This is a genomic window from Streptomyces bottropensis ATCC 25435 (assembly GCF_000383595.1).
Classification (GTDB): domain Bacteria; phylum Actinomycetota; class Actinomycetes; order Streptomycetales; family Streptomycetaceae; genus Streptomyces; species Streptomyces bottropensis.
The window spans coordinates 3,321,593-3,552,278 of the sequence record NZ_KB911581.1; the positions used below are offsets into that span (position 1 = coordinate 3,321,593).

The 230,686-nt window shown below is 71.0% G+C and carries 199 protein-coding genes, 1 tRNA gene and 6 pseudogenes (2 of these 206 cut by a window edge); 112 read left to right on the plus strand and 94 right to left on the minus strand.

The genetic code is table 11. From position 1 onward, the window contains the following. The 4 genes from STRBO_RS0114645 to STRBO_RS0114660 form a co-directional block, all read left to right on the plus strand. Positions 1-82, plus strand: the final stretch of a protein-coding gene (locus STRBO_RS0114645; protein WP_005484983.1) for an FAD/NAD(P)-binding protein. It extends 1,685 nt beyond the left edge of the window; the window shows 82 of its 1,767 coding nt (coding positions 1,686-1,767); the start codon falls outside the window, past its left edge; it ends in the stop codon at positions 80-82. An 84-nt stretch (positions 83-166) separates the two neighbouring features. Next, on the plus strand, positions 167-1,381 hold the full coding sequence (locus STRBO_RS0114650) for an LLM class flavin-dependent oxidoreductase (protein WP_020114376.1): 1,215 nt from the start codon (positions 167-169) through the stop codon (positions 1,379-1,381). A 488-nt stretch (positions 1,382-1,869) separates the two neighbouring features. Continuing rightward, entirely contained in the window at positions 1,870-2,772 is a 903-nt protein-coding gene (locus STRBO_RS0114655; protein WP_005484985.1) for a S1 family peptidase, read from the plus strand. Between the two features lie 660 nt (positions 2,773-3,432). After that, positions 3,433-4,512 carry a S1 family peptidase gene (locus tag STRBO_RS0114660; RefSeq protein WP_086016366.1) on the plus strand — a complete coding sequence of 360 codons (1,080 nt, stop codon included), beginning with the start codon at positions 3,433-3,435 and terminating at the stop codon, positions 4,510-4,512. Positions 4,513-4,558: 46 nt separating this feature from the next. Here the strand turns inward: STRBO_RS0114660 and STRBO_RS0114665 are convergent, their stop codons facing one another. After that, a complete protein-coding gene (locus STRBO_RS0114665) occupies positions 4,559-5,599 on the minus strand; it encodes a hypothetical protein (protein ID WP_005484990.1) in 1,041 nt (346 codons plus the stop codon). A gap of 420 nt (positions 5,600-6,019) precedes the next feature. On the opposite strand from STRBO_RS0114665, the gene STRBO_RS0114670 reads away from it, so the two are divergent. The 8 genes from STRBO_RS0114670 (at position 6,020) to STRBO_RS0114705 (ending at position 13,473) form a co-directional block, all read left to right on the plus strand. Further along, a complete protein-coding gene (locus tag STRBO_RS0114670; RefSeq protein ID WP_005484992.1) occupies positions 6,020-6,211 on the plus strand; it encodes a ferredoxin in 192 nt (63 codons plus the stop codon). Further along, entirely contained in the window at positions 6,208-7,386 is a 1,179-nt protein-coding gene (locus STRBO_RS0114675) for a cytochrome P450 (protein ID WP_005484993.1), read from the plus strand. The genes STRBO_RS0114670 and STRBO_RS0114675 overlap by 4 nt, the downstream gene beginning before the upstream one ends. 10 nt (positions 7,387-7,396) lie before the next feature. Beyond that, positions 7,397-8,785 (plus strand): MmgE/PrpD family protein, encoded by a 1,389-nt coding sequence (locus STRBO_RS0114680; RefSeq protein ID WP_005484995.1) that lies wholly within the window; start codon positions 7,397-7,399, stop codon positions 8,783-8,785. 1 nt (position 8,786) lies between these two features. Then, positions 8,787-9,608, plus strand: coding sequence for an HTD2 family dehydratase (locus STRBO_RS0114685; protein WP_005484996.1), 822 nt, complete (start codon positions 8,787-8,789; stop codon positions 9,606-9,608). 4 nt (positions 9,609-9,612) lie between these two features. Further along, entirely contained in the window at positions 9,613-10,839 is a 1,227-nt protein-coding gene (locus STRBO_RS0114690) for an NAD(P)/FAD-dependent oxidoreductase (RefSeq protein ID WP_005484997.1), read from the plus strand. Then, positions 10,839-11,633 (plus strand): SDR family NAD(P)-dependent oxidoreductase, encoded by a 795-nt coding sequence (locus tag STRBO_RS0114695; RefSeq protein ID WP_020114377.1) that lies wholly within the window; start codon positions 10,839-10,841, stop codon positions 11,631-11,633. The genes STRBO_RS0114690 and STRBO_RS0114695 overlap by 1 nt, the downstream gene beginning before the upstream one ends. Before the next feature lie 83 nt (positions 11,634-11,716). Next, positions 11,717-12,412 carry an alpha/beta fold hydrolase gene (locus tag STRBO_RS0114700; RefSeq protein WP_245170659.1) on the plus strand — a complete coding sequence of 232 codons (696 nt, stop codon included), beginning with the start codon at positions 11,717-11,719 and terminating at the stop codon, positions 12,410-12,412. Next, positions 12,409-13,473, plus strand: a complete 1,065-nt coding sequence (locus STRBO_RS0114705) for a maleylacetate reductase (RefSeq protein WP_005485001.1) — start codon at positions 12,409-12,411, stop codon at positions 13,471-13,473. The genes STRBO_RS0114700 and STRBO_RS0114705 overlap by 4 nt, the downstream gene beginning before the upstream one ends. Before the next feature lie 488 nt (positions 13,474-13,961). On the opposite strand, the gene STRBO_RS45410 is transcribed toward STRBO_RS0114705, so the two are convergent. Then, positions 13,962-14,468: a winged helix-turn-helix transcriptional regulator gene (locus tag STRBO_RS45410; protein ID WP_280633989.1), complete on the minus strand. Its 507-nt coding sequence runs from the start codon at positions 14,466-14,468 to the stop codon at positions 13,962-13,964. Then, a pseudogene (locus STRBO_RS45910) lies at positions 14,455-14,895 on the minus strand (oxidoreductase); the annotation flags it as partial. The pseudogene STRBO_RS45910 and the gene STRBO_RS45410, both read right to left, overlap by 14 nt. A gap of 83 nt (positions 14,896-14,978) precedes the next feature. Between STRBO_RS45910 and STRBO_RS43440 the strand changes: the two are divergent. Continuing rightward, a complete protein-coding gene (locus tag STRBO_RS43440; RefSeq protein WP_005485006.1) occupies positions 14,979-15,344 on the plus strand; it encodes a hypothetical protein in 366 nt (121 codons plus the stop codon). A gap of 110 nt (positions 15,345-15,454) precedes the next feature. Here STRBO_RS43440 and STRBO_RS0114720 read toward each other — a convergent pair whose 3' ends face one another. The 11 genes from STRBO_RS0114720 to STRBO_RS0114770 form a co-directional block, all read right to left on the minus strand. Beyond that, positions 15,455-16,330, minus strand: coding sequence for a bifunctional 5,10-methylenetetrahydrofolate dehydrogenase/5,10-methenyltetrahydrofolate cyclohydrolase (locus STRBO_RS0114720; protein ID WP_005485007.1), 876 nt, complete (start codon positions 16,328-16,330; stop codon positions 15,455-15,457). A 49-nt stretch (positions 16,331-16,379) separates the two neighbouring features. Then, complete coding sequence (gene purU / locus STRBO_RS0114725; RefSeq protein WP_005485009.1) at positions 16,380-17,252, minus strand: formyltetrahydrofolate deformylase; 873 nt, start codon at positions 17,250-17,252, stop codon at positions 16,380-16,382. 113 nt (positions 17,253-17,365) lie between these two features. Next, positions 17,366-18,751, minus strand: a complete 1,386-nt coding sequence (locus STRBO_RS0114730; RefSeq protein WP_202499968.1) for an aminomethyltransferase family protein — start codon at positions 18,749-18,751, stop codon at positions 17,366-17,368. Positions 18,752-18,832: 81 nt separating this feature from the next. Further along, positions 18,833-19,774 carry an SDR family oxidoreductase gene (locus tag STRBO_RS0114735; protein WP_028796658.1) on the minus strand — a complete coding sequence of 314 codons (942 nt, stop codon included), beginning with the start codon at positions 19,772-19,774 and terminating at the stop codon, positions 18,833-18,835. 191 nt (positions 19,775-19,965) lie between these two features. Beyond that, positions 19,966-21,171 carry a VOC family protein gene (locus STRBO_RS0114740; RefSeq protein ID WP_005485013.1) on the minus strand — a complete coding sequence of 402 codons (1,206 nt, stop codon included), beginning with the start codon at positions 21,169-21,171 and terminating at the stop codon, positions 19,966-19,968. Between the two features lie 11 nt (positions 21,172-21,182). Further along, entirely contained in the window at positions 21,183-22,193 is a 1,011-nt protein-coding gene (locus STRBO_RS0114745) for a fumarylacetoacetate hydrolase family protein (protein ID WP_005485014.1), read from the minus strand. 55 nt (positions 22,194-22,248) lie between these two features. Beyond that, positions 22,249-22,626 carry a nuclear transport factor 2 family protein gene (locus tag STRBO_RS0114750; protein WP_005485015.1) on the minus strand — a complete coding sequence of 126 codons (378 nt, stop codon included), beginning with the start codon at positions 22,624-22,626 and terminating at the stop codon, positions 22,249-22,251. Between the two features lie 37 nt (positions 22,627-22,663). Then, positions 22,664-24,142 carry an aldehyde dehydrogenase gene (locus tag STRBO_RS0114755; RefSeq protein WP_005485016.1) on the minus strand — a complete coding sequence of 493 codons (1,479 nt, stop codon included), beginning with the start codon at positions 24,140-24,142 and terminating at the stop codon, positions 22,664-22,666. 225 nt (positions 24,143-24,367) lie between these two features. Beyond that, positions 24,368-25,186, minus strand: a complete 819-nt coding sequence (locus STRBO_RS0114760; RefSeq protein WP_005485017.1) for an HpcH/HpaI aldolase/citrate lyase family protein — start codon at positions 25,184-25,186, stop codon at positions 24,368-24,370. Next, on the minus strand, positions 25,183-26,370 hold the full coding sequence (locus tag STRBO_RS0114765; RefSeq protein ID WP_020114381.1) for a CaiB/BaiF CoA transferase family protein: 1,188 nt from the start codon (positions 26,368-26,370) through the stop codon (positions 25,183-25,185). Before STRBO_RS0114765 ends, STRBO_RS0114760 begins: the two co-directional genes overlap by 4 nt. A 99-nt stretch (positions 26,371-26,469) precedes the next feature. After that, entirely contained in the window at positions 26,470-27,675 is a 1,206-nt protein-coding gene (locus STRBO_RS0114770) for an FAD-dependent oxidoreductase (RefSeq protein WP_037627282.1), read from the minus strand. A 117-nt stretch (positions 27,676-27,792) separates the two neighbouring features. Between STRBO_RS0114770 and STRBO_RS0114775 the strand changes: the two genes are divergently transcribed. Then, a complete protein-coding gene (locus STRBO_RS0114775) occupies positions 27,793-28,713 on the plus strand; it encodes a LysR family transcriptional regulator (RefSeq protein WP_020114383.1) in 921 nt (306 codons plus the stop codon). A gap of 311 nt (positions 28,714-29,024) precedes the next feature. Here STRBO_RS0114775 and STRBO_RS0114780 read toward each other — a convergent pair whose 3' ends face one another. Further along, positions 29,025-29,831 (minus strand): alpha/beta hydrolase family protein, encoded by an 807-nt coding sequence (locus STRBO_RS0114780; RefSeq protein WP_005485024.1) that lies wholly within the window; start codon positions 29,829-29,831, stop codon positions 29,025-29,027. 485 nt (positions 29,832-30,316) lie between these two features. Continuing rightward, positions 30,317-31,474, minus strand: coding sequence for an ABC transporter substrate-binding protein (locus STRBO_RS0114790; protein ID WP_005485028.1), 1,158 nt, complete (start codon positions 31,472-31,474; stop codon positions 30,317-30,319). A 150-nt stretch (positions 31,475-31,624) separates the two neighbouring features. Here STRBO_RS0114790 and STRBO_RS0114795 point away from each other — a divergent pair, with 150 nt between their 5' ends. From STRBO_RS0114795 to STRBO_RS0114805, 3 genes are all read left to right on the plus strand, one after another. Then, positions 31,625-32,419 (plus strand): MarR family winged helix-turn-helix transcriptional regulator, encoded by a 795-nt coding sequence (locus tag STRBO_RS0114795; RefSeq protein WP_005485030.1) that lies wholly within the window; start codon positions 31,625-31,627, stop codon positions 32,417-32,419. A gap of 387 nt (positions 32,420-32,806) precedes the next feature. Then, positions 32,807-34,027 (plus strand): NAD(P)/FAD-dependent oxidoreductase, encoded by a 1,221-nt coding sequence (locus tag STRBO_RS0114800; RefSeq protein WP_005485032.1) that lies wholly within the window; start codon positions 32,807-32,809, stop codon positions 34,025-34,027. Positions 34,028-34,128: 101 nt separating this feature from the next. Continuing rightward, on the plus strand, positions 34,129-35,025 hold the full coding sequence (locus STRBO_RS0114805) for an intradiol ring-cleavage dioxygenase (RefSeq protein ID WP_005485033.1): 897 nt from the start codon (positions 34,129-34,131) through the stop codon (positions 35,023-35,025). Positions 35,026-35,180: 155 nt separating this feature from the next. Here the strand turns inward: STRBO_RS0114805 and STRBO_RS0114810 are convergent, their stop codons facing one another. The 5 genes from STRBO_RS0114810 to STRBO_RS0114830 form a co-directional block, all read right to left on the minus strand. Further along, complete coding sequence (locus tag STRBO_RS0114810; protein WP_158690988.1) at positions 35,181-37,508, minus strand: ATP-binding protein; 2,328 nt, start codon at positions 37,506-37,508, stop codon at positions 35,181-35,183. 199 nt (positions 37,509-37,707) lie between these two features. Continuing rightward, complete coding sequence (locus STRBO_RS0114815; protein ID WP_005485035.1) at positions 37,708-38,661, minus strand: LysR family transcriptional regulator; 954 nt, start codon at positions 38,659-38,661, stop codon at positions 37,708-37,710. An 813-nt stretch (positions 38,662-39,474) separates the two neighbouring features. Next, positions 39,475-40,455, minus strand: coding sequence for a DNA polymerase Y family protein (locus STRBO_RS0114820; protein ID WP_005485037.1), 981 nt, complete (start codon positions 40,453-40,455; stop codon positions 39,475-39,477). Further along, positions 40,452-43,928 (minus strand): DNA polymerase III subunit alpha, encoded by a 3,477-nt coding sequence (locus tag STRBO_RS0114825; RefSeq protein ID WP_005485038.1) that lies wholly within the window; start codon positions 43,926-43,928, stop codon positions 40,452-40,454. The genes STRBO_RS0114820 and STRBO_RS0114825 overlap by 4 nt, the downstream gene beginning before the upstream one ends. A 459-nt stretch (positions 43,929-44,387) precedes the next feature. Continuing rightward, the gene (locus STRBO_RS0114830; RefSeq protein WP_005485040.1) at positions 44,388-44,762 is read right to left on the minus strand and encodes a cupin domain-containing protein; all 375 of its coding nucleotides are present in this window, start codon (positions 44,760-44,762) and stop codon (positions 44,388-44,390) included. Positions 44,763-44,900: 138 nt separating this feature from the next. On the opposite strand from STRBO_RS0114830, the gene STRBO_RS0114835 reads away from it, so the two are divergent. After that, complete coding sequence (locus STRBO_RS0114835) at positions 44,901-45,347, plus strand: MarR family winged helix-turn-helix transcriptional regulator (RefSeq protein ID WP_005485041.1); 447 nt, start codon at positions 44,901-44,903, stop codon at positions 45,345-45,347. A 173-nt stretch (positions 45,348-45,520) separates the two neighbouring features. Continuing rightward, complete coding sequence (locus tag STRBO_RS0114840; RefSeq protein ID WP_005485042.1) at positions 45,521-46,390, plus strand: esterase/lipase family protein; 870 nt, start codon at positions 45,521-45,523, stop codon at positions 46,388-46,390. A 96-nt stretch (positions 46,391-46,486) separates the two neighbouring features. On the opposite strand, the gene STRBO_RS0114845 is transcribed toward STRBO_RS0114840, so the two are convergent. Continuing rightward, positions 46,487-47,542 (minus strand): lytic polysaccharide monooxygenase auxiliary activity family 9 protein, encoded by a 1,056-nt coding sequence (locus tag STRBO_RS0114845; protein WP_005485043.1) that lies wholly within the window; start codon positions 47,540-47,542, stop codon positions 46,487-46,489. Positions 47,543-47,819: 277 nt separating this feature from the next. Between STRBO_RS0114845 and STRBO_RS0114850 the strand changes: the two genes are divergently transcribed. Beyond that, the gene (locus STRBO_RS0114850; RefSeq protein ID WP_005485044.1) at positions 47,820-48,584 is read left to right on the plus strand and encodes a dienelactone hydrolase family protein; all 765 of its coding nucleotides are present in this window, start codon (positions 47,820-47,822) and stop codon (positions 48,582-48,584) included. A gap of 135 nt (positions 48,585-48,719) precedes the next feature. Here the strand turns inward: STRBO_RS0114850 and STRBO_RS45415 are convergent, their stop codons facing one another. Continuing rightward, a complete protein-coding gene (locus tag STRBO_RS45415) occupies positions 48,720-48,854 on the minus strand; it encodes a hypothetical protein (RefSeq protein ID WP_005485045.1) in 135 nt (44 codons plus the stop codon). A 137-nt stretch (positions 48,855-48,991) separates the two neighbouring features. Here STRBO_RS45415 and STRBO_RS0114860 point away from each other — a divergent pair, with 137 nt between their 5' ends. Next, positions 48,992-49,651, plus strand: a complete 660-nt coding sequence (locus STRBO_RS0114860) for a class I SAM-dependent methyltransferase (RefSeq protein ID WP_005485046.1) — start codon at positions 48,992-48,994, stop codon at positions 49,649-49,651. 48 nt (positions 49,652-49,699) lie between these two features. Here the strand turns inward: STRBO_RS0114860 and STRBO_RS0114865 are convergent, their stop codons facing one another. Both STRBO_RS0114865 and STRBO_RS0114870 read right to left on the minus strand, forming a co-directional pair. Next, complete coding sequence (locus STRBO_RS0114865) at positions 49,700-50,212, minus strand: ribonuclease FAU-1 family protein (RefSeq protein ID WP_020114389.1); 513 nt, start codon at positions 50,210-50,212, stop codon at positions 49,700-49,702. Continuing rightward, positions 50,193-51,122: a GNAT family N-acetyltransferase gene (locus STRBO_RS0114870; RefSeq protein ID WP_005485048.1), complete on the minus strand. Its 930-nt coding sequence runs from the start codon at positions 51,120-51,122 to the stop codon at positions 50,193-50,195. Before STRBO_RS0114870 ends, STRBO_RS0114865 begins: the two co-directional genes overlap by 20 nt. A 71-nt stretch (positions 51,123-51,193) precedes the next feature. On the opposite strand from STRBO_RS0114870, the gene STRBO_RS0114875 reads away from it, so the two are divergent. Beyond that, positions 51,194-51,562: a GntR family transcriptional regulator gene (locus STRBO_RS0114875; protein ID WP_020114391.1), complete on the plus strand. Its 369-nt coding sequence runs from the start codon at positions 51,194-51,196 to the stop codon at positions 51,560-51,562. 29 nt (positions 51,563-51,591) lie between these two features. Here the strand turns inward: STRBO_RS0114875 and STRBO_RS0114880 are convergent, their stop codons facing one another. Continuing rightward, positions 51,592-52,368 carry a DUF72 domain-containing protein gene (locus STRBO_RS0114880; RefSeq protein WP_005485050.1) on the minus strand — a complete coding sequence of 259 codons (777 nt, stop codon included), beginning with the start codon at positions 52,366-52,368 and terminating at the stop codon, positions 51,592-51,594. Between the two features lie 64 nt (positions 52,369-52,432). Then, the gene (locus STRBO_RS0114885; RefSeq protein WP_005485051.1) at positions 52,433-53,527 is read right to left on the minus strand and encodes a DUF5925 domain-containing protein; all 1,095 of its coding nucleotides are present in this window, start codon (positions 53,525-53,527) and stop codon (positions 52,433-52,435) included. 429 nt (positions 53,528-53,956) lie between these two features. Between STRBO_RS0114885 and STRBO_RS0114890 the strand changes: the two genes are divergently transcribed. After that, positions 53,957-54,763, plus strand: coding sequence for an SGNH/GDSL hydrolase family protein (locus STRBO_RS0114890; protein ID WP_028796660.1), 807 nt, complete (start codon positions 53,957-53,959; stop codon positions 54,761-54,763). Here STRBO_RS0114890 and STRBO_RS0114895 read toward each other — a convergent pair. From STRBO_RS0114895 to STRBO_RS0114910, 4 genes are all read right to left on the minus strand, one after another. Beyond that, the gene (locus tag STRBO_RS0114895; RefSeq protein ID WP_005485053.1) at positions 54,747-56,513 is read right to left on the minus strand and encodes a serine/threonine-protein kinase; all 1,767 of its coding nucleotides are present in this window, start codon (positions 56,511-56,513) and stop codon (positions 54,747-54,749) included. The genes STRBO_RS0114890 and STRBO_RS0114895 overlap by 17 nt on opposite strands. Positions 56,514-56,573: 60 nt before the next feature. Then, the gene (locus STRBO_RS0114900) at positions 56,574-58,442 is read right to left on the minus strand and encodes a HoxN/HupN/NixA family nickel/cobalt transporter (protein WP_005485054.1); all 1,869 of its coding nucleotides are present in this window, start codon (positions 58,440-58,442) and stop codon (positions 56,574-56,576) included. Beyond that, positions 58,439-59,989 carry a tetratricopeptide repeat protein gene (locus tag STRBO_RS0114905; protein ID WP_005485056.1) on the minus strand — a complete coding sequence of 517 codons (1,551 nt, stop codon included), beginning with the start codon at positions 59,987-59,989 and terminating at the stop codon, positions 58,439-58,441. The genes STRBO_RS0114900 and STRBO_RS0114905 overlap by 4 nt, the downstream gene beginning before the upstream one ends. A 136-nt stretch (positions 59,990-60,125) precedes the next feature. Continuing rightward, positions 60,126-61,646, minus strand: coding sequence for a DUF4331 domain-containing protein (locus STRBO_RS0114910; protein ID WP_020114392.1), 1,521 nt, complete (start codon positions 61,644-61,646; stop codon positions 60,126-60,128). A gap of 265 nt (positions 61,647-61,911) precedes the next feature. Here STRBO_RS0114910 and STRBO_RS0114915 point away from each other — a divergent pair, with 265 nt between their 5' ends. From STRBO_RS0114915 to STRBO_RS0114925, 3 genes are all read left to right on the plus strand, one after another. After that, on the plus strand, positions 61,912-62,454 hold the full coding sequence (locus STRBO_RS0114915; protein ID WP_005485063.1) for a sigma-70 family RNA polymerase sigma factor: 543 nt from the start codon (positions 61,912-61,914) through the stop codon (positions 62,452-62,454). A gap of 82 nt (positions 62,455-62,536) precedes the next feature. Next, on the plus strand, positions 62,537-63,349 hold the full coding sequence (locus tag STRBO_RS0114920; protein WP_005485064.1) for an anti-sigma factor: 813 nt from the start codon (positions 62,537-62,539) through the stop codon (positions 63,347-63,349). A 115-nt stretch (positions 63,350-63,464) separates the two neighbouring features. Then, positions 63,465-63,731, plus strand: coding sequence for a hypothetical protein (locus tag STRBO_RS0114925; protein WP_028796661.1), 267 nt, complete (start codon positions 63,465-63,467; stop codon positions 63,729-63,731). A 63-nt stretch (positions 63,732-63,794) separates the two neighbouring features. On the opposite strand, the gene STRBO_RS0114930 is transcribed toward STRBO_RS0114925, so the two are convergent. The 3 genes from STRBO_RS0114930 to STRBO_RS0114940 all read right to left on the minus strand — a co-directional run bounded on the left by STRBO_RS0114930 (position 63,795) and on the right by STRBO_RS0114940 (position 66,880). After that, positions 63,795-65,018 (minus strand): CaiB/BaiF CoA transferase family protein, encoded by a 1,224-nt coding sequence (locus STRBO_RS0114930; RefSeq protein WP_005485066.1) that lies wholly within the window; start codon positions 65,016-65,018, stop codon positions 63,795-63,797. A gap of 105 nt (positions 65,019-65,123) precedes the next feature. After that, a complete protein-coding gene (locus STRBO_RS0114935; protein ID WP_005485067.1) occupies positions 65,124-65,906 on the minus strand; it encodes an ABC transporter permease in 783 nt (260 codons plus the stop codon). After that, a complete protein-coding gene (locus tag STRBO_RS0114940) occupies positions 65,903-66,880 on the minus strand; it encodes a daunorubicin resistance protein DrrA family ABC transporter ATP-binding protein (RefSeq protein ID WP_005485068.1) in 978 nt (325 codons plus the stop codon). Before STRBO_RS0114940 ends, STRBO_RS0114935 begins: the two co-directional genes overlap by 4 nt. A gap of 63 nt (positions 66,881-66,943) precedes the next feature. Between STRBO_RS0114940 and STRBO_RS0114945 the strand changes: the two genes are divergently transcribed. After that, the gene (locus STRBO_RS0114945; protein WP_005485069.1) at positions 66,944-67,651 is read left to right on the plus strand and encodes a TetR/AcrR family transcriptional regulator; all 708 of its coding nucleotides are present in this window, start codon (positions 66,944-66,946) and stop codon (positions 67,649-67,651) included. A 6-nt stretch (positions 67,652-67,657) separates the two neighbouring features. Here the strand turns inward: STRBO_RS0114945 and STRBO_RS0114950 are convergent, their stop codons facing one another. The 4 genes and pseudogenes from STRBO_RS0114950 to STRBO_RS41640 all read right to left on the minus strand — a co-directional run. Further along, on the minus strand, positions 67,658-68,851 hold the full coding sequence (locus STRBO_RS0114950; RefSeq protein WP_020114396.1) for a type ISP restriction/modification enzyme: 1,194 nt from the start codon (positions 68,849-68,851) through the stop codon (positions 67,658-67,660). Positions 68,852-68,872: 21 nt separating this feature from the next. Next, complete coding sequence (locus tag STRBO_RS0114955) at positions 68,873-69,622, minus strand: GntR family transcriptional regulator (RefSeq protein WP_005485071.1); 750 nt, start codon at positions 69,620-69,622, stop codon at positions 68,873-68,875. A gap of 28 nt (positions 69,623-69,650) precedes the next feature. After that, positions 69,651-70,976: a homogentisate 1,2-dioxygenase gene (gene hmgA / locus STRBO_RS0114960; protein ID WP_005485072.1), complete on the minus strand. Its 1,326-nt coding sequence runs from the start codon at positions 70,974-70,976 to the stop codon at positions 69,651-69,653. Positions 70,977-71,335: 359 nt separating this feature from the next. After that, positions 71,336-71,515: pseudogene (locus tag STRBO_RS41640) on the minus strand (zinc ribbon domain-containing protein); the annotation flags it as partial. 158 nt (positions 71,516-71,673) lie between these two features. Here STRBO_RS41640 and STRBO_RS0114965 point away from each other — a divergent pair. From STRBO_RS0114965 to STRBO_RS0115020, 12 genes are all read left to right on the plus strand, one after another. Beyond that, positions 71,674-72,303, plus strand: a complete 630-nt coding sequence (locus STRBO_RS0114965) for a TetR/AcrR family transcriptional regulator (protein ID WP_005485073.1) — start codon at positions 71,674-71,676, stop codon at positions 72,301-72,303. A gap of 63 nt (positions 72,304-72,366) precedes the next feature. Beyond that, positions 72,367-73,224, plus strand: coding sequence for a hypothetical protein (locus STRBO_RS0114970; protein ID WP_020114397.1), 858 nt, complete (start codon positions 72,367-72,369; stop codon positions 73,222-73,224). Continuing rightward, positions 73,217-78,430, plus strand: coding sequence for a caspase family protein (locus STRBO_RS0114975; protein ID WP_028796663.1), 5,214 nt, complete (start codon positions 73,217-73,219; stop codon positions 78,428-78,430). The genes STRBO_RS0114970 and STRBO_RS0114975 overlap by 8 nt, the downstream gene beginning before the upstream one ends. Before the next feature lie 90 nt (positions 78,431-78,520). Then, positions 78,521-80,761, plus strand: a complete 2,241-nt coding sequence (locus tag STRBO_RS0114980; protein ID WP_020114399.1) for a molybdopterin oxidoreductase family protein — start codon at positions 78,521-78,523, stop codon at positions 80,759-80,761. 121 nt (positions 80,762-80,882) lie between these two features. Further along, positions 80,883-82,355: a CitMHS family transporter gene (locus STRBO_RS0114985; RefSeq protein WP_005485080.1), complete on the plus strand. Its 1,473-nt coding sequence runs from the start codon at positions 80,883-80,885 to the stop codon at positions 82,353-82,355. 93 nt (positions 82,356-82,448) lie between these two features. Next, positions 82,449-83,648 (plus strand): MFS transporter, encoded by a 1,200-nt coding sequence (locus STRBO_RS0114990; protein ID WP_005485082.1) that lies wholly within the window; start codon positions 82,449-82,451, stop codon positions 83,646-83,648. Between the two features lie 168 nt (positions 83,649-83,816). Then, positions 83,817-84,524, plus strand: a complete 708-nt coding sequence (locus STRBO_RS0114995; RefSeq protein WP_020114400.1) for a hypothetical protein — start codon at positions 83,817-83,819, stop codon at positions 84,522-84,524. 58 nt (positions 84,525-84,582) lie between these two features. Then, entirely contained in the window at positions 84,583-85,404 is an 822-nt protein-coding gene (locus STRBO_RS0115000; RefSeq protein ID WP_020114401.1) for a class F sortase, read from the plus strand. A 144-nt stretch (positions 85,405-85,548) separates the two neighbouring features. Next, positions 85,549-86,019, plus strand: a complete 471-nt coding sequence (locus STRBO_RS0115005) for a DUF3574 domain-containing protein (RefSeq protein ID WP_005485086.1) — start codon at positions 85,549-85,551, stop codon at positions 86,017-86,019. 238 nt (positions 86,020-86,257) lie between these two features. After that, a complete protein-coding gene (locus tag STRBO_RS0115010) occupies positions 86,258-87,646 on the plus strand; it encodes an aldehyde dehydrogenase family protein (protein ID WP_005485088.1) in 1,389 nt (462 codons plus the stop codon). Between the two features lie 38 nt (positions 87,647-87,684). After that, positions 87,685-88,770, plus strand: coding sequence for a Zn-dependent alcohol dehydrogenase (locus tag STRBO_RS0115015; protein WP_005485090.1), 1,086 nt, complete (start codon positions 87,685-87,687; stop codon positions 88,768-88,770). 173 nt (positions 88,771-88,943) lie between these two features. Further along, on the plus strand, positions 88,944-90,269 hold the full coding sequence (locus tag STRBO_RS0115020; RefSeq protein ID WP_005485092.1) for an MFS transporter: 1,326 nt from the start codon (positions 88,944-88,946) through the stop codon (positions 90,267-90,269). A 59-nt stretch (positions 90,270-90,328) separates the two neighbouring features. Here the strand turns inward: STRBO_RS0115020 and STRBO_RS40150 are convergent. Both STRBO_RS40150 and STRBO_RS0115030 read right to left on the minus strand, forming a co-directional pair. Continuing rightward, a pseudogene (locus STRBO_RS40150) lies at positions 90,329-91,306 on the minus strand (DMT family transporter). 84 nt (positions 91,307-91,390) lie between these two features. Next, on the minus strand, positions 91,391-92,035 hold the full coding sequence (locus STRBO_RS0115030) for a TetR/AcrR family transcriptional regulator (protein ID WP_005485097.1): 645 nt from the start codon (positions 92,033-92,035) through the stop codon (positions 91,391-91,393). 75 nt (positions 92,036-92,110) lie between these two features. On the opposite strand from STRBO_RS0115030, the gene STRBO_RS0115035 reads away from it, so the two are divergent. The 5 genes from STRBO_RS0115035 to STRBO_RS0115055 all read left to right on the plus strand — a co-directional run bounded on the left by STRBO_RS0115035 (position 92,111) and on the right by STRBO_RS0115055 (position 96,188). Beyond that, entirely contained in the window at positions 92,111-93,262 is a 1,152-nt protein-coding gene (locus STRBO_RS0115035) for an acyl-CoA dehydrogenase family protein (RefSeq protein WP_005485098.1), read from the plus strand. A 193-nt stretch (positions 93,263-93,455) separates the two neighbouring features. Beyond that, a complete protein-coding gene (locus tag STRBO_RS0115040; protein WP_005485101.1) occupies positions 93,456-93,743 on the plus strand; it encodes a YiaA/YiaB family inner membrane protein in 288 nt (95 codons plus the stop codon). A gap of 118 nt (positions 93,744-93,861) precedes the next feature. Beyond that, the gene (locus STRBO_RS0115045) at positions 93,862-94,488 is read left to right on the plus strand and encodes a TetR/AcrR family transcriptional regulator (protein ID WP_005485102.1); all 627 of its coding nucleotides are present in this window, start codon (positions 93,862-93,864) and stop codon (positions 94,486-94,488) included. A gap of 306 nt (positions 94,489-94,794) precedes the next feature. After that, positions 94,795-95,487, plus strand: a complete 693-nt coding sequence (locus STRBO_RS0115050; RefSeq protein ID WP_005485104.1) for a glycoside hydrolase family 11 protein — start codon at positions 94,795-94,797, stop codon at positions 95,485-95,487. Next, complete coding sequence (locus STRBO_RS0115055; RefSeq protein ID WP_020114402.1) at positions 95,484-96,188, plus strand: polysaccharide deacetylase family protein; 705 nt, start codon at positions 95,484-95,486, stop codon at positions 96,186-96,188. The genes STRBO_RS0115050 and STRBO_RS0115055 overlap by 4 nt, the downstream gene beginning before the upstream one ends. A 183-nt stretch (positions 96,189-96,371) precedes the next feature. Here the strand turns inward: STRBO_RS0115055 and STRBO_RS0115060 are convergent, their stop codons facing one another. Then, positions 96,372-96,833 (minus strand): MaoC family dehydratase, encoded by a 462-nt coding sequence (locus tag STRBO_RS0115060; protein ID WP_005485108.1) that lies wholly within the window; start codon positions 96,831-96,833, stop codon positions 96,372-96,374. Positions 96,834-96,941: 108 nt separating this feature from the next. Between STRBO_RS0115060 and soxR the strand changes: the two genes are divergently transcribed. Then, positions 96,942-97,448: a redox-sensitive transcriptional activator SoxR gene (gene soxR / locus STRBO_RS0115065; RefSeq protein ID WP_005485110.1), complete on the plus strand. Its 507-nt coding sequence runs from the start codon at positions 96,942-96,944 to the stop codon at positions 97,446-97,448. A 32-nt stretch (positions 97,449-97,480) separates the two neighbouring features. Here the strand turns inward: soxR and STRBO_RS0115070 are convergent, their stop codons facing one another. Then, on the minus strand, positions 97,481-98,557 hold the full coding sequence (locus STRBO_RS0115070) for an RNA ligase (ATP) (RefSeq protein WP_005485112.1): 1,077 nt from the start codon (positions 98,555-98,557) through the stop codon (positions 97,481-97,483). 290 nt (positions 98,558-98,847) lie between these two features. Between STRBO_RS0115070 and STRBO_RS0115075 the strand changes: the two genes are divergently transcribed. Beyond that, a complete protein-coding gene (locus tag STRBO_RS0115075) occupies positions 98,848-99,369 on the plus strand; it encodes a hypothetical protein (protein WP_005485114.1) in 522 nt (173 codons plus the stop codon). Between the two features lie 121 nt (positions 99,370-99,490). On the opposite strand, the gene STRBO_RS0115080 is transcribed toward STRBO_RS0115075, so the two are convergent. After that, positions 99,491-100,093: a hypothetical protein gene (locus tag STRBO_RS0115080; RefSeq protein ID WP_028796664.1), complete on the minus strand. Its 603-nt coding sequence runs from the start codon at positions 100,091-100,093 to the stop codon at positions 99,491-99,493. A gap of 336 nt (positions 100,094-100,429) precedes the next feature. Here STRBO_RS0115080 and STRBO_RS0115085 point away from each other — a divergent pair, with 336 nt between their 5' ends. Beyond that, complete coding sequence (locus tag STRBO_RS0115085) at positions 100,430-103,237, plus strand: penicillin acylase family protein (RefSeq protein ID WP_005485120.1); 2,808 nt, start codon at positions 100,430-100,432, stop codon at positions 103,235-103,237. 44 nt (positions 103,238-103,281) lie between these two features. On the opposite strand, the gene STRBO_RS0115090 is transcribed toward STRBO_RS0115085, so the two are convergent. Together STRBO_RS0115090 and STRBO_RS0115095 are read right to left on the minus strand one after the other, a co-directional pair. Continuing rightward, complete coding sequence (locus tag STRBO_RS0115090; protein WP_005485122.1) at positions 103,282-104,586, minus strand: hypothetical protein; 1,305 nt, start codon at positions 104,584-104,586, stop codon at positions 103,282-103,284. A 119-nt stretch (positions 104,587-104,705) separates the two neighbouring features. Then, on the minus strand, positions 104,706-105,956 hold the full coding sequence (locus STRBO_RS0115095; RefSeq protein ID WP_005485123.1) for an exo-beta-N-acetylmuramidase NamZ family protein: 1,251 nt from the start codon (positions 105,954-105,956) through the stop codon (positions 104,706-104,708). Positions 105,957-106,171: 215 nt separating this feature from the next. Here STRBO_RS0115095 and STRBO_RS0115100 point away from each other — a divergent pair, with 215 nt between their 5' ends. Both STRBO_RS0115100 and STRBO_RS0115105 read left to right on the plus strand, forming a co-directional pair. Next, on the plus strand, positions 106,172-106,957 hold the full coding sequence (locus STRBO_RS0115100) for an SDR family oxidoreductase (RefSeq protein WP_037627293.1): 786 nt from the start codon (positions 106,172-106,174) through the stop codon (positions 106,955-106,957). A 140-nt stretch (positions 106,958-107,097) separates the two neighbouring features. Further along, positions 107,098-107,691 carry a TetR/AcrR family transcriptional regulator gene (locus STRBO_RS0115105; protein WP_028796666.1) on the plus strand — a complete coding sequence of 198 codons (594 nt, stop codon included), beginning with the start codon at positions 107,098-107,100 and terminating at the stop codon, positions 107,689-107,691. A gap of 112 nt (positions 107,692-107,803) precedes the next feature. Here STRBO_RS0115105 and STRBO_RS0115110 read toward each other — a convergent pair whose 3' ends face one another. The 8 genes from STRBO_RS0115110 to STRBO_RS0115145 all read right to left on the minus strand — a co-directional run bounded on the left by STRBO_RS0115110 (position 107,804) and on the right by STRBO_RS0115145 (position 114,202). Beyond that, positions 107,804-109,027 (minus strand): acyl-CoA dehydrogenase family protein, encoded by a 1,224-nt coding sequence (locus tag STRBO_RS0115110; RefSeq protein ID WP_005485129.1) that lies wholly within the window; start codon positions 109,025-109,027, stop codon positions 107,804-107,806. Positions 109,028-109,033: 6 nt separating this feature from the next. After that, a complete protein-coding gene (locus STRBO_RS0115115; protein WP_020114406.1) occupies positions 109,034-110,068 on the minus strand; it encodes a phosphotransferase family protein in 1,035 nt (344 codons plus the stop codon). 189 nt (positions 110,069-110,257) lie between these two features. Further along, positions 110,258-111,169: an MBL fold metallo-hydrolase gene (locus STRBO_RS0115120; RefSeq protein WP_005485132.1), complete on the minus strand. Its 912-nt coding sequence runs from the start codon at positions 111,167-111,169 to the stop codon at positions 110,258-110,260. A 145-nt stretch (positions 111,170-111,314) separates the two neighbouring features. Beyond that, the gene (locus STRBO_RS0115125) at positions 111,315-111,611 is read right to left on the minus strand and encodes a hypothetical protein (protein ID WP_020114407.1); all 297 of its coding nucleotides are present in this window, start codon (positions 111,609-111,611) and stop codon (positions 111,315-111,317) included. Positions 111,612-111,754: 143 nt separating this feature from the next. Then, entirely contained in the window at positions 111,755-112,087 is a 333-nt protein-coding gene (locus tag STRBO_RS0115130; protein WP_005485136.1) for a DUF202 domain-containing protein, read from the minus strand. Continuing rightward, complete coding sequence (locus tag STRBO_RS0115135) at positions 112,084-112,476, minus strand: YidH family protein (RefSeq protein WP_005485137.1); 393 nt, start codon at positions 112,474-112,476, stop codon at positions 112,084-112,086. Before STRBO_RS0115135 ends, STRBO_RS0115130 begins: the two co-directional genes overlap by 4 nt. 10 nt (positions 112,477-112,486) lie before the next feature. Continuing rightward, positions 112,487-113,029, minus strand: a complete 543-nt coding sequence (locus tag STRBO_RS0115140) for an NUDIX hydrolase (protein ID WP_005485139.1) — start codon at positions 113,027-113,029, stop codon at positions 112,487-112,489. Between the two features lie 270 nt (positions 113,030-113,299). Continuing rightward, positions 113,300-114,202: a DMT family transporter gene (locus STRBO_RS0115145; RefSeq protein WP_020114408.1), complete on the minus strand. Its 903-nt coding sequence runs from the start codon at positions 114,200-114,202 to the stop codon at positions 113,300-113,302. 317 nt (positions 114,203-114,519) lie between these two features. Between STRBO_RS0115145 and STRBO_RS0115150 the strand changes: the two genes are divergently transcribed. From STRBO_RS0115150 to STRBO_RS0115160, 3 genes are all read left to right on the plus strand, one after another. Then, positions 114,520-116,175, plus strand: coding sequence for an FAD-binding dehydrogenase (locus tag STRBO_RS0115150; RefSeq protein ID WP_005485143.1), 1,656 nt, complete (start codon positions 114,520-114,522; stop codon positions 116,173-116,175). Positions 116,176-116,268: 93 nt separating this feature from the next. Next, complete coding sequence (locus tag STRBO_RS0115155) at positions 116,269-117,042, plus strand: molybdopterin-dependent oxidoreductase (protein ID WP_005485144.1); 774 nt, start codon at positions 116,269-116,271, stop codon at positions 117,040-117,042. After that, a complete protein-coding gene (locus tag STRBO_RS0115160; protein ID WP_005485146.1) occupies positions 117,026-117,649 on the plus strand; it encodes a cytochrome b/b6 domain-containing protein in 624 nt (207 codons plus the stop codon). Before STRBO_RS0115155 ends, STRBO_RS0115160 begins: the two co-directional genes overlap by 17 nt. A 119-nt stretch (positions 117,650-117,768) precedes the next feature. On the opposite strand, the gene STRBO_RS0115165 is transcribed toward STRBO_RS0115160, so the two are convergent. After that, positions 117,769-119,166, minus strand: coding sequence for a GntP family permease (locus tag STRBO_RS0115165; RefSeq protein WP_005485148.1), 1,398 nt, complete (start codon positions 119,164-119,166; stop codon positions 117,769-117,771). Positions 119,167-119,255: 89 nt separating this feature from the next. Next, positions 119,256-119,774, minus strand: a complete 519-nt coding sequence (locus STRBO_RS0115170) for a gluconokinase (RefSeq protein ID WP_028796667.1) — start codon at positions 119,772-119,774, stop codon at positions 119,256-119,258. Positions 119,775-119,917: 143 nt separating this feature from the next. Between STRBO_RS0115170 and STRBO_RS0115175 the strand changes: the two genes are divergently transcribed. After that, entirely contained in the window at positions 119,918-120,643 is a 726-nt protein-coding gene (locus STRBO_RS0115175; protein ID WP_005485151.1) for a FadR/GntR family transcriptional regulator, read from the plus strand. 9 nt (positions 120,644-120,652) lie between these two features. On the opposite strand, the gene STRBO_RS0115180 is transcribed toward STRBO_RS0115175, so the two are convergent. The 4 genes from STRBO_RS0115180 to STRBO_RS0115195 form a co-directional block, all read right to left on the minus strand. Beyond that, a complete protein-coding gene (locus STRBO_RS0115180; protein WP_202499971.1) occupies positions 120,653-121,096 on the minus strand; it encodes a YchJ family protein in 444 nt (147 codons plus the stop codon). Positions 121,097-121,106: 10 nt separating this feature from the next. After that, positions 121,107-122,507 carry a M1 family metallopeptidase gene (locus STRBO_RS0115185; protein WP_028796668.1) on the minus strand — a complete coding sequence of 467 codons (1,401 nt, stop codon included), beginning with the start codon at positions 122,505-122,507 and terminating at the stop codon, positions 121,107-121,109. A gap of 77 nt (positions 122,508-122,584) precedes the next feature. After that, entirely contained in the window at positions 122,585-126,460 is a 3,876-nt protein-coding gene (locus tag STRBO_RS0115190) for a Pls/PosA family non-ribosomal peptide synthetase (protein WP_005485157.1), read from the minus strand. A gap of 283 nt (positions 126,461-126,743) precedes the next feature. Next, positions 126,744-126,828 (minus strand) — tRNA-Leu (locus tag STRBO_RS0115195). Between the two features lie 199 nt (positions 126,829-127,027). Here STRBO_RS0115195 and STRBO_RS0115200 point away from each other — a divergent pair. The 3 genes from STRBO_RS0115200 to STRBO_RS0115210 all read left to right on the plus strand — a co-directional run bounded on the left by STRBO_RS0115200 (position 127,028) and on the right by STRBO_RS0115210 (position 129,823). Beyond that, positions 127,028-128,353 carry a M20/M25/M40 family metallo-hydrolase gene (locus tag STRBO_RS0115200; protein ID WP_020114411.1) on the plus strand — a complete coding sequence of 442 codons (1,326 nt, stop codon included), beginning with the start codon at positions 127,028-127,030 and terminating at the stop codon, positions 128,351-128,353. A 147-nt stretch (positions 128,354-128,500) separates the two neighbouring features. Further along, positions 128,501-128,734: a chaplin ChpH gene (gene chpH / locus STRBO_RS0115205; RefSeq protein ID WP_005485162.1), complete on the plus strand. Its 234-nt coding sequence runs from the start codon at positions 128,501-128,503 to the stop codon at positions 128,732-128,734. 132 nt (positions 128,735-128,866) lie between these two features. After that, complete coding sequence (locus STRBO_RS0115210) at positions 128,867-129,823, plus strand: chaplin (RefSeq protein ID WP_005485164.1); 957 nt, start codon at positions 128,867-128,869, stop codon at positions 129,821-129,823. A gap of 70 nt (positions 129,824-129,893) precedes the next feature. Here STRBO_RS0115210 and STRBO_RS0115215 read toward each other — a convergent pair whose 3' ends face one another. Next, complete coding sequence (locus STRBO_RS0115215) at positions 129,894-130,082, minus strand: DUF5703 family protein (RefSeq protein WP_005485166.1); 189 nt, start codon at positions 130,080-130,082, stop codon at positions 129,894-129,896. 47 nt (positions 130,083-130,129) lie between these two features. Here STRBO_RS0115215 and STRBO_RS0115220 point away from each other — a divergent pair, with 47 nt between their 5' ends. Continuing rightward, entirely contained in the window at positions 130,130-130,816 is a 687-nt protein-coding gene (locus STRBO_RS0115220; RefSeq protein ID WP_005485168.1) for a hypothetical protein, read from the plus strand. A 97-nt stretch (positions 130,817-130,913) separates the two neighbouring features. Here the strand turns inward: STRBO_RS0115220 and STRBO_RS0115225 are convergent, their stop codons facing one another. Together STRBO_RS0115225 and STRBO_RS0115230 are read right to left on the minus strand one after the other, a co-directional pair. Continuing rightward, positions 130,914-133,196, minus strand: a complete 2,283-nt coding sequence (locus STRBO_RS0115225) for a helix-hairpin-helix domain-containing protein (RefSeq protein WP_005485171.1) — start codon at positions 133,194-133,196, stop codon at positions 130,914-130,916. Continuing rightward, entirely contained in the window at positions 133,193-134,176 is a 984-nt protein-coding gene (locus tag STRBO_RS0115230) for an aldo/keto reductase (RefSeq protein ID WP_028796669.1), read from the minus strand. The genes STRBO_RS0115225 and STRBO_RS0115230 overlap by 4 nt, the downstream gene beginning before the upstream one ends. 190 nt (positions 134,177-134,366) lie before the next feature. On the opposite strand from STRBO_RS0115230, the gene STRBO_RS0115235 reads away from it, so the two are divergent. Further along, entirely contained in the window at positions 134,367-135,422 is a 1,056-nt protein-coding gene (locus STRBO_RS0115235) for an LLM class F420-dependent oxidoreductase (RefSeq protein ID WP_005485173.1), read from the plus strand. A 282-nt stretch (positions 135,423-135,704) separates the two neighbouring features. Then, positions 135,705-136,493: a hypothetical protein gene (locus tag STRBO_RS0115240; protein WP_005485176.1), complete on the plus strand. Its 789-nt coding sequence runs from the start codon at positions 135,705-135,707 to the stop codon at positions 136,491-136,493. Positions 136,494-136,574: 81 nt separating this feature from the next. Here STRBO_RS0115240 and corA read toward each other — a convergent pair whose 3' ends face one another. Further along, positions 136,575-137,570, minus strand: a complete 996-nt coding sequence (corA, locus tag STRBO_RS0115245; RefSeq protein ID WP_005485178.1) for a magnesium/cobalt transporter CorA — start codon at positions 137,568-137,570, stop codon at positions 136,575-136,577. Between the two features lie 104 nt (positions 137,571-137,674). Between corA and STRBO_RS0115250 the strand changes: the two genes are divergently transcribed. The 5 genes from STRBO_RS0115250 (at position 137,675) to STRBO_RS0115270 (ending at position 142,815) form a co-directional block, all read left to right on the plus strand. Beyond that, positions 137,675-138,361, plus strand: a complete 687-nt coding sequence (locus tag STRBO_RS0115250; protein WP_005485179.1) for a histidine phosphatase family protein — start codon at positions 137,675-137,677, stop codon at positions 138,359-138,361. 96 nt (positions 138,362-138,457) lie between these two features. Then, complete coding sequence (locus tag STRBO_RS0115255; RefSeq protein ID WP_005485182.1) at positions 138,458-139,048, plus strand: DUF3090 domain-containing protein; 591 nt, start codon at positions 138,458-138,460, stop codon at positions 139,046-139,048. After that, complete coding sequence (locus tag STRBO_RS0115260; protein WP_005485183.1) at positions 139,012-139,878, plus strand: SCO1664 family protein; 867 nt, start codon at positions 139,012-139,014, stop codon at positions 139,876-139,878. Before STRBO_RS0115255 ends, STRBO_RS0115260 begins: the two co-directional genes overlap by 37 nt. Before the next feature lie 180 nt (positions 139,879-140,058). After that, the gene (mshC, locus tag STRBO_RS0115265; RefSeq protein WP_005485185.1) at positions 140,059-141,288 is read left to right on the plus strand and encodes a cysteine--1-D-myo-inosityl 2-amino-2-deoxy-alpha-D-glucopyranoside ligase; all 1,230 of its coding nucleotides are present in this window, start codon (positions 140,059-140,061) and stop codon (positions 141,286-141,288) included. Between the two features lie 537 nt (positions 141,289-141,825). Continuing rightward, positions 141,826-142,815 carry an SMP-30/gluconolactonase/LRE family protein gene (locus STRBO_RS0115270; RefSeq protein WP_005485187.1) on the plus strand — a complete coding sequence of 330 codons (990 nt, stop codon included), beginning with the start codon at positions 141,826-141,828 and terminating at the stop codon, positions 142,813-142,815. A gap of 116 nt (positions 142,816-142,931) precedes the next feature. Here STRBO_RS0115270 and STRBO_RS0115275 read toward each other — a convergent pair whose 3' ends face one another. Then, positions 142,932-143,975, minus strand: a complete 1,044-nt coding sequence (locus tag STRBO_RS0115275) for a PAC2 family protein (protein ID WP_005485188.1) — start codon at positions 143,973-143,975, stop codon at positions 142,932-142,934. Positions 143,976-144,133: 158 nt separating this feature from the next. Further along, positions 144,134-144,805: a FadR/GntR family transcriptional regulator gene (locus tag STRBO_RS0115280; RefSeq protein WP_005485190.1), complete on the minus strand. Its 672-nt coding sequence runs from the start codon at positions 144,803-144,805 to the stop codon at positions 144,134-144,136. 188 nt (positions 144,806-144,993) lie between these two features. Here STRBO_RS0115280 and STRBO_RS45640 point away from each other — a divergent pair, with 188 nt between their 5' ends. Continuing rightward, on the plus strand, positions 144,994-145,266 hold the full coding sequence (locus STRBO_RS45640) for a hypothetical protein (RefSeq protein ID WP_020114413.1): 273 nt from the start codon (positions 144,994-144,996) through the stop codon (positions 145,264-145,266). On the opposite strand, the pseudogene STRBO_RS44620 reads toward STRBO_RS45640, so the two are convergent. Beyond that, positions 145,253-145,361 (minus strand): annotated as a pseudogene (locus STRBO_RS44620) (class II aldolase/adducin family protein); the annotation flags it as partial. The gene STRBO_RS45640 and the pseudogene STRBO_RS44620 sit on opposite strands and share 14 nt — an antisense overlap. Here STRBO_RS44620 and STRBO_RS0115290 point away from each other — a divergent pair. Further along, positions 145,362-146,009, plus strand: a pseudogene (locus STRBO_RS0115290) (phosphotransferase); the annotation flags it as partial. It abuts the pseudogene before it with no gap. On the opposite strand, the gene STRBO_RS0115295 reads toward STRBO_RS0115290, so the two are convergent. From STRBO_RS0115295 to STRBO_RS0115315, 5 genes are all read right to left on the minus strand, one after another. After that, complete coding sequence (locus tag STRBO_RS0115295; RefSeq protein WP_005485197.1) at positions 145,995-146,564, minus strand: SMI1/KNR4 family protein; 570 nt, start codon at positions 146,562-146,564, stop codon at positions 145,995-145,997. The pseudogene STRBO_RS0115290 and the gene STRBO_RS0115295 sit on opposite strands and share 15 nt — an antisense overlap. Positions 146,565-146,708: 144 nt before the next feature. Beyond that, positions 146,709-148,325, minus strand: coding sequence for a glycerol-3-phosphate dehydrogenase/oxidase (locus STRBO_RS0115300; RefSeq protein WP_005485198.1), 1,617 nt, complete (start codon positions 148,323-148,325; stop codon positions 146,709-146,711). 54 nt (positions 148,326-148,379) lie between these two features. Then, positions 148,380-149,918 carry a glycerol kinase GlpK gene (glpK, locus tag STRBO_RS0115305; protein ID WP_020114414.1) on the minus strand — a complete coding sequence of 513 codons (1,539 nt, stop codon included), beginning with the start codon at positions 149,916-149,918 and terminating at the stop codon, positions 148,380-148,382. 101 nt (positions 149,919-150,019) lie between these two features. Further along, entirely contained in the window at positions 150,020-150,817 is a 798-nt protein-coding gene (locus tag STRBO_RS0115310) for an MIP/aquaporin family protein (protein ID WP_005485202.1), read from the minus strand. Between the two features lie 418 nt (positions 150,818-151,235). Continuing rightward, on the minus strand, positions 151,236-152,000 hold the full coding sequence (locus STRBO_RS0115315; protein ID WP_005485204.1) for an IclR family transcriptional regulator: 765 nt from the start codon (positions 151,998-152,000) through the stop codon (positions 151,236-151,238). Positions 152,001-152,394: 394 nt separating this feature from the next. Here STRBO_RS0115315 and metH point away from each other — a divergent pair, with 394 nt between their 5' ends. The 4 genes from metH (at position 152,395) to STRBO_RS0115335 (ending at position 160,512) form a co-directional block, all read left to right on the plus strand. Then, positions 152,395-155,922 carry a methionine synthase gene (gene metH, locus STRBO_RS0115320; protein ID WP_005485206.1) on the plus strand — a complete coding sequence of 1,176 codons (3,528 nt, stop codon included), beginning with the start codon at positions 152,395-152,397 and terminating at the stop codon, positions 155,920-155,922. Between the two features lie 201 nt (positions 155,923-156,123). After that, positions 156,124-156,828: an HAD family hydrolase gene (locus STRBO_RS0115325; RefSeq protein ID WP_020114415.1), complete on the plus strand. Its 705-nt coding sequence runs from the start codon at positions 156,124-156,126 to the stop codon at positions 156,826-156,828. A 405-nt stretch (positions 156,829-157,233) separates the two neighbouring features. Next, on the plus strand, positions 157,234-158,838 hold the full coding sequence (locus tag STRBO_RS0115330) for an ABC transporter substrate-binding protein (RefSeq protein ID WP_005485210.1): 1,605 nt from the start codon (positions 157,234-157,236) through the stop codon (positions 158,836-158,838). Between the two features lie 90 nt (positions 158,839-158,928). After that, entirely contained in the window at positions 158,929-160,512 is a 1,584-nt protein-coding gene (locus STRBO_RS0115335; protein ID WP_005485212.1) for an ABC transporter substrate-binding protein, read from the plus strand. An 80-nt stretch (positions 160,513-160,592) separates the two neighbouring features. Here the strand turns inward: STRBO_RS0115335 and STRBO_RS0115340 are convergent, their stop codons facing one another. After that, the gene (locus STRBO_RS0115340) at positions 160,593-161,264 is read right to left on the minus strand and encodes a response regulator (RefSeq protein ID WP_005485214.1); all 672 of its coding nucleotides are present in this window, start codon (positions 161,262-161,264) and stop codon (positions 160,593-160,595) included. Positions 161,265-161,344: 80 nt separating this feature from the next. After that, positions 161,345-162,277, minus strand: a complete 933-nt coding sequence (locus tag STRBO_RS0115345) for a RecB family exonuclease (protein WP_005485216.1) — start codon at positions 162,275-162,277, stop codon at positions 161,345-161,347. A 227-nt stretch (positions 162,278-162,504) separates the two neighbouring features. Here STRBO_RS0115345 and STRBO_RS0115350 point away from each other — a divergent pair, with 227 nt between their 5' ends. The 3 genes from STRBO_RS0115350 (at position 162,505) to STRBO_RS0115360 (ending at position 165,911) form a co-directional block, all read left to right on the plus strand. Continuing rightward, positions 162,505-164,115, plus strand: a complete 1,611-nt coding sequence (locus tag STRBO_RS0115350) for a site-2 protease family protein (protein ID WP_005485218.1) — start codon at positions 162,505-162,507, stop codon at positions 164,113-164,115. A gap of 52 nt (positions 164,116-164,167) precedes the next feature. Further along, complete coding sequence (locus STRBO_RS0115355) at positions 164,168-165,070, plus strand: tRNA (adenine-N1)-methyltransferase (protein ID WP_005485220.1); 903 nt, start codon at positions 164,168-164,170, stop codon at positions 165,068-165,070. Between the two features lie 259 nt (positions 165,071-165,329). Then, positions 165,330-165,911 (plus strand): hypothetical protein, encoded by a 582-nt coding sequence (locus STRBO_RS0115360; RefSeq protein WP_005485222.1) that lies wholly within the window; start codon positions 165,330-165,332, stop codon positions 165,909-165,911. A gap of 89 nt (positions 165,912-166,000) precedes the next feature. On the opposite strand, the gene STRBO_RS0115365 is transcribed toward STRBO_RS0115360, so the two are convergent. Beyond that, complete coding sequence (locus tag STRBO_RS0115365) at positions 166,001-166,306, minus strand: ferredoxin (RefSeq protein ID WP_028796671.1); 306 nt, start codon at positions 166,304-166,306, stop codon at positions 166,001-166,003. Positions 166,307-166,563: 257 nt separating this feature from the next. Here STRBO_RS0115365 and arc point away from each other — a divergent pair, with 257 nt between their 5' ends. The 6 genes from arc to prcA all read left to right on the plus strand — a co-directional run bounded on the left by arc (position 166,564) and on the right by prcA (position 172,736). Continuing rightward, complete coding sequence (gene arc / locus STRBO_RS0115370; protein ID WP_028796672.1) at positions 166,564-168,330, plus strand: proteasome ATPase; 1,767 nt, start codon at positions 166,564-166,566, stop codon at positions 168,328-168,330. Positions 168,331-168,564: 234 nt separating this feature from the next. Beyond that, positions 168,565-170,076, plus strand: a complete 1,512-nt coding sequence (gene dop, locus STRBO_RS0115375; protein WP_342364954.1) for a depupylase/deamidase Dop — start codon at positions 168,565-168,567, stop codon at positions 170,074-170,076. 190 nt (positions 170,077-170,266) lie between these two features. After that, positions 170,267-170,482 carry a ubiquitin-like protein Pup gene (locus STRBO_RS0115380; RefSeq protein ID WP_005485230.1) on the plus strand — a complete coding sequence of 72 codons (216 nt, stop codon included), beginning with the start codon at positions 170,267-170,269 and terminating at the stop codon, positions 170,480-170,482. A 49-nt stretch (positions 170,483-170,531) separates the two neighbouring features. After that, on the plus strand, positions 170,532-171,131 hold the full coding sequence (locus STRBO_RS41650; protein WP_037627300.1) for an endonuclease domain-containing protein: 600 nt from the start codon (positions 170,532-170,534) through the stop codon (positions 171,129-171,131). Next, positions 171,083-171,928, plus strand: a complete 846-nt coding sequence (prcB, locus tag STRBO_RS0115390; RefSeq protein ID WP_028796674.1) for a proteasome subunit beta — start codon at positions 171,083-171,085, stop codon at positions 171,926-171,928. The genes STRBO_RS41650 and prcB overlap by 49 nt, the downstream gene beginning before the upstream one ends. Positions 171,929-171,995: 67 nt before the next feature. Then, a complete protein-coding gene (gene prcA, locus STRBO_RS0115395; protein ID WP_005485232.1) occupies positions 171,996-172,736 on the plus strand; it encodes a proteasome subunit alpha in 741 nt (246 codons plus the stop codon). Positions 172,737-172,810: 74 nt separating this feature from the next. Here the strand turns inward: prcA and STRBO_RS0115400 are convergent, their stop codons facing one another. Then, positions 172,811-173,833: a LacI family DNA-binding transcriptional regulator gene (locus STRBO_RS0115400; RefSeq protein WP_005485233.1), complete on the minus strand. Its 1,023-nt coding sequence runs from the start codon at positions 173,831-173,833 to the stop codon at positions 172,811-172,813. 108 nt (positions 173,834-173,941) lie between these two features. On the opposite strand from STRBO_RS0115400, the gene STRBO_RS0115405 reads away from it, so the two are divergent. The 10 genes from STRBO_RS0115405 to tatC all read left to right on the plus strand — a co-directional run bounded on the left by STRBO_RS0115405 (position 173,942) and on the right by tatC (position 182,618). Next, the gene (locus STRBO_RS0115405; protein WP_005485234.1) at positions 173,942-175,201 is read left to right on the plus strand and encodes an MFS transporter; all 1,260 of its coding nucleotides are present in this window, start codon (positions 173,942-173,944) and stop codon (positions 175,199-175,201) included. Between the two features lie 9 nt (positions 175,202-175,210). Continuing rightward, on the plus strand, positions 175,211-176,572 hold the full coding sequence (pafA, locus tag STRBO_RS0115410) for a Pup--protein ligase (RefSeq protein ID WP_005485235.1): 1,362 nt from the start codon (positions 175,211-175,213) through the stop codon (positions 176,570-176,572). Between the two features lie 130 nt (positions 176,573-176,702). After that, entirely contained in the window at positions 176,703-177,698 is a 996-nt protein-coding gene (locus tag STRBO_RS0115415; RefSeq protein ID WP_005485236.1) for an FKBP-type peptidyl-prolyl cis-trans isomerase, read from the plus strand. Between the two features lie 62 nt (positions 177,699-177,760). Continuing rightward, positions 177,761-178,132: an FKBP-type peptidyl-prolyl cis-trans isomerase gene (locus tag STRBO_RS0115420; RefSeq protein ID WP_005485237.1), complete on the plus strand. Its 372-nt coding sequence runs from the start codon at positions 177,761-177,763 to the stop codon at positions 178,130-178,132. Between the two features lie 150 nt (positions 178,133-178,282). Next, positions 178,283-179,236: a helix-turn-helix transcriptional regulator gene (locus STRBO_RS0115425; RefSeq protein ID WP_005485239.1), complete on the plus strand. Its 954-nt coding sequence runs from the start codon at positions 178,283-178,285 to the stop codon at positions 179,234-179,236. Positions 179,237-179,251: 15 nt separating this feature from the next. Continuing rightward, the gene (locus tag STRBO_RS0115430; RefSeq protein ID WP_086016367.1) at positions 179,252-180,250 is read left to right on the plus strand and encodes a helix-turn-helix transcriptional regulator; all 999 of its coding nucleotides are present in this window, start codon (positions 179,252-179,254) and stop codon (positions 180,248-180,250) included. 186 nt (positions 180,251-180,436) lie between these two features. Further along, positions 180,437-180,697, plus strand: coding sequence for a hypothetical protein (locus STRBO_RS0115435; RefSeq protein ID WP_037627854.1), 261 nt, complete (start codon positions 180,437-180,439; stop codon positions 180,695-180,697). A gap of 151 nt (positions 180,698-180,848) precedes the next feature. Beyond that, positions 180,849-181,043: a hypothetical protein gene (locus STRBO_RS0115440; protein ID WP_005485244.1), complete on the plus strand. Its 195-nt coding sequence runs from the start codon at positions 180,849-180,851 to the stop codon at positions 181,041-181,043. Positions 181,044-181,302: 259 nt separating this feature from the next. Beyond that, entirely contained in the window at positions 181,303-181,590 is a 288-nt protein-coding gene (tatA, locus tag STRBO_RS0115445; protein ID WP_005485245.1) for a Sec-independent protein translocase subunit TatA, read from the plus strand. A gap of 50 nt (positions 181,591-181,640) precedes the next feature. Then, a complete protein-coding gene (tatC, locus tag STRBO_RS0115450) occupies positions 181,641-182,618 on the plus strand; it encodes a twin-arginine translocase subunit TatC (protein ID WP_005485247.1) in 978 nt (325 codons plus the stop codon). 147 nt (positions 182,619-182,765) lie between these two features. On the opposite strand, the gene STRBO_RS0115455 is transcribed toward tatC, so the two are convergent. Beyond that, a complete protein-coding gene (locus tag STRBO_RS0115455) occupies positions 182,766-183,263 on the minus strand; it encodes a hypothetical protein (RefSeq protein WP_237547658.1) in 498 nt (165 codons plus the stop codon). 307 nt (positions 183,264-183,570) lie between these two features. Between STRBO_RS0115455 and STRBO_RS0115460 the strand changes: the two genes are divergently transcribed. Next, the gene (locus STRBO_RS0115460) at positions 183,571-186,420 is read left to right on the plus strand and encodes a DEAD/DEAH box helicase (RefSeq protein ID WP_005485252.1); all 2,850 of its coding nucleotides are present in this window, start codon (positions 183,571-183,573) and stop codon (positions 186,418-186,420) included. Between the two features lie 33 nt (positions 186,421-186,453). On the opposite strand, the gene atzF is transcribed toward STRBO_RS0115460, so the two are convergent. The 4 genes from atzF to STRBO_RS0115480 all read right to left on the minus strand — a co-directional run bounded on the left by atzF (position 186,454) and on the right by STRBO_RS0115480 (position 193,340). Then, a complete protein-coding gene (gene atzF, locus STRBO_RS0115465) occupies positions 186,454-188,127 on the minus strand; it encodes an allophanate hydrolase (RefSeq protein ID WP_005485254.1) in 1,674 nt (557 codons plus the stop codon). Between the two features lie 193 nt (positions 188,128-188,320). Then, complete coding sequence (locus tag STRBO_RS0115470; RefSeq protein ID WP_005485255.1) at positions 188,321-191,839, minus strand: 5-oxoprolinase/urea amidolyase family protein; 3,519 nt, start codon at positions 191,837-191,839, stop codon at positions 188,321-188,323. Next, on the minus strand, positions 191,836-192,435 hold the full coding sequence (locus STRBO_RS0115475; RefSeq protein WP_020114419.1) for an urea amidolyase associated protein UAAP2: 600 nt from the start codon (positions 192,433-192,435) through the stop codon (positions 191,836-191,838). The genes STRBO_RS0115470 and STRBO_RS0115475 overlap by 4 nt, the downstream gene beginning before the upstream one ends. Positions 192,436-192,515: 80 nt before the next feature. Continuing rightward, positions 192,516-193,340 (minus strand): urea amidolyase associated protein UAAP1, encoded by an 825-nt coding sequence (locus STRBO_RS0115480; protein ID WP_005485257.1) that lies wholly within the window; start codon positions 193,338-193,340, stop codon positions 192,516-192,518. Positions 193,341-193,531: 191 nt separating this feature from the next. On the opposite strand from STRBO_RS0115480, the gene STRBO_RS0115485 reads away from it, so the two are divergent. The 6 genes from STRBO_RS0115485 (at position 193,532) to STRBO_RS0115510 (ending at position 199,186) form a co-directional block, all read left to right on the plus strand. Further along, the gene (locus STRBO_RS0115485; protein ID WP_020114420.1) at positions 193,532-194,167 is read left to right on the plus strand and encodes a TetR/AcrR family transcriptional regulator; all 636 of its coding nucleotides are present in this window, start codon (positions 193,532-193,534) and stop codon (positions 194,165-194,167) included. A 346-nt stretch (positions 194,168-194,513) separates the two neighbouring features. Next, the gene (locus tag STRBO_RS0115490) at positions 194,514-196,148 is read left to right on the plus strand and encodes a sensor histidine kinase (RefSeq protein ID WP_005485260.1); all 1,635 of its coding nucleotides are present in this window, start codon (positions 194,514-194,516) and stop codon (positions 196,146-196,148) included. Beyond that, a complete protein-coding gene (locus STRBO_RS0115495) occupies positions 196,145-196,552 on the plus strand; it encodes a roadblock/LC7 domain-containing protein (RefSeq protein ID WP_005485262.1) in 408 nt (135 codons plus the stop codon). Before STRBO_RS0115490 ends, STRBO_RS0115495 begins: the two co-directional genes overlap by 4 nt. Then, a complete protein-coding gene (locus tag STRBO_RS0115500) occupies positions 196,549-196,965 on the plus strand; it encodes a DUF742 domain-containing protein (RefSeq protein ID WP_005485263.1) in 417 nt (138 codons plus the stop codon). Before STRBO_RS0115495 ends, STRBO_RS0115500 begins: the two co-directional genes overlap by 4 nt. Further along, on the plus strand, positions 196,946-197,599 hold the full coding sequence (locus STRBO_RS0115505) for a GTP-binding protein (protein ID WP_005485264.1): 654 nt from the start codon (positions 196,946-196,948) through the stop codon (positions 197,597-197,599). The genes STRBO_RS0115500 and STRBO_RS0115505 overlap by 20 nt, the downstream gene beginning before the upstream one ends. Positions 197,600-197,713: 114 nt before the next feature. Beyond that, positions 197,714-199,186, plus strand: a complete 1,473-nt coding sequence (locus STRBO_RS0115510; RefSeq protein ID WP_028796676.1) for a hypothetical protein — start codon at positions 197,714-197,716, stop codon at positions 199,184-199,186. A gap of 9 nt (positions 199,187-199,195) precedes the next feature. Here the strand turns inward: STRBO_RS0115510 and STRBO_RS0115515 are convergent, their stop codons facing one another. The 4 genes and pseudogenes from STRBO_RS0115515 to STRBO_RS0115525 form a co-directional block, all read right to left on the minus strand. Then, entirely contained in the window at positions 199,196-200,161 is a 966-nt protein-coding gene (locus tag STRBO_RS0115515) for a pseudouridine synthase (protein WP_051085381.1), read from the minus strand. 83 nt (positions 200,162-200,244) lie between these two features. Next, the gene (locus tag STRBO_RS0115520) at positions 200,245-201,261 is read right to left on the minus strand and encodes a terpene synthase family protein (protein ID WP_020114423.1); all 1,017 of its coding nucleotides are present in this window, start codon (positions 201,259-201,261) and stop codon (positions 200,245-200,247) included. A gap of 72 nt (positions 201,262-201,333) precedes the next feature. Then, a pseudogene (locus STRBO_RS44625) lies at positions 201,334-201,525 on the minus strand (DUF6192 family protein); the annotation flags it as partial. A gap of 499 nt (positions 201,526-202,024) precedes the next feature. After that, positions 202,025-203,542: an amino acid permease gene (locus tag STRBO_RS0115525; protein WP_005485270.1), complete on the minus strand. Its 1,518-nt coding sequence runs from the start codon at positions 203,540-203,542 to the stop codon at positions 202,025-202,027. 202 nt (positions 203,543-203,744) lie between these two features. Here STRBO_RS0115525 and STRBO_RS0115530 point away from each other — a divergent pair, with 202 nt between their 5' ends. Continuing rightward, complete coding sequence (locus tag STRBO_RS0115530; RefSeq protein ID WP_020114424.1) at positions 203,745-204,545, plus strand: N-formylglutamate amidohydrolase; 801 nt, start codon at positions 203,745-203,747, stop codon at positions 204,543-204,545. Here STRBO_RS0115530 and STRBO_RS45915 read toward each other — a convergent pair. The 3 genes from STRBO_RS45915 to STRBO_RS0115545 all read right to left on the minus strand — a co-directional run bounded on the left by STRBO_RS45915 (position 204,532) and on the right by STRBO_RS0115545 (position 207,510). After that, complete coding sequence (locus tag STRBO_RS45915; protein ID WP_005485274.1) at positions 204,532-204,963, minus strand: serine hydrolase; 432 nt, start codon at positions 204,961-204,963, stop codon at positions 204,532-204,534. The genes STRBO_RS0115530 and STRBO_RS45915 overlap by 14 nt on opposite strands. Before the next feature lie 579 nt (positions 204,964-205,542). After that, a complete protein-coding gene (locus STRBO_RS0115540) occupies positions 205,543-206,388 on the minus strand; it encodes a siderophore-interacting protein (protein ID WP_028796677.1) in 846 nt (281 codons plus the stop codon). 192 nt (positions 206,389-206,580) lie between these two features. After that, positions 206,581-207,510: a 5'-3' exonuclease gene (locus tag STRBO_RS0115545; protein ID WP_202500023.1), complete on the minus strand. Its 930-nt coding sequence runs from the start codon at positions 207,508-207,510 to the stop codon at positions 206,581-206,583. Between the two features lie 663 nt (positions 207,511-208,173). Here STRBO_RS0115545 and STRBO_RS0115550 point away from each other — a divergent pair. Continuing rightward, entirely contained in the window at positions 208,174-208,755 is a 582-nt protein-coding gene (locus STRBO_RS0115550) for a helix-turn-helix domain-containing protein (RefSeq protein WP_005485280.1), read from the plus strand. A gap of 7 nt (positions 208,756-208,762) precedes the next feature. Further along, entirely contained in the window at positions 208,763-209,506 is a 744-nt protein-coding gene (locus STRBO_RS0115555; protein WP_020114425.1) for a helical backbone metal receptor, read from the plus strand. Here the strand turns inward: STRBO_RS0115555 and STRBO_RS0115560 are convergent. Then, positions 209,433-210,617, minus strand: coding sequence for a TDT family transporter (locus STRBO_RS0115560; protein ID WP_005485285.1), 1,185 nt, complete (start codon positions 210,615-210,617; stop codon positions 209,433-209,435). The genes STRBO_RS0115555 and STRBO_RS0115560 overlap by 74 nt on opposite strands. Before the next feature lie 70 nt (positions 210,618-210,687). On the opposite strand from STRBO_RS0115560, the gene STRBO_RS0115565 reads away from it, so the two are divergent. Beyond that, positions 210,688-211,611, plus strand: a complete 924-nt coding sequence (locus STRBO_RS0115565; RefSeq protein WP_020114427.1) for a LysR family transcriptional regulator — start codon at positions 210,688-210,690, stop codon at positions 211,609-211,611. A gap of 132 nt (positions 211,612-211,743) precedes the next feature. Here STRBO_RS0115565 and STRBO_RS0115570 read toward each other — a convergent pair whose 3' ends face one another. The 3 genes from STRBO_RS0115570 to STRBO_RS0115580 form a co-directional block, all read right to left on the minus strand. Beyond that, positions 211,744-212,436: a gamma-glutamyl-gamma-aminobutyrate hydrolase family protein gene (locus STRBO_RS0115570; RefSeq protein ID WP_005485287.1), complete on the minus strand. Its 693-nt coding sequence runs from the start codon at positions 212,434-212,436 to the stop codon at positions 211,744-211,746. Between the two features lie 81 nt (positions 212,437-212,517). After that, positions 212,518-213,957, minus strand: coding sequence for an ethanolamine permease (gene eat, locus STRBO_RS0115575; RefSeq protein WP_005485288.1), 1,440 nt, complete (start codon positions 213,955-213,957; stop codon positions 212,518-212,520). A gap of 127 nt (positions 213,958-214,084) precedes the next feature. Then, entirely contained in the window at positions 214,085-214,831 is a 747-nt protein-coding gene (locus STRBO_RS0115580; RefSeq protein ID WP_005485289.1) for a FadR/GntR family transcriptional regulator, read from the minus strand. 105 nt (positions 214,832-214,936) lie between these two features. Here STRBO_RS0115580 and STRBO_RS0115585 point away from each other — a divergent pair, with 105 nt between their 5' ends. The 4 genes from STRBO_RS0115585 (at position 214,937) to STRBO_RS0115600 (ending at position 219,576) form a co-directional block, all read left to right on the plus strand. Next, the gene (locus tag STRBO_RS0115585) at positions 214,937-216,295 is read left to right on the plus strand and encodes a glutamine synthetase family protein (protein ID WP_005485291.1); all 1,359 of its coding nucleotides are present in this window, start codon (positions 214,937-214,939) and stop codon (positions 216,293-216,295) included. 85 nt (positions 216,296-216,380) lie between these two features. Then, on the plus strand, positions 216,381-217,802 hold the full coding sequence (locus tag STRBO_RS0115590; RefSeq protein ID WP_005485292.1) for an aldehyde dehydrogenase family protein: 1,422 nt from the start codon (positions 216,381-216,383) through the stop codon (positions 217,800-217,802). Beyond that, positions 217,799-218,581 carry a 3-oxoacyl-ACP reductase gene (locus STRBO_RS0115595; RefSeq protein ID WP_005485293.1) on the plus strand — a complete coding sequence of 261 codons (783 nt, stop codon included), beginning with the start codon at positions 217,799-217,801 and terminating at the stop codon, positions 218,579-218,581. The genes STRBO_RS0115590 and STRBO_RS0115595 overlap by 4 nt, the downstream gene beginning before the upstream one ends. A gap of 56 nt (positions 218,582-218,637) precedes the next feature. Continuing rightward, positions 218,638-219,576 carry a DUF2510 domain-containing protein gene (locus STRBO_RS0115600; protein WP_005485295.1) on the plus strand — a complete coding sequence of 313 codons (939 nt, stop codon included), beginning with the start codon at positions 218,638-218,640 and terminating at the stop codon, positions 219,574-219,576. A gap of 28 nt (positions 219,577-219,604) precedes the next feature. On the opposite strand, the gene STRBO_RS0115605 is transcribed toward STRBO_RS0115600, so the two are convergent. Next, positions 219,605-220,807 carry an amino acid deaminase/aldolase gene (locus STRBO_RS0115605; protein WP_028796679.1) on the minus strand — a complete coding sequence of 401 codons (1,203 nt, stop codon included), beginning with the start codon at positions 220,805-220,807 and terminating at the stop codon, positions 219,605-219,607. Positions 220,808-221,592: 785 nt separating this feature from the next. Here STRBO_RS0115605 and STRBO_RS44635 point away from each other — a divergent pair. Further along, positions 221,593-223,458 (plus strand): hypothetical protein, encoded by a 1,866-nt coding sequence (locus tag STRBO_RS44635; protein WP_020114428.1) that lies wholly within the window; start codon positions 221,593-221,595, stop codon positions 223,456-223,458. A gap of 59 nt (positions 223,459-223,517) precedes the next feature. Then, complete coding sequence (gene mycP / locus STRBO_RS0115615) at positions 223,518-224,723, plus strand: type VII secretion-associated serine protease mycosin (RefSeq protein ID WP_005485300.1); 1,206 nt, start codon at positions 223,518-223,520, stop codon at positions 224,721-224,723. 9 nt (positions 224,724-224,732) lie between these two features. Here the strand turns inward: mycP and STRBO_RS0115620 are convergent, their stop codons facing one another. Then, positions 224,733-225,767, minus strand: coding sequence for a serine hydrolase (locus STRBO_RS0115620; RefSeq protein ID WP_028796680.1), 1,035 nt, complete (start codon positions 225,765-225,767; stop codon positions 224,733-224,735). 149 nt (positions 225,768-225,916) lie between these two features. Here STRBO_RS0115620 and STRBO_RS0115625 point away from each other — a divergent pair, with 149 nt between their 5' ends. Next, positions 225,917-226,648 carry an SseB family protein gene (locus STRBO_RS0115625; RefSeq protein WP_005485303.1) on the plus strand — a complete coding sequence of 244 codons (732 nt, stop codon included), beginning with the start codon at positions 225,917-225,919 and terminating at the stop codon, positions 226,646-226,648. A 15-nt stretch (positions 226,649-226,663) separates the two neighbouring features. Here the strand turns inward: STRBO_RS0115625 and STRBO_RS0115630 are convergent, their stop codons facing one another. Continuing rightward, a complete protein-coding gene (locus tag STRBO_RS0115630) occupies positions 226,664-227,020 on the minus strand; it encodes a DUF1844 domain-containing protein (protein ID WP_020114430.1) in 357 nt (118 codons plus the stop codon). Positions 227,021-227,391: 371 nt separating this feature from the next. On the opposite strand from STRBO_RS0115630, the gene infC reads away from it, so the two are divergent. From infC to STRBO_RS0115655, 5 genes are all read left to right on the plus strand, one after another. Next, positions 227,392-228,099: a translation initiation factor IF-3 gene (gene infC, locus STRBO_RS0115635; protein ID WP_005485305.1), complete on the plus strand. Its 708-nt coding sequence runs from the start codon at positions 227,392-227,394 to the stop codon at positions 228,097-228,099. 130 nt (positions 228,100-228,229) lie between these two features. Beyond that, complete coding sequence (gene rpmI / locus STRBO_RS0115640) at positions 228,230-228,424, plus strand: 50S ribosomal protein L35 (RefSeq protein ID WP_003977225.1); 195 nt, start codon at positions 228,230-228,232, stop codon at positions 228,422-228,424. Positions 228,425-228,537: 113 nt separating this feature from the next. Continuing rightward, positions 228,538-228,921: a 50S ribosomal protein L20 gene (gene rplT / locus STRBO_RS0115645; protein WP_005485307.1), complete on the plus strand. Its 384-nt coding sequence runs from the start codon at positions 228,538-228,540 to the stop codon at positions 228,919-228,921. Positions 228,922-229,138: 217 nt separating this feature from the next. Next, entirely contained in the window at positions 229,139-229,981 is an 843-nt protein-coding gene (locus STRBO_RS0115650) for a TrmH family RNA methyltransferase (RefSeq protein WP_005485308.1), read from the plus strand. A gap of 53 nt (positions 229,982-230,034) precedes the next feature. Then, a protein-coding gene (locus tag STRBO_RS0115655) for a sensor histidine kinase (RefSeq protein WP_020665556.1) crosses the window boundary here: on the plus strand, positions 230,035-230,686 show its 5' portion. 485 nt of this gene lie beyond the right edge of the window; 652 of the gene's 1,137 nt are visible here — the first part of the coding sequence; the start codon lies at positions 230,035-230,037; its stop codon lies beyond the right edge, outside the window.

A 230,686-nucleotide genomic window follows, 5' to 3' on the forward strand; every position in this document is an offset into this window, starting at 1 on the left:
CCCGGCCTTCCGGCAGAACGACGCGACGGCTCGGGCCGTAATCGCGGTCCTGCGCGACCTGGAGTGCCGCGTGGCCGCGTGAGGGCGCGGTGTCCTCGCGGGAGCGGGTGATCGGGTGGTCGGCCGGAAGTGGGAACGGCGGAGCAACGCAGAGAGGTCGGTCGGTATGGGGTCGTCGTACGGTCGGGGGCGGTTGCACCTGGCCGCCGCCATCGATCAGCGGGCGGTGGGTGATGTGGGGGCGTTCGTCGAGCTCGCCCGGCTCGCGGAGCGGGGGGTGCTGGATTTCGTGACGCTCGGCGACGCGGCCGGGCGGCCGGGGCCGGACGCGTCCGCGGTGCTGGCACGGGTGGCGCCGGAGACGGGGCGGGTCGGGCTGGTGCCGGCCATGGCGGCGGCGCGTGCCGAGCCGTCGAGGGCGCGGGCGGCCGTGGCGACGCTCGACTGGGTCAGCCGGGGGCGGGCCGGATGGTGGATCGAGGGGCCGGGCCCGCAGGAGCAGGAGCAGGAGCAGGAGCAGGGCGAGGCCCGGCGGTTCGGGCGGTGGCACGTCGCGTCCGGGGATGTGCCGGGGCGGGACGTCGGTGGGCAGGACGACGCGGCGACCCGCTCGGGCGCAGGCTGCGAGGACGGTGCGGCCGGTGTCCGCGCCGGCGGGAGCGAGTGCTCCGACGGCCGGGAGGGGGACGACGGCTGGGAGGAGGACGGCCGGGACAAGGGCGGCTGGGAGGAGGCCGGTCGGGAGGAGGACGGCTGGGAGCGGAGCCACCGCGTCGAGGGTGCCGAGAGTGCCGGGGGTGCCGGGCTGCGGGGGCCCGCGATCGTGCCCCGGTCGCCGCAGGGTCGTCCCGTGCGGGTCGTCGACGCGACCGAGGGGGAGAGCCGCGGGGCCGCCGCCCGGTACGCGGACGTGGCCCTCCTGCGGGTCACCGACCCCGCCCATGCCGACGCCGTACGGGAGGAACTGCGGGACACGGCGGCCCGCTTCGGGCGGGACCCCGATGAGCTGCGGGTGCTGGCCAGTCTCGGAGTGGATCTCGGCGGTGGGGAGCACGCGGCCGAGCCGGGGCACGGCGGGGGAGGTCCACGGCGGACCGCCGACGGCCCGCTGTACCGGGGCGGGCCCGTCGACCTCGCCGAACTGGTCGCCGCCTGGCACCGGGCCGGCGCCGTGGACGGCTTCCACCTCGTCCCCGTCGAGCCGCGCCGGGACCTGGAACGGCTCGTCAACGCGACGGTGGCGCTGCTCCAGCACCGTGGCCTGTTCCGCACCTTCTATCCGGGCAGCACACTCCGCGAGCACCTGGGTCTCGCCCGTCCCGTCGGCGGGTGCGCCGCGACGGCGAGAGCGCGGGGGAAGGCGACGGGGGCGGCGTCATGACCGTGCGGAGGGGCGGCGGGCGGTGCCGTGCTCGCGCGTCGGGCCGTCGAGGGTCCCGGGGGCGGGCCCGAACGGCTGAACGGCCCAACGGATGACTTCCGGACACCCCCGGGCGGTGGACCCCCGTACTCCGACCGGGCGCCTCGGAGGGTGCCCCGCGCCCCGGCCGACGATAGTGGTGATCGACGCTCCCGGGCCCTGCGGCCTGCTCCGACGACCCGTCATCCGGCCCCGCCGGGAGCCGATCAGGATTTACACAGAACCCGCACATATGGCCTGATGGGGTCAACTGGAGTGGAGGGCGCGCCGGTTGGGTTCCCGAGAGGCTGAAAGGCACCCTTGCGTGGGTCGGCGGTACGGCCGAATACTTCCCCCCAGCGCCTTGTCAGGGACACGGCGTGTCCGGAATCCGGACCGCGTCCCTGATCTGCGCCTCACGGGCCCCGACCCCACGCGGGCCCCCGACTTCCCTTTGGAGGGAACGAACAGTGAGGATCAAGCGCACCACCCCCCGCAGCGGCATAACGAGACGGACCCGGCTGATCGCCGTGGCCACCGGACTCGTCGCCGCGGCCGCCGTCACGGTCCCCACCGCCAACGCGGCAGGTACCCAGACGTTCAGCGCGTCCGAGTTGAAGAGTGCCAGCTCATCGGTGCTCAAGGCTGACATCCCAGGTACCGCCTGGGCGATCGACCCGGCCACGGACAAGGTCGTCGTCACTGTCGACAGCACCGTCTCCCAGGGCGAGCTGGCGCAGATCAAGGAGGCGGCGGGCGACAATGCCGGTGCCCTGACGATCAAGCGGACCCCGGGCAAGTTCAACAAGTTGATCAAGGGCGGCGACGCCATCTATGCGAGTAGCTGGCGCTGCTCCCTAGGCTTCAACGTCCGCAGCGGGAGCACCTACTACTTCGTGACGGCAGGGCACTGCACCGACGGTGCGGGCACCTGGTACTCCAACTCCGGCCGCACCACGGTCCTCGGTTCGACCGCCGGGTCGAGCTTCCCGACCAACGACTACGGTCTGGTGCGCTACAGCAACACGTCCATCGCCAAGGACGGCACCGCGGGCAGCGTCGACATCACCAGCGCGGCCACCCCGAGCGTGGGCATCAACGTCATCCGTACCGGCTCAACCACCGGTACCCGTACCGGACGGGTGACCGCCCTCAACGCGACCGTGAACTACGGTGGCGGCGACATCGTCTACGGCATGATCCAGACCACGGTCTGTGCCGAGCCCGGCGACTCCGGTGGCCCGCTCTACGGCAGCAACGGCGTGGCGTACGGTCTGACCTCCGGCGGCAGCGGCAACTGCAGCTCCGGCGGTACGACCTTCTTCCAGCCGGTCACCGAGGCCCTGAGCGCGTACGGGGTCAGCGTCTACTAGGCCGAACGGGATCAGGCCGAACAGAACCGGCGCTCTTCCCCCCGGCGCCGGCCCCCCACCCGGCAGCAGCCGGTAACAGGCGAGCCCCCGCACACCATGTGTGCGGGGGCTCGTCCTCGTTCGGTGACTCGGCTGCGGGGCGGTGGGGCTTCTCGCGCGGTTCCCCGCGCCCCTGAAGAGGCGGGGCCGCGCCCCTGCCTTTTCCGCGGCCCGCAACAGTCGTTGTTCTCAGGGCTGCGGGGAACCGCGCGAGAAGTCCCCACGGACCTTCAGCCGGCACATCACGTCGCGGTGCACCGCACGGACCCTCGGCCGACAACGCACGCCACTGAGTTCGGGCCCACGAGGGGCGAGTTTCAGACAGGACTAGACCTCGCTCATTGCGGAGAGGTTCGTTGCTTCTTGTGTTTGCAGTGTGAATTCCTGCGAGCGCGAGGCGGGGCGTTACCGGACGGTAATGGCATAGGGGGCGTGCGCCCTCGTTGTGCGCCCGGCCTGAAGTCGACCTTGTGTGCCCCGTGTGCGCCTAGGAATAGTGGGCGCCGCAGAGTTGGCATGGACGCGGCGTTTTTCTCGTCCGTCGCCTTCCTGCCCGTACGAATTGCGGCCGAGCCGGGCCCCCACGCCCCTCTCGGCCAACCCCCCACAGGAGGACGCAAGTTGAAGCACCGACGCATACCCAGGCGCCGTGCCGTCGTGACGGGTGCGGGCATCGCCGCGCTGGTCGCCGCGGGAGTAACCTTCCAGACTGCGAACGCGAGTGAGAGCGCGTCGGCCCCCGAGCTGAAAGCGCTCACCGTCATGGCGGCCGGAAAGCTCGCCCGGACCCTCGACGCGGACCTCGGCGCCGACGCCGCGGGAACGTACTACGACGCGAAGAGCAAGCTCCTCGTCGTGAACGTGCTCGACGAGTCCGCCGCCGAGACCGTCGAGGCGGCCGGCGCCAAGGCCCGCCTCGTCGAGAACTCCCTCGCCGAGCTGAAGAGCGCCCGGACGACCCTCACATCGGACGCCACCATCCCCGGCACCGCCTGGGCCACCGACCCGACCACCAACAAGGTCGTCGTCACCGCGGACCGCACCGTCTCCAAGGCCGAACTGGCGAGACTCACCGAGGTCGTGGACGGCCTCGGCGCCAAGGCCGAACTCAAGCGCACCGAGGGCGAGTACAAGCCCTTCGTCGCGGGCGGCGACGCCATCACCGGCGGCACCGGCCGCTGCTCCCTCGGCTTCAACGTGGTCAAGGGCGGCGAGCCGTTCTTCCTGACGGCCGGTCACTGCACCGAGGGCATCTCCACCTGGTCGGCCGACGGCCAGGTCATCGGCGAGAACGCGGACTCCAGCTTCCCGGGCGACGACTACGGCCTGGTGAAGTACTCCGCCGACGTCGACCACCCGAGCGAGGTCAACCTCTACAACGGCTCCGCGCAGGCCATCTCCGGGGCCGCCGAGGCGACCGTGGGCATGAAGGTCACCCGCAGCGGCTCGACCACGCAGGTCCACAGCGGCACGGTCACCGGACTCGACGCCACCGTGAACTACGGCAACGGCGACATCGTCAACGGCCTCGTCCAGACCGACGTCTGCGCCGAGCCCGGTGACAGCGGCGGCTCGCTGTTCGCCGGCGACAAGGCCATCGGCCTCACCTCCGGCGGCAGCGGCGACTGCACCTCGGGCGGCGAGACCTTCTTCCAGCCCGTCACCGAGGCGCTGTCGGCGACGGGCACGCAGATCGGCTGACCAACCGGCCGACCCGGTCAACCGGCTGATCAGTCGGACGGCCTGATCAGTCGGACGGCCGCTCCGCCGGTCTCCTCTTCAGGGCCGCCATCACCACGGTGATGGCGGCCCCCGTCGCTGCCCAGGCGGAGAGCACCAGGAGCGGGCCGGTGGTGTCGTTGCCCTCGAAGTAGGCGATCGAGCGGGCCACCCACACACCCGCGCCCGGGGGGAGTGCCGGGCCGATCGCCGCCCAGAAGGGCGGCAGCAGCGGCGACGGCAGCGCGCCCCCGGCGCTCGGGTTGCCCGCGATCACCACCAGCAGGACGGCCACGCCGATGCCGGCGATCCCGAAGACGCACTGGAGCGCCAGCGTGGCCGCGCCCACCGCGAGGACGACCAGTGCCCCCAGTCCCCACAGCGCCGCCACGCTCCCGGGCAGTGCGCCGAGGACCGGCCCGGCGATCACCGCGCCGCCGAGTCCGCCGACGATCGCGAACAGGGCCAGGACGCCCAGCCGGATGATGCCGCGCCGGATGTTGGTGGGCCGCGCCCCGGCGCTCATCGCCAGCGCCGACGCGCACAGATAGCCGCCCACGCACCAGCCCACGACCAGATAGAAGGACGTGAGCCCGTTGGCGTCCCCGGTCTCGGCCGGGGCCACGTCCACCGTGCGCAGCGTGCGGCCCTCTGGCCGCTCCAGCGCGGTGACGAGCGTGGCCAGCGCGGTGGCGAGGGTGCGGCCGCCGCCGGAGGCGACCAGCAGGGTGTCGGTGGTGCCGGCCGGGTCGATCAGCAGGGCGCCGTCGATCTCCCGGCCCACGATCTGCTCGCGCGCCGCCGCCCGGTCGGCCACCGCGCGCGGGTCCAGCGGCTCTCCCGGCAGCCGCTCCAGCCGGTCCACCGCCTGCTCCGCCGCCGCCCGCGGCGCGACGACGCCGAACGGCACGTCCCTGAGCCTCGGACTGTGCAGCGCCCCCACGTACGAGGCGATGAAGAGCAGCTGCAGGGCGAGCACCCCGACGACGAGCAGGGTGGCCCGCGGTGTGATCCCGTCCCTGAGTTCGCCGGCGAAGGATCGGGGGGCGGGGCCGGACGTCTGTGTCATGTCCCCACGGTCTGGCGCGGACGACGTTTGCGCAGGTGGGATGGGGCCGAATGGCGATCGCACAGAAGTTCGAAAAGTGGTCTATGGTGGAGGCGAGGAGCCTGCGAACTAATGTTCGAGCCGAGTGGCTGACGAGTGACCGGGCCGGTGGCCGGGTCGCGGCCGGGGCGGTGGCCCGGCGTCGGCCAAGGTCTTCTTCCTTGGTACGGGGCCGGGTGAGGTAGCAGCCCGGTGACGGGTGCCCTCGACCAGCGGACGCCGACCCGCTTGAGTCATACGCACCGCGTATCGATAGCCCAAACTTTTGATAATTGCCAGATGGCAGCACCGGGCTCAGTGTTGAGGGACAGCCGGAGCTCCCACCGCTTGGCGCGCGACATGTATCCACCGGGAGGGCTCCGCAGGAAGGGAGTTCTCGAGATGGTCGAAGTCAACGTGGATTTCGCCCGGTGCGACGCCAACGGCACCTGTGCGGCACTGATGCCGGACGTGTTCCGGATCGGTGAGGACGGTCTGCTGGAGCAGTTGACGACCGTGGTTGGAGACGATCGCGCGGACGAGCTGGAGGAAGTCATCCTCTGCTGCCCGCTGGGGGCGATCTCGCGCTCATGACCACGACACTGCCTCACTTCGACCCGTTTTCCCCCGATGCCCTCGCGCACCCGGGCGGCGCCCTGGCCGACGGCCCTCTCGCGCTGGGCTCAGTCGGCTACACCGTCCTGAGCTTCGAGCTCGGGACCACCGTGTTGCGGGACAGCCGATTCCAGAACGCTGCGCTCAAGCTGATGGAGGACTTCGGTATCACCGGCGGCCCGGTGCACGATTTCCGCGCGCAAAGCATGCTCATGGCTGAAGGCCCGCGTCACCTCCGGCTTCGCACGCCGCTGGCCCGGTTCATGGGACCGGCGACCGTCGAGAACATCCGCGGCGTCCTGCGCGAGATCATCCAGGATCTCGCCGCCGACCTTGACCCATCCGTGCCGGTCGACTTCCACGGTGGCATCGACCGGCGTCTCCCCGCGCGGGTGTACTGCTACCTCGCCGGCGCGCCGGCCGAGGACGCCCCCAAGGTCGCGAGCCTCTCGGAGCGGACGCTGTCGCTGCTGAACCGCGACCCGAGCATGACGCCGGTGATCCTGGGTGCGTACGAGGAGCTGTTCGCTTACCTGAAGGACCTCGTCGCGCGCAAGCGCGCGGAGGGTCTGGGCGAGGACATGCTTTCGTTCCTGATCGCGCAGCACGATGCCGGCAAGCTCTCCGAGGACGAGCTCCTCAACGAAGCGACCGCCATGCTCGAGGCGAGCTCGGTCAACACCACACACCAGACGGGTCTGGTCGTGTGGACGCTACTGCGCAATCGGGAGATCTGGCAGCGGCTCGTCGAGGACCCGACGCTGATCCCGGCGGCGGTCGTCGAGGTGCTTCGGCTGTACCCCCGGCCCGGGATCGTGAGCAGGATCGCGACCGAGGACATCGAGCTCAACGGGACCGTCATTCCCGCCGGTTCGGACGTGCACGTGGCGGTGTGGTCGGCCAATCGTGACCCGGCGCGCTTCGAGAACCCGGCGGACTTCATGCTCGGGCGAGAGCGCAACCAGCCGCTGACCTTCAGCACGGGCAGCCACAACTGCCTCGGACAGGGTCTTGCGAGGGTCGAGATGGAAGAGGTCGTCACCTACCTGGCCGAGCACTTCCCGAACGCAGTCGTGGTCGAGGAGGGCACCGAGATCGGGCAGGCCGGCGGCCGGTGGCTCGTGAAGTCGCTCACCGTGGACCTGAAGCCGTAGGCGGGACGTAATGACCGACACTGAGGGTTCGTTGACGGAACGTCTGGCCTCGCACTGGGCAAACCTGTCGTTCGACCAGATCCCGGGCGAGGTCGTCGACCGGGTCAAGGACAACATCCTGGACACTTTGGCTGTGGCGCTCGCCGGGGTGAACACCGAGGAGGCGCAGCGGGTCAGGTCCGCCCTGACGAGCGTGCAGCAGACGGAATCGGGGAGCCTGATCTGGGGTACGCCGTTCCTGCTCCCTCCGTCGCACGCCGCGCTTGCCAACGGAACGTCGGCGCACGCCCGCGACTTCGACGACGGAGGCGGACCCGGGCACGCGGGGTCCACCGTCCTGCCGGCTGCCCTCGCCGTCGCCGAGGCGACCGGGGCCGATGGACGGGCGCTGATCGCGGCGACGATCGCCGGGTACGACATCGGCTACCGCACACTGCAGGCGCTCGGCGGTTTCGCCGCCCACACCGACCGGGGCTGGCACTCCAGCGGCACCATGGGCAGCTTCGCCGCTGCCGCCGCCGGCGCGAAGGTCCTGGATCTGGACGCCGAGCAGTTCGCCGACGCGCTGGGCATCGCCGGATCCTTCACGGGCGGCGTCTGGGCGTTCATCGACGACGGTGCGTGGACCAAGCGGATCCATCCCGGCAAGGCCGGAGAGACCGGTGTCGACGCGGCGCTGCTCGCGCGCGCCGGGATCACCGGCCCGCGACGGATCTTCGAGGCCGAGTGGGGCGGCCTGTTCTCCCTCTACAACAGCGGACAGGGATTCACGGATAAGGCGCTGCAAGAACTCGGCGTCGACTTCAACGTCGCGACCGCGTACATCAAGCCCTACGCCTGCTGTCGGGGAAGCCACTCCACGATCGACACGGTGCTCTCACTCATCCAGGGGCGGAACGTCAAGCCGGAGGATGTCCGTCATATCTCGATCACAGCCGGGGAGACGGCGGTGAACATGCTGTCGGTCGACCCGATCGAGACAGTCTTCGACGCACAGTTCAGCCTCCCGTACGCCGTGACCGTCGCCCTGAACAACAGGAGTGTCGGGCTGGACCAGTTCGACCCCCCGCGCGTCGACGAGCCCGGCATCCGGGAGACGTTCCAGAAAATCTCGATGCACGTCGACAGCGGCATCCAGCTGGAGGACGGGCCGCGACTGGACGTGGAGTTCACGGACGGCGAGACGCTGACCCTTCTCGCCGGCAACCCCACCACCGCCAAAGGGTCGGCGCAGAACCCGCTCTCACACGCGGAGGTCGTGGGCAAGGCGGAGACCCTGCTCGCGCCCTACGGGGCCAAGGCCACGCAAGAGCTGGTGCACGCAGTGGAGAACCTGGAGGACGCTCCGGACCTGTCGGAGCTGCTGCGCGCCCTGCGCGCAGGAACGCAAGGAGAATGACGTGGTCACGAGCGAGGTGACGCAGACCGTCGAGCGAACCGAGGTCATCGCGTCCGAGCCGACGGAGTCCTTGGCGGCGGCGCTGGACATCGAGATCCCGCACACAGCGGGAGACCCGGTGCCCCCGCTGTGGCACTGGACATACCTGCTGGAGCGGAGCCCGGAACACGAGCTCGGCGAGGATGGCCACCCCGTCACGGGAATCCCTGCCCCTCCCGGCCCGGGACGCCGACGGATGTTCGGCGGCGGCCGGGTGACAACGCTGGGCCGCCTCGTGATCGGGGAGCCCGCGACAAAGGTCACCTCGATCAAGAGTTCCGTCGACAAGGTGGGCCGGACCGGTCCGCTGACGCTGACGACAGTCCTTCAGGAGGTCTTCCAGGGTGGTGAACTGGTGATCCGGGAGGAGCAGGACATTGTCTATCGTGCGCCCGGTTCCGGGGCGCTGCCGTCCCCGTCCGCGCCGCCGCCAGCACCGGTCGGCCCGGCTTTGGGCCTTACGGTCGACGAGCGACTGCTGTTCCGGTTCTCGGCGTTGACCTACAACGGGCACCGCATCCACTACGACCTGGACTGGTGCAGGCAGGAGGGATACGACGGTCTCGTCATCCACGGGCCCCTGCTGGCGCTCATGATGGGCGAGCACCTCCGCCGCCAGGGCATCGACCTGCGGGGCAAAACCTTTGGCTACCGCTTCGTCTCGCCGCTGACCAAGTCGCAGACCATCACGGTCGTTCCTGGCGCGGACGGGCTGGAGCACGGTGCCGAGGCTCGCGGCGCCGACGGCACCATCGCCGCCGTGAGCACCCTCACGGAGGCCTGAGACCGTGACCGGATCCACCACCGATGTCGTCATTGTCGGCGGGTCGACCGCCGGCCTTCGGGCCGCGGAGGCCGTCGCGCGGCACGCCCCCGAGCTCAGCGTCACGGTCATCAGCGACGAGCCTCATCTGCCTTATGAGCTCCCGCCGTTGTCCAAAGTCGCCCTGGACGACCAACTCGACGTGGGCGCACTCGTGTATCCCTTCGCCGCGGGTCTGCGCGACCAGGGGGTCGACTTCAGACTCAACACCCGTGCCCGGGCACTCGACACGAAGTCGAACACCGTCTTCCTGTCCGACGGAGAACTGACCTATCGTGCGCTCGTCATCGCGACCGGGTGCGAGGCGTTGATCCCGCCGCTGTTCGCCGGTCGTCCCGGTGTGCACGCGTTGCGTCGCTTCGAGGACGCGACTGCCCTACGTGCGGCCGTCGCCGATCCGGCACTCTCCGTCGCCATCGTCGGAGCCGGCTTCATCGGTGGCGAGTTCGCCTCGACGCTCGTGAAGGCGGGGCGCGCCGTCTCGCTCATCGACCTGGCGGCGAAGCCGCTGGGGCGGTTCGGCGAGCCGGTCGCCGACGCCTACGTGGCCCTCCATCGGAACGCGGGCGTCGGCCTCTTCCTGGGCAGCGGTGTCGTCGACGTCGCCGAGGAGGACGGCCGCCGCTCGCTGGTGCTCGACGACGGCACGCGGGTTCCCGCCGACGTGATCGTCGTCGGCGTCGGTGTTCGCCCGTCGATCGACTGGCTCCGGGACTCCGGGCTGACGTTCGACAACGGGATCCTGGCCGATGCCACCCTCCGGGCGGCGGACAACGTGTTCGTCGCCGGCGACGTCGTCCGCTGGCCCAACGCCCGGTTCGGCACGGTGATGCGGACCGAGCACTGGACCAGCGCTGCCGAGCAGGGGCGCGCCGCGGGGATCAACGCCGTGAAACTCATCCGCGGCAGCGAGAGCGAGGACTTCGCAAACGTGCCGTACTTCTGGTCGGACCAGCACGGCATCCGGATCCAGTTCTCGGGCCATCTGAACGGTGACGAGGAAATCGTGGCGAGTCGCACCACGGACGGCTCTCTCTTCCTCTACCGGCGGGGTGAGGTGGTGACCGGCGTGCTGGCCTTCGAGCGGCGCGCTCAGTTCGTCAAGCTGCGGGCGCTGCTGCGACGGGAACTGAGTTGGCAGGCCGTCGGCGAGCTCATGCCCCAGACAATCCTCAACAAGGAGTACCAGTGATGGCTGACGTGACGGAACGGCGCAGTGCGGTCATTACAGGGGCAGCCCAGGGGCTGGGCGCGGAGATCGCCTTCCGTCTGGCCGCTGAGGGATTCGCGATCGCCCTCCTGGACCTGCAAAAAGAGGGCCTGAACCGCACCAAGGGAGAGATCCAAAGCCGCTTCGGCGAGAGCGCGGTCAAGGTGATTCCGGTTGATCTTTCCGGTGAGGAACTCGTCGCCGGCGCGTTCGGGGAGATCGACGTGGAGTTCGGGCGCATCGACGTTCTCGTGAACACCGCGGGTGGCAGTGGGACAGTACAGGTCCGAGACATCGAAGACCTGTCGTCACAGACGTGGCACACCGTGCTGGACAACAACGTCACGAGCACGTTCCTGTGCTGCAAGTACGCCGTGCCGATCATGCGGCGTAACGGCTACGGCCGGATCGTCAACTTCTCCTCCGCGGTGTCAAGTGGCCTCGCCGGCCCGTCCGGGACGATCGGCGCGCGGCTTCCCTACGCGGCCTCCAAGGCGGCGATCAACGGCTTGACCAAACAGCTCGCCAAGGACCTCACCCGCAGCGGAATCACCGTGAACGCGGTCTCCCCCGGGCTCATCCTGCCCGAGGAGGGCCGTGTGAGGACGGTGTTCGACTCTCTCTCCGACACGGACCAGGCCGCCATCCGTAAGGCGATTCCTGCCGGGCGAACCGGTACGGCGCTTGAGATCGCGTCTGCCGTCGCATATTTGGTCTCCGAGGATGCCGGCTTCACTTCCGGCACCATCCTGAGCGTCGACGGCGCCGCTTCCTAGTCCCCGCCCTGCGCCCAATATCTACGGCGCATCAGAGCAACAAGAGAGGGAGCCGGCCATTGCTCCAGCATCCATTGGTCCTCGTGCCCGCACTGGGTTCCGATGCCCGGCTGTGGCAGCCGGTCATCGACCGCATCCACGACCGCATCGAATCCGAATGCGTGGTCATTCAGGGCACCGGGGACTCGATCGAGTCCATGGCGGACGACATACTCGGCCAGGCACCGGACCGGTTCTACCTGGCTGGGATCTCGATGGGCGGCTATGTCTCCCTGGACATCGTGCTCCGAGGGACCGGGCGAGTCGCGGGGCTGGCGTTGCTGAACACGTCCGCGATCGCCGCACCGCCCGACCGCCGAAAGAGCTCGGTCAGCCTCATCGCGCTGGCCGAGTCCGGTCGCTTCGACGAGGCGGTGGACCGGGTCAGCGGCGCCGTCGCGCCGACCCGCCCCGATGTGACCGCCCTCGCGGCCTCCATGGCTCGTGACCTGGGCCCCGAAATCTTCAAGGCGCAGCAGACCGCGGTGCTGGACCGTCGTAATCGCAGGTCCGAGATCGCGAAGATCGCCGTGCCGACGTTGATCGTCGCCGGCGACGCGGACGCGATCACGCCTCTCCAGTTGAGCGAGGAGATGGCAGACTCGATACCCGATGCGGAGCTGCACGTCCTCGGAGGGATCGGCCACCTCTCGACCCTCGAAGTGCCCACCGTGGTCGCGTCGCATCTCGTGGACTGGCTGCTGCGCATCGACGGCCACGGCCGAAAGACAACGCGATGACGATCTCCTTCGATCACACGGCGCACGACCAGAGGGTGCTCTTCGGCACCGGCAAGGCAGTCGCCAACACGGTCGTGGCGCTCGAAAGCCTCGGCGCGAAGCGGGTGCTGCTCATCGCGGACGCGTTCGCGACAGTGCTCTCCGACGCCGTCGCCGAACTAAGCCCCGTCGTGGCGCGGGTCCACGAAATCGTCCAGCACGTGCCGATCGAGAACGCCACGAGGACCGTCGCGCTCGCCCGAGAGCAAGGGGCCGACGCGGTCATCACGATCGGCGGCGGGTCCTCCATCGGCCTGGCGAAGATCGTCGCCCGTGACGCCGGCCTGCCGATCGTCGCGGTGCCGACCACCTTCGCCGGCTCCGAGGCGACGAACGTGTGGGGCGTCACCGAGGCCGGGCGCAAGACCACCGGCATCGACGACAAGGTGCTGCCGAAAGTCATCGTCTACGACGCATCCCTCATGGCGAGCCTGCCCGGCCGGCTGGCCGTCTCCAGCGGGCTCAACGCGGTCGCGCACGCCGTCGACGGGTTCTGGTCTCCCCGGACCGACCCGATCAACAGGGCGATGGGCACGGAAGGGCTGCGAGCCCTCTTCCCCGGGCTGCGCGCTCTGCACGCCGATCCGGAGGACATCGGCGCCCGCGAGCAGACGCTCTACGGTGCTTACCTCGCTGCGGTCGCGTTCGCCTCCGCAGGTTCCGGAATGCACCACAAGATCTGCCACGCGCTCGGCGGCACCTACAACATGCCGCATGCGGAGACGCACTCCGTCGTGATCGGCTACGTCACGGCGTTCAACGCCCCGTACGCCTCTGAGGCCGCCGAGCGCCTCGCCGCGGCGATCGGCGACGGCCGCACTGCCGCCGCCGGGATCTACGCACTGCGTCAGGGGGTCGAGGCCCCGATGTCGCTGAAGGAGCTCGGCTTCAAGGAGGACCACATCTCCGAGGCGGCCGGCATCATCCTCCCGGCCATCCCGCCGTCGAACCCCCGCCCCGTGACCCGAGCCAACCTCGAGGCGCTGCTGCGCGCCGCCTGGGCAGGCGACCTGATCGAGTGAAGGACGGACCGACCATGACCATCCACACCGTCTCGGTCGCGCAGGCATCCGAGTGACTGAGGAGGGGGAATGCCGCAGCGCATTCCACCCTCCTCAGTCATGCGAGCTGGTGGCGACCCCGTCAGTCCCACGTCACAGGCATGGCGGTGAGTCCACGGAAGCACCAGCCGTACCATGCCTCCTGACGCCGTGGATCGGTGCGCAGTCCGGGAAGTACCGTGTACGCGAGGCGGCCCTGCCGGTAACAGCAGACCGAGGACCGGCCCGTGCCGGGATCACCGATCACGACGTTGTCGCCGTCAGGCCGACGTAGCCCCGCGATCTGCAACTTCCACTATCTTGGCGGCTCCAGAACCAGGGCAGGTCCGCGTAGGCATCGGTGACACCGAGAAACGTCAGGGCGACGTGACGGGCCTGAGCGGTGGATGTCCACGTCGGACGGTGAACCAGCAGGCTCACGGCAGAGTGGGCGACGTGTGCCTGCCGCGCTACGACGCCTTTGCGGCGTCGAACCTCGCCCGGGATTCGGCGATTTCGCCCGCGTGCCGGTCGATGCAGTCGAGCAGCGTCATAAACCCGCCCGACAACTCCCTGCCGAGCGGTGTCAGAGAGTACTCCACGTGCCGGCGTCCGTCGTCGAAGACCTCGCGCGCGATGATGCCGTCCCGTTCGAGCAGCCGGAGATTCAGCGTCAGCATCCGCTGCGAGATCGGGTGTGAGGGGTCCAGCGCCGCGAGCAGCCGCTGGATCGTCGACGGCCGATACGGTCCGGTGCGAACGATCACCAGGAGCCAGTTGCGCCAATAGTTGCCGATGTGATCCACGACGGCCACGATCGGGTTGTCGCTGCTCTGCTCGAAGCGCGCCAGCTGCCCGGAAACGTACTCGAAGAGTTCCTCTACGCGGCGCGTTCGGCAGCGTCGCGCCGCCGTACTCGTCGTCGCGCCTGTTGGTCTCGTGCCAGAGGAACGGGTCGAGCAGATAGCCGTGGGCACAGTGCACCTCGATCCCGTGCGCGCCGATCTCCCGGGCGATCAGCGCGCTCTGGACGTACGCCTCCTTGGTGTCCTCAAGATCCCGCCTCGTCATCGCCACGCCGTTCGGGCGGTCCTCCTGCACAAGTCCTAACGGGCTGAGCGCCGGATGATCCGGGTATGGGTTGGGCACGCCGTCGAGCACCAGGCGCAGCGCACCCGGATGCCACAGCTGCATGAGGAACACCACGTCGCCCGTCCCGAGCACGGCGTGGGCGACGCGACGCCAGTCGTCCACCGTCCTGCGGCCGATGATGCCGAAAACTGCAGGTTCGGCATGAAGGCGGCGAGCGTTGCCGCAGGGCTGTGGGAGGAATTCACTTACGAGGCGCCTTGCTGGGGCCGGGTTGAAGCGTAGAAACTCCCATCTTTCCAGCTCAGCGGGCACCTCTCTGCGTCAGCCCCGCCAGCGGCCCATCACCCGTCGGTGGAACCAGGCCGGGCGCGGGCAGGGACAGCATCGACGACGCCGTGCTGCGGCACGGCGCGATGCACGGCGCCTTCACCGGCTTGCGTGCACCGTTCACACTCGGCTCTTTCCTGCGCGTGCTTCCTGGGGGCTCGTGCGGCAACTGCGGTCCGTCGCCCGCGTGTTCACCTGCACCTGCCGGACCCAGCAACCTGCTACCCAGCTCGGATCAGGCGGTCTGCCTGGATATCGACTCCAGGCGGAAGCAGGTCTACGGCGCTGCCGACCAGGGCGCCGAGCACAGTTGCACCAAGGTCCGCGGCCTGCACTTCCAGATCGTCACCGGCTCCACCACGCTCGCCGCTCCCGTTGTGGCCGAGGCGCTACGGAAGAGCTCGGCCGGCTCGGCCAAGGGTGCCGCTCCCTGATCGCCGAGGCCGTCACCTTGACCACCCTCACTGGGTGTCACCCCGCGCTACGCAGGTTGTCCCGGCCGGTCCCACGATTGACGCCAAGCCACTACCGCCAACGAGACCACTCACCGTGACGACAACGGCTGCAGTGGCGCTACGGAGGCGGCTGCCCGGCGCTGGGCTCCGCGAACGGTCTGCGCGAGGAGGGTCGCGATCGTCATCGGGCCCACTCCGCCGGGGACCGGGGTGATGAAGGAAGCACGCTCCACGGCCGTATCGAAGTCGACATCGCCTCGATTGTCGGCATACCCCGCGTCGACCACCACCGCGCCCGGCTTGACCCATTCGCCGTTGACGAGTCCCGGCACCCCGACCGCCGCCACGACGATGTCGGCTCGCTCGATGTGCTCGCGTAGGTTTGTGGTGCGTGAATGGCAGTACGTCACGGTCGCGTCGCGGCCCAGCAGGAGCATCCCCATGGGCTTGCCGAGGATGGCGCTGCGACCGATCACCACCGCGTGGCGACCGGCGAGCGGCACATCGTAGGCGTCCAGCAGCGCCAGGATCCCACCAGGCGTCGCGGACGCGAACCCCTCCTCGGTGAAGGCCATGGCAGCGAACGACGTCCGGGTCACCCCGTCGACGTCCTTGTCGGGGTCGATCGCCTCGAACGCGGCGCGCTCGTCGATGTGGCCGGGCACCGGATGCTGAAGCAGGATGCCGTCGACCTCGGGATCGGCCGACAGGTCGCCGATGACACGGCACAGTTCCTTGGTGTCGATGCCGACGTCGAGATCGAACCGGCGCGACTGGATCCCGACTCGGCCACAGCGGTTGACCTTCATCCGCACATAGGTGTGCGAGGCCGGGTCATCGCCCACGAGCACCGTCGCCAGCACCGGCCGCCGGCCATGTACCCGGCCGAAGTCCACCACTTCCGCCCTCAGTTCGGCCAGCATCGCCGACGACACCGCACGGCCGTCCAGGAGTTGTGCCGCCACTTCTGCACCTTCATTTCTATCGAGATCAGGGAACCGCGCATGGCCCCGGTCAGAAAACCACTGTCTGGTTGCCGTCGCGGATCACCCGGTCCTCGCAATGCCACGCCACGGCCCGCGACAGGACCTGCCTCTCGACATCGGCACCTCGCCGCTGGAGATCCGCCGCCGTCTGGACGTGGGAGACCCGCACGACGTCCTGCTCGATGATCGGGCCCTCGTCCAGGTCCTCGGTCACGTAGTGAGCGGTCGCCCCGACCAGCTTCACACCACGTTCCTTGGCCTTCAGGTACGGCCCGGCACCGATGAACGCCGGCAGGAACGAGTGATGGATGTTGATCACCGGCGCACCCACCTCCTCGATGAACTCCCCCGAGAGGATCTGCATGTACCGGGCCAGCACCACCAGGTCGACGTTTCCCTTGAGCAGCTTCAACTGCTCCTTCTCGGCGACCGCCTTCCCGCCCTTGTCGACGGGAACATGGAAGAACGGGATACCGAAGCCCCGCACGTCATCGCCCAGATCGGGGTGGTTGGAGATGACCATGGCCACGTTCATGTGGATCTCACCGCGGCGTTGACGCCACAGCAGGTCCAGCAGACAGTGGTCCGCCTTCGACACCATGATCGCCACACGCTTGGGTCTGCGCGCCTCCACCAGCCGGTAACCCAGCCCCAGCGCGCCCAACGCCTTGTCCAGCTCGTCCTCGAGCGTGGCCATGCGATCCGGTAGACCGTCCAGGTGGAACGTCGTGCGCTGGAAGAACCGGCCACCGGCAGGATCGGTCGAGTACTGATCGAGCGAGACGATGTTCGCGCCGACCTGAGAGAGCAGGGACGACACCGAAGACACGATCCCCGGTCCGTCAGCCCCCTGAACGATCAACCGTCCAAGGTCAGCAGCATCATGAGCGGGTACAGACATGAAAGAGATTCCTTTCGAGGTTGCGGCAGGTCCTGGGCGCCGGCTGCCTGGGCGCTGCTTCGGTGAACCAGGAGACGACCCGCGGAGCCTGAGGCGGCGCCGCGGGTGGATGCCTACGCGGATGCGACTCCGGAGGGGACGGCGCTGAGGTCGAAGTCCTTGTTGCTGGCCAGGTCCAGGTACGGGAATCGTTCGACCGTGGCACGGATCGGCTTGATCCGTCCGCCGTGATCGCCCCAGTGCACGACGACCTCTGTGCCGATTTCACCGTGCTCCAGGTCGATCGTGGAGTGCGAGATCATCTCGCGGTAGTAGTAGGAGTACACCGCGACCGAGGAGACTCCGACCGGCTTGTCGTCCTTGGTGACCAGGTCGGCGTGACCGCCGGCGGGCGCCTGCGGCGAGGTGGGGAACTCGAAGTGCTTGTACTCCTCGCCGGGCTCGAACTGCGAGGCGAACACGTCGAGTACGTCCTCCTTGTTCCACCGCAGTACCACCGTCTTGCGGCGCCGGTTCGCGGCCTCGGCCTCCAGCGCCTCACGGCCGATGAAGTCGTGGTCGAACTTCGCCATCCAGCCCCAGTTCACCTCGAACGGGGTCCGCAACCGCGCGGTCATGTCCTTCGGATCGGCGCTGCCCGGCAACGGCCCCTCCACCTGCGACGGCGGCAGCGTGGCCCCGAACACCGGGTGGGTGACGAATCCGGGGTCGGCGAACGCGGCCGGCAGGAACGTACACCCCTGCTGCGGGAAGCCGCCCTCGGTGTGGTTGACCAAGTAGGTACGCCATCCGAGTCGCTTGAGTCCGAAGTCCTTCCCCGCCTGGAATACGGCGTCGAACACCGCCGGGCCGTGCTCGAGCGGTCCGCGCAGCTCGTACGCCAGGGTGCCTGCCATGCCGATCCGGGACAGCTCGATCTCCACCGACGTGTCGATCCCCGGGATGCTGACCTGCTTGACGCCCAGGAACTTCAGCGTGCGCAGCGGCTCATCGATGAGCCGCTCCAGGACCTGCAGGGAGGTTGGACCTGCGACCTGGAACACGAAGACGTCTCGAAGCCCGATCTCAACGTCCAGCCCCATCGACGGCGCCTTGTACAACGACCACGGCATCGCGGCGAATTGGCGGAAGGAGTCCTCGCTGTCACGCACCGTGAGGCCGTGATTGGCGATGTACCCGCGTTCGTCGAGCATCACCAGATGCTTCGAGGTACCCACCGGCCACTTGTAGACGTTGTTGATGCTCAGCCGCGACAGGAACTCCTGCGCCTGCGGACCACTGAACGTGATCTCGGGCAACCCACTCAGGTTCGACGCCAGATAGGCGGTCGTCTTCCACGACATCGACTCCTGCTTCCATCCGTCACCCTCCCAGATGTGCAGGCTGCCCAGGATGTTCAGGTACGTCGGGACATCCGGGTACGCCGGAACGTCGTGGATGGCGACCAGCCCGGTCTCGCCCGGACCGCCGGGCCCCACAGCACTGCCGTTACCGCTCATCGAACTAGCACCTTTCTCACGAACACGAAAACCTCTGGAACGCCGAGTCCCGGCTCGACGTCGGCGACGAACGGAGCAGTGTCACGCCTCGTCCTCGATCTGGTCGTAGCGCACCCCCTTGACGCGCTCCATCACGGTCCGCAGCCGCTCGGGCTCACGACCTGTGAGCAGCTTCACGTGGTGGGACAGGAGCGCCTGATAGCCCTCGGCGACCGCCAGATCGGCCGTCACCAGCTCGTCGCTGGCCCACATGTGTCCTTCGGAGCTGGGCGGCATGTCGGGGTCGTAGGTACGGGGCAGGCCGACGGAGTCGAAGAACGCCAGCCGCTCCTCCTCGGTCTGCGGCACGTAGGTGATCGGCGTTCCGTGCACCTCGGAGCCGATGCGCACGATGTCGTGCATGCTCAGCAGTTCGGGACCGGTGATCTCGTAAACGGCGCCCGCGTGCCGCTCGGATTCGCGCAGCACCGCGGCAGCGCTCCGGGCCACATCTCCCTTGGCCACCGGGGACAGGGAGCCCTGCCCACACGCCATCTCCAGCCGGCCGTTCTCCACGACGGAAGCGATCCAGATGTTGCTGACGATCTCGGCGTAGAGGTGGTTGCGCAGGAACGTGAACGTGATCCCGGAGGCCCGCAGGTCCTGCTCGGTTTGGTAGTGGTCCTTCGCCGACATGGCTGGGTTCCGCGGGTGCTGAACACCACCGACCGAGGGGTAGACGATGTGGCGGATGCCCGCTCGCTGAGCAGCGGCGATGGCGTTGCGGTGCTCCGACACGCGTCGGCCGAGGTTGAGCCCGCTGATCAGGAAGAGTGTCTCCGCACCCTTGTACGCCGCATCCAGCGAGTCCGGGTCCGTGTAGTCGCCTTTCAGGACGGGGACGCCTTGGGCCACACGGTCGGCCAGCTTCTCGGGGGTGCGTGTCACAAGCGTCAGCTCGACGCCCGGGTCCTCGTCCAGCAGCAACCTCGTAACGCGACGCCCGAGGTCTCCTGAGGCACCGCTGATGACGATTCGGCTCATTGCTGTCTCTCCGCTTCCTTGGTTCTTCGATGACCCTGCCGAGGGCGTTTCTTGGCGACTCTGGGCCTTGTGGACGGATGCCGCCGAGATCACCAGTGCCAGCCACGCCGGTCCGGGCTCATGCAACGGCGCCCCGGCAGACGGGCCTGCGCCGCAGGATGTGACATGAGTGATCAGTGCTGAGGCGGGTGTCAGCCGAGCGGTCCCCAGAAGGTCTCGCCGCCGTAGGTGTCGGAGAGTGGTGTCAACGTCTCGGGCCACACACCGGCCTGGACCTTGCGACGTTCGTCCTTGTGCCGCACGCGGCCGTCCCAGCCGACCTGTTCCATGTAGTAGTACAGCTGCATCACGTGACCGTCGGGGGAAACCGCGTGGATCACGTAATCGACCCCCTGGTGGATCTCCTGCGGCAGGTCGATGAGCTTGACGCCCTTCTCCTCCAGGAACGTCTTCGCCGCACGGAGTTGCTCGTAGGAACCCACCTGCACACCGAAGGCGAGCAGTGTGCTCCCCTCCCGCGCCCCGAGCACACTGCGCAGTTCCAGAGGAAGGAGCGTCAGGCTGTGATGCTCGGTGTTCGCTCGCAGGAAGAGGACACGGTGGCCGGCGACCGTGGACTCCTCGCTCTTTCGCAGGCCGAGTCGGTCGGTGTAGAAGCGCTCCGCGGCGTCGATGTCCTCGACGAAGATGCTCACCGGTCCGATGCGCACCGGTTTGAACGGCTGGGCGAGCAGGACGCCTCCGACGTCGTACGTCTTCGGCAGCTCGTCGACCCAGCGGTGCCCCGACGTCAGATCAATGCCCGCGGCGCGGGCTTCGGCGAGCTCGGTCGACTCCGACTTGTACGGCAGTTCGGGGTGCTCGTTGAGCCACGGCCACGTCACCTCCGGCTTGCTCAGGCCGTCCCAGCCGACCTGCTCGATGCCGTACTCCAGTTCGTTGACGTGGCCGGTCGGGTCGGGGAAGTAGGTGTGCCAGTTGGAGCCGGGGTCGCGGCCGTAGCGTTCGATCTTCTGCCCGAGCTCGGCGAGCCAGATCCGCGCCTCGACGACCTCCCGGAGGCTGCCGACCTGCCAGGTGATTTGGTTGACCGTGATGTCGGCACGCGCCGGCGGTTCCATGTGCTCGATCCACGGGCGCGGCATGATCACGAGGGTGTGGTGGTCGCTGTTGTGCCGGAGAAAGAAGATGCGCGTGTCGGGGACGCCGTCGAGCCAGGGGCCCGGGTCGGTCTTCTGGACATCCAGCGTGTCGGCCACCGCGAAGCCGAGCAGGTCGCGGTAGAACGCGGCGGCCTCGCCGGTGTTGTCGACGCTGATGCCGAAGTGGTTGAGCCGCCGGATCTTGAAGGGACGCTCGTACAGGACGCCGCCGACGTTGAACTTCTTCGTGGTCATGTGCTCTTTCCTCAGTCGGTCGGCTTGACGACTTCGTTGCGGATGGTGCCGATCAGGGCGGAGGAGACCTCCACGACGTCGCCGGGCTTGAGGAACAGCGTGTCCGGGGTGGAACCGTCCGCTTCCTGCTTGGTCGAGTCGACAGCTGTGCCCTTGGGCGTGCCGCTGGCGATCAGGTCGCCGGGCCACAGGGTCGTGTCCCTGGACAGGTGTTCGCCGAGCGCGGCGAAGGTGTGCACCATCGAGCTCGTGTTGCCGCTCTGGCGCACTTCACCGTTGACGCGGCACTCAACGGGAATGTCCTGCAGATCGGTTCCCTCGTTCACGACGATCCAGGGGCCGACCGTCGCAGAGGAGTCGAAGTTCTTCGAGTACGCGAAATCGGGACCGAAAGACCCGTGGTCCCTGACCGACCAGTCGTTGAACAACGTGAAGCCCCACACGTGTGAAGCGAAATCGTCGCCCTTGATGTCGCGACCGGCCTTGCCGATGACGACGGCGATCTCCGCCTCATAGTCCAACCGCTCGGTACGTACCGGATAGCGCAGGGGATCGCCGCTCGCGGACACGGCACGGTGATCCTTGATGAAGAATTTCGGCCCGCCGGCCATGAGACGCCTGAGGGTGGCCTCGGTGTCCGCGCCAGAAGAGTTGTCAGCCGCGCTCTGCATGTGGTCGGCGAAGTTGGCGAGGGCGCAGAGGATCCTGGACTGGCCTTCGATCGGGGCGTGCAGCTTGACCTCGTCGAGTCCGAACCGGAGCTGCTCGCCTGCCACGCCACGAACGTCCTGCGCCTTGTCCGTCAGGTATTCCAGCGCAGCCCGGGCGCCGTCGAGGGCGCGCGCCCCCTCTTCGATGAACGCGTTGAGCTGGGCGGGCACGGCTGCGGCTGCCTCGACGAGCGGCCGGGCGGCATCCGTTGTTTCGGCCACGTATTTCGCGTACGCGCCGTTGATGTCGACGACGGTGTTCTCGTGCACCACACCGACCCGCCGGTCCGGACCGAATACTGCGACCTTCATTTTTCTCCTTGTGTACTGGTGGAAAGCAGTGGGATTGACATGACGGATCGCCGGATCACTTCGATTCGGGGTCGACACCGATCTTGTCGAAAAGGCGTCCGTCCGTGGGGGTGAGGCTGTAAATCGCGAGGCGCTCGATCTTTCCGTCGCGGACCGTGAAGAAGTCAGCGAGTGTCATGGTGTTCCCGTTGGCGATCAGATCGATCTCCACCGCGACGTTCTCGCCGTCCACGACGAACCGTTTGGGCGTCGGCTTCATCGCACCGGGCGCAAGGCCGTTCTCGTACATCCGTGTGATCGCCTCGGCCCCGGTCAATGTGCCCGCGGCGTTCTGGAGTACCGCGTCCGGCGCGAACAGGCCGCCCACGGCTTGCGGATCGGCCGCGGTGACGCCGTCGAAGTAGGCTTCGACGACATCGGCAGGACTCGTCATGTCCCTTCGTCCCTTCTCGTTGTTCCTCTTGGTCGGATCACGCCGGGAGGTACTTCGTCGAGGCGTAGACCGACTTGTACTCGAGGTAGGCGTTGATTCCCTCCGGCCCGAGTTCGCGGCCGATTCCCGAGTCCTTGTATCCGCCGAACGGCGCGCCGAGATCGAGGGTGTAGTAGTTGAGCCCGATGGTGCCGGTGCGTACGCGGCGTGCCACAGCCAGCGCCCGGTCCTCATCGGCGCTCCATACGGAGCCGGCGAGACCGTAGTTGCTGTCGTTGGCGATCCGGACCGCGTCATCGTCGTCGTCGAACGGGATGAGCGCCATGACGGGGCCGAACACCTCCTCACGGGCGAGCCGATCGGCGTTGTCGACATCGGCGAAGACGGTGGGTTGCACGAACCATCCCCGGTCCAGGTGATCGGGACGGCCACCGCCTGTGACGAGTCGAGCGTCCGAGTTCTTGGCGATCTCGATGTAGTTGAGAACGCGCTTCAGGTGCCCTTGGGTGGCCATCGGGCCCATCGTCACGGAGGGATCGAGAGGGTCTCCGAGCTGGTACGCGTCCGCGAAGCCCGCGACGGCGTCGACGACCTCGTCGTAGCGGGAGCGTGCGATGAGGATCCGTGACTGGGTCGTGCAGGTCTGGCTGTTGTTCAGGAAGGACGCGTTGTCCAGGCCGGCGAGCAGGGTCTCGACATCCCCGTCCTCGAGGAAGATCGCAGCCGACTTGCCGCCCAGTTCGAGGGTGACGCGGCGAATCAGCCGACCGCACTCCTGGCCGATGGCCCTACCGGCGTCGGTGGACCCGGTGAAGGCAATCTTGTCGACCAACGGGTGCGAAACGAGCGCGGCGCCGGCGTCGCGGCCACCGAGCACGATGTTCAGCACACCCTCGGGCAGCCCAGCCTCCTGGGCCGCATCGGCGAAGACGTACGAGTCGAGCGCGGTCTCCGGCGAGGGCTTCAGCACCACCGTGCAGCCGGCGGCGAGCGCCGGTGCGATCTTGAACATGGCGAGCACCTGCGGGAAGTTCCACGGCGTGATCGCGCCGACTACGCCGACCGGTTCGCGGCGGACGATCGTCGAACCGGCCTGGCTCGGGCGCACCTCCTCCAGCGGGAGGTTCTCGATGACATCGGCGTAGATCCGCAGGAGCACGGCGGGCGCCCCGCCGTTCAGCATCTGCGAGAGCCCGATCGGCATTCCGTTCTCGCGACTGACCAGAGTCGAGGTGTCCCCGGCGCGCTTTTCGAGTGCGTCCGCGAACCTGCGCAGCACCGCGGCACGTTCGGCCGCCGTGGTACGTCCCCAGGGGCCCTCGTCCAGCGCACGTCGGGCGGCGCGGACAGCGGCGTCGATGTCCGCTTCTGTGCCGAGCGCGGCGACGCCGATGCGCTCTCCCGTGGCGGCCTCGATCTGGTCCTGCAAGCGGTCGCCGCTTGGGTCGACCCATCCTCCATCGATGAAGAAGCGCTTACGGTCGAGGTCACTGGGCCGCTCGGCGGTGAGGGACATGTTTTCTCCTTGCGGTTACGTCGCTGACATCACCCGTAAATAAAGGATGTTCCTTCGAAGCGGAGTTGACGATGCCGGGAAATTTCGCCCAGCGATTCACGTGATGCATGAAGGCGGGAAAGGCGAGTAGCGGACCCTCCGGCGGCATGGGTCGGCCGTTGCGGGCGGATCCATTCCATGGCGGATGAGGGCAGATCGCGCGCTGCCGGGGTACCGACCGGAGGGTCAGTCCGCGTTCCGCAAAATCGCCTGTGCCCGCGCAAGAACCGGCGCGTCGATCATGTGTCCGTCCACACGGACGGCTTCGCCGCCGGTGACGGATTCCGCAACGCGGCGGGCCCAAAGGACCGCCTCCTCGTCGGGCCGGAACGCGGCGTGGGTGACCGGCACCTGCTTGGGATGTACGAGGAGTTTCGCCGTGAAGCCGATCTCACTCGCCCGTCTCAGGTCCCGGTCAAGGACCTCAGCGTCGTCCAACGCCGTAGTGACACCGTCGACGGGGCCTGGCAATCCGGCCGCCCTCGATGCGAGCACCAGTGACGAGCGGGCATGGAGCATCGTGCTCCAGCCGGTGCCGGCGCCCAGGTCGAGTGCGTAGTCGAGGTGCCCGAAGGCCAGACGGGCGACCCCCGGAGTGGAGGCGATGTCATGGACCCGCACCATGCCGGCCGCCGACTCGATCAAGGCGATCACTGGCGCGTCGGCAAGCTGGGCGGCGGCCGTCAAGGACTCGGGCGAGTCGGCCTTCGGAAGCATCACTGCGACCAGCCCGGGGACGTCGGCCAGGGCTTCCAGGTCTGTGCTGAACAGTGCGCTCGACGGGTCGTTGATCCGGACGCATGCACGCCCCCCACGCGACAGCCACGCGACCGCTGATGCGCGTGCACTGTCCTTCCGGTTTGCCGCGACCGCGTCCTCAAGGTCGATCACCACCAGATCAGTGCCGGATTCGGCCGCCTTGTCGAAGCGGCCCGGGTGATCGCCAGGCACGAAAAGAAGCGACCTCGCCGTCTGTACGGCACCCTCCGGATCCCCGTGCGTCATACGGATCGCCCACCCCGACCATGGCTGTCGGTGAACTCTGCCGTCGGCAGGACTCCGAACTCGGCAAGCACGGCATCGGTATGCTCGCCCACTTCAGGAATGCGGCCCATAACCGGATCGGCGCCCACAAAAGTCGCCGGCGGAATGAGTGCTCGTAGCGTCCCGGCCGGAGATTCGTATTCCCTCCAGCGTCCTCGTGCCCATAGTTGCGGATGATTCGCCAGACCGGCCATGTCTCGCAGCAGGGCGTTGGCGATGCCCGCGGCCTCAAGGCGTTCCGCGACCTCCTCGGCCGTGCTTTCACGAAATGCCCGCTCGATCTCGACCTGTAGCTGCGCGCTGTGCTCCACCCGCGACGAGTTCCGTATGAACCTCGGGTCGGAGGCGAGTGCCGGCTCACCGAGGATCCGCTCGCAGAATGTGGCCCACTCGCGCTCGTTCTGGATTCCGAGGAAGACCTGCTCGCCGTCACCGCAGCGGAACGGTCCGTATGGAGCGATCGCCGCGTGCCGTGCACCTGTGCGCGCCGGCGGCGTTCCTCCGTACATCGCGTAGTTGAGTGGAAAGCCCATCCATTCGGCGAGCGCCTCCAGCATCGAGATCTCGATCGTGACGCCCTCGCCTGTCCGGTCTCGCTGGATGAGTGCGGAGAGGATGCCGGAGTAGGCGTACATGCCCGAGGCGATGTCCGCGATGGAGATGCCGACCTTGGAAGGTATGTCCTCGGTGCCGGTGATGGAGACCAGACCGGCCTCGCACTGTACGAGCAGGTCGTATGCCTTCTTATCGGCATACGGTCCGTCGCCGCCGTAGCCGGAGATCGAGACGTGGATGAGGCGAGGGTTCATCTCTCGCAATGCTTCGGCGCCGAGCCCGAGCCGCTCAGCCGCGCCAGGGGCGAGATTCTGGACGAAGACATCGGCGCGGCCCACCAGAGCCGCAACGGCCGACCTGCCGTGGTCGCTCTTCAGATCGAGCGCAACCGACTCCTTCGTTCTGTTGAGCCAGACGAAGTGGCTCGCAAGCCCGCGGACGGTTTCGTCGTAACCGCGGGCGAAATCACCGACGCCGGGACGCTCGATCTTGATCACTCGCGCTCCGAGATCAGCCAGCTGGCGCGTCGCGAATGGCGCGGCGACGGCCTGCTCGAGGGAGACGACGACGAGTCCGTCGAGGGGGTTCATGCCGAATTCCTTCTCTAGTCGCGAGATCGCGTCCCGCGTCGAGCGCTCCACTGGAGGTTGCGCGGCCGCAGCGGTCGAAAATTGCCGACGCGGACGCCTCTAGGTCGCGAGCAGGGACGGGGTCTCCAACGTCTTGGTGAAGTAGAGGCGTTCCGCGGCGAACTCGCGGTCGCGGGACATCCGCCGGAAGACTTCGAGGTCCTGGTCGAGCTTGACCGGATCCGAGGAATGGAAGAGCAGCTGCTTGTTCCCGGAGGCCCGCGGGCTCGCTTTTTCCAGGAAGGCGCGACGACGCAGGTCGGCGTAGACGTCGAGGATGTCCGCATCGACGCGTCCCTGAATAACGGCGCCGAGTGCCTCGTTCAGGACATACGAGTCGAACAGTCCCATCGTCAGTCCGAGGCCGCCCGTCGGATTGGTGGCGTGCGCCGCGTCGCCGGCGAGCAGCACCCTGCCCGCACGGTAGGCGGACGCACTGCGCTGATGCATTCGGTAGGGCGAGATCGCGACGAGCTCCGTGCCTTGGGCGACGTCCTCTCCGAAGACGTTGACGAGGAATTCCGGCAGGCGCTCGGCCGCGGACTCCGCGGGCAGCGCGTCGTCCTCCATGTAGGTGTAGCGCCAGAGCCCGTGTGCACCCGACTCATCGATCTTGGCGATGATCGCACCGTAGACGTCGTCGACGTAGAACGTCGACTGTGCCCATCCGGGGCGGTCGTCAGGGAAGCGCACGTTCGTCGCGACGAACCGCTCGGGCCACGTCATGCCGTCAAAACCAAGCCCGGCCTCGCCGCGGACCTTGGAGCCGGCGCCGTCGGCGCCGATGAGCCATGGGGCGCGCAGAACCTTGTCGCCGCTCTTGTCGCGAACCGTGACCTCGACGCCTTCGCGGTCCTGGGTGAGCTCGGTGACCTCGTGGTCCCAGAGCACACGAGCGTTCTCGAATGTCTCCAGGTGCCGCAGCATCACTTGCGCCAGCGCCCCCTGGCCCAAGTGCAAGTTGAAGGGGTGCTGCACCTTCCCTTCGAGCGCGCTCAGTCCGTACTCGATGATCTCGCCGGTCCGACGCACCCGGTAGGCGTAGTCCTGCTTCCGGAAGCCGGCCCGGACCGCGTCGTCGAGGACACCCAGACGAGCCAGGCCGTCGAGTGTTGCCCAGTGGTAGACCATCGCCCGCGGGGAGTCCTGCAGTGCCGACGCTCGCTCGACGACGGTGACTACGACGCCCTGCTGCGCCAGGCCGAGTGCGTTCAAGAGCCCGGTCGGCCCGGCCCCTGCGACGATCACCTGTTGTTCTTCTGCCACCTGTCCTCCAGCTCTGGAAGCCACCGGCCAATGCAGACCGCGAGCCTCAAGTCACCTTGCTGGAGAGCGAGCCATAGGTCCAATGTTGGTGATTAGGTACTCCGATACACTCAGCGCATGGATCTCCGGAGCATCAGGTACTTCCTCGCCGTGGCGGAGGCCGGATCCATCACCGAGGCGGCAAGGGCACTGCACCTTTCCCAGCCGCCGCTCAGCACGGCTATGGCTAAGCTCGAGTCGGAACTCGGCGTGACCTTGCTGGACCGGCTGCCACGCGGTGTCACACTGACACCGGCGGGTCGCTATCTGGAGGCTGCCGGCCGACGCCTCATCGCCGAAGAGCAGCGGTTGTCCGCCACCTTGCGGGCGATGGGCGAAGGGCTTGAAGGGGAGCTGAGGGTCGGAGCCGAGCCCATGGGACTGTGGCGGGTCGTGAGCACACGCGTTGCATCGTTCCTGTCCGCGCATCCTCGGGTGTCGCTCGAACTGATGGACGCACCGCCGCGCGTTCAGCTCGAGAATCTCGCCAACGGCTACTTGGACCTCGCCGTGATTCCCGTTCTGCCTCAGGAGCCGTTGCCGCCCATCAGCGATGTCGCTTTCACGGTCGAATTCGTCGCCACGCTGCCCTTGACGCTGATCGTGCCGCAGAGTTGGAATCTCAGCGTCTCGGATCCCCTGCCCCTTGCCTCCCTGAGGGGCAAGACGTGGATTCTGCCCAGAAGGCTGCCGGGTGCACGAAGCCTCTCGAGGCTCATCGACGACCGCTTCGCCTCCGCGGGCGGGAGCCCCACGAAGATCATCCCCGTCCCGACGGTGCAGACCGCGGCGACTCTGGTCGCAGCCGGTCTCGGCGTATCGGTGATGAGCGACGAGATGGCTGCGCACCATCCCGACGTTGACCGGGTTCCCGTCGCTGGGGGCTGGCCTGAACTGCCCCTGGGCCTTGTGCGGAGGAAGCACGGGATCGTGACCCCCATCGCCGAACGGTTTGCCGGGCTCTTCGCAACGGATGGGCACGGCGGGCCGGCTGACTGAGCCGCGCGTGCCGCTTCGAGGCGCTACGCCGACGACGGTTGGCCGCCATCAGCGCGGAGATCTGCCCTGTGCACCACGTTTCCTTCCCCTTACCATCCGCCACGAGCGTCGGACCACCGCCGTTGACGCCCTCGTCGACGCCATGACGCTACTCTGCGCCGAGTGCGGAGCGTGGGATCGCTTCTCAGCGCGAGCCTGGAGTAAGTGGCGATTCTGGAGCCGCCCGTGAAGGCCTCCTGAACTGGGGCTCATCGAGCAGTAGGCCACCGACAACCGAGACGGAGCCCGAACCGCCGACCCTGACCACACGCCTATCCGGGCAGCCTCTCGCTTACCTGAGATTTCTTTCCTCCAGGCCGTGCCTCCTGGATGTAATGGCCGGCCCAGGCGCTGATGATGTGGGCGGCTCGCTGCGCTTGCCCTCGTGCGGTCAGTAGATGATCTGCTCCTTCGAGCGCGACGAAGCTGCGTGGGTGTCGTGCCTCACCGAAGATCTCCCCGGCGTTGTCGACGTCGACGGTGTTGTCGGTGGGCGAGTGCAGGACGAGTAGCGGCAGGCGCAATTCGCGTATCCGGTCACGCAGGCGAGCATGGTGGACGTCGTCGACGAAGGCGCGCTTGAGGACCAGGGTCCTCCCGCCGACGAACCATTCGTGCGACCCGTCAGTGAGAACGCGATCCATGACCGCGTCGTACTGTCTCTCGACGTGGCTGGGGTCGACAGGCGCCCCGATCGTGGCGACCGCGCGGACGCCGGTTGCCTCGGCCGCCGCGGCGATGGCGGCGGCGCCTCCCCACGAGTGTCCCACCAGCAGGTCTGCCGGAGTCCCTCGCTCCGCCATCAGAGTCGCTGCACGGACGGTGTCCTGGACCTTGATGGTGAAGGAACCGTCCCCCCAGTCGCCGTCGGAGTCTCCGATCCCGAGGTTGTCGTAGCGCAGCATTCCGATCCCCTCGCGTGCCAATTGCTTGCTGACGCGCGAAGCGGCCGGCGAGTTCTTGCCGAGGGTGAATCCGTGGACAAAGATCCCCCAACCTCGGATCTCACCGTCCGGCAGGTCGATCACTCCGGCCAGTTCGGGGCCTACGACGCTCTTGAATCTCACTTCTTCAGTCATGTGGTGATCACCTCGGCATGGGCTACTCGTGGGCAAGGGACGTGAGAGGGCGACACCAGCTGGTGCCCGCGCGTGCTCCGAGCAGGAGAGCGGTGAGGGCGGTGCCTGCCGCTGTCGGCGTGTCAGACGGCGGGCTTTGGGACGGAGGTCTGCTTGTGCCAAGCAGTGCAGTGAAGGCATCGGCGAGGTGGGGGCCGAGCTCGCCCCAGCCGTCCTCGTAGCCGCAGACACCGACCAGCCTGGGGGCATCGCAGTCGCCGTTCGGAATCTCGATGTCGGTGGCTGTGATCAGTACCGGGTGAGCGACGCCGATGGCCGCCAACACACCTTCATCAGTTTCCTGCGCAGTGTGCGCAGGTAGGCAGCGGCCAAGATTCCCGGATTCTCGAAGGCGTACGCGCGTCAATACGAGGCAACACCACCCAGGAGGGGCCGAAGCCCCTCGGATTCACGGGTGATCAGCGGGCGTCAGCGGTCGTTTGGGACTACTGGCCGGGGTGCAGCCCGAGTGAGCCCGGCGTGGGGGCGCCATGCACCTCGCCGAAGTAAAGGGCGAAGGTCTGCTTCCAGCGTTCGACCTCGGCGCGGTCCGCCATGAAACGTGGGAAGCCGTCGAGATGGGCGTTGGGGTACTTCCAGATCGGCTTGAGCCCGCCTGCCGGAGTGACGTCGGTGCGCACGGACCAACCGTCGAAGGACTGCTCCTGCACGGCGCGGGAGAGCTGCCAGTTGAGGTAGAGCTTGGCCGCGGCGGGGTGCTTGGCGCGGGCGAGGATCGCCGCCCGCTGCCCCCACGCCATGAAGGGGTGGCCGTCGGGCGCAGCCCACTTCACACCCGGCGCGATGGGCCCGGTCAGCGAGCCGACGCCACCGATTCCGACCCGCTTCTGCCCGCTTGCGACGGAGACGATCGGGGTGAAGCTGCCGCGGCCGAACTCGACGTTCTGCGCGGCGAGTCGGCGTATCCAGTCCCAGCCGTACGCCTCCGTGTAGAGCTTGTACAGGTACAGGACCGCGTCGTCGTCGTGCGGGTAGGTGGAGGAGATGGCCCCCTTCCACCGCGGGTCGGCCAGGTCCCGCGGTGTGGCGGGGCCATCGCTGCCGAGGGTTTGGTCGTACATGTAGCTGAAGGCGAAGACCGCGATGCTCACCCATGCGCCGTCCGGGTCCCTGAACTGGGGGTACAGCGCGGAGAAGCCGGCTGGCTTGTACCGCTGGAGCACGCCCATGGCCTTCCACCGGGCGAAGTCCTGCACGGTCTGCAGTTGCACCACGTCGGGGACGAGCGTGTCCGTGGCGAGTTGGTTGTCGATGCGTACGTCCTGGTACTTGCTGTAGTCGACGACCATGGTGAGCTTGATGTCCGGGAACTGCGACACGAACGCCTGCTTTGTCGCGTCCTGCTGGTCAGGGAGGTCGCCGCCGGCGTAGATGACGAGTTCGCCGCCCTCACGTCTGGCGTCCGCGTACAGCTCGTCGAGCGACTTCTTCTCCTCCCGCATGTGCCTGCCGGCACGGAACGCCGAGGACGTGGTGTCCCTGGTTGCCGCAGCGGCGCTGCTGGTGATCGACGTGCCCAGCGCCGTCGCACCGAGTGCGGCGCCCGCCCCGCCGAGTATCCGCCGCCTGCTGAATGACGTCATGGGACCGAACCTCCCGAAGTGACTGATGCTTCAAGTAACTGGCGACGACGCTACGACCCAATGATTGAGACGTCAAATATTTCGGGTACCGCACCGGTCTCTCGAACACCGCTCGCTCGGGCTGGGCGGGACTCTCGTATCGTCGGTGTGATGGAACAGGTGCCGTGGTTGACTGCGCGTGAAGAGCGGGTGTGGCGGCTCTTCGCGTCCGTGCTGGTTTCGCTGCCCGACGAGGTGGAGGCGCAGCTGCAGCGTGACGCCGGCCTGACGCAGTTCGGGTACGGCGTCCTCTCTGCACTGTCGGAGGCACCGGGGCGGGCCATGCGGATGACCGACCTGGCCATGAGGGCTCACGGCTCTGCCTCGCGCCTGTCCCATCAGGTGGCGAGCCTGGAGCGTCGGGGATGGGTCCGCCGCGAGCGTGCCGCCGAGGACGGACGGGGCAACGTCGCCGTGCTGACCGACGCGGGATACGCCAAGGTGGCGGCCATCGCCCCGGGTCATGTGGCGGCGGTGCGGTCGGCGGTCTTCGACGTGCTCAGCCCCCGGCAGGTGGATGAGCTCGAAGGGATCTGCACGGCGCTGCTGCAGCCCGAGATCCGTAAGAGACCCGGCGATGCCCCTGTCTCGAGCAGGCAGACTCCGGACTGTCATCAAAATGATGACATCGTCCCGGCTCGTCGTCAGAATGATGACGCAAGGGCATCTGTCGACGCTCTGGCCTGCGAGGACCTCACAGCCGCCTTGGCCCGGATCTCCGACGCCCGCACCCATGTCGACTTCACCGAGCTCCAGCTCATCGACCGTGCCCGCGCTCAGGGACAGACCTGGGAGCAGATTGCCTCCGCGCTCCGTATGCCCGACCGCCGTCAGGCTCAGACCCGCTTCCGTCGCCTGCGCGAGCGGTGGCCCGAGTACGAACCGACATCTGCCGCATCTGGATAGATCAAGCGACCAACTCACCCGTTGCACAGCCGCTGGGAAACCCTGGACTGCCCAAAAACGCGTCTGAGGCGAACCGGGGCGTCGGTTAGACGGTCTCGGATTCTCGGCGATGAGCGACGAGATGGCTGGGCACCATCCCGACGTGGACCACCGACTGCCGAGGCAAGCGTCCCCATCACCGTCCATGAGCGCGCGTCTGTCTGCGTGACCTCATACGCCTGCTGCATAGAGCTCCTGAAGAATCCGCCCGTTCACATCGCGCAGCCAACGCCGCAGTATGAACGCACTGGGTTCACCGACTGGAGGAGACCTCGTGCTCAACTCTTGCACCACGGAGCCGGCGGGCGGCGAACGCCACCGGGCGGCCAAGGCGGAGACATCGCCGAAGTGAGCGGCACGCTGTCCCGGGACGTCGTCATCGTCGGCGCCTCAGTGGCCGGGCTGCGCGCGGCTGAAGCCGTCGCAAGGGTCGCACGAGAACTCACGGTCACGGTGATCGGCGAGGAGGCGCATCCACCATACGACCGGCGGTCGTTGTCGAAGGCGGCGCTCACCCAGCCGGGGGGCCTCGACGCCGTGAGCATGCGCTCGGTCGCCCGGCTGCGAGACGAAGGTGTGGACTTCCGGCTGGGCACCCGAGCAGTCGGTCTTGACGCCACTCGTCGGGAGCTTCACCTGGAACAGGGCACCATTTCGTTCGGAGCGCTGGTTCTCGCCTGCGGCTGCGACCCCGCCGTTCCTGCGCTGCTGGCCAGCCGTCCGAGGGTTGTCGCACTCAGGCGATGGGAAAACCTTCTCTCGCTTCGTGCCGCGCTGGCCGGCACGTCGGTGTCCGTCGCCGTCGTAGGAGCGGGCTTCATCGGTGGTGAGGTGACGTCGGCCCTCAAGGGAAGCGGCCGCGCCGTCTCACTGATCGATGTCTCTCCTCAGCCGTTGGGTCGTTTCGGTGCGTTCGTGGCGGAGTCGTACGCCGCCCTGCACGAGGAGGCAGGGACGGCGCAGTACTTCGGCGACGGGGTTGTCGACGTACTGGAGGAACGGCGTGGCCGGTTCCTGCGGCTGAGCAGCGGGGCGCAGGTGCCGGCCGACGTGATCGTCGTCAGTGGCGCAGTGCGGCCCTCGACCGGATGGCTGGAGTCGTCCGGGCTCGTCCTCCGCGACGGCATCGTCTGCGACGCAGCGCTGAGGGCGCATGAAGGCGTCTTCGCGGCCGGAGACGTCGCCCGCTGGTTCAACCCTCGCTACGGCACCCGGATGAGGGTGGAGCACTGGACGAACGCCGCCGAACATGGCCGCATAGCGGGGTTGAACGCGGTGAGATCGATCGTCGGCGGCAGCGCCGAGGCCTGCGCCACCGTGCCCTACTTCTGGTCCGATCAACACAATGTGCGGATACAGTTCGCCGGTTTCCTCAGCGGAGACGAGAGGACTCTCGTCCAACGGACCGCCGATGGCTCGATCGTCCTTTACGGCCGCGATGACCAACTGGTGGGCGTCCTCGCATTCGAACACCGCTCCCTCTTCGTCGAGCTGCGCACGATGCTGGGGGGCAAGGGGCCCTGGGACAGGGCGATGGAGCTTGTCGGCGCGACGATCAGCGCCAGCTAGGTGGTCGCGCGGTGTGGCGAGGCACTGCAGCGCCGCCGTTTCCAAACCAGGCGAGGGATGTGCCGTCATAAACACACATGGATCCAGGGAAGCGAGTCCCAATGACGTCTACCCATGAGCTCTCCGCCGAGCAGACTGCCCGCGAGGACGACCTCGTCCAGCGTGTGCTGCGCTCCTTCGACAACTGCGAGAGCCCCAGACTCGACCAGATTCTGCGCTCGCTCGTGCGGCACCTGCACGGCTTTCTGCGTGAGGTGCGGCTCACCGAGGCGGAGTGGAACACGGGCATCGAGTTCCTCACGGCGGTGGGCCACATCACCGACGACACGCGTCAGGAGTTCATCCTGCTCTCCGACGTGCTGGGCGCCTCGATGCAGACCATCGCCATCAATAACGAGGCGTACGGCGATGCCACGGAGGCCACCGTCTTCGGGCCCTTCTTCGTCGAGGGCTCGCCGTGCATCGACAACGGCGGCGACATCGCATTCGGCGCCAAGGGGCAGCCATGCTGGGTCGAGGGAACCGTCACCGACACCGACGGCAACCCCGTGCCCGGCGCGCGCATCGAAGTGTGGGAGGCCGACAACGACGGCTTCTACGACGTCCAATACGTCGACGACCGCGTGGCCGCGCGGGCCCATCTCTTCACCGATGAGGACGGCGGCTACCGATTCTGGGCGATCACGCCCACGCCGTACCCGATTCCGCACGACGGCCCCGTCGGCCGGATGCTCGCCGCCGCCGGCCGGTCGCCCATGCGCGCCTCACACCTGCATTTCATGGTGACCGCGCCGGGCACCCGCCGGCTGGTAACGCACATCTTCGTGCGCGGTGACGATCTGCTATTCACCGACACTGTCTTCGGCGTGAAGGAGTCGCTGGTCAAAGACTTCGTGCGGCAACCCACGGGCACCCCGACCCCCGACGGCCGCCCGCTGGACGGGGACTGGTCGCAAGTCAGGTTCGACATCGTGTTGGCCCCCTTCGACGCGTCATGAGCGCGCTCGTCTACGCAGCCCTGCGGACGCCGTTCGGGCGGCCCCTCCGGAGCCACGGTGCGGGAGAGCCTACGGCGTCACCGCCGGCGAGCCAGGCACCAGACTCGACATCCCACTGATGTCGCAGCAGTAGCCCGAACCCACGGCGCACAGCTTCATTCCTTGCCCTGGAGTGCCTGGGCCGCCCACACGCCTGCCTCGGTTCGGGAACTGAAGCCGAGCTTGCCCAGAATGTGTTCGACGTGGACCTCGACCGTTCTCGGGGAGAGCACCAGCTTCGTGGCAATGGCACGATTACTCAGACCCTCCGCGAGCAGTGACGCGACCTCCCGCTCCCTTCGAGTGAGCAGGTCGGGCGCGGCCACCCCAACTGCCTGCTCCTTCTCGGCGGAGTCGGCACAGCCGAGTGCCAAGCTCATTTGCGGCCCCGGCTCCAGGCGCCGCCCGATCTCGTGGACTCGCTGGAACGCACCCTCCCCGAGCCGGTCCTGTGCGGTGCGCGTGACCTCTTCGTACCGCGAGCCCAGCACCGGACCGAAGGCACCGGTCCCGGTGTCCAGCACGGTCCACAACGCGGCGACGACCCCGAGCAGTTTGGCCGCCTTCTTGGTGTCGCGGTTGTCCAGGGCTATTCCAGCCATCAGGTTGATGACGAGTGCCCTGCCGAGGTCGTCCCGGAATTCGCGTTTGAGCTCGAGGCTCTGCCTGGCCAATTCACTGGCGACATCCAAGGCCTGACGCGTCCAGGCGTCGAATGCCAACATCCACAGCGCGTAGGAGCGGCCCCACGTCTCGCCCAGGCTCTCGCTCAGGCTGACGGCTTCCCTGCAGGAGTCCGACGCTCCCTGGTGGTCTCCCAGGGCACTCCTGACGAACCCGAGCAAGAACAGGGTCATCAACAGCCCCTCGGTGTCCGACAGGTCCATGTGTCCTTTGTAGGCCACCTCAAAGGCGTCCCGGGCGGCCTCGAGATCCCCTGAGGTCAGGGCGGTCTGGCCTGTCCATGTGGCAATGTGCGCGGCCAGTCTGGGGTCCTTGGTCAAGCGCGCGATCTCGCTGGCCTTTCTCAGAAAGTCCTGGGCGCGGGGCAGTTCTCCATGGAGCGTCGCGACCGACGCCGCTGCCCAGAGGGCGTTGCCGCGTTCAACGGATTCGGTGGTGTCCGTGGCAAGAGCCCTCTCCAACCAGTGTCGGCCTTCGCGGAGATGGCCGGTGATCCAGTAGAACCGAAGGCTGGATGCGAACTCCAACGCGTCACTGGAGCGCGCAGGGTCCTGAAGGAGACCGTCGAAAGCCAGCTCGAGGTTGGCGAAATCGGACTCCAACCGCTGGAGGGAGTCAGCCTGGCCGGGACCGAAGAAACGTCTCGCCGTCTGAGTCGCCCACGCCCGGTAGTACTCCACATGCGCATGTCGAGCAAGGGCGTGGTCCTCGCTCCCGTCGGCACGCTCCAGGGCGAACTCTCTCAGCGTTTCAAGAAGCCGGTACCGCATTTCTCCCCGCGTGAGCTCAGGGAGGAGGATCGACTTGGAAACCAAGCCCTCGAGCGCGTCGAGGAGCTTCGTGCCTTCCAGGGGCTCGAATCCGCACACAGCCTGGATCCCAGCAAGATCGGGGCTGCCGCTGAAAGCGGCCAGTCTCGCCCAGAGCATCTGCTCGTCCGGGGAGCAGAGGTCGTAGCTCCACCGCACCAGCGCGTCGAGCGAGTGATGGTGGGGTGTCGCGGTGGGGTCGCCACGATTCAGGAGCTCGAATCGATCGTTGATGCGATCCAGAAGCTCATGGACCGACAGAGACCTCAGTCTGGCGGAAGCGAGCTCGATGGCCAGCGGCATACCGTCCAGGCGGGCGACCAGTTCCGCGACCGCAGCACTCTCGCGCTCGGTGATCTCGAACTGGTCGTTGACGGCCTTGGCCCGGGCCTCGAGCATGGCCACAGCCGGGTAGGCGCGCAGCTCACCCACGGTGCCTTCCCGGTCCTTCGGAGGCACTGGCAGAGGGCGGACGGTGATCACGCGCTCACCCCGGATCCGCAGCGGCTCTCTGCTGGTGGTCAACACACGCAGCTCGCTCGAGGCATCGAGGAGGGAGGACACAAGTCGTCGGCATCCGGGAAGTACGTGCTCGCAGTTGTCCAAGACCAGGAGCATCGAGCGACCTGCCACATGTCGGCGGAGTTGTTCCTCGGCGTCCATGGCCGGCAGAGCACTCAGCCCAAGATCCTTCGCCACCGTCTCGGCGACGGTGTCCGAGCTGCGCTGAGCGCCCAGCTCGACGAAGCACGCCCCGTCTCGAAATGCTCGATCGAGGGCGGTCGACATCGCGGCGGACAAGGAGGTCTTGCCCACACCGCCGGGACCGGTGAGCGTCACGAGGCGGCTGGAGGAGAACAGGTCGCGAGCTGCGGCAAGCTCACGCTCGCGCCCGAAGAGATCGGTCAATGGGGGCGCGGGCGGTCGAAAGCCAGTTGCGTGCCTGCTCATGAGGGCCATTCTCCGGCGAAGCACCGCGCGCGCAAACCCGTGTGCACGCATCGATAGGTGCCTGGCCTTCTGCCAGCCGGGCAGGACTGCCTGTCGGCGGCCACTCACGCCGGCGCGGTTCCGGCCCGACCAGGGGGAGAAACGGGGATGCACCAGGTCTCGCCTCCGGGCGTCGGCTCACACAACTGACCCGCACGAATCAGGAATTCCCTACTGCCGCAAGCGCCCCCCCGCGAGCTCCTTCTCCTGGCGTCCGGCCCGGCTGCAGCGCGTGCGCCGAGTCCCTCGCAACGAACTTCACGAAACGCCGCGCGGCCTGGCCGCTCGGGCCGCCCCGCCGGATGACCGCGCCGTAAGGCCGGAACGCGGTCGGGTCACTGAACGGAATGCCGCGGATCGCGGGACCCGGCGTGTGCCCCGGCCTGGGTACGGGGACGACAGCCACACCCATGCCCGTCGCTACCAGAGCGCGGAGGGTGGAAAGCTCGGTCACCTCGATCGCGACACGGGGGCTGAATCCCGCTTCCCGGCATAGGCGGTCCGTGACCTGACGCAGGCCGAACTCGGCCCGGAGCGCGACCATCGGCTCGTGTGCCAGGTCCGCGATCGCCACATGGTCGCGACCTTCGAACGCGTGGCCCAGCGGAACGCCGAGGCACAGTTCCTCGCGCCCCAGTGGGATCCAGTCCAGATCGTCCGCGACGGGCTCGGGAGCCACGAATCCGACATCGATGCTTCCCTGGCGCACGTCGTCGACAACGTCATCACAAGCTCCGCCGCTCAGCTCGAAGGACGTGCTCGAGGCGTGCTTGCGGTAGCGGTTCAAGAGGTCTGGTATCAGCCATCCACCGAACGAATGTACGAATCCGAGCGACACCGATCCTCGCAACGGATCCACCAGAGTGGCGATCCGCTCCTCGCCTCTGTCGATCTCGTTCATGGCCCGCACTGCGTGCGCCTGGAAGATCTCCCCGTACTTATTGAGCCGCAACCCGTTCCGATGACGGTCGAAGAGCTTCACGCCCAGCTTGCGCTCGAGCCGGGCCAAGGCTCGTGACAGCGTCGGTTGGCTGATGTTCAAACGCAGCGAGGCCTCCGTCATGTGCTCGGTCTCGGCCAGCGTGGTAAACCACTCGAGCTCACGCAGTTGCATAATCACCCTCCGTCACCGGACAGGACGACCTTGGGGGTGAAGCTGCGCCGCATCCAGTGGAGGTTGTCGGCACGTGTGGGCCGACAGCTGTGCCTCCGCGCCAGGTACGTAGTGCACCCGGATTCCCACGGCTTTCGGAATCCTGACCGATCATCGTGGCCACATCATTTCCGCATGAGTCCCTGTAGGTGGGCTCCACCCTCCGCCCTCCTGCCGACTTCCGCATTCGGATGAACACGTATCCGCTACGTAGTTCCAGGTCCTACGTACTGCCGATCCAGTCCTTCTCAGGCCGCCAGCGGCACACCGGTACCGCGGGCGCCACTCCGAGCCGACCCACGACTGCGAGGACGACCTCGCCGCATCGGCGGCGAGTGCCACGCTGGATCCGCTCCTCGACATCGCCGGAAGCGGGGTCATGCGTTTGACACATCGCTGGCCTAAAGCACCGCATCGGCGGCGAGTGCACAGATCCATCGCCTCACAGAACGCCCGTGCCCGCAGTGGGGCGTCGGCCGCGGCGAACATCGCCATGATCTGCCGGTAGGCCGGATGGTCCGGCAGCTTCGCGGCCGGCGGCGTCGGATCAGGCAGCGCCAGCAGGGTCTTGCGGGTGATGCGGACCCCCTCGGCGACCCGGTCGAACTCCTCTAATTGCGCGGTGAGTTCCGCGATGCGTCCCCGCGTGGCCTCGGCCTGCGCGGCGATCTCGCTCTCTTGCCCCTCCAGGTGCGTCAGCACCGCTCCCAAGGTCAGCTCGCTGCCGCTACATGACCGCCTTCGCCAGGAACCAGTGGTTCTTGGCACAAGCGGTCAGTTCGCCAGAGCGGCTGGACGTATAACCTCCGGCCCGAAGCGCCGGCGGGCGCGGTCTGCGGCGGCTTCAGCCGCGCGGGCGCGGGCATCGCCGGGGTCCAGAGAGAGCTGGCGATAGGACCTGCCAGTTGGCAGCAGGTTGTCTGCGCGGATCGCGAAGGCGCGTACTCTCGCTCGCTGCAATCCGAGACCGGTCAGCAGGCTCAGCGCGTCCGCAGCGAGGGCGGGCGAGTGGTTGGTGGGTTCCGGAAGGGTGCGCGTGCGTGTGGTGGAGCTGCGGTCGGCGTACCGCACCGTGAGGGTGAGTCGGCTCGCGATCTGGCTTTCACCGCGCAGGCGTTGGCCGATCTGGTCGGCAAGTCCCAGAACCGCACGGTGATGTTGCGCGGGGTCGAGGCAGTCCCGCTCCAGCACGCGGTCGGCGATCAGATGTGCTGCCGGTTCTGCGGGGACGACCGGACGGGGGTCGTGGCCGCGGGCACGCTCGGCCAGCAACCGCGCCTGGCCGACTCCGAGGAGCCGCTGCAGGGTCGCCGAGGGCAGGTCGGTGATCTGGCCGATGTTGTGCAGGCCGTATCTGTGAAGGGTTTCCGCCGTGGTGCGGCCGACCCCAGGCAGTGCCGTGACCGGCCGCGGGTACAGCCAGTCGGTCACGTGATCAGTGGGGACCCAGGTGGTGTCTCCCGGCGCGGACGCGTCGGCCGCCATCGCCGCCAGCATGCGATTGCCGGCGAGCCCGGCACTGCTGTCGATGCCGTAGAGCCCCTTCAGCCTCATCTTCGCCAGCTGAACGACGTCATAGGGGGACAGATCGAAGTATCTGAGCGCCGAAGTCAGGTCTAGCTGGACTGCGTCGGGCGGCACGGCCTGGACATGAGGAGTGATTCCATACATCAGTTCGATTATCTCGTCGTACTGAGCCTCGGTCAGTGCGGCGTGCAAGTGCAGGTGGGCGATGTGGCGCTGCCGTGTCGTCATCCTGCGCTCCCCGGGCTGCGGTGGCCGAACTTCTTCAAGTCGGCCGAGCGGGTGCCAGCGGGCTGCAGGTCGGCGTACGGGTGAAGGCGCGCGCCGGTAGTGCCGTTGACCAGAGTGCGCTGCGTTTGGGCGGGGGTCGGGCGGGGCTGGGCGGGGGTCGGGTGCGGGTGGCCGGCGCCCAGGAGGGCGAGTGCGGCCTCGGGGCCGTTGTCGCGGCGGGCGGCGGCGATCTCGTCCAGGTCCCAGGCCATGGTGCCGACGACGGTGCGGCGGGTGCCGCGCACCTGGACCGTGCCGCGCACCAGCAGCAGTCCGCTGTGGAAGACGGTGTGCGCGCAGGCCGGGTGGGAGTCCTCGAAGAAGGCCAGGTCGACCAGGCCGGAGCCGTCCTCCAGGGTGACGAAGATGATGCGCTTGCCGCTGGCGATGGGCGGGGTCTGGGTGGAGGCGCGTACGCCGGCGACGAGAACCTGCTGGCCGGCGCGCAGTCCGGCCAGGTGGGCCGCGTCGGTCGCGCCGATCTCGCGCAGGAGGCGGTGGTGGTGCTCCATCAGGTGCTTGGAGACGTCGATGCCGAGGGTGCTCAGCTCGGCGCTCAGGGCTTCGCGTCCGGTCATCTCCGGCAGACCACTCGGCTCCGCTCCTCCGACCTCGCCCGCCTCGATGGGCAGTTGGCCCTTGCTCGCGGCCCGGGTACGGGAGGCCCGGTGGAGTTCGGCGATCTGCAGCAGCAGGTCGCGGCGGGTGAGGCGGCCGTCGTGGAGGGAGTTCAGGGCGCCGATTTCGGCGAGGCGTTCGGCAGTGGGTCTGCTGGGGCGGGCCCGCTGCCAGAAGTCGGAGAGGGATCCGTAGGGCTGGCCTTGTTCGATTCGTGCGCACTCGTCCTCGCTGATGCCGTGTACCGCGGAGAGGGCGAGCCGTACGCCCCGCTGCTCTCCGTCGGTCCTCTCCACGGTGTGTTTCACCTGGGAGCGGTTGATGTCGACGGGCAGGACTTGTACACCGCGGCGACGGGCGTCGGAGACGAGGACGCGCTTGGGCCACATTCCAGGGTCGTGTTCGAGCAGGCCGGCCAGCAGGTATGCGGGGTGGTGTGCCTTGAGCCAGGCGCTCTGGAGGGCGGGTACGGCGAACGCGACCGCGTGGGCGCGGCAGAAGCCGTAGGCGCCGAAGGCCTCGACGGTCTTCCAGACCTCGTCCCGCACGGTCACGCTGTAACCACGGGCCTGCGCTCGGCGATGGAACCAGTCCTTGACCCCGGGCAGCCGTCCCTTGTCCCCGAGTGCCCTCCGGGCGATCTCCGCCAGTGCGCGGTCGCAGCCGGTCATCACGGCGAAGGTCTCGATGATCTGCTCGTGCCAGATGGTCACGCCGTAGGTGTCGGCGAGCACCGGCTCCAGGTCCGGGTGGGCGTACGAGGGGGTGCCGCCATGGCGGGCGGCGATGTACCGCTCGGGCATGCCTCCGGCGACCGGGCCGGGGCGGAAGAGGCTGATGTCGGCGATAACGTCCTGCGGATCGCGGGGCTGCAGCCGGGACAGGAGATCCTGCTGTCCCGGCGACTCCAGCTGGAACAGGCCGAGGGTCTGGCTCTCCTGGATGAGCTTGAAGGCGAAGACGTCGTCGAGCGGCACCTGCTTCGGGTCGTCCAGGTCGATGGGGTTGCCGGTCGTCCGTTCGATCTCGGCGACGGCGTGGGCCATCGCGGACTGCATGCGTACGCCCAGCACATCCAGCTTGATGTTGCCCAGGTCCTCGATCTCCTCCTTCGCCGCCATGGCCATGGGGTAGTCGCCCTGCGGGGTGGGCTGCACCGGCAGTCGGTCTAGGAGACTCGCGTCGCTGATCACCACGCCGCAGGGGTGCATGGCCATGCCGTGGACCAGGGAGTCGAGGCCCTCCGCGAGTTCCCACAGCGGCCCGTACCGGTGTGCCTCGGCCGCCAGCTGCCGCAGTTCGGGCAGTTCGGCGAGCGCGCCGGTGATGTCGGAGGCGCGCAGGTGCGGGAAGCTCTTGGCGATCCGGTCGACGTCCGCGGGCGCGATACCCAGGGCGAGGCCGGTGTCGCGCAGGGCGCGGCGGGCCCGGTAGGTCTCGGGCATGGCGGTGACGGCAATCCGTTCCTTGCCGAACCGGTCGAAGATCGCGTCGTAGCACTCCAGCCGCCGGGCGGACTCCACGTCGATGTCGATGTCAGGCAGGGATGCCCGGCGCACGCTCAGGAAGCGTTCGAACAGCAGGCGGTGGTCGAGCGGGTTGGCCGTGGCGATGCCCAGCGCGTGGCAGACCATCGAGCCGGCGCCCGAGCCGCGGGCCGCGACCCGGATTCCCTTGGCCCGGATGTCGGCCACGACCTGGCCGACGGCGAGGAAGTACGAGTCGTAGTCCAGCTTGGAGATCACGGTGAGTTCTTCGTCCAGCCGGTCGAGTGCCGCTCGGTCGCGGTCCAGGCCCCGCCGGGTCATGCCGGCCTCGCACTGTCGGCGCAGCAGTTGTGCCGCTCCCCCCGCTCCGGGCTCTGCGCCGAAGAGCGCGGGTTCCGGGAAGTGCCGCGTGCCGAGCCCCAGGTCCGCTTCGGGGTCGACGGCGCACAGGGCCGCGGTGGCGGCGGTGTCCGCCATCAGGCGGCGTGCCCGCCGGGCATCGGCTCCGGCGCATTCGGCGACCAGGTGTGCGACGGCTGTCATCGCCCTCTCGTCCTTGAGCCAGCGCTGTCCGCTGTCCAGGTGGCGCCGGTCGATGGGCCGCAGCAGGCGTGCAGCGTCCAGGACGTCGGCGAGGCGGTGCTGGTCGGGGTCGGCGTAGCGGACGGCGTTGGTGAGGACGGCGGGGGTACGGGTGCGGTCGGCCAGGGAGAGGGTGCGGGCGGCGAGGCGCAGGGACCCAGGGGCCATGCCGAAACGTTTCTGCGCAACAGCTTCCAACCTGACTCCCCTCCCGAAGATCTCCTTCCACGGCGCCAGCAGCTTCATCGCGACGTCTTCCCGCCCGGCCGCCAAAGCCCGTACCGGCTCCGAGAGCGGCCCGAGCAGCACGGTCAGACCGGGACCGCCGTACTCGCGCAGCGCCTCCCACGGCACCACCACCGGTGCCGCGCCGGACGCGGTGCCGACGTGGGCGGCCGACGTGATGCGGCACAGCCGCGCCCATCCTTCCCGGTTCTGCGCGAGCAGCACGAACCGCAGCGGCGGCTCGACGACGTGCGCGCCACCGCGCACCGGGGTGCGGCGACGCTGGGTGGGCGGCGGGGGTGCGAGGGCCTCCACCGCCAGGTCGACACCGAAGACCGGCCGAACCCCGGCTCCGGCGCACGCCTGCGCGAACCGGACGGCTCCGGTGACCGTGTCCCGGTCGGTGAGTGCGAGCGTCGTCATGCCCCGCTCGGCCGCCCGCAGTGCGAGGTGCTCGGGATGGGCCGCGCCGTAGCGCTCGGAGTAACCGGACGCGACGTGCAGATGGGCGAAGCCCGCCATGCCGCACCTCCATCACTCCACCCCGTTTCGCCCTTTTTAGGCCGTGTACCCGATATGCTCATCGTACTCTCGTTCGATTACTCTAACCTCATCGGCCCCGGTCAGCGACATGATTCGAACACGTCATCGATTTGACAGTGAGGGGAGCGGTGGCCGGACAGGTGCTACGCCGTCACATGCCTAACCGGGCAGCATGGTTGGAGGAATCGCCCCAGTGGTGCGCACCGCGCCGCAGTCATCGAGTGCGACTCGAAGCGGAAGTTGGTAACGGTATGTTGCGCCAATGACACTTTGCGTAAAGGGCGAATGTTGGATCGGACGGGTCGGTCGGGCCTCACGGAGGCGTCGGATCGGGGGCGGCCAGAACGCGGTCGGCTGAGTAGCAGAATCCCGCGCGAAGTTCGGTCCCCGCGCGGTGATGCCGGGGACGCTGGCCGCGTAACCGCCCTCGTGCGGTGCTCAGTTGGCCCACGGGGGCACGATCCGCGTGCCGTCGGCCAGCTCCGCCTCCAGGCCGAGGGAGGTGGCGACCCAGGTGACGGCGGTCTGCGTCGTCGGGTTCTCGACGGCGAGGGTGGCCCCCGAGTTGATGATCAGGGTGTCGCCGGCACGGACCCGCTCGGTGCGGCCGTCCAGCGTGACCACCAGCTCGCCGCTGAGCAGATGCAGGATCTCCTCCTTGGTGACCGTGTGCGCGGGTGCCTTGGTTCCGGCGGGGATCTCGCCCCGCCAGGCGGCCAGTTCCCTGCTGCCGGTGTGGGGAGTGGCGTACGAGATGAAACGGGCGCCGTGGATCTCGTGCGTGACGGCTTCGGACGAGCGGACGACTGGCATACGGGTCTCCTTCGGTCTTCAGGGCTTCCGAGGTCCTCGGAACACTCGATCGACGCGAGCGAATGGTCAAGCTGCTTGACCATCTGTCTATATGGTCAAGCAGCTTGACCGATCCGTCAACGGTGTTTCAATGCAGACGTGCAGAACTCCGAAGCCCTCGCCCTGACCGCCGCCCTGCTCGCCGCCGCGGGTGATCTGACGCGGCGCATCGACGAGGGCGTCTCCGCGCGGGGCTTCGACGGGCGGCCCTCGTACGGCTACGCGTTCACCCGGCTCGCCCCGGACGGCGCCACGGTCACCGACCTCGCCGTCCATCTCGGAGTGACCAAACAGGCCGCCAGCCAGCTCGTCGACGAACTGGTGCGCAAGGGGTACGTCGAGCGCCGGCCGCACCCCACCGACGCCCGGGCCCGGCTGGTCGTGATGACCGGACGCGGGTGGGCCTGCGCCCGCGCGGCCGAGGAGGTGGCGGCCGAGGTGGTCGCCGAATGGGTCGACGTGGTCGGCGGGGAGAGTGAGATGCGGGCGTTGTGTGATCGGTTGTCGCGTATCGCGCCCTACGGTCCCATCAGGCCCGCCTGGTGACGATCCGACGTCACGTGTCAGTGCCCGCGATCACCACTTGAAGTTTTTACTGACGCGTAACTTCCCACTTTTTCTACTCGCCCGTAACTTGGCGCGTCAGAACCCCATCCTCGTGATCCGGATCACAGGGCGTACGCCGTCGCACATCCCTTGAGCCGCAAGGAGATCACTCGATGCTGCCCTGGAAGCGCCTGATCAGACCGCTGGCCGCCCTGTGCCTGGCCGCCGCGGCCACCGTCGTCCCCGCCACCGCCGCCGAGGCCGCCGACACGGCCGCCGCACCCAGCCATGGCTGGAACGACTACTCCTGCAAACCCTCCAGCGCCCACCCCCGCCCCGTCGTCCTCGTCCACGGCACGTTCGCGAACTCCGTCGACAACTGGCTCGGTCTCGCGCCGTACCTCGTGAACAGGGGCTACTGCGTCTACTCCCTCGACTACGGCCGACTCCCCGGTGTCGCCTTCTTCAACGGGCTCGGCCCCATCGACAGGTCCGCGGAGCAGCTCGACGCCTTCGTCGACCGGGTGCTCGCCGCGACCGGCGCCGCCGAGGCCGACCTCGTCGGCCACTCGCAGGGCGGCATGATGCCCCGCTACTACCTCAAGTTCCTCGGCGGAGCCGCGGAGGTGAACGCCCTCGTCGGCATCGCCCCCTCCAACCACGGCACCACCCTGAACGGTCTCACCGGCCTCCTCCAGTACTTCCCCGGCGCCGGTGACCTGCTGTCCACCGCCACCCCCGCCCTCGCCGACCAGGTGGCCGGCTCCCCCTTCCTGACCAAGCTCAACGCGGGCGGCGACACCGTCCCCGGCGTCACGTACACCGTCCTCGCCACCAAGTACGACGAGGTGGTCACCCCCTACCGCTCCCAGTTCCTCAGCGGACCGAACGTGCGCAACATCGTCATCCAGGACCTCTGCGCCCTCGACCTCTCCGAGCACGCGGCGATCGGACTCCTCGACCGCGTCGCGTTCCACGAGGTCGTCAACGCCCTCGACCCCGCCCACGCCACCCCGACGACCTGCCTCTCGGCCGTCGGCTGACACGTGTGCGTACGCACCGCCGGGGCCGCCCGGCGGTGCGTACGCATGCTGCCGGGGCCTGTCCGGCCTGAGCCGCCCGACAGGCCCCGGAGGTCGTCAGCGGCCGTGCCGGCCGCCGGTCGTCGCGCGGCGGCGGGCCGCGGCGAAGAGCAGGGCGGAGCCGAGGGCCAGGACGGCCGCGCCGCCGAGGGCCGCATAGGGCGTGATGCCCTCGCCGCCGGTGTCGGCGAGACCCTCCTCACCGCCGGCGGGCTCCGCGAGACCGGCGGTGCCCTCTGCCTTCGCCGCTCCGGTGTCCGTCGTCGACTTCGCGGTCGGCGAGGCGTCGTCGGAGGCGGCCCTGTCGGTCTTCGCCGCCGACGCCTTCGGTGCCGGTGTCGGGTCCGTCGTCGTGTGCGCGTCGTCGTCGCCGTGGCCGCCGTGCTCGACCGTCGATTCGTCGGTGCCGTCCTCGATCTGCTCCTCGGAGGGCGCCGACGCGCTCGGACCGGAGGAGGCGCCGCCGAAGGCGACGTCCGAACAGGAGTAGAACGCCTCCGGGCTGTCCGAGCGCTGCCACACCGCGTACAGCACATGCCTGCCGGAGCGCTGCGGGAGGGTGCCGGAGAACGTGGAGAAGCCGCCGGACGCGGCCGGGTCGGTGGCCTTCGCGACCGGGTGCGCGAGATCGAGGTCGTCCCAGCCGAGCGGCCGGGACGGATCGTGGCCGGGCTTGGTGACGTACACCGCGAAGGTGCCCTTGTGCGGGGCCGTCACCCGGTACCGGAAGGTGTACGACCCGGCGCGCACGCTCGTCGCCGGCCAGTCGGCGCGGGCCAGGTCGAGGCCCTTGAACGTCTCGTCGCCCGCACTGCACAGCTCACCGTCCGGGATCAGCTCCCGGTGGCGGCCGGCCGCGTCGCCGATCCGTACGCCGTTCCAGTCGTAGAGCGCCTGGGTGCCGCCGACCGAGACCGCCGCCGCGCAGGCCGCCGACCGCGGGCTCTCGGGGCCCTCCGCGTAACACTGCGCCACCCGGCTCACCGGGTCGCCCAGCGAGCCGTGCGCCATGGCCGGTCCCGCGGAGAGGACGGCCAGGACGAGCGGGGCGGCACCGACGACACCCGCGCTGGCGAACGCGGTGGCCGTGCGACGGTGACGTGCAGCGGGCATGGCGGGGCACTCCTCACGCGGTCCTGGGCGGCGGGGTAGGTCCCGGGCGCCGGGGGGCGATCAGCAAGCTAGCCCCGCAGAACCGTGAGAACGCCTGCTGGGGGCCGGTGCGGGAGATCCTTATGGTGGCGTTAAGGAGGGGCTAACCGAGGGCTCAGGAACGGGCGTTCGCGTACGGCCGATGATCGGTTTCTTACCCGGGCGCGGAACAATGCGGTCGCCCGCGTCAGTTGACGACAGGTCGAGGACCATTCACCCAGAGGAATGAGGAGCGCCCATGACCGCCGTACGCGGAACCACCGTGGACATCGCCACCCAGGACGGCACCGCCGACGCCTACCTCGTCCACCCCGACGACGGCGTCGCGCACCCGGCGGTCCTCTTCTACATGGACGCCTTCGGGCTGCGGCCGCATCTGCGGGCGATGGCCGACCGGCTGGCCGGCGCCGGGTACACGGTCCTCGTGCCCAATGTCTTCCACCGGTCGGGGCGGACCCCGGTGTTCGACCTGCCCGAGTTCATCGACCCGGCCGCGCGCCCGGAGATATGGGGCCAGATCCTCCCCGCCATGCAGGCGCTGACGCCGGAACTCGCGCTGCGGGACGCGGCGGCCTACCTGGACACGCTGGCAGACAGCCCGCACGCCGCCGCAGGGCCCGTCGGGATCACCGGGTACTGCATGGGCACCCGGCTCGCCCTGCACACCGCCGGTGCCTTCCCGGAGCGGGTCGCCGCCGTGGCCGGCTTCCACGGCGGGGGCCTGGCCACCGACGCCCCGGACAGCCCGCACCTGGCGGTGGCCCGGATCACCGCCGAGGTGTACCTCGGCCACGCCGACGACGACCCGTCCCTGCCGCCGGAGCAGATCGACCTGCTCGACAAGGCGCTCACCGAGGCGGGCGTCCGCCACCGCACCGAGGTCTACGCGGGCGCCTCGCACGGCTACACCCAGGCCGACACGGCCTCCTACGACGCCGAGGCGACGGCACGCCACTGGACCGCGCTGCTGGACCTGCTGGACCGCAACCTGACGCGGCGCTGACCCGGCCCGGTACGGGGCCCCGGTGGAGGACCGGGAATTCGCCCCGCAGCGCGGTCCGAGGGCCGGGTACGAGGTGGTGGAGGGCCGTCCGCCGGACGGCGTGGTCGGATGGTCGGTGGGCCGGGGCGCGAGCGGTCAGCCGTCCGGCCACCAGGTGCGCGCGATGTCCTTGCGCACTTCCCGGCGCTCGACGGGGCGTTCGTCGGCCTCGTCCCGCACCTGGCGGGACGAGGACTTCCTCAGGGGCTTCTGCACGGTCGTACGGCGCATGGCTGCCTCCTTGCGTCTACCGGGTTCCGCGTTTTCACGGAGGTAGACCTTTTCCGGGAGCGTTACTCATCGTTCGTGCTCTGTCAGTGGCGGCTGTCACCATCTGGACTGTCAGTGGCAGGTGTCACTCTGGCGGCATGACCAACATCGACGACGGCGAAACCTCCCCGGACCTTCGAACACCGGACAACCCGGCGGCAGATGACCCTCCGGAGGCCGTCGACTGGGATGCTCGGGCGCCCGGTTTCGACGACGAACCCGATCATGGCCTGCGGGAACCCGCCGTCCGGGAGGCCTGGGCGGCCCGCCTGCGGGACTGGCTGCCGCCTCCCGCCCGCGATGTGCTCGACCTCGGCTGTGGCACCGGCAGCCTGTCACTCCTCGCGGCCGAGCAGGGACACCGGGTGACCGGGATCGACTCCTCCCCGGCCATGGTCGCCCTCGCCCGCGCCAAACTCGCCGGGCGCCCCGCCGTGTTCCTCGTCGGCGACGCGGCGGCCCCGCCCGTGGGGGAGGAGCGGTTCGACGTCGTCCTCGTCCGCCATGTGCTGTGGGCCCTGCCCGACCCGGGCCGCGTCCTGCGCCACTGGTGCGGCCTGCTGCGGCCCGGCGGCCGGCTCGTGCTGGTCGAGGGGGTGTGGGGCGCCCTCAGCCCGGTCGGCATCTCCGCCGAGCGGCTGCGGAGGATGGTCGCGCCCCTCGTGGCCGACGCCGAGGTGGTGCGGCTGGAGGCCGACGCGCTGCTGTGGGGCCGGACGGTCCAGGACGAGCGGTACGCGGTGGTGGCCCGCCTCTGACCGTCGTCCCGGGCCGGAGCCGCCCCCGGCCCACGCCCCCGCCGCCGTTCACGCCAGCAGCGACTCCAGGCCCCCTTCGACGGTGGCGAGCGCCTCCAGTTCGTCCAGGGCGGCCACGGCGGCCGCCGCGGCCGCCGGGTCGCTCTCTGCGAGCCCGCTCTCCTCGAACTCGTCCTCGTCCAGCCGCAGGACGGCCGTGCCGTCGCCCGAGCGCCACAGGTCCAGGTCGAGATCCTCGACGACGAGTTCCCCGCCCGCGAACGTGGCGGGCCGGGTGATGTCGCAGTACCAGCCCTTCAGCGCGCCCCGCGCGTCACGGACCTCCTTCACGGCGTACCACCGGTCGCGCCAGTAGTACTCGGTGAACACGTCACCCGGCTCGAACTGCACGAACCCGAAGTTCCGGACGCCCTCGCCCGCCCAGGCGGCCCGCACCGCCACCCGGACGCCGTCGTCGCTCAACAGCCGCGCGGGGTAACGGATCTTCGTACGGCCGGCCTTGAGCAGGACGACGTCCACCTCGTACGCCTCGCCTGCGGATTCAGCCCAGTTCACGGACATACCGCACCTCCGTCGCGCAGATCTCGTACCCGAACCACTTGTTGACCGCCAGCATCGGGCCGTTGCCGGCGTCGTTGCCCGTGAAGGCCTCCGTGCAGCCGGCGGCACGGGCGCGGTGCAGGGAGTCGTTCTTGGCGAGCTTGGCCAGGCCCCGGCCGCGGAAGGCGCGGGCGGTGCCCGTCATCCCCGTGAAGTAGCGGTCCCGGCCGTCCGTGCGGACCGCGGTGAACGCGGCGGGCGTGCCGTCCACGACGACCACCGTGCTCAGGGAGTGGTCCAGCAGCGGGTGGCGGTAGGTCTCGGCGAGCCACCGCTCGTAGTCGTCGAACTCCGCGTCCAGATCGCCGGGTTCGTCCGCCGACACCTCCGCGTCCAGGTCGAACAGGGGGCGTGGGTCGTCGGCGAAGTCGGCTGCCGTGCGCAGCTGCGCACCCGGGGGCGGTGTTCCGAGCGGCGGGAGGGTGCCATGGGCCAGGTCCAGGCGGAGGAAGTGGGCGGAGCGGCTCGGGGCGTAGCCGCGGCGCTCGGCGAACGCCCGGTTCTGCGGGGTGTCCAGCACCCACGACAGCAGCCGCCTCGCCCCCACCGCCGTCAGCCGCTCCTCGGCCGCGCGCACCAGCAGACCGCCGGCCCCTCGACGTAACCGCCCCGGGTGTACGTAGACGTTCAGAAAGCCCTGGCCCGGCACGGGGCTGTCGTCGGCGATGCCCAGTTGCGCGGTGCCGATCACCTCGCCGTCCGCCTCGGCGACCAGCTGGCGGTAGTGCGCCCCGTCAGGCGCGTGGGCGGCGTCGTGGAGCACGGACTCGGCGGTACCGACCATGAAGGGCAGGGCCAGCCGCCGTACCGCCACGAACGCCTCGGCGTCCGCGGGGTCGGCGGCGCGCAGGGCGCGCACGATCACTGTCATGGGTGCGCACGGTACGGGGGCCGCACGGTGGGCTGCCTCCGAATTTCCGCCGGGTACGGGACAATCGCCGCGTGACCTTGAAGATTCGCATCGTGGAGGGGGGCGCGCCCTACGAGCAGGTGCGCGCCCAGATCTCGGAACAGGCCCACTCCGGCGCGCTGCCCGTGGGGTACCGGCTGCCGACCGTACGGGGGCTCGCCGAGCAGCTCGGGCTCGCGGCCAACACCGTCGCCAAGGCGTACCGGGCGCTGGAGACGGACGGGGTGATCGAGACGCGGGGGCGCAACGGGACGTTCGTGGCGGCCGCCGGCTCGGCCGCGGAGCGCGAGGCCGCGGCGGCCGCGGGGGCGTACGCGGAGCGGGTGCGCCGGCTCGGCCTCGGCGAGGCGGAGGCGCTGGCGGTGGCCCGGGACGCCCTGCGGGCCGCGTACGCGGAGTAGGACCCCCGGGGCGGGGCCCACGACGGGGATCAGGTCCGCGCCGGCCGTGCCGGCCGCGGTGTGCGGGTCGGCCGCAGACCCGCGCTCCGCGCCGCGCTCGCGAACGTCGTCGCGTCCCTCACCGCCGCCGCGTGGGGGTCGTTGTTGAAGTAGACGTAGGCGTCGGAGTCGGCGGGCCAGGTGTCGGCGATGCGGTGGGCCCAGGTCGACAGGGCCTGGCGGCCGTAGTGGGGCCAGGGGCGGGCCCGGCCCTGGTGGAGGCGGAGGTAGCACCAGTCGGTGGTGCGCCAGAGCGGGGTCGCCGGGCGGGACCGGGTGTCGGCCCAGCACAGGGCCGCGCCGCGGGACTCCAGCACCTCACGGATCTCGGGGGTCCACCAGGAGTCGTGGCGGGGTTCGACCGCGATACGGGTGCCGGCGGGGAAGCGGTCCAGGCAGCCGCTCAGGAGGTCCGCGTCGGCCCGCAGGGTCGGTGGCAGCTGGAGCAGGATCGGGCCCAGCCGGTCGCCGAGGCCCTCCGCGTGGCTCATCAGGCGGTGCACCGGCTCCTCGGGGTCCCGCAGCCGCTTGATGTGGGTCAGGTACCGGCTCGCCTTGACCGCGACCACGAAGTCCGCCGGCACCCTCTCCCGCCACGCCTCGAAGTTCTCCTTCGTCGGCAGCCGGTAGAACGCGTTGTTGAGCTCGACCGTGGCGAAGCGGGCCGCGTACTCCTCCAGCCACAGCCGGGTGGGGCAGCCCGCCGGGTAGAGGGCGCCGCGCCAGTCCTTGTACTGCCACCCCGACGTGCCGACGAACAAGGTCATACATCCATGAAAACACCGAAGCGCGACCGCCCACAGGTGACCGCTCCCGCCCGCGGGCGACCGCCTACAGGTACAGGCCCGCGTCCGCCCCGCCCCTCGGCTCCGGCAGCGACGTCGGTGACGTGCCACGGCGCAGCGCGTACAGCTCGGCCAGGGTCGCGCCCTCACGGCCGACCCCCTCGTCCGTGCCGAGCCAGCCCACCGCCTCCGCGCGGGTCAGGGCGCCCACCTCGATCCGGGCGAGACAGCGGCCGGGGCGCACCACGGCGGGGTGCAGGCGCTCCAGGTCCTCGTTGGTGGTGACGCCGACCAGGACGTTGCGCCCCTGGCCGAGCAGGCCGTCCGTGAGGTTCAGCAGCCGGGAGAGCGCCTGGCCCGCCGTGTGCTTGGCCTCGCCCCGGATCAGTTCGTCGCAGTCCTCCAGGAGCAGCAGCCGCCAGCGGCCCTTGCCGGTGGTGTCGTCCTCGCCGATCGCGATGTCCATCAGATAGCCGACGTCGGAGAAGAGCCGCTCGGGGTCCAGGACGCAGTCGACCTGACACCAGTCCCGCCAGGAACGGGCCAGCGTGCGCAGGGCGGAGGTCTTGCCGGTGCCGGGCGGGCCGTGCAGCAGCAGGAGGCGGCCCGCGATGTTCTCGGGGGTCGTCTTCATCAGGCGGTCCATCGCGTCCGCCACGGGCGCCGTGTAGTTCGGCCGTACCTCCTCCCAGGTGCCGGCCGAGATCTGCCGGGTCGTGCGGTGCGGGCCCCGGCGCGGCGAGACGTACCAGAAACCCATCGTCACGTCCTGCGGCTGCGGCTCCGGCTCGTCGGCCGCGCCGTCGGTGGCCTGGCCGAGCACCTTCTGGGCCAGCTCGGCGGTGGTCGCGGTGACCGTGACGTCGGCGCCCCGGTTCCAGCGGGAGATCAGCACGGTCCAGCCGTCCCCCTCGGCGAGGGTCGCGCTGCGGTCGTCGTCCCGCGCGGCCCGCAGCACCCGGGCGTCCGGCGGCAGCAGGGTGGCGCCGGACCGTACCCGGTCGATGTTCGCCGCGTGCGCGTACGGCTGCTCGCCCGTCGCGAAACGGCCGAGGAACAGCGCGTCGACGACATCGGACGGCGAGTCGCTGTCGTCGACGTTGAGCCGGATCGGCAGTGCGTCGTGTGGGTTGGCAGACATGGCGCCATGATCCGTCACCGGGGGCGCCCCGTGCACCCGCTTTCCGCGGCGCGCCGCGGGCTCGACCCGCACGCGGTCCGGCGCGCACACGGGAGTTTCCCCGGAGGCGGCACGCCCCTCCGGGGAGACTCCCGTTCCCACGGCGGTGTTCACGGTCAGTCAGGACACGATCTGCAGCGCAGGGTTCGCGCGTTCTGCTCCCGGCCCACAAGCGGACTGTGCGATCGAGGGTTGTGGCTCAAGGGAGTTGAGTTTTGTCATGCGTATGCCACGCGCGCGCAATCGGGCGGACGTGGTTCGCGGTGGTTCGCGGTGGTTCGCGGTGGATCCGGTCTGTTGCGACCAGGAAAGTATTGACATGGACACTTCCGATCAACGCGCGTAGTTGCTACGACGGTTGAGGCAGAGATCCTGCTAAAGGGAGGTTCCATGAGACGTTCCCGACTTGCGGCATACATGACCTCACTCCTCCTGGCCGTCGGCGTCGCCCTCACCGGGGCCACGACGGCCGAGGCGTCCCAACAGGCCGCCGCCACCGGCTATGTGGCGCTCGGTGACTCCTACTCCTCGGGCGTCGGCGCCGGGAGCTACATCTCCTCCAGCGGCGACTGCAAGCGCAGCACGAAGGCCTACCCGTACCTCTGGGCGGCCGCCAACTCACCCTCGTCCTTCGACTTCACGGCCTGCTCGGGCGCCCGAACGGGTGATGTTCTGGCGCGTCAGCTGGGACCGCTCGGCACGGGCACGGGGCTGGTCTCCGTGAGCGTCGGTGGCAACGACGCCGGCTTCGCCGACGTCATGACCACCTGCGTCCTGCAGTCCGACAGCTCCTGCCTCGCGCGCATCAACACGGCCAAGGCGTACGTCGACTCCACGCTCCCCGGCCAACTCGACAAGGTCTACTCGGCGATCAGCGCGAAGGCACCGGCCGCCCATGTGGTGGTGCTCGGCTACCCCCGCTTCTACCGGCTCGGCGGCACCTGCCCCGGCCTCTCCCAGGCCAAGCGGTCCGCCATCAACAACGCGGCCGACCACCTGAACACCGCGATCGCCAAACGTGCCGCCGACCACGGCTTCACCTTCGGCGACGTCCGCCCGACGTTCACCGGCCACGAACTGTGCTCGGGCAGCGCGTGGCTGCACAGCCTCAACCTGCTGAACACGGGCGATTCCTACCACCCGAAGGCCGCCGGACAGTCCGGCGGCTATCTGCCGGTCCTCAGGAACGCGGCCTGACGGCCCCGTAGGGAGCCACCCCGGTGAGGACCCCGGCCTCGTCGTCGTAGTCGGCGTCGGAGTCGCTGTACTCGCCGGGGTTCTCCTGGTCGTCGCCGGGGGAGGTCCCGCCCGTGGTCGGGGCCTCGGTCTCGCACGTCACCGAGAACGCGACCGCGTTGGACCTCTTGCTCACCGGTCCCCGGACCTCGACGCTGATCTCGTCCGTGTGACTGCCGTTCGTCGAGACGACGACCTGGTCCCGCTTGGTCTTCTCGCCGCCGGCGGAGAAGGACAGTGTCTTCCAGCCGGTGTCGTCGAGCTGGCCGTTCTTCGCCACCCAGCGGTACTGGACGTCCACGGGGACGCTGCCCACGGTGAACGTCGCGGTGAAGTTGGGCACCTGGTCGTCCGGCGGCGGACAGGTGCCGGAGTAGTCGGTGTTCGCGCCCGTCACCGTCACGTCGACCGACTGCGCGGGCGGCTTGGTGGTCGGCTTCTGCTCGGGTGTCTCGGAGGGGGTCTCACTGTCGTCCTCCGTGGCGCCGCCGCCGGGTTCCTCCTCGCCCGTACCGCCGTCGGCCGTCCCGCCGTCGGTTCCGCCCACCGTGCCCGCCCCGTTGGTGGGATTGCCGTTCTTACCACCGTCGTCACGGTTGACCAGGGCGTACGTCAGCCCTGCGACGGCAAGGGCGATCGCCGCGATACCGGCGACCAGGAAGACGAGGGCACGGCGGTTGCGGTCCCGCCCGCCGGCCGGCACCGCGGAGGGGTGCGTCGCCGCGGCCGGGACGGGGCGCGGCGGAGTCGGCGCGCCGTACCGGTTCGTGGTCCGTCCCGTGCCCGCGTTGCCCGCGGCGGGGAAGGCGGCCACCGTCGGGTCGTACGGCGCCGACGCGAGCGTACCGGAGCGCGTGCCGCCCGTGCCGGAGGGCGTACCGCCGGCGCCGATGATCCGCAGGTCCCGCTCGGCCTGCTCGGCGGGCATCCGGTCGGCCGGATCCTTGCGCAGCAGCCCCTCGATCACCGGGGCCAGCGGACCGGCCCGGTGCGGCGGCACAAGCTCCTCGTCGACGACCGCGCGCAGGGTGCTGAGCGGAGTGTTCTGCCGGAACGGGGAGTTGCCCTCGACCGCCGCGTACAGCAGCACGCCGAGGGACCACAGGTCCGACTCGGGGCCGAAGGCCCGGCCGAGGGCGCGCTCGGGGGCGAGGAACTCGGGAGAGCCGATGACCTCGCCGGTCATGGTCAGCGCGGAGCTGCCCTCGACCGTCGCGATACCGAAGTCGGTGAGGACGACCCGGCCGTCGTTGGACATCAGCACGTTCGCCGGTTTCACGTCCCGGTGCAGCACCCCGGCCTCGTGCGCGGCGCGCAGCGCGGACAGCACCTCGGCACCGATGTGGGCGGCGCGCTGCGGGCCGATCGGGCCCTCGGCGTCCAGGAGGTCGGCGAGCGACACACCGCGCACCAGCTCCATCACGATCCACGGGCGGCCGTCCTCCATGGCCACGTCGTACACGGTGACGACATTGCGGTTGGCGACGCGCGCGGCCGCCCACGCCTCCCGCTCCAGCCGGGCGTACATCCGCTCGACGTCGGACACCGGGATCCCGCCCGGCGCCTTCACCTCCTTGACGGCGACCTCGCGGTGCAGCACCTCGTCACGGGCCCGCCACACGGTCCCCATGCCGCCTTCGCCCAGCGGGGTCAGGAGCCGGTACCGGCCCGCGATCACCCGTTCACTGCCCGGTTCTTCGGACACGGCCATCCCCCGTCACTCGCATCCGCCTGAAATCTCCACTCCGTGCGATTTCCCCACAAAAGTAGCTCAGCCGAGTGCGGATGTTGCCCCCCTGAACACCAAACCAGCTCCCAGGGCGACAACCAGCAGGGCCGACATCAACGGCACGGTCCTGCGCACCAGCGCGGCCGTCGGCCCGCCGAGCCGGCCCTCGCCCCGGTCCATCACCCGCGTCACCCAGCCGCCCGCCTTCACGACGGCGTACCCGGCCGCCGTCAACGTGAGCGCCAGCCCGATGCCGTACGCCACCACGAGCAGCAGCCCGAACCAGGCCTTGCCCAGCGCCGCCGCGCCGACCAGGACGACCACGGCCGACGGGCTCGGCACCATGCCGCCCGCGAAGCCGAGCAGGATCGTGCCGCGCAGGGTGGGGGCGGTGGGGTGGGTGTGGGTGAAGCCACCGTGGGTGTGGGTGACGCCGCCACCGAAGAGGGAGCGCTTCTGGGCGGGGGCGTGGTGGTGGTCGTGGTCGTGACTGTGCGGGTGGTCGCGGTTGTGGTCGTGTTGGTGACCGTGACCGTGACCGTGACCGTGACCGTGACCGTGACCGTGACCGTGACCGTGACCGTGACCGTGGTCGTGGTCGTCATCGTGCTGGTGGTCGTGGGTGTGGGCCGTGACCGACGCGTGGGTGTGCGTGCGGGTCTCGCCGTGCGCGTGGCTGGGGGCGGGGGCGGCCTGGGCGAGGACCAGTTCACGGGCGGGCTCGGGCGCGGGCGCGTGGTCGTGCGTGTGGGAGTGGCCGTCGCCGTGGCTGTGGGAGTGACCGTGGTCGTGGTCGCGGTCGTGCTCATGCTCATGATCATGACCGTGGTCGTGATCGTGCGTGTGGCCCTGGTCGTGGGCCTTCGCGTGCGTGAGCGTCAGTTTGCGGTTCAGCCAGGCACGTCGTGCGAGCGACAGCCCCGCGCCCATCACGAACAGGCCGCTCGCGATGCCCAGCCAGGTGATGACGGACGGGGCGGCGGCGGAGCCGGCGAGGACGAGGAGGCCGAGGGCGACCACGCCCAGGGTGTGGGTGACCGTCACGGACGCGGCCATGGGCAGCACGTCGCGCATCCGGGCCCGGTCGCGGGCGGCGGCCGTCGCGGCCATCAGGGTCTTGCCGTGACCCGGGCCGAGCGCGTGCATGGCCCCCAGGAACATGGCGATGCCGAAGGCCAGGGCACCGAAGCCGAGGGTGAGGTCGTGGCTGGAGACCAGGTCGTCGAGGGCCCTGGTCCAGCGGTCGGCGCCCCGCGGCAGGATCGAGGCGCCGGGCGCGTCGCTGCGCTGCTCGGTCAGCGCCGGGCCGCCCGGTTCGACCTGGAGGGACGCCGTCGCCGTGTCCTCTGGCGACTGCAGCAACTCCTCGGGGTAGCTGGTGAGTCGCTCGGAGACCGACTCCTCGGGGACGTCCGAACCGGCCAGGGTCGTCCGGTCGCCCTGGGCGGTGACCTCGCGCCAGCCGGGCCCGGAGTCGACGGCCGCGTGGAAGCGTACGTCGGCGGCCCGGTCGGGCAGGGCGGCCGTCAGCCGGCACTCCACGCGCAGCGTCTTCAGCCCCGCCTGGCCCGGCCGTTCCTCGGCCCGGCTCGACCCGAGCGCCACCTCGACGGCGCTCCCGTCGACCGTGACCTCACTGCCCTCGGCGGCCTTCTCGCACCGCTCCCGGGCCCAGTCGCCCATGCCCTGCCGCTCGATGGCGGGCGCGGCCTGGGTGGCCGGGATCTCCGCCAGGTCCTCGACATGGAGGATCCTCAGCTTCCCGGGGGCGGCGACCAGGCCGTCGTACCGGTTGACGGTGAAGTTGCCCAGCGGGTGCGCGCTCGCCGTCCCGGTGGGGACCAGGACGAGTGCGCAGGCGGCCAGGAACACGGCCGTGCCGGAGGCGAACGCGCGCCGGGGAGTGGTCACTTGGCGGTCTCCAGAGACTTCAGGGCCGTGCGGGCCCGTGCCGCGCCGAGCGGCGAGAAACCGGCGTTGAGGTCGAGCGCCCCCTTCAGCGAGGCCCTCGCCTTCTTCTTGTCGCCGGCAGCGTTCTCGACCATGCCCCGGTGGTACAGGAAGGTCGCGTCCCGGTAGCCGGTGGCGGTGGCGCGGCGGGCGTACGGCAGGGCCTCGTCGTCGCGGCCGTTGACGTGCAGTGCCCAGGCGAGGGCGTCCGCCGTGTGGACCGTCTCCCGGCGCTTCCACTCGGCCTCGGCGGCCTTGAGCGCGGCCTTGCGGTCACCGTGGTCGGCCGCCGCGAGCGCGGTGTCGAGGTCGGCGTTGACGCCGTAGGACCGGGCGATGGCGGTGTAGGCGTCCACCAGCGCGTACTGGTCGCGGGCCTTGGCCTTGTCGCCCTTGGCCTCGTACAGCTCGCCGAGCACGACGAGCGGTCCGGGCAGCGGATAGGAGGCCACGACCTGCTCCAGGCCGCGGATCGCCTCCGCGCGGTCGCCGCTCGCGGCCTGGGCGCGGGCGCGGCCCTCCAGCGCGGGGAGGTAGGTGTCGTCGGCGCCGAGGGCGCGCGCGTAGTGGGTGAGCGCGGTCTTGTAGTCGCCCTGCCGCCAGGCGAGTTGGCCGAGCTGGGTGGCCACGTAGGCGATGTCGCCCCGCGTGGCCGCCGACCTCAGGGCCATGTTCAGGACACGGCGGGCGGTCTTCACGTCGCCGCGCAGTTCGTGGACGTAGGCGTACCGGGTGAACACCGGGATGCCGGGGCGGCGGCTGTCGGCGAGCTTCACCGCCTTCGACGCGTCGTCGTAGCGGCCGAGTTCGACCAGCGCGTCGACGCGGCTGCACAACGCCCGTTCGCTGTAGGGGTTCTCCTTGAGTGCCCGGTCCGCGTACCGCAGCGCGTCGGCGAACTCGTGGCGGGCGGCGGCGAGGGCGGCGAGGCCCGCGAGCGCCGGGTCGTTGTCCGGCCGCAGCTTCAGCGAACGCCGCAGGGCCTTCTCGGCCTGCGGGTAGCGGGAGGAGTCGCCCTTGACCCGGGCCTGCTCGACATAGGCGAGGCCGAGCGTGGACCAGGAACCGAAGTCCTTGGGCTGCTGCCGGAGATGGGCCTGGAGCAGCTTGACCCCCGTGTCGAGGTCGCCGTGGGCGAGCTGGGCCGCCGAGACGCCCTGCGAGGTGGAGGCCGCGACCGTCGTCCGGTCGTCGTCCTTGGCCCCGAGCGCCACGGCGAACCCGGTGAACGCGACGGCCAGCGCGGCCGCGCACGCGGTGAGCCGCACCAGCCGCCGCCGCCCGGACTCGGACGCGGGCCGACGGCCTTCGGCCCCGGGTGCGGACCCGGTCTCGGACTCGGTTTCGGACGCGGGCACGGCCGTGGTGACGTCGGACGAGGCGGTGTCGTCCTCGCAGGCGCGGGCGGGCCCGGCCTGGTCGCGCTCGGCGGCCTCGGTCTCGGGAGTCCCCTCGCCGGGACGCCGACGTCCGTCCTGCGACGCGCTGTCGTTCGTACGCGGGGACATGCCCTCTCCTCAACATCCTTGCCGAGCGCGATGGTGGTGATACTGAGGCGCGGCCCGCGCCGTGGGGGATGGATACGGGCGGGCCGCGCCGGTCTCGGTGACCGGGCCCGATGGGGGAGGGCCCGGTCGGGGCGGCCTAGTAGTAGGCGCGGTCGTTGCGACGGCGCCACCACAGCAGGCCACCGCCGATGAGCAGGACACCGGCCGCGCCGGCGCCGGCCGAGGCGGCGATCAGCGTGGTGTCCTCGGTGCCGCTCTCGACACCGGTACCGATCGCGCTGCGGACGCTGTTCGTGGTGTTGCCCTTGACGGTCTTGCCACGCGAACCGGCCGTCGGCAGACCGACGTACGGGAAGGAGTGGCCGAACTTCTTGTCGTTCTTGTTCACCGCGTCACCCAGGTCGTTGGGCGCGTCGACGAGTTCGCCCTCGACGACCTGCAGCGCGATGTCGATCACGTCGTCGGTGAGCCGGCGTCCGTTCGGGAAGCCCTGGTTGTCGCCGTCCAGCACACCGAGCCGCTTCGGCTTCTTGGTGGGCGCGATGGAGGTGTTGAGGCGCAGTTGCTCCGACGGCGTCACGCGCGGCGGCTGGTTGAGGCCCTCGACGCCCTTGAGGAAGACGTCGACGAGGTCGTTGCGCGGCTCCTTCGGCGCCGGGATCTTGTAGATCGCCTCGATGAGCTTGGGCAGCTCCGGCTCGGTGACGTTCTTCAGGAACTGGGCGTCGTCCGCCGGCGAGGACGCGTTGAACTTGTCCTTGTCCCCGATGGGGTTGACGACCTCGTTCACCAGCGGCATGCCGAGGCGCGACACCTGGCGGTACTGGCCGTCGGCGCCCGCGCGCTGGGTCGTCGACCAGATGCCGACGATCGGCTGGTCCTTGGACTGCACGAGCGCCTCGCTCGGCACCTGCAGGGCGATCGAGTTGACGTTGTAGCCCTTGAGCGTGTCCCGCCCGACCTCGGAGAGGTCACCGCCGTACAGCAGGTCGAAGACGCGCAGGTCCAGGAAGAACGGGTCGTCGGCCTGGCCGGCGTACGTCTTCACCCCGCTCGCCGTCTTGTAGACCGCCTCGTCGCGCAGCTTCTTGAAGTTCGGCATCGAGGCCTTGCCGACGTTCGACGGTGCCACCCACACGTCGTCCGCGAGCCGCGTCTTGGAGACCGCGCGGCGGTTCTTCAGTTTGATGAGCTCGATGTCGTACGTCTGCGTGATGTTCAGGTCCGGGTCGTCGAGGCTCTCCACGACGCCCGTGTTGTACAGGAAGGTCTTGTCGTTCTTCGTCTTCGTGTCGAACGTGTACCGGAAGATCAGGTCTTCCTGGGCGTCGCCGTCCTGGTCGACGCGGATGTCGTACTGCGCGTCCTCGGAGAAGGTGAAGAAGTTCGGTCCGCCCGCGGGCTCCTCGAAGGGGATCCAGTTCGCGATGACCGTCGTCGTGTCCGGGTGGTCCGGGCTGACGAACGCGTACACATCGGTGTTGTCGAACTGGGGCTCACCCGAGATGAGCGGGGCCTCCCGGTGGCTGGAGGCGGAGGCCGCCCCCGGCTCCAGTACGGTCACGCCGGCGGCGGCGAGCCCGCCGGCGGCGAGCGATGCGCAGATGAGGGACGCGACGCTCCTGCGTCCCGAGCCGCTCCTGGAAGTAGGTGTCATGACGTCCGTCCTCTGTGCCAACTTGCCTGACGAACGCCATTCGGAGCGGTCGGCAGGGTGGATTGGTCGAATCCCAAACGTTCTTACGGCGCGTTTGAAAGGTTGACTCAGCGGAGAGCACGATTCGTTGATCCGATGTTCGGATCGGTCGACCGAACACCCGCGTTTCGGGCAGCCTGATCCGTAACCCCATCCGGAGGTGGGTCTGTTGCGAATGCCTTACGCGCGGGGATGGCCGTGCTCGGCCGGAGACGAGGGGGAGCGTGTGGAGGCGGACAAGCTTCTGGTCCGGGTGGCCGGAGGCGATCAACGGGCGTTCGAGGAGCTGTACGCGGTGGTGTCCGGCCCGGTCTTCGGGCTGGTGCGCCGGGTCGTACGCGACCCCGCGCAGTCGGAGGAGGTGGCTCAGGAGGTGCTGCTCGAACTCTGGCGTTCCGCGGGCCGCTTCGATCCGGCCCGGGGCAGCGCCCTGTCCTGGATACTCACCCTCGCGCACCGGCGTGCGGTGGACCGGGTGCGCAGTGCCCGCGCCGCCACCGAGCGCGAACAGCGCGAGGGACGCCGCTACCACCACCCGGCGTTCGACCAGGTCGCCGAGGAGGTCGAGGCCGGCCTCGAACGCCAGTGGGTGCGCCACTGCCTGGACAAGCTGACCACCCTCCAGCGCGAGTCCGTCACCCTCGCCTACTACGACGGCTATACCTACCGTGAAGTGGCCGAGCGGCTCTCCTGCCCCCTCGGCACGGTCAAGACCCGTATGCGCGACGGACTCACACGGCTGCGCGAATGCCTGGGAGGAGTCGCATGAGCGCCCTGATCCACCGCGTGGAACCCGGGGGTCCACGCGCTCGCACGCCCCGCGGGGCGTGCGAGCCGACGGGAGGCGTGGCATGAGCCTCTTCCGCCGCGAGGACCTCCACTCGCTCGCCGCTCCCTACGCGCTCGACGCCCTGGAACCCGACGAGCGGCGCCGCTTCGAGAAGCACCTGGAGGGCTGCGACCGCTGTCCCGCCGAGGTGCGCGCCCTGTCCGAGGACGCCGTCCGCCTCGCCTGGTCGACGGCCGCCCCGGCGCCGGCGGCGATGCGCGAGCGGGTCTTCGCCGCCGTACGCAACACACCCCAGGAAAACCGTTCCTGGAGCGCCCAGCCCTCGCGGCAGCAGCATCTGCCGCGGCATGTGTGGGGCACCGAGCCGCCGCCGAAGTCGCGCGCCCGTGCGCCCCGTCTGCGCTCTTGGCTCGTTCCGCTGGCCACCGTCACGGCCGCCGCCGCACTCGTGGTGGCGTCCCTCTTCGCCGTCCAGGCCGACCGCACCCGGGACGAACTGGCCGCCGAACGGGCACGGGCCAGTGAGATCGCCCACGTTCTCGCCGCGCCGGACGCACGGGCGAGCAACGACCGGGACACGGAGGGTCATGTGATCGGAGTGATCGCTTCCGCCGAGGAGGGGAGCGCGATCGTGACCCTCAGCGGATTCGAGGACCTCCCGAAGAACCGGGTGCACCAGCTCTGGCTCATGCGCCCCGACGTGCAACCACGCTCCCTGGGTCTCTTCGACGGCGACACGCCCTTGGTCGCGGACGGAATGAACACCGACGCGACGTCACTCGCGGTGACCGTCGAACCCGACGGCGGCTCAGCACAGCCCACCGGCCAGCCAGTTGTCCAACTCGCCCTGGAATCGGTCGGATTCGGAGAGTAGTCAACAACCCCCTTGCTGGGTAGAGGAATAGCGGGCCCGTGATTCCCGAGTGCTCCAACGGGGCGATATGGTTACGCTGCCCGGGCCGGGTGGACTCGTACGGGTGGGGAGTGACATGGAACAGATAGCAGTGCGCAGGGCGCGAGTCCCTGCGATCACGTGCGGGAGCACCGCGACCAGTTCGCGGCTCGACCGCCATCTCTCGGTGCTGAGCGGCCCCGCCGTGCCGCAGCGCGAGGCGGCCGAGGCGACTTCGCTGATGCGCGAGATAACGTCACGCTCCCCTCAGGAGCGCAGCAGCCGCAAGGACACGCGCCTCGGCCGGGTCTCGCTGTTCGCACCCCTGAAGAGGCTGCGCCGCACGCTGTTCGGCAGCCGCTAGCCGCCGGCCGCACCAAGGCACCAAGACACCAAGGCATCAAGGGCTTCCGCAGGAGGCCCGCGTTCAGGCGACCACACCGTCCCGGCGCAGCGCTGCGATCTCCTCGTCCGTCATCCCCGCGGCACGGAGCAGCGACCCGGTGTGCTCCCCGAGCGCGGGCACCGCTCCCATCCGCGCCTCGTCCCCGCCGGGCAGCGTGATGGGCGGCAGCAGTGTCCTGAGCGGCCCCACCGGTGATTCCACTTCCCGCCACCGGTCCCGCGCCGCCAACTGCGGATGCTCCGCCACCTCCGTGACGTCCCGCAGCCGCGCACAGGCGATCCCCGCCGCCTCCAGCCGCTCCAGCGCCGCGTCGGTGCCCAGTACCCCGAGCGTCGACGCGACCAGCTCGTCGGTCCGCTCCCGGCGCTCGACCCGGGCCGGGTTCGTCGCGAACGCGGGATCGTCCGCCAACTCCGGGCGCCCCAGCACCTGTTCGGCGAGCCGTCGCCACTCCCGGTCGTTCTGCACCGACAGCAGCACCCGCCCGCCGTCCGCCGTCGCGTAGGCGTCGTACGGCGCGATCACCGCGTGCCCGAGCCCCGTGCGCGCCGGCGCGGTCCCGCCGTGCATCGTGTGGTGCAGCGGATGCCCCATCCACTCGGCCAGCGCCTCCAGCATCGACACCTCCACCGGCCCGCCCCGCCCGGTGGTCCCCCGCCGCACCAGCGCCGCCAGCACTCCCGAGAACGCGTACATCCCGGCGGCGATGTCCGCCGCCGGGATACCCGCCTTCACCGGCTGCTCCGGCGTCCCCGTCACCGACACCAGACCGGCCTCGCACTGCACGAGCATGTCGTACGCCCGCTTGTCCGCGTACGGTCCCGACGCCCCGTAGCCCGAGATGTCCACCGAGATCAGCCGGGGGTGCGCGGCGCACAGCGTGGCCGCGTCCAGGCCGAGCCGGGCCGCCGCGCCGTGCGCGAGGTTCTGCACGAACACGTCCGCGTCCGCCACCAGCCGCCGTACGACGGCCAGGCCGCGCGGGTCCTTCAGGTCCAGCGCCAGGGACTCCTTGCCCCGGTTGCACCACACGAAGTGCGAGGCCAGGCCCCGGGCCGCCGTGTCGTAACCGCGGGCGAAGTCACCGCCGTCCACCCGCTCGACCTTGATCACGCGTGCGCCCAGGTCGGCGAGCTGCCGGGTGGCGAAGGGGGCGGCGACGGCCTGCTCGACGGCGACGACGGTGACGCCGTCCAGGGGTAGCGGTTCGCCGGTGCGGGGGAGTGGACGCATGCCGTGGATCATGTCCCCGCCGGGACGCCGTTGTCATCAGGGCGTGCCGAGCGTCACGTGCCCCTGCGTCCGCCCCGGCTCACCCGGTTCCGGCCCGCCCTCCGCGGGGGGCGGCGGTCACCGGGGACCGGCGGCGTAGGTGCGGACCGCGAGCGGGACGAACACCGCGAGCAGGACGGCGCACCACAGCAGCGACCCGGCGACGGGATGGGCCACCGGCCAGGCGGCGCCCTCGGGGACGGGCGCGTTGCCGAAGAGGTCGCGCAGGGCCGTGGCGAGCGCGCTGATCGGATTCCACTCGGCGGCCGTGCGCAGCCAGCCGGGCAGGCCCTCGGCCGGGATGTACGCGTTGGACAGCAGCGGCAGCAGGAACGTCGCGCCGCCCAGCTGTCCCGCCGCCTCCTCGTTGCGGGTCAGCAGGCCCAGGTAGATGCCCGTCCACACGGCCGCGAACCGAAACAGCAGCAACAGCCCGAACGCACCGGCCGCCTCCGGCGCGCCCCCTTCGACCCGCCAGCCCACCGCGAGCCCGACCAGCAGGAACAGCACCGCCCCCGCGGCCGTGACGAGCACGTCCGCCAGCGCCTGTCCGAGCGGCACGGCAGCCCGGCTCATCGGCAGGGCGCGGAAGCGGTCCATCACGCCCCGGTGCGTGTCCCGCGCGGCCTCGAACATGCCGGTCATGATCCCGCCGGCGGCCGTCGCCACCAGCAGACCGGGCACCAGGAACCGCCGGTACTCCTCACCCGGCACCGCGAGGGCACTGCCGAAGACGTACCCGAAGAACAGCAGCATCGACACGGGCATGGTCTGCGTCAGGATCAGCAGTCCGGGGTTGTTCCGCAGCCGTCGCAGCTGCCGGCCCAGCATCGCCGTGCCGTCGTACGCCAACGCGTTCATGCCGCAGGCTCCTTGAGGTCGGAGTGGTCGCAGAGGTCCGGGCCGGTGCCCCCGGTGAGGCGGAGGAACACGTCGTCGAGGGTCGGCGGGCGCAGACTGGCGTCGAGCAACGGCACGTCCGCCGCGTCGAGTTCGCGCACCAGCCGGGGGAGGGTGAGTGTCGGGTCGAGGGTGACCGCGCCGACCGCGTGTCGCTCGTCGTCGAACGAGGGCCGCGCGCCGGTCAGTCGGTCGAGGACGGCCGCGGCGCCGGTCATCGCGTCCGTGTGGGCGACGACGACCTCCGCGTAGGAGCCGATGAGCGCCTTGAGCTCGGGCGGTGAGCCGCTGTGCGCGATACGGCCCCGGTCCATCAGGACGATCCGGTCCGCGAGTTGGTCGGCCTCCTCCAGGTACTGCGTGGTCAGCAGCACGGTCGTCCCGTCCTCCTTCAGGGCGCGCACGGCGTCCCGGATCTGGTTGCGGCTGACCGGGTCCAGTCCGGTGGTGGGCTCGTCGAGGAAGAGCACCGCCGGGCGCCGGATCAGGCTGGCCGCCAGATCGAGCCGGCGGCGCATACCGCCCGAGTAGGTGGAGGCGGGCCGGTCGGCGGCCTCGGTCAGGCCGAAGCGGTCGAGGAGTTCGCCCGCGCGGCCGGCCGTGTCGCGGACGCGGTGCAGCCGTGCGAACAGCCGCAGGTTCTGGCGCCCCGTCAGATCGCCGTCCACCGACGCGTACTGCCCCGTCACGCCGATCGCCCGCCGGACCGCGCCCGGCTCCCGCAGCAGGTCGTGACCCGCGATCCGGGCCGAGCCCGCGTCCGGCCGTAGCAGTGTCGCCAGCAGCCGTACGGCCGTCGTCTTGCCCGCACCGTTCGGGCCGAGCATCCCGACCACCGTGCCCTCCGCCACGGCCAGATCGAGCCCGCGCACGGCGTGGACGTCTCCGAAACGCTTCTCCAGACCCTCACTAAGTACAGCGTACGTAGTTGTCATGGGTCGACCATAGCGCACTACGTACGCTGTACGTAACTACGATGGTGATCGAGGTGATGACCGATGGCTGGCCGAGCGGCCGAACCCGCAGTGATCTGGGCGCGCCCCGAGCGCACCGGCCGGGGCCCCAGGCCCGCGTTCAGCCGCGCGGACATCGCGGCGGTGGCCGTGCGGCTCGCCGACGCGGGGGGTCTCGACGCGGTCTCCATGCGGCACGTCGCGGCCGAACTGGGCTGCGGCACCATGTCGCTGTACAACTACGTGCCCCGCAAGGAGGACCTGTACGAACTGATGGTCGACGCGGTCGCCGGGGAGCACGAGCTGTGGGAACCCGGCGAGGACTGGCGGGCCGAGCTGCGACGGGTGGCGTACCAGACGCGTGACCTGCTGCGCCGGCACCCGTGGATGCCTCGGCTCATGTCGCCGGTCTACGGGTTCAGCCCCCACGCGATGCGCTACCTGGAGCACTGCCTCGCCTGCATGGATCCGCTCGACGCGCCCTACGGGACGAAGATGCAGCTTCTGGGCATGCTGAACGGCTGCGTGACGACCTATGTGGCGAACGAGCTGGCGACGGCCGAGCGGGTGCGGTCACTGCCCTGGTCGGAGGACCGGGAGAACGAGGTCAGGATCGCCTATCTCGGGGCGCAGATCGCCGGCGGGGCCTACCCTCGGCTGGCCGCGGCGTTCATGGAGGACGCGGGGCCGATCGATCTGGAAGCCGTGTTCGAATGGATGGTGGGGAGGGTGCTGGACTCGTTCGCGCCGTAACCGGCCCTACAGCAGCGTGAACTGACCCTCCGGCCCCTCCTCCTGATGGTCCAGGACCGACGCGGGCCGGCGGGCGGACTCCGGGACCGGGAGCACACCCGCTCCACGCAACTCCGCCGTCGTGATCGGCCGGCCGACCGCCGGCTCGGCCTGCCCGGGGCGCAGTTCCGCCAGCAGCGCCAGCACCGTGACCAGTTCCAGCAGCTCCGACGTCCAGGTCTGCGGCCACGTCGCCGGGCGGATCGCCTCCAGCGTGCCCGGCTCCGCCTGTTCCGTTCTGCGGGCCAGCCACTCCTCCAGCACACGGACGCCGCCGACGTGGAGGTCCCACGCCTCGGACGGGACGGGGGAGATACGGCCCTCGTCGATGAGGAGGGTCTCCTCGTCGCGGTCGTAGCGGATCTCCACGGGCCGGGAGGGAAGCGGTGCGCGCACGTACGGACGGCGGCCACCGGGGAGCCTGGGACGGTCGCCGTCGCGGCGCATCAGCCACAGGGTCCGGCGGCCCAGCTCCACGCCCTCGGACCAGACGTCCGCCTCGGCGGGCAGCGGAACCCGGGTGCCGCGGGGGCCGGAGCGCGCGGCGACCAGGATCCAGGCGAGGACGTCGACGGGATCGACGGGACCGGCGCCCAGACGCTCGCCGAGGTACTCCGCCAGGCCCGGTGCGAGGTTCGGCTCGACGGCCCCCGGGCGGCGGTACAGCGGGTGGACACGGCCGGCGCGGGGGCCGTGCGGCGGGGCGAGCGGAAGCACGGCCGACGCGAGGAGGAGGGGGCCGGGCGCGTCCGGGGTGACCGTCTGCTCGACCACGAAGACCTGGTGCTCGTCCGCCACCCGCCACAGCTCCGGACGGGCGGCGTCGATCAGGCGGTGGTCGGGGATGAGCCACTGCTCGTCGAACGGGGCGGCCAGGACACGGACCGGCTCGGCGCAGGGGCCCGACTCACGGGCCAGCCGGCCGGTGCCGCCGGACCGGCCCGGCAACTGGGCCACCGCCGAGGACGGGGTACGGGAGCGGGTGGGCGCGAACAGGGCCTCGCGGTCCGGGCCCTCGGCCTTCATCAGCGCGTCCCAGCGGGCCCTCAGGGAGGCCGCGTCGGGGGCCGCCGGCCACCCCCGCCCCAGCCGTGGCGGTGCGACCGACCACGGCATCAGGTCCGCGAGGAGCGGAGCGTCGTCGAGCGTCACGCTGGGCATCGTACGACCTGGTCCTCCGGGTCAGTGGGCGTCGAGGGTGACCGTGAACGAGAAGCGGTCGCCGCGATAGTGGATGACCGCCACGTCGAGGACGCGGCCGGTGTCGTCGTAGGTGACACCCGTGTAGTGCAGGATCGGGCTGAGCAGCGGGACCTGGAGGAGGCGGGCCGTCTCCGGGTCCGCGAGACGGGCCTCGACGGTGTCGGTGATCCGGCCGATGGCCACACCCACGACATCGCGCAGGACCTTCGTCATCGGCCAGCGGAGCAGATCGTCGCGGTCGATGAGCGCGGCCAGCTCGGGACGCACGTAGTTGCGGGCGTGGTTGGTCGGCTCGCCCGTCTTCTCGTCGCCGCGCAGCCGGTGGTACGTGGCGACCTCGATCAAGTCCGGGAAGTACTCGACGAGTTCACCCGACAGGGGGGTGCTGCCCTGGTCCAGCAGCTCGGTCGTCATGCCCGACTGCTGGGCCACGATCGCGTCCACCGAGCCCAGCAGACGGACCGGCGAGCCCCGCCGGGCGCTCGGCTCGATGAACGTGCCGCGCCGGCGGTGCCGGGTGATCAGCCCCTCGCCCTCCAGCTCCTTCAGAGCCTGCCGCATGGTCAGCACGCTCACGCCGTAGTGCCCGGCCAGCTGCTCCTCGGTCGGCAGCCGCAGGGGGTCCTGGGGCGACCGGCCGAGTATCGAGGCACGCAGGGACTGCGACACCTGATACCAGAGCGGCAGTTTGCGGTTCAGGACGATCGAGTCCGGAGCGAATGAGGTCACGACGCTATCCGTACCCGGCGCGACACGTTCAGTGCAACGGGCCGAAGTGGCGCTGGAGCCCGGACCACACCTCGTCGTACCCCCGTTGCAGGTGCTCCGCGCGGGCCGCCTGCGCGGTCATGAGGATCGGCCAGCGCGTCTCGAACATGAAGGCGAGGCCGTCGTCGACCCGCTGCGGCCGCAGCTCCGCCGCGCTCGCCCGGTCGAAGGTCTCCCGGTCCGGTCCGTGCGCCGACATCATGGAGTGCAGCGAGCCGCCACCGGGCACGAAGCCCCCTTTTCCGGCAGCCTTCGCGTCGTACGCGCCCTCGATCAGACCCATGTACTCGCTCATCACGTTCCGGTGGAAGTACGGCGGCCGGAAGGTGTCCTCGCCGACCAGCCAGCGCGGCGCGAACACGACGAAGTCCACCCCGGCCAGACCGGGGGTGTCGCTCGGTGACGTCAGTACCGTGAAGATCGACGGGTCCGGGTGGTCGTACGAGATGCTCCCGATGACGTTGAAACGCCGCAGGTCGTAGACGTACGGCGTGTAGTTGCCGTGCCAGGCGACCACGTCGAGGGGAGAGTGGCCGTAGGTGGCCGTCCAGAGGTTGCCGCAGTACTTGTTCACCACCTCCACCGGGCCCTCGACGTCCTCGTACGCGGCCACCGGCGCCCGGAAGTCGCGGGCGTTCGCCAGGCCGTTGGCGCCGATCGGGCCGAGGTCGGGGAGGCGGAAGGGGGCGCCGTAGTTCTCGCAGACGTAGCCGCGGGCGGAGCCGTCGAGGAGATCGACGCGGAAACGGACGCCCCGGGGGATCAGGGCGATCTCGCCGGGCTCGGCGTGGAGCAGGCCGAACTCGGTGCGCAGCAGCAGGCCGCCGCGCTCCGGGACGATCAGGAGTTCGCCGTCCGCGTCGCTGAAGACCCGCTCCATCGGCCTATCGGCGTGATACAGGTGCACGGCCATGCCCGAGCGCTGGGCCGCGTCGCCGTTGCCGCCGAGCGTCCACAGGCCGGCGAGGAAGTCGGTGCCGGCCGGGGGCTCGGGGAGAGGATTCCAGCGCAGGCGGTTGGGGTCGGGCACCGTCTCCGTGAAGGGAGCCGTGCGCAGGGCGCCGTTGCCGGTGCGCGTGAAAGCCGGGTGGGCGGCCGAGGGGCGGATCCGGTAGAGCCAGGAGCGGCGGTTGTGGGACCTCGGCTCGGTGAACGCGGTGCCGCTGAGCTGCTCCGCGTAGAGCCCGAGCGGGGCGCGCTGCGGGGAGTTGCGGCCGTGCGGCAGCGCGCCCGGGACCGCCTCCGTGGCGTGCTCGTTGCCGAAACCGGAGAGGTACTCCAGCCCCTCGGCCGTCTTCCTCGCGTCCCCGCTCATGCCCGCTCCCTCACCGCTCTCGATTCCTATGCTTCACCGTAGGATTCGGTCGAGGCGGACGCAAGGGGACGAGGCGGCAACCGGACGCCGGTGGATGTCGACAGATCGGGTGCATCGGGCCGAGGGGGAGAACCGGATCGACGGGGGATCCGTCCTGTCCGTGCGGTGCTCTAGTCTCCCGGCAGGCTGTGGACGTGCGGATGTCCGCAGCCGGTGGTGCCCCACGGCCGAGCGGGAGCGGCGGCGCCGACCGTACGGATTCGGAAGGGCTCAGCGGGCCCGGCGTCCCCGACCACCACACCCACCCCATCGGCGGAAAGGCATCTTGGCTTCCTCCCCCTCGTGAACGAGGCGGATTCCTACGGCTCGCGCCGTGGGGTTTTCTGCTTCGTCGCCGACTGCCCGCCCGGAGAACTCCGTTGAGGTCTTACGCCAGCTCCACAGACTGTCACCGCCAGCCCGGCGGCCAGAAGGTTCTTCGCCGCGTTCACGTCCCGATCATGGGTCGTGCCACAGCTGTCGCACGCCCACATACGGACGCCTCTCACAAATTAGCATCGATGTGTGTGAAACCTAGGCCTCCAGGTCAGAGTGCCGGGATCCACCTTGGCGGATCCCGGCTCCTTGCCCTGCTCCGCAGGGACTTCGTTCCCTCCGCCCCCCGGTTGAAGCCGAGGGGATCCACGAAAGGACTCCGATGAAGCCCGTGTCCCAGGCGGCCTCCCTGCGTCGCGCACCCGTGCAGCGGCGCAGTGCCGAACGGCTGACCAGGATTCTCGACGCCTGCGCCGACCTCCTCGACGAGGTGGGCTACGACGCGCTGAGTACCCGCGCCGTGGCGTTGCGCGCGGGTGTGCCCATCGGCTCCGTCTACCGCTTCTTCGGCAACAAGCGCGCGATGGCCGACGCGCTCGCCGACCGCAACCTCGACCGTTTCACCGACCGGGTCACCCGCCGCCTCCAGGCGATGGGCGGCCGGGACTGGCGCACCGCGATGGACGCTGTCCTCGACGAGTACCTCGACATGAAGCGCAACGCCCCCGGCTTCGCTCTCATCGACTTCGGCAACCAGATCCCCGTCGGCGGCCTCCGGCAGGAACCCAACCACCGTGTCGCCGACCGGCTGTCCGAACTGCTCTCCGCGTTCATCGACCGAACCCCCGACGAGGACCTCCGCCGCACCTTCCTCATCGCCGTCGAGACCGCCGACACCCTCGTCCACCTGGCCTTCCGGGTCTCCCCGGAGGGTGACTCGCGGATCATCCAGGAGATGCGGGAACTGCTTCGGGCGTATCTGGCGCGCGTGCTGGACCGATTCCCTCCGTGAACAGCCCCAGCCCACCGCCCCGTTGCTAAGGTGATCGCACTCGGAGCGAGCGCGGGGGGACGTATGGCTCGGGTGGTGTGCATCCACGGGATAGGCCAGCAGCACGCCGGAGAGCACGGTCTGCACTCCTCCTGGCATCCCGCCCTCAGCGACGGACTGCTCAGGGCCGAAGCGGCCGCCCTGGCCGCGGACGACATGACCTGCGTCTTCTACGGCGACCTGTTCCGCCCGCGGGGCCGCACCCTCGCCGTGCAGGACCCGCCCCTCGACGCCTCCGATGTGGCCGAAGGCCTGGAGGCCGAACTGCTCCTGGCGTGGTGGGAGGAAGCCGCTCGCACCGACCCCGCCGTGCTGCCGCCCGACGCCCGTACCCTCGCCCGCACCTCGCGTACGGCGCAGCGCGCCCTCAACGCCCTCAGCCGTTCCCGGTTCTTCGCCGGAGTGGCACTGCGCGGCCTGGTCCTCGACCTCAAGCAGGTGCGCGCCTATCTGACCGACCCGGCGGTGCGCGACGAGGTGCAGCACAGGGTCGCCGCAGCGGTCGCCGACGACACCCGCGTCGTCGTCGGTCACTCTCTCGGCAGCGTCGTCGCGTACGAGGCGCTGTGCGCACACCCCGAGTGGCCGGTCCGCGCGTTGCTCACACTCGGCTCGCCTCTCGGCATCCGCAACCTCGTCTTCGACCGACTGCGGGCGGGCGAGGGCGGCAAACCGGGCGACTGGCCGGGCGCCGTCGAGCAGTGGACGAACATCGCCGACGAAGGGGACGTGGTCGCCCTGGTCAAGGACCTGCGGCCGTTGTTCGGCGAGCGGGTGCGCGGGCACCTCGTGCACAACGGCTCCAAGGCCCACGACGTGACGCGCTACCTCAACACTGCCGAGGCGGGCCGGGCGGTGAGTGAGGGATGCGGTGGTGGCTGAAGAACCCGCGGCACCCGAACCCCCACGCCGTTTCCTGCTCTCGACCGCGGTCCCGGACGTCCGCGCCCACCCGGAGGACCAGCGAGCCGAACTCGCCGACGACGTCGAACGGATCGACCGGCTCTTCATCGGCGAACTCGGCTACCGCAGGGGTGCCGACCTGGGCCTGAACCCCACCCGCGAGCAACTGACCAAGGCACTGCGGGCGTTCGCCACCGCGCCCGAACGCGCTCCCGACGACTATGTCGTGCTCTATCTCGCCTGCCACGGTCGCGTCGCTGAACGCAGCGGCCGCCACTATCTGATGCTCGCGGACAGCGAGCACGACGACCTGCGCGGCACCGCGCTGCCCAGCGAGGACCTGCTGGCACAGCTGTGGGAGGACACCCCCGTCGAGCGGCTCCTCGTCATCCTCGACACCTGTTTCTCGGAGGAGGGCACCACCTCCGCGATGCGTTCCGGCCTCGAAGCGCGCCGCTTCCAGGAGCCCGTCACGGAGCACGGCAGCACCGGCCTCGTACTCGTCGCGTCGTCACGGCGCAAGGAGGAGACGGAGACCGGTGCTCTCTCGGCCGCCTTCGACCGGGCAGTGCGCCGGCAGGCCACGGCGGGACACGCGCCCGCCCACATCAGCCTCGAACGCGTCATGGCCGCCATCAGCAGCGACCGCGAGGCCCTGCTCAGGCAACGACTGGTGTGGTCCCTCGCCAACGCCACCGCGGACATCCCGCACTTCCTGCCCAATCCCCGGTACGTCGCTGACGCCGCAGGGCGCAGGATCGACGAGATCGACGAGGTCGTCGCGCTCCGTGCCGGGCAGAGGACCGCCCGCGAGGAGGAGCTGCGTGCCTTCTTCATACCGAGGGCCCGCGGCACCGACGTGGCGACCGACGACGTCTGGAACTTCACCGGGCGCCACGCGGCCCTCACCGAGATCACCGCATGGCTCGCCGCGGACCGTGCCGCCGAGCGGCTGTGTGTCGTCACCGGCGACCCCGGCTCCGGGAAGTCGTCGCTGCTCGGCATGGTCGCCGTCCTCAGCGACCCGCAGCGCAACCCGGCCGTGCCCAAGGACAACCTGCCGCCGAGCCGGCCGGAGCCGGGTGCCGTCGACGTGGCCGTGAACGCCAGCCACAAGACGACCCGCCAGCTTCTCGACGCTCTCGCCGCGGCCGCCGGGTGCACCGCCGACTCGCTCGGCGCGCTCACCGCCCACCTGCAGACCCGTACCGCCCCTCTGGTCGTCCTCGTCGACTCGCTCGACGAGGCGCTCGCCCCCACGGAGGCCGTCGAGGAACTCATCGTCCCGCTCACGGATCCGGCGCGCCGCCTCCCCCTGCGGTTCCTGGTCGGTGCTCGGCCGCACATCGAGCAACGGCTGCCCGCGACCGCCCGGCGCATCAATCTCGACGACGAGCGGTACGCCGACCCCGCCGCCGTCCGCGCCTACACCCGCAAGCTGCTGACCGCCAAGGGCTCCGCCCTGGAGAGCGCCGCTCCCGGTCTCGTGGACGCCGTCGCGCAGGCCGTGGCCGAGGCGGCGGACCGCTCCTTCCTCGTCGCCCTGATCACCGCGCGCACCATCACCCGCGAACCCGAGGTGCCCGATCCCTACGACCGGTCCTGGCGCGACGCGCTTCCCCGGCTGCCGGGCGAGGCCATGGAACGCGACCTCGCCCAGCGCCTCGGCCCGCTCGCCGACAAGGCCCGCGACCTGCTGCTGCCGCTCGCCTACGCGCAGGGCGCCGGTCTGCCCTGGGCGGGCGTGTGGCCCCGGCTCGCCTCCGCGCTGGCCGCCGCCGACTACACCGACGAGGACGTGGTGTGGCTGCGCACGGCCGCCGGGTCGTACCTCGTCGAGAGCACGGAGGACGACGGCTCGGTCTACCGTGTCTACCATCGCGCGCTCATCGAGCACCTGCGTGAGTCGCACGACGCCGAGCGCGTGCAGCGCACGGTGACCCGGATACTGCGCGATGTCGAACTCACCTATGTGCGCCGGTATCTGGCGCTGCACGCGGCGGAAGGGGGTGTGCTCGACCCGCTGCTGCGCGAGGCCCGGTTCGTGCTGACAGCGGACCCGGGCCAACTGCTCGCGGCCCTGCCGAGGGTACGCACCGCCGAGGGGCGGCGCGCCGCTCAGGCCGTCCGTGACATGGAGGCGCTGCTGCGGGAGCGCGGCGGGCGCGCCGGCGCCGACCCCGAGGCACGTGCCCGGCTGCGCCTCGCCGCCGTCTGCCGCAAGGCCGAGGAGCTCGCCCGCTCCTGTGACGAGGGCGAGGACGGTCTGCCCTGGCGGGCCCGTTGGGCGGCGTGGAACCCCCACGAGGGACCGCGCTGGTACGAGGGCATGACGTGCCGCAGCGACACCGGCGTCGTGGTACCAGGGGTGGACGGAGCCGGCGCCCAGTATGTGGAAGTGGTCGTCGGCCGTGACCGGCAGACGAGTTGGGACCTGGACACGGGGGAGCAGGTCCACACCCGCGACGTGGCGGACGGGCTCCACGCCCACACATGGACGGCGCCCGCCGCACTCCCGGGCACGGCTGCCGTGTTGTCGCACGAGCGCAGGGCAGAACTGCGGGGGCGGCACTGGGTGTACACGGAGTGGAGGCTGCTGCATGTGTGGCGGGGCGGGAGTGTGCGTACATGGGAGCTGCCACCGGCTGAGGACTTCGACCCCGCGCAAGAGCCGCTGAGGCCCGCCAGACAGATCCAGCTCACCTCATCCGGCCCGGATGACAGGACGGCGCAGGTGGCGCAGGTGGCGCTCCGCTTCGACCAGGGCACTGTGCTGATCTACCGCCTGCAGGACGATGCCGCCCAACTCGTGAGCATCTCCGGACCGAACGCTCGGGTCGGTGAAATGCCCCGGATCACGGCCTGCCTGGCGCCTCGCGGGCCGGCCCGGGACACCCTGTTGTTCGGCTACGAGGACGGCACCGTGGCGGCCAGGGGTGACGTGGTGAGAGAGGCGGCAGTCACCACTCGCCACTCCGGCGCCGTCACCGCCCTGGAATCGATCCACGACCATCCCCAGGGTGCCCTTGTCGTGACCGCGGGCGAGGACGGCACCGTCCGCCTCTCCTCCCTCACCACCGGCGATCCCGTGCGTACCCTGCTGTCCGGCCTCGGCAAGGTCGCCTCGCTCGGCGTCGGCCGGTCCGGGCGGCAGCGGATCGTCGCCGTCGCCACCGCGGGCGGACTGCTGCACCGCGTCGACGCCGACAGCGGGCGCCCGCTCGGCCTGCCGCTGCGGATCGACGCCGGCGACGGCACGCGGCTCGCCGTGTTCACGCTCGGGCTCACCCCCTGTGTCTCGGTCCAGGGAGACGCCCACGGACTCCAGGTGTACGACCTGGTGACCGGCGACCGGATCGGCGGTAGGCGGCAGCGCCACGAGACGGGCGCCGTGCACACCGTGGACGGCACGGTGTGCGTCGGTGGCTCCGACGGCGTACTGCGCCTGTGGCCGACCCCGCACGCCGCCGAATCCATGCTGCTCAACGCACACGACGGGGCCGTACTGGCGCTCGGTGAGATCCACGGCGCCGGCGGCTCCCACGCCCTGGCCAGCGTCGGCGAGGACCATGAGATCCGTTGCTGGGACCCGGCGGTACCGCGTGAACTGTGGCGCAGACGCATCCTGGAACCGCCGCCCCCCTGGGAAGTGCCGCTGATCGCCTGCGCGGCCGTGGGCCACTTGGCGGACGGCGGCGACGTGGTGGTCACCGGCGAACACGGCGGACGAGTGCGCGTGCTGGTGCTGCGCGCCGGACTGCCGCTGGCGGAGCAGGAGTTCATGCTGCCGGACGAGCAGCGGGTGACCGCTCTGGACATCGGGCGGGTGCGCGCCCGGGACGTCGTGGTCGTCGGCACGGACACCGGGCGGCTGGTGTGCTGGGACATCGGCGGGGCCCGCACGTACGGGGTGAGCCTGCCCGGCGACGCGGGCGTCACGGCACTCGCCCTCGCCCCCGACGGCTCCGGACGTCTGGCCGTGGGCGACGAGTCCGGTGCCGTACGGGAGTGGGCGCTGCCCGGTTTCCGGCCGCTCGGGCCGCCCCGCCCCGTGCACCGGCGAGGTGTGACGGCACTGGCCCACGCGCCGGGGCCGGACGGGAGGCGGCTGGTCAGCAGTGGTCTCGACGGCAGGATCGGTTCGATGCCCGACGGCTGGACGCGCCGGATGCCCCGCGTGGTCACCGCGCTGACCGCGGACGACGCGGGCGTGCTGTGCGGTGACACCCAGGGGCGTGTGTGGCGGCTGACCGCCACATCGGACGGCTGGCGCACCGAAGAGGCGCTCGACGCGCCGCGGCCGGTGTCCACGGTGACCGCGCTCGGCGGTGAGCGGGGTGCCTTGGTCGTCGTGGGCAGCCCTGACGGGACCGTCCAGTTGCGGCACGGCGCCGACGGGGCTCTGCGGCAGCGGCTCCGCCCGCTGTGCGAGAGCGGGGTGCGGAACCTGGCGACCGCTCCCGGCGACGGTGCGGGCTCGCGGCTGTTCGCACGCAGCGAGTGGGGGCTGCTGGAGCGGTGGGACGTCGCGGGGGACGGTAGCGTCCACACGCCGGTCGGGACTCCGGTGTACGGGGCGATCGGCGAAAGGCCCCTGGACATCCGCCCGCGTGACGTGGAGGGCGGGCCGATACCGGACGCGGTGTACGGAAGGTGGCTGATCAGACGCGCGGGCGGGCGGCTCGACGGAGAGGCGTGGGCCTTCGACAAGTACCCGACGGGGCAGGACCGGGCGGTGCGCTACAGGAGACTGTGCTCGGAAGAAGGCTGGACGCTGCCTGAGGTGGGGCTCGTCGACGTCTTCGCCCCGAAGGCGCCGGAGGAACCGGACATGTTCCTGGTGGTCAGTGAGAGCAGGGCCGTGCTGTACTCCGCCGGCAGGCTTCAATGGCTCCTCACCCCCGAGAACAGGCGCGCCGCAAGGGTACGGCCGCCGGGGGAGGGTACGAGACCCCGACCGGATCAGGTCCACGACGTCGCCATCCCTCGCATCACCCACGCCGCCCACCTCCCCGGTGCCGCCACCTACGCCGTGGCCGGCGGCGACCGCCTCGCGGTCCTCGGCATCCGCGACGGCGAGGTCCACCATCGTCTCCAACTCCCCTCCCTGTGTACGGCGCTGGCCGTCGGCCCGGGCGGTGAGCTGGCCGTCGGCACCCGCAACGGCGTCATCCTCTTCGACTGACGGCGGCGAACGCCGATGCAGAACCCTCCCCCTCGTCCGTACCGGTCGGTATGCTCGACCTGCCCGTACGCCCACGCCTCCGGAGGCGACATGCCCAGCACCGCCCTGCGTATCTGCCCCCTCTGCGAGGCGACCTGCGGGCTCGTCCTCACCATCGAAGGCACCCGGGTGACCAAGGCGCGCGGCGACCGGGACGATGTGTTCAGCAAGGGGTTCATCTGCCCGAAGGGCGCCTCGTTCGGTGCCGCCGACGGCGACCCCGACCGGCTGCGCACCCCGCTGGTGCGCAGGGACGGCGAACTGCGGGAGGCCACCTGGCAGGAGGCGTTCGACGCCGTCGCGGCCGGGCTCCGGCCCGTCGTCGAGGCCCACGGGCCGAACGCCGTCGGCGTCGTCCTCGGCAACCCGAACGTCCATACGATGGCCGGCGCCCTCTACCCGCCCGCCCTCCTCGCGGGCCTCGGCACCCGCAGCCTGTTCAGCGCCTCCACCGTCGACCAGATGCCCAAGCACGTCTCCAGCGGACTGCTCTACGGCGACGCCAACGCCATCCCCGTGCCCGACCTCGACCGCACCGACCACCTGCTGCTCCTCGGTGCCAACCCCCTGGAGTCCAACGGCAGTCTGTGCACCGCCCCCGACTTCCCCGGCAAGCTCAAGGCCCTCAGGGCGCGCGGCGGCACCCTCACCGTCGTCGACCCGCGCACGACCCGTACGGCCAAGCTCGCCGACCGGCACGTGGCGATCCGCCCCGGCGCGGACGCACTGCTGCTCGCGGCGATGGCGCAGGTCCTCTTCGAGGAGAACCTCGTCGACCTCGGCGACCTCGCCCCGCTGGTGCTGGGGACCGATGAACTGGCCGCCGCCGTAGGGGAGTTCACGCCCGAAGCCGTCGCGGAAGCCTGTGACGTCGACGCCGGGACCATCCGCGCGCTCGCCCGCGAGCTGGCCGCCGCCCCCACCGCCGCCGTGTACGGCCGCATCGGCAGCTGCACCGTCCCGCACGGCACCCTCGCCAGCTGGCTCGTCGACGTGCTCAACATCCTCACCGGCAACCTCGACCGGCCCGGCGGCGCCCTCTTCCCGCAGTCCGCGACCGACCGGACTCCCCGGCCCGCGGGCCCCGGCCACGGCTTCGCGCTCGGCCGCTGGCACAGCCGGGTCAGCGGCCACCCGGAGGCCAAGGGCGAACTGCCGCTGTCCGCGCTCGCCGAGGAGATCGACACCGCCACCCCCGAGGGCAGCCCTGTCCGCGCGCTCATCACGATCGCCGCCAACCCCGTGCTCTCCGCCCCCGACGGCGACCGCCTGGACAAGGCGCTCGACTCCCTGGACTTCATGGTCAGCGTCGACCCCTATCTGGGCGAGACCGCCCGCCACGCCGACGTCGTCCTGCCCCCGCCGCCGCCCTCCCAGGCCCCGCACTACGACTTCGCCTTCAACTCCTTCGCCGTGCACAACCAGGTCCGCTACAACCCCGCCGCCGTCCCCCTGGAGGACGGGCGCATGGCAGAGACGGAGATCCTCGCGCGCCTCGTCCTCGCCGCCACCGGCATGCACGGCGCCGACCCTGCCGCCGTCGACGACCTGGTCATCGGCCAGACCCTGGGCAAGGCCGTCAAGGAGGCCCACTCACCCGTCCACGGCCGCGACCCGAAGGAACTCGCCGGTCTGCTCACGGGCGACACCGGCCCCGAGCGCCGCCTCGACATGATGCTGCGCCTCGGCCCGTACGGAGAGGGTTTCGGCGCCGCCCCGGACGGGCTCACCCTCGCGAAGCTCCTCGCCCACCCGCACGGCATCGACCTCGGCCCGCTGAAGCCGCGTCTGCCGCAGCCGCTGAAGACGGTGAGCGGCAGGATCGAACTGCTGCCGCGGCCGATCGCCGACGACCTGCCGAGGCTCCGCGCCGCCCTGCGGGAGCGCCCGGCCGGCCTCGTCCTCATCGGCCGGCGTCATCTGCGGTCCAACAACAGCTGGCTGCACAACATCCCCGCCCTCACCGGCGGCACCAACCGCTGCACGCTGCACCTCCACCCCGAGGACGCCGACCGGCTCGGGGTCGCGGACGGAGACGCCGTGCGGATCAAGGGCGCCGGGGGAGAGGTCACCGCTCCCGTGGAGGTCACCGACGTCGTACGGCGCGGTGTCGTCAGCCTTCCGCACGGCTGGGGCCACGACCGTCCGGGCACCCGGATGCGGCACGCCGCGATCGACCCCGGCGTGAACGTGAACCAGCTTCTCGACGGCTCTCTCCTGGACCCGCTGTCGGGCAACGCGGTCCTCAACGGCATCCCCGTGGAGCTGTCCCGAGCAGGTGCAACGCTGTGACCAGGAGTTCTGCTCTTATTGCTCGCATGTCAACTCCTTGTTAAGACTTGTGGACCCGCCCTAACGTCGTCGCACCGCCGGTGCCCTGGTGGGAGTTCAAGGGCGAACGTTAGGTATCCACATGTTGACCATCCTCGGCTTCGCCATGATCGCGACCTTCCTGGTCCTGATCATGATGAAGAAGATGTCGCCGATCGCGGCGCTCGTACTGATCCCCGCGCTCTTCTGTGTGTTCGTCGGAAAGGGAGCCCATCTCGGCGACTACGTCATCGAGGGGGTGGGCAACCTCGCGCCCACCGCCGCGATGCTGATGTTCGCCATCGTCTACTTCGGCCTGATGATCGACGTCGGTCTCTTCGACCCGATCGTCCGAGGCATCCTGAAGTTCTGCAAGGCCGACCCGCTGCGCATCGTCGTCGGCACGGCCCTGCTCGCCGCGATCGTCTCCCTGGACGGTGACGGCTCGACGACCTTCATGATCACCGTCTCGGCGATGTACCCGCTGTACAAGCGGCTGAAGATGAGCCTGGTCGTGATGACGGGTGTCGCCGCCACCGCCAACGGCGTGATGAACACGCTGCCCTGGGGCGGCCCGACCGCCCGCGCCGCCACCGCGCTCAAGCTCGACGCCGCGGACATCTTCGTCCCGATGATCCCCGCGCTCCTCGTCGGCCTGCTCTTCGTCTTCATCCTGGCCTACTTCCTCGGCCTGCGGGAGCGCAAGCGCCTCGGTGTGCTGAGCCTCGACGAGGTGCTGGAGCAGGAGAAGATCGTCAAGGACGGCGCCGAGGACGGGGAGACCACCGGCTCCGAGGAGACCGTCCTCGTCGGCGCGGGCGCCGCGTCCGCCGCCGGGTCCCACTCCGGCGACGACAAGGTCCGTACGACGAAGACCACCGGCGGCGCGGGCTCCGGCACCGATGCCGAGGACGACTCCGAGGACGACGTCCGCCTCCAGGGCCTGGACCCCAACCGCCCGACGCTGCGCCCCAAGCTGTACTGGTTCAACGCGCTGCTCACGGTCACGCTGCTCACCGCCATGATCATGGAGTGGCTGCCGATCCCGGTCCTCTTCCTGCTCGGCGCCGCGCTCGCCCTGACGGTCAACTTCCCCCACATCCCCGACCAGAAGGACCGGCTGGCCGCCCACGCCGACAACGTCCTCAACGTCTCCGGCATGGTCTTCGCCGCCGCCGTCTTCACCGGCGTCCTCCAGGGCACCGGCATGGTCGACTCGATGGCCAAGTGGATCGTCGACGGCATCCCGGGCGGCATGGGTCCGCACATGGCCCTCGTCACCGGCTTCCTGAGCCTGCCGCTCACCTACTTCATGTCCAACGACGGCTTCTACTTCGGCGTCCTCCCGGTCCTCGCCGAGGCCGGCGCCGCCCACGGTGTCTCGCCGCTGGAGATCGCCCGCGCCTCCCTGGTCGGCCAGCCGCTGCACATGTCCAGCCCGCTGGTGCCGGCCGTGTACGTGCTCGTCGGCATGGCGAAGGTCGAGTTCGGCGACCACACGAAGTTCGTGGTGAAGTGGGCGGCGGCGACCTCGCTCATCATCCTCGGCGCCGGTGTGCTGTTCGGCATCATCTGAACCCCGGAGTCCGACTCCCCGCAGCCCGACTCCCCCGCGCCGGTGCGAAGTTCGCCCGCACCGGCGTGAACGTCCCCCAGGAGGACCCGCATCGTGAGGCCCGGTAGGAACCGCGGCTGGCTGCTCCGCCTCGTCATCGCCTTCGGCTTCGCGCAGGGGGCGGTGTCGATGGCCCGGCCCGCCGTGTCCTACCGGGCCCTCGCGCTGGGCGCCGACGAGCGCGCCATCGGTGTGATCGCGGGGATCTACGCCCTGCTCCCGCTGTTCGCCGCCGTCCCGCTCGGCCGCCGGACCGACCACGGCCGGTGCGCGCCCCTGCTGCCGGTCGGCGTCGTCCTCATATCCGGCGGCTGTGTCCTGAGCGGTCTGGCCGACTCGCTGGTGGCGATGGCCGTATGGAGCGGTGTGATGGGCCTCGGCCACCTCTCCTTCGTGATCGGCGCCCAGTCGCTGGTGGCCCGCCAGTCCGCGCCGCACGAACACGACCGCAACTTCGGTCACTTCACCATCGGCGCATCCCTCGGCCAGCTGGTCGGCCCGATCGCCGCGGGCGCCCTGATCGGCGGTTCGGACATGGCCCGCACGAGCGCCCTGGCCCTGGTGGTCGCGGGCGCCGGGGCCGCGGTCGCGTTCACCTCGCTGTGGCGGATAGAGCGCCCCTTCGAGCCCAAGTCCCGTACCGGGCAGGGTGATCGGGTGCCCGTGCACCGGATCCTGCGCACCCGGGGCGTGCCGGGCGGCATCTTCATCAGCCTCGCCGTGCTGTCGGCGACCGACATCCTCACCGCGTATCTGCCGGTGGTCGGTGAACACCGGGGCATCGCGCCCTCGGTGATCGGTGTCCTGCTGAGTCTGCGGGCGGCGGCGACCATCGCGTGCCGTCTGGTGATGACGCCGATGCTGCGACTGCTGGGCCGGACCGCGCTGCTCACCGTCACCTGTGTGCTCGGGGCCGTGCTGTGCGCCGGGGTCGCGGTGCCGGTGCCGGTGTGGGGGCTGGCCCTGATCCTTGCCGCCCTCGGGTTCTGTCTCGGGGTCGGACAGCCGCTGTCCATGACGACGGTGGTGCAGGCGGCGCCGGACGAGGCGCGGTCCACCGCCCTCGCGCTGCGGCTGACGGGGAACCGGCTGGGGCAGGCCGGGGCACCCGCGGCCGCCGGTCTGATCGCCGGTGTCGCGGGTGTGGCCGCGCCGTTCGTGATGCTCGGCGCGCTGCTGCTGGTGTCGGCGGGCATCGCGCTGCGCTCACCGGCGCAGCCGGGGCGGGGGAGCGGCGGGCCGGAGGCCGCGTAGGGCGGGGACGGGTAGGGGGAGGGCCTTTCCGGCTGGGCGTCCGCCTGGGCCGGAAGGGGGATATCTGACGGGGTGTCGGGCGCGGCTCCCCCCGCGCCCGGTGTGGTGTGACAGAGAGTCAGGCGAAAGAGCGATTTGTGTGAAAATCGTCTGACTCGGAGGTTCTGCATGTCCACCTCGTCCCGCCCGCGCCCCGCCGGAGTGCGCGCGAGTGCCGCCACCGTCCTCGCGGCACTCACCGTCACGGGAGCCAGCCTGATCACGGCACCGGCCGCCGTCGCCGCCCCGGGCGACCCCGACGTCGTGATCCACAAGGTGGGCTTCCCGTTCGACAACCAGCGCAACCAGCCCCTGGTCTGCGACTTCTACCTCTCCGCCTTCAACTTCCCCGAGAACCCCAGGCCGACGCAGCGCATCAGCTGGACCGTCGACCGACAGCCCCCCGCACAGCGCACCGACCCCGTCGCCACGGGGCAGATCGCCCTCGCGGCCGACGGCACCGGACACAGCACGCCCGTGGCGCCCGAGAACGCGGCGCGGGTCCCCAACGGGAACTATGTGCTGACCTGGAGAACCATGACCGGGCCGCTGGAGGAAGGGCGCAGGGACATCAACGTCGACTGCCCGCTCACCGGGCCCGGAGCCGGCAGGCCCGGAGGCGCCGGGCCCGACCGTGTCGTGGAGGCAGGCGCCGGGCCCGACCGTGCTGTGGAGGCAGGCGCCGTACCCGAGGGTGCCGTCCCGGCCGGTGCCGGCGGTCTCGCCATGACCCAGGACTTCGCGCCCGTCGCGGGCGCGGCCGCCGTGGGCCTCGTCGCGGTCGGCGGGGTGGCCTACCTGCGGCTGCGCCGTCGCCGCGCCGATGGCGCCGCGTAGACGCCGGCCGAGGCCCTGGTACCGGACGCGCGCCTACCGCCTGACGCGGACGGTCGTGATGACCGTCGCGCTGGTGGTGGGCGGCGTCCACCTGGCGGAGCACCGGGAGCGGACCGCGGCCGCCGACGCCCCCTCCGTCTGGGCCGGCTCCGGGGCACGCGGTGCGGGGGCGCCCGGCGCGCAGGCCTCCCAGCACTTCACGCCCCCGCCCCCCGACGAGCCCGTACGCACCCCGCCCCCGACCGAGGCGTCCGGCCAGGGGGCGCCGGCCGGGCGTACGACCCCGGCCGGGCCGGTGAGCCCGACTCCCACCGAGCCCCCGCGGCCCGCCCAGGCCACCGCCCCTGCCTCCGCCCCTGCCTCCGCCCCCGCCGGGCCGAAGCGGCCCGCCCGGCCCCGTACGCTGCCGCCGTCCCCGGCGAAGACCGTCACCATCCGCTACCTCGGCATCGAGGCACCGGTGACCGCGCTCCGCCTCGACAGCGGGCGGCGGCTTCCCGCACCGCCGGACGACAAGCCCGAGCTGGTCGGCTGGTACGCGGAGGGTCCCGCGCCCGGCGGGCCCGGTACAGCGGTCGTCGTCGGCCACCGGGACACCAGGACCGGCCCCGCCGTGTTCGCCGCGCTGGACGTGATCAAGCCCGGCCGGATCGTGGAGGTCGTGCGGGCCGACGGCCGCACCGCCGTCTACACGGTGGACGCCGTGCGGACGTACGAGAAGAGCCGTTTCCCCAACAAGAAGGTGTACGGGCACCGCGGCCGCCCCGAACTGCGCCTGATCACCTGCGGCGGGACGTACGACCGGCGCAAGGGCTACGCGAGCAACGTCGTCGTCTTCGCCCATCTCACCGCGACCCGGGAACCCGCGCGCAAGCCGTGAATCCGGCGCGCCCGCCGTGAATCCGGAGCGCGCGGTGCGTGCCGTACGCCCCTGGTGAGCCCCGGGGGCGTACAGGCGCACCGGCGGACCGGTACCGGCGCGGCCGACTGATCCGGAGCGAGTGGCTCCACTAGAGCTGATCACATGACCCGACTCCCCACCCTCACCCGTACGCGCGTCGCGCTCGGGGCCGCCGCCTGCCTGCTGACCGCCGGCGCCCCGACGGCGTACGCCACCCTCGCCGAAAGCGCCCCCAGCGGTCCCGTGATCGCCCCGGCGCGCGGGACGCCGTACATCGAGACGCGGCTGCTCTTCGGCACCGAACGCCCGGGCGGCGGTCCGGCCGTCACCGAGGAGCAGTTCACGGCGTTCGTCGACCGCCGGGTCACCCTCGGGTTCCCGGACGGCCTGACCGTGCGGGAGGGACGCGGGCAGTGGCGGGACGCGGGCGGCACGATCGAGAAGGAGCGGTCGTACGAGCTGATGCTGCTGTATCCGGTGTCGGCGGTCACCGCGAACGACCACAAGATCGAGAAGATCCGCGGCGACTACCGGAAGGAGTTCGCCCAGGAGGCGGTGGCCCGGGTGGACGACCGGACCCGGGTGGACTTCTGAGCCGGAACCCGGGGGAGCGGGAACGGCGGCGGAGCTGGACACCGGCACGACCAGCGCGTCCGGCACGATCGGGGGTCCGGCATGACCGGGCGTCCGGCACGACCGGGGCCGCCACTCAACCACCCGGGTCCGCCCCCCGGCCGACGAGTCCTGCCTCACTGCTCAAGGCCCTGGTGCCGGAAAACTATCAGGGCTAGTTTTTGAGGCGGACGACCACGCCCGCTCGGGAGGCAGCGCGATGAAGGCACACGACGGTATGTACATCGGTGGTAGCTGGCGGCCCGCCGCCGGGACCGGCACGATCGAGGTCGTGAACCCGGCCGACGAGCAGGTGATCGACCAGGTCCCGGCGGGCACCGCCGAGGACGTCGACGCCGCCGTGCGCGCCGCGCGCGCCGCTCTCCCCGGCTGGGCCGCGACCCCGCCCGCCGAACGGGGCGCGCTCATCGGCGCGCTGCGCGACGCGCTCGCCGCGCGCCGGCAGGAGATCGCCGAGACGGTCACGGCCGAGCTGGGCGCACCGCTGCCGTTCTCCCAGCGGGTGCACGCGGACCTGCCGGTCGCGGTCGCCGGGTCGTACGCCGAGCTGGCCGCGAAGCACCCCTTCGAGGAACGTATCGGCAACTCGACCGTCTACCACGAGCCCATCGGCGTCGTCGGCGCGATCACGCCCTGGAACTACCCGCTCCACCAGATCGTGGCCAAGGTCGCCCCGGCGCTCGCCGCGGGCTGCACGGTCGTGCTGAAGCCGGCCGAGGACACCCCGCTGATCGCCCAGCTCTTCGCCGAGGCCGTCCACGAGGCGGGCGTACCCGCCGGGGTGTTCAACCTGGTCACGGGTCTCGGCCCGGTCGCCGGACAGGCGCTCGCCGAGCACGACGGCGTCGACCTGGTCTCCTTCACCGGCTCCACGGCCGTGGGCCGGCGCATCGCCGCGACCGCCGGGGCCGCCGTCAAGAAGGTGGCGCTGGAACTCGGCGGCAAGTCCGCCAACGTCATCCTTCCGAGCGCGGACCTGGGCAAGGCGGTCGCCACCGGCGTCGCCAACGTCATGTCCAACTCCGGCCAGACGTGCAGCGCCTGGACCCGCATGCTCGTCCACACCTCCCAGTACGACGAGGCCGTCGGGCTGGCCGCCGAAGCCGCCGCGAAGTACGGCGACCGCATCGGCCCGCTCGTCAACGCCAAGCAGCGGGAGCGGGTGCGGGGTTACATCGAGCAGGGCGTGGCCGAGGGCGCCCGCCTGATCGCCGGCGGGGCCGAACCCCCGCGTGAGCAGGGCTACTTCGTCAGCCCCACCGTCCTCGCCGACGTGACCCCGCAGATGACCGTCGCCCAGGAGGAGATCTTCGGCCCGGTCCTGTCGATCCTGCGCTACGAGGACGAGGACGACGCCCTGCGGATCGCCAACGGCACGGTCTACGGGCTGGCCGGTGCCGTCTGGGCCGGTGACGACACCGAAGCCGTGGCCTTCGCCCGCCGCATGGACACCGGCCAGGTCGACATCAACGGCGGCCGCTTCAACCCGCTGGCCCCGTTCGGCGGTTACAAGCAGTCGGGCGTGGGCCGCGAACTCGGTCCCCACGGCCTGGCCGAGTTCCTGCAGACCAAGTCCCTGCAGTTCTGAGCGAACCGTTTCCCAGCGAAGGTAGGAGAGCGTCCTCCATGGCCGTCCGAGCCGCCGTACTGCCCGCCGTCGGTGCCCCGTTGGAGATCACCGGGATCGAACTGCCGGACCCCGGGCCCGGCCGGGTCCGGGTGCGGCTCGCCGCCGCCGGGGTCTGCCACTCCGACCTGTCGCTGTCCGACGGCACCATGCGGGTGCCCGTGCCCGCCGTGCTCGGCCACGAGGGCGCGGGCACGGTCCTCGCGGCCGGCGAGGGGGTCACGCATGTGGCACCCGGCGACGGCGTCGTCCTCAACTGGGCACCGTCCTGCGGGAGTTGTCACGCCTGCTCGCTCGGCGAGGTGTGGCTGTGCGCGAACGCGCTGGTCGGCGCCGGCGACATCCACGCCCGGCGGGTCTCCGACGGCGCCGACCTGCACCCCGGGCTGAACGTGGCCGCCTTCGCGGAGGAGACGGTCGTGGCCGCCGGGTGTGTGCTGCCCGCCCCGGACGGCGTCCCGCTCACCGACGCGGCCCTGCTCGGCTGTGCCGTCCTCACCGGATACGGCGCGGTCCACCACTCGGCCCGGGTCCGGGAGGGCGAGACCGTCGCCGTGTTCGGGGTGGGCGGTGTCGGGCTGGCCGCCCTCCAGGCCGCGCGGATCGCGGGCGCGTCCCGGATCGTCGCCGTGGACGTCTCCCCGGCGAAGGAGGAGCTTGCCCGCGCGGCGGGAGCCACCGACTATGTCGTCGCCTCCGAGAACACCGCCCGCGAGATCCGTGGCCTGACCGGCAAGCAGGGGGTGGACGTCGCCGTGGAGTGCGTCGGCCGCGCGGTCACCATCCGCACGGCCTGGGAGTCGACCCGGCGCGGCGGCCGCACCACCGTCGTCGGCATCGGCGGCAAGGACCAGCAGGTCACCTTCAACGCGCTGGAACTCTTCCACTGGGGCCGCACCCTCTCCGGCTGCGTCTACGGCAACTCCGACCCGGCCCGTGACGTCCCCGTCCTCGCGGACCACATCCGGGCCGGGCGTCTGGACCTGTCCGTCCTCGTGACCGACCGCATCTCCCTCGCCGACATCCCGGCGGCCTTCGACAACATGAGGGCCGGTAAGGGCGGCAGGGCCTTGGTGACGTTCTGATCCGGGTGCCACCGAGCGGGGGCCGGTCGCCCCCACTCACCGGCACCCGGGCCACTCACCGGCACCTGGGCCACCCACCCCACGCGAAGCGATCCGTGCACGACCGTTGACCTCCATACCGTCCGGTCAGTACGTTCCCCGGAACGTCCCCGCACCCACCGGAGTGTGCTCGCATGGACACCGCTCCCGTTTCCTCCCCCGCCACCACCTCCCGCCCCCAGAGCCATCGCAAGGTCGCCACCGCCGCGGCACTCGCCTCGGCCGTGGAGTGGTACGACTACTTCGTCTTCGGCATAGCCGCCGCCCTGGTCCTGGGCGATCTCTACTTCCCGGCCGGCAGCTCCTCCGCGGGAGTCCTCGCCGCGTTCGCCGCCTTCGCCGTCGGCTTCCTCGCCCGCCCCCTCGGCGGCATCGTCGCCGGCCACCTCGGCGACAAACGGGGCCGCAAGCCCATGCTGGTCCTGGCCCTCACGCTGATGGGCCTGTCCACCACCGCCATCGGCCTGCTCCCCACGTACGAGACGATCGGCATCGCCGCTCCGATCCTGCTCGTCCTCCTCCGGGTCGCCCAGGGCGTCGCCGTCGGCGCCCAGTGGGGCGGCGCGATGCTGCTGGCCACCGAGTACGCCCCCGAGGGCAAACGCGGGGTGTACGGCAGTTTCGTGCAACTCGGCGTCCCCATCGGCGTGGTGAGCGCCAACACGATGTTCCTCGTCGTGGGCGCGACCACCGACGACTCGGCGTTCACCGCCTGGGGCTGGCGCGTGCCCTTCCTGGTCGGCCTGTTCGTCCTCGGCCTCGCCTGGTACATCCACCGCCACGTGGAGGAGACTCCCGAATTCCGGGCGGCGGAGCGGAAACTGGCGGAGAAGGAGAAGGGTGAGCAGAGCTCCCCGCTCAGGACGATCCTGCGCGGTCATCTCGGCACGGTCTTCCTGGCCGGCGGCTCCTTCGCCGTGAACACCGCGACGTTCTACATCCTCATCACCGGCGTCCTCGACTACACCACCCGCGAACTCGACATGAAGCGCGGCGCGGTGCTCGCGGTCTCCCTCTGCGTCAGCCTCACCCAGCTGGTGCTGATCCCCGCCGCCGCGGCCCTGTCCGACCGCGTCGGCCGTATCCGGATCTACGCGTTCGGCGCCGCCGGCATCGCCCTGTGGGCCGTCCCGCTGTTCCTGCTCATCGACACCGGCTCCCTGCTGTGGCTGGCCGTCGGCACCTTCGTCGCCAGCTGCTTCCTCAGCATCATGTACGGGCCGCAGGCCGCCCTGTTCGCCGAGCTGTTCACCCCCGAGATGCGCTACACGGGCGCCTCCCTCGGCTACCAGATCGCCGCCGTCCTCGGCGGTGGCCTCGCCCCGTTCCTGATGGTCCTGCTCCTGGAGGCCACCGGCACCTCCATGGCGGTCTCCGCGTACATCATCGGGCTCTCGGTCATCGCCCTGGTGTCGATCAAGATCCTGGCGGGAAGGGCGGGTTCACGACCGGAGGACTGACCTCGCGGGCCCGGTCCGGGCCGCAGGACCGCCCTCGCGGGCCCGGTCCGGGCCGCGGACTAACCACGCGCGCCCGGCCCGGGCCGCGGTTCCGGAACGACCTCCGGGGCCGCGGCACCGGCGCCGGGCACCGCCTCCCGTGTACGCGCCCGGGACCGGGACACCGCCACCCCCGCCAGGCAGAGCGCGCCACCGGCCAGCGTGAGCGGCCCCGGCACCTCACCCAGCGCCAGCCACGACATCAGCACCACCAGCGCGGGCACGGCGTACGTGGTCGCGCCCATCCGGCTCGCGGTCGTACGGGCGAGGGCGTACGCCCAGGTGGTGAAGGCCAGCGCGGTCGGGAACACACCCAGGTACACCATGTTGAGGGTCGCCTGGACAGGCGCGGCGGCGCTCTCCCGCACCAGCTGCCCGGCGAACGGCAGACACACCACGGCTCCCGCGAGGCAACCGAAGGTGGTCACCTGCAGGGGGCTCGCCGCACCCAGCGCGGGCTTCTGGGCGACGACCCCGCCCGCGTAGGCGCCGGCCGCGAGCACACAGAGGACGACACCCAGCACCGAGGCCCCGCCCTCGCCGGACATCGACAGCCCCACGGCGACCGCGCCCGCGAACGACACCGCCATGCCGGCCAGCAGCCGGGGCGGCATCGGGTCACCCAGCAGCCGTGCGCCGAGCAGGGCGATGAGAATGGGCCCGATGTTCACGACCAGCGCCGCCGTACCCGCGTCGACCTGCTGCTCGCCCCAGTTCAGCGCGACCATGTAGAACCCGAACCACAGCACCCCGGACACCGCGATGCCCCGCCACGCGCCCCGGGGCGGCAGTCCCTCGCCGCGCCACAGTCAGATCGCCCCCAGCGCCACCACCCCGGCCAGCAGCCGTCCGAGCGCCAGCGCGCCGGGGGAGTACGCCTCTCCGGCGCTCCGGATCGACACGAACGCCGACGCCCACAGCACGACGGTGACGGTGGCCGCCCCCGCCGCGAGCAGTTCGACCTTGCGGGTGGGTTCGGCGCGGGAGGCGTTCGTCATGGGGCCGAGGCTAGGCGCCGCGACACCGTCCGGGCTCGCGGTTTTCGGACGCGGGCCTCCGCCGGCCTCGGCGTCCGCCGGTGCCTAGAGATCCCGCCGCCCGGCCCGCGCGTACTGCTGCTCCAGCCCGTCCAGCAGCGCCCGCAACCCCACCTCGAACGCCCGCTCGTCGACCTTCTCCTGCTGCTCCGCCAGCAGGTGCGCCTGTCCGAGATGGGGATAGTCGGCCGGGTCGTACGCGCTCTCGTCGTCCACGAAGCCCCCGGCGAAGGACCCGACCGCGGACCCCATGATGAAGTACCGCATCAACGCCCCGATGGACGTGGCCTGCGCCGCGGGCCACCCCGCCTCGACCATGGCCCCGAACACGACGTCGGCGACCTTCAGCCCGGCGGGCCGCCGACCGGGCCCCCGCGCGAGGACCGGCACGATGTTGGGGTGGTCGCGCAGCGCGGCCCGGTACGAGACCGCCCAGTCGTGCAGCGCGGTCCGCCAGGGCCGCCCGTCCTCGAACATCGACAGGTCGACCTGCGCGCTCACCGAGTCGGCGACGGCCTCCAGGATCTGGTCCATGGTGCGGAAGTGGTTGTAGAGCGAGGGCCCGCTCACGCCCAGCTCGGCCGCGAGCCGTCGCGTGGAGACCGCCGCCAGCCCCTCCGTGTCCACCAGCGCCCGCGCCGTCTCCACGATGCGGTCGGTGCTCAGCAGGGGCTTGCGCGGTCTGGCCATGGCGCACATAGTAGGGGCTGCGCCCTTAAAACTAGCAGTGGTAATTAAATGGAGAGCGGACGAGAGGCGGGTCGCGTGAACCTGGAGCTGAGCGAGGAGCAGACCGCCGTACGCCGGCTCGCGCGGGACTTCGTGGAGCGCGAGATCGCCCCGCACGTCATCGCCTGGGACCGTGCCGAGGAGGTCGACCGGGCCATCGTGAAGAAGCTCGGCGAGGTGGGCTTCCTGGGGCTCACCGTCGACGAGGAGTACGGCGGCTCCGGCGGCGACCACCTCGCGTACTGCCTGGTCACCGAGGAGCTGGGCCGGGGCGACTCCTCCGTGCGCGGCATCGTCTCCGTCTCCCTCGGTCTGGTCGCGAAGACCGTCGCGGCCTGGGGCGACGAGGAGCACAAGCGCCGCTGGCTGCCGGGGCTCACGGCGGGGGAGTACGTCGGCTGCTTCGGCCTCACCGAACCCGGTACCGGCTCCGACGCGGGCAACCTCGCCAGCCGTGCGGTCCGCGACGGCGACGACTTCGTCATCAGCGGCACCAAGACGTTCATCACGAACGGCACCTGGGCCGATGTCGTCCTCCTCTTCGCCCGCTCCACCGACGCACCCGGACACAAGGGCGTCTCCGCCTTCCTCGTCCCCACCGACACCCCCGGCCTGACCCGCCGCCCCATCCACGGCAAGCTCGGTCTGCGCGGCCAGGCCACCGCCGAACTGGTCCTGGAGGAGGTCCGCGTTCCCGCCTCCGCCCTGCTCGGCCCGGAGGGCAAGGGCTTCACCGTCGCCATGTCCGCGCTCGCCAAGGGCCGGATGTCGGTCGCCGCCGGCTGCGTCGGCATCGCCCAGGCCGCCCTGGACGCGGCGGTCCGTCACGCCGGCGAGCGCGAACAGTTCGGCAGGACCATCGCCCACCACCAGCTGGTGCAGGAGCTGATCACCGACATCGCGGTCGATGTCGACGCCGCCCGGCTCCTGACCTGGCGCGTCGCCGACCTCGTCGACCGGGGGCAGCCCTTCGCGACCGAGGCCAGCAAGGCCAAGCTCTTCGCCTCCGAGGCCGCCGTCCGCGCCGCGAACAACGCCCTCCAGGTCTTCGGCGGTTACGGCTACATCGACGAGTACCCGGCCGGCAAGCTCCTGCGCGACGCCCGCGTGATGACCCTCTACGAGGGCACCAGCCAGATACAGAAACTGCTCATCGGGCGGGCGCTGACGGGCGTTTCGGCGTTCTGAGCCGTGGGCGGGCGGGCCGGGCGGGCGGACGTGCAGGCGATAGGTGGCCGGGCGGACGAGCCGGCGGGCGGACGAGGGGGGCCGCGGGGCGGCTCGTCCGACCGGTGGGACGAGCCGGACTGAGTATCCGGAGGCCGTCGCCTGAGTATCCCGACGGATGTGGTTCGGGCCACAGCCGGCGAACCATGTCCCCATGAGTGAGACACCGGTCAAGCAGCAGAACACGGCGGCCTTCTACGGCCAGTCCGTCGCGTCCTTCGCCGTCGCCATGGCGGCCACCACCGTCGGTATCTACAACCTCGACGCCGACACCTGGGTCCGCGCCTTCCTCGCCGTCGCGGTCCTCTACCTCGTCACCTCGGCCTTCACCCTGGCCAAGGTGATCCGCGACCGCCAGGAGGCCGGGCGCATCGTCAGCCGGGTCGACCAGGCCAGGCTGGAGAAGCTCCTGGCGGAGCACGACCCCTTCGAAAAGCTCTGACGAGCCCCGTCCCGGTGCGGCACGGCCTCTACGCCACAGCCCTGAGCGGGCCTTCTAAGCGCCCGCTCACCTTTCGGCGGTATGGTGGTGCCCGGCCACAGGAAGGGGCGAACGAGCGATGAGTACGGCGGAGGACACGGCGGGCGGCGAGCCGCAGCCGTGGGGCGAGGTCAACCCGGACGCGGCCCGGCGGCTGCTGGTGGCCGCCGTGGAGGCCTTCGCCGAGCGCGGTTACCACGCGACGACGACCCGGGACATCGCGGGCCGCGCGGGCATGAGCCCCGCCGCGTTGTACATCCACTACAAGACGAAGGAAGAGCTGCTCCACCGGATCAGCCGCATCGGCCACGAGAAGGCCCTCGACGTGCTGCGCACGGCGGCCGAGGGTGACGGCAGCCCGGCCGACCGTCTCGCGGAGGCCGTCCGCTCCTTCGTCCGCTGGCATGCCGGGCAGCACACCGTGGCCCGTGTCGTGCAGTACGAGCTGGACGCCCTCGGCCCCGACGCCCGCGCCGAGATCGTCACCCTGCGCCGCGAGAACGACGCGGCCGTGCGCGGCATCATCGAGGACGGTGTCGCCGCGGGCGACTTCGACGTCCCCGACGTGCGGGGCACCACCGTCGCCATCCTCTCCCTCTGCATCGACGTCGCCCGCTGGTTCAACGTCAACGGCCCGCGCACCCCCGACGAGGTCGGCTCCCTCTACGCGGACCTCGTCCTGCGCATGGTGGCCGCGCCCAAGTAGCGGGAGCGGCCCGGACGCCCTGTGGCCCGAACACCTGCGGCCCGAACCCTCTTGCGGTCCGGCGTGCGACTCCCGCGCCGCGCCGCGCCGCGCCGCGCCGCGGCCTGTTCGGTCGGCGGTATCTTCGAAACATTCGAGGATTCGGGACGAGAGGGCGATCGGCGGCTGCGGTCTCTGGTGGATCATGGCTGGTACAGCCCGCGAATGTTTCGGGACTGTTGCCGAAAGTATTGACAGTTGACAGGAGCAGGCCAACACTCCCGGGATGACAGGGCGAACCCCCGACAGCCCGAGGAGGACGCGCGCATGAACGACGCATCCGCACCCACCCCGCCCCCGAGCCGCAGGCTCTTCATCGGCGGGCTCTGCACCACCGCGCTGGCCGCCGCGACAGCGGTGGCCCTGCCCGGCACCGCCCACGCGGACACGGTCATCACCAGCAACCGGACCGGCACCGACAACGGGTTCTACTACTCGTTCTGGACCGACGCCCCGGGCACGGTCTCCATGACCCTGGCCTCCGGCGGCAACTACCGCACCTCCTGGAACAACACCGGGAACTTCGTCGCAGGCAAGGGCTGGAGCAACGGCTCCCGCAGGACCGTGAGCTACTCGGGCTCGTTCAATCCGTCCGGCAACGCCTACCTGACCCTCTACGGCTGGACGGCCAGTCCGCTCGTCGAGTACTACATCGTCGACAACTGGGGCAACTACCGGCCCACGGGGACCTACCGGGGCACGGTCAACAGCGACGGCGGCACGTACGACATCTACCGCACGACGCGCTACAACGCCCCGTCCGTCGAGGGCAACCGCACCTTCGACCAGTACTGGAGCGTCCGTCAGTCGAGGCGGACGGGCGGGAACATCACCACCGGCAACCACTTCGACGCCTGGGCCCGGGCGGGAATGCCCCTCGGCAGCTTCCGGTACTACATGATCATGGCCACCGAGGGATACCGGAGCAGCGGCAACTCCTCCATCACGGTGGCCCCGTGACCACCGGACCACGCCGCGTGCTCCGTCACCTCGGCAGGCGCACGCTGGTCGTCGCGACGGCCCTCGCGAGCACCGTCACCCTCGCGCTCACGGCCGCCGAGGCGGCCCCGGCGCGAGCCGCCGCCTGCACCGGGTACGTCGGCCTCACCTTCGACGACGGCCCGTCGGGCAACACCCCGGCCCTGCTCAACGCGCTCCGCCAGAACGGGCTGCGGGCCACGATGTTCAATCAGGGCCAGTACGCCGCCGCCAACCCCGCCCAGGTCCGGGCCCAGGTCGCCGCCGGTATGTGGGTGGGCAACCACAGCTACACCCATCCGCACCTGACCCAGTTGGGTCAGGCGCAGATCGACTCGGAGATCTCCCGGACCCAGCAGGCCGTCGCGGCGGCGGGCGGTGGCACCCCCAGGCTGTTCCGGCCGCCGTACGGCGAGACCAACCAGACGGTGCGGTCGGTCGCCGCCCGGTACGGGCTGACCGAGATCATCTGGAACGTCGACTCGCAGGACTGGAACGGGGCCGGCACGGACGCGATCGTGCAGGCCGCCGCCCGGCTCACCAACGGTCAGGTCATCCTCATGCACGACTGGTCCGCGAACACCCTCGCGGCCGTCCCGCGCATCGCGCGGGGGCTGGCCGGCCGGGGCCTGTGCGCCGGGATGATCTCACCGCAGACGGGTCGCGCCGTGGCGCCCGCTTAGGCGCGCGGCCGTGCCGCCGCCGGAACCCGGCGGTGGCACGGCGGTGGCGCGACGGCCGCGACCGCCGTGCCACCGCACCAAACCAAGCCGTCGCACCGGCCGACGCCAGATCGGCTCAGAAGCAGCACCAGCTCAGAAGCAGCACCGGCTCAGAAGCAGCACCGGCTCAGAAGCAGCACCGGCTCAGAAGTAGTACCGGGACACCGACTCCGCGACACAGACCGGCTTGTCCCCGCCCTCGCGTTCCACGACGACCGCGGCCGTGACCTGCACGCCGCCGCCGGCCTCCGTGACCTCCTGGAGGGTCGCCGTGGCGCGCAGCCGCGAACCGACCGGAACCGGTGCCGGGAAACGGACCTTGTTCGTGCCGTAGTTGACGCCCATCTTCACGTTCTCGACCTTGAGGATCTGCGGCACCAGCAACGGGAGCAGCGACAGGGTGAGATAGCCGTGGGCGATGGTCGTGCCGAAGGGACCGGCCGCCGCCTTCTCCGGGTCCACGTGGATCCACTGGTGGTCACCGGTGGCCTCGGCGAAGAGATCGATCCGCTTCTGGTCGACCTCCAGCCAGTCGCTGTGCCCCAGCTGCTCGCCCACCGCCGCCTTCAGTTCCTCGGCGGACGTGAAGATCCTCGGCTCTGCCATGTCCCGGCCTCCCTGGTCCCATATCTCTAAGCGACTGCTTAGCATGGTCGGCGGCGGGACCCCTGTCAACGGACGGTGCCCCTTTCGGGTGTGGGTAGGCTCGGAGGGGTGCCCCAGATCCCTGAGAAGATCCACGAGTTGACCGTCGGCCAGCTGTCGGCCCGTAGCGGTGCCGCCGTCTCGGCGCTGCACTTCTACGAGTCCAAGGGGCTGATCAGCAGCCGCCGCACGACGGGCAACCAACGCCGCTACAGCCGGGACACCCTGCGCCGGGTCGCCTTCGTCCGCGCCGCGCAGCGTGTCGGCATCCCGCTCGCCACGATCCGCGAGGCGCTCGCCGAGCTGCCCGAGGAGCGGACACCGACCCGTGAGGACTGGGCCCACCTCTCCGAGGTCTGGCGATCCGAACTGGACGAACGGATCAAGCAGCTCAACCGGCTGCGCGACCACCTCAGCGACTGCATCGGCTGCGGCTGTCTGTCCCTGGCCACCTGCGTGCTGTCCAACCCCGACGACGCCTTCGGCCAGAGCCGCAGCGGCTCCCGTCTTCTCGTCGAGCGCCGGAGGGCGGAACGGCAGGACAAGGGGGAGGAGGAGCCCGGGAGTTGCCGCTGAGCGGCAACTCCCGGGCCCCCGCCCCCTCGGGCTCACTCGTACTCGGTGCCGCCCTTGCGGGTCAGGTACGCCGGGCTGACCGCCTTGGCGATGGCCCGCCCGCCGGTCACCGGGCTGTACCGCTCGGTGGCCGGCCGGATCACGACGCCCTCACGCAGATGCAGATCACGTCCGGAGACTGTCTCCCGGCCGGTGGCCACCTCCAGCACCCGGTCGATGGCGTACGGCCCCTCGTAGAGCCTCGGCACGAGCGGCAGTTCACCGTCGAGCAGCTCGGACAGCTCGGCCGGGTCCAGCCAGCGGATCCGGCCGTCGATGTCGGCGCAGACGTCGAACACGGCGTACCCGAGGGTGACGCGCCGGCCGTCGGCACCGTACGTCAGATCCTGCACCCCGGCGCCGTAGACCTCGCCGAAGATCCCGACGCGGCGGGCTCCCAGCCGCTCGGCGAGCCGGGACGCGGCCTCGGCCACCTCGTGGCCGTGGACGGCACGCCAGTACAGGTTGCGCGGGTCCTCCTTCAGGGCGAGGGCCTTCGCGCCGAAGCCCTTCGAGGACACCTGGACGCGGCCGTCCTCGGCGAAGTACGTCACCAGGCAGGCCGTGCCGTGCAGTTTCTCCGTCAGGACGACCTGTTCGCCGGGTGTGAAGACATCCGGAAAGCGCTGGATGTTCTCGATGTCGACCCAGGGCAGCAGATCCGGCGCCGACTCGACCTCGCCGCTCATCGTCGGCGGGATCGGCGGCACCCATTTGACGATGCCGAGCCGCTCCGCGAAGTCCGTGCCGTCCGTGGCGGCGGCGGCCAGGTCCAGGTCCGCGAGCGCCCGGGGCAGGCAGACGATGCCCTGGGACAGCTCGCCGCGCAGCCGCACGGCCTTCACCCGGTCCGCCCCGCTCCCCGCGAGCCGCCCGGTCAGCCCCAGTTCCTCGATCAGCTCGGCCGGGAGCACGGACTGCTCGGGGATGTAGACGGCGGTGTCACCGGTGCGGTACGCGCCCTTCGCCACGACAGCTCGATACAGGCCGACCTGGGCCAGTTCGAGCGCGTCGGCGTTCGGGTGGGCGTGGATCGTCAGCACTTCGGCGGTGACGCGCAGCGTCGACATAGGGGTTCTCCCTCGGTTCCTGGGTTGCTCAGGGCTGTGTCATCACCCCCACTGTCGTCATGGGAAAGGGGTGGAGCGAGGGGATTTGCCGCTGGTAGGGTCCCGGCCTCCGACCGCCGGGCACGGGCGAGAGCGCGTCCGCGCGAGGCGCCGACGGGGCGGCACGCGAACCTGTGAATCCGCGCTCCCCGGCGCGTTCTCCCCCTGCGCCGCAACCGCTTCCCCCGAAACTCTGTCATGGACACGGAGCGGGTGGAACGGCACCCTCCGGCAAGGGCAAAGGGGCGCCGATGAGCGTCGTCATATGTTCGCTGAAGTGGGACAAGGCGCACTCGGGCGTCCAGCGGATCACCTACGATCCCGATGGTTACCACCTGGTGCGCTTCCCGTACGACAAGACCCAGGAGTCCTACGACCCCTGGAAGATGCACGATCCGGCGAACGGCGGCGCCACCGCGTCGAGGTTCCCCGATCCGCGCTCCGGCCTGATCTGGCCCAGCCACGACGGCTGGGGCGTGCTCTCGGCGATGGTGTTCTGGGAGGCGGACCCGAGGACACTGGAGTACCGGGCCCGCTTCGTGCGCGATCCGCTGAGCCTGACGACGAAGAAGTACGACTCGACGGGCACGACGGACAGCATGTCCACCCGAGGCGGGCAGTACCGCACCTTCCTGTGGCAGATGTTCGTGCACAAGGGCATGCCGCTCGGGCTGAAGATATCCGCGCGTGGGTCGGGGGACACCAGGCGGGCCACGGCGCTCACCCTCGCCGAGTTCAAGCTCGCCATCCACACGGACGTCAAGGAGCCGTAGGCGTGACGCCGTACGGGCGGTTCGTGCCGTACCCGCCACACGGCCCACTCGCCACAGCCATCCACCATGGCCGTACCGCACATACACGGGGGTGCGGCATCCCCGGCGCACCCCCGTCGTGCTACGCCGAGATCAGCAGCCGTCCGCGCCTGGACTCCGCCAGCACCTCGGGTGTGAGCACCGGTCGTGGCACCACGATTCCGCACTCCGTGCAGACCGGGCCCGAGGACGGCTCGTGGGCCAGGTCGTACCTCCACACGAGCCCGTCGCCCTCGCACACCGGGCAGGTCGAGCCGGGCTCGCGCTCCAGCGCGGCGATGAGCCGGCGCAGCACCTCCGCCATCGGTTCACGGGGATGGACGTTCGGGTCGTCGCACCACGCGACTCCGAACCCTCCCCAGGTCAGCCTGTGCCAGTCGTCGACACTGCCCGGCCGGCGCAGACCGTCGTGCTTCTCCTTCTTGCGGCGCCGCGCGAACTGCACCTCGTAGTCGAGCCACACGGAGCGGGCCTCCTCCAACTCCTCCAGTGCGGCCACGAGCCGCGCCGGGTCGGGGTTGCGGTCCTCGGGTCCGAACCCGGCCCGTGAGCACAGGTGGTCCCAGGTCGCCCGATGCCCGTAGGGGGCGAAGCGCTCAAGGCACTTGCGCAGCGAATAACGCCGCAGTGCCAGATCGCACCTGGGATCTCGCACCTGTCTTGCCAGACTCCGGAAACCAGCCATCGCCCTGCACCTCCGTCACACCTGCACCTGTACTTCGGTCACTTCGGCGTCGTCGTCGGGACGTCGCCGAATAGACGTATCGACACGCGATTCGGCTCCATCCGATTTCCGATGACCTCCATAAGTCGTCTACTGAGCCGTTCACGAACCGTTCCTACCTACGCCTGACTGTCTCTGACTTCTTCTCGTCTGCTTACGACTACTTGTGAGTACCTGTTCACGCTGTCCGTCATCTGTCCGCTGCGCGGTGATCCAAAAAACGTGACGCATGTTCATCTTCAAAGCCGGGGATACCGGCGGTAACATCCGGCCCACCCCCCGTCGGTAGGAGCTGCCATGGCCTGGCGCACCCCACGCCCCTCACGCACCGCACTCGACAGACTGAGAACTCCCCGTCGATTCCCGGAGTTCCTCAAGGCCGCTTCGATATGCGCACTCGTTGCCGGTCTTTTGTCGCCTCTTTCCCCGGCCGCCCCGGCTGCGGCGGCCGACACGGCCGCCTCGGCGGCGGTCACCGATCACTGCGGCGGACAGTGTTCCGACATCCTGCCGCCGGGTCAGAACGGCAACGCCACCCTCGCCCAGATCCTCCTCAACCAGGCCTTCGGTTCCATGCCGGAGAACGCGAGCAACCAGCTCGGCCCGTACAACAACCTGGCCACCGGTCACCCGGGCCTCACCAACTCCACCATCAACACCTTCTTCAACGACGCCTCCTTCGGCGTCCCCTCCGGCCAGGTCGCCTCCACCCTGAGCCCGGCGGGCCGCACGGACGTCACGATCGTCCGCGACAAGAAGACCGGTGTGCCGCACATCACGGGCACCACCCGCTACGGCACCGAGTTCGGCGCGGGCTACGCCGCCGCCCAGGACCGGCTGTGGCTGATGGACGTCTTCCGCCACGTCGGCCGCGGCAAGCTGACCCCGTTCGCCGGCGGCGCCCCCTCCAACCAGGGCCTGGAACAGGAGTTCTGGCGTCACGCCCCCTACACCGAGGCCGACCTCCAGGCCCAGATCGACAAGGCGGTGGCCTCCAACGGCGAGCGCGGGCAGCTGGCCCTCGCCGACGTCAACGCCTACGTCGCCGGCATCAACGCCTACATCGACGCCTCCGACAGCGGCCGCTACTTCCCCGGCGAGTACGTCCTGACCGGCCACAAGGACTCCGTCACCAACGCCGGCACCATCGAGAAGTTCAAGACCACCGACCTGGTCGCCCTGGCGTCCGTCATCGGCGCCCTCTTCGGCTCCGGAGGCGGCGGAGAGGTCAACAACGCCCTCTCCCTGCTGGCCGCCCAGGAGAAGTACGGCGTCACCGAGGGCACCAAGGTCTGGGAGTCCTTCCGCGAGCGCAACGACCCCGAGGCCGCCCTCACCGTCCACGACGGCAGCTTCCCCTACGCCACCAAGCCCGCGAACCCCCAGGGCATGGCCCTGCCCGACGACGGCACGGTGGCCGAGGAACCCCTCGTGTACGACCGCACCGGCAGCGCGGCCACGAAGGCCTCCACCACCCTGTCCGCCGCCGCCACCGACAGCGCCCTCAGCTCCGCCCGGCGCGGCATGTCCAACGCCCTCGTCGTCGGCGGCGAGCACACCGCGAGCGGACATCCCGTCGCCGTCTTCGGCCCGCAGACCGGTTACTTCGCCCCGCAGTTGCTCATGCTCCAGGAGATCCAGGGTCCCGGCATCAGCGCCCGCGGCGCCTCCTTCGCCGGCCTGAGCATGTACGTCGAACTCGGCCGCGGCCAGGACTACGCCTGGAGCGCCACCACCTCCGGTCAGGACATCATCGACGCGTACGCGGTCGAGCTGTGCCAGGACGACGTCCACTACCTCTACCACGGCACCTGCACGGCCATGGAGAAGATCGAGCAGACCAACTCCTGGAAGCCCACCACCGCCGACTCCACCCCGGCCGGCTCCTACCGCATGCAGGTCTGGCGCACCAAGTACGGCCCCGTGACGCACCGCGCCACGGTCGACGGCAAGAAGGTCGCCTACACCACCCTGCGCTCCTCGTACCTGAACGAGGCCGAGTCGATCATCGGCTTCCAGATGCTGAACGACCCGGACTACGTCAAGGGCCCGGAGACCTTCCAGAAGGCCGTCCAGAACATCAACTACACCTTCAACTGGTTCTACGCCGACTCCACGCGCACCGCGTACTACAACAGCGGTGACAACCCGGTGCGCGCGGCGGCCGTCGACCCCGAGTTCCCGGCCTGGGCGCAGTCGGCCTACGAGTGGCGGAACTGGAACCCCACCACCAACACCGCCGACTACACCGCACCCTCCGCCCACCCCAACTCCGTCGACCAGGACTACTACATCTCCTGGAACAACAAACAGGCCGCGGACTACACCACGGCGTCCTGGGGCGACGGCTCCGTCCACCGCGGCAACCTCCTCGACGACCGGGTGAAGAAACTGGTCGCGGCGGGCGGGGTCACCCGGGCCTCGCTGACCAAGGCGATGGCCGAGGCGGGCCTCGCCGACCTGCGGGCCGAGGACGTCGTCCCGGACCTGCTCAAGGTCATCAACAGCAGCACGGTCACGGACTCCGCGGCCGCCGCGGCGGTCACCAAGCTCCAGACCTGGGTCACTTCGGGCGCCAAGCGCACGGAGACCTCCGCCGGCTCCAAGACCTACGCCAACGCCGAGGCGATCCGCATCCTGGACGCCTGGTGGCCGCTGCTGGTGAAGGCCGAGTTCGAACCCGGCCTCGGCACCGGCCTGTACACCGCCATCACCGCCAACCTCCCCATCGACGAGTCCCCGTCGGCCGCGCACGGCCCCACCGGCTCCCACGCCGGCAGCTCCTTCCAGTACGGCTGGTGGAGCTACGTCGACAAGGACATCCGCTCGGTGCTGGGCGAGACGGTGCGGGGCCCGCTCGCGAACCGGTACTGCGGCGGCGGCGCTCTCGCCGCCTGCCGCACGATCCTGATCAACACCCTCAAGGAGGCGGCGGGCAAGACCGCCGCACAGGTCTACCCCGGCGACGCGTACTGCTCGGCCGGCGACCAGTGGTGCGCCGACTCGATCATCCAGCAGCCCCTGGGAGGCATCAAGCACAACAAGATCAGCTGGCAGAACCGGCCGACCTACCAGCAGGTCGTGGAGTTCACCTCGCACAGGTGAGCGCACAGGTGTGAGTGAGCGAGCAGGACGGCGGCGGGCCGGGATCAGACGACACGGCCCGCCGCCAGCACCACCCGCGCCAACTCCCGGTGGCAGATGTCGCTGTGCGCCCCGGACGGCGCCCCGCCGCGCCGCACCACCGCCGAGGCGTCGACGTTCACGCAGCCCGAGGCCGGCAACCGGGCCCGCAGGGCGTCGGCCAGCTTGAACGACCGGGTGCCCTCGACCGCCCGCACCCCGCCGTAGCCGAGGGCTCCCCACTTGGCGCCGAGGAGGCTGTTCACGCTCAGGCCCAGCACCGTCCGCGCGTCGCCCGCCATCCGGGAGGCGAGCGGGTAGATGGTCCCGAGCGCCGAGTCGTGTCTGGAGTGACAGCACACCAACGGCCCGTCGATGCGCCTGTGCAGTCCGTCGAGCACCCCGCTCGCGCGGTGGTCGTGGGGCAGCCGCGCCGCGAACGCGTAGTGCGAGAAGGCCGCCTGGAGAAGCGTCACCGACTTCACCGTGCGCACGCCCTCGGGCAGCCCGCGCAGGGCGAACGACACCAGACGCGCGCCGAAGCTGTGCCCGACGAGGTGCACCCGCACCTGCGGTGCCGTCCGCGCGAGCCCGCCGAGCAGTGGCCCGAGCCCCCGCTCGCCGACCGTCCCCGCCCGCCGTTTCATCGCGAAGTACGTGGCCTGACGCAGGAGTTCATGGGCACCGTCCCAGGCCTGCGGCGGGGTGGGCACGGCCCCCGTCATCACCCCCGAGGTCTCGGTCTCCGCCAGCGCCGCCGCGAAGTCCGCGCACACGGCGGCCGTGTCCCCGCACAGCATCCCGGGCACGCCCTCCGGCACCCCCGCCGCGACCGTGTCCGCCGCCCACGCGTCCTGCGGCCCCCGCTGCGGCACCTCCACCAGCAGCCGCACGAGCCGCCCGAACTCCTCCAGCGAGGGGCCGTCGTCCGCACGCCCCTCCAGCAGCCGGGCGAGCCGCTCGACGACGACGGCCCGCCCGGGGAAGACCTCCGACAGCGCGAGCCGGGTCTTCTTGTCGAGCGCCGGGCGGCAGGGCGCCACGGCCGGGGCCGGTTCGAGATCCGGGATCGGCTCGTCCGAGAACCGCATCGAGGGCCACAGCACACCCGCGTACCCGAGCCTCGCGTGCGGCGCCAGCTCCGGGAACGGGGCGAGGAAGCGGCTGTAGAGCTCCCTCGCGCCGGACCGGTCGCTGTTCCAGCCGTGCGCGAAGACGACCAGATCCTCCACCCCGCGCCGGCGGACCCCGCCGAGCAGCCGGTCCCGCTGACCGGTGTCGACGTCACCGTCGGCGTCGAAGGTCAGTTCCCAGTAGGGAGACACGCTCATTTCCGGATCCGCCACGACGAGCCCCCTTCGGCCCCGCTGGTGGTGCGCTCACGCGCATGGTCCTGCCAACGGCGAAGGATGGCCATACGTCCCGTACGCACGGCTCTCGGCGCCCCCCGCTACCGGTAGAGCAGATACTCCTTGCGCACCCTGCGGAACGCCGCCAGCTCCTCCCGCCAGCCCGCCACGACCTCGCCGGTGTCCGCCCCCGCGTCGATCATCGTCCGCACCCGCGCCGAACCGGTCAGCTTGTCGATCCAGTTGTCCGGACGCCACGCGAACCCGCTCCACACCTTCCTGGCGGTCACGAGCAGGCCGATCCCGGTGCGCACGGGGTCGTACGCGGCCCGGTCGTGCACATGGATCTGTACGCCCCCGATGGTCTTCCCCTGGAACTTGGAGAACGTCGGCGCGAAGTACGCCTCCCTGAAGTGCGCGCCGGGCAGGCCGAGTTCGTTCGCGGCGGCCGCCCACCGCCGGTCGACGCCCTCCGCGCCGAGCAGCTCGAACGGCCGCGTGGTGCCGCGCCCCTCCGACAGGTTGGTCCCCTCGAAGAGACACGTCCCCGCGTACACGAGGGCGGTGTCCGGTGTCGGCATGTTCGGGCTCGGCGGCACCCAGGGCAGCTCGGAGTCCTCGTGGAACCAGGACCGCTTCCACCCCGACATCAGTACGGTCTCCAGCGGCACGGGCTCGGTGAGGAACTCCCCGTTGAACAGCCGGGCCAGCTCCGCCACCGTCATCCCGTGCGCCTGCGCGATGGGCTGCCGCCCGACGAACGTCGCGAACTCCTTGTGCAGCACGGGCCCCTGGGCGCTCCGCCCGGTCACCGGGTTCGGCCGGTCCAGGACGACGAAACGCTTTCCCGCCAGCCGGGCCGCCTCCATGCAGTCGTACAGCGTCCAGATGTAGGTGTAGAAGCGGGCGCCCACGTCCTGGATGTCGAAGACGACCGTGTCCACGCCGGAGGCGGTGAAGACGTCGGCCAGGGGCCGGCCGCTCTTGAGATACGTGTCGTAGACCGGCAGCCCGGTCGCCGGGTCGTCGTGGCGGCCCTCGGAGCCGCCGGCCTGGGCGGTGCCACGGAAGCCGTGCTCCGGGCCGAAGACGGCCCTGAGGTCCACGCGGTCGTCGGCGTGCATCACGTCGACGATGTGGCGGGCGTCCCGGGTGATGCCGGTGGGGTTGGTGACGATGCCGACCTTCTGGCCGCCGAGGGTCCGGTAGCCGCCGGCGGCCAGCCGCTCGAAGCCGGTGCGCAGCCGTGGGGCGGTCGCGCCGGCCGGGGGAGCGGCCAGGCCGGCCGAGGCCGCCGAGGAGGCGGTGGCCGCCGTGGAGGCGGCGAGGAACGTGCGGCGGGAGAGGCGCATGGGGGTGACCTCCGGGTCGCGGTCGCGGGATGCGGCGTACAGGCAAGCTAAGCGCTCCGGCGGGCGGTTCGTCACCCTCGCGCCGTCCCCGGCGGGTCGCGCGGTGCACGCGCCCGCTGCGAGTGCGCCGGGCGGAGCCCTTCCTCCACGACATACCGACCGGTTAGTCTGACTGTCCGGAGAGAGTCAGACGAGCCGTTCGTGGTCGGTCAGACATGTCGCGTCTAAGGAGTCCGGTCGTGGGAAGCGTGCGGGGTGCGGGTGTGGTCGTCACCGGAGCAGGTGGCGGGATCGGGGCCGCTCTGGCCCGCCGGTTCGCGGCCGAGGGCGCGCGGGTCGTCGTGAACGACCTGGACGGCGACCGGGCGAAGGCCGTGGCCGACGAGATCGGCGGGACCGCGATCCCCGGGGACGCGTCCGTGATCGTCCCGGCGGCACGGGACGCGCTCGGCGGCACCGTGGACGTCTACTGCGCCAATGCCGGACTCGCCTCCGGTGGGACGGAAGCGGCCGACGAGAAGGTGTGGGCGCTCGCCTGGGACGTCAACGTCATGGCCCACGTCCGGGCGGCCCACGAGCTGCTGCCGGCGTGGCTGGAGCGGGGCAGCGGGCGTTTCGTCTCGACCGTCTCGGCGGCCGGGCTGCTCACGATGATCGGCGCGGCGCCCTACAGCGTCACCAAGCACGGGGCGTACGCCTTCGCCGAATGGCTGTCCCTCACCTATCGGCACCGGGGCGTCAAGGTCCACGCCATCTGCCCGCAGGGCGTGCGCACCGACATGCTGACCGCCTCCGGCAGCGCGGGCGACCTGGTGCTCACACCGACCGCGATCGAGCCCGAGGACGTGGCCGACGCGCTCTTCGAGGGCATCGGCAAGGACCGCTTCCTGATCCTGCCGCACCCCGAGGTGGCCGGTTTCTACCAGGCCAGGGCGGCCGACCCGGACCGCTGGCTGACGAACATGAACCACATCCAGCAGAAGTGGGAGACGACGGGCTGACCGCCCTGCCCGGCGGACGCGCGCCGGAGGGTGGGATGATCCTCCGGCGGGAGCGCCCGGTTCCGGCCGGTGGGGAACCGGCCGACGGCCGGCGCGCGACCGCCAGGCGACGGCAGAACCTCGGAAGGCAGGTGGCGGCAGTGCCCAGGACGACGGACGGCGACGGTACGCCCGTCCCGCAGCGGCTGCTCGCCGCCGCCACGCGGCTCTTCGCCGAGCGGGGCTACGACCGCACCTCCGTGCAGGAGATCGTCGAGGCGGCCGGCGTCACCAAGGGCGCGCTCTACCACTACTTCGGTTCCAAGGACGACCTGCTGCACGAGGTGTACGCGCGCGTCCTGCGCATCCAGCAGGAGCGGCTCGACGCGTTCGCCGGGGCCGACGCGCCCGTCGAGGAGCGGCTGCGGGGTGCCGCCGCCGATGTCGTCGTCACCACCATCGACAACCTCGACGACGCGATGATCTTCTTCCGGTCCATGCACCATCTGAGCCCGGACAAGAACAAGCAGGTCCGCGCGGAACGCCGTCGGTACCACGAGCGTTTCCGCGCGCTCGTGGAGGAGGGCCAGGAGGCCGGCGTCTTCTCGAAGGCGACTCCGGCGGACCTGGTCGTCGACTACCACTTCGGCTCGGTCCACCACCTGTCGACGTGGTACCGCCCCGACGGCCCGATGGGCCCGCAGGAGGTCGCGGACCACCTGGCGGACCTGCTGCTGCGCGCGCTGCGGCCGTAGGGCGCACGCGGGTGCGCTGTCGGGTGCGCGAGAACCCCCGCCGGGCCCGCACCCGACAACGCACCCCCAGCACCCGCACCCGTCTCCCGCTCCCGAGAGCGCACCCCCCGGCTCACACGTACCGCTTCAGCTCCCGCCGTGCCAGCGACCGCTGGTGCACCTCGTCCGGCCCGTCCGCGATCATCAGCGTCCGCGCCCCCGCGTACAGCTCCGCCAGCGGGAAGTCCTGACTGACACCCCCGGCGCCGTGCAGCTGGATGGCCCGGTCGATGATGTCCACGACCGTCCGAGGCGTAGCGATCTTGATCGCCTGGATCTCCGCGTGGGCCCCCTTGTTGCCCACCGTGTCCATCATCCACGCCGTCTTCAGCACCAGCAGCCGCAGCTGCTCCACCGCCACCCGGGCGTCGGCGATCCAGTTGTGCACGACCCCCTGCTGCGCCAGCGCCTTGCCGAAGGCCTCCCGGGCCACCGCACGCCGGCACATCAGCTCGATCGCCCTCTCGGCCATCCCGATCAGCCGCATGCAGTGGTGGATGCGCCCCGGTCCGAGCCGCGCCTGCGCGATGGCGAAACCGCCGCCCTCCTCGCCGATCAGGTTGGCGGCCGGCACCCGCGCGTTGTCGAAGACCACCTCGGCGTGGCCGCCGTGGGAGTGGTCCTCGTATCCGAACACCTGCATGGCCCGCCGCACCGTGACACCCGGAGTGTCACGCGGGACCAGGATCATCGACTGCTGGCGGCGGATGTCGGCCCCGTCCGGGTCCGTCTTGCCCATCACGATGAAGATCCGGCAGTCGGGGTTCATGGCCCCGGAGATGTACCACTTGCGGCCGTTGACGACATAGTCGTCCGTGCCGTCGGAGGCTCGCTCGATCAGCGTGGTGATGTTGGTGGCGTCCGAGGAGGCCACCTCCGGTTCGGTCATCGCGAACGCCGACCGGATCTCGCCGGCGAGCAGCGGCTCCAGCCACTGCTTCTTCTGTGCCTCGTCGCCGAACTGGCTCAGCACCTCCATGTTGCCCGTGTCGGGCGCGGCGCAGTTCAGCGCGGTCGGCGCCAACTGCGGGGAGCGGCCCGTGATCTCGGCGAGCGGCGCGTACTGCAGGTTGGTGAGCCCCGCGCCGTACTCGGAGTCGGGCAGGAAGAGGTTCCACAGGCCCTGCCTGCGGGCTTCGGCCTTCAGCTCCTCCACCACGGCGGGCGTGTCCCACGGCGAGGCCAGTTCGGCCCGCTGCTCCTCGGCCACGGCTTCCGCCGGGTACACGTACGCGTCCATGAAGGCGAGGAGCCTGGCGCGCAGTTCCTCCGTGCGGGCGTCGAATGCGAAGTCCATGGCGGGTCAGCCTTCCTGGGTGCCGGCGCGGAGAGTCGTCAGACCGTGTTCGATGAAGACGGGGACCAGGTCGCCGATGCGGTCGAAGCCGCGGCCGACCGTCTGGCCGAGTGTGTACCGGTAGTGGATGCCCTCCAGGATCACGGCGAGCTTGAACCACGCGAAGGCCGTGTACCAGGACACCGAGGAGACGTCACGGCCCGAACGGGCCGCGTACCGCTCGACGATCTCGGCCGGATCCGGGTGCCCGGCGGCCGCCGCGGTCGTGGAGACCGGCGAGTCGGGCAGGGCGAGCGGCACGCTGTACATCACCAGCAGGCCCAGGTCGGTGAGCGGATCGCCGAGCGTGGACATCTCCCAGTCCAGGATGGCCCTGATCCGGTCGTCGCCGCCCAGCAGCACGTTGTCCAGGCGGTAGTCGCCGTGCACGACGGTCGGTGCGGGGGAGGGGGGCAGCTGGCGTCCCAGGGCCGCGTGCAGTTCGTCGATGCCGGCCAGTTCGCGGTTGCGGGACGCGTCCAACTGCTTGCCCCAGCGCCGCAGTTGCCGGTCCAGGAAGCCCTCGGGGCGACCGAAGTCGGCGAGGCCCACCTCCGCGGGGTCCACCGCGTGCAGTTCGACGAGGGTGTCGACCAGGCTCAGCACGGCGGCCCGGGTGCGCTCCGCGCCCAGCGGCGCCAGCTGCTCGGCGGTGCGGTAGGGGGTGCCCTCGACGAAGTCCATGACGTAGAAGGGCGCGCCGAGCACGTCCTCGTCGTCGCAGAACAGCACGGGACGCGGCACCGGTACAGCGGTGGTGTGCAGCGCGCTGATCACGCGGTGCTCGCGCCTCATGTCGTGCGCGGTCGCCAGCACATGGCCCAGCGGAGGGCGCCGTACGACCCACTTCGTGGTGCCGTCGGTGACCTCGTACGTCAGGTTCGACCGTCCGCCCTCGATCAGCCGGCCGGTGAGCGGGCCGCCCACGAGTCCGGGCCGCTCGGCGTCGAGCAGGACGCGGAGCCGATCGGGATCGAGACCTGGCGGGTGGTCTGGGTGCATCATCGCTCCTACACACGGTGAACGGGACTCGTCTCATGATGCCGACCGGTCGGTATGTCGTCCAGTGGGTGACGCGAAAGTGATCGGAGTCTCGACGGGATCCTGGCGGCTCCCGGCGGGTCCCGACCGCGTTCCGACGACGTCCCGACGGGATCCGGCCGGGCGCGGCCGGATCCCGTGCGGGGGCCGTCAGGCGTGGCAGGTCATCATCTCCCCGCCGTTGACGGTGGCCATGTCCATGAACCCGGCGAACGGGTCGACGCCCTCGCCCTCGGGCTTCCCGTCCAGCTCGGCGTAGGCCCGGTGCAGGTTCGCCACCAGGCGCTCGCTCTCGGGCAGCTCGGCGTACCGGCCGAGATCCGTGTTCCGCGCCGCCTCCAACGGTGTCAGCCCCGCCGCGTGCGACTTCTCGGCGACCTCGGCCACGAACCGCGTGTACCGCTCGGCCCGGTCGAAGGCGGAGGGGTCGGTGACGGGCCCATGCCCCGGTACGACCGTCTCGGCGCCCAGTTCGCGCAGCAGCGCCAGCGCCCGCAGCGAACCGCTGAGCGAGCCCATCAGGAAGAACGGCGTCCCGCCCTCGAAGACCAGGTCCCCCGCGAACAGCACCCGCCGGTGCGGCAGCCAGACGACGGAGTCACCGACCGTGTGCGAGACGCCGGGGTGGATGACCTGGGCCCCGATGTCGCCCACGTGGAGCGTCAGACGGTCGTCGTACGTGAGGTCCGCGCCCTGGATGTCGACGGCGCCGAAGTCGGTCTGCGGCCACAGCAGATGAAGGTGCTGCCCGCCGGCGAGGGCCTCGCGGCGGCAGGCCGAGTGCGAGACGAGGGTGGCGGACGGCGTGAAGAAGCCGTTGCCGTAGGTGTGGTCCCCGTGGTGGTGGGTGTTGACCAGGAGACGGGGCTTCGGGACGCCGGTCGCGTCGAGCGCGGCGGCGAGGGCACGGGTGCGGCGCTCGGTCGCCGCCGTGTCCACGAGCAAAGTGGTGGTCCCGTCACTCACGAAACCCGAGTTGTTGAGACACCATCCGCCGTCCGGCTGCACATACGCGTACACGTCGCTCGCGAGCTCGACGGTGTACGGCTCTTCCGCGGTCATGGTGACCCCCTTCGTCCCCCCGGATCGATCGCCGACTGGTGCTCAGAGCCTGCCAGTCGGCGCGATCCGGGGGAAAGCGGGGGTGTGGATCCGGCGCGGGCGACGGTGCCGGCGTCCGCGCCGGCCGTCGGTACCGTCGGTCCCGTCAGTGGTCGTCCCAGTGCCCGGCGTGGGCGGCGTGGCGGTGTCCGTCGTGCACGTAGTCCACGTGGTCGCCGTGCGGGACCGCCTGGTGTCCGCAGTCCTCACCGTGCTCGTGGGCGTGCCCGTCGTGGGCGGTGTGCCCGCTCGGCTCGCACTCGTCCCAGTGGCCGGAGTGCTCGCGGTGCAGATGCCCGTCGTGCGCGTAGTCGGTGTGGTCACCGTGCGACACGGCGGTGTGCCCGCAGGTGGGGCTGTGGCCGTGGTCGTGGACCGGGTGCTCCTGGTGCAGGGTGGTCATCGCGCTCACCTTCGGTGGGACGGGGGGTGACCTGTCCAGGCTAGGCATACAAGCCCCATTTATCCCTTTGGATACTCCATGCACAGGCCAAGGCCTGCCCTGTCCACGGTTCGCCGGATCGCTCCTCCTCGCGGTCCGCGAGGTCAGAACACCAGGGCCGCGCCGCACGCCGCCAGGGCGATCACGCACAGGACGGCCGTCGTGGCGACCCGGAGCGGGAGGGCCGGCGGGCGGGAGGCCGCCAGGGTGTGGATACGGCGATGGGCGAGCGCCAGGAAACCCAGCCACAGCACCGCGCACAGGGCCGCGGCCAGCACGCCGGGCGTGGACGGGCCGCCGTGCAGAGCGGACTTCGCCGCGAGTACGGCGGCCACGGCACCCGCGAGGGTCGTACGCCGCCAGGCGAGCCGGGTGCGCTCGGGCTGGAGGCCGGGGTCGCGATCGGCGGGCTCCGTCGCGGCGTACGACGGGCTCACCCCTCCCACCGGAACAGGACCACGGCGACCATGGCGACCGCCACCACGGCGACGAGGATGCCGAGCACCGCCGGGAAGCGGGACACCGGCAGGTCCTCCCCGCGCCGCATCGCCCGCTCGCAGCGCACCCAGTGGTTGACCGCCCGCAACGCGCACAGCACCCCGGCGCCCAGCAGGACCAGCGCGAGCCCGACGCGCCAGCCCCAGCGCAGGTCCGGCAGGAACTGGTCCACCGCGAAACCGCCGCCGATCAGGGCGAGCGAGGTGCGCAGCCAAGCGAGAAACGTCCGCTCGTTGGCAAGGGAGAACCGGTAGTCCGGGGTACGGCCTTCCTCCCGGATCTCCTCGGGGGCGAACCAGAGGCGGACGTTCCGTGCAAATTCGATCACGTGTAGGACATTACCGGTCGACTTCCGGGCCCAGACCGGCCTCCCGGCCTCCCCTCGCCCTCAGCCGCTCGTACGCCGCCACCCCGTCCGGCACCCACTCCCACTCGCCCAGCCGCCGCTCCACCTCGGCCTCCGTCAGGAACCCGTGCCAGGCGACCTCCTCCGCCTGCGGGTCCACCGGCAGCTCGCAGCGGACCTCGTACACCGCCGACCACCAGGTACGCCCGGCCCCGTCGTCGTAGAGGAACCTGAACAGCGGCGCGGGCCGGGGCAGGCCGGAGACTCCCAGCTCCTCCTCGGCCTCGCGCAGGGCCGCGTCGTCGTAGGATTCGCCCGCCCCGACGACGCCGCCCACGAACATGTCGTACAGCGAAGGGAAGATCAGCTTCGTGTCCGTCCGGCGATGCACGAACACCCGCCCGCCCCCGTCTCTGACCAGCACGAACACGGCCCGATGCCGCAACCCCCGGGCATACGCCTCCCCCCGCGGAACCTGCCCGATGACGCGGTCGCCCTCATCCACGATGTCAAGAATCTCGTCGGCGGCACTCATGACCTCATTGTGAACGCCGCCGCACCGACCACGGGCCACCGCCCGACACCACGGGCCGAGCCCGGCGCTTGCGAGGGCGCGGAAAACAGTGCTCCCAGCACCGCCACGGGCCGAGCCCGGCGCTTTTTCAGGGGCGCGGGGAACTGCGCGAACAACCCCCACCCACCTGCACCCGCCACTCAACCCGCACCCCGACCCATGAGGGCGCCCACCCGCACCCGCCACTCAACCCGCACCCCGACCCATGAGGCGCCCACCCGCACCCCCGACCTACGAGGCACCCGCCCCCGCCCGCACCCCACCCTCCCGTCCCCCGGCGGAGCCGCACGGCATCGCCGGATGCATTCCGAGAAGCACCACCCCCCCCCCCCCCCCCACCAACCCCGCCGCCTCCCACGCGAGGGCGCCCGCGTCCATCCGCAGCCGGTCCCCCAGGAACCCCACCCCGCACGCGATCCCCGCCAGCGGCTGCGCGGCGGTCAGCGCGGGCAGCGACATCCGCAGCGGCCCCGTCTCGAACGCGCTCTGCACGAGGAGGAGCCCGGTCACCCCGAGCAGAGCGACCCCGTACGGCTGCCACGAGGTGAGCAGCCCGCCCCAGCCGCCCTCGCCGAACAGCTGCCCGCTGACCCGGGTGAGCGCGTCCTGGACGCCGTACAGCAGCCCGGCGGCGACCGCCAGGAGGACCGGCGCGGCACTCAGCCGGGACCGCTTCGCGTAGGCCGTCAGCAGCAGCGCGAGCCCGACCATGACGCCGATGATCAGCCACTGCCGGAAGGGGCCGCCGACCGCCGCCCCGCCCTCCGGCCGCCCGGCGACGATGAACGCGGTGACCCCGCCCGCGAGCAGCACCAGCCCCGCCCAGCCCTGGCGGCCCAGCGGCTGACGGGTCTGCCGACGGGAGAGGCCGAGCGCGAAGAGGAGGTTGGTCGCGAGGAGCGGTTCCACGAGGGTGACCTCGCCCCGGCCGAGCGCGACCGCGCCCAGTGCCATCCCGCACACCATCAGCCCGATGCCGCCGAGCCAGCGTGGCACCCGGATGAGGTCGAGCAGCAGCCGGGGTGAGAGGAAGTCGCCCAGCGGGGCGTGCGAGGCGGCCTGCTGCTGGAGGACGAAGCCGAAGCCCAGACAGCAGGCGGCGCCCAGGGCGAGAAGAAGAACAAGAACCGACACGCGGAGTACCTCGGGTCGTCGGACGGGCCACGACGAGTACCCCCGGGGGCATCCGCCAGGCATCCCGGACGGAGGGTGATTTGTACCCCGACGGGCGGCCCGATACGTATTCGACCGACTGTAGTCGCCCCCGCCGGAACCTGTCCGTGGGAGGAGACACACCTCGGCAGTTGACTAGGTCACTCCTTCTGCCGAAGGATCTGTGCCAAAGCTGCTGACCGGCCGGTAACAAGGCCCTGGGGCCGTGTCTGACCCGCTTCGGCCTGCCCTCCTTCGCTCGACCCTCCGCCCGACCGTTCCCGAGAGGACGTCCTCGAATGTCGTACGACGCAGATGTGATCGTGATCGGGGCAGGCCTCGCGGGGCTCGCGGCGACCGCGGAGCTCGTCGACGCGGGCCGCAAGGTGATCCTCCTCGACCAGGAGCCGGAGCAGTCGATCGGCGGCCAGGCCCACTGGTCCTTCGGCGGACTCTTCTTCGTCGACTCGCCCGAGCAGCGCCGCCTGCGTATCAAGGACAGTCACGCGCTCGCCCTCCAGGACTGGATGGGCACGGCCGCCTTCGACCGCGAGGAGGACCACTGGCCGCGCAAGTGGGCCGAGGCGTACGTCGACTTCGCGGCCGGCGAGAAGCGGTCCTGGCTGCACCGCCAGGGCGTCCGGTTCTTCCCGGTGGTCGGCTGGGCCGAGCGCGGCGGCTACGACGCCAACGGCCACGGCAACTCCGTCCCCCGCTTCCACATCACCTGGGGCACCGGCCCCGGCCTCGTGGAGCCCTTCGAGCGCCGGGTGCGCGAGGGTGTGGCCCGGGGGCTCGTGCAGTTGAAGTTCCGGCACCGGGTGACCGGCCTCGCGCGCAGCGCGGGCGCCGTCGACACCGTCACCGGCGAGATCCTGGAGCCGTCGACCATCGAGCGGGGCCGGCCCAGCACCCGCAACGTCACCGGCGCCTTCGAACTGAAGGCCCAGGCGGTGATCGTCACCTCCGGCGGCATCGGCGGCAACCACGACCTCGTCCGCGCCAACTGGCCCGAGCGCCTCGGCAAGGCCCCGGAGAAGATGATCTCCGGCGTGCCGGCGCACGTCGACGGCCGGATGCTCGGCATCGCCGAGGAGGCGGGCGCCCATCTCATCAACCGCGACCGGATGTGGCACTACACCGAGGGCATCCAGAACTGGAACCCCATCTGGGAGAACCACGGCATCCGCGTCCTTCCCGGCCCGTCCTCGCTCTGGCTGGACGCCCGCGGCAAGCGGCTCCCGGTCCCGCTGTTCCCCGGCTTCGACACCCTGGGCACGCTGGAGCACATCATGAGGACCGGGTACGACTACACCTGGTTCGTGCTCGACCAGAAGATCATCGGCAAGGAGTTCGCCCTCTCCGGCTCCGAGCAGAACCCCGACCTGACCGGCAAGTCCGTCAAGGACGTCTTCATCCGGGCCCGCGCGGACGTGCCCGCGCCGGTCAAGGCCTTCATGGACAAGGGTGTCGACTTCGTCGTCGAGAAGGACCTCGGCTCCCTCGTCCGCGGCATGAACGCGCTCACGAAGGAACCGCTGATCGACGAGGCCGAACTGCGCCACGAGATCGTCTCCCGGGACCGGGAGGTCGCCAACCCCTTCACCAAGGACCTCCAGGTGATGGCGATCCGGGGGGCCCGGAACTACCTCGGCGACAAGCTCATCCGCACCGCCACCCCGCACCGCATCCTCGACCCCAAGGCGGGTCCGCTGATCGCCGTCCGGCTGAACATCCTGACCCGCAAGACCCTCGGCGGCCTGGAGACCGACCTCTCCTCCCGCGTCCTCACCGAGGGCGGCGACCCGCTGGCGGGCGTGTACGCGGCGGGCGAGGCCGCGGGCTTCGGCGGCGGCGGTGTGCACGGTTACCGCTCCCTGGAGGGCACGTTCCTCGGCGGCTGCCTGTTCTCCGGCCGCACGGCGGGCCGGGCGGCGGCGAAGGCGACGGGCTGAGCCGAAGAGGCCGGCCCCGCCGAGCCTTACGGAATCCTGACGAATCTCCGCCGTCGCTGGCCCGACGGGGGCGGCGGATGTTCGAATCATCACGTGAACCCCGAACAGCCCACGGCGCGGCAGGCGCCGGCGGAACCCCCCGAAGACGAGGACAGGGAACCGGGGCGCGGCGCGCCCATCGGCCGCCGTGTCCTCCTCGGCACCCTAGGACTCGGCGCCCTCGGCGTGGTCGCGGCCCCCGTCCTCCAGCGCGGCATGGAGGCGTTCCTCGGCGAGGCGGCCCAGAAGGACCCCACCGGTCTGACCGGTCTGCTCCCCAACGGCGGCGGCTTCCGCTACTACTCGGTGACGGCGTCCGTTCCCCGCAGGACCGCCAAGGACTACCGCCTCACCGTCGGCGGTCTGGTCGACAGACCCACCTCGTACACCCTCGCCGACCTGCGGGCCCTCCCGCAGACCCGGATGGTCGAGGACGTCCAGTGCGTCACCGGCTGGCGCGTCCCGGACACCCCGTTCGAGGGCGTACGGCTCTCCGCGCTGCTGGACGCGGCCGGGGTGCGCTCCTCGGCGGGCGCCGTCCGTTTCACCTGCTTCGACGGGGCGTACACCGAGAGCCTCACCCTCGAACAGGCCCGCCGCGCGGACGTCCTCGTCGCCCTGCGCATGCAGGACAAGGACATCAGCCACAACCACGGCGGCCCCGTCCGTCTGTACGTCGCCCCCATGTACTTCTACAAGTCCGCCAAATGGCTCTCCGGCATCGAGGTCACGGAGAAGGTCGAGCCGGGTTACTGGGAGGAGCGGGGCTACGACATCGACGCGTGGGTCGGCCGATCGAACGGGCGGGACGATGAACCGACGACTTGAGGAACCCCCCGTCCTGGCGGAGGCCCGCGTGGCCCGCTTCACGGCAGCCGAACGCTGGATCCATCGCACCACGGCCGCCCTGATGGGCATCTGCGTGGTGACGGCCGCCTGCCTCTACGTGCCCGCACTCGCCGAACTGGTCGGCCGCCGGGCGCTCGTGGTGACCGTCCACCAGTGGGCCGGCCTGCTGCTGCCCCTGCCCGTGCTCGCGGGCCTGGCCTCCCGCGCGTTCCGCGCGGACCTCGGCCGGCTGAACCGCTGGGGGCCGCACGACCGCGTCTGGCTCCGCGCCGCCCGCCGCCGCGCCCCGGGCGCACGCCCCGCCGCCAAGTTCAACGCGGGTCAGAAGCTCTACGCCTCCTGGATCGCCGGCGCCACCCTCGTCATGCTCGCCACGGGCCTGATGATGTGGTTCACCCACCTCACCCCGCTGATGTGGCGCACCAGCGCGACCTTCGTCCACGACTGGCTGGCCCTGACCATCGGGATCGTCCTGGCGGGCCACATCGGCATGGCCCTGGGCGATCCGGAGGCCCGCCGGGGCCTGCGCACGGGCTCGGTGAGCCGGGAATGGGCGGACCGGGAACACCCGCTGTGGCGGCCGTAGCGCCGCACACAGCCGGGAGCCCCCGGTCCCGTACCCCCCGCAACCCCCCGCATCACACGCGGCACCGGCGGCACCGGCGGCACAGGCGCCCCGTGGTGCGGGGCGTACGGGGGGTACGCCTAGATCACCAGCGACAACAGCAGCACGAGCGCCCCCGCCACCACCGAGATGATCGTCTCCATCACCGACCAGGTCTTGATGGTCTGGCCGACGGTCATCCCGAAGTACTCCTTCACCATCCAGAACCCGGCGTCGTTGACATGGCTGAAGAAGAGGGAGCCGGCGCCGATCGCGAGGACCAGCAGGGCCGTGTGCGTGGTCGACATGTCCGCGGCGAGCGGGGCCACCAGCCCCGCCGCCGAGATCGTGGCGACCGTGGCCGAGCCGGTGGCCAGCCGGATCGCCACCGCGATCAGCCAGGCCAGGACGAGCGCGGGGATCGACCAGTCCTCGGAGATCTCCAGGATCATCTGCCCGACCCCGGAGTCGATGAGCGTCTGCTTGAACCCGCCACCGGCGCCGACGATCAGCAGGATGCCCGCGATGGGCGCGAGGGACTTCTCGACCGTCGACCCGAGCCGCTCCTTGGTGAACCCGGCCGCCCGCCCCAGCGTGAACATGCCCACGATCACGGACGCGAGCAGCGCGATCAGCGGCGAGCCGGCCACGTCGAAGACCCGTTGGACCATCTGCTCGGGATCGTCCACGACGATGTCCACCAGCGCCTTGGCCAGCATCAGCACCACCGGCAGCAGCATGGTCGCGATGGTCGCGCCGAACCCCGGCCGCTTCTCCAGCTCCTCCGAGGCGCGCGCGGGGATCATGCGCTCGGGGACGGGCACGTCCACCCAGCGCGCGGCGTACTTCGAGAACAGCGGCCCGGCGATGATCACGGTCGGTATCGCCACCAGCAGCCCCAGCGCCAGCGTGACGCCCAGATCGGCCCGCACCGCGTCGATGGCGACCAGCGGGCCGGGGTGCGGCGGGATCAGTCCGTGCATGACGGACAGACCGGCGAGGGCCGGGATGCCGATGCGCATCAGCGAGTAGTTACCGCGCTTGGCGACCATCAGCACCACCGGGATCAGCAGCACGATCCCGACCTCGAAGAACAGCGGCAGCCCGATCACCGAGGCGATCAGCACCATCGCCCACGGCATCGCCCGCCCGCCGGCCTTCGCGAGGATCGTGTCGACGATCTGGTCGGCGCCGCCCGAGTCGGCCAGCAGCTTGCCGAGAATGGCACCGAGCGCGATGAGTACGCCCACCCCGGCCACGGTCGCCCCGAGCCCGGTGGTGAAGCTCGCGATCGCCTTGTCCAGCGGCGCCCCGGCGAACGCGCCCAGCGCGAGCGAGCCGATGGTCAGCGCCAGGAAGGCGTGCACCTTGAACCTGGTGATGAGCACGACGATCACGGCGATGCCCGCCAGTACGGCTATGCCCAGCTGCGCGTGCCCCGCCGAGGTGATCGGCTCGACGGGGTCCGCTGCCAGCAACTCGACGTCGAGTCCGGTCACGGTGAGTCCTTGAGTGGAGAAGGTGGGGGGAGGGGGGAGGTGAGCAAGGCGAAGAAAGGGGCGGAGGAGGAGGCTGGGCCGCGGCGGCCCTACGACCCGGCCGGGCCGGTCCCCCGCAGCGCGGTGACCGCCCGCTCGGCGATCTCCTCGGGCGAGCCCGACACGTCGACCGCGACACCCGCCTCGTCCGCCTCCAGCGGCTGCAGCGTGGCGAACTGCGAGTCGAGCAGCGCCGTGGGCATGAAATGCCCCTGCCGGTGGGACATGCGGTCCTCGATGAGCGCCCGGTCACCGGCGAGGTGCAGGAAGACCACACCGGGCGCGGCGGCCCGCAGCCGGTCCCGGTACGCGCGCTTCAACGCGGAACAGCTGACCACCCCGCCGAGCCCGTCCCGGCCGTGGGCCCACGCGCCGATGGCGTCCAGCCACGGCCCCCGGTCCGCGTCGTCCAGCGGCGTCCCGGCCGACATCTTGGCGATGTTGGCCTCGGGGTGGAAGTCGTCGCCCTCGGCGTAGGGAACGCCGAGCCGGGCCGCGAGCAGGGGGCCGATCGTGGTCTTCCCGGTCCCCGCCACGCCCATCACCACGACGACATCAGGGGTACGCATCACTACCTCGCTGTCTTCGTCGACATCCGTGACGTCACCCGACGCCGACGACACTGAAGCCCATTAGGTACGACGAATTCAAGCCCTCGACCCGAATAAGTCTGACTTTTTGTCCGCGCTCCCCTCCTCGTACCCTGATCCCCATGAGCACACCGGGCCGGGGGCTGCACGGCCGAGTACTGGAAACCCTCGGACCGGCGATCACAGCGGGCGAGTACCCGCCCGGGAGCGTGCTGCGCACGGACGAACTCGCCCAGAGCTTCGAGGTGTCCCGCTCGGTGATGCGGGAGGCGGTCCGCGTCCTGGAGTCCATGCACCTGGTCGAGTCCCGCCGCCGGGTCGGCGTGATCGTCCGCCCGTCCGCCGAGTGGAACGTCTACGACCCGCAGGTCATCCGCTGGCGCCTGGCCGGCGCGGACCGCCCCCGCCAGCTGCGCTCGCTGACCGTGCTGCGCGGCGCCGTCGAACCGATCGCCGCGGGCCTCGCCGCGCGCCACGCCACGGACGAGCAGTGCGCCGCGATCACCGAGTGCGCCATCGGCATGGTCGCCCACTCACGCGGCCACAAGCTGGAGGGCTACCTCCACCACGACGTCGCCTTCCACCGCCTGATCCTGGACGCCTCCGGCAACGAGATGTTCGCCCGCCTCGGCGACGTCGTCGAGGAGGTCCTCGCCGGCCGCACCCATCACGCCGTCATGTTCCACGACCCCGACCCGGCGGCCGTCACCCTCCATGTCCAGGTCGCCGAGGCCATCCGCGAACACGACGCCTCGCGGGCCGAGCGGCTCACCCGGGAGATCACCGCGGGAGCCCTCCAGGAACTCGACATCCTGGCACCCAACGGCCGCTCCCCGGCCGCCGGTTGACCCGGGGGCCTACTGCGGGAACTCCCCGTCCACATACACCCAGGCCCCGTCCACCCGCTCGAACCGGCTCCGCTCGTGCATCGAGCCGCCCCGGAACGAGGCGCGGAAGGTCACCGTGCCGGTGGTGTGGAAGGCCGAGCCGTCCCGGGTGTCCAGGATCTCCAGACCGGTCCAGCGCATGGTCGTGTCGAAGTCGACCCCGGAGGGCCGCGTCCGGGGATGCCAGCTGCGCAGCAGATACGCCGCGTCCCGCACGACGAACGCGCTGTACCGCGACCGCATCAGCGCCTCGGCGGTCGGCGCGGCCGCGCCGCCGGAGTGATACCGCCCGCAACAGGCCTCGTACGCCGCGGGCAGCCCGCAGGGGCAGGTGCGGGGGACCGGCGAAGGGACCCGTGCGGCACTCTTCGAACCGGCCCTGGAACCACTGCGGCGCGACGACATGGCAGCCATTGTGCCCGCCCTACGCCGACCCCGCGTTCGTCGGCGGATACGGCGGCCGCGCCGGGACCTGGGGGCCCCTGGCGGACGGAGGGTGCGGCGGGGACGGCAGGGGCGGCAGCGCCGGTTCCTGGAGCCACGCCCGGAACAGGGCGTCCAGCGGTCCGTCCGCGTACCGGCCGGCGTGGGCGACGAACCCGGCCGTCGTCACGGCGCCCCCGCGATGGACGGTCGCCCAGCCGCGCAGCATCCGGAAGAACGCGTCGTCGCCGAGCGCGCAGCGCACCGCGTGGACGGTGAGACCGCCGCGCTCGTAGAGCCGGTCGTCGAACATCAGCTTGCGGCCCGGGTCCGCCAGCCGCAGATCCTGGGGGAGCGCGGCGAGCTTCTGGTGCGCCGCACGCGCCAGTTGATGCGCCGTACGCCCGCCGGAGCGCTCCGACCACAACCACTCCGCGTACTTGGCGAACCCCTCGTTCAGCCAGATGTGGCGCCAGTCGGCGAGGGACACGCTGTTGCCGAACCACTGGTGCGCCAGCTCGTGCGCGACCAGCCGCTCCGAACCCCGCGCCCCGTCCACGTGGTTGGCGCCGAACAGCGACAACCCCTGTGCCTCGACCGGGACATCGAGCTCCTCCTCGGTCACCACGACCGCGTACTCCCCGAACGGGTAGGGCCCGAAAAGCTCCTCGAACAGCTCCATCATGGCGGGCTGCCGCGCGAAGTCCCGCGAGAACTCCGTGAGGAGCTGGGCGGGGATATGCCCGTGCTGCGGCACCCCGCCGGGCCTCGGGTCGCCCAGCAGCACCGTCTGGTACCGGCCGATCGACAGGCCGACCAGATAGCTCGACGTCGGCGCCGACTGCTCGTACACCCACGTCGTCGTGGACGCCTTCGCCGTACGGGTGAGCAGCCGCCCGCCCGCCACCACCTGGTACGCGGACGGCGTCGTGATCGAGATCTGGTACGAGGCCTTGTCGGCGGGCCGGTCGTTGCACGGATACCAGGACGGCGCCCCGACCGGCTGGCTCGCCACCAGCGCCCCGTCCGTCAGCTCCTCCCAACCCAGCCCGCCCCAGGGGCTGTTCACCGGCTTGGGGTTGCCCGACCAGTGGACCTCGATCGTGAACGCGGCCCCCGGCCGGATCGGCTTCGCGGGCCGCAGGCGCAACCGGCCGCCCCGGTGCGTGTAGTGCGGCGCCCGGCCGTCCACCCGTACCCGGCCGATCTTGAAGTCGGCGAGGTTCAGCTGGAACTCGGCGAGCGCGGACCGGCCCGCTATGGCGTTGAGCCGCGCCGTGCCCGACAACCGGTTCGGCCCCGGCCGGTAGTCCACAGCCAGCTCGTACCGATGCACCCGGTAACGGGCATCACCGTTCGCCGGGAAGTACGGGTCCGGACCCACTGACTGCTGAACCGCCACTGCCGCTTCTGCTCCCCGCTGCGCTCTCGTACGACGTCCATCGTCCCCCGGGTCTCCCGACGCCGCACGAGCCGCACTCAGCGGCGCCATGCCTCGATCGGGTTGCCCAGCCACCGGGTGTCGTCGGGAACGGACTCCGCGGCCATGACCAGCGACGCCGGCCCCAGCGTGGTGCGGGCCCCGACCACGCTGCCGGGCAGGACGATTCCGCCCGGGCCCAGAGTGGCGCCCTCACGGAGTTCAACAGTATCCGTCCGCAAGATCCGGTCGTGGAAGAGGTGGGTCTGGAGCACACACCCCCGGTTCACCGTCGCCCCGTCGCCGAGCGTGACGAGGTCGGGCTCGGGTAGCCAGTAACTCTCCACCCACACCCCTGTGCCGATGGTCGCCCCGAGCCCGCGCAGCCACACGTTCAGCACCGGCGTGCCCGGCACCGACCCGGCCAGCCACGGCACGGCCAGCACCTCCACGAAGGTGTCCGCCAGCTCGTTGCGCCACACGAAACCGCTCCACAGCGGATGTTCACCGGTGCGGTGCCGCCCCACGAGCAGCCACTTCGCGAGGACCGAGAGCACACATCCGAAGGCCCCGGCCTCCAGCAGCACGAGCCCGCCCAGCGGCCACGCCCAGCCGCCCAGCGCGCTCAGCGCCGCCACCGTCAGCAGCGCGAGACCCGCCGAGCAGAACACCGGCACGATCCGGCACAGCTCCACCAGCGCCCGCGCCCACAGCAGCCGCGCGGGCGGCTCGTACGTCAGGCTCTGGTCACCGTCCGCGGCCGACCGGGGCAGCCTGACCGGCGGCAGCCCCAGATACGAGCTGCCCTTCTTGGCCTTCTTCGGCGTCGCCGACAGCACACCCACCAGACCGCCGTCCGGCACGGACCGTCCCGGCGCGGTCATCCCGGAGTTCCCGAGGAACGCCCGCCGCCCGATCTGCGCCCGCCCGATCCGCAGCCACCCGCCGCCCAGCTCGTACGGCGCGGTCAGCGTGTCGTCCGCGAGGAACGCCCCGTCGCCGACCGTCGTCAGACTCGGCAGCGCCAGGACGGTGGACACCTCGGCGCCCTTGCCGATCCGCATCCCCAGCAGCCGCAGCCACACCGGCGTCACCAGCCCCGCGTACAGCGGGAACAGCGTCTGCCGCGACCGGTCCATGAGCTGCGTGACCGTCCACGCCTGCCACCCGACCCGGCTGTGCGTGGGATGTGTGCCCTCCCGCAGCCCGAGGCTCAGCAGCCGTACGGCCACGAGCAGCAGCAGCGCGTACGCGGCCCCGAACGCGAGCGTGGCCGGCACCAGCCCCAGCGCCCCGCCCCGGAGAGCCGCGCCGAGCCCCGCGTCCGGCGCCACGAACAGGCCCAGCACGGCCAGCGCGGCGATCCCGGCGAGCACCGGCAGCGCCGTCAGCCCGAAGCCCGTTACGCCGTACGACACCCGCCAGAACAGGCCTCGCTGCGGCCGCTCCTTGGGCCAGTTCCGCTTCGCCTTGCCCAGCTTCACCGCCGGCGCGCCGGCCCAGCGCTGCCCGGTGGGAACCTGCCCGGCCACCGCCGACCCCGGCGCCACCTCGGCCCGCTTGCCGACCCTGGCCCCCGGCAGCAGCATGCTCCGCGTCCCGACGACCGCGCCGGCACCCACCTTGACGGTCCCGATCTCCAGCCGGTCCCCGTCGAGCCAGTACCCGGAGAGATCCACCTCGGACTCCACGGCCGCGCCCCGTCCGAGCTTCAGCAGCCCGGTCACCGGCGGCAGCGCGTGCAGGTCCACATCGGCGCCGATCCTGGCACCCAGCGCCCGCGCGTACCGCTCCAGCCACACCCCGGTCAGCGAGGTCGCCCCGCTGAACTCGGCCAGCCGCTCGGCCGCCCACAGCCGCAGATGCACGCTCCCGCCGCGCGCGTACCGCCCGGGCGTCACCCCGCGCAGCAGCAGCCGCGCCCCGCCCGCCGCGACCGCCAGCCGCCCCGGCGGGGTGTACAACAGCACCGCCCCCACCGCCACGGCCCACCAGGGCGCGGTCGGCAGCCAGGCGTACGGCCCGAGCAGGTTGCCGAGCGCGGTCAGCGGGACGATCCACCGCAGCCCGAGCAGCGTGAACAGCGGCACGAGCAGCAGGAGCTGGACGAACCGCGCCCGCACGGGCACCGGCTCCACCGCCCGGCGCGTACCCTCCTCCTCGCCCGACGCCTCCAGGTACCGGGCCAGCTTCCGCAGGGTCGGCCGCTGGTAGATGTCCACCACGGCGACGCTCGGGTACCGGGTCCGCAACCGGGTCGTCAGCTGCGCGGCCGCCAGGCTGCCACCGCCGATCGCGAAGAAGTCGTCACCCGCGCCGCCGACCGCGATGCCCAGCACCTGCGTCCACTGCTCGGCGAGCCACGCCTCGGTCCCGTACAGCTCCTCGACCGGCCCGGCGCTCTCCGGCTCCGCGAGCGGCCACGGCAGGGCGTCGCGGTCCACCTTCCCCGAGGTCCGGGTCGGCAGCTCCGCCACCGGTGCCAGCAGCGGCACCAACGCGGCCGGCAGCTCCGCCCGCAGCTGCTCCACGGCCGCCGCCCGGTCCCACCCGTCCTGGGTGACCACATAGCCGACCAGCAGCTGGTTCCCGCTCCGCGCGGTCCGTACGGCGGCAGCGGCGCCCGCGGCGCCGGGCAGCGCCTGGAGCGCGGCGTCGACCTCGCCCAGCTCGATCCGCCGCCCGCCGAGCTTGACCTGCTCGTCCGCCCGCCCGAGGAAGACCAGCCCCTCCGGTTCGGCCTTCACCAGGTCGCCGCTGCGATAGGCGCGCTCCCAGCCCAGCGACGTGAGCGGCGCGTACTTCTCCGCGTCCTTCTCGGCGTCGAGGTACCGCGCGAGGCCCACGCCACCGATCACGAGCTGCCCGCTGCCGCCCATCGGCACGGGCTCCCCGGCCTCGTCGACGACGGCCAGCTCCCATCCGTCCAGCGGCAGCCCGATCCGGATCGGCTCCTCGCCGGACATCAGCGAGGCGCAGGCGACGACGGTGGCCTCGGTCGGCCCGTAGGTGTTCCAGACCTCGCGGCCCTCCGTCACCAGCCGCTGCGCCAGCTCCGGCGGACAGGCCTCACCACCGAAGATCAGCAGCCGTACGTCGTTCAGGGTCTCGGACTCCCACAGCGCGGCCAGCGTCGGCACGGTGGAGACGACCGTGATCTCCTGCTCGACCAGCCACGGCCCCAGATCGGCACCGCTCCTGACCTGCGAGCGCGGCACCGGCACCAGACAGGCCCCGTACCGCCAGGCCAGCCACATCTCCTCGCAGGACGCGTCGAAGGCCACGGACAGCCCGGCCATCACCCGGTCCCCGGGCCCGATGGGCTCCTCGGCCAGGAACAGCGCCGCCTCGGCGTCCACGAACGCGGCGGCGCTGCGATGGCTCACGGCCACGCCCTTGGGCTTCCCCGTCGACCCGGAGGTGAAGATGATCCACGCGTCGTGCTCGACCCCGGGCCGGGCGGCGGGGGAGTCGCACGCGCCGGTGACGGTCAGTTCGTGCCCGGCCCCGACGACGGCCCGCACCTCCGCCTCGCCGAACACCAGCTTGGCCCGCTCGTCGGGGTCCTCGGCGTCGACGGGCACATAGGCGGCCCCGGCCGCGAGCACCGCGAGGATCGCGACGTACAGGTCGTTCGTGCCGGACGGCACCCGCACCCCGACCCGGTCCCCGAGCCCGACCCCGGCCGCCCCCAGACGCTGCCGCAGGTGCTCCACCTCGACCGCCAGCGCCCTATAGCTGAGCCGCCGGCTGCCGTCGTCCAGCGCCGGCTCGTCCGGATAGGACCGCACGGACGCCTCGAAGACGTCCACGAGCGTGCGCGGGGAGGCCGCCGGGCCGGCCGAGAAGAGTGCCGCTCCGCCGAATCCTCCGGCTCCCTGCGCCAGCTCCCCGTCGAGCAGCGTGAGGTCAGGACTCTCGTACACGGCGGCCATCGGATCCTCGCCTCTCGAACCCGGACCATCCGGGGGCGCCGACGGGCCCGCAGGTCTGCCTGGGGATATTTCCGTATCGACACCGAACAAGCCCAATACTCTAGTGCTCGGGTGACTACGGCCTGTCGTGTCGGCCAAGCGGGGGCGTCCACCGGGTGGCCCGGAGGGGCAAGGGGACGGGCCGTGACCTGGGGTTTTCCTGGTGGGGGGAGATGTCGCCCACATTTCGTCAGTCTCACGCGACGAAGGCCACGACCTGATGGTCGCGGCCTTCGCCCCTGTGTGTCCGAGGGGGGACTTGAACCCCCACGCCCGATAAAGGGCACTAGCACCTCAAGCTAGCGCGTCTGCCATTCCGCCACCCGGACAAGGTGTCTGTCGCGCGGGGTTCCCCCCGTGGCGACGAAGGAAACATTACCAGGCTTTCCGGAGCCCCCGATCACGCCCCGTCCCCGGGCGGCCGGGTGTGAACGGCGTGTGACCCGGCCGGTCCCGGTCTTGGGGCGAGTGGTGGGGCAGGAGGAGGATGAGGGCGAACCACCAGCAGCGACAGCGGGAGGAACCAGCGTGAACGAGACGGACACGGGCAGGCGCGTGACCGGCGAGGACGAGGTCGTCGACCTCTGCCGCGAGCTGATCCGGATCGACACCAGCAACTTCGGCGACCACTCGGGCCCGGGGGAGCGCAAGGCCGCCGAGTATGTCGCCGAGAAGCTGGCCGAGGTCGGGCTGGAGCCGCGGATCTTCGAGTCGCACCCGGGCCGCGCGTCGACGGTGGCCCGGATCGAGGGGGAGGACCCCTCGCGGCCCGCGCTGCTCATCCACGGCCACACCGACGTCGTGCCGGCCAACGCGGTGGACTGGACCCACCACCCGTTCTCCGGTGAGGTCGCGGACGGCTGTGTCTGGGGCCGGGGCGCCGTCGACATGAAGGACATGGACGCGATGACCCTGGCGGTCGTCCGCGACCGGCTGCGCAGCGGCCGCAAGCCTCCGCGCGACATCGTGCTCGCCTTCCTCGCGGACGAGGAGGCCGGCGGCACGTACGGGGCCAAGCACCTCGTCAAGAACCACGCCGACCTCTTCGAGGGCGTCACCGAGGCGATCAGCGAGGTCGGCGGGTTCTCGTTCACCGTCAACGAGCAGCGGCGGCTCTATCTGATCCAGACGGCCGAGAAGGGCATGCACTGGATGAAGCTCACCGTGGCCGGTACCGCCGGGCACGGGTCGATGATCCACCGTGACAACGCCATCACCGAGCTGTCGGAGGCGGTCGCCCGGCTCGGCCGCCACCAGTTCCCGGTGCGGGTCACCAAGACCACCCGGGCCTTCCTCGACGAACTCGGCGACGCGCTCGGCACCGAACTCGACCCGGAGGACATGGAGGGCACCCTCGCCAGGCTCGGCGGCATCGCCAAGCTGATCGGCGCGACCCTGCGCAACACCGCCAACCCCACCCAGCTCGGCGCCGGCTACAAGGTCAACGTCATCCCGGGCGAGGCCACCGCGCACGTCGACGGGCGTTTCCTGCCCGGGTTCGAGGAGGAGTTCCTCGCCGACCTGGACAAGATCCTCGGCCCGAAGGTGCGGCGCGAGGACGTGCACTCCGACAAGGCGCTGGAGACGTCCTTCGACGGGGCGATCGTCGACGCCATGCAGTCGGCGCTGCTCGCCGAGGACCCGGCCGCGCAGGCGGTGCCCTACATGCTCTCCGGCGGTACGGACGCCAAGTCCTTCGACGACCTCGGCATCCGGGGCTTCGGCTTCGCGCCGCTGAAGCTACCGCCGGAGCTGGACTTCGCGGGCATGTTCCACGGTGTCGACGAGAGGGTGCCGGTGGACGGCCTGAAATTCGGGGTGCGCGTCCTCGACCGTTTCATCGACGCGTCCTGACGTGAACGGGGCGCATTATTCGGCAGCGCGTACGAAGACCGACCAGGTCGAGTGAATCGGACCATAAGCTCGTAGCTCCAATGGATTCTCCTCGTTACAGGTGGTGTGACTCGCTACTTGGGGTCGCTTTGCCTACAAGGAGGAATAATGCTCAAGAAGGTCGTCGCCGCTGCGGCAGCCACCGGTGGTCTGGTTCTCGCGGGCGCGGGTCTGGCCGTTGCCGACGCCGGGGCCCAGGGTGCCGCGATCGGCTCCCCGGGTGTCGCGTCCGGCAATGTCGTCCAGGTGCCGGTTCACGTCCCCGTGAACGTGTGCGGCAACACGATCTCGGTGATCGGGCTGCTGAACCCCGCCTTCGGCAACACCTGCATCAACAAGTGACGTTGTGCCTCACCACGTGAGGGTCTGAAATAACCGTCGGCCCCGGAGTGCGCGCCATGCACTCCGGGGCCGTCCGGTATCCCGGCAAGGTGTAAAAGATCAGAACACAGGGCTAAGGCAGGTAATTCAGCAATGCGACAGGTCACCCGCAAAGGCCTCATGACGGTGGCGGCCGCGTCCGGTGTGCTCGCCGCGGCGGGCGGTGCCGCGCACGCCGACGCCGGTGCGCAGGGCTCCGCCACCCACTCGCCCGGCGTGCTCTCCGGCAACACCGTGCAGGCTCCGGTGGAGACCGAGGTCAACGTCTGCGGCAACACGGTGAGCGTGGTCGGACTGCTCAACCCGGCAGCGGGCAACAAGTGTTCCAACGGCGGAGGCGGCAAGCACGCACGCGGCGGCCAGGGCGGCGGCGGTCACGGTTCGTCGTACGGCGGCTCCCAGGCCGGCGGTCACGCCGGTGACTCGCCGGGCGTGGCCTCCGGCAACCACGTCCAGGCTCCGGTGCACATTCCGGTCAACGTGTGCGGCAACAGCGTCGACGTGGTCGGCGTCGGCAACCCGGCCACCGGCAACGACTGCTCGAACGGCGGTGGTGGTGGCGGTTACGGCGACCACGGCCACGGCGGTCCCGGTTCGTCCCACGGCGGCTCCCACGCGGACGGTCACACCGGCGGCTCGCCGGGCGTGGGCTCCGGCAACAGCGTGCAGGTGCCCATCGACGTGCCGGTCAACGTGTGCGGCAACAACATCGGCGTGATCGGTATCGGCAACGGGGTCACGGGCAACGACTGCGGGAACTCGGGCGGCGGAGGGCCGCACGAGAACCCGGGCGGTGGCCACCAGAACCCGCCGGGCGACTCCGAGGAGGAGTCCCCGCAGACACCGGGCAAGCCGGGCAAGCCCGGTGGTGAGGTCCCCGGCGGTGACACCAACCACCCGGGCACGCAGACCGTCACCCAGCCCGACGGTGCCGCGCAGCTCGCCCAGACCGGCGGCGACCTGCCGCTGGGGCTCGTCCTCCCGGTGGGCGCGGGCGCACTGATCGGGGGCGCCCTGATCTACCGCAAGGCGCGGGCGGCCGCTCTGTAACCCGACCCGGCCGACGGCGAACGGAGCGGGCCCCGCACCAGCGGGGCCCGCTCCGTTCCGCTCCGCCCGCTCACCAGGTGGCGCGTACCTGGCGGATGATCCGTCGGCGCAACCGCACCCTGCGGCTGCCGTCACGCAGCAGGCTCAGTCGGTCCAACTCCCAGTGTCCGTACTCGGCATGGTCCGTCAGCAGACGTGTGGCGTCCTTGCGGGAAACGCCGCGCGGTACGTACACGTCGACAAATTCGTATTCCGGCATCGCATCTATTGTGCGGGCTGGGGCCCGGTACGGATAGCGTCTGCACTATGTCTGATGCTGCGCAGCCCACCGCTGCCGAGGTACGCGCCGCCGCCGAGGCGGTCAAGACCGCGCTCGACCGCCACCTGGCCGCGGTCGAACGCCGGTCGGGGGAGGACGACCCGGCCGTCTACGAGGCGTTCAACGAGCTGGCCGCGGCCGCCGAGGAGTACGACGAACTGCTCTACGACCGCTACGACGAGGTCACTCCCTTCGAGATCCCCGGCACCGAGGACATGCCGCCGTACACCGGCCCCGGGGAACCCGGCGCGCTCAGCGTGATGATCCGCCGGGACTACACGGTGGCCGAGCCGCAGCGGCTGCTGGCCCAGGCCCAGCGGGTGGAGGCGGCGGAGGAGCCGGTCGGCTCCGACGGTCCGGGGCGCACGGTGCACGGTGCGCTGGGTCTGCTGTTCGGCGAGTTCGAGCCGGACGAGATCGCCTCCCGGCACAAGGAGTTCGGCCTGGAGGAGGGGGACTCCACGCTCTGGGTGACCGCCGCGGACGACACCGCCGAACCCGGCGAGTGGCTGGAGGCGCCCTTCGAAGGGGTCGATCCGCAGAGGGTCGTCTGCCGCTTCGACGTCAGCGCGGTCTTCGACGACGAGCCGGACGACGACCTGGACGACGACCTCGCGCTGGAACCGGATCTCGGGGACGACGAGGAGCTGGAACCGCTGGACGCCGATCGCTGACGCGGGGCTCCCGACGTCGTGCGCCCGGTGGCCCGGGGCAGGCGGGCGCCGGCGCGCACCCGCCCCGGTCCCGGCCCGCCCCTCGTCGCCGGCGCGGTCAGCCGGCCGCAGGCACCTGGGCCTTCAGCAGTGCCGGGAGCCGGGTCGTGCGCGGCTTCGCCGGTACCTCGGCGACCGCGTGGGGCAGGGCCTGCTCCACACCGTGCACCACCGACAGATGCCGCTCGGCGCGACCGAAGGCCGTGTAGACCCAGGGCCGGCTCAGCGCCTGCGCCGCGTCACCCGGCAGCACCACGACCGCGGCCGGCCACCGGTGCCCCACGGCCTGGTGCGCGGTGAGCGCCCACCCGTGCCGCACGCTCTGCTCGACCCGCTCCTTCGGCACGACGACGGCGGTGCCCGCGCACTCCAGATGCAGCCCCTCGGCGTCGGCCCGCACCACCCGTCCCGGCGTCGAACGGCCCGGCGCGGGGGAGTACGCCACGCGGTCGCCCGGGTCGAACCCGCCGAAGCGGCCCGGCCCCGGGTTCAGCCGCTCCTTGAGCGCGGTGTTGAGCGCACGCGTGCCGGCCGCCCCACCATGCCCGGTTGTGATCACCTGCACCTGCTCGGCGGGGATCCCGAACGCCCTCGGCACCGAGTCCACGACCAGCTGCGCGGTCCTGTGCACCGCCTCGCCCGCGTCCCGCACCGGCACGATCACCACCTCCCTGCCGGGCGCGTCGACCTGGTTCAGCTCCCCGATCCCGATTCCCGAGACCAGCTCGCCGACGGGGCCGGGGTCGGGTGTCCGCGAGGCGACCTGTGGGCAGGCACGGGCGGCGAGCAGGTCCGCGAAGACCCGGCCCGGCCCGGCGGACCACAGCACCCCCGGGTCGCCGCTGAGCACCAACCGGGCCCCGTCGGGCAGCGACTCGGCGAGCAGCGCGGCGGTCTCGACGTCCAGCTGGGGCGCGTCCAGCACCACGAGCAGGTCGAGGTCGAGGGCGCCTTCCCGGTCCCGGCCGGGGCCCTCGACGCCGGAGAGCAGCCCGGCCAGGGTCGTCACGGCGGCGGGTTCGACGCCCTCGGCCCCGGCCGATCCCTCGACGGCCGCTCCCTCGCCGCTGGCCGGCCCGGAGGCGAGGCGCCGCCTTCCGTCCGCGCTGTGTGTCGCCGCGTACGCCTTCAGTCCGAGCGCCCGAGCGGCCGTGACCAGCGCCGCCGGTTCCGCGCGGGCCGCCTCGCCGCCGGTGTGGAGCACCAGCCCGTGTCCGGCGACGGCGCGGATCAGCTCCGCCGCCGACCGCGGTGCCGAGGCCGCCGCCGAGGCCCAGTTGGCCGTGTCGTCCTTGGCCAGGGAGTTCATGACGCGGGCGAGTCCGTCGGCGAGGCTCTCCTCGGCGAGGGCGTACCGCTCCAGACCGATGAGGACACGCACCGGGCGCTCCTGATCAGCTTCGTCGCCCTCGGCGTCGTCGGCCGGGGGCGCGGACCGGGCCGCGGTCGGGGCGTCGTCGAGCGCGTCCTGGAAGACCAGGGCCTCGCCCTCGGCGACCGTGCTCCGGACGGCCTCGTCGGGGTCGGGCACGGAGTACCGGGCGAGCGCGGCGGCCAGCGCCGGGGCCTCCAGCGCCGTGTGCCCGGCGACGGCCGCCTGCTCCAGCAGCCACACGGTGACCGCCCGGCCCCGCCGCTCGTCGTCAGGGCCGCACTCGGCGCCGAGCAGAGCCCGCGCGAAACCGTCGGCCTGCTCCGGCCGCACCCCCGCCACCCGCAGCAACTGCCAGGGGTCCTCGCGCAGTCGAGCGCCGGCGCCCTCGCCGAGTGCCTCGGCGACCTGTGCCGCAAGCGCAACGGGGGCACCGCCCGCGGCCAGCACCGCGCGCACGTCCTCGACGGTCTCGCCCGAAGGAGCGGGCGCACCACCCGAGGACGCCATCGGTTCCGGTCGCCGCACGGGCTCCGGCGCCGGCCGGCGCGGAGCCGGCGCGGGCTCGGCGAAGGCGCCGGCCGTGGGCTTCTGCCCGCCCTCCACCGCCCGTACGGCGGCCAGCAGATCGGCGGCCGACCCACTGAGCTTGACCCCGCTGGTGATCGGCGCCTTCTTCTCCGCCTTGCGTCGCTCGATCCGCTCCCGCTCCAGCCGCTGGGCCGCCAACTCGGCCTGGGCCTCGGAGGTCTCGGGTGCGGCTTCGCCGTCGCCGGCGACGGCCTCGGCGGAACCCTCGGCGCCGCCGTCGCCCGAGCCGTCCCCCTCGTCCCCCTCCTGCGGCGTCGCCGTGACCGCGGCGTCCCGGTCCTCGGGCGTGCCGCCGGGCGCGTCGGTGCCGTCGGCGGGCGTCCCGTCGCCCCGTCCCCCCGGCTCGTCCGGCTCCGTGGTCGCGGGCTCCGTGCTCACAGCGTGCTCCAGTCGTGATCGGGATAGCGGTGCACGGGCGCCGACACGTCGTCGAGAGCCCGGCAGATCTCGTCAGGAAGACTAAGGCTCTCCACTGACAGTGCCCCCGTGAGCTGCAGCGCGTTGCGCGCGCCGACGATGGGCGCGGCCACGCCGGGCCGGTCGCGGACCCAGGCGAGGGCCACCTGGATCGGGGTCACCGCGAGGCCGTCCGCCGCCGTCTGCACCGCGTCCACGATGCTGGTCGCTGTGTCGTCGAGGTAGGGCGCGACGAACGGGGCCATGTGCTCCGAGCCGCCCCGTGAGTCCGGGGGCGTGATGTGGCGGTACTTGGCGGTCAGCACTCCCCGGCCCAGGGGGGAGGACGGGAGCAGACCGATGCCCAGGTCCAGTGCGGCGGGCAGCACCTCGCGCTCGACGCCGCGCTGCAGCAGGGAGTACTCCAGCTGCGTACTGGCCAGGCGGGTGCGTATGCCGGGGGCCGCGAGCTGCCAGGTGGCGGCCTTCGCGAGCTGCCAGCCGCAGAAGTTGGAGACCCCGGCGTAACGGGCCCGGCCGCTGCTGACAGCCAGGTCGAGGGCCTGGAGCGTTTCGTCCAGCGGGGTTTCGGGGTCGTAGGCGTGGATGTGCCAGACGTCGACGTAGTCCGTGCCGAGGCGGGCGAGGGAGGCGTCGAGGGCGGCGAGAAGATGGCCGCGCGAGCCGTCGAAGCGGCGGTCGGGGTCCGGGACGCTGCCGGCCTTCGTGGAGATGACGAGGTCGCGGCGGGGCACCAGTCCGTCCATCAACTGACCCAGCAGGTACTCCGCCTCGCCGTCCCCGTACACGTCGGCGGTGTCGACCAGGCTGCCGCCCGCCTCCCAGAACAGCTTCAACATGTCCGCGGCGTCGTGCTCGTCCGTGTCGCGGCCCCATGTCAGGGTGCCGAGCCCGATCCGGGACACACGCAGGCCGGTACGGCCGAGATGCCTCTGCTCCATGAACGGCGACATTACTGGCCGGAGTTCCCCACGTGGGGGCCTGTGGACAACCGATTTGCGGAGGCGGGGGCCCCGCGCCCGCCCCTTTCCGGTCTCACGAACCCCCGCCTCGCGGGCCCGGGAGGGCGGCGGCCCGGTAGGGTCGGCGCGACAAAGACGTTACTGATCGGTAAGGGGAAGGCTGGTCTATATGAAGCTCGGGATCAACCTCGGCTACTGGGGCGCCGGAATGGACGGGGACAACCTGGCCGTGGCCCAGGAGGCCGACCGGCTGGGTTACGCGGTGTGCTGGGCGGCGGAGGCGTACGGCTCGGACGCCGCCACCGTGCTCAGCTGGGTCGCCGCCAAGACCGAACGCATCGACGTGGGCTCTGCCATCTTCCAGATCCCGGCTCGCCAGCCCGCGATGACCGCGATGACCGCCGCGACGCTGGACTCGCTGTCCGGCGGCCGCTTCCGGCTCGGCCTCGGCGTCTCGGGACCGCAGGTCTCGGAGGGCTGGTACGGCGTCAAGTTCGACAAGCCGCTCGCCCGCACCCGCGAGTACGTCGAGATCGTCCGCAAGGCGATGACCCGCGAGCGCCTGTCGCACGACGGCGAGCACTGGACGCTGCCCCTGCCCGGCGGCCCCGGCAAGCCGCTGAAGCTGACCGTGCACCCCACCCGCGAGCACATCCCGCTGTACATCGCCGCGATCGGCCCGAAGAACCTGGAGCAGACCGGCGAGATCGCCGACGGCGCCCTGCTGATCTTCCCCTCGGCCGCGCACCTGGAGGACACGGCCGTCACGTACCTGCGGGCGGGACGGGAGAAGGCCGGCAAGACGCTCGACGGCTTCGACATCTGTCCGACCCTGCCGCTGGCCGTCGGCGACGACAAGGACGTGACGACGCTCGCCGACACCTTCCGCCCGTACACCGCGCTGTACGTGGGCGGCATGGGCAGCCGCAAGCAGAACTTCTACAACCAGCTCGCCCGGCGCATGGGGTACGAGAAGGAGGCCGCCGAGATCCAGGACAAGTACCTGGCCGGCGACAAGACCGGGGCCGCGGCCGCCATCCCGCACGAGCTGATCGACCAGACGACGCTGCTCGGCTCCGTGGAACGCATCGCCGACCGGATGACGGCGTACGCCGCGGCCGGGGTCACCACCCTCACGCTCGCGCCGGCGGGCTTCACCCTCGACGAGCGGATCGCCTCGCTGCGGGCCGGCTCGCAGGCCATGGAGCTGGCCGGTCTCGCGTAACCCGAACGGCGCAGCGGCCGACGAGAGCCGGGAACCGGCGGGAGCCGGCCCCGGCAGGTCGACCAGAAAGCACTACGGCCGTGGTGGGGGCTCGGGGGTCTTCCCCGCCACGGCCGTCACCACGGACAACGCGGCACCGCCCCGCCCGGTTACGCCCCATCGCCGCCCCGGCGTCATTCGTTCGGCGGATTTGTCCGACACAGCTGTTGCCCGGCTCCTGGTACCCCCTTTGACTCGTTTTCTGCAGGCCCCTGCCAGGCCCCTGCAGAGAGGTGTCCTTCGATGCTTTCGGCCAAGAGTCTGTTCCAGGAGATCGTCGACAACGACGAGTCGTTCCGGCTGTTCTGCTCCATCGCCGCCGGTGGGGAGAGTCAGGGCGGCTGGGAGAACGCGCGCATCGCCGCGCTCGTCCCCCCGAGCGAGCGGGCGCTCGCACCCAAGATCACCCGTCATGGCGCCGACGAGGACAAGCACGGGCGGATCTTCGACGCCCTCATGAGAAAACGCGGCCTCCAGCCCGTGGAGGTCCCCGCCGAGACCGACTACACCATGCTCCTGGAGCGCGGCGGCATCGGCCTCGCGCACGAGAAACTCAACGCCGAAGAGGCACTCTCGGTGCGGGACGTCATCGTCTACCTGTGCCACAGCCGGGTCACCGAACAGCGGGCCGCCGACCAGATGGTGATGCTCCGCAAGCACTTCGGCACTCACCCCGAGATCGGCAGGGCCGTCCGGATGATCTCCGACGACGAGGACAACCACCTCGCCTACACCCACGAGGAACTGCTGCGCTACGCGGCCGCCGGCCACGGGCGCTTCATCCAGCGGACCCTGCGTGAGTGCGCCCTGGCCGAGATCGCCGTCCACCGGGACGTCAGCCTCGCCGTGATGGACCGCATGGGGCGCATCCTGGGCTGGCCGAAGGCGAAGGCGGCCGTCCTGGCCGCGGGCATCCGCGCGGTGTACGCGTACGAGCGGGCCCTCGGCTGGCGCCGCATGGTCACCCTGGAGATGCCGACCCGCCGCGACGCCCTCGGCGGCCCGGCGACGGCGGCCCCGGAGTTCGCCTGAGACGCCACGCCACGCGCGCGTGAGCACGAAAATCTCACCACGCGCGCGTGCGGGAGACGGTCCTCGGCCGCACGGGGAGGGCTACAGCCAGCCCCGGCGCTTGAACAGCCGGAACACCAGCACCTCCGTCACGACCATCAGCGCCATCAGTGCCGGATAGGACCACGTCCAGCGCAGTTCCGGCATGTGCTCGAAGTTCATGCCGTAGACACCGGCGGCCATGGTCGGGATCGCGGCCATGGCCGCCCAGGCCGAGATCTTCCGCATGTCGTCGTTCTGCCGGACGCTCATCTGCGCCAGGTGCGCGGAGAGGATGTCGGAGACCAGCCGGTCCAGTCCCTCGACGGACTCGTTGACGCGGGTGAGGTGGTCGTTGACGTCACGGAAGAAGGGCTGGGCCTTCTCGTCGACGAAGGGCACCGCGGCCGCGGGGTTGCCCGTGGAGGAGAGCCGGTTGAGCGGTGCGGCGAGGGGGCCGGTCGCCCGGCGGAACTCCAGGACCTGGCGCTTGAAGGTGTAGATGCGGGAGGCGGTGTTCCGGGAGCCGCCGACGTCGGGCGAGAAGACCTCCGCCTCCAGCTCCTCCAGGTCCGTCTGGAGTTCGGTCGCCACGTCCAGGTAGTGGTCGACCGTGGCGTCCGTGATCGCGTACAGCACGGAGGTGGGCCCCTTGCCGAGCAGTTCGGGCTCCCGTTCCAGCCGGGTGCGGACGACGCCCAGGGGCGAGCCCTCGCCGTGGCGCACGGTCACCACGAAGGCGTGGCCGAGGAAGACCATCACCTCCCCGGTGGTCACGGTGTCGGTGGACGGCTCGTACCCGACCGGTTTGAGGACCATGAACAGCGAATCGTCGTACACCTCCAGCTTGGGCCGCTGGTGCGCCTTCAGCGCGTCCTCGACGGCCAGAGGATGCAACGCGAACTCCTCTGTGACCAGGGCGAACTCCTTCTCCGAGGGCTCGTGCAGACCGATCCACACGAAGCCGCCCGAGGCACGGGCCGCGGCCAGGGCGTCGGAGAGGTCCTCGGGTCCCTCGGTGCGGTGCCCGTCGTGGTAGACGGCACAGTCGACGATCACAGGAAGTTCCTTTCTCGGGGGCTCTGTCCACAGCCGTCTCGTTCGCGGAGGCTTTGTCCACAGGGCCGCAGGGGGCGGTCGGGCGGGCGTCTACGCTGGGACGCATGCCCACGTTGATCCTTGTCCGGCACGGACGTTCCACCGCCAACACCGAGGGCGTGCTCGCCGGGTGGACGCCCGGGATCGCGCTCGACGAGCGGGGGGCGGCGCAGGCCGCGGCGCTGCCCGGTCGCCTCGACGGGCTGCCGATCGCCGAGATCGTCACCAGCCCGCTCCAGCGCTGCCAGGAGACGATCCGCCCCCTCCTCGACGCCCGGCCCGGCCTCAGCCCGCACACCGACGACCGCATCGGCGAGTGCCACTACGGCGACTGGTCGGGCCGCAAGCTCGCCGAACTGATGGACGAGCCGCTGATGCAGGTCGTCCAGACGTACCCGACGGCGGCCGAGTTCCCGGGCGGCGAGTCGATGCGGGCCATGCAGCATCGGGCCGCCGAGGCGGTGCGGGAGTGGAACGCGCGCGTGGAGCGCGAGCACGGGGCCGACGCCGTGTATGTGATGTGCTCGCACGGCGACATCATCAAGTCGCTCGTCGCGGACGCACTCGGACTTCATCTGGACCTCTTCCAGCGGATCTCTGTCGAACCGTGTTCCATCACCGCGATCCGTTACACCCGGCTCAGGCCGTTTCTCGTCCGTCTCGGCGACACCGGGGACTTCGCGTCCCTGGCGCCGCACGAGCAGCCCCCGAGCGGTGACGCGACCGTCGGGGGCGGTGCGGGGGCACCGTGATCGTCAACCGCAGTAGGGTGAAGCGGTCGCGGCGGCGCTGAACCAGTCAGCAGCCGGCGCGGCCGGTCCCGACGTCGATTCCAATGGAGACAGGACGTGTCCCGTCAGGTGTTCCTCTACGACCCCCCGGACCGCTTCGTGGCCGGTACGGTCGGGCTGCCCGGGCGCCGGACCTTCTTCCTGCAGGCCTCCTCCGGGCAGCGTGTCACCAGTGTCGCCCTGGAGAAGACCCAGGTCGCCGCGCTCGCCGAGCGCATGGACGAGCTGCTCGACGAGGTCGTGCGGCGCAGCGGCGGAAGCGCCGCGGTGCCGGCCGTCGCCCCCGCCGAGGTGTCGGACACGGCGCCGCTGGAGGCCCCCGTCGAGGAGGAGTTCCGGGTCGGCACCATGGCGCTGGCCTGGGACGGCGACGAGGAGCGGATGATCGTCGAGGCCCAGGCCCTGGTCGAGCTGGACGCCGACTCCGAGGAGGACCTGGCCGAGGCGGAGGAGCGGATGCTCCAGGACGAGGAGAACGGCCCGCCGATGCTCCGCGTCCGCCTCACCGGTTCCCAGGCCCGTGCCTTCGCCAAGCGTGCTCTCGACGTCGTCAACGCGGGGCGGCCGCCGTGCCCGCTGTGCAGTCTGCCGCTCGATCCGGAGGGACACGTATGTCCGCGCCAGAACGGATACCGGCGGGGGGCGTGACCTCCTCCGCCTCCGCTGCCTCCGCCGGCTCGTCGTCGCCCGACCTGCCGTCCGTCGAGCTGCTCGCCGAGGGCGAGTTGACCGTGCGCGGGCAGGTGCGGGAGGCGTCCAACGCGGTGCTGTACTGCACGGTCTCCCACGAGGGCCGGGAGGCCGCCTGCGTCTACAAGCCCGTCGCCGGGGAGCGGCCCCTGTGGGACTTCCCCGACGGCACGCTCGCGCAGCGGGAGGTCGCCGCGTACGAGGTGTCCGAGGCGACCGGCTGGGGGCTGGTCCCGCCCACCGTGCTGCGCGACGGGCCCTACGGCCAGGGCATGTGCCAGCTGTGGATCGAGGGCGAGGCCGGTTCCGAACTGCTGGCCCTCGTGGAGGGCGAGGAGGCCGGGGAGGGCTGGAAGGCCGTCGGCTTCGCGGAGGTCGGGGACGGCGAGACCGCGCTCCTCGTGCACGCCGACGACCGGCGGCTGCGACGGCTCGCCGTGCTCGACGCGGTCGTCAACAACGCCGACCGCAAGGGCGGGCATCTCCTGCCGGCCCCCGGGGAGCGGTTGTACGGCATCGACCACGGGGTGACCTTCAACGTCGAGAACAAGCTGCGGACACTGCTGTGGGGGTGGGCGGGGGAACCGCTCACCGAGGAGGCCGTCGAGGTGCTGGGCCGGCTGCGGGACGCACTGGCCGAGGGCGGACCGCTGGCCGCGAAGCTGGTCGCGTTGATCACACCGGCCGAGCTGGACGCCACGCGGGAGCGGGTGGCCGCGTTGCTGGAGAGCGGACGCCACCCGGAGCCGAGCGGCGAGTGGCCGGCGATCCCCTGGCCCCCGGTCTGAGGGCACCGCTGTGGCCCACCCCTGCCGCGGGTGCGCCCCGTCGGGGGCGCGGGGGACCGCGCGACCAGCCACGTCCGGCGCAAGCCGCGGAACAGCCTGTGGCCCCGGGCTGGAAGGTGCCCCGGCCGATCCCCGGAGGGACCCCGCATGACCTCGCAGCGATCGGGTTAGGCTCGTGGCATGCATGCCTGGCCCGCTTCTGAGGTCCCCGTCCTGCCCGGCAAGGGCCGCGACCTTCGGATCCACGACACCGCGACCGATGGGCTCATCACCCTTGACCCCGGTCCCGTCGCCCGTATCTACGTCTGCGGTATCACCCCGTACGACGCGACCCACATGGGTCACGCGGCGACCTACAACGCGTTCGACCTCGTCCAGCGCGTGTGGCTCGACACCAAGCGGCAGGTTCACTACGTCCAGAACGTCACGGACGTCGACGACCCCCTGCTGGAGCGGGCCGCGCGCGACGACATCGACTGGGTGGCCCTCGCCGAGAAGGAGACCGCCCTCTTCCGCGAGGACATGACCGCCCTGCGGATGCTCCCGCCCCGTCACTACATCGGCGCGGTGGAGGCCATCCCGGGAATCGTTCCGCTCGTCGAGCGGCTCCTTGCCTCCGGTGCCGCGTACGAACTCGAAGGGGACATCTACTTCTCCGTCGAGGCCGACCCCGACTTCGGCAAGGTCTCGCGCCTGGACGCCGCCACGATGCGGCTGCTCTCGGCCGAGCGCGGCGGGGATCCGGACCGGACCGGGAAGAAGAACCCCCTCGACCCGATGCTCTGGATGGCCGCGCGTGAGGGCGAGCCCAGCTGGGACGGCGGCTCCCTCGGCCGCGGCCGGCCCGGCTGGCACATCGAGTGCGTCGCCATCGCCCTCGACCACCTGGGCATGGGCTTCGACGTCCAGGGCGGCGGCTCCGACCTCGCCTTCCCGCACCACGAGATGGGCGCCTCGCACGCGCAGGCCCTGACCGGCGAGTTCCCCATGGCCAAGGCGTACGTCCACGCCGGCATGGTGGCGCTGCACGGCGAGAAGATGTCGAAGTCCAAGGGCAACCTGGTCTTCGTCTCCCGGCTGCGCCGCGACGGGGTCGACCCGGCCGCGATACGGCTCGCGCTCCTCGCCCACCACTACCGGGCCGACTGGGAGTGGACCGACCAGGCGCTCCAGGACGCCGTCGACCGCCTCGGCCGCTGGCGCGCCGCCGTCTCCCGGCCCGACGGACCGTCCGCCGAGGCTCTGGTCGAGGAGATCCGCGAGGCCCTCGCGCACGACCTGGACGCGCCGACCGCACTCACCGCGGTCGACCGCTGGGCCGCTCTCCAGGAGGAGCGGGGCGGCACGGACGAGGGGGCGCCCGGCATCGTGTCCCGTGCCGTGGACGCGCTGCTCGGCGTGGCCCTGTGACCCACCTGAAGTAACGACTCTGCACAGGTGTCGAAGCCGACACCCGTGTCCCGCGCGTCAGACACGGGACGAGAGCGTGGGGGCGCCTCCTCCGGCCGGAGGAGGCGCCCCCACGTCATTCCCGGGACTCTCGTTCCGTTCGCCCGGCACACGAAGGGGCGCAGCCCGGGCGGCAGTTCACGAGAACCACCCTCCCGGGAAGAGAACAGGGGCTCCCGGACAGCCGTCGCCGCGAACACCCTCGGCCCCGGCTCCGACCCCGGCATGCCCGCGCCCTCGGCCGGCCCTGCCCGACCGTTCCTCGCGTACCGCGCCGCCCGTTCCTCGCGTGCCCCCATGCCCGGGGTACCCCCGGCACGCGAGCGGCGCACGGGCCGGACCGGCACAATCCGGCAGGAAGCCGCGCCGGGGGCTGTCAAGGCCCTGTCGGTCGACCGGCGAAGGGCTGCGGGGCAGGTCGGCATGTGATGGCATGACAGACGTCAGTCGAAAGGCCGGACCGGCCAGCTGCCGGTCCCTTCGTGGAAGGGACGATCAGTGGCACCCCCGCAACCCTCGCAGGCCTCACAACCCCCCTCCGCCCGTCACCTCAGCCGGCGAACACTGCTCACGACGTCCGCCGCCGGCGCGGCCGCACTGCTCGTCGGATCCTCGGCCGCGACCGCCTCCGCCTCCGAGAGCACCTGGCCCGCCCTCATCCCGCTCCCGGGCGGCTTCCGCCCCGAGGGCATCGCCATCGGCGGCCACCACGCCTACCTGGGCTCCCTCGGCGACGGCTCGATCTACCGCGCCGACCTGCGCACCGGCGAGGGGCGCATCGTCTCCGCGGGCCCCGGCACGCCCTCCGTCGGGCTCAAACTCGACGACCGGGGGCGGCTGTTCGTCGCCGGGCGCGCTCAGGGCGCCCGGGTGGTGGACGTCCGTACCGGCAGGATCATCGCGTCGTACCGGCTCACCACGAAGACGCCGACCTTCGCCAACGACGTCTTCCTCACCCCGCGCGCCGCCTGGTTCACCGACTCGTTCCAGCCCGCCCTCTACGCCCTGCCGCTCGGCGGCAACGGCCGCCTGCCGGGCCCGGACAAGGTCGTCACGGTCGCACTGAGCGGCGACTGGACCCACGCCCCCGGCGAGGTCGTCAACGCCAACGGGATCACCGGCACCCCGGACGGCAGGGCCCTCCTGGTCGTCCAGTCCGGCGCGGGCGGCCTCCACCGGGTCGACCCCAGGACCGGTGTCACCGAACTCGTGGATCTCGGCGACGCGGCACCCCTCACCAACGGCGACGGCCTGCTGCTCCTCGGACGGCGGCTCTACGTCGTCCAGAACCGCCAGAACGCCATCGACGTGTTCAAGCTCTCGGCCGACGGCCGCAGCGGCATCTTCGAGGACCGCCTGACGGACCCCGACTTCGACGTCCCGACGACGGCCGCGGCCCACAACAACCGCCTCTACCTGCCCAACGCCCGCTTCACGACGACCCCGACGCCGGACACCTCGTACGCGGTGGTGGCGGTGAAGCGCTGACCACGCGGTGACGGCCGGTGCGTTCCCCGTGTCCCGAAGGGGCACGGGGAACGACGCGAACAGCCACCACGGACCCGCCGGATTCCGCGCGGTGACACCCGTCGGGTCAGGGCGTCTCAGTCGTCCGACGAATCCTCGTCCTCGGCCCCGGAATCGCTACCGGCTTCGCTCCCGGCGTCCGTCCCGGTCTCGGTGTCGGCCTCCGGCCGCGCCGGCTTCGGCGGACGCGTACGCCCGCTGGGATTGTCCTTGGGATTCCACGCCCCGGCGGTTCCGTCGCCGCCGTCGACCGTGGCGTGACCGCCCGACGCGGGACCGCCCCCGTCACGGCGCCGCAGATACCGCTCGAACTCGCGCGCGATCGCCTCTCCCGACGCCTCCGGCAGCTCCGCCGTGTCCCGGGCCTCCTCCAGCGTCTGCACGTACTCGGCGACCTCGCTGTCCTCCGCCGCCAGCTGGTCCACGCCCACCTGCCAGGCGCGCGCGTCCTCGGGCAGCTCGCCCAGCGGGATGCGCACGTCGATGAGATCCTCCAGCCGGTTCAGCAGGGCCAGCGTGGCCTTCGGGTTCGGCGGCTGCGACACGTAGTGCGGCACCGCGGCCCAGAGCGAGACGGCCGGGACGCCCGCGTGCGTGCACGCCTCCTGGAGGATGCCGACGATCCCCGTGGGGCCCTCGTACTTGGTCTCCTCCAGGTCCATCCGCCGCGCCAGGTCCGGGTCGGACGTGACACCGCTGACCGGGACCGGACGTGTGTGCGGGGTGTCCCCGAGCAGCGCGCCCATGATGACCACCAGCTCCACGCCCAGCTCGTGCGCGAAGCCCAGCAGCTCGTTGCAGAACGACCGCCAGCGCATCGACGGTTCGATGCCCCGGACGAGGACCAGATCGCGGGGCTTGTCACCGCCGACCCGGACCACCGACAACCTTGTCGTCGGCCAGGTGATCTTCCGCACGCCGCCGTCCAGCCACACCGTGGGGCGGTTCACCTGGAAGTCGTAGTAGTCCTCGGCGTCCAGCGCCGCGAACACCTCGCCCTTCCACTCCTTGTCCAGATGCGCGACCGCGGTGGAGGCTGCGTCGCCGGCGTCGTTCCAGCCTTCGAACGCGGCCACCATCACTGGGTCGATCAGCTCGGGAACCCCCTCCAGCTCGATCACCCAGCGCCTCCTTCCGACGTGCCCTCGCGTACGCCCCAACCTTACGGCGTGCCGAGGGGGCCTCCGCAGCCCCCTTGCACGGGGGAGTGAACGGATCAATGCCCCGTTCGCACGGCACAAACACGCGTCGGCGGTCCGGGCCCGCGGTGATCGACTTCTCAGAGCGTGGAACGCAGCCACTGCTCCACGCTCGCGATGTGCACCGTGGCCCAGGAACGCGCGGCGTCGGCGTCGCGGTCGCGCAGGGCGGCCAGGATGGCGCGGTGCTCGTGCAGGGTCCGGCTGACGGCGTCTTCCTGGGTCAGGCCGCGCCAGATGCGGGCCCGGGTGGTCGGCCCCGACAGGCCGTCGAGGAGCGAGCACAGCACGGAGTTCCCGGAACTCTGCACGATGCCCCGGTGGAACTCCAGGTCGCAGGCGACCAGTTCCTCCACCGACGGTTCGGTGCCGAGCTTGTCCAGCTGGGTCGTCAGCGCGTCCAGCTGCTGCTCGCTGATCCTCAGGGCGGCCATCGCCGTGGCGGCCGGCTCCAGTATCCGGCGCACGGCGAGGAACTCCAGGACCGTGTCGTCGCGGTGGAAGTCGACGACGAAACTCAGCGCTTCGAGGAGGAGCTGGGGATCGAGGCTGGTGACATAGGTGCCGTCGCCCTGCCGTACGTCGAGGATGCGGATCAGCGACAGGGCACGCACGGCCTCGCGCAGCGAGTTGCGGGACAGCCCGAGATCGGCGGCCAGCTCGCTCTCCTTGGGGAGCCGGTCGCCGGGGCGCAGCGCGCCGGAGACGATCATGCCCTTGATCTTCTCGATCGCCTCGTCGGTGACTGCCATGGGTGAACCCTCCCTGTCGTTCAGACATCCGATGTCTGAAGGACATTATGGATGCTCCAGCGCCTCTATCAGGCCAATGCCTGCGAATCGGCCGACGTCGGCGAGGGACAGGACCGGGTCGGCCCGCTCCGTCCCCGCCGCGTCGAACGGTGGTTCCCGTCGGTTTTCCCAGGTCATGTACGGTGTCGATGCTGGAGGGCGAGCGCGAGGGCTGGTCGGCCGAGGAGGCACGTGCCGCCGTCGCCCGGGTCCGCGAGGCCCGGCCGACCGCCGTGAACCTGATGGTGTGCGTGGACCGCGTCATGACCTGCGTGTGGGAGGTGTCGGCGGGCGAACTGCCGGGGGATCGCCTGCGGCAGGGACGACACGCGCGCCCGCCGTACGAGGAGGCGGCCCCGGTCACCTCGACCGGGGCCGCCTCCCCACGGATGGCCGGCTCAGGTGTGCTCAGCGCTGGGTGAGCTCCAACTCCAGCAGCCACTCGACCACTTCGGTGTGGTGACGGGTCTGGCGGGGGGGTGGCGCCCCAGACGTACAGGCCGTGCCCGGCGACGACCTCTCCGAGCCGTACATCGAGCACGCACACAACCACTGGCACCCGGCACTGGACGACCTGGCCGCCGCCTTCCGCGCGGACACCGTGCTGCGCACCGTGGTCGCCGACCTGCGCCATGTCTTCATGACGAGCGCCCAGGCCCTCCTGCACGGCGACCTCCACTCGGGCAGCGTCATGGTCGGCGAACGCCAGGGTGCCCACGTGGTGCGGGTCTTCGACCCCGAGTTCTCCTTCGTCGGCCCCATCGGGTTCGACCTCGGCCTGTACTGGGCCAACGCGCTCGTCTCCGAGGAACGGGCCCGCGCCCTGGGGGCCCTCACGGACCACGGCGAGCAGCTCCGGCTGTCCTCGGAGGCGTTCGAGACCGAGTTCCGGCGCCTGTGGCCCACCCGCGTCGACACCTTCTTCGATGACGCCTACCTGGGCCGCTTCCTGCGCCGCGTCTGGACGGAGTCCCTGGGCTTCGCCGGCACGGAGATCATCCGCCGCATCATCGGCTTCGCCCACCTCACCGACCTGACGACCCTGCCCGACCCGGCCCCGGCGTCGCGTCGGGCGCTGCTGCTGGGCCGTGAACTCGTCGTCCGTCGTACGGAGCTGACCTCACCGGACGCCGTCCGCGACCTCGTGGCCTCACCACTGGGATGACTCGGCGTCGAACCACTCCTTCCCGGCGGCCCAGTGGGCGACCCAGCCGGCGAAGCCGGGCGCGGAGGTCGTGTGGCCGAACTCCGCGCCGAACGGCAGGGCACCCACATCGGTGACGTGCCATATGTGTCCCCGATGGGGACCGGTGACGACGAGATGCCAGTTCATGGCGCAGCCATCGGTCCCGAGCACGACCGAGCCATGGTCGCTCACCGCGTCGATCACGGAGCCCGGGTCCTCGTAGGGCCCCTCGTCCTCCTCCCACAGCCACGCGGCCGTGAGCGGGAACGGCTCGCCCAGGGCACGGTCCGCCCCGTCGCCCCAGTCCACGGGCAGGTCGCCCAGCCCCACGAGCCCGTACTCCGGCGGCCCCTGCGACGACCCGTCGGACACCTCCGCCACGAACGTGCGGTACGGCTCCGGGAGCACCACCCCGTGCTCCGCCTCGAAGGCGTGCACGGCCGCCCAGCCAAGGGCCGACTGCCCGCCGTCGTCCACGGCGAACGCCTCGCGCAGGGCGGCCAGGTCTGCGGGAACGGCGTGATCGATGTTCATGCGCTCATGAAAACATCGGCCACTGACAGCAAGAGGCGCAGCAGCCGGGCGGGCATGCCGAAGGGGCGGCCCCACAGGTGTGGAGCCGCCCCTTCCGCTCGGTGCCCGCCCCGGTCAGGGGAGGAGGCCGGCGCCGAAACCCGGTTACTTCTTGTCGAGCAGGTCCTGGACCTTCGCGCGGACCTCGTCCGTGGCCAGCCCTCGTATCGTCAGGGTCGTCCGGCGGCGCAGCACGTCGTCGGCGGTCTCGGCCCACTCGGTGTCGCGGGCGTAGACGACCTGCGCCCAGATCTCGGGGGCGTCCGGGTGGACGCGCTCGCCCAGCTCGGGGTTCTCGTTGGCGAGGCGGGCGATGTCGAAGGCCAGTGAGCCGTAGTGCGTGGCCAGGTGGCGGGCCGTGTCGGCGCCCATGCGGGGGCCGGGGGCCGGGCGGTCGACGAGGAGGCGGTGGGCCACCGCGCGCGGGTTGGCGACGCCCGGCAGCGGCAGCTTCTTGGGCAGGGAGGCGACCGGCTCGAAGTCCTCGCCCAGCGGGTGGCCGGGGAGCGCCTCCAGCTTCTTCATGATGGTGCGGCCGATGTGCCGGAAGGTCGTCCACTTGCCGCCCGCGACGGACAGCATGCCGCCCCGGCCCTCGGTGACGACCGTCTCGCGCTTGGCCTTCGCGGTGTCACCGGGACCGCCCGGCAGCACCCGCAGACCGGCGAACGAGTACGTGATCAGGTCACGGTCGAGCTGCTGGTCGCGGATGGAGAACGCGGCCTCGTCGAGTATCTGGGCCGTGTCCTTCTCGGTGACCGCGACATCCGCCGGGTCGCCCTCGTACACCTCGTCGGTGGTGCCGAGCAGCAGCATGTCCTCCCAGGGGAGGGCGAAGGTGATGCGGTACTTGTCGATGGGGGTGGCGAGCGCGGCCTTCCACGGAGCGGTCCGCTTCAGGACCAGGTGCGCGCCCTTGGAGAGGCGGATCGAGGGGGCCGCGTCCGGGTTCTCCATCTTGCGCAGGTGGTCGACCCACGGCCCGGTCGCGTTCAGCACGAGCCGGGCGTTGACGCCGAACTCGTCGCCGGACAGCCGGTCGCGCAGCTCGGCACCGGTCACCCGGCCCTTGGTGAACCGCAGCCCGGTGACCTCGGCGTGGTTCAGGACGACGGCACCCGACTCGACGGCCGCGCGGACCGTCATCAGGGCCATCCGGGAGTCGTTCATCTGGTCGTCGCCGTACACGGCCACGGCCTTGAGGTTGTCGGTGCGCAGCTCGGGCACGTCCTGCGCCGCCTTGGCGGGGGAGAGGAGGTGGCCGACGCCGTCACCGAACGCCGACAGCGCGGAGTAGGCGAAGACGCCCGCCCCGAGCTTCGCCGCGCCGTGCGGCCCGCCCTTGTACACGGGGAGGTAGAACGTGAGCGGGTTCGCCAGGTGGGGGGCCACCTGGCGGGAGACCGCACGGCGCTCGAAGTGGTTCTCCGCCACCAGCTTCACCGCGCCGGTCTGCAGATAGCGCAGGCCGCCGTGGAGCAGCTTGGAGGAGGCGGAGGAGGTGGCGCCGGCGAAGTCGCCGGCGTCGACCAGAGCCACCCTGAGCCCGGACTGCGCGGCGTGCCAGGCGGTGGAGATGCCCAGGATGCCGCCGCCGATCACGAGGAGGTCGTACGACGCCTTGGAGAGCTGCTCCCGGGTCTCGGCACGGCTCGGGTTCGAGCCGGACGCCGGGCGCGTCCCCAGGGCAGGCAGGGTCTGCAGGGTGGTCTGACTGGTCATGTCGGGTTATTACTCCTCATCAGAGCTGGTGTCGGAGCCGTCGCGGGCTCCGGATCAGCTCTCGTCCTCGAGCCAGCCCATGGTCCGCTCGACGGCCTTGAGCCAGCTCTTGTACTCACGGTCGCGGGTCTCCGCGTCCATGCGGGGGGTCCACTCGGCGGCCCGCCGCCAGTTGGCGCGCAGGTCGTCGGTGCTGTTCCAGAAGCCGACGGCGAGACCGGCGGCGTAGGCGGCGCCGAGGCAGGTGGTCTCGGCGACCATCGGGCGCACCACGGGCGCGTCGAGGAAGTCCGAGAGGGTCTGCATCAGCAGGTTGTTGGAGGTCATGCCGCCGTCGACCTTGAGGGCCGCGAGCTCGACGCCCGAGTCCTTGGTCATGGCGTCCGTGATCTCGCGGGTCTGCCAGGCGGTGGCCTCCAGGACGGCGCGCGCGAGGTGCGCCTTGGTGACGTACCGGGTGAGGCCGGCGATCACACCGCGGGCGTCGGAGCGCCAGTACGGGGCGAACAGACCGGAGAAGGCCGGTACGAAGTACGCGCCGCCGTTGTCCTCGACCGAGAGCGCGAGGGTCTCGATCTCGGCGGCGGTGGAGATGAGGCCCATCTGGTCCCGCATCCACTGCACCAGCGAACCGGTGACGGCGATCGAGCCCTCCAGCGCGTAGACCGGCTTCTGGTCGCCGATCCGGTAGCCGACCGTGGTCAGCAGGCCGCTGTAGGAGTTGATGATCTTCTCACCGGTGTTCAGCAGCATGAACGTGCCGGTGCCGTACGTGGACTTGGCCTCGCCCTCCTCGAAGCAGGTCTGGCCGAACAGGGCCGCCTGCTGGTCGCCGAGCGCGGAGGCGACCGGAATGCCGCCCAGCAGGTCGCCGAGCCGGCCGCCGGCGACCTCGCCGTACACCTCGGCGGAGGAACGGATCTCCGGGAGCATCGACAGCGGGACGCCGATGGACTCGGCGATCTTGTCGTCCCACTCCAGGGTGTGCAGGTTCATCAGCATGGTGCGGGAGGCGTTGGTGACGTCGGTGTAGTGCTTGCCGCCGTCGACACCGCCCGTCAGGTTCCAGATGACCCAGCTGTCCATGGTGCCGAAGAGGATGTCGCCGGCCTCGGCGCGCTCGCGCAGGCCCTCGACGTTGTCGAGCAGCCAGCGGGCCTTGGGGCCGGCGAAGTACGAGGCCAGCGGCAGGCCCGTCTCGCGGCGGAAGCGGTCCTGGCCGACGTTGCGGCCGAGCTCGCGGCACAGGGCGTCGGTCCGGGTGTCCTGCCAGACGATGGCGTTGTGGACGGGCTCACCGGTGTTCTTGTCCCAGAGCAGCGTGGTCTCGCGCTGGTTGGTGATGCCGATGGCCTTGATGTCGTCGCGGGTGATGCCGGCCTTCTCGATGGCCCCGGCGACGACCTCCTGGACGTTCGTCCAGATCTCGGTGGCGTCGTGCTCGACCCAGCCCGGCTTCGGGAAGATCTGCTCGTGCTCCTTCTGGTCGACGGAGACGATGCGTCCGTCGCGGTCGAAGACGATGCAGCGGCTGGACGTGGTGCCCTGGTCGATGGCGGCGATGAAGGGCCCGGCGGTGTGTGCGTCGGTCACGGTGTGCTCCTGAAAGTTCACTGGGTATGGGGCTGTACGTACGGCGCGTACCGAGTGTTCCGCGGAATCCCGGGTTTCCCGGGACCCGCGGCTCGGCGCTCTCAGGCGAAAGCGACGTTGTAGATGCCTGCAGCGATGGCGGCGCCGATCAGGGGGCCGACCACCGGGACCCAGGAGTAGCTCCAGTCGGAGCCACCCTTGTTGGGCAGGGGCAGAAGGGCGTGCACGATGCGCGGACCGAGGTCACGGGCCGGGTTGATCGCGTAACCGGTCGGGCCACCGAGGGACAGACCGATGGAGACCACGACGAGTGCGGTGATCAGGGCGCCGAGCGTGCCGAGACCCTTGCCGTCGCCGTTCAGGCCCTGGGTCAGGACCGCCAGGACGAGCACGATGGTGCCGATGACCTCGGTGGCGACGTTCTGCCACGCCACGCGGACCTCGGGGCCGGTGGAGAAGATGCCGAGCACGGGGCCGGCGCCCTTCTCCCGGGCCTCGACCGACTTTGTCCTCGCGGCCTCCGCCGGCTCGCCGACGATCTCGCGGTCGGTGAGGTGGGCGTGGAACTGGCCGTAGTAGGCGACCCAGACCAGTGCCGCGCCGATCATCGCGCCGAGCAGCTGACCGCCCCAGTAGATCGGGACGTCGCCCCAGGGGATGCCCTCCTTCTTCAGCGCGAGCGCGAGGGTGACGGCCGGGTTGAGGTGGGCGCCGGACAGCGGCGCGGAGGTGTAGACGGCCGTCAGAACGGCGAAGCCCCACCCGAAGGTGATGGCGAGCCAACCGGCGTTACGGGCCTTGGAGGCCTTCAGTGTGACGGCCGCGCAGACGCCGCCGCCGAGCAGGATGAGTAGGGCGGTACCGATGGTCTCGCCGATGAAGATGTCGGAGCTGGACACCCGCGACTCCTTTGTCCTTCGTCCAGGGGAAAGAGATCGGCCCATGGCGTTGTCACACTCTAGCGCGTATTGCCGGTAGGTGTTCGACAATGTCGACCGATGGACGGGAGTCTTGCTTCGGTGTTACGGGCGCGTCAAGAGCTGTGTTGTCGAAAACACGATCGTTATTGATCGAACCGGACCATCGATCTTGAAACTGCTGCTAGGGGCCCGTGCGAGCAGGTGGGCGGGGTGGGCGGAGCGGGCGACGGCACGCGCGTGCGGCGGAGCGTGGCGGCGCGCGCGGCGGAGGTCTCGCAGCCGCACGTGCGGCGAAGGGCGGGTGCGCCCCGCGGCGAGGAGCGGGCACGCGCACGTACGGCGAAGGCCGGGACACCCGTGGGGGTGTCCCGGCCTTCGCCGTGTCAGGTGGCGGCCGTCAGAACCGTGCCGCGCCGAGGTCGCGCGAGACCGCGCGGGCGCAGTCCCGTACGGCCGCGACCAGCTCGGGGCGCAGCTCGCCCGCACGGCACAGCCGCTCCACGGCGCCGGTGATGCCCACCGCGCCGACGGGCATGCGCCGCCGGTCGTGGATGGGGGCGGCGACGGACGCCACGCCCTCCCAGGTCTCCTCCACGTCGGCCGCGTACCCGCGCGCGCGGGTCAGGTCCAGGACGTTCTCGAAGTCGTCCAGGGCGTGCACGGTCCGGTCGGTGAACGCCTTGCGCTCGGCCTCCAGGGCCTCGCTGTGCGCCACCGGGTCGTACGCGGCGAGGACCTTGCCGAGAGCGGTGGAGTGCAGGGGCTGCATGGCCCCTATCTCCAGGACCTGCCGGCTGTCGTCGGGCCGGAAGACGTGGTGCACGATCAGCACGCCCTGCAGGTGCAGCACCCCGAGGTGGACGCTCTCGCCGCTGGAGCGGGCCAGGTCGTCCGTCCAGACCAGGGCGCGGGCCCGTAGCTCGTGGACGTCCAGATAGGTGGTCCCGAGCCGCAGCAGCTCCGCGCCCAGCTGGTAGCGCCCGGAGGCGTCGTCCTGTTCGACGAACCCCTCGTGCTGGAGCGTGCGCAGTATGCCGTGGGCGGTGCCCTTGGCGAGGCCCAGCGACGAGGCGATGTCCGACAGGCCGAGCCGCCGCTCGCCGCCCGCGAGCAACCGCAGCATCGCGGCCGCCCGTTCGAGCGACTGGATGTTCCGTGCCATCGCCGTCCTGCCTCCGTCCCCTTCGACCGCCGTACGCGACTGAACTTCCGTCGTTCGGCAATGTCGAACACTACCGGTCGTTGCCGACCTCTCGCTAATGGCCGTCACCAGCTTTTCGGACACACCCGTCGCGGCGGTGCCGCCTCTGTGCCCGTGCGGTGTCCGTCCGGTGCGAGTGCGACGACCGTGTGATCGTGGGGTGTGCGTGTGGTGTCGGAGCGGTGTCCGGCGTTCGTTTCGTCGTCGGAGTAAACCGCACTCGGCCGCGTACGCCACGCCCGTCCGCCCCGTGGACCGCCCTGACCATCCGCGGCGTTGCGGGCTACCCTTGCGGCGTGCGGCTTCCATGGGAGGCCGCAAAGCCGACAGCCGTCGCACTCCAGGGAGCAGCTCCATGGCCTCGTTGCCGAACCCGTCCCCCTCGTCCGCCGCCGCCGGCCGGGCCCGATCCGAGGCCCTGCGTGAGGCCCTCGCCACCCGTGTGGTGGTCGCCGACGGCGCGATGGGCACGATGCTTCAGGCACAGGACCCCACACTGGAGGACTTCGAGCAGCTGGAGGGCTGCAACGAGGTCCTCAACGCCACCCGCCCCGACATCGTCCGCTCGGTGCACTCCGCGTACTTCGACGCGGGCGTGGACTGCGTGGAGACCAACACCTTCGGCGCGAACCTCACCGCCCTGGGTGAGTACGACATCCCCGAACGCACCGCCGAGCTGTCCGAGGCCGGCGCCCGCATCGCCCGCGAGACGGCGGACGAGTTCGCCGCGCGCGACGGCCGCCCGCGCTGGGTGCTGGGCTCGATCGGTCCGGGCACCAAGCTGCCCACCCTCGGCCACACCACCTTCACCGCCATCCGGGACGCCTACCAGCAGAACGCCGAGGGCCTGCTCGCGGGCGGCGCAGACGCCCTGCTGGTGGAGACGACCCAGGACCTGCTGCAGACGAAGGCCTCCGTCATCGCCGCCCGCCGCGCGATGCGGACGGCCGGATACGACGTCCCCCTGATCGTCTCGGTGACGGTCGAGACGACGGGCACCATGCTGCTCGGCTCCGAGATCGGTGCCGCGCTGACGGCGCTGGAGCCCCTGGGCATCGACATGATCGGCCTGAACTGCGCGACCGGCCCGGCCGAGATGAGCGAACATCTGCGCTATCTGGCCCGCCACTCCCGCATCCAGCTGTCCTGCATGCCCAACGCCGGCCTGCCGGTGCTGACCAAGGACGGCGCCCACTACCCGCTGACGGCCCCCGAACTCGCCGACGCGCAGGAGAACTTCGTCCGCGAGTACGGCCTCTCCCTCGTCGGCGGCTGCTGCGGCACCACCCCGGAGCACCTGCGGCAGGTCGTCGAGCGCGTCCGGGAACTCACGCCCACCGCGCGCGCCCCGCGCCCCGAGCCCGGCGCCGCCTCCCTCTACCAGACGGTCCCGTTCCGCCAGGACACCGCGTACATGGCCATCGGCGAGCGGACGAACGCCAACGGTTCGAAGAAGTTCCGTGAGGCGATGCTGGAGGCGCGCTGGGACGACTGCGTGGAGATGGCCCGCGACCAGATCCGCGAGGGCGCCCACATGCTCGACCTCTGCGTCGACTACGTGGGCCGCGACGGCGTCGCCGACATGGCCGAACTCGCCGGCCGCTTCGCCACCGCCTCCACCCTCCCCATCGTCCTGGACTCCACCGAGGTGGACGTGATCCGGGCCGGGCTGGAGAAGCTCGGCGGCCGCGCGGTCATCAACTCCGTCAACTACGAGGACGGCGACGGCCCCGAGTCCCGCTTCGCCAAGGTCACCGCGCTGGCGCAGGAGCACGGCGCCGCGCTGATCGCGCTGACCATCGACGAGGAGGGGCAGGCCCGCACCCCGGAGAAGAAGGTCGAGATCGCCGAACGGCTCATCGACGACCTCACCGGCAACTGGGGCATCCACGAGTCGGACATCCTCATCGACACCCTGACCTTCACGATCTGTACCGGCCAGGAGGAGTCCCGCAAGGACGGCATCGCCACCATCGAGGCGATCCGGGAACTCAAGCGCCGCCGGCCCGACGTCCAGACGACGCTGGGCCTGTCGAACATCTCCTTCGGCCTCAACCCGGCCGCCCGCATCCTCCTCAACTCCGTCTTCCTCGACGAGTGCGCGAAGGCCGGCCTCGACTCCGCCATCGTGCACGCCTCGAAGATCCTCCCCATCGCCCGCTTCAGCGAGGAGGAGGTGCAGACCGCCCTCGATCTCATCCACGACCGCCGCGCCGAGGGCTACGACCCCCTGCAGAAGCTGATGGCCCTGTTCGAGGGCGCCACCGCCAAGTCCCTGAAGGCCGGCAAGGCCGAGGAACTGGCCGCCCTCCCGCTGGAGGAGCGCCTCAAGCGCCGCATCATCGACGGCGAGAAGAACGGCCTGGAAGCCGACCTCGACGAGGCCCTGCAGAGCCGCCCCGCCCTGGACATCGTCAACGACACCCTGCTTGACGGCATGAAGGTCGTCGGCGAACTGTTCGGCTCCGGCCAGATGCAGCTGCCGTTCGTGCTCCAGTCCGCCGAGGTCATGAAGACCGCCGTCGCCCACCTCGAACCGCACATGGAGAAGTCCGACGCCGAGGGCAAGGGCACCATCGTGCTGGCCACCGTCCGCGGCGACGTCCACGACATCGGCAAGAACCTCGTCGACATCATCCTGTCCAACAACGGCTACAACGTCGTCAACCTCGGCATCAAGCAGCCGGTCTCCGCGATCCTCGACGCGGCCAGGGAACACCGGGCCGACGTCATCGGCATGTCCGGCCTCCTGGTGAAGTCCACGGTGATCATGAAGGAGAACCTTCAGGAGCTGAACCAGCGCGGCCTGGCCGCCGACTTCCCGGTGATCCTCGGTGGCGCCGCCCTGACCAGGGCGTATGTCGAGCAGGACCTGTACGAGATCTACGAGGGCGAGGTCCGCTACGCCCGCGACGCCTTCGAGGGCCTGCGTCTGATGGACGCGCTCATCGGCGTCAAGCGCGGCGTCCCCGGTGCCTCCCTGCCCGAGCTGAGGCAGCGCCGGGTGCGGGCGACCGCCACCACCACGGCGGTCGAGGAACGCCCCGAGGAGGGCCACGTCCGCTCCGACGTCGCCACCGACAACCCCGTCCCCACGCCCCCGTTCCGGGGCACCCGCGTCATCAAGGGCATCCAGCTCAAGGAGTACGCGGCCTGGCTGGACGAGGGCGCCCTCTTCAAGGGCCAGTGGGGCCTCAAGCAGGCCCGCACCGGCGACGGGCCGACCTACGAGGAGCTGGTCGAGACCGAGGGGCGGCCCCGGCTGCGCGGCCTGCTGGACAAGCTGCAGACCGACAACCTCCTCGAAGCGGCCGTCGTCTACGGCTACTTCCCGTGCGTCTCCAAGGACGACGACCTGATCATCCTGGACGACGACGGCAACGAGCGGACCCGGTTCTCCTTCCCGCGCCAGCGCCGGGGCCGCCGACTGTGCCTGGCCGACTTCTTCCGCCCGGAGGAGTCCGGCGAGACCGACGTGGTCGGCCTCCAGGTCGTCACCGTCGGCTCCCGCATCGGCGAGGAGACCGCCAAGCTCTTCGAGGCCAACTCCTACCGCGACTACCTCGAACTGCACGGCCTGTCCGTGCAGCTCGCCGAGGCTCTCGCCGAGTACTGGCACGCCCGCGTGCGCTCGGAACTGGGCTTCGCGGGCGAGGACCCGGCCGCGATCGAAGACATGTTCGACCTGAAGTACCGGGGTGCCCGCTTCTCCCTCGGCTACGGTGCCTGCCCCGACCTGGAGGACCGCGCCAAGATCGCGGAACTGCTGGAGCCCGAGCGGATCGGCGTCCAGCTCTCGGAGGAGTTCCAGCTCCACCCCGAGCAGTCCACCGACGCGATCGTGATCCATCACCCCGAGGCGAAGTACTTCAACGCCCGGTAGCTCCACCGGGACGAGCCGGGGCCGGCCGCAGGGCCCGGATGGCGGCCGCTGCGCCGTCGTCGCTGGTCGCGGCCCCTGCCGGGCGGGGGCCGGCTCGCCCGCGAGGCGTTTGTCGGCGTGACGTCGTAGACTGGTCGGTCCACCGCAGGCCGGTTCCCCATCCGGGAACCGGCCTGCTCGTCCCCCAAGGAGGTGCGCCGGATGACCACGACGATTCCCGCGCCAGGAACCCGTACGGCCGAAGGCTCCGCGCTGCAGGCCGTGCTCCTCGACATGGACGGCACCCTGGTGGACACCGAGGGGTTCTGGTGGGACGTGGAGGTGGAGGTCTTCGCCGGCCTCGGCCACGCTCTCGACGACTCCTGGCGCCATGTCGTGGTCGGCGGCCCCATGAGCCGCAGCGCGGGCTTCCTCATCGAGGCCACCGGCGCCGACATCACCCTCCCCGAGCTGAGCGTGCTGCTCAACGACGGCTTCGAGGCCCGTATCGGGCGCGCGCTGCCCCTGATGCCCGGCGCCTCCAGACTCCTCGCCGAGCTCGCCGCCCACGACGTCCCCACGGCCCTGGTCTCCGCCTCGCACCGGCGCATCATCGACCGCGTCCTGGCCTCCCTCGGCCCCCAGTACTTCGCCCTGACCGTCGCGGGCGACGAGGTCGAGCGGACCAAGCCGTTCCCCGACCCCTACCTCCTCGCGGCCTCCGGCCTCGGCGCGGAGCCCGCCCGGTGCGCGGTCATCGAGGACACCGCGACCGGTGTCGCCGCCGCCGAGGCCGCCGGCTGCCATGTGGTCGCCGTCCCGTCCGTCGCCCCCATCGCCCCCGCCGTCCGCCGCACCGTCGTGAACTCGCTGGAAGAGGTCGACCTGCCATTTCTGCGCGGTCTGCTGGTGGCGACCGGCAATTGAAAACGCAAGGAATTCCAAGATCGCGAACAGAACCGGGTACGGGTAATTCGGTCCGGTCGCAATGACTGAATTCCCGGACCCGGGAACCCCTTTTCGGCTGTGACGTTTGCCACTCCCGCATGTGTCCGGGGCGGCCTCCGGACGTGTCCAAACCCCGCATTCGGGGGAGTTCGACACGTCTTTGTGTCCCGATTGGCGAAGGCTGCACCCAAACATTCCGTGCGCACTACACCGTTTGTGTCCACACCCGGTTCCGCAGCGTGATGGGAACTCAACTCCGGTACGCGCGGGCCTGTTCGGCGGTGCGGGCTAATCTCGACGCGAGAACATCGCCGTACTTCCCGTGACGCGCTCGCACCACCCCGCAGGCACCCGTCCCGGACCACAGCTCTGGAGAAACCGAGCATGAACCGCAAGACCCTGGTGCTGCCGGCCGTGATCGGACTGCTCGCCCCGGTGCTCGCCGCCTGCGGCGCCACCGACGGCGCGGGCGCGAGCGGCGACGCGATCGTCGTCGGCACCACCGACCGGTTCACCGCCTCGAAGGAGGCCCCGGCCCCGATCGACCCGGCCTACGCCTACGACGTCGGCACGTGGAACATCCTGCGCCAGACCGTCCAGACCCTCCTGGTCCAGCCGCGCGGCGACGGCGAACCGCAACCCGAGGCCGCCTCCCGGTGCTCCTTCACCGACAGCGGCAACGAGCGCTACGCCTGCACGCTGCGCACCGGCCTGAAGTTCGCCGACGGCTCCCCGATCACCGCCGAGGACGTCAAGTTCTCCATCGACCGCGCCCGCTCCCTCAAGGCCGACAGCGGTGTCTTCGCCCTGCTGTCCACCATCGACCTCGTGGAGACCAAGGGCGACAACGAGGTGATCTTCCACCTCAACAGCCCCGACGCGACCCTCCCGTACAAGCTGTCCACCCCCGTCGCCGGCATCGTCAACCCGGCCGACTACGACAAGGGCAAGCTGCGCGACGGCTTCCAGGTCGACGGCTCCGGCCCGTACACCCTGGACGCCGAGGTCGAGAACAACGAGCTGGTCCGGGCCGTGTTCACCAAGAACCCCCACTACAAGGGGCAGTTGGACCCGAAGAACGACAAGGTCGAGCTGCGCTCCTTCGCGGACGCCGACGCCATGGGCAGCGCCCTGGAGGCCGGCGACATCGACCTGATGACCCGCACCATGACGCCCGAGCAGATCACCAAGCTCTCCGAGTCCACCGACGGCGACATCGACGTCATCGAGTCCGCCGGCCTGGAGATCCGCTACCTCGCCTTCAACACCGACGCCGCCCCGGTCAAGGACACCGCCGTCCGCCGCGCCATGGCCGAGGTCATCGACCGCGGCGAACTCGTCGCCAAGGTCTACGGCACCCAGGCCGAACCCCTCTTCTCGCTGGTCCCGGCCGGCATCACCGGCCACTCCAACTCGTTCTTCAACCAGTACGGCGACCCGGACGTCGCCAAGGCGAAGTCGACCCTGCAGAGCGCGGGCGTCACCGCCCCGGTGAAGCTGACCCTCCACTACACGACCGACCACTACGGCTCGGCCACGAAGAAGGAGTTCGAGCTGCTGAAGAAGCAGCTCAACGACAGCGGCCTGTTCGACGTGACCATCAAGGGCACCCCCTGGTCCACGTTCCGCCCCGCCGAGCAGAAGGGCGAGTACGCGGTCTACGGCATGGGCTGGTTCCCGGACTTCCCCGACGCCGACAACTACCTCGCCCCCTTCCTCGACAAGGACAACTTCCTCGGCTCGCCGTACGCCAACAAGGAGATCCGCGGCAAGCTGATCCCCGAGTCCCGCCGGGCGGCCGACCGTCTCACCGCCGCGGGCAGCCTCACCGGCATCCAGGACATCGTCGCCGACGACGTGCCGATCCTCCCGCTGTGGCAGGGCAAGCAGTACGTCGCGGCCCGGGACGACATCACCGGTGCCGAGTACGCCCTCAACGCCGCCTCGACGCTCCAGCTCTGGGAGCTGGGCCGCGGCCGCGGCAACTGACCGGACCTCAACCACCCTCCGGACCAGGGCCCCTCGGCCTCGGGGGAACCGGAGCGCCCGCAATACACCGACGACACAAGGCATCCATACGTGAACATACGCACCCAGTGGCCCGTCCTGACCATCGCGACAGGGCTGGCCGCCGGCCTGCTGACCGGTTGCGGCTCCGACTCGGGGGGACCCGGGGACTCAGGTTCCGCCATCGTGATGGGGATGTCCGACGACGTCCTGGCCACCGACCCGGCCTCCGGCTACGACCCCGGGTCCTGGCTGCTTTTCAACAACGTCTTCCAGTCGCTGCTGAGCTTCCCCAACGGCGCCACCGAGCCCGAACCGGACCTCGCCGAGGAGTGCTCCTTCACCGACGACGGCACCAAGGTCTACGAGTGCACCCTCAAGAGCGGCCTGAAGTTCAGCAACGGTGAGGCGCTCACCGCGAAGGACGTCAAGTTCTCCTTCGACCGCATGCTGAAGATCAACGACGACGCCGGCCCCGCGATCATGTTCCCCATGCTCGACAAGGTCGAGACCCCGGACGACAAGACCGTCCGCTTCGACCTCAAGTACGCCGACGCCACCTTCCCCAGCAAGATCGCCTCCGGCGCCGGCTCCATCGTCGACGAGAGCTCCTACGACGCCGACGGACTCCGCGAGGACGGCGAGGCGGTCGGCTCCGGCCCCTACAAGCTGGACTCCTTCGGCGAGGACGAGGCCGTCTTCACCGTCAACGACAACTACAAGGGCACCGCCGACGTCGAGAACACCGGCGTCACCCTCCGGTTCTTCCACGGTGACCAGGACGCCCTGAAGAAGTCCCTGCTGGAGGGCGACCTCGACGTCACCTACCGCGGCCTCAGCGCCTCCGACATCTCCGACATCGAGACCGACACCTCCACCGCCAGCGGCGTCGACATCGTCGACGGCACCGGCGCCGAGGTCCAGCACCTCGTCTTCAACATGGACGACCCGGTCGCCGGCAAGCTCGGCGTCCGCCAGGCCATCGCCCACATCCTCGACCGCGAGGCCCTCGTCGACGAGGTCTACCAGGGCACCGCCACACCGCTGTACTCGATCATCCCGGCCGGTATCACCGGCCACAACACGGCCTTCTTCGACACCTACGGCGCCCGCCCCTCCACGGACAAGGCCGAGGCCGCCCTCCGCGCCGACGGCATCACCGACAAGGTCGAGCTGACCCTCTGGTCCACCCCGTCGCGCTACGGCCCCTCCACCGACCAGGAGTTGAAGGCCATCGCGAAGCAGCTCAACGACAGCGGCCTGTTCGACGCCGACGTCAAATCCGTCGCCTTCGCCCAGTACGAGAAGGACATCGCCGCCGGCAAGTACGGCGTCTACGTGAAGGGCTGGGTCCCCGACTACCCGGACCCCGACAACTTCACCGGCCCCTTCTTCGGCAAGGGCAACGTGCTGGACAACAACTACAGCAACACCACCATCACCGGTGAGCTTCTCCCCAAGACCGCCGCCGAGAGCGAGCGCTCCGCCACGGAGAAGGAGTACGCCGAACTGCAGAACATCGTCGCCACCGACGTCCCCCTCCTGCCCATCTGGCAGGCCAAGCAGTACGCCGTCGTCGGCGACGACGTCTACGGCCTGGAGTACTGCCTGGACGCCTCCACCGTCTTCCGCTTCTGGGAGCTCAGCAAGGGCTGACGCCACACGGCCGCACACACCGAGGGCGCCCTCTTCCGACGAAGAGGGCGCCCTCGGCGCGTGAACACGATGCGCGATACCTACTGCGCGCCGGGGCGCACCAGCCCGCTCTCGTACGCGTACACCGCCGCCTGCACCCGGTCGCGCAGCCCCAGCTTGGTCAGCACATGCCCCACATGCGTCTTGACCGTGGTCTCGCTGACGAACAGGTCGGCGGCGATCTCCGCGTTCGACAGACCACGCGCCACCAGCTTCAGCACCTCGACCTCACGGTCGGTCAGCGTGTGCAGGGTGTCCGGCACCGGCTCGTCGCCGGACGGCAGATGCTCCGCGTACTTGTCCAGCAGCCGGCGCGTGATGCTCGGCGCGAGCATCGCCTCGCCGCCCGCCACCACCCGGATCGCCTGCACCAGCTCATTGGCCGGCGCGTCCTTCAGCAGGAACCCGCTGGCACCCGCCCGCAGCGCCTCCACCACGTACTCGTCCAGGTCGAACGTCGTCAGCACCAGCACCTTCGCCGGACCGTCCCGCCCGGGACCGGTGATCTGCCGCGTCGCCTCCACCCCGTCCATCCGGGGCATACGGATGTCCATCAGCACCACATCGGGCTGCAGCGCCCGCACCTGGTCGAGTGCCTGCAGACCGTCACCGGCCTCCCCGACGACCGCGATGTCCTGCTCCGCCTCCAGAATCATCCGGAAGCCGGTACGCAGCAGCGGCTGGTCGTCGACCAGTAGGACCCGGACGGCCACGAAAGTCTCCTTCGCTAGAGCCTGATACGGGATCAGACCGGCTTCGGGCCCCCCGGCCCGGGCCTGATCCACCGAAGACCCTAGTCCGGCCCCATTCTGCCCTGCCCGTCGACGCCCGACTCGGGCGACCTCACCGGGAGGATCTGGAGGGGGTACGGCGGGGGAGTGCCCCCGAACTCCGGACACACCGACCGGTGGTCGCACCAGCCGCACAGCTTCGTCGGCCGGGGCCGCCACTCACCGCTCTCCGTGGCCACCCGGATCGCCTCCCACAGCGCGAGCAGCTTGCGCTCCACCCGCTCCAGATCCGCGATCACCGGGTCGTACGTCAGCACGTCACCGCTGCCCAGATACACCAGCTGCAACCGGCGCGGCACCACCCGCTTCAGCCGCCACACCACCAGCGCGTAGAACTTCATCTGGAACAGCGCGCCCTCGGCGTACTCCGGACGGGGCGCCTTGCCCGTCTTGTAGTCGACGATGCGCACCTCCCCGGTGGGCGCCACATCCACCCGGTCGATGATCCCGCGCAGCCTGAGCCCCGACTCCAGCTCCGCCTCCACGAACAGCTCCCGCTCGGCGGGCTCCAGACGCGTCGGGTCCTCCAGCGTGAACCAGCGCTCCACCAGCTGCTCCGCCTCGGCCAGCCAGCGCGCCAGCCGCTCACCCTCCGTGTCGTCCGCGAACAGCTCCACGACCTCCGGCCGGGTCTCCCGCAGCCGGTCCCACTGCCCCGGCACCAGTGACCTGGCCCGCGGCGCCGTCCGCTCCGCCGCCGGCGCGTCGAAGAGTCTCTCCAGCACCGCGTGCACCAGCGTGCCGCGGGTCGCCGCCTCGCTCGGCTTCTCGGGCAGCCGGTCGATCACCCGGAACCGGTACAGCAGCGGACACTGCATGAAGTCACTGGCGCGCGACGGCGACAGCGAGGCAGGCGGCGCGGCGGCCCGTACGGCGGGACGGTCGTCCTCGCCGCCCACGGGGACGGTGCCGGCGCCGTCGGTGCTGGTTTCCATGACCTCAGACCATACGGCCCACCACTGACAGTGACAGCCACCGGCCCGCACCGCCCCCGGCCGGCGACCCGCACCCCGACACCCGTGTGCCCGGTGCGACGCGGGGGAGAACAGAGGAGAACAGAGGGGTGCCGGGGCGGAACGTGCCCCGGCGACCGCATAGCATCGACCGCAGACCCTTCCGCCCGGCCACCGGGCGCGGAAGACGCTTCGAACGAGGGGACATCGTGGAGACGAGCGGCGGGAGCGGACAGCCGCGGTCCGACAGCGACGAGGCGCCCGAGCGCGCGCACCGCGACGCGACCGAGCCACCGGCCGAGAACGACGCCCCCACCCCGGCCCCGCACACCCCCGACGAACCGTCCACCCCCGCCGACGCCCCCGGAGCGCCAGCCCCCGAGCGGCCCGAAGCACCGGAGGCACCGGAGGCCTCCCGGCCCACCGGCGAGCCCGACGAGCAGCACCCCGCCGAAGAACCCACCGCCGCCCGGCCCCCCGGCGACCCCGCGGACCCCACACCCCCGCCCACCGCGGACGAACCGCCGACGGCCCCGGTGGCTCCGGCCGACCCGGCCGACCCGACCGACCTCGACAAGGCGCCGGAGGACGAACAGGAGCGCACGGCGGCCTTCGCACGCCCCGCCGCCCCCACGGACGCCGCCCCCAAACCTCCCGCACGCCCCAAGGAGCCCGGCGGCGGCATCCTCATGGGCCGCCCCTTCGGCGTCCCCGTGTACGTCGCCCCCAGCTGGTTCCTCGTCGCCGCGCTCATCACCTGGGTCTTCGGCGGCCAGCTCGACCGCGTCCTGCCCGAACTCGGCGCCGCCCGCTATCTCGTCGCCCTCTTCTTCGCGGTCGCCTTCTACGCCTCCGTCCTCGTCCACGAACTCGCCCACACCATCGCCGCCCTGCGCTACAAACTGCCGGTGCGCCGCATCCAGCTCCAGTTCTTCGGCGGCGTCTCCGAGATCGAGAAGGAGTCCGAGACCCCCGGCCGCGAATTCGTCCTCGCCTTCGTCGGCCCCCTGCTCTCCCTCGTCCTCGCAGGCGTCTTCTACCTCGCCCTGCTCGCCGTCGAACCGGGCACCGTCCCCGGCGTCCTGCTCGCCGGCCTGATGGCCTCCAACCTGATCGTGGCCGCGTTCAACCTGCTCCCCGGCCTGCCCCTCGACGGCGGACGCATGCTCCGCGCCGTCGTCTGGAAGATCACCGGCAAACCCATGAGCGGCACCATCGCCGCCGCCTGGGCCGGCCGCGCCCTCGCCGTCTGCGTCCTCATCGGACTGCCGCTCCTCACCCAGTCAGGCCTGCTCGGCTCCGCCGCCGAGGACAGCGTCGGCATGGACACCGTCCTCGACGCCCTGCTCGCCGCGATCCTCGCCGCGATCATCTGGACCGGCGCCGGCAACAGCCTCCGCATGGCCCGCCTGCGCGAACACCTGCCCGAACTCCAGGCCCGCGCCCTCACCCGCCGCGCCGTCCCCGTCGAAACCGACACCCCCCTGTCCGAAGCCCTGCGCCGCGCCAACGAGGCCGGCGCCCGCGCCCTCGTCGTCGTCGACCCCGACGGCGAACCCCTCTCCCTCGTCCGCGAGGCCGCCATCGTCGGCGTACCCGAACACCGCCGCCCCTGGGTCGCCGTCAGCGGCCTCGCCCAGGACCTCACCGACGGCATGCGCGTCTCCGCCGAACTGGCGGGCGAAGAACTCCTCGACGCCCTCCGCGCCGCCCCCGCCACCGAGTACCTCGTGGTCGAGGACTCCGGCGAGATCTACGGAGTCCTCTCGGCCGCCGACGTGGAACGCGCCTTCGTCAAGGCGATGGCACGGCCCAGCTGAGCTCCCCGCGACCATGGTCGGCGCGCTCCCCGGGGACCGGTAGGCTGGTCACATGTCCGAACCGACCGGTGCCGCCCGCCGTCGCGGGCCCTTCAAGGTCGGGGACCAGGTCCAGCTCACCGACCCCAAGGGACGCCACTACACGTTCACGCTCGAAGAGGGAAAGAACTTCCACACCCACAAGGGTTCCTTCCCGCACGACGAGCTGATCGGCGCTCCCGAGGGCAGTGTTGTCCGCACCACGGGGAACGTCGCCTACCTGGCGCTCCGCCCCCTGCTCCCCGACTACGTCCTGTCCATGCCCCGCGGCGCCGCCGTGGTCTACCCCAAGGACGCGGGGCAGATCCTCGCCTTCGCCGACATCTTCCCCGGCGCCCGCGTCGTCGAGGCCGGAGTCGGCTCCGGCTCGCTCAGCAGCTTCCTGCTGCGCGCCATCGGCGACCAGGGCATGCTGCACAGCTACGAGCGCCGCGAGGACTTCGCCGAGATCGCGCAGGCCAACGTGGAGCGCTACTTCGGCGGCCCCCACCCCGCCTGGCAGCTCACCGTCGGCGACCTCCAGGACAACCTGAGCGACACCGAGGTCGACCGCGTCGTCCTCGACATGCTCGCCCCCTGGGAGTGCCTGGAAGCCGTCTCCAAGGCCCTCGTCCCCGGCGGCATCGTCTGCTGCTACGTGGCGACCACCACCCAGCTCGCCCGGACCGTCGAGTCCATCCGCGAGATCGGCTGCTTCAACGAGCCGAGCGCCTGGGAGTCGATGGTCCGCAACTGGCACATCGAGGGCCTCGCCGTCCGCCCCGACCACCGCATGATCGGCCACACCGGCTTCCTGCTCACCGCCCGCCGCCTCGCCGACGGCGTCGAGCCCCCCATGCGCCGCCGCCGCCCCTCCAAGGGCTCCTACGGCGAGGACTACTCCGGTCCCAACGCCGACGGCGGCGCCGGCCGCTGAACCACCACCCACCCCGGTGGGCGGCCCACGCCGCCCACCCCGGTGCCGTGGACGGCCGCCCACCGCGGACAACGCACCCCTGACATGCCCGAGTTCCCGGCAGCGCCCGCGAACTCGGGCACAGCGCTCCGCCGTTGTCGCGCCGCGGTAAGCCGCGGGAAGCCGCGGGAACCACCCACCCCGCCGTTCCACCCCACTGTGACGTGTGGCACCATGCGGGTCACCCCCACCGGCACAGCACCCCCAGGAGACGCTCCTAGTGCAGCAATCCGCCGTCCCGGAACTGGCACACGCACACGCACACACCCGCCCCATCCACTGGCTCGCCACGGCCACCGCCCTCGCCGGCGTCGTCGCCCTGTCGTCCGCCCTCCAGCCCGACGCGGCACGAGCGGCCCAGCCCGCCCCGAAGGCGAACCCCGCCCCGGCCGCCGTGGCAGCCCCCGACCCCACCGAGGCGGACCTCCCTCTCGACTGCGGACCCGTCGGCATCGTCGTGAAGAAGCAGGCCTCCGGAGACCTCGACGCGGACGGCCGCCCCGAAACCGTGGCCGTCGTGCACTGCGACGCCAGCATGGGAACCCCGCCCGACGGCGTCTACGTCCTCACCCGCTCCACCGATGCCGCCCGGCCCCGTGTCGTCGCCACCCTCGTGAACCCCAAGGACCGCGAGACGGTGTCCGACTTCGCCGTCCGGGACGCCGCCGTCATCGCCACCCTGCACGGCTACTCGTCGGCCGACGTACCCAACTGCTGCCCCGACGTCACCGACCCCGTCAAGTGGCAGTGGAAGAACGGGGCGTTCGTACGCTCGACGCCCGCCGGAACACAAAACGTCTGACATCGCCCACCTCGGGCGAACGGGAAGTGATCACCCGGCAAACCCGCTGTGAGAAAGCAGACACGCGGAGACGCGGAGTGCCTGGTGGGTCACTCCGCGTCAGGGCCGAACACCTCGACCCTGTCCGAAACGCGACGTACATGAATGCACTCGCCCGGACACTCCTTCGCGGAGTCCACCACATCCGTGAGAAGCGGCAGCGGAACGGGCGTTGTCGCCCCCGGAGCCTGCAACAACTCCTCGCCCGGGCTCTTCACATAGGCCAGCCCGTCGATGTCCAGCTCGAACACCTCGGGCGCGTACTGGACGCAGATACCGTCGCCGGTGCACAGGTCCTGGTCGATCCAGACCTCGAGCGCCTCGCCCTCGGCCCCGGCCTCCTGCTGCACGGTCATCTCTCCGGTCCCCTCGATCGTCGTCTCCACCGCCGAGCCGTTCGGGAACGATGCAGGCTCCGACGGGTGTTGAACACTTCGACCCTACCCGGGGCGGCTTCCCAATCATGTTCGGTGGGTATTCCCCTGGCGTGAGGGAGAGCGCAAGGGTGAAGATCGGACACACCCCGACCGTCTTTGTGATCTAGGGGTTTCAATCGACACCCACCCAGGTAGGGTCTGGAAGCGTCCAGCTCCCCTTGGAGGAGGTGAGGACCGTGGCAGCCCACGACGACGACATGAACCGCGGCATCCGCCCGGGACGAGGGTCCGACGACCCGTCCGGGCAGATTGCCTACCTTGAGCAGGAGATCGCCGTCCTGCGACGCAAGCTCGCCGACTCTCCGCGACACACGAGGATTCTCGAAGAGCGGATCGTCGAACTGCAGACCAATCTGGCCGGCGTGTCCGCACAGAACGAGCGGCTCGCCAACACCCTCCGTGAGGCCCGCGACCAGATCGTGGCCCTCAAGGAGGAAGTCGACCGGCTCGCACAGCCGCCGGCCGGCTTCGGTGTCTTCCTCACGGCGAACGAGGACGGCACGGCCGACATCTTCACCGGAGGCCGAAAACTCCGGGTGAATGTCAGCCCCAGCGTCGACCTGGAAGCGCTCCGGCGAGGCCAGGAAGTGATGCTCAACGAAGCTCTCAACGTGGTCGAGGCCATGGAGTACGAGAGCGTCGGCGACATCGTCACCCTCAAGGAGATCCTTGAGGACGGCGAGCGCGCACTGGTACAGGGGCACACCGACGAGGAACGGGTGGTGCGGCTCAACGAGCCACTCCTGGACATCACCATCCGCCCCGGCGACGCCCTGCTGCTCGAACCCCGCTCCGGCTACGTCTACGAGGTCGTGCCCAAGAGCGAGGTCGAGGAACTCGTCCTCGAAGAGGTCCCCGACATCGGGTACGAGCAGATCGGTGGCCTCGGCAACCAGATCGAGATGATCCGCGACGCGGTCGAGCTCCCCTACCTCTACCCGGACCTGTTCAAAGAGCACGAACTGCGCCCGCCCAAGGGTGTCCTGCTCTACGGACCCCCCGGATGCGGAAAGACGCTCATCGCCAAGGCCGTGGCCAACTCACTGGCCAAAAAGGTCGCCGAAGTCACCGGCCAGGCCCAGGGCAAGAGCTTCTTCCTCAACATCAAGGGCCCGGAGCTCCTCAACAAGTACGTCGGCGAGACCGAGCGGCAGATCCGCCTCGTCTTCCAGCGTGCGAGGGAGAAGGCCAGCGAGGGCACTCCCGTCATCGTCTTCTTCGACGAGATGGAATCCCTCTTCCGCACCCGCGGCTCCGGCGTCAGCTCGGACGTGGAGAACACCATCGTCCCGCAGCTGCTCGCCGAGATCGACGGCGTGGAAGGCCTGCAGAACGTCGTGGTCATCGGCGCCTCCAACCGTGAGGACATGATCGACCCCGCCATCCTGCGCCCCGGCCGGCTCGACGTGAAGATCAAGATCGAGCGTCCGGACGCCGAAGCGGCCAAGGACATCTTCCAGAAGTACCTCACCGAGCGTCTCCCGCTCCACACGGACGACCTCGGCGAACACGGCGGCTCCAAGACCACCACCGTCCAGAGCATGATCCAGACGGCAGTGGAACACATGTACGCCGAATCCGAGGAAAACCGCTTCCTGGAAGTCACCTACGCCAACGGAGACAAGGAAGTCCTCTACTTCAAGGACTTCAACTCCGGCGCCATGATCGAGAACATCGTCGGCCGCGCCAAGAAAATGGCCATCAAGGACTTCCTCGACAAGAACCAGAAGGGCCTCCGCGTCTCCCACCTCCTCCAGGCCTGCGTGGACGAGTTCAAGGAGAACGAGGACCTGCCCAACACCACCAACCCGGACGACTGGGCCCGAATCTCCGGAAAGAAGGGCGAACGGATCGTCTACATCCGTACGCTGATCACCGGAAAGCAGGGCGCCGACACCGGACGCTCCATCGACACGGTGGCGAACACCGGACAGTACCTGTAAAACACAGGGCGGCTGCGGGTGCCCTTCATGGGTACCCGCAGCCGAGTGCTTTCCAGGCACGAGCCGGAGCAGAGCAATGACGCAAATGATCTCCCCACCAGCGCGAAGCCGTTCTAGGCTCGTTCGTACCGCCGAGTCGCGCAGTGCGGGGACGGGCACCGCACACGCACCGGAGCGCCAGCGGTACTTGAGCAGCGTCCCCGACCGAGGGCGCCGCCGGGCAAGGAGGGCCGCATGACCGTACGGCGAGTAATGGGCATCGAGACGGAGTACGGGATCTCCGTCCCCGGCCACCCCAATGCCAATGCCATGCTCACCTCGTCCCAGATCGTCAACGCCTACGCAGCGGCGATGCACCGGGCCCGCAGGGCCCGCTGGGACTTCGAGGAGGAGAATCCGCTGCGGGACGCGCGTGGCTTCGACCTCGCCCGCGAGGCCGCCGACTCCAGCCAGCTCACCGATGAGGACATCGGCCTCGCCAATGTCATCCTCACCAACGGCGCGCGGCTCTACGTCGACCACGCCCACCCCGAATACAGCGCACCCGAGGTCACCAACCCCCTGGACGCCGTCCTGTGGGACAAGGCCGGCGAGCGCATCATGGCCGAAGCCGCCGAACGCGCCGCCCAGCTCCCCGGCGCCCAGCCGATCCACCTCTACAAGAACAACACCGACAACAAGGGCGCCTCCTACGGCACGCACGAGAACTACCTGATGAAGCGGGAAACCGCCTTCTCGGACATCGTGCGCCACCTCACCCCGTTCTTCGTCTCCCGCCAGGTCTTCGCGGGCGCCGGCCGCGTCGGCATCGGCCAGGACGGCCACGAACACGGCTTCCAGCTCAGCCAGCGCGCCGACTACTTCGAGGTCGAAGTCGGCCTGGAGACCACCCTCAAACGACCCATCATCAACACCCGCGACGAACCCCACGCGGACGCGGAGAAATACCGCCGCCTCCACGTGATCATCGGCGACGCGAACCTCTCGGAGATCTCCACCTACCTGAAGCTGGGCACGACGGCCCTGGTCCTCTCCATGATCGAGGACGGCTTCATCGCCGTCGACCTCGCCGTCGACCAGCCCGTACGCACCCTCCACCAGGTCTCGCACGACCCGACCCTGCAACGCCTCGTCACTCTGCGCAGCGGCCGCACCCTGACCGCCGTACAGCTCCAGATGGAGTACTACGAGCTGTCGCGCAAGTACGTGGAGGAGCGCTTCGGGGCCGACGCGGACGATCAGACGAAGGACGTCCTCAGCAGGTGGGAGGACACCCTCAACCGCCTGGAGAACGACCCGATGAGCCTGTCCGGCGAGCTGGACTGGGTCGCCAAGCGCGAACTGATGGAGGGCTACCGGCGCCGCGACGACCTCGACTGGGACGCCGCCCGGCTGCACCTCGTCGACCTGCAGTACGCCGACGTGCGCGCCGAGAAGGGCCTCTACAACCGTCTCGCGGCCCGCGGCAAGATGAAGCGGCTCCTGACCGAGGCGGACGTCGACCGGGCCCGTACGAAGCCGCCGGAGGACACCCGCGCGTACTTCCGCGGTCGCTGCCTGGAGCAGTACGCGGACGACGTCGCGGCGGCCTCCTGGGACTCGGTGATCTTCGACCTCCCGGGCCGGGACTCGCTCCAGCGCGTCCCAACCCTCGAACCGCTTCGCGGAACGCGAAATCACGTCAAGGAGCTCCTGGACCGCTGCCGCACGGCAGAAGACCTGGTCAGGGTGTTGTCCGGGCACTGAACCGGGCTTCAATCGTGATCAGCCGAGCAGGGTGGAAACACCCCCGTCCGGGAATCATCGAGGTGGCCCCCGGACGTTGAGGAAACGACGGGGCCAATGTCGGACCCTGCTTGTAGGGTCTGATCACCACCGATCGGCAGGAAAGCCGACCTGTCGACCATGTCGGGCGAAACAGAGCGGGGTGAGGGTTATGGCGACCAAGGACACCGGCGGCGGCCAGCAGAAGGCCACCCGTTCCACCGAGGAGACCGAGGCGGCGCCGGAGGCGCAGGCATCGGAGGACCTCAAGGAACGCCAGGAGAAGCTGAGCGACGACGTGGACTCGGTTCTGGATGAGATCGACGATGTCCTCGAGGAAAATGCCGAGGATTTCGTTCGGAGCTTCGTGCAAAAAGGCGGGGAGTGAGGTCTGAGGGGCTATTTGACCTTCGAATCGAAGAATTGGCTCGCGGGGGATGGAAGAGGTCGAGAAGCGGTGCGGCCGGTGCGGGCGAGTGCTGCCGGTCACCGCTTTCGCGAAGGACAGGAACCGTAGCGACGGCCTTCAGGTGAGGTGCCGGGAGTGCGTGGCCGAGTACAGCGCCACTCACTACCGGCGTCGCCGGGAGGCCATGGGCAAGCCCGTACGGGAGAAGGTGGACGTCCCCGCCGGGCACAAGCTGTGTCGGACATGCGGTGAGGTCAAACCTCACAGCGAGTGGCATCGCAACGCGACCGCGTCCGACGGTCTGTCGACGCGTTGCAAGGCGTGCCGGGCCGTCCAGGGCAGGCAGGGCCATCTGAAGCGTCAGTACGGCATCACCGAAGTCGAACGCGACGAGCTGATCGCCTCTCAAGGGGGCGTCTGCTGTATCTGTTTGGCTGCTTTGCCGGTGCATGTGGATCACTGCCACGAGACGGGTAGGGTCCGAGGCGTACTGTGCTTCAGCTGCAACGCGGCGCTGGGGCAATTCAAGGATCGGCCCGACGTCATAAGGCGGGCTGCGACATATGTGGAAGGAAACGCGTGGAAGCCAACACTCGTAGCACCGGGCGTCTACCAGCTGCCTTCCTGACGCCTGGGTCGTCGTCCTTCATGGATTTCCTGTCGGACCACCAGCCGGAGCTGCTCCCCGGCAAGCGGCAGCTGCCGCCGACCCAGGGCGTCATCGAGGCCCCGCACGGAACGACGATCGTCGCCGTGACGTTCCCCGGCGGCGTGGTGCTCGCCGGTGACCGCCGGGCCACGATGGGGAACATGATCGCGCAGCGGGACATCGAGAAGGTGTTCCCGGCGGACGAGTACTCGGCGGTGGGTATCGCCGGCACGGCCGGTCTGGCCGTGGAGATGGTGAAGCTGTTCCAGCTGGAGCTGGAGCACTTCGAGAAGGTCGAAGGCGCCCAGCTGTCGCTGGAGGGCAAGGCGAACCGTCTGTCGACCATGATCCGTTCCAACCTGGGCATGGCCATGCAGGGTCTGGCCGTCGTCCCCCTCTTCGCCGGTTTCGACGTCGACCGCGACAAGGGCCGCATCTTCTCGTACGACGTGACGGGCGGCCGTTCCGAGGAGAGCGGTTACGCGGCCACCGGCTCGGGTTCGATCTTCGCGCGCGGTGCGATGAAGAAGCTGTACCGTGCCGATCTCTCCGAGGACGAGGCGACGACCCTCGTCATCCAGGCCCTGTACGACGCGGCAGACGACGACTCGGCGACCGGTGGTCCCGATGTCGCCCGCCGGATCTACCCCATCGTCACCGTGATCACCGAGGACGGCTTCCGCCGTCTCACCGACGAGGAGTCCTCCGAGATCGCCCGTTCGATCCTGGAACGGCGTCTGGAGCAGCCCGACGGCCCCCGCGCCGCCCTGCTCTAGCCGGTCCGGTAGACGGCCCTCTTATCAAGGTGATCCAGTGACTTCGACAGAAAGGGACGGATAACCGGTGTCGACGCCGTTCTATGTCTCACCCCAGCAGGCGATGGCGGACCGGGCGGAGTACGCCCGCAAGGGCATCGCCCGTGGCCGCAGCCTGGTCGTGCTGCAGTATGCCGACGGCATCGTGTTCGTCGGCGAGAACCCGTCCCGTGCGCTGCACAAGTTCAGCGAGATCTACGACCGGATCGGTTTCGCGGCCGCCGGCAAGTACAACGAGTACGAGAACCTGCGGATCGGCGGTGTGCGCTACGCCGACCTTCGTGGGTACACCTACGACCGTGACGACGTGACCGCTCGTGGTCTCGCGAACGTCTACGCCCAGACGCTGGGCACGATCTTCTCCTCGGCGGCCGAGAAGCCGTACGAGGTGGAGCTGGTCGTGGCCGAGGTGGGGGAGACCCCCGAGGGTGACCAGATCTATCGGCTGCCGCATGACGGTTCGATCGTGGACGAGCACGGTTCGGTCGCGGTCGGCGGTAATGCCGAGCAGATCAGCAGCTATCTGGACCAGCGTCATCAGGACGGGGTGTCCTTGGCGGAGGCTCTGAAGCTGGCCGTGCAGGCCTTGTCGCGGGACACGAACGGCACGCAGCGGGAGATCCCCGCGGAGCGTCTGGAGGTGGCGGTCCTGGACCGCACGCGTCCCCAGCAGCGCAAGTTCAAGCGGATCGTCGGCCGTCAGCTGGCTCGTCTTCTGGAGGCCGAGGGCGCCGCCACCGAGGCGGAGAGTTCGGACGACGAGGAGTAGGCGTCGGCGGCTGCGATGCCGTGTCCGTAGTGCGCCCCGGCCGGGTACAGGCCGGGGCGCGCGGCTTTGTGCGCTCAGGCCGCCGGCGGGGCCGTGGATCCGCGTACGACCAGTTCCACGGGGATGTCCCCCTCGCTCGGGGTGCGTCCGTCCAGGACGGCCAGGAGGGCCTCCATGCCCCGCTCGCCGAACCGCTCCGCGTCCAGGCGGACGGTGGTGAGTTCGGGGTCGAGCGCGGTGGCGAGGGCGAGGTCGTCGAGTCCGGTGACGGAGAGGTCCTCGGGGACCCGTAGTCCCAGCCGTCGTGCGGCCTTGTAGGCGCCTGCGGCCAGTTTGTCGTCGTCGCAGACGAGTGCGGTGGGCCGGGGCGCGGCCGGCGCGGTGTCGGTCAGCGCGGTCTCGGCGGCGGCGAGTGCTCCTTCGATGGAGATGGGTGCGGCGGCCGTGTGCAGTGATGTGCCGGGGGTGGAGCCGATGCGGGCCGCCAGTTCCCGTGCGCGGACGTCGAAGGTCCAGGAGGGGATGTCGGCGGCCAGGTGGAGGAAGTGGCGGTGTCCGAGGCCGAGCAGGTGGTCGGCGATCTGTCGTACGCCGTCGCGGATGTCGAGGTTGACGGTGGCGGCGCCGAGGCTGCCGTCCGGGTCGCTGTCGAGCATCACCAGGGGGAGCTGGTCGCCGCGGATGGCGGTGAGGGCGTCGGCGGCCATGGAGGAGGCGATCACGCCGTCGAGGGCTGCCTGGGCGGAGGCGAAGGGGTCGCGGGCGGGGCCGACGCCTTCGGGGGAGGGGTAGAGGACGACGCCGAAGCCGTGGCGGGCGGCGACGCGGGCGGCGCCGGTGTAGACGGCGGCGAAGAATTCGGTGGTCAGGGCGGGGACGACGAGCAGGACGGTGCGGGTGCGGCCGAGGCGCAGGTTGCGGGCGGCGAGGTTGGGGCGGTAGCCGAGGTCGCGTGCGGCTTCGCGGACGCGTTGGGCGGTGGTCTCGGAGACTCGGCCGCGCCATTTGTCACCGAGGACGAGGGAGACGGCGGCCTGGGAGACGCCTGCGGCCTGGGCGACGTCACGGCTCGTGGGCCGTGTACTACCTCGTGCCACGGTCGGCGTGCTCCTTCGTCTGGACGGGTGGGCTGGGCACATGGTACGTATGACGGGAGGCGTTATACGTAACACGTCGCTCGTCGAGAGCCCTTCGAGAGGCAGGACATGGCCGCCGGATATCTCGGGATCCTCAGGACGCGGCACGCCGCGCGGCTGCTCGCCGGAACGCTGGTGGGCCGGTTGCCGAACGCCACGGCCGCGATCGCCGTCGTGCTGTTCGTCCGGGCGGAGGGCGGCACCTACAGCCTCGCGGGCGCGCTGGCGGCCGTGTACGGCCTCGCGAACGCGGTGGGGCAGCCGCTGCTGGGACGGCTCGTGGATCTCCACGGACAGCCGCGTGTGCAGCTGCCTGCGGCTGTCGTGTCCGCGCTCGCCATGTCGGCCTTCGCCCTGTCGGGGCCGGATCCGCTGCCGGTGGCGTATGCGGCCATGGCGGTCGCCGGGCTGTTCACGCCTCCGCTGGAGGGCGGGCTGCGGGCGCTGTGGTCCTCCGTGCTGCGCGGCAAGGAGCAGGTGCACACGGCGTACGCGATGGACGCGGTGGCGCAGGAGGTCATGTTCACCGTGGGGCCGCTGCTGGTGACCCTGTGCGTGGCGCTGTGGTCGGCGTCGGCCGCCCTGGTGGTGCTCAGTGTCATCGGGGTGCTCGGCGCGCTGTGGGTGGTCGTCTCGCCGCCTTCGCGGGCCTGGCGTTCGGCTCCCCGCGAGGCGCACTGGCTGGGCGCGCTGCGTTCTCCGGGCCTGCTGGCGCTGCTGGGCGCGTTCTTCTTCGTCGGTGTCGCGCTCGGTTCGATCACGGTGGCCGCCCTGTCGTACGCGGACGACAATGGCGGGGACGCCGTCTACGGCTGGCTGATGGCGGGTGTCGGGCTGGGCGCGCTCGTGGGTGGGACGGTGTACGGCGCGCGGCGGTGGAGCGGGGCGCCGGAGCGGCGTCTGCAGGTGCTGGTGGCGCTTCTGGCGGTCTGTTATGTGCCGCTGACACTGATGCCGGGTCCGGTGGGCATGACGGGGCTGACGGCGCTCGCGGGTGTGTTCCTGGCGCCGGCGATCGCCTGTGTGTTCGTTCTTGTCGATCGGCACGCGCCGCGCGGCACGGTGACGGAGGCGTTCTCGTGGATCGTGACGACGTTCACGGTGGGCCAGTCGGCGGGAACGGCGGTCGCCGGGCCGGTCGTCGAGTGGGGCGGGACGCTGTGGGGCTTCGTCGTGCCGGGGGCGGCGGGGGCCGTGTCGTTGCTGGTTCTGCTGGCCACCGGGCGGGTTCTCGCTGTTCCCTCCGAGGGTGCGGTGGTTGCGGTCTCATCGGAAAATGATCCAAACCGTGCTGCCGAACCCCGTTTCAGCTCGGTGGATCGGGCGTAATGTTCAGTCATGGACCGCCGCATTTTCGGGCTGGAGAACGAGTACGGCGTCACGTGCACGTTCAGGGGACAGCGCCGTCTGTCTCCTGACGAGGTGGCGCGGTACCTCTTCCGCCGTGTCGTGTCATGGGGCCGCAGCAGCAATGTGTTTCTGCGGAACGGGGCCCGCCTCTATCTCGACGTGGGCTCACATCCGGAATACGCGACACCCGAATGTGACAACGTGACCGAACTCGTCACTCACGACAAGGCCGGCGAGCGCATTCTGGAAGGACTGCTGGTCGATGCCGAACGCCGCCTGCACGAGGAGGGAATCGCGGGCGACGTCTACCTCTTCAAGAACAACACGGACTCGGCGGGCAACTCGTACGGTTGCCACGAGAACTATCTGGTGGCCCGGCACGGGGAGTTCTCCCGGCTCGCCGACATCCTGATTCCGTTCCTCGTCACCCGGCAGCTGCTGTGCGGCGCGGGCAAGGTGCTGCAGACCCCGCGTGGTGCGGTGTACTGCGTCAGCCAGCGCGCGGAGCACATCTGGGAGGGCGTCAGCTCGGCGACCACCCGCTCCCGGCCGATCATCAACACCCGCGACGAGCCGCACGCGGACGCCGAGCGGTACCGCCGTCTCCACGTCATCGTGGGCGACTCGAACATGTCCGAGACGACCATGCTGCTGAAGGTCGGGGCCACCGACCTGGTGCTGCGCATGATCGAGGCGGGCACGGTCATGCGTGACCTCACCCTGGAGAACCCGATCCGGGCGATCCGCGAGGTCAGCCATGACATCACCGGCCAACGCAAGGTGCGGCTGGCCAGCGGCCGTGAGGCCTCCGCGCTGGAGGTGCAGCGCGAGTACTACGAGAAGGCCGTGGACTTCGTGGAGCGCCGCGGCATCCGTACGGGCACCGTCGAGCAGGTCCTGGAGCTGTGGGGCCGCACGCTGGACGCGATCGAGGCCGAGGACCTCGACCGGATCGGTACCGAGATCGACTGGGTGATGAAGTACAAGCTCATCGAGCGGTACCGGGCCAAGCACAACATGACCATGTCGCATCCGCGGGTCGCCCAGATAGACCTCGCGTATCACGACATCCACCGCCGTCGTGGCCTCTACTACCTGTTGGAGAGGAAAGGTCAGGCCACCCGTATCTGCAACGACTTGAAGATCTTCGAGGGCAAGTCGGTTCCGCCGCAGACGACTCGGGCGAGGTTGCGTGGTGACTTCATCCGGCGCGCTCAGGAACAGCGTCGGGATTTCACGGTCGACTGGGTTCATCTCAAGCTCAACGACCAGGCGCAACGCACGGTTTTGTGCAAGGACCCGTTCCGTTCGGTGGACGATCGGGTGGAGAAGCTGATCGCCGGAATGTGAGCCGACTCGTTCCGGGTGGGATTGCGGAACGCAACGCGGGGCGCCGTACGTTTGCCGTACGGCGCCCTTCGCACGTCGTAGAGTTGCGCGCACGCCATCCGACAAGATCGACCGATACGAGGCCTTCACCGTGCGCCGACGCTCACTCCTCATCGCTGTTCCCGCTGGACTGGTCACGCTCGCCGCCTGTGGTGACGGTGAGTCCGACTCGGCCAAGGCCAGCAGCAGCCCGTCCGCGTCGGAGAGCGGCGCGGCGAAGCCGCCGAAGATCGTGGACGGTCCGCTGCCGGCGATCACGGGCGGGGTGAAGTTCGACGAGAAGCCGACCGTCGCCAAGGGCAGTGGCGATCCGTCGAAGGATCTGGCGGTGAAGACGGTCATCGCGGGCAGCGGGAAGACCGTCGCCGAGGGCGACTACATCCAGGCGAACTACCTGGGGCAGATCTGGTCGACGGCGAAGGTCTTCGACAACTCCTACGACCGCAAGACGCCGCTGGTCATCCAGCTCTCCCCGCAGGGCATCATCGACGGCTGGCGGTACGCGCTGACCGGCAAGAAGGCCGGCAGCCGGGTGCAGATGGCCGTGCCGCCGACCTGGGGCTACGGTCCGAAGGGCAACCCGCAGGCGGGGATCAAGGGCACCGACACGCTGGTCTTCGTCGTCGACGTGCAGGACACCTTCAACGCCAAGAGTTCGGCGAAGGGCACCAAGGTCGCGCAGAGCGACGCGAATCTGCCGAAGGTGGGGACCAACACCGACGGCAAGGCTCCCTCCATCGAGGTGCCGAAGGTCGACCCGCCGACGAAGCTGGTCGCGAACTACATCATCGAGGGCGACGGCCCGGAGGTCGGGGCCGACGACAGCCTCCTCGTGCAGTACAAGGGCGTGCTCTGGGACACCGGCAAGGAGTTCGACTCCTCGTACAGCCGTGAGGCGCTGAGCTCGTTCGGGTTGAAGCAGGTCGTCAAGGGCTGGTCGCAGGGCATGACGGGCAAGAAGGTGGGCAGTCGCCTTCTCATCGTCATCCCGCCGAAGCTGGGCTACGGGGACACGCCGCCCAGTGGCAGCGACATCAAGAAGGACTCCGTGATGGTGTTCACCGTGGACATCCTCGCGAAGATGTGAGGCCCCGGGATGCGAGACTGTCCGGCGTTGTCCAGTACATACACAAGCAGGAGCCTGAAGACGTGAGCATTGACAAGCCCGAGATCGACTTCCCCGAGGGCGCGCCGCCGGCCGACCTGGAGATCAAGGACATCTGGGAGGGCGACGGCGAGGTGGCCCAGGCGGGTCAGACCGTCACCGTGCACTACGTGGGTGTGTCCTACTCCACCGGTGAGGAGTTCGACGCCAGCTGGAACCGTGGTGCTCCGTTCCGCTTCCCGCTCGGTGGCGGTCGTGTCATCAAGGGCTGGGACCAGGGCGTGCAGGGCATGAAGGTCGGTGGCCGCCGTCAGCTGACCATCCCCGCGCACCTCGCCTACGGCAACCAGAGCCCGACGCCGGCGATCAAGCCCGGTGAGACGCTGATCTTCGTGGTCGATCTGCTCGGGGTCTGATCTGTCGGAAGCCGTGTCAGGGCCGACCGTGTCGTGACCGGTCTCGACTGTCTGGGGTCCATGCCTGTTCGGGCATGGGCCCTCGGCTTTTGCCGCGACGCTTCGTAGCGGTAGGTTCGTGCCGCGGAAACACCCGAGGGAAGGGCGTCGATGGCCATTGCCAAGGCCGAGCGGTTGATGAACCTGGCGCTGTGTCTGCTGGGGACGCGCCGGCCGCTCAGCAAGCGCGAGCTGCGGGAGTCGATCGAGGCCTATCTCGAAGCGGGAACCGACGACTCCTTCAACCGCATGTTCGAGCGCGACAAGGACGATCTGCGCGAACTCGGCCTGGTCATCGAGACGGTGGAGAACCTCGACGGCGAGGTCGGCTATCTGGCCCGCCGTGACAGCAACAGCCTTCCGCCCATCACCCTGGACGCCGAGGAGGCCGCGGCCCTCGGGCTCGCGGCGAAGGTCTGGCAGCAGGCCCGTTTCGCCGGAGCGGCGAGCGGCGCCCTGCAGAAACTGCGCGCGGCCGGGCTGCCCGAGGACGTCGATCCGTACGAGGCCCACGGCGCCCTGGAACCGCGCATCCCGGTGCACGAGGCGGCCTTCGAACCGCTGATGCTGGCCTGCCGTGACCGCCGCCCGGTCCTGTTCGAGTACCGCAAGGCCACCGCCGCGCGTCCCGAGCCCCGGCATGTCGAGCCCTGGGCCCTGGAGTGCTGGCGCGGTCACTGGTATCTCGCCGGGTACGACCGTGACCGGGGCGCCGAGCGGGTCTTCAGGCTCTCCCGGATCACCGGCAGGGTCCGCAGCCGGGGGAGCGCCTTCACCGCCGAGGTGCCGGACGTCGTCACGGTGCGGGAGACGGTCGCGAGCTGGGCGGGGGAGACCGCGGACCGGTCCGCGCTGATCCGGCTGCGCTCCGGCGCCGGTTACCCGCTGCGGGCGAAGGCCTCGGCCGTACGGGAACTCGGGGACGGCTGGGACGAGTTGGAGATTCCGTACGGGCACGGGCTGGATGCCTGGCTGGTGGAGTTCGGGCCCGACGTGGTGGTCCTGGAGCCCGCGGAGCTGCGGGCCGGCGTGGTGGACCGGCTGCGTGCCGTGGCCAAGGGTTGAGGGGGACGTAAGAACGTGGTGGGAAAACCGGCACGGCCGACGAACGCCATCGACCAGACCCGGCGGATGCTCTCCCTGGTCACGTATCTGCGGGAGCGGCCCGGCGCCCGGATCGAGGACGTCGCCCGTGCCTTCGGGATCACCGAGGACGAGCTGGTCTCGGACCTCGACGTGCTGCCCATGTGCGGGACCAGCTTCCGCGGCGGTGATCTGCTGGACATCGACACCGACGGCGAGCGCATCTGGTGGCACAATCCGGCCGCGCTCGGCGCGGATGCGGCCGAGCCGCTGAGGCTGGCGGCCGACGAGGCGACCGCCCTGCTGGTGGCCGCCCGTGCGGTGGCCACGCTGCCGGGACTGCGTGAGAGCGACCGGCAGGCGCTGGTGCGGGCCACCGCCAAGGTCGAGGGGGCGGCCGGTGAGGCGGCGGGCGCCAGCTCGCGTCTTTCGGTCACCTTCGAGGCCGAGGGCGGGGTCTTCGCCGACGTGGACCGGGCCATCTCGGAGCGCCGACGGCTGTGGATCCGCTACTACTCGCCCGCCCGGGACGAGCTCAGCGAACGCGAGATCGACCCGATCCGCCTGGTCAGTGTCGGGCACACCTATGTCGAGGCCTGGTGCCGCCGCTCCGAGGCGCGGCGCACGTTCCGGCTGGACCGGGTCGCCGAGATCAAGATCCTCGACGAGCCGTCCGCGCCGCCCGAGATCGAGCTGCGGGACCTGTCGGAGGCCCTGGTGCAGCCGGCCGCCGAGGATCCCGAGGTCGTCGTCGAGGTGGGGCCCGGGGGGCGCTGGGTCGCCGAGTACTACCCGCACGACAGTGCCGAGGAGCTGCCGGAGGGCGGACTGCGCATCAGCCTGCGCACACCCGACCCGGCATCGCTGCGGCGCCTGGCGCTGCGACTCGGGCGCGACGGCCGGATCGTCTCCCCGCAGGATCTCGCGGACAGTGCCCGCAGGGCGGCCCGTGAGGCGCTGGAGGCCTACGGCGAGGCTGTGCCGACGAGTCTGTGACGGCGGGTCCGTGACCGCGGGCCGTGACGACGACGAGTCCCTGACCGCGGGACCGTGACGACGGCGTACGACCGGAACAAGGAGATGCGAGGGGCTGTGAGCGGCGGTTCGGTTGTGTCGGGTGTGAAGGCAAGTGTGAGGGCCGGGGTGCAGTCCGGCGTGCAGGAGATCCAGGAGCTCCGGGAGATGAGCGTCGCGGTCGCCTTCGCGGGCATGAAGAAGGCCGTGGACGTGGTGTTCAGAGCCGGCTGCCCCGACTGCCGGGCCCATGTCGAACTGGGCGCGAGCGCGCTGCGTCTGGCCATCGGTGCCACCAGCAGGACCACGTTCTACTCCTTCACCTGCCCCGAGTGCGGCATCGCCGTCCGCAAGCCGGCCGGCGAGCGGATCGTCGAGCTGCTGACCGGGGGCGGGGTGCGGACCCTGCGGCTGCATTCGCCGGGCTAGGTCCCGGCTCGACGGACCGGGCCGGCCGCGGACGGCGACGCCGCGTACGCGCCCGTGAGCGGGATCCGGTGCGGGCAGCCGCGAGGCGGGTGCGTGTGCCGGAGCCCGTGCCGCTGGCCCGATCCGCCGAGCAGGCCCTAGGGTCGTCGCCATGTTCTGGGCGATGTTCGCGGTGGCTGTGGGTTTCGTGGGGCTGGTCGTGCTCGGGGTACTCGCTGTGCGGGTCTTTCTGGAGGCTCAGCGGCTGGGTACGCAGGTGACGGAGTCGGCGCGGAGGATCAGCCGGGCGGCGGCGGATCTGGAGCGGGCGACGGCGAGCGCGGCCCGTTCCGCGGACGCTCTGTGAGTTCCGGTCGAGGCTCCTGTGTCTTGCCCGGTGAGTGCGTTTTGCGCCACTTCGCCCTGTCACCTTCTCACCTTGTGCAGGTACGCTGCGTGTCGCGGCACGGAGAAACGAGGCCCGGGTCGCGAATCGGGAGTACGCACGGGGATTGCCTGACGTTTACCCCTGAGCGTTACGATCGCTGCCAGCACGATCGTTCGGACACCTGTCCGACCGGTCGGACAGCCCCCACCCGCCGCCTCGGTGAAGAAGGAAGACAGCTATGGGTAACCTCGGCCCCACCGAGATCATTCTGATCCTTGTCGTCATCGTCCTGCTGTTCGGGGCGAAGAAGCTGCCGGACATGGCCCGTTCGCTCGGCAAGTCCGCCCGCATCCTCAAGAGCGAGGCCAAGGCCATGAAGTCCGACGGCCAGGACGACAACACCTCGGCGGCCGCGCCCCCGCACGCCGGCGGCGAGACCCCGGCGCAGCGCACCATCCAGGCTTCTCCCGGCGATGTGACCACCGCTCGCCCGGTCGCCGAGCCGACGGACACGACCAAGCGCTGACGCAAGGCCGGACAGGGTTTCCGGCCTGCCGCACGAGATGAGGACGTGGGTTGCTCAAGTCTGCCCGCAAGACGGAGAAGGACAAGGATCCCGAGGGGCGGATGCCCCTCGCGGAGCACCTGCGCGAGCTGCGAAATCGCCTTGTCAAGAGCCTGCTGGCCATCGTCGTCACGACGATCCTCGCGGTGATGTTCTACAAGGACATCATCCAGTTCTTCACGGATCCCATTCTCCAGGCGGTGGGATGCCAACACAGCTTCGCCGAGTTGGCGAAGGACACCGGCTCGGTCAAGTGCGCGCGCATCGTGCAGAACGGTCTGCTGAGCCCGTTCACGCTCGCTCTCACGGTCTCGCTGTCATCGGGCGTGGTACTCGCCGCCCCGGTCTGGCTGTACCAGCTCTGGGCGTTCATCGCCCCGGGTCTGCACCGCAACGAGAAGAAGTACAGCCTCGGCTTCGTGGCGGCGGGCTTCCCGCTGTTCCTCATGGGCTCGTACTTCGCCTACTGGTCGTTGCCCAAGATGGCCTCGGTCATGCTGCAGTTCTCGATCATCGGAAGCGACAACCAGCTGCCGCTCGATGATCTGCTGAACCTGATCATGCGGATGATCGTCGTCTTCGGCCTCTCCTTCGAGTTGCCGCTGCTGCTCGTGATGCTGAACTTCGGCGGGGTGCTCTCCGGCAAGAAGATGTTCGGCTGGTGGCGGGGCATGATCATCAGCATCACGCTCTTCGCGGCGGTCGCCACCCCGAGCACCGACCCCATCTCGATGATGGCGCTGGCCGGCCCCATCTGGGTCCTGTACTTCTGCGCCTGTGCCATCGCGCTGGCCAACGACAGGCGCCGGGCCCGCGTCGAGGCGTTGAAGCCCGACGACGACGAGGCCTCCGAGCTGGATCTCACCCCCGAGGGCATCGGCGAGATCGAGTCCGTCTCGGCGAGCCGGGCGCTGCCCTCGCAGGCCGAGCCCGAGCGGGAGCGGGAGCGGGAGCGGGAGCGGATCAACGGGTACGACGACGTCACCTAGAACGGGCCGGGGTTCCGTGGGCGGACGGGTGCTCTCCGAGTGAGGAGACCTGATCGGTCTCCCGCCCACCTCGAACGCGACTGGGGGCCTACCGGTACGAACCGGTAGGCCCCCAGTCACTGTTCGGCGGTGAACGCCGGGGTTCCGCTAGATCTCCGGTGAGCCCTGCAGGGGGGTCGTGCCGCCACCCGTTCCGTCGTTGTTGATGTCCCAGTTGATGTCGCCGTCGGCGGTCCAACCACCCGTCGTGGTGCTGTGGAAGGTCGTGGTCGAGAAACCGCGGTTGCCCGACTGGGCGAAGTTGGTCGCCTCGGCCCAGTCGGCGCTACCGCTGCGCTGGGTGACGTCGTTGCGCTCCAGGCGCAGATTGACCTTGAGCTTGTCCATGCCGGTGCTGAGGCCCCCGCCACCGTCCGACCACCGGAACTTCACGGTGGCCTGGTAATCGTTGCCCGACGTCCTCGACACGCACAGGTTGACGTACACGTCGAGGTCGGCGCCGATCGTGTCGTACGTCTTGTGCTGCTCGCCCGTGCACTTGCTGGCCGCGGCGGCAGTGGCCGGGGACGGGACGGCGACGAGGCCGACCATGGCAAGTCCCAGGGCGGCACCGGTGGTCATGGCGCGTGTGCTGCGTCGTTTCATGTGAACTCCCCGTGGAATAGGCGACATACGGCCGGATGGTCATCGGCCGTCGCGGACTTCGGTGATCGTTGTTGCCGTGACGGGGCCTTGTCAAGGCAATTGAGAAAGCGCTTACCCGCGCTGGGTGCGAGGGAGGGGCCGCGCCGGGGCCGACGGCCACGGAAGCTTGGGCCCGGAGCCCGGAGCCCCGACGCCGTGGCCGCCCGGCCCGCGCCGCCGCCGCTCCTGCGCCGTGGGTCCGAGGGGGGCGCCGAGGCAGGGGTGTGAGCTGCGCTTATCCCAGGATTAACAGGATCCGATCCGGATAATGATCGTCCTGTTGTCAGTGGGGCCCGGTACGCTCGAAAGCACGATGACAGAGGACCTCTCCCCGGCCGAGCGTTACGCGGCAGCACGTAGGCGCGCTGTCGAGCAGGCCACCGCGCTCGCCGGTTTCCGCGCGATGTACGACTTCGGTCTCGACCCCTTCCAGATCGAGGCCTGCCAGTCGCTGGAGTCGGGCAAGGGCGTCCTGGTGGCCGCCCCCACCGGTTCGGGCAAGACGATCGTCGGCGAGTTCGCCGTCCACCTCGCCCTGGAGCAGGGCAAGAAGTGCTTCTACACGACACCCATCAAGGCCCTGTCGAACCAGAAGTACTCCGACCTGTGCCGCCGCTACGGCGCCGACAAGGTCGGCCTGCTCACCGGCGACAACAGCGTCAACTCCGATGCCCCGGTGGTCGTGATGACCACCGAGGTGCTGCGGAACATGCTGTACGCGGGCTCCCGGACACTCCTGGGCCTCGGATACGTGGTCATGGACGAGGTGCACTACCTCTCCGACCGTTTCCGGGGCGCCGTCTGGGAAGAGGTGATCATCCACCTGCCCGAGTCGGTCACCCTCGTCTCCCTCTCGGCCACCGTGTCCAACGCGGAGGAGTTCGGCGACTGGCTGGACACCGTGCGCGGCGACACCGACGTGATCGTCTCCGAGCACCGGCCCGTGCCGCTGTTCCAGCACGTGCTCGCCGGACGGCGGATGTACGACCTGTTCGAGGAGGGCGAGGGCAACAAGAAGGCCGTCAACCCGGACTTGACCCGGATGGCGCGGATGGAGGCCAGCCGGCCCTCCTACCAGGACCGCCGACGCGGCCGGTCCATGCGCGAGGCGGACCGTGAGCGCGAGCGCAGACAGCGGTCGAGGATCTGGATCCCGAGCCGCCCCGAAGTCATCGAACGGCTCGACTCCGAAGGCCTGTTGCCCGCCATCACCTTCATCTTCAGCCGCGCCGCCTGCGAGGCCGCCGTCCAGCAGTGCCTGTACGCGGGCCTCCGGCTGAACGACGACGAGTCCCGGCTCAAGGTGCGCGCCCTGGTCGAGGAGCGCACCGCCTCCATCCCGAACGAGGACCTCCACGTCCTCGGCTACTACGAGTGGCTGGAGGGCCTGGAGCGCGGGATCGCGGCCCACCACGCGGGCATGCTGCCGACGTTCAAGGAGGTCGTCGAGGAACTCTTCGTACGCGGCCTCGTCAAGGCCGTGTTCGCCACCGAGACCCTCGCGCTCGGCATCAACATGCCCGCCCGCTCGGTGGTGTTGGAGAAGCTCGTCAAGTGGAACGGCGAGCAGCACGCCGACATCACCCCCGGCGAGTACACACAGCTGACGGGGCGCGCGGGTCGGCGGGGCATCGACGTCGAGGGCCACGCGGTGGTGCTGTGGCAGCGCGGGATGAACCCCGACCATCTGGCCGGGCTCGCGGGCACCCGTACGTATCCGCTGCGCTCCAGCTTCAAGCCGTCGTACAACATGGCGGTCAACCTGGTCGAGCAGTTCGGGCGGCACCGCTCGCGCGAGCTGCTGGAGACCTCGTTCGCGCAGTTCCAGGCCGACAAGTCGGTCGTCGGGATCTCCCGGCAGGTCCAGCGCAACGAGGAGGGTCTGGAGGGCTACCAGGAGTCCATGACCTGCCACCTCGGGGACTTCGAGGAGTACGCGCGCCTGCGGCGGGAGCTGAAGGACCGCGAGACCGATCTGGCGAAGCAGGGCGTGGCCCAGCGGCGGGCGGAGGCGGCGGTCGCGCTGGAGAAGCTGAAGCCGGGCGATGTCATCCATGTGCCGACCGGTAAGTACGCGGGTCTGGCGCTGGTGCTGGATCCCGGGCTGCCCGCCGGGCGGTCCAACGGCCACCGCGGGTTCGAGCAGCACGACGGTCCGCGCCCGCTGGTGCTGACCGCCGAGCGGCAGGTCAAGCGGCTGGCCTCGATGGACTTCCCGGTGCCGGTGGAGGCGCTGGAGCGGATGCGTATCCCGAAGTCCTTCAACCCGCGTTCACCGCAGTCGCGGCGGGACCTGGCGTCCGCGCTGCGCACCAAGGCCGGGCACCTCGTGCCCGACCGGCACCGCAAGCGGAGGGCCGCCGCGGCGGACGACCGTGAGATCACCCGGCTGCGGGCGGAGCTGCGGGCCCATCCGTGCCACGGCTGCAGCGACCGTGAGGACCACGCGCGCTGGGCCGAGCGCTACTACCGGCTCAAGCGGGACACCGCGCAGCTGGAGCGACGTATCGAGGGCCGGACGAACACCATCGCGCGGACCTTCGACCGGATCGTCGCCCTGCTGACCGAGCTGGACTACCTGCGGGCCGACGAGGTCACCGAGCACGGGAAGCGGCTCGCGCGGCTCTACGGCGAGCTGGACCTGCTGGCGAGCGAATGTCTGCGGGCGGGCGTCTGGGAGGGGCTCGGGCCTGCCGAGCTCGCCGCGTGCGTCTCCGCCCTGGTGTACGAGGCACGGGCCGCGGACGACGCGATGGCGCCGAAGCTGCCGTCCGGGAACGCCAAGGCCGCGCTGGGGGAGATGGTGCGGATCTGGGGGCGGCTGGACGCGCTGGAGGAGGAGTTCCGGATCACGCAGAGCGAAGGGGTGGGGCAGCGCGAGCCCGACCTCGGCTTCGCCTGGGCCGCGTACATGTGGGCTTCGGGGTCGGGGCTCGACGAGGTGCTGCGGGAGGTGGAGATGCCGGCCGGTGACTTCGTGCGGTGGTGCAAGCAGGTGATCGACGTGCTGGGGCAGATCTCGGCGGCGGCGCCGTCCGGGTCGAGCGTGGGGAAGAACGCGCGGAAGGCTGTGGACGGGCTGCTGAGGGGGGTGGTGGCCTACTCCTCGGTGGGGTGAGGCCGCCAGCAGCCAGATACCGGGACGGAACCGCTAAGGCCGGTCGGCCCGGTGGTTCAGATAGGAGCGCCAGCCGCCGTACTCCGTGATGTCCTCGGCGTCCCGCAGGGCCGCCGGCTCGCAGAGGAAGCCCGGGGCCCGGGTGCCGTCGGACAGTTCGACGGTGCCCAGGGCCATGGGGCGGGGGAGCGAGGTCAGCAGCCGGCCCAGGCCCGCTGCCGGGAGGCGCCAGATCTCGGTCTCGACGGCGGCGCCGCCCTCGCCCACATGGACCAGGCCGGGCTTCGGCGGGGTCGTGCGCAGGGCGTGCAGGCGGTAGACGGGGGCCGTGGTGGTCGTGCGCTCCAACTGGGCGCCCAGGGACAGGAGCTGGGTGTTCAGGGGCTGGCCGGAGAGATGGGCGCCCACGACCGCCAGCCGGGCCTCCGGCTGGAGGAGAGCGGCGACGCGGGCCAGGCGGGCGTCCGTGAAGGCGGGGCCGATCAGCATGACGCCGAACGGGAGGCCGTTCACCTCGCCCGCGGGAACCGCGACGGCCGCCAGATCGAACAGGTTCGTGGAGTTGGTGAAACGGCCGAGGCGGGCGTTCGCGCCCAGCGGGTCGGCGGCGACCTCGGCGAGCGTCGGGTGCCCCGGCGCCGTCGGCAGCAACAGGGCGTCCGCGTCGCCCAGTTCGGCCAGGGCGCGGGCACGTAGGGTGCTCAGCCGGTCCTGGTCGGCGTACAGCTGGTGGGCCGGGATGTCCCGGGCCCGGGTGATGATGCCGGCGACCGTGGGGTCGAGGGAGTCGACACCGTCCGCGAGCGCCTTGTCGACGAAGCCGCCGACCGCCGTGTAGCGCTCGGCCACGAACGCGCCCTGGTAGAGCATGGCCGCGGCCTCGGTGAAGGGGGTGAGGTCGAGAGGGCGTACGTCCGCGCCCGCGGCCCTCAGGCGGGTCACCGCCGACTCGTACGCCTCGGCCCAGCCCTCGTCCAGTTCGCCGAGCTGCTCGCGTGGGGGTACGGCGACGCGCCAGGGGCCCGGGGAGCGCTGGGCGAGCGGCGGGAGGACGCGGTCGGGCGGGGAGGCCATGTGGGCGAGGGCCTGTTCGGCCTCCGGGAGGGTGCGGGCGAACACCGTGACGCAGTCGATCGAGGCGCACGCCGGGACCACGCCGGTGGTGGGGACCAGGCCCCGCGTGGGCTTCAGGCCGACGATGCCGTTGAAGGCGGCGGGCACCCTGCCGGAGCCGGCGGTGTCGGTGCCGAGCGCGAGGTCGACGATGCCCAGCGCCACCGCCACGGCCGAGCCGGAGCTGGAGCCGCCGCTGATGCGGGACGGGTCGTGGGCGTTCCGTACGGCGCCGTGCGGGGAGCGGGTGCCGACCAGGCCGGTGGCGAACTGGTCGAGGTTGGTGGTGCCGAGGACGAGGGCGCCGGCCGCGCGCAGGCGGGCGACGACGGGGGCGTCGTCGTCGGGGGTGTACGCGTACGCCGGGCAGCCGGCGGTGGTGGGGAGGCCGTGGACGTCGATGTTGCCCTTGACGGCGACGAGGCGGCCGGCGAGGGGGAGGGGGGTGCCGGTGGCGAGACGGGCGTCGAGGGCGCGGGCCTCGGCCTCGACCTCCGCGCGGGGGCGGAGGTCGATCCAGATCTCGGGGCGGTCCACGGCTTCGATGCGGGCGTAGGCCGTGCGGACTCTGGTGAGGGTGGGGGAGGTCGGCATCTGTGCTCCTGGGCGTGCTGTGGTCGGCTGCGGGGCGGAGGGGCGCGCGTGATCTTCTCGCCCCCGCCGCCCCTGCCCGTCCCCTCCCCGAGGGGCTGTGCCCCTTCGGCCCCCTTCCGCCTGAGGGGGCGGGGGCGCGGGATCGTCGGCGGGTGCGGGAGATTCGTGGTTGCTCGCGCAGTTCCTCGCGCCCCTAGAGGGGGCTCGGGGTCAGGATGAGCAAGGGGGTGCCCGCGTTCACCTGGGTGCCCGGGGTGGTCAGGATCTGGTCGATGATGCCGTCCGTGGGGGCGGGGACGCGGGACTCCATCTTCATCGCCTCCAGGGTCAGCAGGGGCTGGCCGGTGGTCACCCGGTCGCCCGGGCGCACGTTCACCTGCCAGACGGAGGCGGTGAACTCGGCCTCGATCAGCCGGCCGCCCTCGGGGACGTGGATCTGCGCCGGGGCGGCCGGGGGCGCGGGGGCCGCCTCCGCCCGGGTGAACTCGCCGGCCGCCTCCCAGGCCGCCCGCTCCGCCGCGAAGGCGGCCTGCTGTCCGGCCCTGAACTCGGCGATGGACTCGGCGTGTTCCGCCAGGAACGTCTCGTACTGCGCCAGGGAGAACGTGCCGTCCTCCACGCGCGGGACGAAGCGGCCCGAGATGATGTCCGAGCGGAGGGAGAGCAGTTCGTCGGCCTCGACGGGGTACCACTTGATCCGGTCGAAGAAGCGCAGGAGCCACGGGGAGCCGGGTTCGAAGGCGCCGCGCTGCTGCCAGGGGGACCAGACCTGGGTGGTGCGGCCGACGAACTGGTAGCCGCCGGGCCCCTCCATGCCGTAGATGCAGAGATACGCGCCGCCGATGCCGACCGAGTTCTCCGCCGTCCAGGTGCGGGCCGGGTTGTACTTCGTCGTCACCAGGCGGTGGCGGGGGTCCAGCGGGGTCGCGACCGGGGCGCCCAGATAGACGTCGCCCAGGCCCAGGACCAGGTACTCCGCGGCGAAGACCGTGTCATAGACGTCGGCCGGCGAGTCCAAGCCGTTGACGCGGCGGATGAACTCGATGTTCCAGGGGCACCAGGGCGCGTCGTCGCGGACGCCCGCCATGTAGCGGGCGATGGCCTCGCGGGTCGCGGGGTCGTCCCAGGAGAGGGGGAGGCGGATCGTGCGGGAGGGGACGACCAGTTCGTCCGTCGGGGGGAGGGACGCCACGATCCGGCGTACCGCCGTGAGGAGTTCGGGCTGGGGCAGGAGCCTCGGGTTCGTCTGGATCTGGAGCGAGCGGATGCCGGGGGTGAGGTCGGTGACGCCGTCGAGACCCGCTTCGGCGACCGCCTCCATCAGGGCGTGGACGCGCATCCGCAGGGCCAGGTCGAGTTGCATGGGGCCGAACTCGACGAGGAGGTTGTCGTCGCCGCTGCGGCGGTACGTGACGTCGCCGTCGCGGGCCAGGACGCCGCCGTCGACGATCGCGGGGCGCGGCGAGGTGTCGTCGGCCACCGGGCGGAAGCGGACCGTGTCGCCCGGGCGCAGCTGCCCGAGCTTCCAGCGTTCGGTGGACAGGAGGGTGGCCGGGCAGACGAAGCCGCCGAGGGAGGGGCCGTCGGGGCCCAGCAGGACCGGCATGTCGCCTGTGTAGTCGACCGCGCCGACCGAGTACGGGGTGTCGTGGATGTTGGAGGGGTGCAGGCCCGCCTCGCCGCCGTCGGTGCGGGCCCAGCGGGGCTTGGGGCCGACCAGGCGCACGCCGGTGCGGGCCGAGTTGAAGTGGACCTTCCAGTCGGCGGCGTAGAACTCGTGGATGTCCTCCTCGGTGAAGAACTCCGGTGCCGCGTGCGGGCCTTCGAGGGCGGCGACCTGCCAGGTCGTGGTGAAGGACGGGCGGCTGTCCGGCGGGACCGCGCGGCCCTCGTTCGTGACGTCCCCGCCGTGCAGTACGTCGCCGGTCCGCAGTTCCCGGCCGCCGTGGCCGCCGAAGCGGCCCAGGGTGAAGGTGGCCGCGCTGCCCAGGAAGGACGGCACGTCCAGGCCGCCGCCCGCGAGGAGGACGTAGGTGCGCAGTCCGTGTTCCGTGGGGGCGCCGACGGACAGGACGGCTCCGGCGGGTACGGTCACCGGCTCCCACTGGGCGACCGATGCGCCGGCCACGGTCACCTCGGCGGGCGCGCCCGTCACACAGACCGTGGTGGGGTGGGTGAAGCGGAGGGCCGGCCCCTGGAGGGTGCATTCGAGGCCGGGGGCGCCCTCGGGGTTGCCGAGCGCCCGGTTGCCGAGGCGGAAGGACAGGTCGTCCATGGGGCCGCAGGGCGGGACGCCGACCTGCCAGTGGCCGGTGCGGCCCGGCCAGTCCTGGACGGTGGTGAGGGTGCCGCCGGAGACGACCTCGATGCGGGGGGTCGGGTCGGTCACGGTGGCGAGGGTGGCCGTGGAGTGCGTGGCGTGCCGGACGTCCGGGTCGTCGAGGGCGGCCCGGACCAGGCCCAGGTTCGTCTCGATGCCGTCGACCCGGGTGCCGGCCAGCGCCTCGTCCAGTCGGCGCAGGGCCTGGGCGCGGTCGGAGCCGTACGCGACGACCTTGGCGAGCAGCGGGTCGTACGCGGTCGTGACCTCGGTGCCGGTCTCGACCCAGCCGTCCACGCGGACGTCCTGCGGGAACTCGACCCGGGTCAACAGGCCCGCGCTCGGCCGGTGTTCGCGCGAGGGGTCCTCGGCGTAGATCCGGGCCTCGACGGCGTGCCCGCGGGGTTGCCCCGGGGCCCCTACGACGGCGGAGTCGCCGCGGGCCAGGCGCAGCATCCACTCGACGAGGTCGACGCCGTAGATCTCCTCGGTGACCGGGTGTTCGACCTGGAGGCGTGCGTTGACCTCCAGGAAGTACGCCTCCTCGCGGGCGGCGTCGTAGACGAACTCGACGGTTCCGGCGGAGCGGTACTCCACGCTCGCGCACAGGTCGCGGGCGGCGGCGGCCAGTCGGGCGCGCACATGGTCGGGGAGGCCGGGGGCCGGGGCCTCCTCGACGACCTTCTGGTTGCGGCGCTGGAGGGAGCAGTCGCGGTCGCCGAACGTGACGACGAGGCCGTCGCCGTCGCCGAAGACCTGTACCTCGACGTGCCGGGCCCGTTCGACGAGGCGTTCGAGGTAGACGCCGGCGGAGGAGAAGGAGGCGGCGGCGACGCGCTGCACCCGCTCCCATGCCTCGGCCAGTTCGGCGGCGGACCGGCAGGCCGACATGCCGATGCCGCCGCCTCCGCCGGTGGCCTTGAGCATCACCGGGTAGCCGATGGCCGCGGCCCGGTCGAGGGCCTCGGCGAGGGAGGGCAGCAGGTCGGTGCCGGGCAGGAGCGGGACGCCCGCCGCCTCGGCGGCCTCGCGCGCCGTGTGTTTCGCGCCGAACAGTTCGAGCTGGTCGGGGGTCGGGCCGACGAACACGATGTCGGCGTCCTCGCAGCGGCGGGCGAAGGCCGCGTCCTCGGAGAGGAAGCCGTAGCCGGGGTGGACGGCGCCCGCGCCCGTGTCCTTGGCGGCCTTCAGGATCAGGTCCGCGTCGAGGTACGACTCCTTCGCGGGCGCCGGGCCGAGCCGTACCGCCTCGTCGGCGAGCCGGACATGGGCGGCGGCGCGGTCGGCGTCGGAGTACACGGCGACCGTCCGCAGGCCCAGTGCGCGGGCGGTGCGGATGATCCGGACGGCGATCTCGCCCCGGTTGGCGACCAGCAGGGTGTCGAAGGTCATGTGCCGGCCTCGGTGATCGTCATCTGTACCGCCGTCGGGTCGAAGCCGTTGCAGGGGTTGTTGATCTGGGGGCAGTTGGAGACCAGCACGAGCACGTCGCACTCCGCGCGCAGGGTCAGGGCCAGACCGGGGGCGGAGATGCCGTCGACGATGCCGAGGGTGCCGTCCTTCTCGACCGGCACGTTCATGTACCAGTTGATGTTCGACACGAGGTCGCGCTTGCCGAGGCCGTGCTTCGCGCCCTCGGCGAGGAAGTTGTCGACGCAGGCGTGCTGGGACCAGGTGTGGTGCCCGTACCGCAGGGTGTTCGATTCCTTGGAGCAGGCACCGCCGACCGTGTCGTGGCGGCCCACGTCGTCGGCGGTCACGGTCATCAGCGGGGTGTGCTCGTTCGACATGAGCACGCTGCCGGTGGTGAGGAAGATGCCGCCCTGCGCGTGGATCGTGTCGGGCGCGCTGTAGCGCACGGCGGTGTCGTGGGCGTCGTAGACGAGGAAGTCGACGGCCTGGTTGCCGTGCAGATCGGTGAGGGTGAGGGTCTGGCCGGCCCGTATGACGGAGGACCAGGCGGCCCTCGCCGGGACGACGGTCTTCACCGGAGCAGGGGTCCGTGCCGTGGCAGTGGCAGTGGCAGTGGCTGATCCTGTGGCCGTGGTCTGCGGCGACGCGGCGGTCTTCATGCGATTCCCCTCGCGGTGAGGAACTCGGCGGTGTTCAGGAAGGCGCGGCGGCCCTCGGGGGCGGCGTCCCACAGGGGGTCGCCGGGGCGGGTGGGCTCGGCGCGCCAGGCGAGCACCTCCAGCGAGGTGCTGACGTACGCGGGGCGCGGGTCGGCCGGGTGCGGGACGTTGGCGATCAGCACGGTCACGTCCTGCTCGGTGCGCAGGGTCACGGCGGCGCCGGGGCCGGCGGAGCCGGTGAAGTCGAGGGTGCCGTCCTCGCGTACCGCCACGCCCTGGAAGAAGGAGAGCGAGGGCGGCAGGTCCCGGGGTTCGAGACCGTTCTTGGCGGCGGCCAGCTTGAACAGTTCGCGTCCGGCGGGGGAGGAGGACTGCGGGGTGCCGTCCCCGTACCGCTCGGTGTTGCGTACGAGGGTGCTGGTGCCGCAGAGCGCGTCGTGGCGGCCCGAGGTGTCCGCGACGACCGAGGCGAGGACGCGGCCCTGGTCGGACAGGAGCAGGACGCCCTCGCCCAGGTAGGCGTTCCACTGGACCTTGACGGTGTCGGCGACGTTGAGCCGCTCCCAGGGGCGGTCGGCATGGTGCAGGAGCAGGTGTGCGCACGCGTCGCCGTGCACGTCGGTCAGGCGGATCTCGGTGCCCCGGGCGAGCACTCTGTGGGTGTAGTTGGCGCCCCCCACCGTCTCCGCCCACACCAGCCGTTCCGCCTCGACGGGCGGGGCCGGCCAGTGACCGGCGGGCACCACGGGCATCGCCTCGGCCCGGGCGCCCTCCTGCGCGCGGGCGTGGTCGCGTGCTCCGTACGTCGTCGATGTCGCCATCGTGGGACCTCCGGGTGCGGCGTGTATTTCTGTCGTGCGACAGAAATTAGGGGCCCGGCGGGTCGCGCCCATGTCCCGTGCGTTGCGGTGCGGTTACCGAGCCCTCACGAAGGTCTGCCTCGCCGGCGGGTCCGGGAACCGTGCGACCGGTCGTCGGGATCGCGCGGGTGCCGTGTGCGAGGATCGCACGCATGGGAAGCGCGGGCGGTACCGGTGGGCGGCGGGTCGGCAGGCCGCGGGCCGACGGGCGCCCGGCGAGCGGGCTGTCGCCCCGCGACGAACTCCTCGTGGCCGCCGCCGAGTTGTTCACGACGCGGGGCTACGCGGCCACCACCACCCGGGCCGTCGCCGAGCGGGCCGGGATGCGGCAGGCGTCCATGTACCACTACGTCTCCGGCAAGGAGGAACTGCTCGCCGAGCTGCTGGAGTCCACCGTCACCCCGTCGCTCGCGTACGCCCGTCAACTCCTCGCCCAAGACGGCGACCGTGCCGAGGACCGGCTCCGGGAGCTGTGCCGCGCCGACGTCGCCCTCCTGTGCGGCGGCACGCACAACCTGGGCGGTCTGTACCTCCTGCCGGAGGTCCGCGCCGAGCGGTTCGCCGGATTCCACGCCGTGCGTGCCGAACTGAAGGACGCCTACCGGCAGTTGATCGCGACGACGGCCGCGGGCGGATCGCTCGCCAAGAGTGAGCTGGATCTGCGTACGGATCTGGTCTTCGGGCTGATCGAGGGTGTCATCCTCGTCCATCGCTCCGATCCCGACCGTCCCGTCTCCGCCTTTGCCGAGGCAACGGCGGACGCCGCACTGCGCATCGTCGGCGTCTGAGGAGGGGCGCCCCGGCGCGCTGCTCTCCGCCACCGGTTCACCCTGTCAAGAGGCTCTTTTCGTACGCCCGTGCATCGTCACGCCTTGTGTGCGAGCGATGCCCCAGCGTGTAAATGACCAGAGCGTACTCCTGTCGCGGGGGTGATTTCAGGCGGTTGCTGAATATGACACAGCGATGATCCGGTCGGACTAAGCTCGCCCGCAGCGCACCGAGTTGAGATGTATTCGGGCGCTTGTTCCAAAAAATACCGAAGATCCAGTTTGATTCGCGGATGAACCCGAGCAACCTCCGGCAACTCCCCGCAAGTCACCCGACCATCAGCCGAACCGTCTTTAGAGGGCATACATGGTGAGTGTTCAATCGCCTCCCGGCGGCCGTGAACTTCCCTACGCGCGCTTGCTGCCGCTACCGGCGATACTGATGGCCGCGGCGACCGGAACCACCGTCTCCCTGGCGACGGGGCCGGTCCGGCTCGCCGTCGGCTCGTGCGGGGCCGTCGCGACGCTCCTGCTGATCGGGGTCGCCGCCCTCGCGGTGCGCGGCGGCCGTCGTACGGTCCGGGAACTGCGCGCCGAACACCAGCGGCGGACCGTCCTGCTCGAACAGCGCATCGCCGTCCACGACAGGGAATTCACCCGGCTGGGCAAGGAGATCCTGCCCGCCGCGCTGTATCGGCTGCACGGCGGAGAATCCCCCTCAGAGGTGATTCGTCATGTCGTCGACGGTGACACCGAGTGGCGCGAACTTCCCGCCTCGCAGCGAGACTTGCTGCGCACCCTCCTGACCATCGTCGACCGCGAGGAAGCACTGCGCGACTCCTCGCAGCGGTCCTTCGTCAGCATCGCCCGCCGCGTCCAGGCCATCGTCCACCAGCAGAACAACGAACTGCGCGAGATGGAGGAGGACCACGGGCGCAACCCCGAGGTCTTCGACGACCTGCTGCGCATCGACCACGGCACCGCCCTGATCGGTCGTCTCGCCGACTCCATCGCCGTGCTCGGCGGCGGCCGCCCCGGCCGCGTCTGGTCCCGGCCCGTCCCGCTGTACAGCGTGCTGCGCGGCGCCATGTCCCGCATCCTGGAGTACCGCCGCATCGAGCTCGACTCGATCGCCAAGGTCAACGTCGACGGTGTCGGCGTCGAACCCGTCATCCACGCCTGCGCCGAACTCCTCGACAACGCCACCCGCTACTCGCCGCCCCACACCAAGGTGCACGTCACCGCGGTGGAGGTGCAGACCGGCATCGCCATCGAGATCGAGGACGGCGGGATCAGCCTCAGCGAGGAGACCCGCGCCAAGGTCGAGGACATGCTCGCCAAGGCCCAGCAGGGCGTCGACATGCAGGAGATGGGCGACACCCCGCGCCTCGGCCTCGCCGTCGTGGGCCGGCTGTCGACCATGTACAACATGCAGATCTCGCTGCGGTCCTCCGCCTACGGCGGCGTCCGCGCCGTCGTCGTCGTACCGCGCGACCTGCTCACCGAGGAGCCCGCCCCCGGCCTCGCCCACGGCATCGGCGCCGGCGGCGTGACGACCATGGACATCGACGGCGTCGAAGGCCCCAACCGCAAGGCCAAGCGCCGCCGTCCGACCACCGGGCCTCGGATCCCGAGCTCCGCGGAGGACATGGGCGAGGACAGGGAGGACGACGTCCCCGTCGTCACCGAGTGGACGGCCAACGGCCTGCCGCAGCGCCGCAGCCGGAGCAAGATCCCGCTCAGCCAGCGCTATGCCGAGGCCGCCGCCGCGGAGGCAGCCGCCGAGGCCGCCATGGCCGCCGCCCCCGTGTGGCAGGAGTCCGCGCCGCAGAAGGAGCAGCCCCCGCCCGGCATGTGGGTCGAGGCGTTCATGGCCGGGCTCAAGGGCGACCCCGACCCGAACGCGTTTCGGAACCCGGACGACCCGGCGGCGTCCACCGCACTCACCGCGAACACCGAGCCGGCCCGTACCGAGGCCGACGACGAGGGGGACCTCAAGTGATCCAGCAACGGGCCAATTTCGACTGGCTGCTGAAGGATCTGGCCGACGGCGTGCCCGGCATCCAGCAGATCGTCGTGCTCTCCGCCGACGGCCTGCGGATCGCCCGCCACGGCGGCGACCCGGACGCCGCCGACCGCGTCGCCGCGGCCTGCGCGGGACTCCAGAGCCTGGCCGGTGCCATGGCCGGTGAGATCCCGCAGAGCGACGGCCACATGCGGATGGTCATCATCGAGATCAACGGCGGCTACTTCTACATGATGGCCGCCGGCTCCAACGCCTATCTCGCGGTCCTCGCCAACGAGATCGCCGAACCCGGCCTGATGAGCAACCGCATGCGTGACCTCGTCGACCGCATCGGCTCCCATCTCACCAGTCCGCCCCGGCGGAACGGGCACACCGTATGACGCCTCCGCGTCGCCAGCGGCGCCCGCCCCAGCACGAACCGCTCCCCCCGCCGCCGGCCGAGGACGTTCCCGCGAGCGGAACGGGGGAGCGCCGGCAACCCGAGCGGCTCTACATCCTCACCGGCGAGGACGGCGAGCGAGCCCCGATCGACCTCGTCACGTTGATCGTGGCCCGCGCCGATCCGCCGCCGTCCGCCGCTCCGGAGCAGTCCGCGCTGCTGCGGATCTGCCAGGCACCCCTGTCCGTGGCCGAGATCTCGGCCTATCTCAACCTGCCGATCAGCGTGGTGACCGTCCTGCTCACCGAGCTGCTGACGGCCGAACTGGTACAGGCACGCGCACCGGTCGTCCGGCAGGCGCGGGCGGACCGTTCCCTCCTCGAAGCGGTGATGCATGGACTTCAAAAGCTCTGACACCATCACGGGTCCACGGACCGAGGACCACCTGCCGCACACCGCGCAGGCCGCGGCGAAGATCGTGATCGTGGGCGGTTTCGGTGTCGGCAAGACGACCATGGTGGGGTCCGTCAGCGAGATCAGGCCGCTGACGACCGAGGAGACCATGACGCAGGCCGGTATCGGGGTCGACGACAACTTCGGCTCCAAGTCCAAGACGGCCACCACCGTGGCCATGGACTTCGGCCGCATCAGCATCACCGACGAGCTGGTGCTCTATCTCTTCGGCACCCCCGGCCAGGAGCGCTTCTGGTTTTTGTGGAACGGCCTGTTCGAAGGTGCTCTGGGCGCGGTCGTCCTGGTCGACACCCGCCGACTGGAGGTCAGCTTCGACGTCATGGGCCGCCTGGAGGAACGCGGTGTGCCCTTCGTCGTGGCGGTCAACGACTTCCCGGAGGGGCCCCGCTACGCCGTCGACGAGCTGCGCCAGGCCCTCGACCTGGCCCGGGAGATCCCGATCGTCCGCTGCGACGCCCGCCGCCGGGCGTCCAGCCGGGACGTCCTGATGACCCTTATGACCTTTCTGCACTCCCTGGCGATGTCGGGGGCGTCGGCGGCATCGGGTACGGCGCCGGGGGCGGCGTCGGTATGACCCGCGCGCGTGCCGTGGACGCCCCGTACGACCCCTACGTCCCCAGCGACCTTCCAGACACAGACACAGACACAGACACAGACACCGGATCCACCTCAGTTCGGAGCGATCACCGTGACGCCTGAATCAAACTCCCTGACCGGCACGGACGACCCCACGCTCGGGCCGCCCCCCGGTTGCCCCGCCCACGGCATGGGCACCGGCGGACTCCGCCGCCTCTACGGTCCCGAGGCGGAGGACCTGGGAGCCGTGTACGAGAAGCTCCGCGCGGAGCACGGGTCGGTGGCTCCGGCCCTTCTCCATGACGATGTGCCGATCTGGGTGGTGCTCGGGCATGGGGAGAACATGCACATGGTGAGTACGCCGTCGCAGTACTCCCGGGACACCCGGCTCTGGAACAAGCTCCAGGACGGCACCTTCAAGCCCGACAACCCGCTGATGCCGCACATCGCATGGCAGCCCATCTGCTGTCACGCCGAGGGCGACGAGCATCTGCGGCTGCGCGGCGCGGTCACCGGCGCCATGTCGACCATCAACTTCCGGGGCATCCGGCGCAGCATCAACCGTTACACCCAGCAACTCGTCAACGAGTTCTGCGAGGAGGGCGAGGCGGACCTCGTCAGCCAGTTCGCCGAGCATCTGCCGATGGCGGTGATGTGCGAGATCCTCGGCATGCCCGAGGAGTACAACGACCAGATCGTGCACGCCGCCCGGGACATGCTCAAGGGAACCGATACCGCGATCGCCAGCAACGCCTACATCATGGAAGCCCTCATGCGGCTCACCACGCGCCGCAGGGCCGAGCCCCAGGAGGACTTCACCAGCCACCTGATCAACCACCCGGCGCGGCTCACCGACGAGGAGGTGGGACAGCACCTGCGGGTCGTGCTCATCGCCGCGTACGAGGCCACTACCAACCTCCTCGCCAACGTGCTGCGGGTGGTCCTGACCAACCCCGGATTCCGCGCCCAGTTGAAGGGCGGCCAGATGACGGTCCCCGAGGCGGTCGAGCAGTCCCTGTGGGACGAGCCGCCGTTCAGTACCCAGCTCGCCTACTTCGCCAAGCAAGACACGGAGCTGGGCGGTCAGCGGGTCCGCAAGGGCGACGGGCTGCTCTTCGGCATCGCGCCGGGCAACGTCGACCCGCGTGTACGGCCCGACCTCACCGCGAACATGCAGGGCAACCGGGCCCACCTCGCCTTCGGTGGCGGCCCGCACGAGTGCCCAGGCCAGGACACCGGTCGTGCCATCGCCGACGTGGGCGTCGACGCGCTGCTGACACGGCTCCCCGACGTCCGGCTCAACTGCGAGGAACACGAGCTGCGCTGGCGGGCCTCCATCTCCACCCGGCACCTGGTCAGGCTCCCGGTGCGCTTCGAGCCGAAGGAGAAGGAGGCTGTCGAACTGCGGCCCCTCGGCCGCCCGATGCCTTCACAGCGCGTGGGCTGGCAGGTCTCGACCCCGGCACCATCGCCCCAGACCGCTTCCCCCGAGCCCCAGCCGGGGCCGTCCGCTCCGGCCGCGGCCGAAGCGGTGGGTCGTCCCGGACTCCTGCGCCGCGTGCTGCGGTGGTTGCGCGGTCACTAGGAGATGGCGTCAGGCTTGGTCCTCGGAGGTCGTCCCGGCCCACACCTCGTACGACGACCAGGCCTGGAGCACCCGTTCGCTCACGAACCGATGTGCGAGCCCCGTGACCGGATCGGCGAACTCCAGCGCGCATGCCAGCAATTGCAGCGGGCGCCTGAAGTCGTCGGCCGCCACGGGGTCCCGCACGTCCGGATACAGCGGATCGCCGAGGATCGGCAGGCCCAACGAGGCCATGTGCACCCGCAGTTGGTGTGTCTGCCCGGTTCGGGGCCGCAACCGGTAGCGGGCCGGCCCGTTTTCCTGTCGGTCCAGCAATTCCACACCGCTGACGGCGTTGGGTTCGCCCTCGACCTCGCGGGCCGCCATGACCCCGCGCTCCTTCACGATCCGGCTGCGCACGACGCGCGGCAGGGCGATCGACGGGTCGTACGGCGCGACGGCCTCGTACTCCTTGGTGATGAGCCGGTCACGGAACAGCGACTGGTACGCGCCGCGTTCCTCGGGGCGCACGATGAACAGCACGAGTCCGGCGGTGAGTCTGTCCAGGCGATGGGCGGCGCTGAGCGTGGGCAGCCCCAGCTCCCGGCGCAGCCGGGCGAGTGCCGTCTGGGTGATGTGGCTGCCGCGCGGTGTCGTGGCGAGGAAATGTGGCTTGTCCGCGACGACGACGTGTTCGTCGCGGTACACGACCTCCAGGGGGAAGGGGACGGGCGCCTCGTACGGGAGGTCCCGGTGGAACCACACGGACATGCCCGGCACGTACGCCCTGTCGCGCGGCACCGCCCGCCCGACGGCGTCCACGATCAGCCCCGCGGCCAGCATCTCGTCGATCACTCCGTCACCGGCCGCGAGCCGCTCCACCAGGTGATCACGCACAGTCGCCCACGCGCCCCCCTGAGGCAGCTTGACCCGTACCGCGTCGATCCCGTCGCGTTGCGGCAGGGGCGAAGGCGGGGCCGGACTTCTGCGTCTCATCACGATCAAGCCTACGAGAAGACCGAGGGCAGGGGCGCGGGGCGGTCCCCCGTCGTGCTGCGGCGGTTTTCTGGCCGGCGGGGTCAGGCGGCGCACCGATAGCGGTCGGTGTCCTCGTGCCAGTGGTAGGAGCCCGCCGCCCAGCCCTGAATGGCTCGGGCGTGGCGGAGCACGGCGCGCTGCGTGTGCTGATTCGTGGGCAGGTCGTACAGCGCTTGCGGAAGGTCCGTCCGGACAGTCTCTTCCAGCGTCCTGACGCGGCCGGTCAGGACGCGGTTCACGAAAGAGACCGCGTCATGGAGGGAGAGGTCGTGCAGTTCCTGGGTCACCCGCACGATGTTGTTCTTGGCGACGCCCTCACGGACCTCCTTGGGGTAGGACACGATGTCGTTGTGCAGATCGACGGTGTCCCTGAAAGCGTTGATCAGTACGTTGAACGGGCGGGTCACGCGGATGTCCTCGGTTATCTCCCAGCCGAGCGAGTGCTCCATCAGCAGTGCGCTGCACCCGGCCGCGCCGTAGTCGCGCCGCATCTCCGTCTGCTCTATGACGTCGGGGAACCGGTGGCGCGTGAGGTTCTCCGTCTCCCACAGCGACGCTTCCAGGAACTGCCGCAGGGACCTGGTGTAGAGGAACTGCCACGAGAGAGACGCGGAGGGCGCTGTGCGGCGCCACAGGTCAGCCAGGGCGCGTTCCAACGGCTCCTGCGGGGTCGGTCCAGAGGGGGAGAAGTGCGTCGCGACCGGGAGGAAGGACATCAGTCGCTCGATGCGGTCGAGTATCTGATCCCGCTTGCCGAGGGCCTCGCACCACGGCAGAAAAATGTCGTCGAGGCACCAGATCACGCTGTGCCAGCCGGACAGCAACTCCAGCTCCACGGCGGAGGTGTGCGGATAGGTCAGGGCGGTGAATCGGGTGAAGTCCGCCCGGTCGAAGATCTCGGCGCTCCACCCGCCGTGGTGCGACTCGGTGTGCTGAGGCTCGAGTAATCCCATGGAGTGCGCCCAGGCGCGAACGCGCGGGCGTACGTCCTGCAGATGGGGGTTCACCCTTGCCGGGAACGGCATGTAGAACGAGGGTATCTGGAAGGTGTCCGCCACGGCTGCCTCCTGTCTGTGACGACTGTCCTCTGCACCGCCCTCTGACCCGGGCCGACGACGCGCGGCCGCGACCAGGTCCATGAACCATGCACTGTGCTCCATACGCCGCGATCGCGGCGCCGCCGACTTGCGTACGCACTCGGCCCGCCGGAGGACCCGGCCGAACCGAACCTTGTTGCCTGAGTGTCGGGCGGTGTCGTCGGTCATGATCCTCGAGGCGACCGACTGACGGTGCAGGGAGTCCGTGGTCACCGTCGCCGCGACGACGTCGTCGGCGACAGGTCATGCAACGACCCCACCTTCCTCTGGACGCTCTCCGGGGAATTGACCTTCCAAACCACCATCCGCTCCGCGTTGTCGTGCGTCAACCTCGGCGGACCCTCGCTGGGGTCGAGCTGGGCGGTACAAAACGGACTTGTCAACTGTTCGGGTGGCAATGAGGGCCGTGGCAGGCCGGAATCGGCCAGTCTCCCGAGCGGGAGGTGTGGGACACCGCTGAGCGCCGTGGGCAGCCGTTCGGACACCACCTCCTCGGGCTGGGGCGTGACGCTCTGTCCTGTCACGGCGTCAACTCACGCTGCCGAAGCACCACTTCGCACCATGCGATGGGTCGAGGTCGTCCGAAAGGGCGCGCGGCCCCGCGCACGGAGCGGCCGCCCGCGTCACACCCTGACCGGCGCGCCGCCTGTGCCGGGCCCGTGCGGCAGTCGGGGAAGCGGTGGGCTGGAGAGGCGGGACGCGACGACGCCGGGCACACCGGGCGCTACCTCGAACGACCCCGGCGAACGCGGGTCAGGTGGTACAGGAGGCCGGTGGTCAGCGTGGTGAGGAGGAACAGGAGGGTGAACCACTGGAAGTACCAGTGGCCGCCCGCGGGGTCGTAGACCTCTGCTCGGGGCCAGGCCAGGTTGACGGTCATGAAGAGGCCGTAGAGGAGGGCGAGGGCGTTGACGGGGATGCCCCAGCGGCCCAGGGAGAAGAGGGGCTTGCCGGTCTCGTCGACGCCGGTGGAGGAGAAGGTGCCCTTCAGGCGGCGGACCAGGAGCGGGCCGGTGACCATCGCGTACGCCAGGTACAGCATCACGATGCAGGTGGTGCCGATCGCCAGGAACGCCTCCGGCGAGGCGAAGTTGAGGAGCAGCAGGGCCCCCGCGAGGACGCCGACGACGAGGGCGGGGGCGGTCGGCATGCCCGTGCGCGGGTTGACGTCGGCGAGTCGCGCGGCGAAGGGGAGCCGGCCGTCGCGGGCCATCGAGAACAGCATGCGGCTGGCCGACGTCTGGATCGCCAGCGTGGCCACGGCGATCGCCACCACCACGTCGGCGAGCAGGAAGCGGCCCACTCCGTCGCCGAGGCTGCTGGTCAGGACGTAGCTGAGACCGTCCACGCCCAGCCGGCCGTCGGTGAGGCTGGGCGCGGCGAGCAGACCGGCCAGGACCAGCAGACCGCCGAGCAGACCGGCCGCGCCGAGTGCCGTCAGGATCGTGCGGGGCGCGACGCGGCGGGGGTGATGGGTCTCCTCGCTCATCTCGCCCGCGCTGTCGAAGCCGATCATCACGTACGCCGCCATGAACGAGCCCACCAGCAGGGCGCCGAGGAGGTCGGTGCTGCCCTCCGCCGTGTGGAAGGTGACGCCGGGAGAGCGCTCGGAGTGGGTGAACAGGAGGACGACGATCAGGATCGCGCCGATGATCTCCGCGGTCACACCGACCCGGTTCACCCAGGACAGCACCCGGTTGTCGAGGACGTTCACGAACGTGGTGAGGGCCAGCAGGATCACCCCCAGGACGGCCGCGTTCGCCGCGCCCGTCGCCGTGGTGGGTGCCGGGTCGCCGCCCACGATCTGGAAGCCCGACCAGATCGCGGGCATCACCATCTGCAGTGCCAGCGCGGCCGCCGCGACCACCACGATCTGCCCGATCACCATGATCCAGCCGGCGAACCAGCCGAACGTGGGGTTGGACAGCCGGGACGACCACTGGTAGATCGCGCCCGATATCGGGTAGCGCGCGGCCAGTTCCGCGAAGCACGCGGCCACCAGCAACTGACCGATCAGCACCGCCGGCCAGGTCCAGAAGAAGACCGGTCCGCCGAAGGCGTATCCGAAGGCGAAGAACTGGAAGACGGTCGTGAGGACCGAGATGAAGGAGAAACCGGCGGCGAACGAGGCGTACCTGCTCAGGCTGCGGTGCAGTTCCTGGGGGTAGCCGAACTCGTTCAGCGAACCGTCGTCGGGGGAGTGGGATGGCTCCGGACGTACATCGGGGGCGGTGCTCGTCATGGCGGCAACCTGCTTTCGCACAAGCGGCGCGAGCGTTCGCGCCCGAGTGGCGTGAATTCCTGTCGGGCGACAGAAATTAGGGGAGGCCTGTGTCGCGCGTGTCACGCGACCGTGTCCGGGGGGAGCCCAAATCCTCACGATCGTGACGGGGGTGCGGACCTCGGCGTCGGGGGCGCCGGCACCGTCGTGCGAGGATCCCCGGATGGATGACGCGTCGCCCTCCCACCGGCTCCTCGCGGGCGCGCCCGAGTCACCCGTGCTGCTGCACGTGCCGCACGGTTCACGGGTGATCCCGGCCACCGTCCGGGCCGGCATCGTGCTCGACGGCGCCGCGCTGGAGCGGGAGTTGGACCACATCACCGACGCGCACACGGACCGGATCGCCGAGTGGGCGGCCGAGCGGGCGCTCACGCGCCCCTGGAGGTTCGTCAACGGGCTGTCCCGGCTCGTGGTCGACCCCGAGCGCTTCCCGGACGAGCGGGAGGAGATGCTGGCGGTGGGCATGGGGGCCGTCTACACGCGGACCACGCACCGCGAGGCCCTGCGCGATGCCGGGTACGACGGTCAGCCGCTCGTCGACCGCTACTTCCGCCCCTACGCCGACGCCATGACCGACGCCGTGACCGCTCGGCTGGAGGCCGTGGGACGGGCGGTGATCATCGATGTCCACTCGTATCCGAGCGAGCCGCTGCCCTACGAGCTGCACGGCGACGGTCCCCGCCCGCCCGTCTGTCTGGGCACCGACCCCTCCCACACCCCGGCGGACCTGCTCGCCGCCGCCGAGGTCGCCTTCGCCGGCTTCGGCGGCACGGGCGTCGACAGCCCGTTCGGCGGCACGTACGTCCCGCTGAAGTACTACGGGCAGGACCCCCGGGTGACCGCCCTGATGATCGAGATCCGCCGGGACGTGTACATGGCCGAGCCGGGCGGGGCGGCGGGACCGGGTGCGGTGGCGCTCGCGGACGCGCTGGCCCGGCTGGTGGACGCGGTCACGAGCGTCTGAAGGTTCCCAGGCCGGAGCCGTCGAACGCCTCGATCGTCACCGACGTCGCCCTGCCGTTCTCGTCGCCCTTGAAGGTCACGCCGGAGGGGCCGGTGGCGTTCTCGCCGGCCGTCTCGAAGTAGTACGTGTCGCCGTCGTAGTGGGTCAGGCGGAACGTCATGGGCTTCGGACCGAGGCGCAGGGTCAGGTCACCGACCGCCCCGGCGACCACGGTCGAGGCCAGCGGCTTGGAGAGGGACGCCAGTTGGAAGACGGTGTCTGCGTCGACCGGGGCGTCCTGGCCGACGCGCCGCGTGCCGTAACCGTCCAGGCGGACCACCTGGTCCTTGTAGACGACGGCCACCGCCACGCCCGGCACCCCGGTCCGCTTCATCCCGCGTTCGACGATGCCGTTAAGCGCGTCGAGGGCCCGGTCCACTTCGTCCCGCGTGAGCTGGGGCGGCGGCTGCGGTGGGGGAGCGGCGGACGCGGTGCCGGTGCCGATGCCGTACGAGGCACTGCCGAGGACGAGGACCGAGGCCAGAGCCCTCGCGCCCCGAATCCCGCTACTGCGGCGTGCCGTCGTGTGCCGAACAGCATGTGTTCATTCAAACGGGTGATGCGGGCTTTGTCCTGTGGAGGTGGGGGCCGGGGCGGGCCTGCGGGGCGGGCGGACGGGCGCGGGTGGCGGGGACCGTACGGGGCAGGGCTTCCGCGCACTCGTACGGCATCGCGTCGGCCGAGCGGGGAGGCCCCGCGGGGGTCGCGTGGGCATGGTTGTGGGCGTGGTTGTGGGCGCCTGGTGGTGAGGCACGTGGACCGAGCCGCCGATGTCTCGTGCGGTCACATCTGCCGAAGGGCGGTCACGTCGGTCGAGGTTGCGGTCACATCCCCGAAGCTGCGGTCACGTAGGCCGAAGCTGCCGTCACGTCGGCCGGGGCCGCCGCGCCGGCCCGCGCAGCCGTGTCCGCGCCCTCGGGTGAGGGCGCGCGTCCGGCGGGTCGCCGGGCCCGTGGGGTCACGCCGTCGTCGGCGTGCCCTCCTGCTCCGCCTCCACGCGCGCGTTCCACTCCTTCTTCGACGCCTGCCAGCCGTCCTCGTCGTGGCCGAGGCGCCAGTAGCCGGAGATCGACAAGTGCTCGCGGGGGACGGCGAGTTCGACGCGGAGCAGCCGGCGCAGCTCCTTCACGAAGCCCGCCTCGCCGTGGACGAAGGCGTGCATCCGGCCCTCGGGGAACCGCAGCGCGCGTACGGCCTCGACCAGGGCGGCGCCGACGGGGCGGTCGCCGCGGTGCAGCCAGACGACCTCCACATCGGAGTTGATCTTCTGCTCCTCCTCGGGACCGGCGACCTCGACGATCGCGTGGGCGCGGGCGCCGTCGGGAAGGGCCTCCAGGGACGCGCCGATCGCCGGCAGGGCGCTCTCGTCGCCGACGAGGAGATGCCAGTCGGCCTGCGGGTCGGGCGCGTAGGCGCCACCGGGGCCGAGGAAACGGATCAGCTCGCCCGGCTGGACACGGGTGGCCCAGGGGCCGGCGATGCCCTCGTCGCCGTGGAGCACGAAGTCGAGGGTCAGCTCGCCCAGTTCGCGGTCCCAGGCGCGGACGGTGTACGTCCGGGTCACGGGCCACTGCTCCCGGGGGAACTCCGCGCGGATCCGCTCGATGTCGAACGGCTCCGGGTAGGTGACCCCCTCGGGGCCGAACAGGAGCTTCACGTAGTGATCGGTGCTGCCGCGCGGGGAGAACTCCGCGAGGCCGTCGCCACCGAGTACGACGCGCTGCATGTGCGGGGTGAGCCGCTCGGTGCGCACGACTCGCGCGGAGTGGGGCTTCGGGGTCCTGCGTACCGGACGCTCTGCCATGACGGCCTCCCAAGTACCTAGCTAAGGCATGCCTAAGTTATCATCTCCCCCTCGATGACACCCCACGCCCGAGGCGTATGCGAGGACTTCACTCTGTGAATCGTGCCTCAGCGTCCTCACCACCGAGTGTCACCCCACACTCCGGCGTACGCCCCACCTTCCGGCGTACATCCCGCCGATAGGGCCTGCGCCTCACGCCTGCAGTGTCGTGAGCAGCCGTCGCAGCGATCCGCCGAGTCCCCAGCGGGCCGCGAGCGCCTCCAGCGCCGCCGGGTCCCGCGGGTCGCGCGGCAACACCGTGTCGACGTCCGGCAAGGGTACGTCCGCCGCCACGAGCACCACCTTGGGTGCGACCGCGACGTAGGGGCGCGCCTCGTCGAGCCTCTTGCGCTGCGAAGGCGTGAGCTTCGCCGTCGGGTCGTCGACCGCGGCCATGATCCCGGCCAGGTCGCCGAACTGGTCGAGCAGCTTGGCCGCCGTCTTCTCGCCGATGCCCGGCACGCCCGGCAGCCCGTCGCTCGGGTCGCCGCGCAGGAGAGCCAGATCCGCGTACCCGCGCCCGACCACCCCATACTTCTCGCGCAGCCACGTCTCGTCGGTCAACTGCAGCGTGCCCACGCCCTTCAGCGGGTACAGCACGCGCACCCCACGCGCGTCGTCGACCAGCTGGTACAGGTCGCGGTCGCCGGTGACGATGTCGACCGGGTCCTTCGCGAGGGCGGTGAAGGTGCCGATCACGTCGTCCGCCTCGTACCCGGCGACGCCCACGCGCGCGATGCCGAGGGCGTCCAGGACCGCCTCGATCACCGGCACCTGCGGCGACAGGGTGTCCGGCACCTCCTCCTCGTCCGGCCCGGCCTCGCGCACCTCGGCGACGCGGTGGGTCTTGTAGGAGGGGATCAGGTCGACCCGCCACTGCGGCCGCCAGTCCGCGTCCATGCACGCCACCAGGTCCGTCGGCCGGTGGTCCTTGACCAGCCGGTCGATGAATTCGAGCAGTCCGCGCACGGCGTTCACCGGGGTGCCGTCCGGGGCCTTCACGGACTCCGGCACGCCGAAGTAGGCGCGGAAGTACAGCGAGGCGGTGTCGAGAAGCATCAGGCGTCGGGTCACGCCCCGCATCATGCCGTACACCACCGACAGACGACTCCCGACGCGATCGCCCACGGCGCCGGGGTTCGGTCGTGGGCAGGGACCCTCCGGCGCGCGGGGCCGGTCCGAACGGACAGCGGTGGTGCCGTACTGGCGTACGGGAAAGATCCGGACAACCCTCCAGGGGGCCCGACCGCCCGGTTCGGCGTTCCTTCCGGGCAGGTGGGACGAGTCGCGCGCGGATCGCCGACTCCGTTCCACGACCGGCGACTTCACCACCCGGGTGACGAGCGGGTGGCCGGACGGGCCCTGTCCTGGCTGTGCGGGGCGGCTTCGGCGGGCGCCGGACGCGTGTCCGCGTTCCGGTGACGGGGCGTGGCGCCGATGCCACCGCGTGCGGTCGCCGCGGTCGGGACTCCCTTTCCGGGGCGGGCGAGAAGGCAGTGAAAACAGGGGCGGGACGGTGACTGCGCTGGCGCGAAGTGTGAGCATGGACCCTCGGCCGGTTCACGAGGATGTGACGGGCGCGTGAAACGGTTTGCCGAACATGCGTAGGGTGCAGAGAGCTCCTCAGGAGAAGCGCTCCCGACGAGTGCCGGACGGGTGGCCATCCGTACCGGACCAGTAACCGCTCGCACGCCCACCCGTGGGCGTCGTTGAGTCGACCGACGAGCCGAGGAGGGAGCCGGAGCGATGGGCGACCACAAAGAACAGCCCCTTCGGGTGGGCGCGGCCGTCCGGCGGCGGCGCCGGGCACAGCAGCTCACCCTCGCCGCCGTGGCCGAGCGCAGCGGCCTGTCGGTCCCCTTCCTGAGCCAGGTCGAGAACGAACGGGCACGGCCCAGCAAGCCCTCCCTGGAACGCATCGCCGACGCCCTCGGCACCACCGCCGTGGAACTGCTCGCCGCGGCCGACCCGGCGTGCAGCGTCGATGTCGTACGGGCGGCCGACGAGGACGGTTTCACGCCCCCCGATTCCTGCTCGCGCTCCCTGGTGCGCGGTCACCACCAGTTGCACGCCATGGAGTTCACGGGCGACCACGACGAGGGCCGCGAGGTCCAGCACCGCAACGACGAGCTGCTGTACGTCGTCGACGGCGCGGTCGAGGTCGAGGCCGAGGGCCGCGCCCACCGCCTCGGCCGCGGCGACACGCTGTACATGTCCGGTGGCGTACGGCATCGCTGGCGGGCCACCGAACCGGAGACCCGGGTGATCGTGGTGGCCGTCGCGGACCACATCGAGGCCCTGGAAGACCGTCACCGCCGGGGCGCGTGACGCCGCCGTGCGCTCCGTGTCCCGTGTCGTCTCCCTCGTCCCGTCACTGACGGAGGCCGTCGCCGTCACACTGCCCGGTGTGCTGGTCGGCGCCACCGACTGGTGCGCCCACCCGGGTGATCTCGACGTCGTACGCATCGGCGGCACCAAGAACCCCAAGACCGACGTCATCGCCCGCCTCGGCCCCGACCTCGTGATCGCCAACGAGGAGGAGAACCGCGAGCCCGATCTCGCCGCTCTGCGCGAGGCGGGCGTGGAGGTGCTCGTCACCGAGGTGCGGGACGTGCCGGGCGCCTTCACCGAACTGGACCGGGTGCTGCGCGCCTGCGGAGCCCGGTTCCGGCCGGGCTGGCTGGACGAGGCGGAGTCGGCGTGGTCGGGCCCGCCGGAGGCCGTGGCCGGCCCCGGGCGTCGTACGACCGCCGTGGTACCCGTCTGGCGCCGGCCCTGGATGGTCCTCGGCCGGGACACCTTCGCCGGTGACGTGCTCGCGCGGCTCGGCGTGGACCATCTGTACGCCGGGCACGCGGAGCGCTACCCCCGGGTCCCCGTCGAGGAGCTGCGGGCCGCCGCGCCGGACGTCGTGGTCCTGCCCGACGAGCCGTACCGCTTCACCGCGGACGACGGGCCCGAGGCGTTCCCCGGGCTGCCGTGCGCCTTGGTGAGCGGGCGCCATCTCACCTGGTACGGGCCGTCGTTGGCCACGGCTCCGCGGGTGCTGGGCGAGGCGCTGCGAGCAGCTCGCCGCTGACCAGACCGCACGCGGTGTGCGCGGCGGCCGTCGCCCAGGCCGCCAGCAGCAGCGCGAACAGCGCCACGGCGAGGGCGTCGAGGGCGACGAGGCCGGTGTGCCGGGCCAGCCCCTCCGCGCCGGTCGCGCAGGTGCCCACCGGGAAGGTGAAGGCCCACCACGCCATCGAGAACCCCATGCCCCGTCGGCGGGCCCGCACGACCAGGGCCGCGGCGAGCGCGAGCCAGAGCAGTGCGAAGCCCATGACGGGCACGCCGTACAGGACGGCGAACGCGGTGAGGACGTGCGGGTAGGGGGCCGGTACGGCGCCGGGGGCCGCGTCGGCGAGGTTGGCTACGGCGGTGGTCGACTGCCCGAGCGGTCCGAGGACGAGGAACAGGCTCGGCGTGAGGGCGAGCGGCAGCGGCCCCGAGGTGACCAGCCGGCCGAACACCAGCGGCAGGACGAGCAGCGTGGCCGACAGGCTCACCCCGAACAGGGCGAGACAGCCGAGCAGCAGCGTCTGCCGGGCCTGCCCGGGCGGCAGGTACGGGACCAGCAGCGGGCCCAGCGCGGCGGACACCATGGGGGCGACGAGGGGGAGGAGCAGGACAGGGGTGACGCCGTCCGGCTCGATCCGGTGCCGGACGATCATCAGGTACGGCACCACGACGGCGGCCACCAGGCCGGTGACCGTCCCGGCGCCGAAGAGCACGACGTCCAGCGCGACGGCCGCCCGGAGCCCGATCCAGTCCCGGCCGACGAGGAGGGCGCCGCCGCCGACGGCCAGCAGGGCCATGGACAGACAGCCGTGGAAGGGGGCGACGGCCGGGTCGAGCAGGTGGGCGCGGGCCCGGTCGCGGTGGTGGGTCCAGTGCAGGGCGCGGGTGCCGAGCACGGTGACCAGGGCGAGCAGCGCGAGCGCCCAGAAAGCCGCGCAGGCCGTCCGCCGGCCCGGGAGGTCCAGCGGGAGCCCGGCACCGGCGGCGGCCACGATCGCGGTGCCCATGACCGGGGCGTACCACTGGGGGCCGAGGTGGCGCAGGGCGGGGAGGCGGGGGTGGGCGCCGGGGCGGGGCGTGCAGGGGGGAGTGGGGCGGGCTGCTCGGGGTGGGCGGACTGCGGTGGTCATGTGTCGAGCGTCGCGCTGCCGCGCGGGGCCCACCAGGGAGTCCGGGTGTATGGGGGCATAAGCTGGGGTTATGAGTGAGAGCGAGGGGCGGGGCGGGCTGGCCCATCGGGTGCCGGATCTCGGGGCGCTCGAACTGCTGCTGGCCGTGGCCCGGTTGGGCTCGCTCGGGCGGGCGGCCCGGGAGCTGGGGATCACCCAGCCGGCCGCGAGCAGCCGGATCCGCTCGATGGAACGGCAACTGGGTGTCGCCCTGGTCGACCGGTCGCCGCGCGGGTCCCGGCTCACCGACGCGGGGGCGCTGGTCACGGACTGGGCCCGGCGGATCGTGGACGCGGCCGAGGCGTTCGACGTGGGCGCGCAGGCGCTGAAGGACCGGCGCGACTCCCGGCTCCGGGTGGCGGCGAGCATGACCATCGCCGAGTATCTGCTGCCCGGCTGGCTCATCGCGCTGCGCGCCGCGCGTCCGGACACGGCCGTCTCGCTCCTCGCGGGCAACTCGACGGTCGTCGCGGAGCGGCTGCTCGCCGACGAGGCCGATCTGGGGTTCGTCGAGGGGCCCACGGTGCCGGCCGGGCTGGACGCGGTCGTGATCGCGCACGACCACCTGATCGTCGTGACCGCGCCCGGCCATCCCTGGGCCCGACGCCGCAAGCCCGTGGAGGCGGCCGAGCTGGCCGCCACGCCGCTGATCCTCCGGGAGAAGGGGTCAGGGACCCGGCAGGTCCTGGAGGGCGCGCTCGGGAGCCTGGCCCGCCCCCTCATCGAGCTGTCCTCCACCACGGCCGTCAAGTCCTCCGCGCTGAGCGGCGCCGGGCCGGCCGTCCTGAGCGAGCTGGCCCTCGGCGAGGAGCTGTCCGCCCGCCGCCTGGTTCCCATCCCCGTCGACGGTGTGCGTCTGCGACGGGCCCTCCGGGCGGTCTGGCCCACCGGTCATCGGCCCGCGGGGCCGGCCCGGGACCTGCTGGGCCTGACGCGGGGGCCCGCGGCCGGCTGAGTCCGGCATTCCCCCGCCCCCGCCGCCCCTACCCGTCCCCACCCAGGGGCTGCGCCCCTTCGACCCCCGTCCGGGCGGGTCCGGTGGGGCTTCTCGCACCGTTCCCCGCGCCCCTGGAGGGGCCCCGGCAACTCAGACGACCCGGCAGGCCGATGCCTCCGTCAGGGCTTGCATCACTCGGATGTCCTCGCCCATTTCGGGGTGCCACTGGACGCCGAGGGCCCAGGCGGGGTGGGGGAGTTCGATGGCTTCGATCGTGCCGTCGCAGGCGTGGGCCGAAGGGACGAGGCCGGTGCCGAGGCGGTCGACCGCCTGGTGGTGGTAGGTCGGGACGTCGGTCTCCTCGGCGTTGATGTCCGCGTACCGCGTGCCGGGTACGGGCTTGACGGGGTGGCGGCCGAAGACACCGACCTCGACGACGTGGTCGTCGAGATGCTGGACGAGGGTGCCGCCGAGGGCGACGTTCAGCAGCTGCATGCCGCGGCAGATGCCGAGCAGGGGCGTGCCGGTGTCCAGCGCCGCCCGGATCAGGGCCAGCTCCCACGCGTCGCGCCGCGGCGCGGGCGGGCCGCAGCGCGGGGAGCGCTCGGCGCCGTAGAGGGCGGGGTCCACGTCGGGTCCGCCCGCGATGACCAGGCCGTCGAGCCGGGCGACCGCCCCGGCGGCGTACGACGGATCGTCCGGCGGCAGCATCGCGGCGACGCCGCCCGCCGCCTGTACGAGCCGGGGATAGCCGACCGGCAACAGGGCCGCCTCCAGCTCCCAGACGCCCCAGCGCGCGCCGGACTCCAGATACGTACTCACACCGATCAGCGGCCTGGTCACGCGTGCTCGCTCCCTGCTCGTTACTCGTCGAACCTGTGGGACCCCTGGAACCCGTGGCACCGCGCCGGTGCCACGGCGCGGTCAGTCCCGCGCCAACTCTGCCTCGGCCGCGGCCAGCGCGGCGAATTCCTCCTCCGGGGCCTTCGCCACCAGGTGCTTGCGGCTGTAGAGACCGAAGTACGCCGCCGCGACCGCGTACACGACGAGCGCGATGATCGCGGCCGTCACGTCCACCAGGAAGGTCGCCACCAGTGCCGAGCACGCGAGGACGAGGGCGACCGAGGACGTCACCACACCGCCCGGCGTGCGGTACGGACGCTCCAGCTCGGGTTCCCGGCGGCGCAGGACGATGTGCGACAGCGACATCAGCGCGTAGCTGATCGTGGCGCCGAAGACGGCGATGTTCAGCATCCGGCCGCCGTCCCCGGTGGCGGCGGCCAGCGCGAAGCCGATGGTGCCCGGGACCAGCAGGCCCAGGTAAGGGGCCTTGCGGCCGCTGGTGAGGGAGAGGACCCGGGGGAGGTAGCCGGCCCGGGAGAGGGCGAACAGCTGCCGGGAGCCCGCGTAGATCAGGGAGAAGAACGACGCGACGAGACCGGCCAGACCGGCGTAGTTCACGAACCGGCTGAGCGCGGTGGCCTTCCCGTCCGGCTGGAGCGCCTCGACGAGCGGGTTGCCGGCCCCCTGGATGGCGGCGGAGCCGCGCGCTCCGGCGGCGGCGAGGAAGGTGATCACGGCCAGCACCACGAGGATGCCCATCGACCAGCGGATCGCCTTGGGCAGTGCGCGGGCCGGGTCCCTGGTCTCCTCGGCGGCCAGCGGAACGCCCTCGACGCCCAGGAAGAACCACATGCCGAACGGGAACGCCGCCCAGATGCCGAGCAGCCCCATCGGCAGCCATGAACTGGCGCCGAACGCGGAGGAGTCGACCGGGATGTCGTCGAGGGCCGAGACGCTGAAGTCGGGCAGCGCGCCCAGGGCGAACACGATCAGGGCGAAGACCGCGATGCCGGTGACGGCGAAGGTGGCGATCAGTGCCTCGCCGACGCCCCACAGGTGGATGCCGATGAAGAACGCGAAGCAGAACAGATAGACCGGCCAGCTCGACGTCAGGCCGAACAGGCCCAGCGACTCGACGTAGTCGCCGATGAAGATCACGATGGCGGCGGGAGCCAGCACGTACTCGATCAGGATCGCCGTGCCGGTCAGGAAGCCGCCCCACGGGCCGAGCGCCCGGCGTGCGAAGCCGTAGCCGCCGCCCGCCGTGGGCAGGATCGCCGAGAGTTCGGCGAGGGCGAAGACCATGCAGGCGTACATGGTGCCCATCAGCACCGTGGCGATCGCCAGACCGCCGAAGCCGCCCTCCGCCAGGCCTAGGTTCCAGCCGGAGAAGTCGCCGGAGACGACATAGGCGACGCCGAGGCCGGTCAGCAGTACCCAGCCGGCGCTGCCCCGGCGGAGCGTTCGGCGCTCCAGGTAGTCGTCCGCCGCGTCGGCGGTGTCGGTGGCTTTCAGGGACATGGCGCACTCTCCCCACTCAAAGGAATGGATCCATACCTTTGTGGGGTGGGTGGCCGAAAAGCAATAGCCCTGCGTTAAGCGAGCGTAAATACATGCTCATCGAGGAGGTCGAGCGGCGGGGGCGCACTCATCCGAGGAAGCCGCGCAGCAGGGCCGCCGTGCCGGAGCAGTGCTCCCGCATGATCTCCCGCGCCGCTTCGGCGTCCTCGTCCAGCACCGCCTCCACCAGGGCCGTGTGCTGCTGCTGGGAGTGCTCCAGGTTCCGCACCAGCAGCGGGATGCAGTCCAGCAGGTCGTTGACCCCGGCGCGGACGGCCGCGTACTGACCGGCGAGCGAGGGGGAGCCGGACAGCTCGGCGACGGTGAGGTGCAGCAGGGTGTCCAGACGGCGGTACTCCGTGAGCGGCGCGTTGTGCGTGCGGGTCAGGGCCGCCCGCAGCCGCTCGACCTCCTCGCTGGTCAGACCGTGTGCCGCGCACAGCCCCGCCGCGCCGACCTCCAGCACCTCGCGGAAGCGCAGCGTATCCTCGACGTCGATGCCCTTGAGCCGGCGGCGCAGCTCGTCCTCGCCCGGCGTGGCGACCCGCGGCAGCACGAACGTGCCCCCGTACCGCCCGCGCCGCGCCTCGATCAGGCCCTGGTCCTGCAGCACCTTGAGCACCTCGCGCAGCGTCACCCGGCTGATCCCGAGCCGCTCGGCCAACTCGCGTTCCGCCGGGAGCCGTTCGCCGCCGGGTACCAGGCCGAGCCGGACGACCTGGAGGATCTGCTCCAACGCCTCCTCGAAGCCGTTGCCTGCCCGCACCGGCCGCAGTACGGACGCCAGCCGGTCGTCGGCCCAGGGAGTGCCCGGTTCCGCCCCTGTCTGCGACATGTGGACGTTGCCCCTTCCCAACTAATGGTTACGGGTAATACCTTATGGCTCCCGGATGGCTGAATGCCTCCGGGGTGGCCGAAGAAGCCCCTAGGAGGCTTTCCCGTGGCAGACCGCACATCCCCGCTCACCGTCGAGGAGCTGCACGCCCTCGTCGCGGCCGGTGAGATCGACACTGTCGTCCTGGCCTTCCCCGACATGCAAGGGCGCCTCCAGGGCAAGCGGTTCGCCGCGCGCTTCTTCCTCGACGACGTGCTCGCCCATGGCACCGAGGGCTGCAACTACCTCCTCGCCGTCGACACCGAGATGAACACCGTCGACGGCTACGCGATGTCCTCCTGGGACCGCGGCTACGGCGACTTCGCCATGCACCCGGACCTGAGCACCCTGCGCCGGGTGCCGTGGAACGAGGGCACGGCGATGCTCATCGCCGACCTCGCCTGGAACGACGGCTCACCGGTCGTCGCCGCCCCCCGCCAGATCCTGCGCCGCCAGCTGGAGCGCCTCGCCGAACTGGGCTACACGGCCAACGTCGGCACCGAGCTGGAGTTCATCGTCTTCAAGGACACCTACGAGCAGGCCTGGGACGCCGGTTACAAGGGGCTGACCCCGGCGAACCAGTACAACATCGACTACTCGGTCCTCGGCACCGGCCGTATCGAGCCCCTGCTGCGGCGCATCCGCAACGAGATGGAGGCCGCCGGGCTGACCGTCGAGTCCGCCAAGGGCGAGTGCAACCCCGGCCAGCACGAGATCGTGTTCAAGTACGACGAGGCCCTGGTCACCTGCGACCAGCACGCGGTCTACAAGACCGGCGCCAAGGAGATCGCCGCGCAGGAGGGCGTCTCGCTCACCTTCATGGCGAAGTTCAACGAGCGCGAGGGCAACTCCTGCCACATCCACCTGTCCCTGGCGAACGCCGACGGCACCAACGCCATGGCCGACGGCCACGACATGTCGCCGGTCATGCGCCACTTCCTGGCCGGCCAGCTCGCCGCGCTCCGCGACTTCTCGCTGCTCTACGCGCCCAACATCAACTCCTACAAGCGGTTCCAGCCGGGCTCCTTCGCGCCGACCGCCGTGGCCTGGGGGTACGACAACCGGACCTGCGCCCTGCGGGTCGTCGGCCACGGCCGCTCGATGCGTTTCGAGAACCGGCTGCCCGGCGGTGACGTCAACCCGCACCTCGCCGTCTCCGGACTGATCGCGGCCGGGCTGTACGGCATCGAGCAGAAGCTCGAACTGCCGGAGGTGTGCACCGGGAACGCGTACGCCGCCGGGTACGACCAGGTGCCGACCACCCTCCGCGAGGCCGCCGAGCTGTGGGAGAACAGCCCCATCGCCAGGGCCGCCTTCGGCGAGGAGGTCGTCGCGCACTACAGCAACATGGCCCGCGTCGAGCTGGCCGCCTTCGACGCCGCCGTGACCGACTGGGAGCTGCGCCGCTCCTTCGAACGTCTGTGAGTCACCGCGTAGGTCCGTGAGTCACCGAGCATGTCCGTGGGTCACCGAGCACGTCCGTGACGCACCCGCTGTGAGAGGCCCTGTCTTGTCCGAGCAGTCCGAGCAGTCCGAGCAGTCCCAGCAGTCCCAGCAGTACGAGCAGCAGCTCCAGGTGCTGAACCCCGCCACCGAGGAGGTCGTCGCCACCGTCGCGGCCGCCACGGCGGCGGACGTCGACGCCGCCGTGGCCCTGGCGACGAAGGCCCAGCGGCTGTGGGCCACCACCGCTCCGGGCGACCGCGCCCGGCTGCTGCGCCGCTTCGCGGTGACCGTGGACGAGCACCTGGAGGAGCTGGCGCTGCTGGAGGTCCGCGAGGCCGGACACACCATCGGCAACGCCCGCTGGGAGGCCGGCAACGTCCGGGACCTGCTCGACTACGCGGCCGGCGGCGTCGAGCGGCTCACCGGCCACCAGATCCCGGTGGCCGGCGGTCTCAACGTCACCCTCCTCGAACCGCTCGGCGTCGTCGCGGTGATCGCCCCGTGGAACTTCCCGATGCCCATCGCGGCGTGGGGCGTCGCCCCCGCGCTCGCGGCCGGCAACGCCGTCCTCCTCAAGCCCGCCGAGACGACACCGCTCACCGCACTGCGCCTCGCCGAGCTGGCCCGCGAGGCAGGGCTCCCGGAGGGCCTGTTCCAGGTGCTGCCCGGCCACGGCCGCGTCACCGGCAACGCCCTCGTCGAGCACCCCGGCGTCGCGAAGATCGTCTTCACCGGGTCGACGGCGGTGGGCAAGCAGGTGCTGGCGAAGGGCTCGGCACTGCTCAAGCGCGTCACCCTCGAACTCGGCGGCAAGAGCCCCAACATCGTCTTCGCCGACTCCGACCTGGAGGCAGCCGCCGCGGCCGCCCCCATGTCGTTCCTCGACAACTCCGGCCAGGACTGCTGCGCCCGCACCCGCATCCTCGTCCAGCGCTCCGCCTACGACCGGTTCCTCGACCTCCTCGCCCCCGGCATCGAGTCCGTCCGCGTCGGCGACCCGGCCGACGAGGCCACCCAGATGGGCCCGCTCATCTCCCGGGTCCAGCTGGACCGCGTCCGCGCCTACGTCGACCCGGACGCGCCCGGCATCCGCGGCAAGGCGCCCGAGGGCCCCGGCTTCTGGTTCCCGCCGACCGTCCTCACCGGCGTCGCGCCCGACGCCCGGGTGGCCGCCGAGGAGGTCTTCGGCCCCGTCGCCGTCGTCCTGCCCTTCGAGGACGAGGCCGACGCGATCCGCCTCGCCAACGACACCCCCTACGGCCTGTCCGGCTCCATCTGGACCCGGGACGTCGGGCGCGCGCTGCGCGTCTCCCAGGCCGTCCGCGCGGGCAACCTGTCCGTCAACTCCCACTCCAGCGTCCGCTACTGGACCCCCTTCGGCGGGTTCAAACAGTCCGGCATCGGCCGTGAACTCGGCCCGGACGCCCTGACCGCCTTCACCGAAACCAAGAACGTCTTCATCAGCACGGAAGGCTCCGCACAGTGACATCGGAAAACATCTGCCGCCGCCTGGTCGGCCGCACCGCCGTCATCACCGGTGCCGGCAGCGGCATCGGCCTCGCCACCGCGCGCCGGCTCGCCGCCGAGGGCGCGCACGTCGTCTGCGGCGACCTGGACGAGGCACGCGGCAAGGCGGCCGCCGAGGAGGTCGGCGGGCTCTTCGTCAAGGTCGACGTCACCGACGCCGAGCAGGTCGACGCGCTGTTCAAGACCGCGTTCGACACCTACGGCAGCGTCGACATCGCCTTCAACAACGCGGGCATCTCACCGCCCGACGACGACTCCATCCTGGAGACCGGCCTGGAGGCCTGGAAGCGGGTCCAGGAGGTCAACCTCACCTCCGTGTACCTGTGCTGCAAGGCCGCGATCCCCTACATGCGCAGCCAGGGCAAGGGCTCGATCATCAACACCGCGTCCTTCGTGGCCCGCATGGGCGCGGCGACCTCCCAGATCTCGTACACGGCCTCCAAGGGCGGTGTGCTGGCCATGTCCCGGGAACTGGGCGTGCAGTTCGCGCGGGAGGGCATCCGCGTCAACGCGCTCTGCCCGGGGCCGGTCAACACCCCGCTGCTGCAGGAGCTGTTCGCGAAGGACCCGGAGCGGGCCGCGCGCCGGCTCGTGCACATCCCGGTCGGCCGCTTCGCCGAGGCCGACGAGATCGCGGCCGCCGTCGCGTTCCTCGCCAGTGACGACTCGTCCTTCGTCAACGCCACCGACTTCCTGGTCGACGGCGGTATCGCGGGCGCGTACGTCACCCCGGTCTAGACAGTCCGCCCCGGTGACCGGAACACCGGCACGCTCGGTGTGATTAAAGTGCCGGGATGAGCAGTTCGCCGCCCGGCTGGTACCGCGACCCGTCCTACCCGCTCACCGAACGCTGGTGGGACGGGACCGCGTGGACCGACCACCGGCGCCAGCCGGAGCAGCCCGTGCCGCCGGTGCTCCGTCCGGGACCGCCCGCGCGCGGCCCCGGACGCACCAAGGTCGTCGCGCTGGCCGCCGCCGGTGCCGTCCTGGCGGCCGGGGCGGTCACGGGCGGCGTCCTCCTGCTCGGCGGCGGCGGGGACGGGGACGGCGGTCAGGGGACGAGGACCGCGTCGACCTCCCCGGCCCCCGACCCCGACGGATCCGACAGCCCGACCCCGACGAAGCCCGCCACCGGGTCCCCCACCGGCGATCCGACCGTCGTCGTGGACGACCTCAACGGCATCACCTTCCCGATCCCCGACGGTTGGGAGGACGGCGACGGGTCGGCCGAGGACGACGCGGTCCTGGTCACGGACGACGGCCTCTACGACTGTCCCGGCGACAACGGTCTGTGCCGCCGGGGCACGGTCGTCTCACGGACCGTCACCGGCAGCAGCGAGACCTCCCCGAAGGTCCTCGCCGAGAACGACATCGAGGACGCGGCGGACGACGCCTACGACCGCGACGAACTCGACCGGCGCCCCTACAACGGCATCACCGGCCACGAGGTGGTCGGCTCCGGCTCCGTCGCCGTCGCCGGCCGCGCCGGCTACTACGTGCGCTGGCGCGTCACGACCGGGGCCGGACCCGGCGGATACGTCCAGTCCCTCGTCTTCCCGTCCAGCAGCGGTTCCGAGGCACCGGTCCTCGTCCGCTTCGCCGTGGACGCGGGAGAGGACGGTCCGCCGGTCGACGACATCGACGAGATCGTCGAGGGAATCCGCGCGGTGGGCGACACGGACGCGGACGCCGACGCGGACGGGGGAGTGGGCAGCAGCCTCGGCCCCTCGTGAGCGCGCCCGGGACTCCCGTCGGCCCCGGCTACAGGAACGTGTGGCCCTCGCCGCGATACGTCGGCACGGCCGCCGTCACCTCGTCGCCCTCGACCAGGTGCAGCACGTCGAACCGCTCGCACAGCTCACCGGCCTTGGCGTGCCGGAACCACACCTTGTCGCCGAGCAGCAGGTCGTCGGCGGGCGCCCCCAGCAGCGGGGTCTGCACCTCGCCGGGGCCCTCCTGCGGGTCGTACCTCAGCCCCTCGGGCAGATACGGCACCGGCAGCCGGTCGGGGCCGGGCGCGCCGGAGGCCGGATAGCCGCCGCCCAGGACCGTGACGACCCCGACACCGGGACGCCGTACCACCGGCATGGCGAACAGCGCGGCCGGACGCCCGCTGAACGACGTGTAGTTGTCGAAGAGGCGCGGCACGTAGAGCCCGGAGCCGGCACCGATCTCGGTGACCGAGTCCTCCGCCGCCGTGTGCTGCACACTGCCCGTGCCGCCGCCGTTCACGAACTCCAGGTCCGGCGCCACCCGCCGTACGGCGCGCACCACTTCGGCCCGCCGCGCGGCCAGCTCCTTCTTCGCGGTGGCCTGCATCAGCCGGATGGCACGCGAACGCAGCGGCCGTCCGGCCACCGCGTCGCCCACACCGGCGATATGCCCCTCGTACGCCATGATCCCGACCAGCTTGAACCCCGGGCGCTCGGTGATCGCGCGGGCCATGTCCGCGACCTGCGCGGGGGAGTGCAGCGGGGAGCGCAGCGCCCCGACCCGCACCCGGCCGCCGAGCAGCTTCAGCGAGGTGTCCAACTCCAGGCAGACACGCACGACTTCGGTCCCGCCCCGCCGGGAGTTGTCGATCAGCTGGAGCTGGGCGGGGTCGTCGACCATGACGGTCACGGCGGCGGCGAGCTTGGGGTCGCCCGCCAGTTCGGCGAAGGCCTCGTGGTCGGCCGACGGGTAGGCGAGGAGCACGTCCTCGAACCCGGAGCGGGCCAGCCACAGGGACTCGGCGAGGGTGAACGACATGATGCCCTCGAAGCCCTCACGGGCCAGGACCCTCTCCAGAAGGGCCCGGCAGCGAACGGACTTGCTCGCGACGCGGATCGGCTTGCCACCGGCCCTGCGCGCGAGGTCGTCGGCGTTCGCGTCGAAGGCGTCGAGGTCGACGATCGCCACAGGGGCGTCGAGATGAGCTGTGGCCCGGTCGTACCGGGCCCGATCGGCGGCGCGCGCAGTCATGCACGCAGCCTGCCAGACATGATTACCGCAGGGTAGGGGGACGTTCCGGGCAGAAGCCACGGGCCGGCGTACTGGTTCCCGTTCGACGGCGGCCAACCCGTAGAGTTACGCGCACGCAGGGACGACCTCGACGGGGATGCGGATCCGCTGCCGCGGGTATGGCTTGCCCGTGGTGACGGCGACCGCGGGCGGGCGAGTCCCGGTACGCGTGACGGCCGCTCCCCACGGGCGGCTGGACGCCCGGACGGCCTCCGGGCCGCACGGGACGAGGAAACGGGGGGTGCATGAGCACGGAAGCGCGGCGCGCCTCCATTCCCCCGCGCCCACCGGTCCCGCCCCGCCCGTCCATACCACCGGACCACGAACCGCCGACCCCGCCGCAGGGCACCGCGCCCCGGCCTGCGTCGAGGGAACCCGGGGCCGACAGCGAGACACCGGACACGTGTCCGCCGGCCTCGGGAGGCGCGTCCGCCCGGGCCACTCGCCCGCCCACCGCGGGTACGCGGCCCCCGGCACCGGGTACGCCCGGTTCGGGTACACGCGCCTCCGCCTCCGGTGCGACCCCCACGGCTTCCTCTCCACGCGGCTCCGGCCCGGTGGGAGGCTCCTCGGTCCCCCCGCCCCGACCGGATCGCGCACCCTCGGCCGGGAACGGTCCGACCGTGCCGCGCCGCCCGCAACGGCCCCCCGTGGCGGGCGCGCCCGCACGGCCCAGCGCTCCGCCCCGCCCGTCCTCGACGCCCTCGTCGACGCCGGGCGCGCCCCGGGAGGTACGGCACCCCCGCGTGACGGATACGCCGAACACCCCGGAGAACAACCGGAGTTCCGGTGGTCAGGGCGGCACCGCACCCTCGCGTGCGCACGGCTCCGACCCGGCGGCCCGCCAGGGCGGCCTTCCGCGAGGCTCCCGGCCGCCGGCCGGGCAGGGCCCCCTGCACGGCTCCGGCGCCACGGCGTCCGGGCGCGATGCCGTACGCGGTCCGGGCGAGCCGGGCCGGGCTCCCGCGCGCGGCGCCGCCCAGCCGCCCGGCCGGAGCCCCGCGGGCGATGCCGCCGTGGACAGCGGCGCCCCGCGTCGCGGCGAGCACCCGCGTTTCTCCGACTTCCGGCGCACCGCGAGCCAGAACGGCGGCACCCCGGCCACCGCGCCGCCGCCCCCGGCCGCCTCCGCCCGCTTCCCCGACGCCCCGCCGGCGGCCTGGACCCGCTTCCTGAAGGCCCCACCGGCGGCTCCGACCCGTTTCCCGGACGCCACGCCCACGGCGTCGGCCCGCTTCCCGGACGGCCCCCCGGCCGCCGGTCGCCCGGACGACACCCCGCCCCCGGCCTCGGCCCGCTTCCCCGACACCCCGCCGGCGGCACGTGACACCGCACGGCGGACGGACGTACCACGCTCCCCGGGGCCGGCACCGTCCTCGGCTCCGACACCGTCCTCGGCTCCGGCACCGTCCTCCGGTCCCGCACGGCCCTCCGGAGCCCGGGCGGCCGACCCGGCCCCACCCCTCGGCGGCCGACCGGCACGGCCCTCCGGCCCACCCGCCGACCAAGCGCCACCACGCTCCTCCGCGAGCGCGCCCTCCCGCCCGGCCGCACGGCCCCCGGCGCAGGCACCCGCCGACGGCGTACCGGCGTCCGGTGGCGCCGCCCCGCCCACCGCGCCGCCCCCGCGCCGGCCCACGCCCCAGGAACGGGCCCCCGAGGGCACGCCCCACCCGAGGCCCCTCACCCCCGAGCGCCCCGGCGGCTGGCAGCCTCCGTCGGCTTCGTCCCGGCGGTCCGCCGAAGCCCTCGACGGCGTCCTCGGCGCCGCTGCCGGGCGGCCCTTCGTGACGTTCGCCCAGCCGGACACCTCGCCGTGGACCGCGCCGGAGCCGTACGCCACGCGCCGCAGGCCGCGCCCCACCAGGGCGAGAGCGGCGGCCGTGGCCGCGTGCGTGGTGCTCGGCATCGGGCTCATCGGCGGCGCCGCGGCCGGGAGTTGGCTCACCGGGGACCCCGGGGCGGACGGCTCCCGCGACACCTTCGCGATGGCCGGACAGCTGTGGCACGGCGTACCCGTCGACGAACTGTTCCCGCCCACCGTGCGCGGCGAGGGCGCCGGACCCGGCGGCACCGACCGCACCTGGACACGGATCGCCGTCGCGCGCGACAGCGGCTGCGCGGACGCCTTCGACCCGCTGCTGCGCAAGGTCCTCGCCCCCGTCGGCTGTCTGCGGCTGCTGCGCGCCACCTACACCGACGCGACCCGGAGCAACGTCATCACCGTCGGCCTGATGTTCACCAAGGCCGACGCCGCCGCCATGACCGCGCTCAGGAACCGCTTCGCGAAGGACGAGCTGGACCGCCGCACCGACCTGATGCCGAGGCCGTACGCCGCCGAGGACACCGTCGCGGCCGGCTTCGGCGACGACCAGCGGGCCTCCTGGACGATCTCCGTCCTCACCGACGTCCCCGTCGTGGTCTACGCCGTCTCGGGCTTCGCCGACGGCCGCACCGTCACCGAACCACAGCCGGCCGAGGACGCGATGAAGCCCGGCGCCACCGCCGCCCCCGCCCAGTCCGGTCTCGGCCACGAGGCGAAGGGCCTCGCCGACCGCATCGAACGCGGCCTGCGCAGGACCGCCGCGTCCGCCACGGAGCTGCCCTCATGACCGCCGGGAAACCCCTGATCTCCGGGACCGCCGTACCGGCAGGAGAGACCGCGCGGGCAGTGACGCCCACCCGGGCCGGCCGCAGCGCCCGGCGTCCGCGGCTCCGCCTGCTCAGCCTCCCCCTCGCCGCCTCCCTGGCCCTCCTGCCGTCCACCGCCGCGCACGCCGACGGCATCCGGGACCAGCAGTGGGCGCTGGAGGCGATGCACACACAGGAGGCGTGGCGTACGACGAAGGGGGCCGGCATCACGGTCGCGGTGCTCGACACCGGCGTCGACGACGAGCACCCGGACCTCGTCGGCAATGTCCTGCCGACGCGGGACATGGTCGGCTTCGGGGCCTCGCGCGGCGACCGCGCCTGGGCCCGGCACGGCACCGCCATGGCCGGGATCATCGCCGGGCACGGACACGGCCCGAACAACGCCGACGGCGTCCTCGGCATCGCCCCCGAGGCACGGATCCTCCCCGTCCGCGTCATCCTCGAGGACAAGGACGCGGCCCGCTCCAAGGCCCGCAGCACGCGCGGCAACGCCCTCGCCGAAGGCATCCGCTGGGCCGCCGACCAGGACGTCGACGTCATCAACCTCTCCCTCGGCGACGACTCCGAGTCCGCCCATCCGGAACCCTCCGAGGACGCCGCCGTCCAGTACGCCCTGGCGAAGGGCTCGATCGTGGTCGCCTCGGCCGGAAACGGCGGGGCGAAGGGCGACCACATCTCCTACCCGGCGGCCTACCCGGGCGTGATCGCGGTGACCGCCGTCGACGAGGACGGCGACCGCGCCCCGTTCTCCACCCGCCGCTGGTACGCCACCGTCAGCGCCCCCGGCGTCGACGTCGTCATCGCCGACCCGGACCGCAAGTACTACGAGGGCTGGGGCACCAGCGCCGCCGCGGCCTTCGTCTCCGGCGCCGCCGCCCTCATCAAGGCGGCCCATCCGAGCCTGACCCCCGCCCAGGTCAAACGCCTCCTGGAGGAGACCGCGCGCGAAGCCCCCGCCGGCGGCCGCGACGACTCCCGCGGCTTCGGCTTCGTCGACCCGGCGGCCGCCATCGACAAGGGCGCCGAACTCACCTCCGACGACCTCAAGACCGCGTCGTACGGCGGCAAGTACTTCGGCTCCGGCCCGGACCCGGTCGAGGAGGAGGACCCGACCGTCGGCTGGGCCGCCCCCGCCGCAGGTGGAGTAGGCGCGTTCCTGCTGGTCATGGCCGTGATGGTCTGGCGCGGACGCGGTCGCGGCCGGCCCGACGAGTACATCGTCTGAAGGCGGCGCCTACGAGGTGCCAGCCACCTCCGCCTCGCCCGTCGTGCCCCCGAACACCGAGACGGCAGCCCGCGCCGCCGCCTCCACCAGCGCGACCCCCTTCGCCTTTGTCGTGCTGCCGTGCGACACCACCGCGACCAGGTACGCCCGCCCCTCCACCGTCACCCGGCCGACGCTGTTGATGTCCCACAGCCCGGTCGCGGTACGCGGCAACCACCCGTTCTTCAGGGCGAATCCTGATCCCGAGACCCCACCCGACGCAGCCGCCGAGACGCCCCAGTCCTGCCCCGGGGCGATCCGGCCCATCAGCTCCTGGACGTACGACCGTGCGGCCGCGCTCAGCTCGGACGTGCCGTCGTCCCCGAACACCTGCCGGAGAAGGGTGAGTTGATCGGCCGCCGTGGTCTGGGTGAGGCCCCAGTACAGCCCGTCGCCGCCCTCGGTGTCCGTCAGCCCGAACCGCTCGTTCGCGGCGTCGAGGCCGCCCGCCTGCCCGATGACCTTCCACAGAGCCGTCGCGGACGCGTTGTCGCTGTCCCGGATCATCGCGGAGGCGTACGTACGCTCCTGCGCGGTGAGCGACCGGCCCGCGTCCTCGGCCCGCAGCAGCAGGGCCGCCAGGATGTCCAGCTTGACGATGCTCGCGGTGTCGAAGCGCGCGTCCCCGTACCGGGCCGATTTCCCGGAGGTCACGTCCAGCACCGACACCGACACCGCCGCCCCGTCCTCGACGGCCACCTCCGCCAGGGCCGCCGCGAGCAGCGCGTCGTGATCCGCCACGGGCGCCGCCACAGGTTCCACCGAAGCCTCCTCGACGACCGCGCCCGCGTCCGCGCCCGGCACGGGGGAAGCGGAGGCCGGGGGCGGTACCGACGATGACGCCGACGACGATACGGCGAAACCCCCGCCGTCCTGCGCCCGGGCCCGCATGTACACCGACCCGGCGGCCGTGCCGCCCACCAGGACGAGGACGACGAGCGCGAGGTGGACGAGCGGACGGCGCACGGACGGACGGGTGCGGCGAGGGGCTCCGGATGACGGCATGCCGCGATGGTGGTGGACCCCGCTGTGCGTGTGGTGAGGCGCTTGTTAAATGCGTGTCAGGGAAGGCTGAGAAAACCGTGAGCGAGGTGACCGCCACGTTTCCGGCCTGCCGGACGCCCGGGGGACCTCCCCCGATAGGCTCGACGACCGTGGCGAACAAGAACATTCCCGACCCCGGCTTCTCCGACGACGACGGTTCCGCCGACCCCCGGCTGAGCGCCGCGCTCGCGGCCTGGGCCGAGGACCGCAGGGCCGTGGGCCCCGTCCTCGAAGCCCTTGAGGGGGCCCGGCTGCTCGTGCCCGTCGTGGCCGTGCTCGGCGAGGTCGAGGTGGACGAGAGGGGGCTGCGCCGCGAGAAGACCAGCGACATGGCCGTCCCCACCCTGAAGGCCGGCGGCCGCACCGCCCTGCCCGCCTTCACCTCCACCCACTCCCTGGCCCGCTGGGACCCGGCCGCCCGCCCCGTCGCCGTACCCCTGCGCCAGGCGCTGCAGGCCGCCGCGCACGAGAAGGCCGACACGGTCGTCCTCGACCTCGCCGGTCCCGTCACCTACGAGCTGACCGGCCGGGCCCTGCTCGCGCTCGCCGAGGGACGCACCACCACCGACCCGCTCGCCGACCCCGCCGTCCGCGACGCCGTCCGCGCGGCCGTCGCCGCCGAGCCGGCCGTGCTCCGCGCCCACCTCGGCCCCGGGCAGGCCGACGGCACCCTGGCCCTCGTCCTCGACCCGTCCGCGGGCCCGGCCGAGGCCGCACGGTCCGTCGCGGGCCGCCTCGCCGCCGACGAGACACTTCGGGCCCGCCTGGTGCGCGGCCTCGACCTGGCACTGCTGCCGGCCGGGGCGACGCCACCGGGCGAGCCCTTGTACGTACGGGGGTAGCGGTCGCCGCCAGGTCTAGCCGTAGACCGGGCCCGTGTACTTCTCGCCCGGGCCCTGGCCCGGCTCGTCCGGTACGACCGACGCCTCGCGGAACGCCAGCTGCAGCGACTTCAGGCCGTCGCGCAGCGGTGCCGCGTGGAAGGAGCTGATCTCGGTCGCCGACGCGTCGAGGAGGCCGGCGAGGGCGGTGACGAGCTTGCGGGCCTCGTCCAGGTCCTTGTACTTGTCGCCCTCCTCCGTCAAGCCGAGCTTCACCGCGGCGGCGCTCATCAGGTTGACGGCGACGGTCACGATCACCTCGACCGCGGGGACCTCGGCGATGTCGCGGGTCATCGAGTCGAAGTCGGGGTTCTCAGGAGGGGTCTCACTCATGCCCCACACGATAGGCCCCGCCGCGCACGCCCCCACCTGCGGGAGTCCGGCGCAGCCCGATTGGCACGCCAGGTTTCAACCCGGTATGGTGGTGTCAACGACCGGCTGGACACCTGTGTGTCCGGCCCGCAAGTGGAGGCTCCGAACTCCCACCTGACTGTCCTCCGGGACGGCAGGTCAACCGGTCAGACGGCCCCCACCGTTCCGTACGGACGGTGGAGTCGTCCGATACTGCGCCCCGCGGCACACCCGCGGCGGTGCTCCGGCAGCATATGGAGCCCCGCCTGTGTCCCGTCCGGGGCATTTTTCATGGCCCTTGACGGTTGGTCTCTATGTCAACCAGACATAACACGGCGGTCCGCCAGACCGGCGTGTGGTGCTACCGAGGAGGATCCATCAGCACCGAGCCCCGCATCAACGACCGGATTCGCGTTCCCGAAGTGCGACTTGTCGGTCCCAGCGGCGAGCAGGTCGGGATTGTTCCGCTTGCCAAGGCCCTGGAGCTTGCGCAGGAGTACGACCTCGACCTGGTCGAGGTGGCGGCGAGCGCGCGCCCGCCGGTCTGCAAGCTCATGGACTACGGGAAGTTCAAGTACGAGTCGGCCATGAAGGCCCGTGAGGCGCGCAAGAACCAGGCGCACACGGTCATCAAGGAAATGAAGCTCCGGCCGAAGATCGACCCGCACGACTACGACACCAAAAAGGGTCACGTCGTCCGGTTCCTCAAGCAGGGCGACAAGGTCAAGATCACGATCATGTTCCGTGGTCGCGAGCAGTCCCGGCCCGAGCTGGGCTACCGACTGCTGCAGCGTCTCGCCTCGGACGTCGAGGATCTCGGGTTCATCGAGTCGAACCCGAAGCAGGACGGCCGAAACATGATCATGGTTCTCGGTCCGCACAAGAAGAAGACCGAGGCGATGGCCGAGGCCCGCCAGGCGCAGGAAGCCCGGAAGGCGGAAGCGAAGGCCAACCCCGGCAAGTCGCAGAACGCCGCCGAGCACAGCGACGCCGAGGACACCGACGTGGAGCTGGAGCACGTCGAGGCCGAGGCGCCCGCAGAGGCGCCTGCCGAGGCGTAAGTCCCCGGGACGCGAGTCCGGGGGAAGCTCTGGACACCGTCCAGGGTGTCAACCGAAAGAAATGACGTTCCGTCGTGCCCGGTTTCGCGACCGGGCACCGGAGCGCCACTGACGAGGAGAGAACGGCGCTATGCCGAAGAACAAGTCGCACAGCGGTGCCAGCAAGCGCTTCAAGATCACCGGCTCCGGCAAGGTGCTCCGTGAGCGCGCCGGCAAGCGCCACCTGCTCGAGCACAAGTCGTCCCGCGTGACGCGTCGCCTCACCGGCAACGCCGAGATGGCCCCGGGCGACGCCGCGAAGATCAAGAAGCTTCTCGGCAAGTGACGCGGCGGCGCCTGATCGGTTGATCGAAGCGCGCCGCACGTACGTCAGGACCGGGACCCCATCGATTTCGGGTCGTGTGAGGACAACCACGGCCCCGCTACAAGGAGTAAAAAGTGGCACGCGTCAAGCGGGCGGTAAACGCCCACAAGAAGCGCCGGGCGATCCTCGAGGCGGCCTCCGGCTACCGCGGTCAGCGTTCGCGCCTGTACCGCAAGGCCAAGGAGCAGGTCACCCACTCGCTGGTCTACAACTACAACGACCGCAAGAAGCGCAAGGGCGACTTCCGTCAGCTGTGGATCCAGCGCATCAACGCTGCGGCCCGCCAGAACGGCATGACGTACAACCGCCTCATCCAGGGTCTGAAGGCCGCGAACATCGAGGTCGACCGCAAGATCCTCGCCGAGCTGGCCGTCAACGACGCCACGGCGTTCTCCGCGCTGGTCGAGGTCGCGCAGAAGGCGCTGCCGGCGGACGTGAACGCGCCCAAGGCGGCGTGACGCTCGCGCCGGCCTGAGCCGTGTGAGAGGTGACCCGGACCCGCAGGTGCTTGCCGCCTGCGGGTCCGGGTGTTTTCGGGTGCGCTGTGGGGTGCGGGCCCGGTGGGGCTTCTCGCACAGTTCCCCGCGCCCCTGAAAGCCAGGCCCCCACGCACCCGTACCCGACACGCACCGAGCCCCCCGCCCCCCCGAACTCCCCGATCCCCAAAGGTGATCCATGCCCACCCCCGAGTTGATCTCCCCGCGCTCCGCCCGCGTCGCCGCGGCCCGCCGGCTCGCGAAGCGGAACTTCCGGGGGAAGGACCGGCTGTTCCTGGCGGAGGGCCCGCAGGCGGTGCGCGAGGCCGCCGGGCACGCGGACACCCTGGTCGAACTGTTCGCCACCCCCGACGCCGCGGAGCGGTACGCCGACATCGTGGACGAGGCCCACGCGGCCGGCGCCCGCGTGCACCTCGCCGACGAGGCGGTCGTCGCCGACATCTCCACCACCGTCACCCCGCAGGGCCTCGTCGGGGTCTGCCGGTTCCTCGACACCCCGTTCGGGAAGATCCTGGACAGCCGCCCCAAGCTCGTCGCCGTCCTCGCCCACGTCCGCGACCCCGGCAACGCCGGCACCGTACTGCGCTGCGCCGACGCCGCCGGGGCCGAGGCGGTCGTGCTCACCGACGCGTCCGTGGACCTCTACAACCCCAAGGCCGTGCGCGCCTCCGTCGGCTCTCTGTTCCATCTGCCCGTCGCCGTCGGCGTGCCCGTGGAGGAGGCCGTGGCGGGGCTCCGGCAGGCCGGGGTGCGGATCCTCGCCGCCGACGGCGCGGGCGAGGACGACCTCGACGCCGAACTGGACAAGGGGACGATGGGCGGTCCCACGGCGTGGGTGTTCGGGAACGAGGCGTGGGGGCTGCCCGAGGAGACGCGTGAGCTGGCCGACGCCGTCGTACGGGTGCCGATCCACGGAAAGGCGGAAAGCCTGAACCTGGCGACCGCCGCCGCCGTATGTCTCTACGCGTCCGCCCGCGCACAGCGCGCCTTCGGAGGGTGCCGCGCCGTCACGCCCAGCTAGTAGGGTGACGGGCTCGGGGGCCCACTGCACAACGCGAGAGGTGGGGTACGGGGATGAGGGTCGGCACGAGCGGCACACGGGGAGCACGGGACGTGCCCGCCCCATCGGCGGCCCGGCACGATGATCTCGCCGAGCTCGGCATCGACCCCGACGACCTCCCCGACGGACTGGTCGTGGCCGGCGCCGACGGCCGCGTGATCTGTTTCAACGCCGCCGCCGCCCGGATCACCGCCACCCCGGCCGCCGAAGCCCTCGGCCGCCCGCTGGAACGGGCCCTCCCCCTGGAAGATCTCGAAGGCCGCCGCTGGTGGCAGCTGACCGACCCGTACGGGGGGCTCGCCATCCGCGTCGGGCAGCCCGAGCGGAACCTGCTGCTGCCCGGGGCACGCGAGATCCTCGTGTCGGCCCGCTACATCCGCACGGAGCCCAAAGGACCCGTCCGCCGTGTCGTGGTCTCCCTGCGCGACACCGAGGCCCGGCGCCGCACCGAGCGCAGCCACGCCGAACTGATCGCCACCGTGGCCCATGAGCTGCGGTCGCCGCTGACGTCGGTCAAGGGGTTCACGGCGACGCTGCTCGCGAAGTGGGAGCGGTTCACGGACGACCAGAAGAAACTGATGCTGGAGACCGTGGACGCCGACGCCAACCGGGTCACGCGGCTCATCGCCGAGCTGCTGGACATCTCGCGGATCGACTCCGGGCGCC

Excerpts from the sequence above, each read along its gene's own strand:
- STRBO_RS0114650 (WP_020114376.1), top strand. The coding sequence starts at position 167 with ATGGGGTCGTCGTACGGTCGGGGGCGGTTGCACCTGGCCGCCGCCATC.
- STRBO_RS0114665 (WP_005484990.1), bottom strand. The coding sequence starts at position 5,599 with ATGACACAGACGTCCGGCCCCGCCCCCCGATCCTTCGCCGGCGAACTC.
- STRBO_RS0114670 (WP_005484992.1), top strand. The coding sequence starts at position 6,020 with ATGGTCGAAGTCAACGTGGATTTCGCCCGGTGCGACGCCAACGGCACC.
- STRBO_RS0114675 (WP_005484993.1), top strand. The coding sequence starts at position 6,208 with ATGACCACGACACTGCCTCACTTCGACCCGTTTTCCCCCGATGCCCTC.
- STRBO_RS0114680 (WP_005484995.1), top strand. The coding sequence starts at position 7,397 with ATGACCGACACTGAGGGTTCGTTGACGGAACGTCTGGCCTCGCACTGG.
- STRBO_RS0114695 (WP_020114377.1), top strand. The coding sequence starts at position 10,839 with ATGGCTGACGTGACGGAACGGCGCAGTGCGGTCATTACAGGGGCAGCC.
- STRBO_RS0114705 (WP_005485001.1), top strand. The coding sequence starts at position 12,409 with ATGACGATCTCCTTCGATCACACGGCGCACGACCAGAGGGTGCTCTTC.
- purU (WP_005485009.1), bottom strand. The coding sequence starts at position 17,252 with ATGTCTGTACCCGCTCATGATGCTGCTGACCTTGGACGGTTGATCGTT.
- STRBO_RS0114730 (WP_202499968.1), bottom strand. The coding sequence starts at position 18,751 with ATGAGCGGTAACGGCAGTGCTGTGGGGCCCGGCGGTCCGGGCGAGACC.
- STRBO_RS0114735 (WP_028796658.1), bottom strand. The coding sequence starts at position 19,774 with ATGAGCCGAATCGTCATCAGCGGTGCCTCAGGAGACCTCGGGCGTCGC.
- STRBO_RS0114740 (WP_005485013.1), bottom strand. The coding sequence starts at position 21,171 with ATGACCACGAAGAAGTTCAACGTCGGCGGCGTCCTGTACGAGCGTCCC.
- STRBO_RS0114745 (WP_005485014.1), bottom strand. The coding sequence starts at position 22,193 with ATGAAGGTCGCAGTATTCGGTCCGGACCGGCGGGTCGGTGTGGTGCAC.
- STRBO_RS0114750 (WP_005485015.1), bottom strand. The coding sequence starts at position 22,626 with ATGACGAGTCCTGCCGATGTCGTCGAAGCCTACTTCGACGGCGTCACC.
- STRBO_RS0114755 (WP_005485016.1), bottom strand. The coding sequence starts at position 24,142 with ATGTCCCTCACCGCCGAGCGGCCCAGTGACCTCGACCGTAAGCGCTTC.
- STRBO_RS0114760 (WP_005485017.1), bottom strand. The coding sequence starts at position 25,186 with ATGACGCACGGGGATCCGGAGGGTGCCGTACAGACGGCGAGGTCGCTT.
- STRBO_RS0114765 (WP_020114381.1), bottom strand. The coding sequence starts at position 26,370 with ATGAACCCCCTCGACGGACTCGTCGTCGTCTCCCTCGAGCAGGCCGTC.
- STRBO_RS0114775 (WP_020114383.1), top strand. The coding sequence starts at position 27,793 with ATGGATCTCCGGAGCATCAGGTACTTCCTCGCCGTGGCGGAGGCCGGA.
- STRBO_RS0114780 (WP_005485024.1), bottom strand. The coding sequence starts at position 29,831 with ATGACTGAAGAAGTGAGATTCAAGAGCGTCGTAGGCCCCGAACTGGCC.
- STRBO_RS0114790 (WP_005485028.1), bottom strand. The coding sequence starts at position 31,474 with ATGACGTCATTCAGCAGGCGGCGGATACTCGGCGGGGCGGGCGCCGCA.
- STRBO_RS0114795 (WP_005485030.1), top strand. The coding sequence starts at position 31,625 with ATGGAACAGGTGCCGTGGTTGACTGCGCGTGAAGAGCGGGTGTGGCGG.
- STRBO_RS0114805 (WP_005485033.1), top strand. The coding sequence starts at position 34,129 with ATGACGTCTACCCATGAGCTCTCCGCCGAGCAGACTGCCCGCGAGGAC.
- STRBO_RS0114810 (WP_158690988.1), bottom strand. The coding sequence starts at position 37,508 with ATGAGCAGGCACGCAACTGGCTTTCGACCGCCCGCGCCCCCATTGACC.
- STRBO_RS0114815 (WP_005485035.1), bottom strand. The coding sequence starts at position 38,661 with ATGCAACTGCGTGAGCTCGAGTGGTTTACCACGCTGGCCGAGACCGAG.
- STRBO_RS0114820 (WP_005485037.1), bottom strand. The coding sequence starts at position 40,455 with ATGACGACACGGCAGCGCCACATCGCCCACCTGCACTTGCACGCCGCA.
- STRBO_RS0114825 (WP_005485038.1), bottom strand. The coding sequence starts at position 43,928 with ATGGCGGGCTTCGCCCATCTGCACGTCGCGTCCGGTTACTCCGAGCGC.
- STRBO_RS0114830 (WP_005485040.1), bottom strand. The coding sequence starts at position 44,762 with ATGCCAGTCGTCCGCTCGTCCGAAGCCGTCACGCACGAGATCCACGGC.
- STRBO_RS0114840 (WP_005485042.1), top strand. The coding sequence starts at position 45,521 with ATGCTGCCCTGGAAGCGCCTGATCAGACCGCTGGCCGCCCTGTGCCTG.
- STRBO_RS0114845 (WP_005485043.1), bottom strand. The coding sequence starts at position 47,542 with ATGCCCGCTGCACGTCACCGTCGCACGGCCACCGCGTTCGCCAGCGCG.
- STRBO_RS0114850 (WP_005485044.1), top strand. The coding sequence starts at position 47,820 with ATGACCGCCGTACGCGGAACCACCGTGGACATCGCCACCCAGGACGGC.
- STRBO_RS45415 (WP_005485045.1), bottom strand. The coding sequence starts at position 48,854 with ATGCGCCGTACGACCGTGCAGAAGCCCCTGAGGAAGTCCTCGTCCCGC.
- STRBO_RS0114860 (WP_005485046.1), top strand. The coding sequence starts at position 48,992 with ATGACCAACATCGACGACGGCGAAACCTCCCCGGACCTTCGAACACCG.
- STRBO_RS0114865 (WP_020114389.1), bottom strand. The coding sequence starts at position 50,212 with ATGTCCGTGAACTGGGCTGAATCCGCAGGCGAGGCGTACGAGGTGGAC.
- STRBO_RS0114870 (WP_005485048.1), bottom strand. The coding sequence starts at position 51,122 with ATGACAGTGATCGTGCGCGCCCTGCGCGCCGCCGACCCCGCGGACGCC.
- STRBO_RS0114880 (WP_005485050.1), bottom strand. The coding sequence starts at position 52,368 with ATGACCTTGTTCGTCGGCACGTCGGGGTGGCAGTACAAGGACTGGCGC.
- STRBO_RS0114885 (WP_005485051.1), bottom strand. The coding sequence starts at position 53,527 with ATGTCTGCCAACCCACACGACGCACTGCCGATCCGGCTCAACGTCGAC.
- STRBO_RS0114890 (WP_028796660.1), top strand. The coding sequence starts at position 53,957 with ATGAGACGTTCCCGACTTGCGGCATACATGACCTCACTCCTCCTGGCC.
- STRBO_RS0114895 (WP_005485053.1), bottom strand. The coding sequence starts at position 56,513 with ATGGCCGTGTCCGAAGAACCGGGCAGTGAACGGGTGATCGCGGGCCGG.
- STRBO_RS0114905 (WP_005485056.1), bottom strand. The coding sequence starts at position 59,989 with ATGTCCCCGCGTACGAACGACAGCGCGTCGCAGGACGGACGTCGGCGT.
- STRBO_RS0114910 (WP_020114392.1), bottom strand. The coding sequence starts at position 61,646 with ATGACACCTACTTCCAGGAGCGGCTCGGGACGCAGGAGCGTCGCGTCC.
- STRBO_RS0114920 (WP_005485064.1), top strand. The coding sequence starts at position 62,537 with ATGAGCCTCTTCCGCCGCGAGGACCTCCACTCGCTCGCCGCTCCCTAC.
- STRBO_RS0114925 (WP_028796661.1), top strand. The coding sequence starts at position 63,465 with ATGGAACAGATAGCAGTGCGCAGGGCGCGAGTCCCTGCGATCACGTGC.
- STRBO_RS0114930 (WP_005485066.1), bottom strand. The coding sequence starts at position 65,018 with ATGATCCACGGCATGCGTCCACTCCCCCGCACCGGCGAACCGCTACCC.
- STRBO_RS0114935 (WP_005485067.1), bottom strand. The coding sequence starts at position 65,906 with ATGAACGCGTTGGCGTACGACGGCACGGCGATGCTGGGCCGGCAGCTG.
- STRBO_RS0114940 (WP_005485068.1), bottom strand. The coding sequence starts at position 66,880 with ATGACAACTACGTACGCTGTACTTAGTGAGGGTCTGGAGAAGCGTTTC.
- STRBO_RS0114945 (WP_005485069.1), top strand. The coding sequence starts at position 66,944 with ATGGCTGGCCGAGCGGCCGAACCCGCAGTGATCTGGGCGCGCCCCGAG.
- STRBO_RS0114950 (WP_020114396.1), bottom strand. The coding sequence starts at position 68,851 with ATGCCCAGCGTGACGCTCGACGACGCTCCGCTCCTCGCGGACCTGATG.
- hmgA (WP_005485072.1), bottom strand. The coding sequence starts at position 70,976 with ATGAGCGGGGACGCGAGGAAGACGGCCGAGGGGCTGGAGTACCTCTCC.
- STRBO_RS0114965 (WP_005485073.1), top strand. The coding sequence starts at position 71,674 with ATGAAGCCCGTGTCCCAGGCGGCCTCCCTGCGTCGCGCACCCGTGCAG.
- STRBO_RS0114970 (WP_020114397.1), top strand. The coding sequence starts at position 72,367 with ATGGCTCGGGTGGTGTGCATCCACGGGATAGGCCAGCAGCACGCCGGA.
- STRBO_RS0114980 (WP_020114399.1), top strand. The coding sequence starts at position 78,521 with ATGCCCAGCACCGCCCTGCGTATCTGCCCCCTCTGCGAGGCGACCTGC.
- STRBO_RS0114985 (WP_005485080.1), top strand. The coding sequence starts at position 80,883 with ATGTTGACCATCCTCGGCTTCGCCATGATCGCGACCTTCCTGGTCCTG.
- STRBO_RS0114995 (WP_020114400.1), top strand. The coding sequence starts at position 83,817 with ATGTCCACCTCGTCCCGCCCGCGCCCCGCCGGAGTGCGCGCGAGTGCC.
- STRBO_RS0115000 (WP_020114401.1), top strand. The coding sequence starts at position 84,583 with ATGACCGTCGCGCTGGTGGTGGGCGGCGTCCACCTGGCGGAGCACCGG.
- STRBO_RS0115005 (WP_005485086.1), top strand. The coding sequence starts at position 85,549 with ATGACCCGACTCCCCACCCTCACCCGTACGCGCGTCGCGCTCGGGGCC.
- STRBO_RS0115010 (WP_005485088.1), top strand. The coding sequence starts at position 86,258 with ATGAAGGCACACGACGGTATGTACATCGGTGGTAGCTGGCGGCCCGCC.
- STRBO_RS0115015 (WP_005485090.1), top strand. The coding sequence starts at position 87,685 with ATGGCCGTCCGAGCCGCCGTACTGCCCGCCGTCGGTGCCCCGTTGGAG.
- STRBO_RS0115020 (WP_005485092.1), top strand. The coding sequence starts at position 88,944 with ATGGACACCGCTCCCGTTTCCTCCCCCGCCACCACCTCCCGCCCCCAG.
- STRBO_RS0115030 (WP_005485097.1), bottom strand. The coding sequence starts at position 92,035 with ATGGCCAGACCGCGCAAGCCCCTGCTGAGCACCGACCGCATCGTGGAG.
- STRBO_RS0115040 (WP_005485101.1), top strand. The coding sequence starts at position 93,456 with ATGAGTGAGACACCGGTCAAGCAGCAGAACACGGCGGCCTTCTACGGC.
- STRBO_RS0115045 (WP_005485102.1), top strand. The coding sequence starts at position 93,862 with ATGAGTACGGCGGAGGACACGGCGGGCGGCGAGCCGCAGCCGTGGGGC.
- STRBO_RS0115050 (WP_005485104.1), top strand. The coding sequence starts at position 94,795 with ATGAACGACGCATCCGCACCCACCCCGCCCCCGAGCCGCAGGCTCTTC.
- STRBO_RS0115060 (WP_005485108.1), bottom strand. The coding sequence starts at position 96,833 with ATGGCAGAGCCGAGGATCTTCACGTCCGCCGAGGAACTGAAGGCGGCG.
- STRBO_RS0115070 (WP_005485112.1), bottom strand. The coding sequence starts at position 98,557 with ATGTCGACGCTGCGCGTCACCGCCGAAGTGCTGACGATCCACGCCCAC.
- STRBO_RS0115075 (WP_005485114.1), top strand. The coding sequence starts at position 98,848 with ATGAGCGTCGTCATATGTTCGCTGAAGTGGGACAAGGCGCACTCGGGC.
- STRBO_RS0115080 (WP_028796664.1), bottom strand. The coding sequence starts at position 100,093 with ATGGCTGGTTTCCGGAGTCTGGCAAGACAGGTGCGAGATCCCAGGTGC.
- STRBO_RS0115085 (WP_005485120.1), top strand. The coding sequence starts at position 100,430 with ATGGCCTGGCGCACCCCACGCCCCTCACGCACCGCACTCGACAGACTG.
- STRBO_RS0115090 (WP_005485122.1), bottom strand. The coding sequence starts at position 104,586 with ATGAGCGTGTCTCCCTACTGGGAACTGACCTTCGACGCCGACGGTGAC.
- STRBO_RS0115095 (WP_005485123.1), bottom strand. The coding sequence starts at position 105,956 with ATGCGCCTCTCCCGCCGCACGTTCCTCGCCGCCTCCACGGCGGCCACC.
- STRBO_RS0115100 (WP_037627293.1), top strand. The coding sequence starts at position 106,172 with ATGTCGCGTCTAAGGAGTCCGGTCGTGGGAAGCGTGCGGGGTGCGGGT.
- STRBO_RS0115110 (WP_005485129.1), bottom strand. The coding sequence starts at position 109,027 with ATGGACTTCGCATTCGACGCCCGCACGGAGGAACTGCGCGCCAGGCTC.
- STRBO_RS0115115 (WP_020114406.1), bottom strand. The coding sequence starts at position 110,068 with ATGCACCCAGACCACCCGCCAGGTCTCGATCCCGATCGGCTCCGCGTC.
- STRBO_RS0115120 (WP_005485132.1), bottom strand. The coding sequence starts at position 111,169 with ATGACCGCGGAAGAGCCGTACACCGTCGAGCTCGCGAGCGACGTGTAC.
- STRBO_RS0115125 (WP_020114407.1), bottom strand. The coding sequence starts at position 111,611 with ATGACCACCCTGCACCAGGAGCACCCGGTCCACGACCACGGCCACAGC.
- STRBO_RS0115140 (WP_005485139.1), bottom strand. The coding sequence starts at position 113,029 with ATGAGTGCCGCCGACGAGATTCTTGACATCGTGGATGAGGGCGACCGC.
- STRBO_RS0115150 (WP_005485143.1), top strand. The coding sequence starts at position 114,520 with ATGTCGTACGACGCAGATGTGATCGTGATCGGGGCAGGCCTCGCGGGG.
- STRBO_RS0115160 (WP_005485146.1), top strand. The coding sequence starts at position 117,026 with ATGAACCGACGACTTGAGGAACCCCCCGTCCTGGCGGAGGCCCGCGTG.
- STRBO_RS0115170 (WP_028796667.1), bottom strand. The coding sequence starts at position 119,774 with ATGCGTACCCCTGATGTCGTCGTGGTGATGGGCGTGGCGGGGACCGGG.
- STRBO_RS0115175 (WP_005485151.1), top strand. The coding sequence starts at position 119,918 with ATGAGCACACCGGGCCGGGGGCTGCACGGCCGAGTACTGGAAACCCTC.
- STRBO_RS0115180 (WP_202499971.1), bottom strand. The coding sequence starts at position 121,096 with ATGGCTGCCATGTCGTCGCGCCGCAGTGGTTCCAGGGCCGGTTCGAAG.
- STRBO_RS0115190 (WP_005485157.1), bottom strand. The coding sequence starts at position 126,460 with ATGGCCGCCGTGTACGAGAGTCCTGACCTCACGCTGCTCGACGGGGAG.
- chpH (WP_005485162.1), top strand. The coding sequence starts at position 128,501 with ATGCTCAAGAAGGTCGTCGCCGCTGCGGCAGCCACCGGTGGTCTGGTT.
- STRBO_RS0115210 (WP_005485164.1), top strand. The coding sequence starts at position 128,867 with ATGCGACAGGTCACCCGCAAAGGCCTCATGACGGTGGCGGCCGCGTCC.
- STRBO_RS0115215 (WP_005485166.1), bottom strand. The coding sequence starts at position 130,082 with ATGCCGGAATACGAATTTGTCGACGTGTACGTACCGCGCGGCGTTTCC.
- STRBO_RS0115220 (WP_005485168.1), top strand. The coding sequence starts at position 130,130 with ATGTCTGATGCTGCGCAGCCCACCGCTGCCGAGGTACGCGCCGCCGCC.
- STRBO_RS0115230 (WP_028796669.1), bottom strand. The coding sequence starts at position 134,176 with ATGGAGCAGAGGCATCTCGGCCGTACCGGCCTGCGTGTGTCCCGGATC.
- STRBO_RS0115235 (WP_005485173.1), top strand. The coding sequence starts at position 134,367 with ATGAAGCTCGGGATCAACCTCGGCTACTGGGGCGCCGGAATGGACGGG.
- STRBO_RS0115240 (WP_005485176.1), top strand. The coding sequence starts at position 135,705 with ATGCTTTCGGCCAAGAGTCTGTTCCAGGAGATCGTCGACAACGACGAG.
- STRBO_RS0115250 (WP_005485179.1), top strand. The coding sequence starts at position 137,675 with ATGCCCACGTTGATCCTTGTCCGGCACGGACGTTCCACCGCCAACACC.
- STRBO_RS0115260 (WP_005485183.1), top strand. The coding sequence starts at position 139,012 with ATGTCCGCGCCAGAACGGATACCGGCGGGGGGCGTGACCTCCTCCGCC.
- mshC (WP_005485185.1), top strand. The coding sequence starts at position 140,059 with ATGCATGCCTGGCCCGCTTCTGAGGTCCCCGTCCTGCCCGGCAAGGGC.
- STRBO_RS0115280 (WP_005485190.1), bottom strand. The coding sequence starts at position 144,805 with ATGGCAGTCACCGACGAGGCGATCGAGAAGATCAAGGGCATGATCGTC.
- STRBO_RS45640 (WP_020114413.1), top strand. The coding sequence starts at position 144,994 with ATGCTGGAGGGCGAGCGCGAGGGCTGGTCGGCCGAGGAGGCACGTGCC.
- STRBO_RS0115295 (WP_005485197.1), bottom strand. The coding sequence starts at position 146,564 with ATGAACATCGATCACGCCGTTCCCGCAGACCTGGCCGCCCTGCGCGAG.
- STRBO_RS0115300 (WP_005485198.1), bottom strand. The coding sequence starts at position 148,325 with ATGACCAGTCAGACCACCCTGCAGACCCTGCCTGCCCTGGGGACGCGC.
- STRBO_RS0115315 (WP_005485204.1), bottom strand. The coding sequence starts at position 152,000 with ATGGCACGGAACATCCAGTCGCTCGAACGGGCGGCCGCGATGCTGCGG.
- metH (WP_005485206.1), top strand. The coding sequence starts at position 152,395 with ATGGCCTCGTTGCCGAACCCGTCCCCCTCGTCCGCCGCCGCCGGCCGG.
- STRBO_RS0115325 (WP_020114415.1), top strand. The coding sequence starts at position 156,124 with ATGACCACGACGATTCCCGCGCCAGGAACCCGTACGGCCGAAGGCTCC.
- STRBO_RS0115330 (WP_005485210.1), top strand. The coding sequence starts at position 157,234 with ATGAACCGCAAGACCCTGGTGCTGCCGGCCGTGATCGGACTGCTCGCC.
- STRBO_RS0115345 (WP_005485216.1), bottom strand. The coding sequence starts at position 162,277 with ATGGAAACCAGCACCGACGGCGCCGGCACCGTCCCCGTGGGCGGCGAG.
- STRBO_RS0115355 (WP_005485220.1), top strand. The coding sequence starts at position 164,168 with ATGTCCGAACCGACCGGTGCCGCCCGCCGTCGCGGGCCCTTCAAGGTC.
- STRBO_RS0115365 (WP_028796671.1), bottom strand. The coding sequence starts at position 166,306 with ATGACCGTGCAGCAGGAGGCCGGGGCCGAGGGCGAGGCGCTCGAGGTC.
- dop (WP_342364954.1), top strand. The coding sequence starts at position 168,565 with ATGACCGTACGGCGAGTAATGGGCATCGAGACGGAGTACGGGATCTCC.
- STRBO_RS0115380 (WP_005485230.1), top strand. The coding sequence starts at position 170,267 with ATGGCGACCAAGGACACCGGCGGCGGCCAGCAGAAGGCCACCCGTTCC.
- STRBO_RS41650 (WP_037627300.1), top strand. The coding sequence starts at position 170,532 with ATGGAAGAGGTCGAGAAGCGGTGCGGCCGGTGCGGGCGAGTGCTGCCG.
- STRBO_RS0115405 (WP_005485234.1), top strand. The coding sequence starts at position 173,942 with ATGGCCGCCGGATATCTCGGGATCCTCAGGACGCGGCACGCCGCGCGG.
- pafA (WP_005485235.1), top strand. The coding sequence starts at position 175,211 with ATGGACCGCCGCATTTTCGGGCTGGAGAACGAGTACGGCGTCACGTGC.
- STRBO_RS0115425 (WP_005485239.1), top strand. The coding sequence starts at position 178,283 with ATGGCCATTGCCAAGGCCGAGCGGTTGATGAACCTGGCGCTGTGTCTG.
- STRBO_RS0115435 (WP_037627854.1), top strand. The coding sequence starts at position 180,437 with ATGAGCGTCGCGGTCGCCTTCGCGGGCATGAAGAAGGCCGTGGACGTG.
- STRBO_RS0115440 (WP_005485244.1), top strand. The coding sequence starts at position 180,849 with ATGTTCTGGGCGATGTTCGCGGTGGCTGTGGGTTTCGTGGGGCTGGTC.
- tatA (WP_005485245.1), top strand. The coding sequence starts at position 181,303 with ATGGGTAACCTCGGCCCCACCGAGATCATTCTGATCCTTGTCGTCATC.
- STRBO_RS0115455 (WP_237547658.1), bottom strand. The coding sequence starts at position 183,263 with ATGAAACGACGCAGCACACGCGCCATGACCACCGGTGCCGCCCTGGGA.
- STRBO_RS0115460 (WP_005485252.1), top strand. The coding sequence starts at position 183,571 with ATGATCGTCCTGTTGTCAGTGGGGCCCGGTACGCTCGAAAGCACGATG.
- atzF (WP_005485254.1), bottom strand. The coding sequence starts at position 188,127 with ATGCCGACCTCCCCCACCCTCACCAGAGTCCGCACGGCCTACGCCCGC.
- STRBO_RS0115470 (WP_005485255.1), bottom strand. The coding sequence starts at position 191,839 with ATGACCTTCGACACCCTGCTGGTCGCCAACCGGGGCGAGATCGCCGTC.
- STRBO_RS0115480 (WP_005485257.1), bottom strand. The coding sequence starts at position 193,340 with ATGGCGACATCGACGACGTACGGAGCACGCGACCACGCCCGCGCGCAG.
- STRBO_RS0115485 (WP_020114420.1), top strand. The coding sequence starts at position 193,532 with ATGGGAAGCGCGGGCGGTACCGGTGGGCGGCGGGTCGGCAGGCCGCGG.
- STRBO_RS0115490 (WP_005485260.1), top strand. The coding sequence starts at position 194,514 with ATGGTGAGTGTTCAATCGCCTCCCGGCGGCCGTGAACTTCCCTACGCG.
- STRBO_RS0115500 (WP_005485263.1), top strand. The coding sequence starts at position 196,549 with ATGACGCCTCCGCGTCGCCAGCGGCGCCCGCCCCAGCACGAACCGCTC.
- STRBO_RS0115505 (WP_005485264.1), top strand. The coding sequence starts at position 196,946 with ATGGACTTCAAAAGCTCTGACACCATCACGGGTCCACGGACCGAGGAC.
- STRBO_RS0115515 (WP_051085381.1), bottom strand. The coding sequence starts at position 200,161 with ATGAGACGCAGAAGTCCGGCCCCGCCTTCGCCCCTGCCGCAACGCGAC.
- STRBO_RS0115525 (WP_005485270.1), bottom strand. The coding sequence starts at position 203,542 with ATGACGAGCACCGCCCCCGATGTACGTCCGGAGCCATCCCACTCCCCC.
- STRBO_RS0115530 (WP_020114424.1), top strand. The coding sequence starts at position 203,745 with ATGGATGACGCGTCGCCCTCCCACCGGCTCCTCGCGGGCGCGCCCGAG.
- STRBO_RS0115540 (WP_028796677.1), bottom strand. The coding sequence starts at position 206,388 with ATGGCAGAGCGTCCGGTACGCAGGACCCCGAAGCCCCACTCCGCGCGA.
- STRBO_RS0115545 (WP_202500023.1), bottom strand. The coding sequence starts at position 207,510 with ATGCGGGGCGTGACCCGACGCCTGATGCTTCTCGACACCGCCTCGCTG.
- STRBO_RS0115550 (WP_005485280.1), top strand. The coding sequence starts at position 208,174 with ATGGGCGACCACAAAGAACAGCCCCTTCGGGTGGGCGCGGCCGTCCGG.
- STRBO_RS0115560 (WP_005485285.1), bottom strand. The coding sequence starts at position 210,617 with ATGACCACCGCAGTCCGCCCACCCCGAGCAGCCCGCCCCACTCCCCCC.
- STRBO_RS0115565 (WP_020114427.1), top strand. The coding sequence starts at position 210,688 with ATGAGTGAGAGCGAGGGGCGGGGCGGGCTGGCCCATCGGGTGCCGGAT.
- eat (WP_005485288.1), bottom strand. The coding sequence starts at position 213,957 with ATGTCCCTGAAAGCCACCGACACCGCCGACGCGGCGGACGACTACCTG.
- STRBO_RS0115580 (WP_005485289.1), bottom strand. The coding sequence starts at position 214,831 with ATGTCGCAGACAGGGGCGGAACCGGGCACTCCCTGGGCCGACGACCGG.
- STRBO_RS0115600 (WP_005485295.1), top strand. The coding sequence starts at position 218,638 with ATGAGCAGTTCGCCGCCCGGCTGGTACCGCGACCCGTCCTACCCGCTC.
- STRBO_RS0115605 (WP_028796679.1), bottom strand. The coding sequence starts at position 220,807 with ATGACTGCGCGCGCCGCCGATCGGGCCCGGTACGACCGGGCCACAGCT.
- STRBO_RS0115620 (WP_028796680.1), bottom strand. The coding sequence starts at position 225,767 with ATGCCGTCATCCGGAGCCCCTCGCCGCACCCGTCCGTCCGTGCGCCGT.
- STRBO_RS0115630 (WP_020114430.1), bottom strand. The coding sequence starts at position 227,020 with ATGAGTGAGACCCCTCCTGAGAACCCCGACTTCGACTCGATGACCCGC.
- rpmI (WP_003977225.1), top strand. The coding sequence starts at position 228,230 with ATGCCGAAGAACAAGTCGCACAGCGGTGCCAGCAAGCGCTTCAAGATC.
- STRBO_RS0115650 (WP_005485308.1), top strand. The coding sequence starts at position 229,139 with ATGCCCACCCCCGAGTTGATCTCCCCGCGCTCCGCCCGCGTCGCCGCG.